The sequence below is a fragment of the Sphingomonas limnosediminicola genome (genome assembly GCF_039537965.1).
GTDB lineage: Bacteria > Pseudomonadota > Alphaproteobacteria > Sphingomonadales > Sphingomonadaceae > Sphingomicrobium > Sphingomicrobium limnosediminicola.
The window spans coordinates 2,391,477-2,614,336 of the sequence record NZ_BAABBM010000001.1 but is presented as its reverse complement, the minus strand read 5'-3'; the positions used below and the strand labels follow the sequence as shown (position 1 = coordinate 2,614,336).

The 222,860-nt window shown below is 63.8% G+C and carries 233 protein-coding genes, 3 tRNA genes and 4 pseudogenes (1 of these 240 only partly in view); 78 read left to right on the top strand and 162 right to left on the bottom strand.

Features of this window, described 5'->3' with window-relative positions; translation table 11 throughout:
* From ABD704_RS13410 to ABD704_RS13385, 6 genes are all read right to left on the bottom strand, one after another.
* Positions 1–796: the 5' portion of a hypothetical protein gene (locus ABD704_RS13410; protein ID WP_344700195.1), read on the bottom strand. The gene continues 11 nt to the left of window position 1, outside the view; the window shows 796 of its 807 coding nt (coding positions 1–796); the start codon lies at positions 794–796; the stop codon falls past the left edge of the window.
* 62 nt (positions 797–858) lie between these two features.
* The gene (locus ABD704_RS13405; RefSeq protein WP_344700194.1) at positions 859–2,103 is read right to left on the bottom strand and encodes a glycosyltransferase; all 1,245 of its coding nucleotides are present in this window, start codon (positions 2,101–2,103) and stop codon (positions 859–861) included.
* Positions 2,104–2,341: 238 nt separating this feature from the next.
* Positions 2,342–2,656, bottom strand: a complete 315-nt coding sequence (grxD, locus tag ABD704_RS13400) for a Grx4 family monothiol glutaredoxin (RefSeq protein ID WP_344700193.1) — start codon at positions 2,654–2,656, stop codon at positions 2,342–2,344.
* On the bottom strand, positions 2,649–2,900 hold the full coding sequence (locus tag ABD704_RS13395; protein ID WP_344700192.1) for a BolA family protein: 252 nt from the start codon (positions 2,898–2,900) through the stop codon (positions 2,649–2,651). Before ABD704_RS13395 ends, grxD begins: the two co-directional genes overlap by 8 nt.
* A complete protein-coding gene (locus ABD704_RS13390; RefSeq protein WP_344700191.1) occupies positions 2,900–3,229 on the bottom strand; it encodes a DUF1476 domain-containing protein in 330 nt (109 codons plus the stop codon). The genes ABD704_RS13395 and ABD704_RS13390 overlap by 1 nt, the downstream gene beginning before the upstream one ends.
* A gap of 364 nt (positions 3,230–3,593) precedes the next feature.
* Positions 3,594–4,592, bottom strand: coding sequence for an NADPH:quinone oxidoreductase family protein (locus ABD704_RS13385; protein WP_344700190.1), 999 nt, complete (start codon positions 4,590–4,592; stop codon positions 3,594–3,596).
* Positions 4,593–4,683: 91 nt separating this feature from the next.
* Between ABD704_RS13385 and ABD704_RS13380 the strand changes: the two genes are divergently transcribed.
* Positions 4,684–5,292 carry a TonB family protein gene (locus ABD704_RS13380; RefSeq protein WP_344700189.1) on the top strand — a complete coding sequence of 203 codons (609 nt, stop codon included), beginning with the start codon at positions 4,684–4,686 and terminating at the stop codon, positions 5,290–5,292.
* Between the two features lie 117 nt (positions 5,293–5,409).
* Here the strand turns inward: ABD704_RS13380 and ABD704_RS13375 are convergent, their stop codons facing one another.
* From ABD704_RS13375 to ABD704_RS13360, 4 genes are read right to left on the bottom strand one after another with little or no spacing between them, the layout of a single operon-like run.
* Positions 5,410–6,318: an N-acyl homoserine lactonase family protein gene (locus ABD704_RS13375; RefSeq protein WP_344700188.1), complete on the bottom strand. Its 909-nt coding sequence runs from the start codon at positions 6,316–6,318 to the stop codon at positions 5,410–5,412.
* An 18-nt stretch (positions 6,319–6,336) separates the two neighbouring features.
* Entirely contained in the window at positions 6,337–6,996 is a 660-nt protein-coding gene (locus tag ABD704_RS13370; protein WP_344700187.1) for a CoA transferase subunit B, read from the bottom strand.
* Positions 6,996–7,703, bottom strand: coding sequence for a CoA transferase subunit A (locus ABD704_RS13365; protein ID WP_344700186.1), 708 nt, complete (start codon positions 7,701–7,703; stop codon positions 6,996–6,998). Before ABD704_RS13365 ends, ABD704_RS13370 begins: the two co-directional genes overlap by 1 nt.
* Positions 7,704–7,745: 42 nt before the next feature.
* Positions 7,746–8,048, bottom strand: a complete 303-nt coding sequence (locus ABD704_RS13360) for an SCP2 sterol-binding domain-containing protein (RefSeq protein ID WP_344700185.1) — start codon at positions 8,046–8,048, stop codon at positions 7,746–7,748.
* Positions 8,049–8,189: 141 nt separating this feature from the next.
* On the opposite strand from ABD704_RS13360, the gene ABD704_RS13355 reads away from it, so the two are divergent.
* Complete coding sequence (locus tag ABD704_RS13355) at positions 8,190–10,076, top strand: tetratricopeptide repeat-containing sulfotransferase family protein (RefSeq protein ID WP_344700184.1); 1,887 nt, start codon at positions 8,190–8,192, stop codon at positions 10,074–10,076.
* A 45-nt stretch (positions 10,077–10,121) separates the two neighbouring features.
* Positions 10,122–11,543, top strand: a complete 1,422-nt coding sequence (locus ABD704_RS13350) for an NAD-dependent succinate-semialdehyde dehydrogenase (RefSeq protein ID WP_344700183.1) — start codon at positions 10,122–10,124, stop codon at positions 11,541–11,543.
* Between the two features lie 9 nt (positions 11,544–11,552).
* Here ABD704_RS13350 and ABD704_RS13345 read toward each other — a convergent pair whose 3' ends face one another.
* Complete coding sequence (locus tag ABD704_RS13345; protein ID WP_344700182.1) at positions 11,553–11,867, bottom strand: EthD family reductase; 315 nt, start codon at positions 11,865–11,867, stop codon at positions 11,553–11,555.
* 55 nt (positions 11,868–11,922) lie between these two features.
* On the opposite strand from ABD704_RS13345, the gene ABD704_RS13340 reads away from it, so the two are divergent.
* Positions 11,923–13,584, top strand: coding sequence for a thiamine pyrophosphate-binding protein (locus ABD704_RS13340; protein WP_344700181.1), 1,662 nt, complete (start codon positions 11,923–11,925; stop codon positions 13,582–13,584).
* Here the strand turns inward: ABD704_RS13340 and ABD704_RS13335 are convergent.
* Positions 13,581–13,850, bottom strand: a complete 270-nt coding sequence (locus ABD704_RS13335) for a hypothetical protein (RefSeq protein ID WP_344700180.1) — start codon at positions 13,848–13,850, stop codon at positions 13,581–13,583. The genes ABD704_RS13340 and ABD704_RS13335 overlap by 4 nt on opposite strands.
* A gap of 714 nt (positions 13,851–14,564) precedes the next feature.
* Positions 14,565–15,193 (bottom strand): annotated as a pseudogene (locus tag ABD704_RS13330) (protein-L-isoaspartate(D-aspartate) O-methyltransferase).
* A gap of 73 nt (positions 15,194–15,266) precedes the next feature.
* On the opposite strand from ABD704_RS13330, the gene ABD704_RS13325 reads away from it, so the two are divergent.
* Positions 15,267–16,073: a class I SAM-dependent methyltransferase gene (locus ABD704_RS13325; RefSeq protein ID WP_344700179.1), complete on the top strand. Its 807-nt coding sequence runs from the start codon at positions 15,267–15,269 to the stop codon at positions 16,071–16,073.
* Here ABD704_RS13325 and ABD704_RS13320 read toward each other — a convergent pair.
* On the bottom strand, positions 16,066–16,857 hold the full coding sequence (locus ABD704_RS13320; protein ID WP_344700178.1) for a bifunctional sulfur carrier protein/thiazole synthase protein: 792 nt from the start codon (positions 16,855–16,857) through the stop codon (positions 16,066–16,068). The genes ABD704_RS13325 and ABD704_RS13320 overlap by 8 nt on opposite strands.
* Positions 16,858–17,076 carry a sulfur carrier protein ThiS gene (thiS, locus tag ABD704_RS13315; RefSeq protein WP_344700177.1) on the bottom strand — a complete coding sequence of 73 codons (219 nt, stop codon included), beginning with the start codon at positions 17,074–17,076 and terminating at the stop codon, positions 16,858–16,860.
* A 105-nt stretch (positions 17,077–17,181) separates the two neighbouring features.
* Here thiS and accB point away from each other — a divergent pair, with 105 nt between their 5' ends.
* Together accB and accC are read left to right on the top strand one after the other, a co-directional pair.
* The gene (gene accB, locus ABD704_RS13310) at positions 17,182–17,700 is read left to right on the top strand and encodes an acetyl-CoA carboxylase biotin carboxyl carrier protein (RefSeq protein ID WP_344700176.1); all 519 of its coding nucleotides are present in this window, start codon (positions 17,182–17,184) and stop codon (positions 17,698–17,700) included.
* Positions 17,701–17,713: 13 nt separating this feature from the next.
* Complete coding sequence (accC, locus tag ABD704_RS13305) at positions 17,714–19,063, top strand: acetyl-CoA carboxylase biotin carboxylase subunit (RefSeq protein ID WP_344700175.1); 1,350 nt, start codon at positions 17,714–17,716, stop codon at positions 19,061–19,063.
* A 16-nt stretch (positions 19,064–19,079) separates the two neighbouring features.
* Here accC and ABD704_RS13300 read toward each other — a convergent pair whose 3' ends face one another.
* Positions 19,080–19,325, bottom strand: coding sequence for a GCG_CRPN prefix-to-repeats domain-containing protein (locus ABD704_RS13300; RefSeq protein ID WP_344700174.1), 246 nt, complete (start codon positions 19,323–19,325; stop codon positions 19,080–19,082).
* 154 nt (positions 19,326–19,479) lie between these two features.
* Here ABD704_RS13300 and ABD704_RS13295 point away from each other — a divergent pair, with 154 nt between their 5' ends.
* Positions 19,480–20,184, top strand: coding sequence for an energy transducer TonB family protein (locus ABD704_RS13295; RefSeq protein WP_344700173.1), 705 nt, complete (start codon positions 19,480–19,482; stop codon positions 20,182–20,184).
* Here the strand turns inward: ABD704_RS13295 and ABD704_RS13290 are convergent, their stop codons facing one another.
* Positions 20,185–21,567 (bottom strand): L,D-transpeptidase family protein, encoded by a 1,383-nt coding sequence (locus ABD704_RS13290; protein WP_344700172.1) that lies wholly within the window; start codon positions 21,565–21,567, stop codon positions 20,185–20,187.
* 52 nt (positions 21,568–21,619) lie between these two features.
* On the bottom strand, positions 21,620–22,183 hold the full coding sequence (locus ABD704_RS13285) for a glycine zipper domain-containing protein (RefSeq protein WP_344700171.1): 564 nt from the start codon (positions 22,181–22,183) through the stop codon (positions 21,620–21,622).
* A gap of 200 nt (positions 22,184–22,383) precedes the next feature.
* Between ABD704_RS13285 and arsC the strand changes: the two genes are divergently transcribed.
* Positions 22,384–22,731, top strand: a complete 348-nt coding sequence (arsC, locus tag ABD704_RS13280; protein WP_344700170.1) for an arsenate reductase (glutaredoxin) — start codon at positions 22,384–22,386, stop codon at positions 22,729–22,731.
* On the opposite strand, the gene ABD704_RS13275 is transcribed toward arsC, so the two are convergent.
* Entirely contained in the window at positions 22,728–23,435 is a 708-nt protein-coding gene (locus ABD704_RS13275) for a DUF2853 family protein (RefSeq protein ID WP_344700169.1), read from the bottom strand. The two genes, arsC and ABD704_RS13275, sit on opposite strands and share 4 nt — an antisense overlap.
* Before the next feature lie 179 nt (positions 23,436–23,614).
* Between ABD704_RS13275 and aat the strand changes: the two genes are divergently transcribed.
* Entirely contained in the window at positions 23,615–24,358 is a 744-nt protein-coding gene (aat, locus tag ABD704_RS13270) for a leucyl/phenylalanyl-tRNA--protein transferase (RefSeq protein ID WP_344700168.1), read from the top strand.
* A gap of 35 nt (positions 24,359–24,393) precedes the next feature.
* Here the strand turns inward: aat and ABD704_RS13265 are convergent.
* The 5 genes and pseudogenes from ABD704_RS13265 to ABD704_RS13245 all read right to left on the bottom strand — a co-directional run.
* Positions 24,394–24,600: pseudogene (locus ABD704_RS13265) on the bottom strand (DUF2155 domain-containing protein); the annotation flags it as partial.
* 166 nt (positions 24,601–24,766) lie between these two features.
* The gene (locus ABD704_RS13260) at positions 24,767–25,150 is read right to left on the bottom strand and encodes an NADH:ubiquinone oxidoreductase subunit NDUFA12 (protein ID WP_344700167.1); all 384 of its coding nucleotides are present in this window, start codon (positions 25,148–25,150) and stop codon (positions 24,767–24,769) included.
* A gap of 45 nt (positions 25,151–25,195) precedes the next feature.
* The gene (locus ABD704_RS13255; RefSeq protein WP_344700166.1) at positions 25,196–25,564 is read right to left on the bottom strand and encodes a DUF192 domain-containing protein; all 369 of its coding nucleotides are present in this window, start codon (positions 25,562–25,564) and stop codon (positions 25,196–25,198) included.
* An 86-nt stretch (positions 25,565–25,650) separates the two neighbouring features.
* Positions 25,651–26,205: a cold-shock protein gene (locus ABD704_RS13250; protein WP_344700164.1), complete on the bottom strand. Its 555-nt coding sequence runs from the start codon at positions 26,203–26,205 to the stop codon at positions 25,651–25,653.
* A gap of 90 nt (positions 26,206–26,295) precedes the next feature.
* Positions 26,296–26,811 (bottom strand): regulatory protein RecX, encoded by a 516-nt coding sequence (locus tag ABD704_RS13245; protein WP_344700162.1) that lies wholly within the window; start codon positions 26,809–26,811, stop codon positions 26,296–26,298.
* 143 nt (positions 26,812–26,954) lie between these two features.
* On the opposite strand from ABD704_RS13245, the gene ABD704_RS13240 reads away from it, so the two are divergent.
* The 3 genes from ABD704_RS13240 to ABD704_RS13230 all read left to right on the top strand — a co-directional run bounded on the left by ABD704_RS13240 (position 26,955) and on the right by ABD704_RS13230 (position 31,612).
* Positions 26,955–28,721 (top strand): fatty acyl-AMP ligase, encoded by a 1,767-nt coding sequence (locus ABD704_RS13240; RefSeq protein ID WP_344700161.1) that lies wholly within the window; start codon positions 26,955–26,957, stop codon positions 28,719–28,721.
* 37 nt (positions 28,722–28,758) lie between these two features.
* Positions 28,759–29,568 carry a COG4705 family protein gene (locus ABD704_RS13235; RefSeq protein WP_344700160.1) on the top strand — a complete coding sequence of 270 codons (810 nt, stop codon included), beginning with the start codon at positions 28,759–28,761 and terminating at the stop codon, positions 29,566–29,568.
* Positions 29,569–29,647: 79 nt separating this feature from the next.
* Entirely contained in the window at positions 29,648–31,612 is a 1,965-nt protein-coding gene (locus ABD704_RS13230) for a CocE/NonD family hydrolase (protein WP_344700159.1), read from the top strand.
* A 2-nt stretch (positions 31,613–31,614) separates the two neighbouring features.
* Here ABD704_RS13230 and ABD704_RS13225 read toward each other — a convergent pair.
* Positions 31,615–31,690 (bottom strand) — tRNA-Trp (locus ABD704_RS13225).
* Positions 31,691–31,829: 139 nt separating this feature from the next.
* On the opposite strand from ABD704_RS13225, the gene secE reads away from it, so the two are divergent.
* Together secE and nusG are read left to right on the top strand one after the other, a co-directional pair.
* Positions 31,830–32,027, top strand: a complete 198-nt coding sequence (gene secE / locus ABD704_RS13220) for a preprotein translocase subunit SecE (RefSeq protein WP_344700158.1) — start codon at positions 31,830–31,832, stop codon at positions 32,025–32,027.
* Between the two features lie 19 nt (positions 32,028–32,046).
* Positions 32,047–32,586 (top strand): transcription termination/antitermination protein NusG, encoded by a 540-nt coding sequence (gene nusG / locus ABD704_RS13215; RefSeq protein ID WP_344700157.1) that lies wholly within the window; start codon positions 32,047–32,049, stop codon positions 32,584–32,586.
* Positions 32,587–32,804: 218 nt separating this feature from the next.
* Here nusG and ABD704_RS13210 read toward each other — a convergent pair whose 3' ends face one another.
* Positions 32,805–33,074, bottom strand: coding sequence for a hypothetical protein (locus ABD704_RS13210; protein WP_344700156.1), 270 nt, complete (start codon positions 33,072–33,074; stop codon positions 32,805–32,807).
* Between the two features lie 384 nt (positions 33,075–33,458).
* Here ABD704_RS13210 and rplK point away from each other — a divergent pair, with 384 nt between their 5' ends.
* From rplK to rplL, 5 genes are all read left to right on the top strand, one after another.
* Positions 33,459–33,890, top strand: a complete 432-nt coding sequence (gene rplK / locus ABD704_RS13205) for a 50S ribosomal protein L11 (protein ID WP_344700155.1) — start codon at positions 33,459–33,461, stop codon at positions 33,888–33,890.
* 4 nt (positions 33,891–33,894) lie between these two features.
* Positions 33,895–34,590 carry a 50S ribosomal protein L1 gene (rplA, locus tag ABD704_RS13200; protein ID WP_344700154.1) on the top strand — a complete coding sequence of 232 codons (696 nt, stop codon included), beginning with the start codon at positions 33,895–33,897 and terminating at the stop codon, positions 34,588–34,590.
* Between the two features lie 263 nt (positions 34,591–34,853).
* On the top strand, positions 34,854–35,753 hold the full coding sequence (locus tag ABD704_RS13195) for an outer membrane protein (protein WP_344700153.1): 900 nt from the start codon (positions 34,854–34,856) through the stop codon (positions 35,751–35,753).
* A 346-nt stretch (positions 35,754–36,099) separates the two neighbouring features.
* Complete coding sequence (rplJ, locus tag ABD704_RS13190; RefSeq protein ID WP_344700152.1) at positions 36,100–36,615, top strand: 50S ribosomal protein L10; 516 nt, start codon at positions 36,100–36,102, stop codon at positions 36,613–36,615.
* A gap of 69 nt (positions 36,616–36,684) precedes the next feature.
* Positions 36,685–37,059 (top strand): 50S ribosomal protein L7/L12, encoded by a 375-nt coding sequence (rplL, locus tag ABD704_RS13185; protein WP_344700151.1) that lies wholly within the window; start codon positions 36,685–36,687, stop codon positions 37,057–37,059.
* Between the two features lie 150 nt (positions 37,060–37,209).
* On the opposite strand, the gene ABD704_RS13180 is transcribed toward rplL, so the two are convergent.
* Positions 37,210–38,538, bottom strand: a complete 1,329-nt coding sequence (locus ABD704_RS13180) for a PEPxxWA-CTERM sorting domain-containing protein (protein ID WP_344700150.1) — start codon at positions 38,536–38,538, stop codon at positions 37,210–37,212.
* A 125-nt stretch (positions 38,539–38,663) separates the two neighbouring features.
* Entirely contained in the window at positions 38,664–41,195 is a 2,532-nt protein-coding gene (locus ABD704_RS13175) for a hypothetical protein (RefSeq protein WP_344700149.1), read from the bottom strand.
* A gap of 187 nt (positions 41,196–41,382) precedes the next feature.
* On the opposite strand from ABD704_RS13175, the gene ABD704_RS13170 reads away from it, so the two are divergent.
* Complete coding sequence (locus ABD704_RS13170; RefSeq protein ID WP_344700148.1) at positions 41,383–42,375, top strand: aspartyl/asparaginyl beta-hydroxylase domain-containing protein; 993 nt, start codon at positions 41,383–41,385, stop codon at positions 42,373–42,375.
* Positions 42,372–43,226, top strand: coding sequence for a sulfotransferase family protein (locus ABD704_RS13165; RefSeq protein WP_344700147.1), 855 nt, complete (start codon positions 42,372–42,374; stop codon positions 43,224–43,226). The genes ABD704_RS13170 and ABD704_RS13165 overlap by 4 nt, the downstream gene beginning before the upstream one ends.
* Here ABD704_RS13165 and ABD704_RS13160 read toward each other — a convergent pair.
* Both ABD704_RS13160 and ABD704_RS13155 read right to left on the bottom strand, forming a co-directional pair.
* Positions 43,209–44,093, bottom strand: a complete 885-nt coding sequence (locus ABD704_RS13160) for an alpha/beta fold hydrolase (protein WP_344700146.1) — start codon at positions 44,091–44,093, stop codon at positions 43,209–43,211. The two genes, ABD704_RS13165 and ABD704_RS13160, sit on opposite strands and share 18 nt — an antisense overlap.
* Positions 44,090–44,728 (bottom strand): TetR/AcrR family transcriptional regulator, encoded by a 639-nt coding sequence (locus ABD704_RS13155; protein ID WP_344700145.1) that lies wholly within the window; start codon positions 44,726–44,728, stop codon positions 44,090–44,092. The genes ABD704_RS13160 and ABD704_RS13155 overlap by 4 nt, the downstream gene beginning before the upstream one ends.
* A 116-nt stretch (positions 44,729–44,844) precedes the next feature.
* On the opposite strand from ABD704_RS13155, the gene ABD704_RS13150 reads away from it, so the two are divergent.
* The 3 genes from ABD704_RS13150 (at position 44,845) to rpoC (ending at position 56,053) form a co-directional block, all read left to right on the top strand.
* Positions 44,845–47,247, top strand: a complete 2,403-nt coding sequence (locus ABD704_RS13150; RefSeq protein ID WP_344700144.1) for a TonB-dependent receptor — start codon at positions 44,845–44,847, stop codon at positions 47,245–47,247.
* Between the two features lie 309 nt (positions 47,248–47,556).
* Complete coding sequence (gene rpoB / locus ABD704_RS13145) at positions 47,557–51,729, top strand: DNA-directed RNA polymerase subunit beta (RefSeq protein WP_344700143.1); 4,173 nt, start codon at positions 47,557–47,559, stop codon at positions 51,727–51,729.
* Positions 51,730–51,781: 52 nt separating this feature from the next.
* Positions 51,782–56,053: a DNA-directed RNA polymerase subunit beta' gene (gene rpoC / locus ABD704_RS13140; protein WP_344700142.1), complete on the top strand. Its 4,272-nt coding sequence runs from the start codon at positions 51,782–51,784 to the stop codon at positions 56,051–56,053.
* A gap of 292 nt (positions 56,054–56,345) precedes the next feature.
* Here rpoC and ABD704_RS13135 read toward each other — a convergent pair whose 3' ends face one another.
* Complete coding sequence (locus tag ABD704_RS13135; protein ID WP_344700141.1) at positions 56,346–56,486, bottom strand: entericidin EcnA/B family protein; 141 nt, start codon at positions 56,484–56,486, stop codon at positions 56,346–56,348.
* Between the two features lie 97 nt (positions 56,487–56,583).
* Positions 56,584–57,378 carry a thymidylate synthase gene (locus tag ABD704_RS13130; protein ID WP_344700140.1) on the bottom strand — a complete coding sequence of 265 codons (795 nt, stop codon included), beginning with the start codon at positions 57,376–57,378 and terminating at the stop codon, positions 56,584–56,586.
* Positions 57,379–57,507: 129 nt separating this feature from the next.
* Between ABD704_RS13130 and ABD704_RS13125 the strand changes: the two genes are divergently transcribed.
* Entirely contained in the window at positions 57,508–57,912 is a 405-nt protein-coding gene (locus tag ABD704_RS13125; RefSeq protein ID WP_344700139.1) for a JAB domain-containing protein, read from the top strand.
* Here the strand turns inward: ABD704_RS13125 and ABD704_RS13120 are convergent.
* From ABD704_RS13120 to ABD704_RS13105, 4 genes are read right to left on the bottom strand one after another with little or no spacing between them, the layout of a single operon-like run.
* Positions 57,909–58,598, bottom strand: a complete 690-nt coding sequence (locus ABD704_RS13120; RefSeq protein ID WP_344700138.1) for a class I SAM-dependent methyltransferase — start codon at positions 58,596–58,598, stop codon at positions 57,909–57,911. The two genes, ABD704_RS13125 and ABD704_RS13120, sit on opposite strands and share 4 nt — an antisense overlap.
* Positions 58,588–59,715 carry a peptide chain release factor 2 gene (prfB, locus tag ABD704_RS13115; protein ID WP_344700137.1) on the bottom strand — a complete coding sequence of 376 codons (1,128 nt, stop codon included), beginning with the start codon at positions 59,713–59,715 and terminating at the stop codon, positions 58,588–58,590. Before prfB ends, ABD704_RS13120 begins: the two co-directional genes overlap by 11 nt.
* 39 nt (positions 59,716–59,754) lie before the next feature.
* Positions 59,755–62,358, bottom strand: coding sequence for a penicillin-binding protein 1A (locus tag ABD704_RS13110; protein ID WP_425565434.1), 2,604 nt, complete (start codon positions 62,356–62,358; stop codon positions 59,755–59,757).
* A gap of 41 nt (positions 62,359–62,399) precedes the next feature.
* On the bottom strand, positions 62,400–63,290 hold the full coding sequence (locus tag ABD704_RS13105) for an N-acetylmuramoyl-L-alanine amidase family protein (protein WP_344700136.1): 891 nt from the start codon (positions 63,288–63,290) through the stop codon (positions 62,400–62,402).
* Between the two features lie 423 nt (positions 63,291–63,713).
* Here ABD704_RS13105 and ABD704_RS13100 point away from each other — a divergent pair, with 423 nt between their 5' ends.
* The 3 genes from ABD704_RS13100 to ABD704_RS13090 all read left to right on the top strand — a co-directional run bounded on the left by ABD704_RS13100 (position 63,714) and on the right by ABD704_RS13090 (position 68,398).
* Positions 63,714–66,206: an Rne/Rng family ribonuclease gene (locus tag ABD704_RS13100; RefSeq protein WP_344700135.1), complete on the top strand. Its 2,493-nt coding sequence runs from the start codon at positions 63,714–63,716 to the stop codon at positions 66,204–66,206.
* An 84-nt stretch (positions 66,207–66,290) separates the two neighbouring features.
* The gene (locus ABD704_RS13095) at positions 66,291–67,667 is read left to right on the top strand and encodes a M48 family metalloprotease (protein WP_425565433.1); all 1,377 of its coding nucleotides are present in this window, start codon (positions 66,291–66,293) and stop codon (positions 67,665–67,667) included.
* Positions 67,667–68,398, top strand: coding sequence for a DsbA family protein (locus ABD704_RS13090; RefSeq protein WP_344700134.1), 732 nt, complete (start codon positions 67,667–67,669; stop codon positions 68,396–68,398). Before ABD704_RS13095 ends, ABD704_RS13090 begins: the two co-directional genes overlap by 1 nt.
* Here ABD704_RS13090 and ABD704_RS13085 read toward each other — a convergent pair.
* Genes ABD704_RS13085 through ABD704_RS13075 form a run of 3 tightly spaced genes read right to left on the bottom strand, consistent with a single transcriptional unit; the run spans position 68,395 to position 71,383 of the window.
* Positions 68,395–69,654, bottom strand: coding sequence for an NRAMP family divalent metal transporter (locus ABD704_RS13085; protein WP_344700133.1), 1,260 nt, complete (start codon positions 69,652–69,654; stop codon positions 68,395–68,397). The two genes, ABD704_RS13090 and ABD704_RS13085, sit on opposite strands and share 4 nt — an antisense overlap.
* Positions 69,655–69,677: 23 nt before the next feature.
* Positions 69,678–70,340, bottom strand: a complete 663-nt coding sequence (locus ABD704_RS13080) for an RlmE family RNA methyltransferase (RefSeq protein WP_425565460.1) — start codon at positions 70,338–70,340, stop codon at positions 69,678–69,680.
* Positions 70,328–71,383, bottom strand: a complete 1,056-nt coding sequence (locus tag ABD704_RS13075; RefSeq protein ID WP_344700131.1) for a Ppx/GppA phosphatase family protein — start codon at positions 71,381–71,383, stop codon at positions 70,328–70,330. The genes ABD704_RS13080 and ABD704_RS13075 overlap by 13 nt, the downstream gene beginning before the upstream one ends.
* Positions 71,384–71,552: 169 nt before the next feature.
* On the opposite strand from ABD704_RS13075, the gene ABD704_RS13070 reads away from it, so the two are divergent.
* Both ABD704_RS13070 and ABD704_RS13065 read left to right on the top strand, forming a co-directional pair.
* Positions 71,553–71,626 (top strand) — tRNA-Gln (locus tag ABD704_RS13070).
* 276 nt (positions 71,627–71,902) lie between these two features.
* A complete protein-coding gene (locus tag ABD704_RS13065) occupies positions 71,903–72,694 on the top strand; it encodes a PEPxxWA-CTERM sorting domain-containing protein (protein ID WP_344700130.1) in 792 nt (263 codons plus the stop codon).
* 53 nt (positions 72,695–72,747) lie between these two features.
* Here ABD704_RS13065 and glpK read toward each other — a convergent pair whose 3' ends face one another.
* Entirely contained in the window at positions 72,748–74,229 is a 1,482-nt protein-coding gene (gene glpK, locus ABD704_RS13060) for a glycerol kinase GlpK (RefSeq protein WP_344700129.1), read from the bottom strand.
* A gap of 76 nt (positions 74,230–74,305) precedes the next feature.
* On the opposite strand from glpK, the gene ABD704_RS13055 reads away from it, so the two are divergent.
* Entirely contained in the window at positions 74,306–75,709 is a 1,404-nt protein-coding gene (locus ABD704_RS13055; protein ID WP_344700128.1) for a glycoside hydrolase family 43 protein, read from the top strand.
* On the opposite strand, the gene ABD704_RS13050 is transcribed toward ABD704_RS13055, so the two are convergent.
* Positions 75,706–76,269 carry a GIN domain-containing protein gene (locus ABD704_RS13050; RefSeq protein WP_344700127.1) on the bottom strand — a complete coding sequence of 188 codons (564 nt, stop codon included), beginning with the start codon at positions 76,267–76,269 and terminating at the stop codon, positions 75,706–75,708. The two genes, ABD704_RS13055 and ABD704_RS13050, sit on opposite strands and share 4 nt — an antisense overlap.
* Positions 76,270–76,376: 107 nt before the next feature.
* On the opposite strand from ABD704_RS13050, the gene ABD704_RS13045 reads away from it, so the two are divergent.
* Positions 76,377–77,126 carry a glutathione S-transferase family protein gene (locus tag ABD704_RS13045; protein ID WP_344700126.1) on the top strand — a complete coding sequence of 250 codons (750 nt, stop codon included), beginning with the start codon at positions 76,377–76,379 and terminating at the stop codon, positions 77,124–77,126.
* Here the strand turns inward: ABD704_RS13045 and ABD704_RS13040 are convergent.
* On the bottom strand, positions 77,123–77,626 hold the full coding sequence (locus ABD704_RS13040) for a LytR/AlgR family response regulator transcription factor (RefSeq protein WP_344700125.1): 504 nt from the start codon (positions 77,624–77,626) through the stop codon (positions 77,123–77,125). The genes ABD704_RS13045 and ABD704_RS13040 overlap by 4 nt on opposite strands.
* 195 nt (positions 77,627–77,821) lie before the next feature.
* Positions 77,822–78,478, bottom strand: a complete 657-nt coding sequence (locus ABD704_RS13035) for a cell wall hydrolase (protein ID WP_344700124.1) — start codon at positions 78,476–78,478, stop codon at positions 77,822–77,824.
* Between the two features lie 415 nt (positions 78,479–78,893).
* Here ABD704_RS13035 and ABD704_RS13030 point away from each other — a divergent pair, with 415 nt between their 5' ends.
* The 3 genes from ABD704_RS13030 to ABD704_RS13020 are packed head-to-tail and all read left to right on the top strand — an operon-like array spanning position 78,894 to position 80,226.
* The gene (locus tag ABD704_RS13030; protein WP_344700123.1) at positions 78,894–79,295 is read left to right on the top strand and encodes an EVE domain-containing protein; all 402 of its coding nucleotides are present in this window, start codon (positions 78,894–78,896) and stop codon (positions 79,293–79,295) included.
* Positions 79,292–79,744 (top strand): DUF3828 domain-containing protein, encoded by a 453-nt coding sequence (locus ABD704_RS13025; RefSeq protein ID WP_344700122.1) that lies wholly within the window; start codon positions 79,292–79,294, stop codon positions 79,742–79,744. Before ABD704_RS13030 ends, ABD704_RS13025 begins: the two co-directional genes overlap by 4 nt.
* A complete protein-coding gene (locus tag ABD704_RS13020) occupies positions 79,744–80,226 on the top strand; it encodes a hypothetical protein (protein WP_344700121.1) in 483 nt (160 codons plus the stop codon). The genes ABD704_RS13025 and ABD704_RS13020 overlap by 1 nt, the downstream gene beginning before the upstream one ends.
* Before the next feature lie 16 nt (positions 80,227–80,242).
* Here ABD704_RS13020 and typA read toward each other — a convergent pair whose 3' ends face one another.
* Positions 80,243–82,063 (bottom strand): translational GTPase TypA, encoded by a 1,821-nt coding sequence (gene typA / locus ABD704_RS13015; protein ID WP_344700120.1) that lies wholly within the window; start codon positions 82,061–82,063, stop codon positions 80,243–80,245.
* 122 nt (positions 82,064–82,185) lie between these two features.
* On the opposite strand from typA, the gene ABD704_RS13010 reads away from it, so the two are divergent.
* Positions 82,186–82,410 (top strand): plasmid stabilization protein, encoded by a 225-nt coding sequence (locus ABD704_RS13010; RefSeq protein WP_344700119.1) that lies wholly within the window; start codon positions 82,186–82,188, stop codon positions 82,408–82,410.
* Between the two features lie 2 nt (positions 82,411–82,412).
* On the opposite strand, the gene ABD704_RS13005 is transcribed toward ABD704_RS13010, so the two are convergent.
* The gene (locus ABD704_RS13005; protein WP_344700118.1) at positions 82,413–82,823 is read right to left on the bottom strand and encodes a MarR family winged helix-turn-helix transcriptional regulator; all 411 of its coding nucleotides are present in this window, start codon (positions 82,821–82,823) and stop codon (positions 82,413–82,415) included.
* 100 nt (positions 82,824–82,923) lie between these two features.
* On the opposite strand from ABD704_RS13005, the gene ABD704_RS13000 reads away from it, so the two are divergent.
* The gene (locus ABD704_RS13000) at positions 82,924–84,126 is read left to right on the top strand and encodes an MFS transporter (RefSeq protein WP_344700117.1); all 1,203 of its coding nucleotides are present in this window, start codon (positions 82,924–82,926) and stop codon (positions 84,124–84,126) included.
* Here ABD704_RS13000 and ABD704_RS12995 read toward each other — a convergent pair.
* Together ABD704_RS12995 and ABD704_RS12990 are read right to left on the bottom strand one after the other, a co-directional pair.
* Positions 84,068–84,691 (bottom strand): cytochrome b, encoded by a 624-nt coding sequence (locus ABD704_RS12995; protein ID WP_344700116.1) that lies wholly within the window; start codon positions 84,689–84,691, stop codon positions 84,068–84,070. The genes ABD704_RS13000 and ABD704_RS12995 overlap by 59 nt on opposite strands.
* Positions 84,692–84,752: 61 nt before the next feature.
* Entirely contained in the window at positions 84,753–86,831 is a 2,079-nt protein-coding gene (locus ABD704_RS12990; RefSeq protein ID WP_344700550.1) for a 3-hydroxyacyl-CoA dehydrogenase NAD-binding domain-containing protein, read from the bottom strand.
* Between the two features lie 360 nt (positions 86,832–87,191).
* On the opposite strand from ABD704_RS12990, the gene ABD704_RS12985 reads away from it, so the two are divergent.
* The 3 genes from ABD704_RS12985 to ABD704_RS12975 all read left to right on the top strand — a co-directional run bounded on the left by ABD704_RS12985 (position 87,192) and on the right by ABD704_RS12975 (position 89,803).
* A complete protein-coding gene (locus tag ABD704_RS12985) occupies positions 87,192–87,395 on the top strand; it encodes a hypothetical protein (RefSeq protein ID WP_344700115.1) in 204 nt (67 codons plus the stop codon).
* Between the two features lie 130 nt (positions 87,396–87,525).
* A complete protein-coding gene (locus tag ABD704_RS12980) occupies positions 87,526–88,677 on the top strand; it encodes an acyl-CoA dehydrogenase family protein (RefSeq protein WP_344700114.1) in 1,152 nt (383 codons plus the stop codon).
* 28 nt (positions 88,678–88,705) lie between these two features.
* The gene (locus ABD704_RS12975; protein ID WP_344700549.1) at positions 88,706–89,803 is read left to right on the top strand and encodes an acyl-CoA dehydrogenase family protein; all 1,098 of its coding nucleotides are present in this window, start codon (positions 88,706–88,708) and stop codon (positions 89,801–89,803) included.
* Here the strand turns inward: ABD704_RS12975 and ABD704_RS12970 are convergent.
* Positions 89,800–89,952, bottom strand: a complete 153-nt coding sequence (locus ABD704_RS12970; protein ID WP_344700113.1) for a hypothetical protein — start codon at positions 89,950–89,952, stop codon at positions 89,800–89,802. The two genes, ABD704_RS12975 and ABD704_RS12970, sit on opposite strands and share 4 nt — an antisense overlap.
* 140 nt (positions 89,953–90,092) lie before the next feature.
* Between ABD704_RS12970 and purS the strand changes: the two genes are divergently transcribed.
* From purS to ABD704_RS12955, 3 genes are read left to right on the top strand one after another with little or no spacing between them, the layout of a single operon-like run.
* Complete coding sequence (gene purS, locus ABD704_RS12965; protein WP_344700112.1) at positions 90,093–90,335, top strand: phosphoribosylformylglycinamidine synthase subunit PurS; 243 nt, start codon at positions 90,093–90,095, stop codon at positions 90,333–90,335.
* A complete protein-coding gene (purQ, locus tag ABD704_RS12960) occupies positions 90,332–91,000 on the top strand; it encodes a phosphoribosylformylglycinamidine synthase subunit PurQ (RefSeq protein ID WP_344700111.1) in 669 nt (222 codons plus the stop codon). The genes purS and purQ overlap by 4 nt, the downstream gene beginning before the upstream one ends.
* A gap of 2 nt (positions 91,001–91,002) precedes the next feature.
* Positions 91,003–91,182, top strand: a complete 180-nt coding sequence (locus ABD704_RS12955) for a hypothetical protein (RefSeq protein ID WP_344700110.1) — start codon at positions 91,003–91,005, stop codon at positions 91,180–91,182.
* Here the strand turns inward: ABD704_RS12955 and ABD704_RS12950 are convergent.
* Positions 91,166–91,906 (bottom strand): queuosine precursor transporter, encoded by a 741-nt coding sequence (locus ABD704_RS12950; RefSeq protein ID WP_344700109.1) that lies wholly within the window; start codon positions 91,904–91,906, stop codon positions 91,166–91,168. The genes ABD704_RS12955 and ABD704_RS12950 overlap by 17 nt on opposite strands.
* 59 nt (positions 91,907–91,965) lie before the next feature.
* On the opposite strand from ABD704_RS12950, the gene ABD704_RS12945 reads away from it, so the two are divergent.
* Both ABD704_RS12945 and ABD704_RS12940 read left to right on the top strand, forming a co-directional pair.
* Positions 91,966–92,042 (top strand) — tRNA-Arg (locus ABD704_RS12945).
* 52 nt (positions 92,043–92,094) lie between these two features.
* Positions 92,095–93,402 (top strand): dicarboxylate/amino acid:cation symporter, encoded by a 1,308-nt coding sequence (locus tag ABD704_RS12940; protein WP_344700108.1) that lies wholly within the window; start codon positions 92,095–92,097, stop codon positions 93,400–93,402.
* Here ABD704_RS12940 and ABD704_RS12935 read toward each other — a convergent pair.
* Positions 93,399–94,817 (bottom strand): FAD-binding oxidoreductase, encoded by a 1,419-nt coding sequence (locus ABD704_RS12935; RefSeq protein WP_344700107.1) that lies wholly within the window; start codon positions 94,815–94,817, stop codon positions 93,399–93,401. The genes ABD704_RS12940 and ABD704_RS12935 overlap by 4 nt on opposite strands.
* Before the next feature lie 56 nt (positions 94,818–94,873).
* Here ABD704_RS12935 and ABD704_RS12930 point away from each other — a divergent pair, with 56 nt between their 5' ends.
* Positions 94,874–95,368, top strand: coding sequence for a dihydrofolate reductase (locus ABD704_RS12930; RefSeq protein ID WP_344700548.1), 495 nt, complete (start codon positions 94,874–94,876; stop codon positions 95,366–95,368).
* Here the strand turns inward: ABD704_RS12930 and ABD704_RS12925 are convergent.
* The 37 genes and pseudogenes from ABD704_RS12925 to ABD704_RS12745 all read right to left on the bottom strand — a co-directional run bounded on the left by ABD704_RS12925 (position 95,365) and on the right by ABD704_RS12745 (position 120,532).
* Positions 95,365–96,018, bottom strand: a complete 654-nt coding sequence (locus ABD704_RS12925; RefSeq protein ID WP_344700106.1) for an adenylate kinase — start codon at positions 96,016–96,018, stop codon at positions 95,365–95,367. The genes ABD704_RS12930 and ABD704_RS12925 overlap by 4 nt on opposite strands.
* A gap of 34 nt (positions 96,019–96,052) precedes the next feature.
* Entirely contained in the window at positions 96,053–97,420 is a 1,368-nt protein-coding gene (gene secY, locus ABD704_RS12920; RefSeq protein ID WP_344700105.1) for a preprotein translocase subunit SecY, read from the bottom strand.
* Positions 97,421–97,515: 95 nt separating this feature from the next.
* Entirely contained in the window at positions 97,516–98,061 is a 546-nt protein-coding gene (gene rplO / locus ABD704_RS12915) for a 50S ribosomal protein L15 (RefSeq protein WP_344700104.1), read from the bottom strand.
* A 54-nt stretch (positions 98,062–98,115) separates the two neighbouring features.
* Positions 98,116–98,298: a 50S ribosomal protein L30 gene (gene rpmD / locus ABD704_RS12910; protein WP_344700103.1), complete on the bottom strand. Its 183-nt coding sequence runs from the start codon at positions 98,296–98,298 to the stop codon at positions 98,116–98,118.
* 6 nt (positions 98,299–98,304) lie between these two features.
* The gene (gene rpsE / locus ABD704_RS12905) at positions 98,305–99,063 is read right to left on the bottom strand and encodes a 30S ribosomal protein S5 (protein ID WP_344700102.1); all 759 of its coding nucleotides are present in this window, start codon (positions 99,061–99,063) and stop codon (positions 98,305–98,307) included.
* Positions 99,064–99,417, bottom strand: a complete 354-nt coding sequence (gene rplR, locus ABD704_RS12900) for a 50S ribosomal protein L18 (protein WP_344700101.1) — start codon at positions 99,415–99,417, stop codon at positions 99,064–99,066.
* A gap of 3 nt (positions 99,418–99,420) precedes the next feature.
* The gene (gene rplF, locus ABD704_RS12895) at positions 99,421–99,957 is read right to left on the bottom strand and encodes a 50S ribosomal protein L6 (protein WP_344700100.1); all 537 of its coding nucleotides are present in this window, start codon (positions 99,955–99,957) and stop codon (positions 99,421–99,423) included.
* Positions 99,957–100,352: a 30S ribosomal protein S8 gene (gene rpsH, locus ABD704_RS12890; protein ID WP_344700099.1), complete on the bottom strand. Its 396-nt coding sequence runs from the start codon at positions 100,350–100,352 to the stop codon at positions 99,957–99,959. The genes rplF and rpsH overlap by 1 nt, the downstream gene beginning before the upstream one ends.
* Before the next feature lie 13 nt (positions 100,353–100,365).
* A complete protein-coding gene (gene rpsN, locus ABD704_RS12885) occupies positions 100,366–100,671 on the bottom strand; it encodes a 30S ribosomal protein S14 (RefSeq protein WP_344700098.1) in 306 nt (101 codons plus the stop codon).
* Positions 100,672–100,703: 32 nt separating this feature from the next.
* Entirely contained in the window at positions 100,704–101,420 is a 717-nt protein-coding gene (gene rplE / locus ABD704_RS12880) for a 50S ribosomal protein L5 (RefSeq protein ID WP_344700097.1), read from the bottom strand.
* The gene (gene rplX, locus ABD704_RS12875) at positions 101,413–101,733 is read right to left on the bottom strand and encodes a 50S ribosomal protein L24 (RefSeq protein ID WP_344700096.1); all 321 of its coding nucleotides are present in this window, start codon (positions 101,731–101,733) and stop codon (positions 101,413–101,415) included. Before rplX ends, rplE begins: the two co-directional genes overlap by 8 nt.
* 2 nt (positions 101,734–101,735) lie before the next feature.
* Positions 101,736–102,104 (bottom strand): 50S ribosomal protein L14, encoded by a 369-nt coding sequence (gene rplN, locus ABD704_RS12870; RefSeq protein WP_126718414.1) that lies wholly within the window; start codon positions 102,102–102,104, stop codon positions 101,736–101,738.
* A gap of 170 nt (positions 102,105–102,274) precedes the next feature.
* A pseudogene (rpsQ, locus tag ABD704_RS12865) lies at positions 102,275–102,520 on the bottom strand (30S ribosomal protein S17); the annotation flags it as partial.
* 13 nt (positions 102,521–102,533) lie between these two features.
* On the bottom strand, positions 102,534–102,758 hold the full coding sequence (rpmC, locus tag ABD704_RS12860) for a 50S ribosomal protein L29 (RefSeq protein ID WP_344700095.1): 225 nt from the start codon (positions 102,756–102,758) through the stop codon (positions 102,534–102,536).
* 1 nt (position 102,759) lies between these two features.
* A complete protein-coding gene (rplP, locus tag ABD704_RS12855; protein WP_344700094.1) occupies positions 102,760–103,194 on the bottom strand; it encodes a 50S ribosomal protein L16 in 435 nt (144 codons plus the stop codon).
* Between the two features lie 19 nt (positions 103,195–103,213).
* A complete protein-coding gene (gene rpsC, locus ABD704_RS12850; protein ID WP_344700093.1) occupies positions 103,214–103,927 on the bottom strand; it encodes a 30S ribosomal protein S3 in 714 nt (237 codons plus the stop codon).
* Positions 103,927–104,304: a 50S ribosomal protein L22 gene (gene rplV / locus ABD704_RS12845; RefSeq protein ID WP_344700092.1), complete on the bottom strand. Its 378-nt coding sequence runs from the start codon at positions 104,302–104,304 to the stop codon at positions 103,927–103,929. The genes rpsC and rplV overlap by 1 nt, the downstream gene beginning before the upstream one ends.
* Positions 104,304–104,579, bottom strand: a complete 276-nt coding sequence (rpsS, locus tag ABD704_RS12840; protein ID WP_249904866.1) for a 30S ribosomal protein S19 — start codon at positions 104,577–104,579, stop codon at positions 104,304–104,306. Before rpsS ends, rplV begins: the two co-directional genes overlap by 1 nt.
* 3 nt (positions 104,580–104,582) lie before the next feature.
* The gene (gene rplB, locus ABD704_RS12835) at positions 104,583–105,419 is read right to left on the bottom strand and encodes a 50S ribosomal protein L2 (protein ID WP_344700091.1); all 837 of its coding nucleotides are present in this window, start codon (positions 105,417–105,419) and stop codon (positions 104,583–104,585) included.
* A complete protein-coding gene (locus tag ABD704_RS12830) occupies positions 105,419–105,742 on the bottom strand; it encodes a 50S ribosomal protein L23 (protein ID WP_344700090.1) in 324 nt (107 codons plus the stop codon). Before ABD704_RS12830 ends, rplB begins: the two co-directional genes overlap by 1 nt.
* Positions 105,735–106,361 carry a 50S ribosomal protein L4 gene (gene rplD / locus ABD704_RS12825; protein ID WP_344700089.1) on the bottom strand — a complete coding sequence of 209 codons (627 nt, stop codon included), beginning with the start codon at positions 106,359–106,361 and terminating at the stop codon, positions 105,735–105,737. The genes ABD704_RS12830 and rplD overlap by 8 nt, the downstream gene beginning before the upstream one ends.
* Position 106,362: 1 nt before the next feature.
* A complete protein-coding gene (gene rplC, locus ABD704_RS12820; RefSeq protein ID WP_344700087.1) occupies positions 106,363–107,268 on the bottom strand; it encodes a 50S ribosomal protein L3 in 906 nt (301 codons plus the stop codon).
* Between the two features lie 179 nt (positions 107,269–107,447).
* Positions 107,448–107,759, bottom strand: a complete 312-nt coding sequence (rpsJ, locus tag ABD704_RS12815; RefSeq protein ID WP_028969184.1) for a 30S ribosomal protein S10 — start codon at positions 107,757–107,759, stop codon at positions 107,448–107,450.
* A 120-nt stretch (positions 107,760–107,879) separates the two neighbouring features.
* The gene (gene tuf / locus ABD704_RS12810) at positions 107,880–109,070 is read right to left on the bottom strand and encodes an elongation factor Tu (RefSeq protein ID WP_344700086.1); all 1,191 of its coding nucleotides are present in this window, start codon (positions 109,068–109,070) and stop codon (positions 107,880–107,882) included.
* A 76-nt stretch (positions 109,071–109,146) separates the two neighbouring features.
* Positions 109,147–111,237 (bottom strand): elongation factor G, encoded by a 2,091-nt coding sequence (gene fusA / locus ABD704_RS12805; protein ID WP_344700085.1) that lies wholly within the window; start codon positions 111,235–111,237, stop codon positions 109,147–109,149.
* 103 nt (positions 111,238–111,340) lie between these two features.
* Positions 111,341–111,811, bottom strand: coding sequence for a 30S ribosomal protein S7 (gene rpsG, locus ABD704_RS12800; RefSeq protein WP_344700084.1), 471 nt, complete (start codon positions 111,809–111,811; stop codon positions 111,341–111,343).
* Positions 111,812–111,875: 64 nt separating this feature from the next.
* Positions 111,876–112,247: a 30S ribosomal protein S12 gene (gene rpsL / locus ABD704_RS12795; RefSeq protein ID WP_187541387.1), complete on the bottom strand. Its 372-nt coding sequence runs from the start codon at positions 112,245–112,247 to the stop codon at positions 111,876–111,878.
* Between the two features lie 234 nt (positions 112,248–112,481).
* On the bottom strand, positions 112,482–113,210 hold the full coding sequence (locus tag ABD704_RS12790; RefSeq protein WP_344700083.1) for a sulfotransferase-like domain-containing protein: 729 nt from the start codon (positions 113,208–113,210) through the stop codon (positions 112,482–112,484).
* A complete protein-coding gene (locus ABD704_RS12785; protein WP_344700082.1) occupies positions 113,207–114,124 on the bottom strand; it encodes an aminotransferase class IV in 918 nt (305 codons plus the stop codon). The genes ABD704_RS12790 and ABD704_RS12785 overlap by 4 nt, the downstream gene beginning before the upstream one ends.
* Before the next feature lie 35 nt (positions 114,125–114,159).
* On the bottom strand, positions 114,160–114,555 hold the full coding sequence (locus tag ABD704_RS12780) for a cupin domain-containing protein (RefSeq protein WP_344700081.1): 396 nt from the start codon (positions 114,553–114,555) through the stop codon (positions 114,160–114,162).
* A 3-nt stretch (positions 114,556–114,558) separates the two neighbouring features.
* Positions 114,559–114,903, bottom strand: coding sequence for a DUF3140 domain-containing protein (locus tag ABD704_RS12775; protein WP_344700080.1), 345 nt, complete (start codon positions 114,901–114,903; stop codon positions 114,559–114,561).
* A 30-nt stretch (positions 114,904–114,933) separates the two neighbouring features.
* Complete coding sequence (locus ABD704_RS12770; RefSeq protein WP_344700079.1) at positions 114,934–115,887, bottom strand: cation diffusion facilitator family transporter; 954 nt, start codon at positions 115,885–115,887, stop codon at positions 114,934–114,936.
* Positions 115,884–117,161 carry a Xaa-Pro dipeptidase gene (locus ABD704_RS12765; protein WP_344700547.1) on the bottom strand — a complete coding sequence of 426 codons (1,278 nt, stop codon included), beginning with the start codon at positions 117,159–117,161 and terminating at the stop codon, positions 115,884–115,886. The genes ABD704_RS12770 and ABD704_RS12765 overlap by 4 nt, the downstream gene beginning before the upstream one ends.
* A gap of 20 nt (positions 117,162–117,181) precedes the next feature.
* Positions 117,182–118,597 (bottom strand): dihydrolipoyl dehydrogenase, encoded by a 1,416-nt coding sequence (gene lpdA / locus ABD704_RS12760; protein ID WP_344700078.1) that lies wholly within the window; start codon positions 118,595–118,597, stop codon positions 117,182–117,184.
* The gene (locus tag ABD704_RS12755) at positions 118,590–118,982 is read right to left on the bottom strand and encodes an acyl-CoA thioesterase (RefSeq protein ID WP_344700077.1); all 393 of its coding nucleotides are present in this window, start codon (positions 118,980–118,982) and stop codon (positions 118,590–118,592) included. Before ABD704_RS12755 ends, lpdA (ABD704_RS12760) begins: the two co-directional genes overlap by 8 nt.
* Positions 118,983–118,986: 4 nt before the next feature.
* Entirely contained in the window at positions 118,987–119,199 is a 213-nt protein-coding gene (locus tag ABD704_RS12750) for a hypothetical protein (protein ID WP_344700076.1), read from the bottom strand.
* Position 119,200: 1 nt separating this feature from the next.
* On the bottom strand, positions 119,201–120,532 hold the full coding sequence (locus ABD704_RS12745) for a pyruvate dehydrogenase complex dihydrolipoamide acetyltransferase (protein WP_344700075.1): 1,332 nt from the start codon (positions 120,530–120,532) through the stop codon (positions 119,201–119,203).
* Positions 120,533–120,663: 131 nt separating this feature from the next.
* Between ABD704_RS12745 and ABD704_RS12740 the strand changes: the two genes are divergently transcribed.
* Positions 120,664–121,128: a universal stress protein gene (locus ABD704_RS12740; RefSeq protein ID WP_344700074.1), complete on the top strand. Its 465-nt coding sequence runs from the start codon at positions 120,664–120,666 to the stop codon at positions 121,126–121,128.
* Between the two features lie 27 nt (positions 121,129–121,155).
* Here the strand turns inward: ABD704_RS12740 and ABD704_RS12735 are convergent, their stop codons facing one another.
* From ABD704_RS12735 to ABD704_RS12715, 5 genes are all read right to left on the bottom strand, one after another.
* Positions 121,156–121,755, bottom strand: a complete 600-nt coding sequence (locus ABD704_RS12735) for a hypothetical protein (protein ID WP_344700073.1) — start codon at positions 121,753–121,755, stop codon at positions 121,156–121,158.
* A 9-nt stretch (positions 121,756–121,764) separates the two neighbouring features.
* Positions 121,765–122,085, bottom strand: a complete 321-nt coding sequence (locus ABD704_RS12730) for a hypothetical protein (protein WP_344700072.1) — start codon at positions 122,083–122,085, stop codon at positions 121,765–121,767.
* A gap of 192 nt (positions 122,086–122,277) precedes the next feature.
* Positions 122,278–122,760, bottom strand: coding sequence for a GAF domain-containing protein (locus tag ABD704_RS12725; protein WP_344700071.1), 483 nt, complete (start codon positions 122,758–122,760; stop codon positions 122,278–122,280).
* Positions 122,757–123,167 (bottom strand): alternative ribosome rescue aminoacyl-tRNA hydrolase ArfB, encoded by a 411-nt coding sequence (gene arfB / locus ABD704_RS12720; RefSeq protein WP_344700070.1) that lies wholly within the window; start codon positions 123,165–123,167, stop codon positions 122,757–122,759. The genes ABD704_RS12725 and arfB overlap by 4 nt, the downstream gene beginning before the upstream one ends.
* Complete coding sequence (locus tag ABD704_RS12715; protein WP_344700069.1) at positions 123,157–123,855, bottom strand: RluA family pseudouridine synthase; 699 nt, start codon at positions 123,853–123,855, stop codon at positions 123,157–123,159. The genes arfB and ABD704_RS12715 overlap by 11 nt, the downstream gene beginning before the upstream one ends.
* Positions 123,856–124,013: 158 nt before the next feature.
* Here ABD704_RS12715 and ctrA point away from each other — a divergent pair, with 158 nt between their 5' ends.
* On the top strand, positions 124,014–124,727 hold the full coding sequence (ctrA, locus tag ABD704_RS12710; RefSeq protein WP_344700068.1) for a response regulator transcription factor CtrA: 714 nt from the start codon (positions 124,014–124,016) through the stop codon (positions 124,725–124,727).
* A 100-nt stretch (positions 124,728–124,827) separates the two neighbouring features.
* Here ctrA and ABD704_RS12705 read toward each other — a convergent pair whose 3' ends face one another.
* Entirely contained in the window at positions 124,828–125,640 is an 813-nt protein-coding gene (locus ABD704_RS12705; protein WP_344700067.1) for an arginyltransferase, read from the bottom strand.
* Positions 125,641–125,780: 140 nt separating this feature from the next.
* Positions 125,781–126,998: a threonine ammonia-lyase gene (locus ABD704_RS12700; RefSeq protein ID WP_344700066.1), complete on the bottom strand. Its 1,218-nt coding sequence runs from the start codon at positions 126,996–126,998 to the stop codon at positions 125,781–125,783.
* Positions 126,999–127,050: 52 nt separating this feature from the next.
* On the opposite strand from ABD704_RS12700, the gene ABD704_RS12695 reads away from it, so the two are divergent.
* Positions 127,051–128,703 carry an amidohydrolase gene (locus ABD704_RS12695; protein WP_344700065.1) on the top strand — a complete coding sequence of 551 codons (1,653 nt, stop codon included), beginning with the start codon at positions 127,051–127,053 and terminating at the stop codon, positions 128,701–128,703.
* Here the strand turns inward: ABD704_RS12695 and ABD704_RS12690 are convergent.
* Genes ABD704_RS12690 through ABD704_RS12670 form a run of 5 tightly spaced genes read right to left on the bottom strand, consistent with a single transcriptional unit; the run spans position 128,672 to position 136,209 of the window.
* Positions 128,672–130,660, bottom strand: coding sequence for a protein-disulfide reductase DsbD family protein (locus ABD704_RS12690; RefSeq protein ID WP_344700064.1), 1,989 nt, complete (start codon positions 130,658–130,660; stop codon positions 128,672–128,674). The genes ABD704_RS12695 and ABD704_RS12690 overlap by 32 nt on opposite strands.
* A gap of 28 nt (positions 130,661–130,688) precedes the next feature.
* Positions 130,689–133,301: a methionine synthase gene (metH, locus tag ABD704_RS12685; protein ID WP_344700063.1), complete on the bottom strand. Its 2,613-nt coding sequence runs from the start codon at positions 133,299–133,301 to the stop codon at positions 130,689–130,691.
* Positions 133,302–133,310: 9 nt separating this feature from the next.
* Positions 133,311–134,357 (bottom strand): homocysteine S-methyltransferase family protein, encoded by a 1,047-nt coding sequence (locus ABD704_RS12680; RefSeq protein ID WP_344700062.1) that lies wholly within the window; start codon positions 134,355–134,357, stop codon positions 133,311–133,313.
* Complete coding sequence (gene metF, locus ABD704_RS12675) at positions 134,354–135,259, bottom strand: methylenetetrahydrofolate reductase [NAD(P)H] (RefSeq protein ID WP_344700061.1); 906 nt, start codon at positions 135,257–135,259, stop codon at positions 134,354–134,356. Before metF ends, ABD704_RS12680 begins: the two co-directional genes overlap by 4 nt.
* On the bottom strand, positions 135,256–136,209 hold the full coding sequence (locus tag ABD704_RS12670; RefSeq protein WP_344700546.1) for an ArsR/SmtB family transcription factor: 954 nt from the start codon (positions 136,207–136,209) through the stop codon (positions 135,256–135,258). Before ABD704_RS12670 ends, metF begins: the two co-directional genes overlap by 4 nt.
* A gap of 172 nt (positions 136,210–136,381) precedes the next feature.
* Here ABD704_RS12670 and ABD704_RS12665 point away from each other — a divergent pair, with 172 nt between their 5' ends.
* Entirely contained in the window at positions 136,382–136,639 is a 258-nt protein-coding gene (locus ABD704_RS12665) for a circumsporozoite protein (RefSeq protein WP_344700060.1), read from the top strand.
* An 84-nt stretch (positions 136,640–136,723) separates the two neighbouring features.
* Positions 136,724–136,900 carry a hypothetical protein gene (locus ABD704_RS12660; protein WP_344700059.1) on the top strand — a complete coding sequence of 59 codons (177 nt, stop codon included), beginning with the start codon at positions 136,724–136,726 and terminating at the stop codon, positions 136,898–136,900.
* A 9-nt stretch (positions 136,901–136,909) separates the two neighbouring features.
* On the opposite strand, the gene groL is transcribed toward ABD704_RS12660, so the two are convergent.
* The 3 genes from groL to ABD704_RS12645 all read right to left on the bottom strand — a co-directional run bounded on the left by groL (position 136,910) and on the right by ABD704_RS12645 (position 140,500).
* Positions 136,910–138,544 (bottom strand): chaperonin GroEL, encoded by a 1,635-nt coding sequence (gene groL, locus ABD704_RS12655; RefSeq protein WP_344700058.1) that lies wholly within the window; start codon positions 138,542–138,544, stop codon positions 136,910–136,912.
* An 84-nt stretch (positions 138,545–138,628) separates the two neighbouring features.
* Positions 138,629–138,916: a co-chaperone GroES gene (gene groES, locus ABD704_RS12650; protein WP_344700057.1), complete on the bottom strand. Its 288-nt coding sequence runs from the start codon at positions 138,914–138,916 to the stop codon at positions 138,629–138,631.
* A gap of 132 nt (positions 138,917–139,048) precedes the next feature.
* The gene (locus ABD704_RS12645) at positions 139,049–140,500 is read right to left on the bottom strand and encodes an MATE family efflux transporter (protein WP_344700056.1); all 1,452 of its coding nucleotides are present in this window, start codon (positions 140,498–140,500) and stop codon (positions 139,049–139,051) included.
* Between the two features lie 71 nt (positions 140,501–140,571).
* Between ABD704_RS12645 and sppA the strand changes: the two genes are divergently transcribed.
* Positions 140,572–142,431 carry a signal peptide peptidase SppA gene (gene sppA, locus ABD704_RS12640; RefSeq protein ID WP_344700055.1) on the top strand — a complete coding sequence of 620 codons (1,860 nt, stop codon included), beginning with the start codon at positions 140,572–140,574 and terminating at the stop codon, positions 142,429–142,431.
* Here the strand turns inward: sppA and ABD704_RS12635 are convergent, their stop codons facing one another.
* From ABD704_RS12635 to mdh, 7 genes are read right to left on the bottom strand one after another with little or no spacing between them, the layout of a single operon-like run.
* The gene (locus ABD704_RS12635; protein WP_344700054.1) at positions 142,432–142,902 is read right to left on the bottom strand and encodes a hypothetical protein; all 471 of its coding nucleotides are present in this window, start codon (positions 142,900–142,902) and stop codon (positions 142,432–142,434) included.
* Between the two features lie 41 nt (positions 142,903–142,943).
* Positions 142,944–143,663 (bottom strand): DUF4336 domain-containing protein, encoded by a 720-nt coding sequence (locus tag ABD704_RS12630; RefSeq protein WP_344700053.1) that lies wholly within the window; start codon positions 143,661–143,663, stop codon positions 142,944–142,946.
* 14 nt (positions 143,664–143,677) lie between these two features.
* Positions 143,678–145,072, bottom strand: a complete 1,395-nt coding sequence (gene lpdA / locus ABD704_RS12625) for a dihydrolipoyl dehydrogenase (RefSeq protein WP_344700052.1) — start codon at positions 145,070–145,072, stop codon at positions 143,678–143,680.
* A 9-nt stretch (positions 145,073–145,081) separates the two neighbouring features.
* Positions 145,082–146,389 carry a 2-oxoglutarate dehydrogenase complex dihydrolipoyllysine-residue succinyltransferase gene (odhB, locus tag ABD704_RS12620; RefSeq protein WP_344700051.1) on the bottom strand — a complete coding sequence of 436 codons (1,308 nt, stop codon included), beginning with the start codon at positions 146,387–146,389 and terminating at the stop codon, positions 145,082–145,084.
* Between the two features lie 9 nt (positions 146,390–146,398).
* Positions 146,399–149,182: a 2-oxoglutarate dehydrogenase E1 component gene (locus ABD704_RS12615; RefSeq protein ID WP_344700545.1), complete on the bottom strand. Its 2,784-nt coding sequence runs from the start codon at positions 149,180–149,182 to the stop codon at positions 146,399–146,401.
* 38 nt (positions 149,183–149,220) lie between these two features.
* Entirely contained in the window at positions 149,221–150,108 is an 888-nt protein-coding gene (gene sucD, locus ABD704_RS12610) for a succinate--CoA ligase subunit alpha (RefSeq protein ID WP_344700050.1), read from the bottom strand.
* Positions 150,105–151,067 carry a malate dehydrogenase gene (gene mdh, locus ABD704_RS12605; RefSeq protein WP_344700049.1) on the bottom strand — a complete coding sequence of 321 codons (963 nt, stop codon included), beginning with the start codon at positions 151,065–151,067 and terminating at the stop codon, positions 150,105–150,107. The genes sucD and mdh overlap by 4 nt, the downstream gene beginning before the upstream one ends.
* Positions 151,068–151,228: 161 nt before the next feature.
* On the opposite strand from mdh, the gene ABD704_RS12600 reads away from it, so the two are divergent.
* The 7 genes from ABD704_RS12600 to ABD704_RS12570 all read left to right on the top strand — a co-directional run bounded on the left by ABD704_RS12600 (position 151,229) and on the right by ABD704_RS12570 (position 157,554).
* Entirely contained in the window at positions 151,229–151,648 is a 420-nt protein-coding gene (locus ABD704_RS12600; RefSeq protein ID WP_344700048.1) for a hypothetical protein, read from the top strand.
* A gap of 93 nt (positions 151,649–151,741) precedes the next feature.
* Positions 151,742–152,131 carry a hypothetical protein gene (locus tag ABD704_RS12595; RefSeq protein WP_344700047.1) on the top strand — a complete coding sequence of 130 codons (390 nt, stop codon included), beginning with the start codon at positions 151,742–151,744 and terminating at the stop codon, positions 152,129–152,131.
* 119 nt (positions 152,132–152,250) lie between these two features.
* On the top strand, positions 152,251–153,027 hold the full coding sequence (locus ABD704_RS12590) for a succinate dehydrogenase iron-sulfur subunit (RefSeq protein ID WP_344700046.1): 777 nt from the start codon (positions 152,251–152,253) through the stop codon (positions 153,025–153,027).
* Complete coding sequence (locus tag ABD704_RS12585) at positions 153,024–153,518, top strand: PaaI family thioesterase (protein ID WP_344700045.1); 495 nt, start codon at positions 153,024–153,026, stop codon at positions 153,516–153,518. The genes ABD704_RS12590 and ABD704_RS12585 overlap by 4 nt, the downstream gene beginning before the upstream one ends.
* Positions 153,515–154,621 (top strand): cell division protein ZapE, encoded by a 1,107-nt coding sequence (zapE, locus tag ABD704_RS12580; RefSeq protein WP_344700043.1) that lies wholly within the window; start codon positions 153,515–153,517, stop codon positions 154,619–154,621. Before ABD704_RS12585 ends, zapE begins: the two co-directional genes overlap by 4 nt.
* A 53-nt stretch (positions 154,622–154,674) precedes the next feature.
* Positions 154,675–156,105: a M20/M25/M40 family metallo-hydrolase gene (locus ABD704_RS12575; protein WP_344700042.1), complete on the top strand. Its 1,431-nt coding sequence runs from the start codon at positions 154,675–154,677 to the stop codon at positions 156,103–156,105.
* Positions 156,106–156,117: 12 nt separating this feature from the next.
* Positions 156,118–157,554, top strand: coding sequence for a M20/M25/M40 family metallo-hydrolase (locus ABD704_RS12570; RefSeq protein ID WP_344700041.1), 1,437 nt, complete (start codon positions 156,118–156,120; stop codon positions 157,552–157,554).
* 3 nt (positions 157,555–157,557) lie between these two features.
* On the opposite strand, the gene ABD704_RS12565 is transcribed toward ABD704_RS12570, so the two are convergent.
* Entirely contained in the window at positions 157,558–158,016 is a 459-nt protein-coding gene (locus tag ABD704_RS12565; protein ID WP_344700040.1) for a peroxiredoxin, read from the bottom strand.
* 2 nt (positions 158,017–158,018) lie between these two features.
* The gene (locus ABD704_RS12560; RefSeq protein ID WP_344700039.1) at positions 158,019–160,715 is read right to left on the bottom strand and encodes a bifunctional [glutamine synthetase] adenylyltransferase/[glutamine synthetase]-adenylyl-L-tyrosine phosphorylase; all 2,697 of its coding nucleotides are present in this window, start codon (positions 160,713–160,715) and stop codon (positions 158,019–158,021) included.
* Between ABD704_RS12560 and ABD704_RS12555 the strand changes: the two genes are divergently transcribed.
* Positions 160,714–160,959: a hypothetical protein gene (locus ABD704_RS12555; RefSeq protein WP_344700038.1), complete on the top strand. Its 246-nt coding sequence runs from the start codon at positions 160,714–160,716 to the stop codon at positions 160,957–160,959. The two genes, ABD704_RS12560 and ABD704_RS12555, sit on opposite strands and share 2 nt — an antisense overlap.
* A gap of 32 nt (positions 160,960–160,991) precedes the next feature.
* On the opposite strand, the gene ABD704_RS12550 is transcribed toward ABD704_RS12555, so the two are convergent.
* The 3 genes from ABD704_RS12550 to ABD704_RS12540 all read right to left on the bottom strand — a co-directional run bounded on the left by ABD704_RS12550 (position 160,992) and on the right by ABD704_RS12540 (position 162,751).
* Positions 160,992–161,618: a sigma-70 family RNA polymerase sigma factor gene (locus ABD704_RS12550; protein ID WP_344700037.1), complete on the bottom strand. Its 627-nt coding sequence runs from the start codon at positions 161,616–161,618 to the stop codon at positions 160,992–160,994.
* Positions 161,619–161,730: 112 nt separating this feature from the next.
* The gene (locus tag ABD704_RS12545) at positions 161,731–161,886 is read right to left on the bottom strand and encodes a hypothetical protein (protein WP_344700036.1); all 156 of its coding nucleotides are present in this window, start codon (positions 161,884–161,886) and stop codon (positions 161,731–161,733) included.
* 64 nt (positions 161,887–161,950) lie between these two features.
* Positions 161,951–162,751 carry a response regulator gene (locus tag ABD704_RS12540; protein ID WP_344700035.1) on the bottom strand — a complete coding sequence of 267 codons (801 nt, stop codon included), beginning with the start codon at positions 162,749–162,751 and terminating at the stop codon, positions 161,951–161,953.
* 323 nt (positions 162,752–163,074) lie between these two features.
* Between ABD704_RS12540 and ABD704_RS12535 the strand changes: the two genes are divergently transcribed.
* Together ABD704_RS12535 and ABD704_RS12530 are read left to right on the top strand one after the other, a co-directional pair.
* Positions 163,075–163,269, top strand: coding sequence for a NepR family anti-sigma factor (locus ABD704_RS12535; RefSeq protein WP_344700034.1), 195 nt, complete (start codon positions 163,075–163,077; stop codon positions 163,267–163,269).
* 42 nt (positions 163,270–163,311) lie between these two features.
* Entirely contained in the window at positions 163,312–164,841 is a 1,530-nt protein-coding gene (locus ABD704_RS12530) for a sensor histidine kinase (RefSeq protein WP_344700033.1), read from the top strand.
* Between the two features lie 124 nt (positions 164,842–164,965).
* Here ABD704_RS12530 and tatC read toward each other — a convergent pair whose 3' ends face one another.
* The 31 genes from tatC to ABD704_RS12375 form a co-directional block, all read right to left on the bottom strand.
* Entirely contained in the window at positions 164,966–165,814 is an 849-nt protein-coding gene (gene tatC / locus ABD704_RS12525; RefSeq protein WP_344700032.1) for a twin-arginine translocase subunit TatC, read from the bottom strand.
* A complete protein-coding gene (tatB, locus tag ABD704_RS12520) occupies positions 165,811–166,176 on the bottom strand; it encodes a Sec-independent protein translocase protein TatB (RefSeq protein WP_344700031.1) in 366 nt (121 codons plus the stop codon). The genes tatC and tatB overlap by 4 nt, the downstream gene beginning before the upstream one ends.
* A 17-nt stretch (positions 166,177–166,193) precedes the next feature.
* The gene (locus tag ABD704_RS12515) at positions 166,194–166,490 is read right to left on the bottom strand and encodes a twin-arginine translocase TatA/TatE family subunit (RefSeq protein ID WP_344700030.1); all 297 of its coding nucleotides are present in this window, start codon (positions 166,488–166,490) and stop codon (positions 166,194–166,196) included.
* A gap of 24 nt (positions 166,491–166,514) precedes the next feature.
* On the bottom strand, positions 166,515–167,081 hold the full coding sequence (gene scpB, locus ABD704_RS12510; RefSeq protein ID WP_344700029.1) for an SMC-Scp complex subunit ScpB: 567 nt from the start codon (positions 167,079–167,081) through the stop codon (positions 166,515–166,517).
* Positions 167,081–167,839, bottom strand: coding sequence for a segregation and condensation protein A (locus tag ABD704_RS12505; RefSeq protein WP_344700028.1), 759 nt, complete (start codon positions 167,837–167,839; stop codon positions 167,081–167,083). Before ABD704_RS12505 ends, scpB begins: the two co-directional genes overlap by 1 nt.
* Positions 167,840–167,849: 10 nt before the next feature.
* Positions 167,850–168,857: a beta-N-acetylhexosaminidase gene (nagZ, locus tag ABD704_RS12500; protein ID WP_344700027.1), complete on the bottom strand. Its 1,008-nt coding sequence runs from the start codon at positions 168,855–168,857 to the stop codon at positions 167,850–167,852.
* Positions 168,857–169,531, bottom strand: coding sequence for an SPOR domain-containing protein (locus ABD704_RS12495; protein WP_344700026.1), 675 nt, complete (start codon positions 169,529–169,531; stop codon positions 168,857–168,859). The genes nagZ and ABD704_RS12495 overlap by 1 nt, the downstream gene beginning before the upstream one ends.
* Positions 169,528–170,310, bottom strand: coding sequence for an SPOR domain-containing protein (locus ABD704_RS12490; RefSeq protein WP_344700025.1), 783 nt, complete (start codon positions 170,308–170,310; stop codon positions 169,528–169,530). Before ABD704_RS12490 ends, ABD704_RS12495 begins: the two co-directional genes overlap by 4 nt.
* Positions 170,311–170,312: 2 nt before the next feature.
* On the bottom strand, positions 170,313–172,046 hold the full coding sequence (argS, locus tag ABD704_RS12485) for an arginine--tRNA ligase (protein WP_344700024.1): 1,734 nt from the start codon (positions 172,044–172,046) through the stop codon (positions 170,313–170,315).
* A gap of 81 nt (positions 172,047–172,127) precedes the next feature.
* Entirely contained in the window at positions 172,128–172,277 is a 150-nt protein-coding gene (locus ABD704_RS12480) for a hypothetical protein (RefSeq protein WP_344700023.1), read from the bottom strand.
* A 137-nt stretch (positions 172,278–172,414) separates the two neighbouring features.
* Complete coding sequence (locus ABD704_RS12475; RefSeq protein WP_344700022.1) at positions 172,415–173,578, bottom strand: deoxyguanosinetriphosphate triphosphohydrolase; 1,164 nt, start codon at positions 173,576–173,578, stop codon at positions 172,415–172,417.
* The gene (locus tag ABD704_RS12470; RefSeq protein ID WP_344700021.1) at positions 173,575–174,777 is read right to left on the bottom strand and encodes an SPOR domain-containing protein; all 1,203 of its coding nucleotides are present in this window, start codon (positions 174,775–174,777) and stop codon (positions 173,575–173,577) included. Before ABD704_RS12470 ends, ABD704_RS12475 begins: the two co-directional genes overlap by 4 nt.
* 204 nt (positions 174,778–174,981) lie before the next feature.
* Positions 174,982–176,337: a cell division protein FtsZ gene (gene ftsZ / locus ABD704_RS12465; protein ID WP_344700020.1), complete on the bottom strand. Its 1,356-nt coding sequence runs from the start codon at positions 176,335–176,337 to the stop codon at positions 174,982–174,984.
* 421 nt (positions 176,338–176,758) lie between these two features.
* On the bottom strand, positions 176,759–177,979 hold the full coding sequence (locus ABD704_RS12460) for an MFS transporter (RefSeq protein ID WP_344700019.1): 1,221 nt from the start codon (positions 177,977–177,979) through the stop codon (positions 176,759–176,761).
* Between the two features lie 43 nt (positions 177,980–178,022).
* On the bottom strand, positions 178,023–179,276 hold the full coding sequence (gene ftsA, locus ABD704_RS12455; protein WP_344700018.1) for a cell division protein FtsA: 1,254 nt from the start codon (positions 179,274–179,276) through the stop codon (positions 178,023–178,025).
* 11 nt (positions 179,277–179,287) lie between these two features.
* Positions 179,288–180,205, bottom strand: coding sequence for a cell division protein FtsQ/DivIB (locus ABD704_RS12450; protein ID WP_344700017.1), 918 nt, complete (start codon positions 180,203–180,205; stop codon positions 179,288–179,290).
* The gene (locus ABD704_RS12445) at positions 180,202–181,128 is read right to left on the bottom strand and encodes a D-alanine--D-alanine ligase (RefSeq protein WP_344700016.1); all 927 of its coding nucleotides are present in this window, start codon (positions 181,126–181,128) and stop codon (positions 180,202–180,204) included. Before ABD704_RS12445 ends, ABD704_RS12450 begins: the two co-directional genes overlap by 4 nt.
* Positions 181,125–182,021, bottom strand: coding sequence for a UDP-N-acetylmuramate dehydrogenase (gene murB / locus ABD704_RS12440; RefSeq protein WP_344700015.1), 897 nt, complete (start codon positions 182,019–182,021; stop codon positions 181,125–181,127). Before murB ends, ABD704_RS12445 begins: the two co-directional genes overlap by 4 nt.
* Entirely contained in the window at positions 182,018–183,427 is a 1,410-nt protein-coding gene (murC, locus tag ABD704_RS12435) for a UDP-N-acetylmuramate--L-alanine ligase (protein WP_344700544.1), read from the bottom strand. The genes murB and murC overlap by 4 nt, the downstream gene beginning before the upstream one ends.
* Positions 183,427–184,611: an undecaprenyldiphospho-muramoylpentapeptide beta-N-acetylglucosaminyltransferase gene (gene murG / locus ABD704_RS12430; protein ID WP_425565432.1), complete on the bottom strand. Its 1,185-nt coding sequence runs from the start codon at positions 184,609–184,611 to the stop codon at positions 183,427–183,429. The genes murC and murG overlap by 1 nt, the downstream gene beginning before the upstream one ends.
* Positions 184,584–185,807: an FtsW/RodA/SpoVE family cell cycle protein gene (locus ABD704_RS12425; protein ID WP_344700013.1), complete on the bottom strand. Its 1,224-nt coding sequence runs from the start codon at positions 185,805–185,807 to the stop codon at positions 184,584–184,586. Before ABD704_RS12425 ends, murG begins: the two co-directional genes overlap by 28 nt.
* Complete coding sequence (gene murD, locus ABD704_RS12420) at positions 185,804–187,066, bottom strand: UDP-N-acetylmuramoyl-L-alanine--D-glutamate ligase (RefSeq protein WP_344700012.1); 1,263 nt, start codon at positions 187,064–187,066, stop codon at positions 185,804–185,806. Before murD ends, ABD704_RS12425 begins: the two co-directional genes overlap by 4 nt.
* Positions 187,063–188,133, bottom strand: a complete 1,071-nt coding sequence (mraY, locus tag ABD704_RS12415; protein ID WP_344700011.1) for a phospho-N-acetylmuramoyl-pentapeptide-transferase — start codon at positions 188,131–188,133, stop codon at positions 187,063–187,065. Before mraY ends, murD begins: the two co-directional genes overlap by 4 nt.
* On the bottom strand, positions 188,121–189,506 hold the full coding sequence (locus tag ABD704_RS12410; protein WP_344700010.1) for a UDP-N-acetylmuramoyl-tripeptide--D-alanyl-D-alanine ligase: 1,386 nt from the start codon (positions 189,504–189,506) through the stop codon (positions 188,121–188,123). Before ABD704_RS12410 ends, mraY begins: the two co-directional genes overlap by 13 nt.
* Positions 189,503–190,918, bottom strand: coding sequence for a UDP-N-acetylmuramoyl-L-alanyl-D-glutamate--2,6-diaminopimelate ligase (locus ABD704_RS12405; protein WP_344700009.1), 1,416 nt, complete (start codon positions 190,916–190,918; stop codon positions 189,503–189,505). Before ABD704_RS12405 ends, ABD704_RS12410 begins: the two co-directional genes overlap by 4 nt.
* Before the next feature lie 7 nt (positions 190,919–190,925).
* Positions 190,926–192,638: a peptidoglycan D,D-transpeptidase FtsI family protein gene (locus tag ABD704_RS12400; RefSeq protein WP_344700008.1), complete on the bottom strand. Its 1,713-nt coding sequence runs from the start codon at positions 192,636–192,638 to the stop codon at positions 190,926–190,928.
* A complete protein-coding gene (locus tag ABD704_RS12395; RefSeq protein WP_344700007.1) occupies positions 192,635–193,399 on the bottom strand; it encodes a hypothetical protein in 765 nt (254 codons plus the stop codon). Before ABD704_RS12395 ends, ABD704_RS12400 begins: the two co-directional genes overlap by 4 nt.
* The gene (gene rsmH, locus ABD704_RS12390; RefSeq protein WP_344700006.1) at positions 193,396–194,364 is read right to left on the bottom strand and encodes a 16S rRNA (cytosine(1402)-N(4))-methyltransferase RsmH; all 969 of its coding nucleotides are present in this window, start codon (positions 194,362–194,364) and stop codon (positions 193,396–193,398) included. The genes ABD704_RS12395 and rsmH overlap by 4 nt, the downstream gene beginning before the upstream one ends.
* Positions 194,361–194,852 carry a division/cell wall cluster transcriptional repressor MraZ gene (locus ABD704_RS12385; RefSeq protein WP_344700005.1) on the bottom strand — a complete coding sequence of 164 codons (492 nt, stop codon included), beginning with the start codon at positions 194,850–194,852 and terminating at the stop codon, positions 194,361–194,363. Before ABD704_RS12385 ends, rsmH begins: the two co-directional genes overlap by 4 nt.
* A 282-nt stretch (positions 194,853–195,134) precedes the next feature.
* Complete coding sequence (locus ABD704_RS12380) at positions 195,135–195,845, bottom strand: motility-associated ABC transporter substrate-binding family protein (RefSeq protein WP_344700004.1); 711 nt, start codon at positions 195,843–195,845, stop codon at positions 195,135–195,137.
* Entirely contained in the window at positions 195,842–196,075 is a 234-nt protein-coding gene (locus tag ABD704_RS12375; protein ID WP_344700003.1) for a hypothetical protein, read from the bottom strand. The genes ABD704_RS12380 and ABD704_RS12375 overlap by 4 nt, the downstream gene beginning before the upstream one ends.
* An 84-nt stretch (positions 196,076–196,159) precedes the next feature.
* On the opposite strand from ABD704_RS12375, the gene ABD704_RS12370 reads away from it, so the two are divergent.
* From ABD704_RS12370 to bfr, 5 genes are all read left to right on the top strand, one after another.
* Positions 196,160–196,501 (top strand): hypothetical protein, encoded by a 342-nt coding sequence (locus ABD704_RS12370; RefSeq protein WP_344700002.1) that lies wholly within the window; start codon positions 196,160–196,162, stop codon positions 196,499–196,501.
* A gap of 65 nt (positions 196,502–196,566) precedes the next feature.
* Positions 196,567–198,225, top strand: coding sequence for a serine hydrolase domain-containing protein (locus ABD704_RS12365; RefSeq protein WP_344700001.1), 1,659 nt, complete (start codon positions 196,567–196,569; stop codon positions 198,223–198,225).
* Between the two features lie 44 nt (positions 198,226–198,269).
* On the top strand, positions 198,270–200,528 hold the full coding sequence (gene purL / locus ABD704_RS12360; RefSeq protein ID WP_344700000.1) for a phosphoribosylformylglycinamidine synthase subunit PurL: 2,259 nt from the start codon (positions 198,270–198,272) through the stop codon (positions 200,526–200,528).
* 56 nt (positions 200,529–200,584) lie between these two features.
* Positions 200,585–200,809 carry a (2Fe-2S)-binding protein gene (locus ABD704_RS12355; RefSeq protein ID WP_344699999.1) on the top strand — a complete coding sequence of 75 codons (225 nt, stop codon included), beginning with the start codon at positions 200,585–200,587 and terminating at the stop codon, positions 200,807–200,809.
* 53 nt (positions 200,810–200,862) lie between these two features.
* Positions 200,863–201,348, top strand: a complete 486-nt coding sequence (gene bfr, locus ABD704_RS12350; RefSeq protein ID WP_344699998.1) for a bacterioferritin — start codon at positions 200,863–200,865, stop codon at positions 201,346–201,348.
* Here the strand turns inward: bfr and ABD704_RS12345 are convergent.
* The 5 genes from ABD704_RS12345 to panB all read right to left on the bottom strand — a co-directional run bounded on the left by ABD704_RS12345 (position 201,345) and on the right by panB (position 206,297).
* Entirely contained in the window at positions 201,345–201,779 is a 435-nt protein-coding gene (locus ABD704_RS12345; RefSeq protein WP_344699997.1) for an Hpt domain-containing protein, read from the bottom strand. The two genes, bfr and ABD704_RS12345, sit on opposite strands and share 4 nt — an antisense overlap.
* 80 nt (positions 201,780–201,859) lie before the next feature.
* Positions 201,860–203,212: a ribosome biogenesis GTPase Der gene (der, locus tag ABD704_RS12340; RefSeq protein ID WP_344699996.1), complete on the bottom strand. Its 1,353-nt coding sequence runs from the start codon at positions 203,210–203,212 to the stop codon at positions 201,860–201,862.
* 39 nt (positions 203,213–203,251) lie between these two features.
* On the bottom strand, positions 203,252–204,586 hold the full coding sequence (locus ABD704_RS12335; RefSeq protein WP_344699995.1) for an outer membrane protein assembly factor BamB family protein: 1,335 nt from the start codon (positions 204,584–204,586) through the stop codon (positions 203,252–203,254).
* Between the two features lie 8 nt (positions 204,587–204,594).
* A complete protein-coding gene (locus ABD704_RS12330) occupies positions 204,595–205,293 on the bottom strand; it encodes a tetratricopeptide repeat protein (protein ID WP_344699994.1) in 699 nt (232 codons plus the stop codon).
* Between the two features lie 113 nt (positions 205,294–205,406).
* Positions 205,407–206,297: a 3-methyl-2-oxobutanoate hydroxymethyltransferase gene (gene panB / locus ABD704_RS12325; RefSeq protein WP_344699993.1), complete on the bottom strand. Its 891-nt coding sequence runs from the start codon at positions 206,295–206,297 to the stop codon at positions 205,407–205,409.
* A 146-nt stretch (positions 206,298–206,443) separates the two neighbouring features.
* Here panB and ABD704_RS12320 point away from each other — a divergent pair, with 146 nt between their 5' ends.
* Positions 206,444–206,626: a hypothetical protein gene (locus ABD704_RS12320; protein ID WP_344699992.1), complete on the top strand. Its 183-nt coding sequence runs from the start codon at positions 206,444–206,446 to the stop codon at positions 206,624–206,626.
* Here the strand turns inward: ABD704_RS12320 and ABD704_RS12315 are convergent, their stop codons facing one another.
* Together ABD704_RS12315 and ABD704_RS12310 are read right to left on the bottom strand one after the other, a co-directional pair.
* Entirely contained in the window at positions 206,627–207,058 is a 432-nt protein-coding gene (locus ABD704_RS12315) for a hypothetical protein (protein ID WP_344699991.1), read from the bottom strand.
* Positions 207,059–207,070: 12 nt separating this feature from the next.
* Positions 207,071–207,505: an RrF2 family transcriptional regulator gene (locus ABD704_RS12310; protein ID WP_344699990.1), complete on the bottom strand. Its 435-nt coding sequence runs from the start codon at positions 207,503–207,505 to the stop codon at positions 207,071–207,073.
* Positions 207,506–207,660: 155 nt separating this feature from the next.
* Between ABD704_RS12310 and ABD704_RS12305 the strand changes: the two genes are divergently transcribed.
* From ABD704_RS12305 to ABD704_RS12280, 6 genes are all read left to right on the top strand, one after another.
* The gene (locus tag ABD704_RS12305; RefSeq protein WP_344699989.1) at positions 207,661–207,822 is read left to right on the top strand and encodes a hypothetical protein; all 162 of its coding nucleotides are present in this window, start codon (positions 207,661–207,663) and stop codon (positions 207,820–207,822) included.
* 169 nt (positions 207,823–207,991) lie between these two features.
* A complete protein-coding gene (locus ABD704_RS12300) occupies positions 207,992–208,231 on the top strand; it encodes a hypothetical protein (protein ID WP_344699988.1) in 240 nt (79 codons plus the stop codon).
* 104 nt (positions 208,232–208,335) lie between these two features.
* On the top strand, positions 208,336–209,019 hold the full coding sequence (locus ABD704_RS12295) for a winged helix-turn-helix domain-containing protein (protein WP_344699987.1): 684 nt from the start codon (positions 208,336–208,338) through the stop codon (positions 209,017–209,019).
* A 17-nt stretch (positions 209,020–209,036) separates the two neighbouring features.
* Positions 209,037–210,407 (top strand): HAMP domain-containing sensor histidine kinase, encoded by a 1,371-nt coding sequence (locus ABD704_RS12290; protein ID WP_344699986.1) that lies wholly within the window; start codon positions 209,037–209,039, stop codon positions 210,405–210,407.
* Positions 210,408–210,502: 95 nt separating this feature from the next.
* Positions 210,503–211,144: a hypothetical protein gene (locus tag ABD704_RS12285; RefSeq protein ID WP_344699985.1), complete on the top strand. Its 642-nt coding sequence runs from the start codon at positions 210,503–210,505 to the stop codon at positions 211,142–211,144.
* A 105-nt stretch (positions 211,145–211,249) separates the two neighbouring features.
* On the top strand, positions 211,250–211,621 hold the full coding sequence (locus ABD704_RS12280) for a hypothetical protein (RefSeq protein WP_344699984.1): 372 nt from the start codon (positions 211,250–211,252) through the stop codon (positions 211,619–211,621).
* An 18-nt stretch (positions 211,622–211,639) separates the two neighbouring features.
* Here ABD704_RS12280 and ABD704_RS12275 read toward each other — a convergent pair whose 3' ends face one another.
* The 5 genes and pseudogenes from ABD704_RS12275 to guaA all read right to left on the bottom strand — a co-directional run bounded on the left by ABD704_RS12275 (position 211,640) and on the right by guaA (position 215,391).
* The gene (locus tag ABD704_RS12275) at positions 211,640–212,128 is read right to left on the bottom strand and encodes an acyltransferase family protein (protein ID WP_344699983.1); all 489 of its coding nucleotides are present in this window, start codon (positions 212,126–212,128) and stop codon (positions 211,640–211,642) included.
* 95 nt (positions 212,129–212,223) lie between these two features.
* A pseudogene (locus ABD704_RS14700) lies at positions 212,224–212,490 on the bottom strand (acyltransferase family protein); the annotation flags it as partial.
* Positions 212,491–212,536: 46 nt separating this feature from the next.
* Entirely contained in the window at positions 212,537–213,118 is a 582-nt protein-coding gene (locus ABD704_RS12265) for a L,D-transpeptidase family protein (protein WP_344699981.1), read from the bottom strand.
* A 104-nt stretch (positions 213,119–213,222) separates the two neighbouring features.
* Positions 213,223–213,792 carry a hypothetical protein gene (locus tag ABD704_RS12260; protein ID WP_344699980.1) on the bottom strand — a complete coding sequence of 190 codons (570 nt, stop codon included), beginning with the start codon at positions 213,790–213,792 and terminating at the stop codon, positions 213,223–213,225.
* Positions 213,793–213,831: 39 nt separating this feature from the next.
* Positions 213,832–215,391, bottom strand: coding sequence for a glutamine-hydrolyzing GMP synthase (guaA, locus tag ABD704_RS12255; RefSeq protein WP_344699979.1), 1,560 nt, complete (start codon positions 215,389–215,391; stop codon positions 213,832–213,834).
* A 91-nt stretch (positions 215,392–215,482) separates the two neighbouring features.
* Here guaA and ABD704_RS12250 point away from each other — a divergent pair, with 91 nt between their 5' ends.
* Positions 215,483–215,839 carry an ArsR/SmtB family transcription factor gene (locus ABD704_RS12250; protein WP_344699978.1) on the top strand — a complete coding sequence of 119 codons (357 nt, stop codon included), beginning with the start codon at positions 215,483–215,485 and terminating at the stop codon, positions 215,837–215,839.
* Positions 215,823–216,320: an SRPBCC family protein gene (locus tag ABD704_RS12245; protein WP_344699977.1), complete on the top strand. Its 498-nt coding sequence runs from the start codon at positions 215,823–215,825 to the stop codon at positions 216,318–216,320. The genes ABD704_RS12250 and ABD704_RS12245 overlap by 17 nt, the downstream gene beginning before the upstream one ends.
* A gap of 64 nt (positions 216,321–216,384) precedes the next feature.
* Here ABD704_RS12245 and ABD704_RS12240 read toward each other — a convergent pair whose 3' ends face one another.
* From ABD704_RS12240 to ABD704_RS12220, 5 genes are all read right to left on the bottom strand, one after another.
* A complete protein-coding gene (locus ABD704_RS12240) occupies positions 216,385–216,960 on the bottom strand; it encodes a hypothetical protein (RefSeq protein ID WP_344699976.1) in 576 nt (191 codons plus the stop codon).
* A 141-nt stretch (positions 216,961–217,101) separates the two neighbouring features.
* Positions 217,102–219,255, bottom strand: coding sequence for a prolyl oligopeptidase family serine peptidase (locus ABD704_RS12235; RefSeq protein ID WP_344699975.1), 2,154 nt, complete (start codon positions 219,253–219,255; stop codon positions 217,102–217,104).
* Between the two features lie 77 nt (positions 219,256–219,332).
* The gene (rplQ, locus tag ABD704_RS12230; protein WP_344699974.1) at positions 219,333–219,752 is read right to left on the bottom strand and encodes a 50S ribosomal protein L17; all 420 of its coding nucleotides are present in this window, start codon (positions 219,750–219,752) and stop codon (positions 219,333–219,335) included.
* A 160-nt stretch (positions 219,753–219,912) separates the two neighbouring features.
* The gene (locus ABD704_RS12225) at positions 219,913–220,296 is read right to left on the bottom strand and encodes a hypothetical protein (RefSeq protein WP_344699973.1); all 384 of its coding nucleotides are present in this window, start codon (positions 220,294–220,296) and stop codon (positions 219,913–219,915) included.
* Between the two features lie 53 nt (positions 220,297–220,349).
* Positions 220,350–221,450 carry a fatty acid desaturase family protein gene (locus ABD704_RS12220; RefSeq protein ID WP_344699972.1) on the bottom strand — a complete coding sequence of 367 codons (1,101 nt, stop codon included), beginning with the start codon at positions 221,448–221,450 and terminating at the stop codon, positions 220,350–220,352.
* A gap of 101 nt (positions 221,451–221,551) precedes the next feature.
* On the opposite strand from ABD704_RS12220, the gene ABD704_RS12215 reads away from it, so the two are divergent.
* Positions 221,552–222,694: an N-acetyltransferase gene (locus ABD704_RS12215; protein WP_344699971.1), complete on the top strand. Its 1,143-nt coding sequence runs from the start codon at positions 221,552–221,554 to the stop codon at positions 222,692–222,694.
* Positions 222,695–222,860: the final 166 nt, after the last annotated feature.

The window sequence follows — 222,860 nt, the reverse complement described above, 5'->3', positions numbered from 1 at the left end:
GATTGTAGGGTCCGTCCTTGCCGACCACCTGTCCGTCCGGACCGGTCTCCTTGGTGGCGCGAACGATCCTGATTTCCAGGGCGCCGCCACCCGAATGAAGGCAAACGTCCTGCGGCAGCGGCACGCGCATCGACTTGCCGCGCCGAAGCTGCGCAAGTTTCACATCGGCGCGCGCGTCGCCGTCGCGGACAAAGCGCAGGCTGGTGCCTGCCGGCAAATTCTCGTCGGCCGTCACCGTCAGCATCGTTTCGCGCTCGAAGCCGGTACACGGTCCCTCCCCGACGATGTCGTTGGGATTGTAGCAGCTGAAACTCAGCCGCGGCTTCGGCAGGAACGGCACCGACACACCGGGCACGCCGCCCAGAACCTTGACCGGGGCGGTCGGCGCGGTCGGCATCGGCGGAAGCGAGGAGAAATCGGATAGGGGCTGTGCCTGCGGACGCTGGCGCGGCGGCGGAAGGACACCAGCGACCTTCGGCGCGGCGGTGCCGCTCAGCCGCGCAATCTCAAGTGAGAATGCCGCCACGATCTGGTCGCGGACCGACTGGTCCATCTTGCTGTTGGCCGCTGTCTTCTGCGCGGCATCCTTGAGCGTATTCAGCCAGTCGGCATCGCTCTGCCCTTCATTGCCGCATAGCTTGACCTTCGACTGCTTGGGCTTTCCGTCGACCGTCACGTTGATGACGGTCTCGAACTTGTGGGCATCGCAATTCTGCAGCAGCTTCTGCATCTGCGTCGGCGCGCCCGTGGGCGCCGCGGCCTGGGCAGCAAGCATCAACATTGCAAACAGCGGCATCTGTCTCCCCCGACCTGGACGGCCGTAATTCTCATTGAATCAAGTGAATGCGCGTTGAACCGTCAGGCTGCAAGCGCGGCCGAGGCGGGTGTCTGGACCGGAAGCGACACACGCTTTGCGAACGCCGCGGGATAAACGCGCCCGAACAGCGTCTCCATGCTGTGGTCCCAGCTGAACTGCAGTGCCTGGGCGCGGGCCCGATGCGCCATTTCCGCGTCTTTTGCGTCCCAGACGTCCAGGATGTTGCCCGCCATCGCGCCGGCATCGCCGACGGGCCCAAGCCTCCCGACCTCGTTCGTCACGCGATCGATCATCGCACCGGCCGCGACGCCCACCACCGGCAGGCCCGATGCCTGCGCCTCGATGATCGAAACGCCGAACGTCTCATCGGCCATCGCCGACACGTAGATGTCCGAGCTCGCCAGCCACTGCGCGAGCTCGGCGCGGCCTTTGACGTAGCCGGGCATGACGATCCTATTGTCCCCCAGCGCCTCGATCTCCGCGCGCAAAGGACCCTCGCCAAGCAGCGCGAGCCGGGCGCCGAGCGCCTCGGGCAGCTTGCGGAAAGCTTCGACGACCACGTCCGGCTTCTTCTCGCCATCCAGGCGGCCGACGTAGATCAGCAAGGGCCGACCGTCCTCGACACCGATGCGTTGGCGCAGGCGTTTGTCGCGAAGGTTGGATCCGAACTCACCAAGCTCGACGCCGAGCGGCACCACTTCGGTATCGGCGATGCCGAGCCTGCGGAGCTTGGTCGCGCCACCGTTCTCGCTCAGCGCAAAGACGGAATCGAAGCGGCGATAGAGAGAGCCGGCATAGCCGTAGCAGACACGAGACAGGCCGCCCGCGATGGTCTTGCCGACGATCTTCGACGCTGGCCGCTCTACATAGACGGTCGGAAAATCGGTCATGTAAGCTGCGACCAGCGCCGTGTCCGGGTAGCGTTTGCGATGGCCGATCGCCGCCCACGGAAGGTTGTACGCGTCCTGGCACTCGATCAGGTCGGGCCGGAATTGCTCCAGCGCCCCGCGCACCGCGCGATTGCGCAGCATGAATCGATAGTGTGGGCTGCCCGGAACATGAGGCGAGGCAATAGTCACCGTGATCGAGCGGCCGTCCTCGACCACTTCGTCGCGATTGCCGGGGATGATCATCAGATGGCTGTGCGGAGTCGATTCAAGGATGTGGCGCCGCTTGTGGAGGAGATAGGTGCGCACGCCGCCACCGACATCCGACCAGCTCTGGGTCAGGTCGCAAAACAGCTTCGGCCCGCTGAAGCGGACAGATTCGGGGTCGTCTCGGCTCACTAAGCCCCCCAACGGCGGAACAGGATCAAAGTGCCATCAGCCGCAGGCGGCAAAAAGTGTCGGAATTTTTTACGCAACGGCCAGCGGTCCTTTTTCCCTGTTGCGCAGAAATGGCCGATTTCAGGCGTTTTCTGCAATTGGCACGCGCATTGCTACATATACCACGTCCACTTGGTTCCACGCCACGAAGGGGCGGTGCAGCGGTTCTCTGGTCCAGCTGCCCCGCCCCTTCTTCTTTCTAGGCGTCCGCTCCCAGCAGCTGTTGCAGTTCGCCGCTCTCGAACATCTCCATCATGATGTCCGATCCGCCGACAAACTCGCCCTTCACGTAGAGCTGGGGGATGGTCGGCCACTCGGAATATTCCTTAATCCCCTGACGGACTTCCGGGTCCTGCAGCACGTCGACGGTCTCGTAGGTCGATCCGAGGCGGTCGAGGATCGCGATGGCGCGGCTGGAAAAGCCGCATTGCGGGAATAAGGGCGTGCCCTTCATGAAGAGGACGACGTCGTTCGATTTCACGATGTCGGCGATGCGATTCTGGGCGTCACTCACTTGTAATCTCCGTGTTCGGCACTGCGGTTTCGAGCTGCAGTGCGTGAAGCTCACCCCCGACGCGTCCCCCCAAAGCGGCATAGACCGCCTGATGCTGCTTGATACGGCTTAATCCTTCAAAGCTGCGGCTGACGACGCGAGCCGCATAATGATCCCCGTCACCGGCAAGATCGCGGATCGTAACCTCGGCATCCGGCAAGGACGCCTTGATGAGCCGCTCGATCTCGCTTGCGGGCATGGGCATCAGCTGTTGCTGGACTCGATGATCTGGCGACGCGCTTCGATCTCCTTATTGCGAAGCGCTTCCATGACCTTGTCCTCGTCGCAATCGACGCCGGCGGCAGTCAGGTCGCCCAGCACCTTGCGGATGACGTCATGCTCGCCGGCTTCCTCGAAGTCGGAACGGACTACGTCTTTCGCGTAAGACTCGCTCTCGGCATCGCTCAGGCCCATCTGCCGCGCCGCCCATTCGCCGAGCAGGCGGTTGCGGCGTGCGGTGATGCGGAACTGCATTTCCTCGTCGCGGGCGTACTTCGCCTCGAAAGCGCGTTCGCGATCGTCGAATTGAGTCACTCCGGAGTCCCCTTGATCGTTTGACCGGCGAGATAGGGCGGAGTGACGTCAGTGGCAACGACTGGAAAGCTATCTCGCGACTCTCGGGTTAGTTCTCGACCGTGCAATTGCGAGGGTACTTTTTCGCGGGTTGCCGGCAGATCCGAGGAGCGGAGAGCGCTCCATTCATCCGATCAAAACACGCCTTGAACAAAATATATGTTGCGACGCAACAAATGTGTAAGCCGCGGATTGTAGGGTGAAGTTTGTCACCGGAGTAAGAGTAACATGCCGTTGTGGGTCGCCTTTCTGCTTCTCTTTTGGCTGGCCTGCTCTGCCGGTGTTGTCCTGATGTACCGGAACGCCACGCGCCCCTGATCGGGCTTTAGCCGACCGTCACGACCAGCTTCCCGATCGCCTTGCGATCGCGCAGCGCTGCGATCGCCTCCCCGGCACGCTCCAGCGGATAAGTCTGGCTAATGCGCGGCGCGATCTTTTCCTCGGCCCACCAGCGGAACAGTTGTTCGACATGGGCAGCGTTCGCTTTCGGATCGCGCGCCGAGAATGCACCCCAGAAAACGCCGCAGACGTCGCAGCTTTTTAACAGGGTCAGGTTGAGCGGGAGTCTGGCAATGCCGGCCGGGAAGCCAACGACGAGAAAGCGCCCTTCCCAGGCGATGCTGCGCAGCGCAGCCTCCGTATAATCGCCACCAACCGGATCGTAGATGACGTCCGCGCCAACTGGTCCGACAGCATCCTTGAATAGCTGCGACAGGGCTTTCAGCCCGTCCTTGTCGAAGGGCCCGGATGGATAGACGATCGTCACATCAGCCCCGGCTTCACGCGCGGCCGCGGCCTTTTCTTCGGATGAAGCCGCCGCGATCACTCGTGCGCCGACGGCCTTGCCGATTTCAACCGCCGCGATGCCAACGCCGCCCGCCGCACCAAGCACCAGCAAAGTCTGCCCGCCGCGAAGCTTGCCGCGATCGAGCAACGCATGGATCGAGGTCGCGTAGGTCAGCAGCAGCGCCGATCCTTCTTCGAACGACCGCTCGGGCGGAAGCGGAATCGCCGAATTTGCGGAAATGATGACCTTCTCCACGAGGCCGCCAAACCCCGTCGCCGCAATCACGCGGTCGCCCGCTGACCAGCCCTGAATGCCTTCGCCAACTGCTTCGATTTCACCCGAAATCTCGCTTCCGGGCGCGAACGGCCGCGGTGGCTTGAGCTGGTATTTGTCCTCGATGATCAAGACGTCCGGGTAGTTGATGGAGCAGGCGCGCACCCGGACCAGCAGCTCGCCGCGACCAGGCGAAGGATCGGGCAACTCCTCGATCCGCAGTGTTTCAGGGCCGCCGGGTTCGTTGGAGAGGAGCGCGCGCATGCCGATCTCCTACAGTCGGCATGCGCACTTTCCTATTCCCACCGCTGCTGCAGAGGCATATCGTCGCGACTCTCTTTCAAAGGAGGCAATGATGGGCCTGTTCGCATCGCTTCTCGTCAACGCCGTGATTGCAGCCGCTCCGGCGACGCCGCTGCCCTGGTACAATTTCGACGATTATCCTCAGAAGGCCTTCGATCGCGAGTGGAAGGGCGCCGCGGTATTCGTCGTCACGGTCGCGCCTGACGGCCGCCCCGTCGACTGCACGATTACCCATTCGACCGGTTACGAAGTACTCGACCGCCAGACCTGCTGGGTCGCAATGAAGCGGGCGAAGTTTACCGGCGCGCGCGGCCCCGACGGTCAGCCCGTCTACGGCACCTATCGCAGCGTGGTGAATTGGCACCGCCCAGACCAGACCCGGCTGCAGGCCGAACCCGCCCCGGATCTTGAAGTGACGGTCGCGTCCCTGCCGGAAGGATCGAAAGACCCGGCGGCGGTGAAGCTCGCCTATTTCGTCGACGCTTCGGGCAATCCGTCGGCCTGCAGCGCGCTACCTGACAGCCTGCCGCAGCCCAAGCCCTTGGTCGATGCGGCCTGCACTCAACTGTTCGGCAAGATCGGTCGGGTGCCGGTCTCGGTCGGTACCGGCGCGGTTCCCGCGGTGAAGACGGCCGCGGTGCTGTTCACCGTCGACAAGTAAGGTCGCTCAGCCGGCTAGGTGCCGGACGTAATAGTCGACCTGCATGTACAGCATGATGAGGAGCGCCAGCAGCGTGGCGGTCAACGCGACCTGCTGTGAACGCTTCCAGGTCATGACTTACTCGGCCGCCTTGGGAAATGCCGGCAGGAGAGGAATGTCGGCTCGCTCGTGCTGGATGACGACCTTGGCGCCGGTTTGCCTGGCCAGCGCTTCGAACTTGTCCATGGACTTCAGCGTCTGCGCCTTGTCGGTATTGAACGGCGGGACGCCGCGTTTCTGCCGCGCTTCGGTTCCGTGATACAGATCGCCGGTCAGCAGCACGTCGCCTGACTTGAGCTTCACGAGCAGCGAGTGATGGCCCGGCGTGTGGCCCGGCAGGTCCAGCATGATCAGGCTGCCGTCGCCGAACACGTCCTTGTCGCCGGTAACCGCCTCGATCTTGCCGCCATCGGTCAGCCAGTGGGCGAGCTGCTTTTGCGACATCTGCATGAACTGGTTGTCCGACTTCGCCTTCAGCGCCGCGAGGTCCTGCGCGCCGATCAGCAGTGTTGCATTCGGGAAGAAATGCGCCTGCCCGGTATGGTCGCCATGATAATGGCTGATACCGACGAACGAGACTTTTGCCGGGTCGACGCCCCCGGCCTTGAGCTCATCGGCAAGCGAGCGGTCCAAGGTCGCTGTCTGGTCCGGATCCCTCATGGGGTGTCCGACAAGGAATTCCGGAAACCCGGCATCCCAGATCATCATCTGGTCGCCGTGCCGGATCAGGTAGCAGCTGTCGGTGAGGTCATGCGGACCCGGAGGATAGACGCCCGCACCGCCGGCGAAGTCCTTGTCCATCTCGTTGACGTGGAGCGCACCACAATCGAGGCGCGACAAACTGACGGGCACAGCGGCGCCGGATGGCTGCGCCACGTTGTTCGGGTCGGCCGTAGCCGCGTTCTGACTCTCGTTGCCCGAACTCGAAACCTGGCAAGCAGCAAGCGCAAGCACGCAAGCCGAGATTTGCAGCCATGTCCGTCGCATTGCGCCGCTCCTCGAGAGTTACTCCGTGTAAGCCGCCGTCGTCTTCTCGCGCACTTCCTCGCGCGAGACGCCGGGCGCCAGCTCGACCAGCTTGAACGGGCTGTCGTGGTCGGGCCGCTGAAAGACGGCGAGATCCGTGATGATCATGTCGACCACGTTCCTGCCGGTCAGCGGCAGCATGCAGGCCGGGATGAACTTCGGATCGCCATTCTTGGAGACGTGCTCCATCACGACGATGATCTTCTTGACGCCGGCGACAAGGTCCATCGCGCCGCCCATGCCCTTGATCATCTTTCCTGGCACCATCCAGTTAGCGAGGTCGCCCTTTTCGCTGACCTCCATCCCGCCGAGCACCGCAAGGTCGATGTGCCCGCCGCGAATCATCGCGAAGCTCTGTGCGCTGTCGAAATAGCTCGTCTGCGGTAGCTGGCTGATCGTCTGCTTGCCGGCATTGATGAGGTCGGGATCTTCCTCGCCCGCAAAGGGGAACGGGCCGATGCCGAGCATGCCGTTCTCGCTCTGCAGGGTGACCGTCATGCCTTCCGGCACATGGTTGGCTACGAGCGTCGGAATGCCGATGCCGAGGTTCACGTAGAAGCCGTCGCGCAGCTCCTTCGCCGCCCGCGCCGCCATCTGATCGCGCGTCCAGCCCTCTGTCAGCGTGTCGTGAGTTGTCATTACGCGGCCTCCCTCTCACGCACGGTGCGGAATTCGATCTTCTTGTCGTACGGCGCGCCGAGGATCAGGCGCTTCACATAGATCGACGGCAAATGGATGCAGTCGGGGTCGAGCGAGCCGACCGGCATGATTTCCTCGACCTCCGCCACGCAGACCTTGCCGCAGGTCGCGGCCGGCAGGTTGAAGTTGCGCGCGGTCTTGCGGAACAGCAGGTTCCCGCTCTCGTCCGCTTTCCAGCCCTTCACGACGGCGAGATCGGCGCGAATGCCCCGCTCGAGGATATAGTCCTCGCCGTCGAAGCTCTTCACTTCCTTGCCGTCGGCAACCTGCGTGCCGACGCCGGTCTTGGTGTAGAAGCCGGGGATGCCCGCCCCGCCCGCGCGCATCCGCTCCGCTAACGTGCCCTGCGGGCAGAACTCGACCTCAAGCTCGCCGGCCAGAAACTGCCGCTCGAACTCCTTGTTCTCGCCCACGTAGGACGAGATCATCTTTTTCACCTGCCGCGTGCGCAGCAGCTTGCCGAGCCCTTCATTGTCGATGCCGGCATTGTTGGACGCGATGGTCAAATCCTTGACCCCGCTCGCCTGGATCGCATCGATCAGGCGTTCCGGAATGCCGCACAGGCCGAAGCCGCCGGCGGCAATCGTCATGCCATCGAACAGGAGCCCGTCGAGCGCACGTTCAGCGTTGTGATAGATTTTCTGCATGCGCCGCCCATAGAAAAGCGGCGGCGCAGCAGCAAGCGAGCCTCAGCTCTTCAATTTGGCGAGCACGCCCTGAAGCTGCATGGCGTTCGACATATCGCCTTCGACCTTGAGCTTGCCCATCATGAAGGCGGTCATGCCGTCGAGCTGACCGGCGGCGAGCTGCTGCCAGTCGTCCCAGCCGACGCGGATCGTCGTGTCCGCCGCGCCGTCGTCCTCGCTGACCCGGTCGGCCGCGCCGTCCAGCATCACCACGCCTTCGCTCCCGCCGAAGTCGATCTTGACGCGCTTGCCCGGCACCCATGCCTGGCCCTGCTGCATCCGCTCGACGAGTTCCTGCTTGGTCATGCCTGCTTTCTCCTTTGTCAGTAGGCGTAGCGCGGCGCTCGGAACGCTTCAACCTCACCGTCGTTCGTCGATTGGTCGATCACCGATTGCCAGACTTCTATAACCAAAGTTAGAGCCCCGCAGCCGCGTAGATCCCCGAAAGTGCCCCGAACCATCATCCCCTTTCTCGGCCAGATGGCCATCGACAGCGCCCGCCGCGGCGACTTCCAACATGCCCTCGGTCTCGCCAAGAAAGCACTGGAACAGCATCCGCTCGACCACGGCCTGATGCTGTTCGTAGGCATGCTCTACTCGCGTCGGATGGAGCTGCAGGAAGCCAAGAAATATTTCCGCGACGCAGCACGGATCGAGCCCAAGGATCCCGTCGCCAAGCTCGAGCTAGTGCGCGTCCTCATCGCGCTGAATGAAATTGACGAAGCCGAGGAGCTGCTCCGCAAGGAAGGGCTTCCAGGCATCGAGCCCGCTCGCCTCGAAGCGCTCATCCACATCCGGCGCGGTAGCCAGATTGAGGCTGCCAAGCTCTACCGCGAAATCGTCGAGCGCGATCCGCGCGACTTCGAAAGCTGGGGCAATCTCGGCGTTTGCCTGCTTGCCGGCGGCGATCCGAAAGGCGCGATCGAAGCGCTGACCAAGTCGCTGCGCATGCGACGCGACCAACACCGTTTCCGCGAAAAATGGGCGGAGGCGGAAGTCACGGCAGGCGAAGGCGAACAGGGCATGAAGCTGTGCCTCGCCTTCGCGGCGGAAAATCCCGACGATCCCCTGGTGCGCGTAACGATGGCGCGCCTGCACGATTTGCTCGCCCGGCCCGACAAGGCAGTCGTGGCGCTGACTGAGGCGCTTCGGATCGACCCGAACCACGCGCCGGCGCTGGTTGCGCTCGCGCAGCTGCATGAGCGGCAGAACCGGATCGACGCCTTTGCCGAGACGATCGCCCGCCTCGAAGCGCTGGACGAGCCGGTCATCCAGCTTCCCTTGCTCAAGGCGCAACTGGCTTTCCGCCGCGGCGAGCTATCCGAAGCGCTAGAGCTGACCCGCGAACTTCGCGACATTACCGAGCCTGGCACTCGAGCCGAGCTCGTCGGCAAGATTAACGACCGGCTGGGCAATGCCGCCGAGGCCTTCGAAGCGTTCGTCACCATGAATGACGACAGCGGCGTCGCGCCCGAAGTCGTTGCGGCACGCGCCGACGGCTTCCGCCAGATGCTCGCACGCAGGTCTGTTTTGGCGAGCCGCAAATGGGTCCGCAGTTGGCGCAAGACCAAGCACCGCGACGACCCGCGCGACCCGATCTTCCTCGTCGGCTTCCCGCGCTCCGGCACCACCCTCCTCGACACCTTGCTGATGGGCCACCCGCAGCTCGTCGTCGCCGAAGAAAAGCCGATGCTCGACGCGGTCTCGCGCAAACTCGGCGGCTACGAGCGGCTAGCGGGGCTCGACGATGAGCAACTGAACGAGATCCGGGAACTCTATCTCGAGCAAGCGGCATTCCACGTCCCCGACCTCGACGGCCGCACGCTCGTCGACAAGCAGCCGTTCGCGATGATGGAGGCGCCGCTCATTCATCGGCTCTTCCCGAACGCGAAGATCATCTTCGCGCAGCGGCACCCGTGCGACGTGGTGCTGAGCTGCTTCATCACGCGGTTCGAACCCAATGCGGCGCTCGCTAACTTCACGACGCTTGAAGGCACCGCGCGTCTCTACGACGAGACGTGCCGTTTCTGGGGGCAGTGCCGGACCATGCTGCCGCTGATAGTCCACCGCGTCCGTTACGAAAGGCTGGTCGAGGATGCCGAGCCGGAGATGCGCGCCCTCCTCGCTTTCCTCGGCCTGCCGTGGACGGACGAGGTGCTCGACAACCAGCGCACCGCCAAGGATCGCCGCTTCATCAACACGCCCAGCTACGCGCAGGTGACCGAGCCGCTGTACGACCGCTCGATCGGCCGCTGGGAGCGATATCGCGAGCAAATGCAACCGGTGATGAAGACGCTCACGCCGTGGGCGCTCCGCATGGGCTACGAAGTCTAACGCCGCCACTTGGCGCGACCTGCGACGAGGCCTATCTGGCGCGCCATGGGATACGAAACCGACCTCAAGCTCTTCATCGACGGTGTCTGGAAAGGCTCTGATACCGGCCACACCGTGGTCAATCCGGTTGACGCGAGCGCCATCGCCGAGGTCCCCTACGCGACCAAGGCAGACCTCGACGAAGCCCTCGCGGCGTCCGAGCGCGCCTGGCCCGAATGGCGTGCGACCGATGTCGAGAAGCGCGGCGCGACCCTGCACAAGGCGGCCGCCCTCCTCCGCGAACGCGCGGACCTGATTGCGGCGACGTTGACGCAGGAACAGGGCAAGATCCTCGCCGAAGCCAAGGCCGAGGTTCTCGGCTCGGCCCAGCTATTCGACTGGTATGCCGAAGACGCCAAGCGCGATTACGGCCGCACCCTCGTGCGCCCGGCCGGTCAGCTCAGCCGTGTGATCCGCCAGCCGGTCGGTCCGGTGGCGACATTCACGCCGTGGAACTTCCCGATCTACCTGCTGGCGAAGAAGGTGAGCGCGGCGCTCGCCGCGGGCTGCACCGTCATCTCCCGCCCGCCGCATGAGACGCCCGGCTGCACGACCGAGCTCTTCCGTGCCCTCGCCGATGCAGGCATCCCGAACGGCGTAGCGCAGCTCGTTCACGGCGACGCCGATCTCGTAAGCCGCACGCTCATCGCCAGCCGCGTCATCCGCAAGGTCAGCTTCACCGGCTCGACCGGCGTCGGCAAGCACCTGATGAAGCTGTGCGCCGACAGCATGACTCGCGTGACGATGGAGCTCGGCGGCCACGCGCCGGTGTTGATCTTCGACGATTGCGATCTCGAAAAGACACTCGACATGGTCGTTCCGCAGAAATTCCGGAACGCGGGCCAGGTCTGCGTTTCGCCGACGCGCTTCTACGTCCAGCGCGGCATCTATGACGCATTCATCAAGGGCTTTGCCGAGCGCACCGCTAAGGTGAAGATCGGCAACGGCCTTGATGATGGCACGAAGATGGGCCCGCTCGCCAACGCGCGCCGCCCCGACGCGATCGAGACGCTGGTGCAGGACGCCAAGGCGAAGGGCGCGCGCGTCCTCGCCGGCGGGGAGCGCGGCGACAAGGGCTTCTTCTTTCAGCCAACGCTGCTCGCCGACGTGCCCAACGAGGCCGAAATCATGAATGAGGAGCCGTTTGGCCCCGTCGCCGTCAGCCGCCCCTTCGACACGTTCGATGAAGTGATCGAGCAGGCCAACCGCCTGCCCTACGGCCTCGCCGCCTTCGCCTTCACCGAAAACGGCCGCCGCACGAACCTTATCGGCGACCTCGTTGAAAGCGGCATGGTCGGCATCAACACCTTCGCCATCTCCGTCGCCGACGCGCCGTTCGGCGGTGTGAAGGACTCAGGCTTCGGCAGCGAAGGCGGGAAAGAAGGCCTCGAGAGCTACCAGGTGGTGAAGGCGATTCACCAGGCCTGACGCTGCGCCTCAATCGATCGGCTTGTTGAACTGCACCACGGGCTGGATGTTCGTGAACTTGGCGACGTCCTTGCCGAGCTCGCCGGCGCCTTCGGACTCCATCGCGTTGCGGCCTGACTGCTCATCGGCAAATGTCAGCAGGCACATGGCGATGAATTGCGGCTTCCCGCCGCCGGCCGTGTCGACTCCGCGAAAGACGCTGGCCATGGTGAGGCCGAACGGCGACAGTTTCTGACCCACCATCGGCAGGTGCACGCGCTGGTAATAGCCCCAGTCGAAGGTCGCACCCTCGACGTTCGGATAAGTGATGGTGACGGTGATCATGGCCGCGCCGCCTAGCGAGTTTGCCTGCCCGCCGCCAGCCGCTTAGAGCGCGCCCATGACCAAGCGCACAGGTGGCCGCATCCTCGTCGACCAGCTCCGCATCCAGGGCTGCGATCGCATCTTCACTGTCCCGGGCGAGAGCTTTCTCGCCGTACTCGACGCGCTTTACGACACGCCGGAAATCGACACGATCGTTTGCCGGCAGGAGGGCGGCGTCGCTTACATGGCCGATGCCGACGGAAAAATGACCGGCCGTCCGGGCATTGCCTTCGTCACACGCGGTCCGGGTGCAACCAATGCCAGCGCCGGCGTCCACGTCGCCTTCCAGGATTCGACACCGATGATCCTGTTCATCGGCGACGTCGCGCGTGGCGACCGCGACCGCGAGGGGTTCCAGGAGATCGACTTCCCTGCCTTCTTTGGGCCGATTGCCAAATGGGCCGCGCGGATCGAGGACGCGCGCCGCATCCCCGAGTATGTCGCGCGCGCCTATCGCGTCGCGACCGCGGGCCGTCCTGGCCCCATCGTGCTTGCCCTCCCCGAAGACATGCTGCGCGACGAGGTCGAGGCGCTCGATCGCCCGCGCGTCCCGCCGGTGGCCGAGGAACCCGATCCCGGCGCGGTCCAGGCGGCGTTTGAATTGCTCAAGGAAGCCGCGTCGCCGATCGCCATCGTCGGCGGTGCGGACTGGAGCCCCCGCGCGTCGCACCATTTCGCGAACTTCGCATTCCGCTACGGCATTCCCGTTGCCGCCGCGTTCCGGCGGCAGGACGCCATCTGCAACACGTGCCAGGTTTATGCCGGTCAGCTCGGTTACGGGCCCAACCCCAAGTTGCAGCAGCGCGTCCGCGACGCCGACCTCGTCATCGCCGTGGGAACGCGCCTCGGCGAGGCTACCACTGACGGCTATTCGCTCATCACGCCCGACCACCCTGGCCAGACGCTCGTCCACGTCCATCCCGACCCGAACGAGCTCGGGCGCGTCTATCATGCCGACCTGCCGATCTGCGCCGACATGGGCGAATTTGCGGAGATGATCGACGGCTGGATCGATCCCGACCTTGTTCGCTTCTCATGCGGCGAAGACGCGCACAAGGACTGGCTCGACTGGTCGGAGCCCAAGCCGCGAGACGACGTGAAGCTAGACCTCGGTCCATGCGTCGCGGCGATGCGCGAAAAGCTTCCGGAGAACACAATCGTCTGCAACGGCGCTGGCAATTTCTCCGGCTGGTGGCACCGCTACTGGCGCTATGGCCCGATGCCGACGCAGCTTGCGCCGACCAGCGGCACAATGGGCTACGGCCTTCCAGCCGCTGTAGCCGCAGCCATCCGCTTCAAGGATCGGCCGGTCGTGTGCGTCGCCGGAGACGGGGACTTTCTGATGAACGGGCAAGAGCTGGCGACGGCCGCGCAATATCGCGCCGACCTGCTCCTCGTGCTGGTCGACAACGGCAGCTACGGCACCATTCGCATGCACCAGGAGCGCGAATATCCTTCGCGCATTTCGGCAACACAGCTCCAGAATCCGGACTTTGCCGCATTGGCGCGCGCCTACGGGGCCTGGGCCGAAACGATCGAGAGCACCGATCAGTTCGCTCCCGCGCTGGACCGGGCCCTAGGTCAGAAGGGCACTCGCGTCCTTCATTGCCGCACTGACGTCGAGCAAATCAGCAACGCGACAACCATCACGAAGCTGCGCGAAAAGGCGAGGGCTTAATCGTCCTCGCCAAGCAGCGCGCGATTGTGCGCCGCCGGACAGCCGCCGATGCGGCTTCGCGGCATGAATTTGTCGTCGGGCGCAGGCTTTCCAAGCTCGAAAATCGGCGGCTTGCCGAGCTGCTCGATTAGCCTTTCGAGATCCTTGAAGTTGCCCGAAGCGAGCTTGTCGATCGGGACGTGGGGCGCGGCCGCGGCCTTGACCTGATGCGGCTCAAGATAATGAGCGGCCGCCCCATACTCGTCATCTAAAATCCAGTCGTCCACGACAGCTGCACCATGTTCGCTACCAACAACCGTGCAAGAACAACGACTGGAACGGGATTATTATTCCTTGATTGGAGGTCCGTTACGCATTGGGATTCTGTTCAAGCACACAACTGAACAGGCATGTCGTCGTTCGAGACAAATTCAATGCCAGAACTCAGGAAGTCATTAATCGCTCGCGCAAGGTCAGGACATGACAACGTCCTATCGTAAGCAAGTCTTCTCCAAGGATAATCTCGCTTCGAAGCAAGCCTGCTCTGGCCCGGTTGCGATGAAACATAAGAAATCAGTTCGTCCATAGGTTCATCGAAACTTCCAACGATGCCCTGAATGTTTCCCAACGCTCTTCCTCCCACCGAAGTTCGAACAGCTGTTTAGTTTCTGTTCTTGCCCCGCCACGGAGAAGACGACGATCGAGTGTGTTACGGAAGCCGCGGTTTGACGTTTATCGACTGGCCGTGCGCTCATGGCGATGAATGGCGTCATGACGTCAACTAAAGCTTAGAAAAGTCGTGATCCGGACGATTTCGGAGGCATCCCCAGTGAATGATCCACAGCTTATCCACAGGCTTTAGGGTTCTGTTAACCATGATCCGTGTCGAATCGGCACAGAATTGGCTGTCATGGATGCCTTGAACGGGAATTTTTCCGCAGGCGAGGACCCCAATAGGTCGGTCGGTCGCCGACTCCACCCCTTCGTGCCGGGCCGGTGGATTAGCCCGACGAAACGCTCCAGCCTTCCTCGCCGATAAGCGGAATGAAGCGAACGGCGCACAAGTCGGACTGCTTCACGCTTCCGTCGGGAGCTTTCACGACCTTGATGAGCCTCTGCACGCCGCTCGGACTGCCGACCGGCATGACGATCGTGCCGCCGGGCGCGAGCTGATTGACAAGGGTCATTGGCACATGACTTCCGCTCGCCGCGGCAAGGATCGCGTCATAGGGCGCCCGTTCGGGCCAGCTCCGCGTGCCGTCGCCCTCGACGATCTCGACATTCGAATAGCCGAGCCGCTCATCCGCTCGCGCGCCACCTCGACCAATTCATGCTGTCGCTCGATGCCGACGACCCTGGCGGCGACCCGGCTAATGAGGGCGGCGGCGTATCCGGACCCGGCACCCACCTCGAACACTCTCTGGCTCGGTGCAATGCCCCCTGCCTGGATCATCAGCGCGACGATATACGGCTGGGAGGTCGCCTGCCCCGCTTCGATCGGTAGCGGATGATCGCCATAGGCGAGATGCTCGTTCGCCGCGCTGACGAACTGCTCGCGCGGAACCTGCCGGAATGCGTCGAGAATATGCGGCTCGACGATGCCCCGCCGACGCTGCTGCCGCTCGACCATCGCCTCGCGAACTTGATCCAGGTTTGTCATTTTCCTGTTAGTCGGATTAAAGCCTAACCGGGGGGCACGTTTAATGACCGCGACCGACATCGTCTTTGCCGGATCGATTCCTGGCCTTTACGACCGCTATCTCGGGCCCTTGCTGTTCGAGCCATATGCGGCCGAAGTCGCGCGCCGCGCCGCCGCGCAGAAGCCCAAGCGCATTCTAGAGGTCGCTGCCGGAACGGGCATCGTCACCCAAGCCCTGCACCAGGCGCTGCCTCATGCGGAAATCGTCGCCACCGATCTTAATCCTGCGATGCTTGAGGTCGCGGCGCAGCGCGTCAGCTCGGACAAGGTCAGCTTCTCAGCCGCCGACGCGCTTCACTTGCCGTTCGACAGCGACAGTTTCGACCTCGTCGTCAGCCAGTTCGGAATCATGTTCTATCCCGACCGCGTGAAGGGCAATGCGGAGGCACGCCGGGTCCTTCGCGACGGCGGCCATTATTTCGCCCTGATCTGGGACCGGCTGGACCAGAACCCCGCTTCGCGAATCGCGCATGAAACGGTGGCCGGCCTCTACCCCGACGATCCGCCGACATTCCTCACGCGCACGCCTTTTGGTTATACCGACATTCCGACGATCGAGCGCGACATGCGGCTGGCGGGTTTCGAAACGCTTACGTGCGAAACGGTGCGGCTCGAGAGCCGGGCGGTTTCGGCGAACGACGCAGCAACCGGCTTGGTCGCGGGCAGTCCGTTGAGGAGTGAAGTCGAGGCGCGCGACGGCGAAGGATTGGATTCGGCCATTGTTGCCGTAGCCGAGGCGCTTCGCAGCCTTGAGCGGGACGGCCGGCTTGACTCACACCTTTCCGCGCATCTGGTGACGGCGACTAAATAAGCCCTGCCAGCGGGCTGGACGGGTCTGCGTAACGCCGCTTCTGCATCCGGCCCGACAGATAGGCGAGGCGCCCCGCCTCCACCGCTGCCTTCATCGCTTGCGCCATGAGCACCGGGTTCTTCGCCTCGGCGATGGCGGTGTTCATCAGCACGCCGTCGCACCCAAGCTCCATGGCCTGCGCCGCATCGCTCGCAGTGCCGACGCCTGCATCGACCAGCACCGGCACGTTTGCGCCCTCGACGATCAGCCGGATCGTCACGCGGTTCTGGATGCCAAGGCCCGAGCCGATCGGCGCGCCGAGCGGCATGATCGCCACCGCGCCCGCTTCCTCGAGCTGCTTCGCGGCAATCGGATCGTCGACACAATAGACCATCGGCTCGAAGCCCTCCTTCACGAGCACTTCCGTCGCGCGCAGCGTCTCGCGCATGTTCGGATATAGCGTCTTCGCTTCGCCCAGCACTTCGAGCTTCACGAGGTTCCAGCCGCCCGCCTCCCGCGCCAGGCGTAGCGTTCGGATCGCATCCTCGGCAGTGAAACAGCCTGCTGTATTGGGCAGATATGTCGTCTTCTTGGGGTCGATGAAATCGGTCAGCATCGGCTGCGTTGGATCGGAGATATTCACCCGCCGCACCGCGACCGTGACGATCTCCGCGCCGGACGCCTCGACCGCCGCCGCATTCTCCTCGAGGCTCTTGTACTTGCCGGTCCCGACGATCAGCCGCGACGTGAAGGTGCGCCCGGCAACGGTCCACGTGTCCGCCTTGATGTCACGCTGCGCCGTCACTCAACCGCCTCCAACGAAATGCACGATTTCAAAGTCGTCGCCGTCCTCGACGCAAACGCTGTCGAGCGTCCCGCGCGGCACGATCTCCAGGTTACGCTCGACCGCCACGCGCAAGGGATCGAGCCCGAGCTCGTTCAGCATTTCGGCGACGCTCAGCGGCCCCATCACCCGGCGGTGCTCACCGTTGACGCGGATTCCAAGGCTTCCATCGAGGCTCATGACTGTGGCCCATAGGAGCGCCGCCAGCCCTCGCCAAGCCGGTTCAGGGTGGACGCGGAGCGCTTCGTCTGACAGAGCACGCCGCACGCAAACATGGGAAGTAAAATGGTTTCACCGAAGGATCCCTCTGGCTCCGGCGACAAGAGCGCGATGCGCATCGACCCATCGCTGGTCCGCGAACTCGCCGAGCTCCTCGACAGCAACGAGCTGACTGAGATCGAAGTCGAGGACGGCGACCGCCGCATCAAGGTCAAGCGCGAGCCCGCGAAGATCATCTCGGCCGCCGCGCATACCGCCGCGCCGATGATTGCCGCGCCTGCGCTCACCGGCCCGCCAGCGCACGCCAAGGAAGATCTAGGCGCATCGGCGGTAGGATCCGACGACGTTTCCGGCGAGAACGTGAAGTCGCCGATGGTCGGCACCGCATTCCTTTCTCCGGAACCGGGCGCGAAGCCTTTTGTGGAGGTCGGCGATAACGTGAAGGAAGGCGACACATTGCTCATCGTCGAAGCGATGAAGGTGATGAACCCGATCACCGCGCCCACCGGTGGGGTCATCAAGAAAATCATGATCAGCGACGGCCAGCCGGTCGAGTTCGACCAGCCCCTCGTCATCATCGGCTAAGGCCGCGACCAGTATGAAAATCCAGAAGCTGCTGATCGCCAACCGGGGCGAGATCGCGCTGCGCATTCATCGCGCCTGCCACGAAATGGGCATCAAGACGGTGGCCGTTCACTCGACCGCCGATTCCGACGCCATGCACGTGCGCCTTGCCGACGAGACCGTCTGCATCGGCCCGCCGCCGGCGACCGAATCCTATCTCAACATTCCGAACATCATTTCGGCCGCCGAGATCGTGCACGCCGACGCCATCCACCCAGGCTACGGATTCCTGTCCGAGAACGCGCAATTCGCGGAGATCGTCGAAAGCCACAACATCATTTGGGTCGGCCCGAAGCCCGAGCATATCCGGACGATGGGCGACAAGATCGAGGCAAAGCGGACCGCCGCCAAGCTCGGCCTGCCGCTTGTGCCGGGCTCCGCCGGTGCGATCGAGAGCGTCGCGCAGGCGAAGGAGCTTGCCGCCGACATCGGCTATCCCGTCCTGATCAAGGCCGCCTCGGGCGGCGGCGGTCGCGGCATGAAGGTCGTGCCTGACGAAGACCAGCTCGAGAGCCTGATGAGCCAAGCCGCTTCCGAAGCGCGCTCCGCATTCGGCGACGACACGGTCTACATGGAGAAATATCTCGCCGACCCGCGCCACATTGAATTCCAGGTGTTCGGCGACGGCAACGGCGAAGCGATTCACCTCGGCGAGCGCGACTGTTCGCTGCAGCGCCGCCACCAGAAGGTGCTCGAAGAAGCGCCCTCCCCCGTCATCACGCCGGGCGAACGCGAGCGCATGGGCGAAATCGTCCGCAAGGCGATGGCCGAGATGGGCTATCGCGGCGCCGGCACCATCGAGTTCCTCTTTGAGAACGGGGAGTTCTACTTCATCGAGATGAACACCCGGCTGCAGGTCGAGCATCCGGTGACGGAGATGATCAGCGGCATCGACCTCGTGCGCGAGCAGATCCGCGTCGCCTCGGGCGAAGGCCTCTCCTGCACGCAGGACCAGGTCCATCTCCACGGCCACGCGATCGAATGCCGCATCAATGCCGAGGATCCCGAGACCTTCGCGCCTTCGCCGGGCCTGGTGAAGAATTATGTCGCGCCCGGCGGCATGCACGTGCGCGTCGATAGCGGGCTCTACACCGGCTATCGGGTGCCGCCCTATTACGACAGCATGATCGGAAAGCTGATCGTCTACGGCTCCAACCGCGACAGCTGTATCCGCCGCCTGAAGCGCGCACTCGAGGAATTTGTGGTGGAGGGCATGAAGACGACCATTCCGCTGCACCAGAAACTGGTGCGTGATCCCGAGTTCCTCGCCGGGAATTACACGATCAAATGGTTGGAGCAGTGGCTAGCCCGCAACGCGGAATAGCCACTGCTGCCAGGCCTTAGCGGGAATAGATCCAGATCCCGTTGTGACGGTGCCGTCGATGGTACCAGCCGTTACGGTACCAATATCCCTGGCCGGCGTAATAACGACCTTCCATATAGCGAGCGTGCGTACCCTTGTTCGCGCGGCACATGCCGTTCGGCGTACGGTGAAAGTCGCGGCCGCAGCCCTCACGAGCTTGAGCCGGCGCGGGAGCAACCGTCGCGACGAGCGCCGCAGCGCCAAGTGCAATCAGACTCTTCATCCCTCATTCTCCATCCGTTACCGAACCCGGAACGATGTGCGACGTTGCGCTGTTCCATTAATTGACGTTCAGCTTCGGCACGCCGGTACCCGGCGGCGACGGGGCAGTGCTAAACCTTGTGGCGCAACCCAGGTTATCGGTGACGCAGACAAGCATGTCGAGTTATCGTGGAACAGCCGACCGGCCGGACCAGGCAAGGGCCATCGCGGCCGTCGTCGCCGTCCATGTCGCGCTCGCGGCGATCATCGTCAGCGGCCTCAATGTCCGGATCGTGAGCAAGGTGGTCGAGCAGTTCACGACCATCGACGTCCGAGAGCCTCCCCCGCCACCGGTGCAGCCGCCGCCTCCGGCGCCAAGGCAGCAACCGGCGAAGAGGCCCGCCGGCGCGCCCGCGAAGAAAGCGGAGGCCGCGCCGATCGTGGCGCCGCAGCCAAGATTGCCGCTGCCCTCGCCCATCCCAGCCGCCAAAGTCGCGGGCATCGGCAGCGCGCCGAATTCGGGCGCCGCAGTCGCCGGCACCGGCACTGGCGCGGGCGGAAGCGGCAATGGCCCCGGTGGAGGCGGTGCAGCGGATTTCTCCCGCTACACGCCGCCGGCACTGCTCCGGAACCTCGGGCGTGGCGATTATAGGCTGATAGGCGCGGACCGGCTGCCGCGCGGCGGCGCCATGGTCTCGCTCAGGATCGAACCGACCGGCGTTCCGACCAACTGCCGCATCGTGCGATCGAGCGGCGACCCCTACGTCGATCAGGGATTATGCCCGCTCATCGTCCAGCGCCTGCGCTTTCGGCCGGCACTCGACGACCAGAGACGCCCGATCCCCTATCAGCTGCAATATGTCGCGACGTGGAGCCTCTGATCAGCGGCTGACGCTGATCACCGCACCCGCATCCGACTGCGACTTCGCAAGCCGCGCCGCATCGCGCCCGTAGACGTCGTCGAAATAAGCGATCGACGAGCCGTCCGATGCCGGCATGGCGGTGAGGTAGGTGATGTAGACCGGCACCGGGTTCTTCAGCGGCACCATTTCCTCGGTGCTCGCGCTTTCCCAGTCGAGGTCGCGGCCGAACAGCCAACGGCCTAGCCGCGCCGCATCCTCGAGCCGCACGCAACCGCCGCTGTAGAGCCGCGACGCCTCGGTGAAGAGCTCGCGTTCCGGATTGTCGTGCAGGTACACGCCCGCCTCGTTGGGGAACATGAACTTCATGCGGCCCATCGAATTGTGGGGACCCGGCAACTGGCGCATCAGCACTTCGGCCTTGCCCGCCGCCACGGCCTTCCAGTCGACTGTCTTGGGGTCGATGATCTGCGCGTCGGCGGTCCAGTCGGACAGCACCTGATAGCCCAGGTCGTCGAGATATTTCATGCCCTGCTTCACGACCTTCGGCGCAATGCGCTCGGCGGCGAGATCGGGCGGAACAAACCAATAAGGGTTGAGGCTGGCGAACCGCACGTAGGCGGTCATCATCGGCGTCGGATATTTCGGCTTGCCGACAACCACGACCATGGAGTCGGCCTGCTTGCCGTCTTCATATGTGTAGAGCCGCTGCTGCGCCGCGTTGACCAGGATGTAGCGCTGCTTGCCGGCTGGAAGCGTGCGGGCGCGTTCTAGGTTCACGGTAAGAAGCTGCCGCTCCTTGTCGCTTGCGAACGTGTGGTTCGACAGCGCCTGGCGGAGCTCGCCGTAAATCGGGTTCATCCAGCCGAGCTGGCGAAGATAGCCGCTCAGCGACGGCGCATTCGATGCACCGATCAGTGCGGCAAGCGCTGATGGCGGTACCGGCTTCAGCGAAGGATCGACGTACAGAATGCCAAGCCCAGGATCACGGCGCGTGTCGTTGACGTAAGCGACGAATGCTTCGGAGAGCATGCGGTCGGCAGAGGCAACGTCCTTCGGCTTCCCCGCACGCGCGAGTTCAACCGCATGCTGCAGCCCGGCGACATGGTATTTTTCGGGGTCGAGCCCATCGAGGCTCGCGGAGCTTAGCAGCGAGATAAGCTGGTCGGCTGCGTCACCCGCTTTGGTCGCGAGCCACAGCGGCGCGCCTTGGCGCAGGCGATAGAAATCATCCACGCTTTGCCCAAGGCGCACTGGCGCTGCCTTGGCGACGGTTGGCGCCGGTGCGGCGTGGGCAGCAGAAAGCGGCGCCGCGGCGAGCACCAGGCCTGCCGCAGCCGCCGCTGCCTTGAAAGTAAAGTGCACCGGCGCGAAGCCGGTGCACTGTCTACGCGAACTGATCACTTGTTCTCCGTCCGAAGGGTACCGTCAAAATACCACTTTGACGGGACCAAGTTTAGCCGCGTTCACCGCTGCGGGTGGGTGGCGGCGAGGCCATCGGGGCCGGGGCCGCACCAGCCGGCGCGCCCTGATAGTATTGCCCGTTGTAGACGTATCCGTCCACCTGGCCGTCATTGTTGCGATCGGCCCAGACTGCGCCGGCGAGACCGCCGACAGCCGCACCGATCACCGCGCCCTGAAGGACGCTGACGCCCGGGATGAGCGCGCCGGCGGCTGCGCCGAGCGCTGCACCGCCGAGAGCGCCGGTCGCCGCGCTGCCGAGAACGCTGCGCGTGCCCGGATCGTAGCCCGACGGGGTACCGGTGTAATATTGGCCGTTCTGAATGTAGCCGTCGACGTATCCGTCGTTGTTGTTGTCGGCCCACACAGCGCCGGCGAGACCGCCGATCGCGGCGCCAACAGCGGCACCTTGAATCACGCTCACGCCCGGAACCACCGCGCCCACTGCGGCGCCGCCGGCCGCGCCGATGGCGGCATCCTGCGCCACGCGCGGGTTGCTTGCGCATGCGCCGAGGGTCATGGTCGTTGCGAGGGTGAGGGTAAGGACTGATTTATGCATCGCTCTGTCTCCCGTTCAGTTGAGCTGCCGGAACACGCCGTGCGCCATCGCTTCCGCAGACGGCGGGCATGTTACGGGGGCTGGAACGACGATCTGGGCGCATCGTTCCGCAACCGCGACAACAACGTCCTCAGAATGCGCGAAACTCGCGTTAAATGTATGTTTAACCTGTTGAATCACTGTCAGGAACAACTCGGTTCATGAAAGCAACAATTTATCACAATCCGATGTGTGGAACGTCTCGCAAGACGCTCGAAATCTTGCGCGACGGGGGCTTCGACGTGTGGATTCGCGAATATATGAAGATTCCGCCGACCCGGGACGAACTAGTCCGCCTATACGACCGCGCCGGCATTACCCCCCGCGAAGGCCTGCGCGCCAAGGAGCCGCTGGCGGAGGAGCTCGGGCTGAACCGGCCCGACGTCAGCGACGATGAAGTGCTCGACGCGATGATCAAGCACCCGATCCTAATCAATCGCCCGCTCGTCGAGACCGAGAAGGGCGTTCGCCTCTGCCGTCCGCAGGAAACGGTGCGCGAAATACTCTAGCGGTTTTGCCACCACAGGAAGGCAGCAATTGCGACGACCACGAGGATCAGCCACGGCCACCATCTGAACCCACCGCTCTTTTCCTCCTCGACCAGTGGCACCGATGAAGTTTCGGCAAGCGTTGAGCGGATTGGATTGGGGGGAGGCGGAGGAACGCCATTGCTGACCTTCCGGCCGAACGACGTCGGGGCAACCGGTTCCGGCGGCACGGTCCGGGGAGCGTCTGCCGCAAAGGCGGGGCTGCTGCTCGTATCCGAAATCGATGGAGCCTCACTCGGCGCATCCTCAACTTGCGTCGCAGGCGCCTCAGGCGCCGAAGGCTCCGCAGCTGGTGCGGCAGCAACGACATCGTCGCCCTTCGGCGCGGCCTTGGCTCGCGGCGCCTTGCGGAAGGCATCGTGGCGGTCGAAGGCCTGCGAGAGCAGGTAGTAAACCGTCACACGGTTCTTGCTGTTGTCGCCATTCATCCGCTCGCCAACGGCATTGATCGCGACGTTCAGCTCATCATCCGGTTGCTCGAGCCCGAGCTTCTTTTTGAGGAAGTTGTTGCGCACTCGCGCGACCTCGTCATCGCTCGAGAAGGACACCAGCGCGGAATCGCGCTTGCGCAGGGCAATGCCGCAATAGCGGACGATGCCCGCCACGACGTCCGGGTCAGCATCCGGATCATATTTCTGAACGTCTGACAGCCAGTCTTCAGCCATGATGCCGACCCCCTGTGACTAGTTAGTTCGTGGGCAGTCTCGTGAATAAGCTAGAACAGGTTCTTTAGAACGCCGCACTGGCGCTCACTCATGTACAGGCCGCAACAAACTGCCGTTGACCACCCTCAAGGTCAACAGGAGGTTCCATCCGCGCCTTACCGCCACGATATTGGACTGCGATGAGTCGCCTCGATCCCCGCCTTTTGCTTCAGGGCTACGCCACCGGCATCTTTCCGATGGCCGACAGCCGCGAGGCGGACGAGCTGTTCTGGGTCGAGCCACGCAACCGCGCGATCATCCCTCTCGACCGCTTTCACGTCTCACGGTCGCTCAACCGCACCATCAGGTCCGACAAGTTCGCCGTTACGCGCGACCGCGATTTCGCCGCGGTCATCACCGCCTGCGCCGATCGCGAGGAGACCTGGATCAACGCCGAACTGGAACGCGCGATGCTGGCGCTCCATGGCTCGGGCCACGCACATTCGATCGAGGTCTGGCAGGGCGATGCGTTGGTCGGCGGCCTTTACGGCGTTAAGCTCGGGCGAGCCTTCTTCGGCGAAAGCATGTTCAGCCGGACGACGGACGCGTCGAAGGTCGCGCTTGCGTGGCTGGTAGCGCGAATGCGCACCGGCAATTTCACCCTGCTCGACTGTCAATTCATGACCGACCATCTCGCCTCGCTGGGCGCGGTCAGCGTGTCGCGCGACACTTACGTCGCGTTGCTTTCTGCAGCACTAGGTGCGGTCGGCGGCGCAGCGGGAGTCTCAGGCGTTCCAGGCGCAGACGTCGCGGGCTTCGCCCCGGCCGTCGACGGCCCGCCCGATTTCGGCGCGCTCGACCGGCTGCTGGAACTTGCCGGCGCGGCAGTCGCCGCCGGCCCAGCCGGGTACGTCATCTCGCAGCTTTTGGGCCAGACGTCGTAGACCGGGTGCTCGACGACGTTGAGGGACGGCGATTCCTTGTAGAGCCAGCCTGAAAAGACGCGATTCCAGGTCTTGTCGGGCTTCTGCACGTCGACCTGGACGAATGCGCCGGTAAGCTTCTCTTCTTCCCACGGCGCCGACGTCTCGCAGGCGCGTAGCCGCACCAACAGGTCTTTCCAGCGCACCGACTGACCCGGCCGAAGCGCGACATCCTTCACGATACCGTTGCGCTTGTTGAGCATGCCGAGCACTGCGACGCGCTGCGCCATCGGCGTGACGCCGCCCTGCCCGGCCGCCGTCGCCGGCGCCTGGCGCGCAGCCGGCGCCGCTTGATTCTGCTGCTGCTGACCGCCGCGCGAGCAGGCGGCGGCAGCGAGCGCGAGTGACAATGCGACGGAGCGCTTCACCTTATTCCGGGATCCAGGGCTCATAATCGCCGGTCGAAGCCGGGCGGATCTTGCCTGAGCCTAGCGCACCGTCAGGCCGGAACGCTGCCATCGTGCCCGTCAGGTTGGGCGTCGGATCCTTCTGAAACTTGCGGACTGGCGGAAGCGCCTTGCTCGGAACGTCCTCGATCGTGCCCTTGAGCCACGCCTGCCAGCCAGGCGGAACGCGGCTGCCGTCGTTGGATCCGTCGTAGATCACCCAGCGGCGATTCGGGTTCTTCTTGTCGGCATAATAAACGTTGCCGAGATCGTCCTTGCCGACCTCGTCGCCGAAGCGCCGCGTGAAGAGCGACGTTCCCCACGTCGCGCCGTTCCACCAGGTGAATGTTTTGGACCAGAAACCCATGGGTGCGTGCCTGTGCCGCGTCGGAGCGGTGGAAGCAAGACTAAGCTATTGCCGCCACTCGGCCCTGTCGCCCTCGGCGATACCAAGTTCCGCCGCGCGGCCGCCACGGATTTCGAGAACGCCGGTGATCGGCTCGCCTGACGGGACCGGAGTCAGGTCTAGCGCCTTGGCATTGCTGATCCGCGCGATCGTGCCGTCGGCACGGATGAAAATGATATCGAGCGGGATGAGCGTGTTCTTCATCCAGAAGGCGACGGACTGCGCCGGCTGGTACGGGAAGATCATGCCGCAGTCGCCGGCCAGCGACTTGCGGAACATCAAGCCCCGCTCCTGCTCTTCCGGCGTCGCTGCAATTTCGACCTTGAAGCGGTGGTCGCCGTTCTTCGAATGAACGGTCAGCATGGTTTCAGCCAAGCCCGTCTGGCCCTGTTCTTCTGCTGGGAAATTTTGTGCCGGCGCTTGGGGGCTGCACGCCGCGAGGGCGGCAGCAGCAAGCGCGCCTAAGCTTCGAAGTCGTTTGTGAGCCGGAGCTCGACGGCCGTCAGGCCCTTGCCGCTCGGCGCGATCCGCGCTTCCAGCGGCTGTCCCGGCTGCAAGTCGCCGAGATGCGCATGGCGGACCGTCTCCATGTGGACGAACACATCCTCGCCGCCCGATTCGTCGGGCCGCTTCACGAAACCGTAGCCGCGCACGCGGTTGAACCATTTGACCTCCACCGGCTCAAACTCACCGGCCGCATCGGCAAGCGCCTTGCGGTCAGATCGTTCGGCGGGAGAGATGGACGAGCGCGGCGGCTGCGGCAAGGCAGCGCTGAGATCGATGGAGATGACCCGCTTCGCTTGCAGCCCGCGTTCCTGCTTCACCGGCACGACCTCGATCAGCGCCCCTTCCGGAACGCTGCGGCGGCCATGCTCGCGAAGCACGCTGAAATGGAGCAGCACGTCACCTTCGATCCCGTCGCAGACGAGGAACCCGAAACCACGGGTCGCATCGAACCATTTCACCCGGCCGGTGACCGCAGGCAGCTCCGCTGCGGATGTGTCTTCGTGTTCCATCTTAGGCTGGGGTGAGGGTTCTACGAGCTTTGCGGAAGCGTTTGCCACGGAGGCCTTATTAGCATCGATGTGAGTGTCGGCAAACCGACTTTAAGCGCAATTAAACGTCAGTTTTTCCAAAACCTGATCGATGTTAGCATCATTTGCGGAGTCAAGTGCTAAAATTGCTTGGGCAATCCTGTATCCGTGGCCAGCCCGAACCATCGCGGCCAGCGCTTTTTCCCGCGTTGTAGTTTGTTTCTCCACACTCGGCGCGAACGGCCCGAATCGCCGACGTTTGGCGAAGCGCAGCGCGGCGACGACCGCTTCTTCGTCGGCGAGACCGCGAGCCGATACGCTTTCGTCCTCGTTCACGCCCGCCGCGTGAAGCGCATCGAGCAGCCGCCGTTTCCCATAGCCCCGCGCCGACAGTGAGCGCGACTTGGCAAGCGCGAACGCCTCGTCGTTGACGTAGCCTAGCTCGGCGAACCGATCGGCGATCTGCGTGAAATCCGGCTCGCTCGCCCCCTCCCAACCGCGTTCGCTAATTTTTCGCGCTAGGTAGGATCGCAGCTTGGCGCGCGTCGTCGCGAACCGCCCGACATAGCGCAGCGCGAGCTCGTTCAAGGCCGCTTCATCAAGCGGCTTTAGGGATCGGCGCGTTCTCGTCGGTTTCATGGCGCCCTTTTTGTGCCATAGTCCCCGACCATCAGGAACTGCCGCGTCGAGGGGTGCGGACGACGAACGAAATTCAACATGGAAGGGACGGCGTGCTCGACCGCAACGCCTCAACGGAAACCGAGCTTGCCCCCCCGGGCGCCACGGCCACTTTCGACACGCATCCACGCCGGCTCGCGGATTTCGCGACGCTTGGCGATGCGCTCGACTATGCGGCGGCTGGCCGCTGCGGGCTCAACTTTCATGATGCTCGAGGAACGCTGACACGCGCTTTCCCCTATGCGGAGCTGCGCGACGCGGCGCTAGATTATGCACGCCGTTTCGTCGCCCTTGGCATAAAGCCGGGCGACCGCATTGCGCTGATTGCGGAGACCGGCCCCGAATTCGCAATCTGCTTCTTCGGCGCTGTTTACGCCGGCGCTTGGCCGGTGCCGCTGCCGCTGCCGACCAGCTTCGGCGGCCGCGAGGCCTATGTCGATCAGCTCGGCGTCCAGCTCAACAGCTGCGATCCGGCCCTGCTCCTCTTTCCGCCGGAGCTCGCCGAATTCTGCAGCGCTGCGGCCGCCAATGCGAAGGTGACGTCGCGCGACTGGGATTCGCTCGCCGAGATCGAGCCCGCCGCCGGTGAACTGCCGAAAGCCGACCCGGACGACATCGCCTATCTTCAATATTCGAGCGGATCGACGCGCTTCCCGCACGGCGTTGCCGTCACCCATCGCGCATTGCTCGACAATCTTCGTGCCCATGGCATCGGCTTGAAAGTCGAAGATGGAGACCGCGTGATCTCCTGGCTGCCATGGTATCACGACATGGGTCTCGTCGGTTGCTTCCTGTCGCCGGTCGCGATGCAGATGTCGGTCGATTATCTGAAGACCGAGGATTTCGCGCGCCGGCCGCTCGCCTGGCTCGACATGATCACGCGCAATCCGGGCACGTCGGTCAGCTATTCGCCGACCTTCGGCTACGACATTTGCTCGCGCCGGATGAGCTCGCAGACGCGGGCCGAAGATCGCTTCGATCTGTCGCGCTGGCGGATCGCCGGCAATGGCGCCGACATGATCCGCCCGGACGTCATGCAAGCCTTCGTCGATAGCTTCGACGCGGCCGGCTTCGAGGCCTCGGCCTTCTGCCCGAGCTACGGCCTTGCCGAAGCGACGCTGGCGGTATCCCTGATGCCGCCGGGCGAAGGCATCCGCCTCGAGCTGGTCGAAGAGAATGAATTGTCGGGCGGCCTGCCCGGAGACGATGAGCGCCCTCGCCGCTATCGCGCGGTCGTCAATTGCGGAAAGCCGGTCACCGGAATGGAGGTCGAGATCCGCGGGCCTGCCGGCGAAGAGCTTCCTGATCGCGGTATCGGCAAGGTCTATGTGCGTGGGCTCAGCGTCATGCACAGCTACTTCCGCGACGAAGAATCGACGAAGGCCTGCCTCAGCGACGACGGTTGGCTGGATACCGGCGACATGGGCTACATGTCGAAGGGCTACATCTTCATCGTCGGCCGCGCCAAAGACATGATCATCATCAATGGGCGCAACCACTGGCCGCAGGACATCGAATGGGCGGTCGAGCAGCTGCCCGGCTTCAAGTCCGGCGACATCGCCGCCTTCGCGATCACCGGCCCGAGCGGCGAAGAGACGCCCGCCGTCCTCGTCCACTGCCGCGTGTCAGGCAATGAGGAGCGCGGACGCCTGCGCGATGAGATCCGCGAGCGGGTTCGCGCGATCACCGGGATCACGCCAGTCGTCGAGCTGGTGCCGCCGCGGACTTTGCCGCGCACCAGCTCGGGCAAGCTGTCGCGGACCAAGGCGCGAAATCTCTACCTAAGCGGCGAGATCCAGCCCTACGACATTGCCGCGTAGCCGTAGCCGGCCCGCCACGCAGAGATTGGCACGCGGGATGACTGGGCGCGAAGTTCTATCGAAAGTCCCGGCCGTCACGCTCGGCTTTTGGATCATAAAGATCCTCGCCACCACGCTCGGTGAAACGGGCGGCGATACGGTGACAATGTCCTGGCTCGGTGAGACCACCGATCATCCTGTTCCCTACGGCTATCTGATCGGCACCGCGATCTTCGGCGCGTTTCTCGTCGCCTTGGTCATCGCCCAGATCCGCGCGCGAAAGTTCAACCCGTGGCTCTACTGGGCGACCATCATCGCCTCCACCACCTGCGGCACCACGCTCGCCGACTTCGCCGACCGCTCGCTCGGCATTGGCTATCCGGGCGGCTCGCTGCTGCTCCTCGCCTGCGTCCTGCTCTCGCTGTTCGTCTGGTGGCGGACGCTCGGTACGGTCGACGTCAACAGCGTTTCCAGCCCGCGCGAGGAGAGCTTCTACTGGCTCACCATCACCTTCTCGCAAACGCTGGGCACCGCGCTCGGCGACTGGAGCGCCGACCCGCTGAGCGAAGGCGGTTGGAGCCTCGGCTACTCCGGCGGAGCGCTGGTGTTCGGCGCCGGGCTCGCGGCCCTCGCCATCCTCTATTTGTCGACCAAGGTCAGCCGCGTCTTCCTGTTCTGGGCCGCCTTCATTCTCACCCGCCCGCTCGGCGCGACCGTCGGCGACTGGCTCGACAAGCCGCTCGGCAAGGGCGGGCTGGAAATGAGCCGCCCCCTCTCCTCCGCGGCACTCGCCGTCGTCATCCTCGCGCTGATCTTCCTCATTCCGCAGCGCCCCGGCGAGCACCCCACCGCCCGCGCCAGCGCTTGACATTCCGGCACAAGTCGCCGGCGGCCCGTCTTGTCCGGGCCGCGGCCTCATGCAATGACCCGCGCTCGATAGGAGTCGCATGACCTTCAACAAGTTTGCGTTCGGCGCCCTGGCGCTCGTCCTCGCCGCGCCCGTCCTTGCCGAAACGCACGTCCAGCCGGCGGTCCGGCCCGGCGGCGACATCCCGGCCGATTTCCATCCGGCTTTCGTCCCGCCGATTCCCAAGGGCGGCGACATTCCGCAGCATTTCACCGCCCCGCGCGGCCAGTTTCAATATGTCCGGCGCGAGCTGCGCATCCCGATGCGCGACGGCGCGAAGCTCTACACCGTCCTCATCATCCCCAAAGGCGGTGGCAAGTTCCCGATCATGCTCGACCGAACGCCTTATTCTGCGGACAAGGGGACGAGCCGCGGCACCTTCGGCCCGCTGCCGGAGAACATCCTTTCGCCGGCTTATGCCGAGCTGGTCCGCGCCGGCTATATCGTTGCGCTTGAGGACGTCCGCGGTAAGTACAAGTCCGAGGGCGATTACGTCATGAACCGCCCGGTCCGCGGGCCGCTCAACCCGACCAGCGTCGATCACGCCACCGATGCCTACGACACCATCGACTGGCTGGTGAAGAACGTCGCCGAATCCAACGGCCGCGTCGGCTCGATCGGCACCAGCTACGATGGGTTCACCGCCCTGATGAGCCTGGTGAACCCCCACCCCGCGCTCAAGGCCTCCGTCCCCATCAACCCGATGGTCGACGTGTGGAAGGGCGACGACTGGTTCCACAACGGCGCCTTCCGTCAGGAGATGATCAGCTACGTCTACGGCCAGACCGCGACCAAGAAGTCCGACGAGGACTGGTTCAGCGCCGGCTATGACGACTACGTCACCTTCCTCGGCTACGGCTCCGCCGGTGCCTACGGCCACGCGATGGGCATGGATCAGCTGCCCTTCTGGCAGCGCCTGACCGAGCATCCGGCCTATGACGAATATTGGCAGGAGCAGGCGGTCGACCGCATCCTCGCCCGCGCCCCGCTGACCGTCCCCACCCTGTTCGTCGACAGCCTGTGGGACCAAGAGGACATTTACGGCGCGCCCGCCGCCTTCGAGGCGACCAAGGCCAGCCCCAACGCCCACCTCGTCATGGGCCCGTGGCACCACGGCGAGGCCAATGGGGCGGCCAGCACGCTCGGCGCCCTCGAATGGGGCTCCGATACAGGCAAGTGGTTCCGGCAGAACGTGATGCTGCCGTTCCTCGATCAATATCTGAAGGACGGACGGACCGCCGACATAGCGCGCGTCACCGCGTTCGAAGTCGGCACCAACCAGTGGCGGCGCTTCGGCGATTGGCCGCAAGCCTGCGCCAAGGGCTGCCCGTCGAACCTGACGCCGCTGTACCTCGCCCCCAATTCGCGTCTGTCGCTAGGCGCTCCGGCCGGAAGCGGCACCGACAGCTACATCTCCGACCCGTCGAAGCCGGTGACCTACCGCGCCCGCCCCAACCTCTCGCCTTGGGCGAACGGGTCGACCTGGCGCTTCTGGCTCGTAGACGACCAGCGCTTCGCCGACGCCCGCCCCGATGTGCTTAGCTATGCCGGCCCGGTCCTCACGCAGCCGCTCAAGCTCGCCGGCAACCCACTCGTGCACCTGCGCGCCTCGACCAGCGGCACCGACAGCGACTGGATCGTCAAACTGATCGACGTCTACCCCGACCAATATCCGCAAAAGCCGGAAATGGGCGGATATCAGCTCGCGATCGCCATGGACGTCCTGCGCGCCCGTTATCGCAACGATCCCGGCAAGCCGACCGCGGTCCCGGCCAATGAGCCCGTCACCTACGAATTCGCGCTGCCGACGGTGAACTACACGCTGCAGCCCGGCCACCGCCTGATGGTCCAGGTCCAGTCGAGCTGGTTCCCCCTCTACGACCGCAATCCGCAGACGTTCGTGCCGAACATTTTCTACGCGAAGCCGGGTGACTACCGCGCGGCCACGCAGCGCGTCTTCACCGGCCCGGCAGGGACGTGGATCGGGTTACCGGTGGTGAAGTGAACTGGCAGGGGCAGAGGGACTCGAACCCACGACCCTCGGTTTTGGAGACCGATGCTCTACCAACTGAGCTATACCCCTGGGCCGATGCGCGAGGTAGCCACGCCAATCGCGCTTCGCAACCTTGAAGACTCAGGCGACCCCCGCTAAGTGACACCCAGCCCCGCCGGCCCGAGAGGTCCGCGGGGCGCTTTTCTATCCGCAAGAGAGCAGCAGCAACGTGGCCAGAACTTCCCCCGGCGAATTCATCCGTCAGGTCCGCGCAGAAACTGCGAAGGTCCATTGGCCGACCCGCAAGGAAACGGTCGCGACCGGCATCATGGTGATCATCATGACGCTCGTGCTCGCTTTCTTCTTCTTCGGCGTCGACGCCTTCTTTGCGACGCTGGTCAAATATTTGCTCAGCCTGCTCGGCTAGCCCCTAACGAGAGACGAACATGTCCCGCTGGTACATCATCCACGCTTATTCCGGTTTTGAGAACAAGGTCCGCGACGCGATCATGAGCGAGGCATCGCGCATGGGGCTGGAGCCGTTCGTCGAGCAGATCGAGGTTCCGACCGAAACCGTGACTGAGATCAAGCGCGGCAAGAAGGTCCAGACCGACCGCAAGTTCATGCCCGGCTACGTCCTCGCCAAGCTCGAGATGAACGACCAGGTCTACCACCTCGTCAAGAACACGCCGAAGGTCACCGGCTTCCTCGGCCCCGGCGGCAAGCCGCAGCCGATCCCGGATGCGCAGGCCGCGCGCATGCTCGACACCAAGGAAGAAGCCGCAGCCGCCGGCGCCAAACAGAAGATCACCGTCGACTACGAAATCGGCGATGCAGTTAAAGTCCTCGACGGTCCGTTCGCCAGCTTCAACGGCGTGGTGGAGGAATTGGACTTCGACCGTGGGCGCGTGAAGGTTTCGGTCAGCATCTTCGGGCGTGCTACGCCGGTCGAGCTGGAGTTCGAGCAGGTGGAACGGGTCAAGTAGCCGCTGCGTCTACTTACCTGCTCCCGGGCGAAGGCCGGGGCCTAGTTTCAAGAATGCAAAGGGCTGCTTCGGCAGCCCTTTTTTGTTCATCCACACGAACGAGAAGAGCGACGGCAGCGGAAAAGTCCGACTAGGGCCGCGCGAAAATGCAGTGCCCCGGCGTCGCACCCACCCATGGCAGGATTGGGTCGAAAGCTGCCACTGTGAATCGCTCCAGGTTAAAACCACAGGCTGAAGACTCCACCGAGCAAGACGAGCAGGCCTGCCGCGAACAACCTGTCCGCAAGCACGACCTCGTACCATTCATCGTTCTTGCTGATCGCGCGGTGTGACGCTCCGCAGCTGCCAAGAAACAAGACTGCTGAAGCGAAGGCCATTTCATCGGCGATCGACGTCGACGCCTTGCCGCCGAGGTGAACGCCTGTGACGATCACGAGAGCTACTCCCATGAGAGTGCCGGCAGAATCCATGATGTGGTGCGACCTCATTCTTCCCTCCCCGGATGTTCCCGCGCCATTCGACATAGGTCGCGATTGCTCGAGCTTCCGCCCCCTTATCCTCGGGCGCTCGAAAATGCTGTCCGACACGGCCGCCAACATGTCACCTCCACCGCCCATGCCTCCGGCCCGCGCCGCCCTCTTCGACCATTCGCTCTGCCCTCAGGCGCTCGCTCAGCCGCTTAAAGTCCCTGGAAAAGCGCCGCTCACCGTGGCTTTAGTGACTTTAGCGTCCGCTCGGCGGCACTTCACATTGGGCATGGCTTCCGCTAAAGGCGCCGCCTTCCGTCACATCGGAAACCCTGCGGGAGAGCGCTTGGCGTTCGTCTGTACCGCTAAACTTGAACGGGCTTCGGCCCACTACAGAGTGAGACAATGGCAAAGAAAATCACCGGCTATATCAAGCTGCAGGTGCCCGCGGGCGCCGCGAACCCGGCCCCGCCGATCGGCCCGGCCCTCGGTCAGCGCGGCGTCAACATCATGGAATTCTGCAAGGCGTTCAACGCTTCGACGCAGGAGCTTGAGAAGGGCGCTCCGATCCCGACCGTGATCACCGTTTATGCGGACCGCAGCTTCTCGTTCGTGACCAAGAGCCCGGCGGCTTCGTTCCTCCTCAAGAAGGCGGCGAAGATACAGAAGGGTTCGTCGGAAACCGGCAAGGCGACCGCAGGCACGATCAAGCGCTCGCAGCTGCGCGAAATCGCCGAGGCCAAGATGAAGGACCTCAACGCCAACGACCTCGACGCCGCGTCGAAGATCATCGAAGGCTCCGCCCGCGCGATGGGCCTCAACGTGGTGGAGGGCTAACATCATGGCGAAGCTCACCAAGAAGCAGAAGGCTTTCACCGCGGTTGACCGCGAGAAGCTCTATGGCGTCGATGAGGCGATAAGCCTTGTGAAGACCAACGCCACCGCCAAGTTCGACGAGACCGTCGAAATCGCGCTCAACCTGGGCGTCGATCCCCGCCACGCGGACCAGATGGTTCGCGGCGTCGTCAACCTGCCCAAGGGCACCGGCAAGACCGTCCGCGTCGCCGTCTTCGCCAAGGGGGCGAAGGCCGACGAGGCGACTGCCGCGGGTGCGGACGTCGTCGGCGCCGAGGACCTGATGGAAACCATCCAGGGCGGCACCATCGATTTCGACCGCGTCATCGCGACTCCGGACATGATGGGCGTTGTCGGCCGCCTCGGTAAGGTGCTGGGTCCCAAGGGCCTGATGCCGAACCCGAAGCTCGGCACCGTTACCATGGACGTCACCAAGGCCGTGACCGACGCCAAGTCGGGCCAGGTCGAGTTCCGCGTCGAGAAGGCGGGCATCGTCCACGCCGGCATCGGCAAAGCGTCGTTCTCGGAGGGCGACCTCAAGGAGAACTTCACCGCGTTCATGGAAGCGATCATCCGCAACAAGCCGACGGGCGCGAAGGGCAAGTTCGTCCAGAAGCTCAGCGTCTCGTCGACAATGGGCCCGGGCGTGAAAGTCGACTTGGCGGAGATCGCCGGCGCCTGAAGCATGAACGCCAGATGACCTGAACATGAAATCGTCGGCCTGCCGACGTTTTCGACAAAGGCCGGAAGCTGCTGAAGGGCGGTTTTCGGCCTTTTTCTTTTCCGTTCAGTGGCTTGGCCTAGGTCAGGGAACCGATTCTGTTGCTGCGATGCAACACGTTTACGAAGCGTCCCCTTCGAGGGCCGAAAGTCTGAAACCATCCCGGACGGCATCGGTTCGGGGCGGCGAGGGGCATCTAGAAACGTACAAGAAGGATTTATTTTATGCGCAAACTCTTCCTAGCGGCAGCGGCAACCGTCGCGATCGCGGCTCCTGCCGCGGCGCGCGACGGTTCCGGCTATGTCGGGATCGAGGGCGGCGTCCTGAAGCCACAGAGCCAGGACATCTTCGGCAGCGTCGACTTCACCAACCCGCTGACAGCGGACATCGCTCGCAGCCGCGTCGCGAGCTCCCGTTACAAGCTGGGCTATGACGTCGATCTAATCGGCGGCTACGACTTCGGCATGTTCCGTCTTGAAGGTGAGCTTGGCTACAAGCGCGCCAAGATCAAGAGCGTGAACGTCGACAACTCCTTTGTCACCGCGCTCAACGCGGGTGCTGGCACGGCCTTCACCCCGGGCACCGACTTCGGCTTCGACAGCCACACCAGCGTCCTGTCGGGCATGGTCAACGCGTTGCTCGACCTTGGCGGCAACGGCGGCATCGGCGGTTACGTCGGTGGCGGCGCCGGCTATGCCAGCGTCAAGCAGTTCGGCAGCAGCAACGGCAAGTTCGCATGGCAGCTGCTGGCTGGCGTCTATGCGCCGATTTCAGACAACCTCGATGTCGGCCTGAAGTACCGTTACTTCCGCGCCGGCCGCAGCAACGGCTCCGACGCCTTCGCGTTCAGCGCGGGCTCGACGACTGGCTCGGGTGGTGTCGCGACGTTCGACAACGACAGCCGCTTCACCTCGCACAGCCTGCTTGCCAGCCTGACGTACAACTTCGGCGCAGCCGCGGCTCCGCCGCCGCCCCCGCCGCCTCCGCCGCCCCCGGCTCCGGAAGCGCCGGCGACGCAGACCTGCCCGGACGGATCGGTGATCCTGGCGACCAGCACCTGCCCGGTGCCGCCGCCTCCGCCGCCCCCGCCGCCGCCGGCCACTCGTGGCGAACGCGGCCGCTAAGGCATAGTTCGTCATACAAGTGCGTAACGGCCCCGGGCGGAGCACCAGCTCCGCCCGGGGTTTCTTTTGGGCAAGAAGCTTGATCGCGCGGGCATTTCCGCTATAGGCGCGCGCTCGCATTGCTTCGGCAGTGCACCGTCCGAGACAGTTGCTGGGGGCTTCCCTCTTAATTTGCAGCCTAGACGGGGACAGGAATCATTCGAGGCGCCTTACCCGCGCTTCGTCGTGCGTTGCACTTGCAGCGCCATCGAAACCAACTCCCCACGGACTTAAGTGCTTGGGCTTCCGGGCCCGGGCTTTTGTTGAACCTCGTTCGGAGCGATCCGGACGAAAAGTTGGAGTTGGCATGGATCGTTCGCAAAAAGCCGATCTGGTCGACGAGCTGAAGCAAGTCTTCACCGAGACGAGCGTCGTTGTGGTCACCCGCAACCTCGGTCTGACGGTGGCGCAGTCCACGGACCTGCGCCTGAAGATGCGCGACGCCGGCGCTCAGTTCAAAGTTGCGAAGAACCGACTTGCCCTGATTGCGCTCGAGGACACGCGCTACAAGCCGATCGGCGACCTGCTCAAGGGTCCGACCGCGCTTGCGACGTCCGGAGACCCCGTCGCGGCGGCCAAGGTGGCCGTCGATTTCGCCAAGACGCACGACAAGTTCGAGATCGTCGGCGGCGCGATGGGCGACACGGTCCTCGACGTGAACGGGATCAAGGCGCTTGCCGAGCTTCCCTCGCTCGACGAACTGCGTGCGACTATCGTGGGCCTCATTCAGGCGCCCGCGAGCAAGATCGCCCGCACGATCAACGAGCCTGGCGCTCAGCTGGCACGGATCTTCTCCGCCTATGCGGCCAAGGAAGCCGCATAACGCGCATCTTTTTCATCAACGCACGACAATCAGGGGCCCAATCACCTGTGCCCCACCAAGGAGTATCGAATGGCTGACATTGCAAAGCTGGTTGACCAGCTCTCTGAACTGACCGTCCTCGAAGCCGCGGATCTCGCCAAGGCGCTCGAAGAGAAGTGGGGCGTCTCGGCCGCCGCTGCTGTTGCAGCGGCTCCGGCCGCTGCTGCGGCCGCTGGCCCGGCTGCTGAAGAGAAGACCGAATTCGACGTCATCCTGACGGGCGACGGCGGCAAGAAGATCAACGTGATCAAGGAAGTCCGTGCGATCACCGGTCTTGGCCTCGGCGAGGCGAAGGCCCTGGTCGAAGGCGCGCCGAAGGCCGTCAAGGAAGGCATCAACAAGGACGAGGCCGAGAAGATCAAGAAGCAGATCGAGGATGCCGGCGGCACCGTCGAGCTCAAGTAAGCTTCTTCGCTCTCAGCGAACTACGGAAGGGCGGCTCTTCGGGGCCGCCCTTTTTCGTTGGGTCACAGCTAATCGAGAACGCGGAACTTGCCGCCGCATAAAAGAAAGGGCGGCTCTCACGAACCGCCCCTTCCCTTAGCAGCTGCCCGCTCAGACCAATTGCGGAAACTCTGTCTTCCGGCGGCGCAGGCTGAGCCCAACCGCAGCGAAACCTAGGAGAAGCATCGCCCAGGTCGATGGCTCGGGCACGGCCCGGAACGTACCGACCCCAAGCTCATATTGCGCGAGTTGGGTACCCGCCGCCAATCCGGCCTCGCTGTCGAAGGAGAAATGGATACCTCCCCAAACGCGACTGTACGCGCCATCGAGCGAGGCATCCTGAATGCCGTCAAAGCAGCGAGAAAGTCCCGCGAAAGTCGCACAGAACGCTTCATCGTCAATGTAGGCGAGCAGAACCGTCGCAGCGGTCGCGTCCGCTATCGAGTGTGTCGACAGGTAAGATGGGTGACTCGGAGCGGTGATATATGACGTCCACCCCGCGTCCACCGCGGTGTCCGGATTTCCGTCAAGGTCACCTCCGTGGATCGCCGTCACCGGACGCCAGAAGCTGTATGCATATTTGGTGTCGAAGCCCGCGATGAACGCGTCCGCGAGGCTGGTGCCCAGCGTGGCAAACATCCGGGAGTATTCGAGCGTGGACATACCCTCGTCCGCGGCGAGGCCAACGGCAATCGAAAGCCAGCTGGTGCCGCCGGCGCCGGCCCAGAACTGGGCTGCCGCCGACTGGTCGGCCGTGCGGGTCATGCTGCCCGCAGAACCGATCGCCGCAACCTCTGCGTAAGCCGCAGCATATTCGGCGCTAGTGAGGGACGGTGGCGGCGGGGCGCGAAACTGGTCGCCCGAAGTCAACTGAAACGGCGTGACGTCACCCCAGCCGGGAAGTGCTGCGGTGACACCTGGCGACGTCGGCTGCCACTCGCCCGGATTGGTTCCGGGCGTGTACGGCGTCGAGCCGGCCGTCGCAGAACCGTCTCCCGTTCGGGTCGTGATGATCGCGGCCGCATAAGCGGAGCCGGTCGTTTGTCCGGCCGCGCGAGCCACTGGATCGGACACCAGGGCGAGGCTGCTTGCGAGGGCCGCGTCATAATCTGCGGTCTTTGTTGGGTTGAGGGCGACCAACACATCGTGGGCCGCTTGCGCCGCCGCTGCCCGTACGTCGCCACCGGAGGCGGAGACACCCTGCAGATAGGACGTGTCCGGGTGAGCGAGTGCTGCGCTCACGGCATCGTGCATGGCAATCTCGACCATCGCCGCGGTGCGCGCCTGGACCGGCGGGTTGCCGCCGACGCTCCCGTACATCAACTGGGTCCAGTACAGGATCGGGTCATCCGTGACCCCGACGGCGGCGCGAGCCGGCTGAGCGACAAGGAGGCTGGCAGCGACCGTCGCTAGCGCAGCCGAAGATAGCAGTTTCCTCATGACGTGTTCCCCAAGTTACTCCCGGTCGAACTCCCGACCGTGGGAAGAGCGGGGCTGGCCATCGCAGGCGAACGTCAACGCGGGCGTGAAATTGTCGTTAATGAATCGTTAAATCCGCAGGAGGATCAATGTCGAAGCTGTGAAAGCGCTTCGCGCCTTTCCTTCGCCATGTGATCGTTGAAGCGGCGGCGAACGGCCTCGAATCGGGGTTGGCCGCGAAGCGCCTCGAACGCGGGTTCATCACCAAAGTCCGCAAGCGACGAATCATCGTAGTCGATGCCGCTGGCCCAGCCCGTCGGTCCCACCCGCTCGAGCGTGGCTAACGCCTTGTCCGTCTTTCCCTGAAGAGCCCAGGTCTGCGCGGCGTGAGCGAGGAAGCCCGGCCGCGCCCTTCCCGCGCTCCGGCGAAGGACGGACTCGATTTGCCGTTCTAAATTAGCGAGAATTCGATCCGCCTCGCTGTTCCTGCCAACGGCTCTCAGGGCAGCGGCAACAACGGGCCCATCCTGCAGCCACCTAGCCGGAAGCCCGGGAAGCCGGCGGCGGGAGATCTGGAGAATCCCCGGGCCGTCGTAGAGGCGAACAATCTCGCTGGCGCGGCCGGCGTTGATCAGCACCTTCGCAGCGCGGCCCACGAACCCCGTGTCTTGCCAGGATACGGGGATGTTGCGGTTCCTGCTCTCAATCTCTGATGAACTTGGTAGCCTGCCCGAACGAATTAGCGCCAACGGGTCTGAGCTAGGAGCCACAAGATTTAAGGCGCCTGCGCTTCTGCGCATCTCGTACGCCAGGTCGACGAGGCCAAGCTGGTCGTAGACCATGCCCTGCGACCAGATCGCATCCCCCCGGCGTCCCGGATCAGCGGTGGCCGCGGCGGCCCGGCTCCATTCCATCGCTTCGGCGGAAAGGTCGCCTTGCGCATGCGCAAGCGCCGAACGAACGACGTGAGAGTCATAAGCGCTGTCGTCGCTATCTACCCGGCGAAGGTAGCCAAGCGCCTCATCATGCAGCCCCAATTCCCAAGCCGTCTGCACGACCATCATCTGAGGGTAGACCCAAAGGGTATCGAGCTCGTACGCGCGCCGGTAAGCACTCAGCATCCCACTGAAATCGAATTGCATCGCACGGACATTGCCGAGCCAAAACTGGTATTCGGCATTGGTCGGGTCGAGCGTCGCTGCACGTTCGATATGTTCGACACCCCGCGGATCTTCGAAGCCGTACAGCATGCCGAGGACGCCGTGTGCTTCCGGCAGGTCCGGCGCGAGCGCTAGAGCCTTCTCTGCAAATGAAATTGCGCGATCGGTTCTGGCGCGAGCATCCTTTCCCAGGCCGCCGGGATTCTCGGCTTGCGCGAGGCTCGACCACGCCGGCGCGAAATGGGGATCGAGCCGAACAGCTTTCCAAAGCCGCTCGCGAGCCGCCTCGAAAGCCTTGCTGTTTCGCTGCCGAATGAGTCCTCTGGCGTTAAGATACAGGCTGTAGACCTGGCCACTGGTCGCGAGCGAGCCGGAAGGCACGCCCTTCCTGGCAAGCCGGACGTTCAGGGCCTCCGCAACGCTTTCGCCGATACGATACTGGATGGCCAGCACGTCATCGAGGGTCCCGTCGAACGTGTCCGACCATAGCTGGATGCCATCGGACGTCTTGGCCAGAGCGACATTTACCCGGACGTGATTGCCGTCCGAACGAACGGTGCCTTCAAGGGCATAGCTGACGCCCAGCTTGCGGCCGATCTCGATAAGATTGGCAGCGCCGTTGCGGAACTGGCTCGCGGACGTCCGGCCCGCTACGCGCAGGCCGAGCTGGCGCCCGAGTTGGGCCGTTATCTCGTCAGAAAGCCCCTCGGCAAAGGAGGCGTTCTCCGCGGGCAGTCCCTTGAACGGAAGTACGACGACGGTCGCGGCAGAGGCTGGCGCCCGGTTCAGATACCAGGCGCCGCCGGCAAGAACGGCCGCCAGCGCCAGGGCCATCGGCAAAAGCCATAGGCTCAACCTGCTCGGGGCGGTTTTCGGGGCGTCAGCAGTTTTCGCGACCAGCGGCGTGCCCGATTCAGGCGAGAGCGATGCCGCAGGCGCCAAACCGCCTTCAGGGTCAAGCTCGCGTCGTCGGGCGTGGAGCATGCGAGCGTGACGAGTCTGGCCTTCGGCAAGCGCCGCCGCCGAAGCATCCGCGATCAGCGTCACCAGAGCGTCGCTCTGGCGCGACCGCTCGATCGTAAGCCAGTCATCGAACGCTTCGTCGATCCCGTCGAGGTTGGCGAACAGCCGCTCATCGCTGTCCGGCAAAAGCTCGAGCAAGGCATCGTAATCGCCGGCGCCAACCGCGGCGCTCATCTCCTGGAGTTCGGTTGTGAGCGTTCCGGGCGTGAGCGAAAGGTGGTCTCGCTCGATTGCCAAAGCGCTGCGCGGCTCAGTCGAGAGCGGCTTTAGCTCGAGAATGGCCTGGCGAAGGCTAGCGCGTGCCTGCTCTTCGCCGCGGCCGCCCCACAACAGGCCGGTCAGACGTTCGCGGCTGACCGACTTTCCTGGATGCAGCGCAAGATAGGCAAGCAGCGCGCGCGCCTTGCGACCGCGTGGCTTGATGTCGGTCCCATCATTGCTGTCGGTAAGCGCAAAGTCGCCCCAGCAACGCAGCCGCACCTGAGCCCGCGCCACACTCGCGCTTGCTTCAACTGGATGCGATGTCGCCAAGCTGACGCGCCCCCTTGCTCCGGGATCATAATGCAAAAAATCCTGTCAGGCGAGCAAGATACATGGACACGGCGCGCGAAGCCTTCTTTTCGGCTTCAAAACTCCGTTATTGATGTACGCTAATGGAGAAGCACCGCGGCCTCGTCTTGGCGTGAAGGCTCAAATCCGCCAGAATGACGCGATGCGTTTTGCGCAACCCTTCCTTAAGCTGCCGCTCCGCTTCGACGCGGAGGCGTTGGAGCGCGAAGTCCGTGCCCTGCCCGCCACTTCGTGGGTGCCACACGCCACCGGCTTCCCGGGCAATGAGGCAGTCCGGCTGGTGACCGTCATGGGCCAGCCGACGGATGCTTTCGAAGGGCCGATGCGTCCGACGGAGGATCTCGCGCGCTGCCCGTATATTGGCGAGGTGATGGCGACGCTCGGCGGCGTCTGGGGCCGTAGCCGTCTGATGGGTCTTGGCGCCGGCGCAGAAGTGCCGGAGCATGTCGACGCCCATTATCACTGGCGCACACACCTGCGGATCCACGTGCCGATCATCACCAACCCCAAAGTGGAATTCACTTGCGGCGGCGAGACGGTGCATATGGCGCCTGGTGAATGCTGGCTGTTCGACAGCTTCCGCTGGCACGAAGTGCACAATCGCGGGTCCGAGCGGCGCGTTCATCTGGTGCTCGACACCGTCGTGACGCCTGAGCTGTGGGACGTTATCGACGGCGCGCAATCTGGGGCCTTGGCCAAGCGCACGGTCCGACCCGGGGAAAGCGATAGCAGGGGCCTCAAGTTCGAGCAGGTGAATGCGCCGACCGTGATGTCGCCGTGGGAGGTCCGCGGACACCTTGCGTTCATTGCCGAAAGCGCTGTCGAGCATCCGCAGCTTGGGGCCGTGATGAAACGGCTGGACCGCTTCGCGGACGGGTGGGCTTCCTTGTGGGCGCAATATGGCGCGTCCGGCCAGGGCATCGACGAATATCGCCAGTTCCTCGGCCATGCACGCGCGGAGATCGAGCAGCTCGGCGCGGCGGATATCTCACTGAGCAACGAATTGCAGCTCATCACGGTGCTCGACCAGCTCATCTTCATCATGGCCGTCGCGCAGCGTCCCTTCGCTACCGTCACTTCTTCCGGCCAGCGCCTCGCATCGTGACTGAAGCCGCAAGCGCGCCGGCGCGCTTCGATCGTCCGATCATCATTGTCAGCACGCCCCGCGCCGGATCGACCCTGCTGTTCGAGACGCTCGAACAGGCGCCGCGCCTCTACGCGACCGGGCAGGAAAGCCATTGGCTGATCGAGGACATACCCGGCCTTCACCCCGCCGCGCGCGGATGGGATTCGAACCGCCTCACGGCGGCCGACGCGACTCCCCAGATTGCCGAAGCATTGGCCGGCGAATTCTATCGCCAAATTCGTAACCGCGACGGACACGCGCCGACCGGCCGTGTTCGGATGCTCGAGAAGACGCCGAAGAATGCGCTCCGCATCCCACTGTTCGACGCCGTCTTCCCGGATGCGATGTTCGTCTATCTCTACCGCGATGTTCGCCAGACAATCGCGAGCATGATGGAGGCGTGGGCCTCCGGCGCCTTTCGGACCTACCCCGAGCTTCCCGGCTGGACCGGCTATCCCTGGTCGTTGCTGCTGGTGCCCGGCTGGCGGGACCTGATCGGGCGGCCCTTGTCGATGGTCGTCGCGCACCAATGGGCAACGACGACCCGGATCATGCTCGACGATCTCGAGAAGCTGCCGCCGGATCGCGTGAAGGTAATGGCGCACGACCGCTTCCTCGCCGATCCGCAGGGCACTTCGACCGAGCTAACGCGCTCGCTGGATCTCGGCTGGGATCGGGAGCTGGGCGGGCAATTGCCCTTGTCGAAGGTCACCGTGTCGCGGCCATCGCCCGACAAATGGCGGCGGCTGGAACGGGAGATTGAGTCGGTCATGCCGATCGTCAAGGAAGCCGACGAGCGTGCCCGACAATTCCTAACCGAGCGTTCCTAGGAGCTCGTCGATAGCGGCTACCGCTTCCGGTTCGTTGAGTTCGGGGGCGTGACCGACGCCCGCGACGACTGCCAGCCTCATTTGCGGCGCGGCCGACTGCATTCGCGCCGCGGTCTCGGCGGTCAGCAGGTCGCTCTTCTCGCCGCGAACCACGAGCAACGGCTTGGCCGCGAGTGCTGTGAACAACGGCCAGAGATCGGGCTGCGGCGTGGCGCCGGCATTCTTGAACGGTTCGGCAATGGCCATGTCATAGTCGAAACGGATTTCGCCGTTCTCCTCGCGGCAGTTGCGCTTCGCCATCTTCACCCAATCGTCGTGCGTGTAGCGGTCGAAGGCGCTGCCATAGTTTCCGGAAATCGTGCTCGCGGCTTCGTCCCAGTCCTTGAAGCGTGGATCGCGTCCCACGTAGGTGAGGATCCTGCCAATTCCGGCGGGGTCGACGTCGGGACCGATGTCGTTGAGGATCGCTGCAACGATGAGCTGCGGCGCCGTTGCCGCAACGACCATCGTCACAAGCCCGCCGAGCGAGGTGCCGACGAAGATTGCGCCGGGCACTTCGAGGTGCTGCAACAGCTCGACCACGTCGCCGGCGTAAGTCATCGGGTTGTAGCGCGCCGGAACCGGATCGTAGTCGCTACCTGCGCGGCCCCGGAACTCGACGAGGATGACGCGGAACCTGGGCGAGTGAAGCTCGGCAAATTCGATGAAGTCGCGCATGTTGCGCGTAAGCCCTGGCAGGCACAGCAGGGGCGGTTTGCTGCTGTCGCCCGGATAATCGCGATAGTGGATCTTCAGCCCATCGCGATTGACGAAATAGGCGTCGCGGTACGAGCCGGCTTCAGATTCCCCGACAGCAGCTCCAGTCATCGTGCGAGACCCTTCGTCAGCAGGCGGTTGGTCACTTCAGCGACGTGATCCGGGTCGGTGCTCGCCCATACCGAGAAACGCAAGCCGACGAACACGTTCGCGCCCATATCGGCCCAGGCCAGGATCTCGAGGTCCTCGTCGCTGAGATCGGCCGCGATTTCGCCTTTGTCGCGCGCAGCGGCGAAGCGCGCCGCGATGCGGATCGCAGTCGTTTCATAATGCTCGCGGTAAGCCGCATGCTCGACGAATTCGGCCTCGTCGATGATGCGATAAACGTCGCGATGTTCGCGCGCGAAACGGAGGAAGGCCGCGAGCGCGCGCCGCTCGCCGTCAAAGAAACCGGTGGCGCCCTCCATGGCCGGCGCAACCCGGTCGCGCACCTGCGACGACATGTCCTGCACGAGCGCGCGGAACACCGCCTCTTTCGAATCGAAGTAGGTATAGAATGTGCCGAGCGCGACGCCGGCGCGCTGCGTGATAGCGACGATCGAGCTGTCGGCGAAACCCCGTTCGCCGAACTCGCCGCGTGCCGCATCGAGGATCTTTCGGAGCGTACGTTCGCCGCGCGCGGTGCGTGGCGCTTTGCCGTCGCTTGCCGCACTGACTTGCGCGCCATTTCGAACGCTTTGCCCCATTCATTTCCCCCTAACGGCCCCGAGCATAAACTCGCAAGTTGAAAGCCGGTTCATGTTTCAGTATGGCTGCTTGCGACTTCGGGTGCAACCGCGCCCGCAAGGGGGAGAAAAATCTAATGCGCGTCACTCTTGTACGCGCCGCAATGTTCGGCACAGTTGCCGCAGCGGCGCTTATCGCGACTCCAGCTTCGGCGCAGGCCGGCGCAGACACCAGCCCGACCACTGCGCCAAACGCGCAAACGCAGAATCAGTCGGCGGGCGCCAGCGACCAGGAAATCACGGTCACCGCGCGGCGCCGCAACGAGCTCCTGCTCAACGTGCCGGTCGCCGTCACCGCTTACTCCGGTGAGCAGCTCGACCGCCGCGGCGCGCTCGACATCACCGATATCGCGAAGACCACCCCCGATGTGACGCTGAAGCCTTCGCGCGGAACCAACACAACGCTGACCGCCTTCATCCGCGGCGTCGGCCAGCAGGACCCGGTCGCCGGATTCGAGCAGGGCGTTGGTCTCTATCTCGACGACGTCTACCTCAACCGCCCGCAGGCGTCGGTCCTCGACATTTACGACGTCGAGCGGATCGAAATCCTGCGCGGTCCGCAGGGCACGCTCTACGGACGAAACACCATCGGCGGCGCGATCAAATATGTTACCCGCCGCATCCGCACGGACGGGCCGCACCTTAGCCTGCGCACCAACCTCGGCACGCACGGCCAGTTCGACGCGATCGGGAGCGCCTCCGCGCCGCTGACCGACACGCTGCGCGTAAGCGTCGCGGCTGCTCGCCTCAGCAACACGGGCTTTGGCAAGAACCTGACCACCGGCCAGCGCAACTACAACAAGGACATCTGGGCGGGGCGCGGGACCATCGAGTTCCAGCCGTCGGAGAATGCGTTCATCCGCATTTCGGCGGATAAGACCTGGGACGACAGCAATCCGCGTGGCGGCCATCGCCTGGTTCCGAACCTGTGCACGGTCGCAGCATGCAACGGCGCAATCCCGTCGTCGGGCAACGAGTTCGACACTGCCGGCAATCTCAATGATCCGACGCAGCGTGTTCGCTCCGGCGGAGGTTCCATCTGGGCCGAGTTCGGGCTTACCGATTGGCTCAAGTTCCGCAGCATTACGGCGCTGCGCAAGGACACCAGCCACACGCCGATCGACTTCGACGCGACGCAATACGTCGACCTCGACGTGCCTGCGATCTACAAGAATCATCAGTTCAGCCAGGAACTGCAGCTAGTCGCCGACAAGGGCCCGCTGCAGGGTGTGTTCGGCGTCTACTACCTCAACGCCAGTGCCTTCGACGCATTCGACGTCCGGCTCTATACTACCTCGGCCGCTCTGCCCGGCCTTACCGCCGCAACGCAGGGTGACGTGAAGACGAAGACCTGGGCGATCTTCGGCGACTTCACGTACGACTTCAATCCGATGTGGAGCGTGTCGCTCGGCGGTCGCTGGACGACCGATAACCGGCGCGCGCACGTGCTGCGCCAGACATACAAGTTCGGCGGTCAGCCCGACCTTGGCGGCTCAAGCGGCTTCGGCGATGGAACGGTGATCGCGACGACGTCCAACTTCAACGGCGAGCGCACCGACGAAGCCTTCACGCCTCGCGCGTCGATCAATTTCAAGCCGAACGCCAACCAGACGCTGTACCTCAGCTATTCGAAGGGCTTCAAAGGCGGGGGCTTCGACCCTCGCGGGCAATCAACGCAGGCACCGTCGCAGGATCCGCAGGACGTCTTCAATTTCATGACGTTCAAGCCGGAAAAGGTCGATAGCTTCGAGTTCGGCTACAAGGCGGCTCTCTTCAACCGTCGCCTGCAGCTGGCGACCGCGATCTTCGACGCTGAATACAAGGACGTTCAGGTGCCGGGCTCGGCGGGTTGCTTCGTCGGTGGCGTGCAGACCTTCTGCGGCATCACCACCAACGCCGGCAAGGCGCGCTTCCGTGGTGTCGAGCTCGAGACGAACTTCCGGGCGGCGGATAATATCGCGACCGCAGGCGACCATTTCACGATGTCCGGTTCGCTCGGTTACCTGGACGCCAAATATCTGCAGTTCGACACGGCGATCGCTGGAAAGACGGTCGACGTCGCGGATCACCGCAAGATCCAGAACACGCCCAAGTGGACGCTGAGCGGCACGCTCGACTACGACACGCCGCTCGCCGGTGGCCGTCTCGACGCCAACACAACCCTTTCCTATCGCAGCGCCAGCCAGCAGTTCGAGCTCCGGAGCCCCGGCCTCGACCAACCCGGCTTCGCCCTATGGGACGCGAACTTCGTCTGGCGCTCGACCGGCAACCGCTACGAGTTCGGCCTCCACGCCAAGAACATCGCCAACAAGAAGTACATCATTGGCGGGTATAACTTCCTGGCGCAGAACCCGCTCACCGGCGATTTCATCCTGAATGGCGCGGGCAATCCGATCCCGACGCTTGGCCGGACCGGCGTGCTCACCGCTTTCTACGGCAATCCGCGGCAGATTTTCCTGTCGGCCGCCCTCAACTTCTAGCAGCTTTACAAGCCTCTCCGATGACGGGGCGGCTCCTTCGTGGAGGCGCCCCGTTTTTCGTGTGCGCACCCACTTGCAACGGTATTCCGAGGGGCTATATGGGGCATATCCAACAAATAGACGGCCTCGCCGCACGGCTTCGTGCGCCCGGGGCTTTTCCCGTCCTCTCCGGGACAGGGTCCGAACGGCGCACGGACCGCACGCATGGAGAGGGATAGCGGGACAGCGCTCCACACCACGCCCGGCTTAGCGGCCGGGGAGACTCAGCGGGGGCGTTTCCGTGCGTTCCCGCCTAGCGCAGGGAAGCACATGGCCACCAAAGCGATCGACGCACCTCGTAAGACCACGAGCGGGCTCAAGACCAATTCGCGGCGTATCCGCAAGATCTTCGGCAACATCCACGAAATCAGTGAGATGCCGAACCTCATCGAGGTTCAGCGCGAGAGCTACGAGCAGTTCCTCCGCTCCGACCCATCCGTGGGCTATGTTTCCGGCCTTGAGAAGACCCTGCGCTCGGTCTTCCCGATCATGGACTTCGCCGGCACAGCGCACCTCGATTTCGACCATTACGAGCTCGAAGCGCCCAAGTACGACACTGACGAGTGCCGCCAGCGCGGCCTCACCTATGCGGCCCCCATGCGCGTCACCTTGCGCCTGACCACCTTCGAGATCGATCCTGAGACCGAGGCCAAGTCGGTCATCGATATCAAGGAGCAGGACGTTTACATGGGCGACATGCCGCTCATGACGATGAACGGCACCTTCATCATCAACGGTACCGAGCGCGTCATCGTTTCCCAGATGCACCGGTCGCCTGGCGTGCTGTTCGATCACGACCGCGGCAAGACCCACGCCAGCGGCAAGTATCTCTTCGCCGCGCGCGTCATTCCATACCGCGGCAGCTGGCTCGACTTCGAGTTCGACGCCAAGGACATCGTCAACGTCCGTATCGACCGCAAGCGCAAGTTGCCGGTCACCGCGCTGCTTCACGCGCTTGGCATGACGAGCGAGGAAATCCTCAACACCTTCTACAACCGCGTCAGCTACCTGCGCGGCAAGAACGGTTGGCAGATCCCGTTCGCCAGCGAAGCATGGCGCGGTCAGAAACCGAACCATGATGTCATCGACGCCGACAGCGGCGAGATCATCTTCAAGGCGAACGAGAAGATCACGCCGCGCCGCGCCAATCAGGCGGGCAAGGACGGGGTCAAGAACGTGCTGATCCCGACCGAGGAAATCTTCGGCCGTTATTCGGCCTACGACCTCATCAACGAGAAGACCGGCGAGATTTACATCGAGGCGGGCGACGAAGTGACGCCGGAGAACATGGCGAAGCTCGACGAAGCCGGCGTGAAGACGCTCGAGCTGCTCGACATCGACTACATCAACACCGGCCCGTGGATGCGCAACACGCTGAAAGCGGACAAGAGCGAGGACGGCGACAGCGCCCTCTCCGACATCTACCGCGTCATGCGCCCCGGCGAACCGCCGACGCGCGAGACTGCGGATGCGCTGTTCTACGGCCTGTTCTTTGATCCGGAGCGCTACGACCTATCGGCCGTCGGCCGCGTGAAGCTCAACATGCGCCTTGGCCTCGACGCGGAGGACACCGTCACAACGCTTCGCAAGGAAGACATCTTGGCGGTCGTCCAGGAGCTGGTGAACCTGAAGGACGGCAAGGGCGACATCGACGACATCGATAACCTTGCGAACCGCCGTGTCCGCTCGGTCGGTGAGCTGCTGGAGAACCAGTATCGCGTCGGCCTGCTCCGCATGGAGCGCGCGGTTAAGGAGCGCATGAGCAGCGTCGACGTGTCGACGGTCATGCCGAACGACCTCATCAACGCCAAGCCGGCGGTCGCCGCGGTGCGCGAATTCTTCGGCTCGTCGCAGCTGTCGCAGTTCATGGACCAGACCAACCCGCTGTCTGAAGTGACCCACAAGCGCCGCGTTTCGGCGCTCGGGCCGGGCGGCCTCACCCGCGAGCGCGCGGGCTTCGAGGTCCGCGACGTCCACCCGACGCACTATGGCCGTATCTGTCCGATCGAGACGCCGGAAGGGCCGAACATCGGCCTCATCAACTCGCTCGCGAGCTTCAGCCGGGTGAACAAGTACGGCTTCATCGAGACGCCGTACCGCAAGGTCGTCGACAACAAGGTCACGACCGAGGTGGTCTATCTCTCCGCGATGGAAGAGGCGAAGCACACGATCGCCCAGGCCAATGCCGAGATCAACAATGATGGCACCTTCGCCGAAGAGATCATCTCATCCCGCCGCAACGGCGAGTTCCTGATCGCTCCGCGCGACCAGATCACGCTAATGGACGTGTCGCCGAAGCAGCTCGTGTCCGTTGCCGCCTCGCTGATCCCGTTCCTTGAGAACGACGACGCGAACCGCGCCCTGATGGGTTCGAACATGCAGCGTCAGGCCGTTCCGCTTCTCCAGGCCGAAGCGCCGCTCGTCGGCACTGGCATGGAAGAGACGGTTGCGCGCGACTCAGGCGCGGCCATTGCGGCCCGCCGTTCGGGCATCGTCGACCAGGTCGATGCGGCACGTATCGTCGTTCGCGCGACGGGCGAGCTGAAGCCGGGCGAGTCCGGCGTCGACATCTACACGCTGATGAAGTTCCAGCGTTCGAACCAGAACACCTGCATCAACCAGCGTCCGCTGGTGAAGGTCGGTGCCTCGGTCGAAGCCGGTGAGATCATCGCCGACGGTCCCTCGACTGAATTCGGTGAGCTAGCGCTCGGCCGGAACGTGCTCGTCGCGTTCATGCCGTGGAACGGCTATAACTATGAGGACTCGATCCTGATCTCCGAGCGGATCGTGAAGGACGACGTCTTCACCTCGATCCACATCGAAGAGTTCGAAGTCATGGCCCGCGACACCAAGCTTGGGCCGGAAGACATCACCCGCGACATCCCGAACGTCGGCGAGGAAGCGCTTCGCAACCTCGACGAGGCGGGCATCGTCTACATCGGCGCCGAGGTCGAGCCGGGCGACATCCTGGTCGGCAAGATCACGCCGAAGGGCGAAAGCCCGATGACGCCGGAAGAAAAGCTCCTCCGCGCCATCTTCGGTGAAAAGGCTTCGGACGTACGCGACACTTCGCTCCGGCTTCCGCCGGGCGTCGCCGGCACCGTCGTCGAAGTGCGCGTGTTCAACCGCCACGGTATCGACATCGACGACCGTACGCGTGCGATCCAGACCGAAGAGAAGGAGCGCCTGAAGAAGGACGCCGACGACGAACGCGGCATTCTCAACCGCGCCACCTTCTCGCGCCTCAAGGAAATGCTTCTCGGCCAGGTTGCAACGGCCGCGCCGAAGGGCCTCAAGAAGGGCTCCAGCCTCGACGAGGCGACGCTTGAGTCGGTCGACCGCTACGATTGGTGGAAGATCGCCGTGAAGGACGACAAGCGTCAGGCCGACGTCGAGGCGCTGAAGGCGCAGTACGACGAGGCCGCTGGCGTTATCCAGCGCCGCTTCGAGGACCGCGTCGAGAAGCTTGAGCGTGGTGACGAACTGCCGCCGGGCGTGCTCAAGATGGTCAAGGTCTTCGTCGCGGTGAAGCGCAAGCTTCAGCCGGGCGACAAGATGGCCGGGCGTCACGGCAACAAGGGCGTCATCAGCCGCATCCTGCCGATCGAGGACATGCCGTTCCTCGAAGACGGGACGCACGCTGATATCGTTCTCAACCCGCTGGGCGTGCCGTCGCGCATGAACGTCGGGCAGATCTTCGAAACGCACCTTGGTTGGGCGTCGCGCGGCCTCGGCCGTCAGATCGGGGAAATGCTCGAAGAAATCCACGAGCGCGGCAAGGATGTCGCGGGCAAGGACGTCAAGGCGCTCCGGACCAAGCTCAAGGACGTCTACGGCGCCAATTACGTCAAGGACATCGACGGCCGTGACGACGAAGCAGTGATGGAGCTTGCCTCCAACCTCGTCAGTGGCGTTCCGATGGGCACCCCGGTGTTCGACGGCGCGCGCGAACCGGACGTTTCGGCGATGCTGGAAATGGCCGGTCTCGACACGTCGGGGCAGGTCACGCTGTTCGACGGCCGCACCGGCGAGCCGTTCGACCGCAAGGTGACCGTGGGCTACATATACATGCTGAAGCTCCACCACCTCGTCGACGACAAGATCCACGCGCGTTCGATCGGACCGTACAGCCTGGTCACCCAGCAGCCGCTGGGCGGTAAGGCGCAGTTCGGCGGACAGCGCTTCGGCGAAATGGAGGTATGGGCGCTGCAGGCTTACGGCGCTGCCTACACCCTTCAGGAAATGCTGACGGTGAAGTCGGACGACGTGATCGGCCGCACCAAGGTCTACGAGGCGATCGTCAAGGGCGACGACACGTTCGAGGCCGGCATTCCGGAGAGCTTCAACGTGCTCGTCAAGGAAATGCGCAGCCTCGGCCTCAACGTCGAACTCGACAGTGTCGAGGATCCCGATGCGGAGCCGACCGCCATCGCCGCCGAATAACTGATTGCATCCAATACCCCTCCCCCGTGCGGGGAGGGGTCAGGAGTTTGATATGAACGAACTGACCAATTTCGCGAACCCGATCGCCAAGCCGGAGACCTTCGACGAGATCAAGATTGGGATCGCGTCGCCAGACAAGATCCGCAGCTGGTCCTTCGGCGAGATCAAGAAGCCGGAAACCATCAACTATCGCACGTTCAAGCCCGAGCGTGACGGCCTGTTCTGCGCGCGCATCTTCGGCCCGATCAAGGACTACGAGTGCCTGTGCGGCAAGTACAAGCGCATGAAGTACAAGGGCATCGTCTGCGAAAAGTGCGGCGTCGAAGTTACCGTCTCGAAAGTCCGCCGCGAGCGCATGGGCCATATCGAGCTGGCTGCGCCCGTGGCCCACATCTGGTTCCTCAAGTCGCTTCCGAGCCGCATCGGCCTGCTGCTCGACATGCAGCTGAAGCAGCTTGAGCGCATCCTCTACTTCGAGAGCTATGTCGTCATCGAGCCGGGCCTGACCGCGCTCGAGAAGTATCAGCTCCTGACCGAAGACGAACTCCTGTCCGCGCAGGACGAATATGGCGAAGACGCCTTCTCCGCCGGCATCGGTGCCGAGGCCGTCAAGCAGATGCTGATCGACCTCGACCTCGAAGGCGAGCGCAAGGCGCTCCTCGACGAGCTCGCGGTGACCAAGTCGGAACTGAAGCCGAAGAAGATCATCAAACGCCTCAAGGTTGTCGAGAGCTTCCTCGAGTCCGGCAACCGCCCGGAGTGGATGATCCTGGAAGTCATTCCGGTCATTCCGCCGGAGCTCCGCCCGCTCGTGCCGCTGGACGGCGGCCGCTTCGCGACGTCGGATCTCAACGACCTCTATCGTCGCGTTATCAACCGTAACAACCGGCTGAAGCGGCTGATGGAGCTGCGCGCGCCGGACATCATCGTCCGCAACGAAAAGCGCATGCTTCAGGAGGCCGTCGACGCCTTGTTCGACAACGGCCGCCGCGGGCGCACGATTACGGGCGCCAACAAGCGTCCGCTGAAGTCGCTGTCCGACATGCTCAAGGGCAAGCAGGGCCGCTTCCGTCAGAACCTGCTCGGCAAGCGCGTCGACTATTCGGGCCGTTCGGTCATCGTAACTGGTCCGGAACTCAAGTTGCACCAGTGCGGCCTGCCGAAGAAGATGGCGCTCGAGCTGTTCAAGCCGTTCATTTACTCGCGCCTCGACGCCAAGGGCCTCAGCATGACGCTGAAGCAGGCGAAGAAGTGGGTCGAGAAGGAGCGCAAGGAAGTCTGGGACATCCTCGACGAAGTCATTCGCGAGCACCCGGTCCTTCTCAACCGCGCGCCGACGCTCCACCGCCTCGGCATCCAGGCGTTCGAGCCGGTGCTGATCGAAGGCAAGGCGATCCAGCTTCACCCGCTGGTCTGCGCCGCGTTCAACGCCGACTTCGACGGCGACCAGATGGCCGTGCACGTTCCGCTGAGCCTTGAGGCCCAGTTGGAAGCGCGCGTCCTGATGATGTCCACCAACAACATCCTGTCGCCCGCCAACGGCAAGCCGATCATCGTTCCTTCGCAGGATATGGTTCTCGGCCTCTACTATCTCAGCCTCGAGAAGGAGGATGAGCCGGGCCAGGGCATGATGCTCAGCGACATGGCGGAGGTCCACCAGGCCCTCGCCGCCGGTGCGGTGACGCTTCACTCGAAGATTATCAGCCGCGTCCCGCAGACGGACGAGCAGGGCAATACCTACATGAAGCGCTTCGAGACGACGGCGGGCCGCATGCTGCTCGGCGAGACGCTCCCGAAGAGCCACAAAGTGCCCTTCGAGACCGTCAACAAGGTCCTGACCAAGAAGGAGATCGGCGACGTCATTGACATCGTCTATCGCCACACCGGCCAGAAGGAGACCGTGCTGTTCGCCGACGCGATCATGCAGCTCGGCTTCCGCCATGCGTTCGCGGCGGGCATTTCGTTCGGCAAGGACGACATGGTCATCCCGAAGGCCAAGGAAGGCCTCGTCGAGGAAACGCGCACGCTCGTGAAGGATTACGAGCAGCAGTATCAGGACGGCCTGATCACCCAGCAGGAAAAGTACAACAAGGTGATCGACGCCTGGTCGCGTTGCGGTGACCAGGTCGCATCCGCGATGATGAAGGAAATTCAGGCCACGCCGAAGCGTCCGGACGGACGCCAGGCCGATCTGAACTCGATCTACATGATGGCTCACTCTGGCGCCCGCGGTTCGCAGGCCCAGATCAAGCAGCTCGCCGGCATGCGCGGCCTCATGGCCAAGCCGTCGGGCGAGATCATCGAAACGCCGATCATCTCGAACTTCAAGGAAGGCCTGACCGTCCTTGAGTACTTCAACTCGACCCACGGCGCCCGCAAGGGCCTCGCGGACACGGCGCTCAAGACGGCAAACTCAGGTTACCTGACTCGCCGCCTGGTCGACGTGTCGCAGGACGCCGTGATTATCGAGGACGATTGCGGCACCGACCGTGCGCTGGAAATGCGCGCGATCGTCCAGGGCGGCGCGGTCATCGCCTCCCTTGCGGACCGCGTTCTTGGCCGCACCACGGCCGAGGACATCGTCGATGCCAAGACCGGCGGTGTCGTCATCGAGGAAGGCACGCTGCTCGACGAGCCGATGGTCGCGAAGATCGAGGAAATCGGCCTGCAGGGCGTTCGTATCCGGAGCCCGCTGATCTGCGCTTCGCGCCAGGGCGTTTGCGCCAAGTGCTATGGGCGCGATCTGGCCCGCGGTACGCCGGTGAACATCGGTGAAGCGGTCGGCGTCATCGCCGCCCAGTCGATCGGTGAGCCGGGCACGCAGCTGACGATGCGGACCTTCCACATCGGCGGCGCCGCGCAGCTCAACGAGCAGTCGAACCTGGAATCCCCGGTCGATGGCACGATCGAGTTCCGTGACATGCCGACGATCGTCGATCCGCGTGGCCGCCATCTGTCGCTGTCGCGTTCCGGCGAGATCGCCATCCTCGACATGGACGGCCGTGAGCTTTCGACGCACCGCGTTCCGTACGGCGCTCACTTGCTGTGCGAGAGCGGTCACATCGTCAGCCGCGGCGATCGTATCGCCGAGTGGGATCCGTCGTTCAGCCCGGTGATCACCGAAAAGGCCGGTACCGTGAAGTACCAGGACCTGATCGAGAACCGGACGATGTCGGAGCAGCTCGACGAGTCGACCGGCATCACGCAGCGCGTGGTGACCGACGACAATGCCAAGTCGAAGAAGGAGTCGCTCCACCCGCGCCTGACCCTGACGGGTAAGGGCAAGGGAGAGGACGGAGTCTACCGCCTCGCGCCCGGCGCCATCGTCGCGGTCGAGGACGGCCAGACGGTCGAAGCCGGCGAAGTGCTCGCCCGTATGCCGCGGGAAGCCGCGCGTACGCGTGACATCACCGGTGGTCTGCCGCGCGTTGCCGAGCTCTTCGAGGCCCGCAAGCCGAAGGAGAATGCGATCATCGCCAAGGTGTCCGGCAAGGTCACCTTCATGCGCGACTACAAGGCGAAGCGTAAGATCGCGATCGTTCCGGACGATGGTTCGGAGCCGGTCGAGTATCTCGTCCCCAAGGCCAAGATGATCGAGGTCCAGGAAGGCGATTATGTGAAGCGCGGCGACAATCTCGTCGGCGGTTCACCCGATCCGCACGACATCTTGGAAGTGCTCGGTGTCGAGGCGCTGGCCGAATATCTCGTGAGCGAGATCCAGGAGGTCTATCGACTCCAGGGCGTGAAGATCAACGACAAGCACATCGAGGTGATCGTTCGCCAGATGCTGCAGAAGGTCGAGATCACCGACGGAGGCGACACCACGCTGCTGGCCGGCGAGCAGGTCGATCGCGAGGAGATGGACGAGACGAACAGCAAGCTCACCAAGGGCCAGAAGCCCGCTGAAGGCAAGCCGGTCCTGCTCGGCATCACCAAGGCGTCGCTCCAGACCCGCAGCTTCATCTCGGCGGCGTCGTTCCAGGAAACGACGCGCGTGCTGACCGAGGCCGCGGTGCAGGGCAAGGTCGATACGCTCGACGGCCTCAAGGAGAACGTGATCGTCGGCCGCCTGATCCCGGCGGGCACGGGCGCGGGCATGAACCGCCTGCGTGTCGCTGCCTCGTCGCGTGACACGGCGCTGCGTGCGGCTCACCGCCGCATGGCGGAAGCGCTGGTTGCGCCGGACTCGGCTGAGGAGCTTCGTGCTGCCGAGAACGCGCGCTCGCCGCGTGACGATGCCGGCACGGGCGACGATCCTCTCGGGGAAGTCGTTCCGAGCGGTCACGGCCTCGACGCCGATGCGGGCGACTATCTGCAGAGCTAAGTCTCCGCAGATTGCCAAAGAAAAAGCCCCGCCGGAGCGATCCGGCGGGGCTTATCTTTTGGGCCGAGCGGTCCGCTGCTGTTTAGCAGCGACCTCCGTGCATGGCGTTCTCGGTGCAGGTCGCAGCCGAGTTCACGTCAGCAGCAGCGCCTCTGACCGTGTTGCAGGCCGCAGCGCCGAGTGCACCGCTAATCAACGCAACAGTCAAAAGCTTCCGAACCATGGTCTTCCTCCGTTAAGCATGCGGAACGACCATGGCCATAGCGACGGCCACTTGTCTAGCGGATGAACCTTAGCAGTTACGTCCATTGATCGAGTTTTCGGTGCAATTAGCCACCGAGTTTACGTCGCGGGCAGCGCCACGGACCGTGTTACACGCCGCCAGCGCGAGTGCAGTGCCGATTAAGACGACGGTGGTTACCTTGTGCAGCATTCTTGTTCTCCTCAACTGACGGCAAAACCTAACGCAGCGAAATTGGAACGGCTCCATTCCGGCTGCGGAATTTTCCGATTGTGTCGAAGAAGTGACGTCAGACTGCGACGGGCGCTGAAATATGCGGGTGCGGCTCGTAATTTTCGAACTGGAAGTCCTCGGCCTCATAGCCGAACAGATCTTGCCCGCGATCCTTGATCACTAGCCGCGGCAAAGAGCGAGGCTCGCGCGACAGCTGGAGCCGAGCCTGCTCGAGGTGGTTCGAGTAGAGGTGGCAGTCCCCGCCGGTCCAGACGAACACGCCGGGCTCAAGCCCGCATTCACGCGCCAGCATGTGGGTCAGCAGCGCATAGGAAGCGATGTTGAACGGCACGCCAAGGAAGACGTCTGCGCTGCGCTGGTAAAGCTGCAGGTTCAGCCGGCCCGCGGCGACTTGCGTCTGGAACAGGCAATGGCAAGGCGCCAGCGCCATCCTGTGAATTTCGCCCGGGTTCCAAGCGGTGACGATCTGCCGCCGCGAGAAGGGATCGTTGCGGATAAGATCGACGAGATTCTTGATCTGGTCGACATGGCGTCCGTCCGGCGTCTCCCAGTCGCGCCACTGCTTGCCGTAAACTGGGCCAAGATTGCCTTCCTCGTCCGCCCACTCGTCCCAGATGCTGACCTTGCGCTCGTTCAGCCATCGAACGTTGGTATCGCCGCGCAGGAACCACAAAAGTTCGATGATGATCGAGCGAAGGTGCAGCTTCTTCGTCGTCAGCAGCGGGAAACCGTTGCGAAGGTCGAAGCGCATCTGCGCGCCGAAGGTCGACAAGGTGCCGGTTCCGGTGCGGTCCTGCTGTTCGACGCCCTCGTCGAGTATCCGCTGCATCAGGTCGAGATATTGCTGCATCGGAGGACAATCTAACCACAGCGTGGGCAGCGTCCAAGATGCCCAACAACATCTGTTGTGGATAAAGCTGGCTCCGCATTCCATCAGGTTGGGATGGCTCGGTTTCGGCGTCGCTCCTAGCTAAGCGGCATGCAGTATCAGCGTGCCGAACTTCCGCTGAAGCTCGGCGGCCTCAGGGCCGCGACCGAATTCTTTGCCGGCTGCCTGGCCGACGCCGACCCCACGCGAGAAAGCCTGTGGGTCGCGCATGTCGATGACCAATCGCACTGCGTCCATCTGTCGCGGCACCAGGGCGACGAGACGGGCGCCGCGTTCCCGCTGCGCACGATCATCCTCGACGCCGCGACGCACGGCAGCGTCGGTATCGTCCTCGCGCATAACCATCCGAGCGGGGATCCGCGTCCCAGTGAATCCGACTGCCGCGCCACGCGCCGCCTCGCGACCGCCGCTGAAGCCGTTGATTGCACGGTGCTGGATCATCTGATCTTCGCCGGCGAACATTGCACCAGCTTTCGGAAATTGGGCCTGCCCTAGCCCTTGCAGGGCACGATCTTGTCGGGCGCGGGCTTCGGACCGGTCGCGCGGAAGGCCATGTAGTAGACCTCGCCGCCGGTGAGCATCTGAAACTTCACCGGCTGCATTCCAAGCGCGGCGAACTCGCACTTCAGTTCCGCGGGCGGAATGCCGTGACGGCTGACGGGGCGGTTGGAATCGACGACGACAACCAGTCCGTTCGGCTTCACGCCATCGCGCAAATGCCAAAGGAATGCGTAAGGCGATTGAACCTCATGGTACATGTGCACCATCAGCACGCGGTCGAACGAGGCTGCCGGCAGCATCGGATCGTCCGGCGTACCCAGCTTAACCGACACGTTGTCCAGCTGCTCGCGCTGAACGCGGTCGGAAAGGCCATCACGCACTTCGGGCACGATATCCTCGGCCAGCACCCTGCCCTTCTTGCCGACGACCGGCGCCAGCCTGACCGTGTAATAGCCCTCGCCCGCGCCGACATCCGCAACCGACATGCCGGGCTTCAGTTCGGCAAGCTGCATGACTTCTTCAGCCTCACCGACACGGTCGCGCGCATCTTCGGTGGAGAAGGCGTCGCCAACGATCGGGGCGACGTCGCGGTGCGCAGTCGGAAATTTCGGCTCGGTCGGCTGCGCGCGGCATGACGCGAGCGCGGCAACCGCCCCCAGCGCTAGTGCCCTAGTCCACATCCTCGACCTCGACGGTCTCGCCGGTCACCCGCTGCGACAAAGCGGCGGCCATGAAGCGATCGAGGTCCCCGTCGAGCGTGTCGCTGGGACTGGTCGAGGTGACGCCCGTGCGGAGGTCCTTCACCAGCTGATACGGTTGCAGAACATAGGAGCGGATCTGGTGCCCCCAGCCGATGTCCGTCTTGGCGGCATTGGCAGCATTCGCTTCTGCTTCGCGCTTCTGAAGCTCGGCCTCGTACAGGCGCGCCTTCAGTTGCTTGAGCGCGGACGCGCGGTTCTTGTGCTGGGATCGCTCGTTCTGGCACGCAACCACGATCCCCGTCGGGATGTGCGTGATCCGCACCGCGCTATCTGTCGTATTGACGTGCTGCCCGCCCGCGCCGGACGCCCGATAGGTGTCGATGCGCAGCTCGGCCTCGTTGATTTGAATGTCGATGTCGTCGTCGACCTCGGGATAGACCCAGATGCTTGAAAAGCTCGTGTGGCGGCGCGCATTGGCGTCATATGGGCTGATCCGCACCAGCCGGTGTACGCCGCTCTCGGTCTTGAGATTGCCGTAGGCGTTCTCGCCTTTGACCAAGATCGTCGCCGACTTGATGCCCGCCTGCTCGCCCGAATGGTGGTCGATCAACTCGACCTTCATGCCGTGCCGTTCGCCCCAGCGCGTGTACATGCGCTGCAGCATCTCGGCCCAATCCTGGCTCTCGGTGCCGCCGGCCCCGGCGTTGATCTCGACATAAGCGTTGTTGGCGTCAGCCTCGCCGGCCAACAGCGCGGCGACCTTGTCGCGGTCGGCGCGGTCCGCAAGCTCTGAGAGACTTTGCACCGCGTCGTCGACCAGTGCGCTGTCGCCTTCGCTTTCGGCCAGCTCGATCATCTCGATGTTGTCGGCCAGCTCGCGCTCGATCGTCCGCGTGGCGCCGATCGCTTCCTCCAGCCGCCGCCGCTCACGCATGACCTCCTGCGCTGCCTTGGGATCGTCCCACAACGTCGAGTCCTCAACCTTCGCGTTCAGCTCCTCAAGGCGCTTCATCGCCCGGTCCCAGTCAAGGAACCGGCGCAGCAGCGCGGTTGCGGCATTGATCCGGTCGATATGAGCCTGCGCTTCGGCGCGCATAATGAAACAACCTTCGAAAGAACTAAGCGAAAAGCCCTATTAGAGGCTGTTCTGCGTTGGCAAGCCAGTCGATGGCGGCGGTGTCGCCGCTGGCGCCGGCCGGACAGCCGACCGCTCCTTTGCCGCTTGCCGCGCGGCGAGCAATTGCTGGATCTGTTGCTGCCGTGCCGCTTCCTGCGCTTCGGCGTCATAAGGATTGCCCGTCACCGACCGATAATTTCTACGCGGCTCGGTCTGCGGCTGGAACGCCTCCCAGATCACCTGCGCCTTGGGATCGTTGTCGGTCGGGAAAACGCCGAAGACGCGCTTGCCGCTCGCGCGGTCGATCCGGACCCAGCGGATCCCCGGCGGCGCCACGAACGGGACCTTGGGCTGATCCTTGAGGGCGGTCTGCGCCCATTCCTTCCAGATCGGCGCCGAGATACGGCCGCCCTGTGCCCAGCCGCCGAGAGGCCGCGGCTGGTCGTAGCCGAGATAGACCCCGGCGACGATGTCCGGCGTTCCGCCCACGAACCAGACGTTGGTCGGCCCGTTGGTCGTGCCCGTCTTGCCGAACAATGGACGGTCTAGATCGCGCAGAACAGTCGCCGTGCCGCGCTGAATGACGCCTTCCATGATGTGGACCATCTGGAACGCGGCCATCGGCTCGAGCAGTTGGCGCGTGCGGCTCGGGGGACGAGGCATCGCTTTTCCGTCCCAGTCGGCCGCGTTGCAATTGCCCATGACGGCGCAGCGGTTGTCGGTGCGGTAGATGACCTTGCCGTTGCGATCCTGAACGTAATCGATGGTGGTCGGCTTCACCGAGCGGCCTTGGTTGGCCAGGATCGCATAAGCGTTTGTCAGCCGAAGCACCGTCGTATCCCCAGCGCCCAGCGCGAATGACAGGAAGTTGCCATAGTCGCCGACACCAAGCTTCCGCGCCGTATCAGTGATCTTAGCCATGCCGACGGTGGATGCGGCACGCACGGTCATCAGATTGCGCGATTGCTCGACGCCCCAGCGCAACGTGTGCGGGCCAGCCGAACGGCGATCGAAATTGACGAAGCACTTGTTGCCGAGGCCGGCGCCCTGCCACACGCAGAATGGCGCGTCCTCCTCGATGGTGGCGGGCGTGAAGCCATTCTCAAGCGCTGTGACATAGACGATTGGCTTGAACGCGGAGCCTGGCTGGCGGAGCGCCTGCACCGCTCGGTTGTAGCTCGATCCGACCACGTCGAAGCCGCCCTGCATCGCCAGCACGCGCCCGGTGTGCACCTCCTCGGCGAGCATGCCGCCGGACACGGCGGGAACCGACTTCAGCTGCCAGCTGCCCGGAGAGGTCTGCTTCACGATGATGATCATGCCGGGCTTCAGCGCGTCGAACGCGCGCGTGGCCTCGCCGCGGACGGGCATGGCTGCGGCCGATGCCGGAAGCGTCCCTTGCGACCCGTTGGTGAACCCGATCGTCGCCTGCTCGTCGCCCTTGGAAAGCACGACAGCCTTCAGCCAATCGGCATAGCCGGTTCCGACCGCAGCTCGGTCGAGTTGCCCTGCCCAATCTTTTGATAGGTCCACGCTCTGGCCCAGATCTTTCCAGCTGCGGCCGCCGTCGTACCGGACCAGGCCATCGCGAAGCGCCTTGGCCGCAGCGTCCTGGATCACCGGGTCCATCGAGGATCGCACCCACAAGCCGCCGGCATAAAGGCTGTTCGCCCCAGCGTCGGCGCCTTCGCCGAACTGCTTGATCAGCTCGCGGCGCACCTCTTCCATAAAGAAGCCGCCCTGTTGCTGGAACTTTTCGCTGCTGCCGTAGCGGATGGTGCCGAGCGGCGTTGCGGCGGCTTCGTGCCACTGCGCCTCCGTGATGTAGCCGTTGCGGCTCATCTCGCGCAGCACATAGTTGCGACGGTCTAGCGCCTTTTGGGTCGCGCGCACGGGGTCATAGTTCGACGGAGCCTTGGGCAGCACCGCCAGATAGGCCGCCTCCGGAAGCGTCAGCTCGTTGACGTCCTTGTCGAAATAGGCCCGCGACGCCGCCTGCACGCCATAAGCGTTGCGGCCGAGGAAGATCGAATTGAAGTACAGCTCGAGAATCTGCTGCTTGGTCAGCGTCGACTCGAGCCGGAACGCGAGGATTGCCTCGCGCGCCTTGCGGCCGACATTATAGCTCGAATCCCGGAGCAGATATTTCGCGACCTGCTGCGTGATCGTCGAACCGCCTTTGGCGCGGCCGCCACCTATAATGCTCTTGATCGAATAATCCGCGACCGCCCCGATCAAGCCCGTAATGTCGACCCCGGGGTGGGTGAAGAAGTTCTTGTCTTCCGCAGAGATGAAGGCGTGGACGACAATCGGCGGATATTCGTCGTAGGAAAGCTCGACGCGGCGCTCCCGCGCAAACGTCTGAATGGGCGTTCCATCATAGCCGCGAATGTTGGCGGGCAGCGGCGGCTGGTAGGCAAGCAACGTCTGCGACGACGGAAGACCGCTCGCGAAATAGACCCACATCGCCGCAACAAGCATGACCAGGCCAGCAAAAGCATAGGCGCCCCAGCGCACCCAGCGCCGCGCGAACCAAGGGTCAATCCGATCGTGGACGCGCTGGTTGAACGCGACGAGGTCGGGCAGCGGCCAGTTGGGGACGTTCAGACGCTCGAACTTCATGGGCTGGTGCGTCTAGCGGGTTCGATTGCGTCGCGGAAGTTCTAACGACGTCCGCGTGATGCGACGTCGGCTTCGATCGCCTGTGCAAGCGCTAGCGCAATATCGGAGCGGTGCTGGGGCGTGCGAAGGAGCACCTCGTCGTCGGCATTGCTGAGGTATCCAGCCTCGAAGAGCACTGCGGGCGTATGAGCGCTGCGCAGGACGTGGAAGGCCGCGAACTTATGGGGCTCCGGCCGAAGCTCGAAACGGCCCGCCGACCGCTTTACGAGACGGGTCGCGAGGTCGGCCGACGCGCTCATCTGCGAGCGCATCACGAGGTCGGCGAGCATCGACTGGACCGTACCGCCACCCTCGACTGAGTCGGCAGAACCTTTATCCATCGCCGCGAAACGCGCGGCTTCGGCGTCGGACGCCACGTCCGACAGCGAATAGACGCTGGCGCCGCGGGCAAGCGGGTTCGGCGCGCTATCCATGTGCAACGACACGAACATCGCCGCGCCTAGCCGCCGCGCAACTTCCGCGCGGTCTTCAAGGGTCAGGTAGGAATCATCGCCACGCGTCAGCGCGACCCGCACCCGGCCGCGTTCGACGAGCTGGTCGCGAAGCTCCTTCGCCAGCGCGAGGGTCAAATCCTTCTCGACGACTTCGCCCGAGACGCTCCTGGCGCCCGGATCGCGGCCGCCGTGGCCGGCATCGATTACCACGATCGGCCGTCCAGCAGCCGTCTCCGCGCCGTAAATCTTATCGTTGACGACGTTCGGAACCGCCACAGTGAGACTCGCTTCCCGCGCTTCGCCGATTGCCGCGGGCCCTTCTTCCGCCGAAGCCGCGCCACCGCGGCTCGAGCCGAGCACAAAGCTCATACCTCCGACCGCGGTCAGAAGCGCGATGGCACCAGCGATGGCCGCATTTCGGGGCAAGTCGATCTTCAAGCGGGTTCCGAGCCAAGTGTTTGAGCTTCAAGGCAAGCTATCACCCTAAGATGGTTAAGGCGACATTTCGCGAACATCTATGAGTACTGCGGGGTCACAACGGTTGCGGCTAAGACTCCGTGATGCTAACCCGAATGGGATTTCCGGCTCGCCGGGGTCCCGCCGCAAGCAATGGGTCAGTGCAAGCGCCCAGTCCGCGGCTTCACGAGGTTGACGCTGACATGATGCTACAGAACGTTCTCCGGCCGCTCCTTGAAGAGACGGCGGACGCGTTCTTCGCGCCGAGGCGCGAAATGGTTCAGTCAGCAGAAGCGCATTCACCACATCATGCCATTGCCAGCGGATCAAGAGCCGCGGGCGAGGCAGTAATCACTGCGCGCCGCCGGCTTAGCCGGATGCACGGGCGCGCCCGGAGAATTTTCAATGTCCATGCGCATGCTGATCGACGCGCGCCACCCGGAGGAGACCCGGGTCGCAGTCGTAAAGGGAAACCGGATCGAGGAATTTGACTTCGAGTCCGCTGAGCACAAGCAGCTCAAAGGGAATATCTATCTAGCCAAGGTCACCAGGGTCGAACCGTCGCTGCAGGCGGCGTTCATCGATTACGGCGGTAATCGCCACGGCTTCCTCGCCTTTAGCGAAATCCACCCCGATTATTACCAGATCCCCAAAGCCGACCGCGAAGCCTTGCTCCGCGAGGAAGCCGAGCACGCTGCCGAAGAGGAGCGGCTGCGTTCGGCGGACTACGGCGACGATGACTATGACGACGACGATCGCGGTTCGGACGAGTTCGTCGAGACGGTCGAAGGCGAACTCGGCGACGAGACGCCCGCGCCGGCCGAGGCCGGCACTGGCTCGTCGCGCTCGCCGGTCGATGAATCCGCCGCCGATGAGCTTCGCAAAAAGCGTCAGGCTCTTCGCCGCCGCTACAAGATCCAGGACGTCATTCAGCGCCGTCAGGTGCTGCTCGTCCAGGTCGTCAAGGAAGAGCGCGGCAACAAGGGCGCGGCCCTCACCACCTACCTCAGCCTCGCCGGCCGCTATTGCGTGCTGATGCCGAACACCAGCCACGGCGGCGGCATCTCCCGCAAGATTTCGAACGGCGCCGACCGGAAGCGCCTGAAGCAGGTCATGTCGGACCTCAGCCTGCCCAAGACGATGGGCCTGATCGTCCGCACCGCTGGCCTGTCGCGCACCAAGACCGAGATCAAGCGCGACTTCGACTATCTCGCCCGCCTGTGGGACGAAATTCGCGAGCGCACGCTCAAGAGCACGGCGCCGGCGCTGATCTACCGCGACAGCGACCTCATCAAGCGCGCGATCCGCGACCTGTATCACCGCGAAATCGACGAAGTGATCGTGGAGGGCGAGGAAGGCTACAAGGCCGGCCGCGGCTTCATGAAGTTGCTGATGCCGAGCCATGTGAAGCGCGTATCGCTGCATAGCGAGGCGACTCCGCTCTTCCAGCGCTACGGCGTCGAGGACCAACTGAGCGCGATGTATCAACCGCTCGTGCAGCTGAAGTCGGGCGGCTACCTCGTCATCAATCCGACCGAGGCGCTGGTTTCGATCGACATCAACTCGGGCCGCTCGACGCGCGAGCATAATGTCGAGCAGACCGCGTTCATGACCAATCTCGAAGCGGCGCAGGAAATTGCGCGCCAGCTTCGCCTCCGCGACATGGCCGGCCTCGTCGTCATCGACTTCATCGACATGGAACAGAACAGCCATGTTCGTAAGGTCGAGAAAGCGATGAAAGAGGCGCTCAAGAACGACCGCGCCCGCATCCAGGTCGGTCGCATCTCGAGCTTCGGCCTGATGGAGATGAGCCGCCAGCGCCTTCGCACCGGCGTGCTCGAAGCGTCGACCAAGCCGTGCCCGCACTGCGAAGGCACGGGCCTGATGCGCACCGCCGCCTCGGCGGGCCTGTCTGCGCTCCGCATCATCGAGGACGAGGCTGCTCGCGGCCGCGGCGACCGCATCACGCTGCGTGCCGGTCGCGAAGCTGCCGTTTACGTGCTCAACAAGAAGCGCGCCGAACTTGCCGACATCGAACAGCGCTACGGCGTTTCGATCGAGGTTCTGATCGACGAGAGTTTCGAAGGCGCCAAGATGGCGGTCGACAGCTCCGGTCCGCGCCCGGTCGCCGTGCCGCGTCCGCAGGAACTTCCGCGCATCGAGGACGAGGTCGACGATAGCGAGACCTACGCCGACGAAGAAGACGAGGCCGAGGACGAAGAAGAGGAAGAGGAAGAGCGCGAGGCGAGCCGCGATCAGGGCGAACGCCAGGACGGCGAGCGTCAGGAGGGCGACCGCCCGGGCCGACGTCGCCGGCGCCGCCGCCGGGGTGGCCGTGGTCGCCGTCGCGAGGGTGGCGAGGAGCAAATCGCCGCCGAAGGCGACGCGCAGCCCGAGGCGGAGGCCGTGCCGAGCGCACCGCAGCCTGAAGCCGAAACTGGCGACGAAGAGGCGCCGGTTAAGAGCCGCCGCCGTCGTCGTGGCCGCAAGACCGTGTCAGGCGATGCCGAGCAGCCGGTAGTTGAGGCGAACAGCTCGCCGATTGTGGAACACCCGACCGAGGACGAGCCGCCGATCGCTGCTACCGAGCCTGCCGAGGAGCCGAAGCCGAGGCGCCGCCGTTCCAGGAAGGCTGCCGAGGCCGAGGTAGCGGCGGTCGTCGAACCCACGCCCGTCGAAACGCCGACCATAGAGACCGCGGAAGAAGCCGCTACGCCGGCCAAGCCGGCGCGCAAACGCCGGACGAAGGCCGCTGTAGCTGCCGAAGCTGAAGCGGAACCCGCTCGCGTTTCTGAGCCCGCTCCCGTTCGCGCCGCGAACAACGACTCGGCAGAGGCTGCCGAAACCGAGGAAGCCGGTGAGCCGCGCCGCGGCTGGTGGCAGAAGACATTCGGATAAGGGCGATGGGGAGTGTCCGGTCGGGGACGGTCCCCTCGTCTTTTTCATCTGAGGTTCAGCGGAAAAGGTGGTAATCGGCAGCCCATGAAGTCGCCGGTCGCCCGCTTCGCGCGCCTGCTGATGGTCGCGCTGCTGTTCACGTTCGGCCCGGCCCGACCGGCCGCAGCCGAGGACGGGTCGATCCTCCGCGACAGCGAAACCGAGCTGCTGTTCCGGGATGTCTCGCGCCCTCTGATCAAGGCGGCAGGGCTGGACCCGAACAGCGTCAAGGTCGTCCTGCTGAACGATCCGGAGATCAACGCTTTCGTCGCCACTGGCCAGACGGTCTACATTCAGACCGGTCTGCTGGTCGCAGCCGACGATGTCGGCCAGCTGCAGGGCGTGATCGCGCACGAGCTCGGCCACGTCGCTGGTGGCCACTCGATCCGCCTTCAGGAGGGCGCCAAGGCCGCCACCGGCATTTCGCTCGCTACCCTTGTGCTGGGCGCCCTCGCGCTCGCTGCGGGCGCGGGCGACGCCGGCATGGCCATCATGATGGCGGGACAGCAGGCAGCGATGAGCAAGTTTCTCGCCTTCACTCGCTCACAGGAAGCGACCGCGGACGCCGCTGCGGTCAAATATCTCCATGGCGCCGGACTCAGCGGCAAGGGGATGCTCGACTTCTTCAACAAGCTTCAGAACCAGGAATATCGCCTCGCGATCTACGCGAAGGACAGTTACGACCGCACCCACCCCCTCTCCTCGGAACGCGTCCAGGCGCTGCAGCAGGCGTTCCAGAGCGATCCCGCCTGGGGCAAGCCGGTCGACCCCAAGCTCGAGGCGCGCTTCGAGCGCGTGAAGGCGAAGCTGATCGGCTTCGTCGATCCCAAGCTCGCTACCCAGAAATATCCGGAGAGCAACCAGACCGTTCCCGCGCATTATGCCCGCGCCTACGCCTATCACCTCGGCGGCTACCCCGACAAAGCGAACTCGGAAGCCGATGCGCTCCTCGCGACCGACCCCCACGATCCATTCTTCCTCGAGCTCAAAGGCCAGATTCTGCTGGAAGGCGGTAAGCCCAAGGAAGCCATTCCACCGCTCCGCGAGGCCGTCCAGCGCTCCGGCGAAATGCCGTTGATCGCCGCCATGCTGGGCCACGCGCTGGTGGCGACCGAGGACCCGAAGAATTTTGCCGAAGCGAAACAGATCCTCAAGGTCGCCGTGAACAGGGACAATCAGGACCCGTTTGCCTGGTACCAGCTTGGCGTCATCTACGATCGCGAGGGCGACGACGCCCGCGCGGCACTGGCGACGGCCGAGCGCAAGAACCTCGAGGACGATCCGAAGCTGGCCCTGGCAAGCGCGGAGCTGGCAATGAAGGGCATTCCGCCCAATACGCCCGACTGGCTTCGCGCGCAGGACATCGCCATGGTGTCCAAGGCGCAGCTCGCGAACAAAAAAGACAGGAAAGAGCGCGATTAGTGAATGAGACCGTAGCGCCGCCTCCCGCCCGGAGTAGCGGAACCTTGGGGGCGGCGATCGCGGGTGGCGTCATCGGTTCGGTGCTGACGGCGGTCGCGCTCATCGTCGCGGCACCCGACTTTCTTGCGAGCCGGATGGTCCGCCAGGGGCTCCTCGCCGACCCGGCAATCCTTTCCGACACCGTCGATGCCATGCGCGACGCGCAGTACCAGCCGGTGCTGCAGGCCAACCGCGCCGCCATCGAGACGCCGTTCGCAAGCTCGTGGAAGGGCGCCGCCAAGCCCGACGTCACGCTCGTCGAATTCTACGACTATGCCTGCCCGTATTGCAAAGCGAGTAACCCCTTCATCGACCGCCTGCTCAAGGAGGATAAGGGCTTGCGCGTCGTCTATCGCGAGCTGCCGATCCTTGGGCCCGACAGCCTGACCGCAGCGCGCGTATCATTGCAGGCATCGAAGGCGGGACGCTTCGCCCAGTTCCATGATGCTCTATGGGGTGCCGGCCGACCTGCCGCGGATACGATCGCCGCAGCGTCACAGGCCGCCGCGGTTGCCCCGGCAGCTCGAAACGACCCGGAGATCGAGGCAGAGCTCAAGCGCAACTTCGGTCTCGCCGGACAGCTCGGCGCGACCGGCACCCCGCTGTTCATCGTCGGCGACAAAGTGCTGAACGGCGCCGTCGGCTATGACGCGCTTAAGGACGCGATCGCGAAAGCCCGGCGCGCGAGCTAGAAAGACGTTGCGAAGAAAATGACCGTGGCGGTCACCATGACCGCCGTCGCCGCCCAACCGAGAAGCACATTCCAGCGCGACAGGGTCAGGTGCCCCATCGCTCGCCCATTCGTCGCAATAAGCATCATGACTGTCATGAGCGGCGCTGCTAGGACGCCGTTGATCATCGCGCTCCAGTAAAGCGCGCGGACCGGATTGATGCCGATATACTGCAGCAGCGCGCCGACCAGCGTCGTCACGGCAATCGTGGCGTAGAACAGCCGTGCCTTCTGCGGCTTGGCGTCGAGGCTTGCCGGGCGCCCCAGCATCTCGGACACGGCGTAGGCGGCCGAACCCGCGAGCACCGGCACGGCAAGCAGCCCCGTTCCGATAATGCCCATCGCGAACAGCAGGAAGGCAAACCGTCCGGCCACCGGCCGCAATGCTTCCGCCGCCTCCGATGCCGTCTGGATCGTCGTGATGCCTTGCACATGCAATGTCGCGGCGGCGGCGAAGACGATGAAGATCGCAATCAAATTGCTGAAAGTCATCCCGATCAGCGTGTCCTGACGGATGCGCGCCATTTCCGGCCCAGCCTGACGCGGCGCCACGTAGAGCGGCTTGGAATGGCTGCGGCGCTCCTCCTCGATCTCCTGCGCCGCCTGCCAGAAGAAGAGATAGGGGCTGATCGTCGTCCCCAGGATAGCCACAAATCCTGCCGCGAATGCCGCGGTCCATTCGATATGCGGAATGAGCAGCGACTGCAGCGCCTCACCCCATGGGACATGCACCGACAGCACCACCGCCACGTAAGCAAACAGGCTGAGCGTCGTGAACTTCAGGGCCGACGCGTAGTGCTGGTAGCTCAGCAGCACCTCGAGCAAGACGCAGAGCACACCGAAGCCGAGCGTGTAGGCGAACATGCTCCCCCCGAGCAGCAGCTGCATCACCGCCCCCATCGCGCTGAGGTCCGCGCCGAGATTGATGACGTTGGCGAGCAGCAAGAGCGACACCGCACCCCACAGCAACGGCCGCGGATAATGACGCCTGAGATTGGCCGCGATCCCCCGCCCCGTGACCGACCCGATCTGCGCGGCGACATTCTGGGTCACCGTCATGAAGGGCAGGCTGAACAGCAGTGTCCATGAGAGACCGTAGCCGAATTGCGCACCGACCTGGCTGTAGGTGCCGATTCCGCTCGGATCGTCGTCCGCCGCGCCGGTGATAAGGCCGGGTCCCAGCCTGGCGAGGAAGCTCTTGCGTTGCTCTTCGGCCACCACATCCCCCGCGGCTAATGGGACTAGCTAGCCTGTTCGGGCGCTCCCTTGAAGCCCTGCGCCACGACATACCATTCGCTCGAATCCTTGCGGCTGGCCGGCGGCTTGGCGTGCTTCACCGTGGCGAAGCTGCGCTTGAGTTCCGCGACCAGATGATTGTCAGCACCGCCAGCGAGAACCTTAGCGACATAAGCGCCCCCCGGCCGCAGCACTTCGCGCGCGAACTCGAGGCCGGTCTCGACCAGCGCCATCGTCCGAAGATGGTCCGTCTGCTGATGTCCGACGGTGTTGGCCGCCATGTCAGACAAGACGAGATCCGCCTCGCTTCCTAGAGCCTCGCGCAGTTTGCCGGGCGCGTCCTCGGCCATGAAGTCCATCTGCAGGATGGTAACGCCGTCCAGCGGATCGGTCGGAAGCAAATCGATGCCCACCACACGCGCCTGCGGCGTCCGCCGCCGCACCACCTGACTCCAGCCGCCCGGGGCAATGCCAAGGTCAACGACTGCCTTCACGCCCTTCAGCAGCCCGAACTTCTCGTCGAGCTCGAGCAGTTTGTAGGCCGCCCGGCTTCGGTAATTCTCCGCTTTCGCCCGCTGCACGTAAGGATCGTTGAGTTGCCGTTCGAGCCAGCGTGTCGAGGAAACCTTGCGGCCCTTGGCCGTCTTGACCCGCTTCACAAGGTCCAGCCGTCGCGCGCCATGAGCGAGCGTAGAATCCCCTCGCGAATGCCGCGGTCGGCAACGCCCAATTTCTTGGCCGGCCAGATTTCCATTATCGCTTCCAGGATGGCGCAACCCGCAACGACCAGGTCCGCCCGCTCGCTGCCGATGCAGGGCAGTCCAGAGCGCTCGCGATAATCCATGCCCGCGATCATGTTGCTGATGTCCTGCATCGCCTCGATCGGCACGTGCAGTCCGTCCACCGCACGTCGGTCGTAGGACGGCAACGCAAGGTGCACGCTGGCCAGAGTCGTCACCGTGCCGCTGGTCCCGAGCAGCCGGATTCCCTCCTTGTCCTCCGGCAACATCGTCGAGAAGTTGTGGAAAGCCCGGCGCGCGCGCTCCCGCATGCGCTTGTAGGCGAGCATTCGGTCGGGCCCTTCAAGTGCTTCCTTGCCCTCGCTCTCGGTCAGCGAGACGACACCCCACGGCGCGCTCCACCAGGCACGGATTTGTGGAACGCCCTGCTCCTGGTCGATCAGCACCAGCTCGGTCGATCCCCCGCCGATGTCGAAGATCAGGGCCGGACCGTCGCCCGGTTCCAGAAGCTTGTGGCAGCCGAGCACGGCAAGCCGGGCCTCTTCCGCCGGCTCGATGATGTCGAGGGCGATGCCAGTCTCGTCGCGTACCCGCTCGACGAATTCGCGGCCGTTACTTGCGCGGCGGCAGGCCTCGGTCGCGACCGAGCGCGACAGCGAGACGTTGCGGCGCCGGAGCTTGTCGGCACAGATCGACAAGGCCCCGACTGCGCGGTCCATCGCTTCCTGGGACAGCTTGCCGCTTTGCGACAAGCCCTCGCCCAAGCGGACGATCCGCGAGAAAGCGTCGATGACGGTGAAGCCAATGTCGTTAGGGCGGGCAACGAGAAGCCGGCAGTTGTTGGTGCCCAAATCGATCGCGCCATAGGTGTGGCGATGGCCATCCCGCTTGCCATGCGGTCTCGGATCTGATGGCCCGCTCTGCTCGATCCCCTGCTGCAGAGCCGGCGCACTGGCGACACCATTCGCCATGACACACGCCCAATCTTTCTTCACCGCGCGGATGGCGCGGCTGACTTGATCCGGTTTTAATCACAAATGTACCGGTTAGGGCAAGGCAAAGCCGAAAACTTGAGGCTGTTCCCGGCGTTGACACCTTGGATAGGCATTCGTATCTCGCCCGCCTTCGCGACTATCGCGCTGCCCCGTCGTCTAAAGGTAAGACTACGGACTCTGACTCCGTCAATCGAGGTTCGAATCCTCGCGGGGCATCCACCTGTTTTGGTCTGCGGTTCCTTCCGCCTAGCGTCGCTGATTTTTTCGCCATCAAAGGCCGTGTCCGCTCATGTCGGACACAGATCAAATACAATGTATGTTAGCTACAAATTTGAAAAATTGACTCGATTAGTATTTCGTTAACGCATAATCCGGGGGGCCAGTTGGTTCCCGGAGATGGCGTATGAGCCTGAATGAGCGCGTCTTGGACCTCATCAAAACGGGATAAGGCCGGCTGACAAAGTCGATTTCTCAATCCCAAAACAGGGAGAAGTAATGCGTAAACATATTGCAGCACTTGCAGCAGGAGCGTCGCTAACGCTTGTCGCTACGCCGGCTGTGGCGACCGTGACCACGATTACGACACTGGATGGCACACAGGGCGTTGCCGCCCCGCCCGGCGAAATGAACCCGGGATCGTCCGCGACGATCACGGCGAATCCCGCCCTCGACGCCAACGGATCGCTCCAATTGACCGGCGACCGCACGCGCGTGCTCAACGGCAACAATTATGTCCCGGACCACAATTACGGCGCGGCCAACGACATCGTCAGCCTGACTGGCGATTACCTGGTGTATGACGGTGGCAGTGCCGGCGTTCAGTCGCCGGCCTTCCGCATCTATGTTCAGGATGGGGCAGCTCGTTCTGAGCTGATCTGGGAGGCCGCCTACAATGGCGGATACACGATCGGCACCGCCGACAGCGTCGGCGCCGGCGACCTATTCTGGCAGTATCTCGCGGGTTGCGGATACGTCGGAACGGGCGGCTGCGGCTCGGGGTCGTACATCATGCACACGGCGGCGGATTGGGGTGATTTATTCTCGGCCGATGCCTTCATCAGCGCCTTTGGCGTAGGTCAAGGTGGCGGCGCCGGTGCGACCTTCTCCGCGCTTGCCGATCATGTCACGTTGACGACCGGACAGGGTGGCGCCGTCGGTTATGACTTCGCGGTCGGTCAGACGCCATCGGTGCCCGAACCAGCTACCTGGGCGATGATGCTGCTGGGTTTCGGCGGTATCGGGTTCCAGATGCGGTCCAAGCGCAAAGGAGCGCTGACCGCCGCTTGAAGAAAGACTTTTTGATCAACTTGGGCGCCGTTCGCGGCGCCCTTTTCTTGCGGCTAGCCGAGCGTGCGCGCGACGGCTTGGCGCCATCCCTCTAGCAGCTGCTGGCGGAGCCTTTGATCCATTCGCGGTTCGAAGATCGCCTGCCGCTGCCAGGTCCGTTGCAACGCGTCTAAATCGGCCCAGACCCCGGTCGCCAGCCCGGCAAGGAACGCCGCGCCTAGCGCCGTGGTCTCGACATTCGCGGGCCGCTCGACAGGTATCTGAAGGATGTCGGCGAGAAACTGGCAGAGCCAGCCATTGGTCGCCATCCCGCCGTCCACGCGCATTGTCGCTGCGCCGCCCGGAAAATCCTTGGCCATGCACTCCAGAAGGTCGTGCGACTGGTAGGCCACCGCCTCGAGGGTCGCCCGAGCTAGATGCGCGCCGGTGGCGTTGAGCGTCAGCCCGTAGATCGCGCCTCGCGCGTTCGGATCCCAATGAGGTGCGCCGAGACCAACGAACGCCGGCACCAGGTAGATGCCATGGCTGTCAGGCACGGTGGTGGCGAGACCGTGTGTCTCAGCTGCTTGAGCTATGACGTTGAGGCCATCGCGCAGCCATTTGACGGCCGCGCCTGCGACGAAGATCGATCCTTCGAGCGCGTAGGCGGTGCGCCCGCCCAGTCGATACGCCGGCGTGGTAAGCAAACGGTGGTGTGACGTGACTGGCTCGTCACCCGTGTTCACCAACATGAAGCAACCGGTGCCGTAGGTCGACTTGGTCATGCCCGGTTCGAAGCAGGCCTGCCCGAACAGGGCCGCCTGCTGATCCCCTGCCATTCCAGCAATTGGCAGCGCACGCTCGAGCAGGCCCGGCGCCGTCGTTCCGAAAATCCCGCTGTTGTCATGCACCTCGGGCAGCAGCAGCGCCGGCACTTCGAACAGCCGGCACAGCTCCCCATCCCAGCACTGCCGGCGAATTTCGAACAGCGACGTGCGGGAGGCATTGGTGATGTCGGTCGCGTGCACCTCCCCGCCAGTTAGCCGCCACAGCAGGAAGCAGTCGATCGTGCCGCACGCGAGTTCCCCCCGCTCGGACCGAGCTCGCGCTCCCTGCACATTGTCGAGGACCCACGCGATCTTGGTCGCCGAGAAATAGGGGTCGAGCACCAGCCCCGTCCGCTCCCGCACCAGCTCTTCCGCGCCCTCGCTCCGCAGGCGCTCGCAGACATCGGCGGTGCGCCGGTCCTGCCAGACGATGGCGCGATGGATTGGCTCGCCCGTGGCGCGGTCCCAAACGACCACGGTCTCACGCTGGTTGGTGATGCCGATGCCCGCCACCCGCGCCGCATCGACGCTGCCGAGGACTTCCCGAACGACTGCAAGCGTATCGTTCCAGATCTGCTCGGGATCGTGCTCAACGCAGCCGCGGCCGGGATAATGCTGCTCCAGCTCGCGCTGCGCGACCGCGACCGCACGCGCGCCGGAATCGAACAGGATCGCGCGACTTGACGTCGTGCCCTGGTCGATTGCCAGCACAAGGTCCTCTGCCCCCACGTGCCAACCATAAAACGCCCCGGCGCGACCCGGAAGGGGTTCTCACAAACGCCGCAGGCACTTATCCCCGCCATTCATGCCCAGCTTCCAGGTCGATGCCGCCGCACAAGGCGAAGGTTTTCGCATCGAAGTCGCAATCCGCGGCCGGCCCGCGAAGAGCTATGTGGTTCCGACCGGCACACAGCAGGGTTTCAGCGCCTTCTTCCGCGAGCTCCACCGCGATTTCGGCACGCGATTGCCTGAAATCTTCGCCGACGAGGTCGAGCGACCGGCTCCGACGCTGCGTTGGCACCCTTTGCTGACCGAGAACGTCCACCCGCAAATCCTGGTCGGTTACGGCGACCCGGCGGTGCTCAAGGACGGCGAGGATTACTGGCTGGTCGCGACATCGAATGACGCGCCCGACGCCTTCCCCATCCTCCACTCGGCCGACCAATCGCATTGGGAGCCGCGCGGCTTCGCATTTCCGTCGGGCCAGGAGCCGGCGTGGGCGGGGAAGGGCCGCAACGTCGCCGACTTCTGGGCACCCGAAATGGCGCGCGTCGGCGACGAATATTGGCTGGTCTTCACCGCGCGGCAGGCGAACAACGCGCTGGCGATCGGCCTCGCACGAAGCAGCTCGCCGTCCGGCCCGTGGGTCGACAATGGCCAGCCGCTGATCACCGGCAAGCCGATGAACACGACCGGGCTGGGTTATGACGCCGCGCAGCCGCTGATGAGCGGCGGCGTCATCGACTCCCACTTGTTCACGGATACGGACGGAACGAACTATCTGTTCTGGAAGGACGACACGAACGGGATCTGGCCGCGACCGCTGGCGATGCTCCTGGGGAGGTATCCCGAGCTGATCGAGCGCTTGTTCGACAGTGAGCCGGCCCGCCGCACCGCCGCGTTCTCTGCCGCCATCGTTCCCTGGGCCAACCAGCAGCGTCCGATGGTGCGCTTCTTCGCCATGCAGCCGCTGATCGAGGCGGCGCTCGCCAACTGGCAGCGCGTAAAGGCTGCGCTCGTCGAATTCGGACTGGCCCCAGCCATCCTCGAAGCCATGTCGACGCCCATCCGGGCACAGCGCATCGCCGCTGATGGCCGTTCGCTGCTCGGCGAAGACAAGATCGTGCTCTGCAACGACCTCGACTGGGAAGGACATCTGATTGAGGGTCCGTTCGTAACCCGGCAGGACGGGCGCTACTGGCTATTTTACGCCGGCAACGATTTCTCCACTCCGTCTTACGGTATCGGTGTTGCCGTCGCCGACCATCCGCTCGGCCCCTACGTCAAGCAGGGCGAGCCTCTGCTCAAGTCCACGCGCGAGTGGACAGCGCCGGGCCACGCTTCCGTCGCGCCCGGCCTCGACGACCAGCCGCAACTATTCTTCCACGCCTTCCATCCGGGCACCGGCGGCTACAACGCCTTCCGTGCGCTCCTGACCGTCGGCCTCAAGTTCGGGCCGGGCGGCGCTGAGGTAATCGAGCTTCCCTAGCCGCCGCGGCGGACCAGGCCGCCGCCCTGGATAGCGGACGTGACCTGTGGATTGCCCCAGTAGCGCACCTCGCCACCGCCGTTCACGCCGGCCGCCAGCGTTCCGCGCGCGCGAACCATGATCACGCCGCCGCCGTTAATCCCGGCTGCAACTGAGCTTCCGTCGACTGCGCGAAGGTCGATCGTGCCGCCGCCGTCGACGCCGGCCGCGACGTTGCCCTGCGGCGCAAAGCCGCTTTGCGCGCGAATCGATCCGCCGCCACGCACGCCAACGCCCGGGACCGTCGGGCTCTGTATTTCGATGCGCAGCCGGTAATGCTGCGGACAGCGATTGTTACACGCATCGATGCGCAAGCGGTGGTCCGCTTCGACGCTGAAACGCGTGTAGGCGCTGCTGCCGTCGAGGATCGTCACCTGCTGGGTTGGGCCGGGAACGAGCACGACCTCGCCCCCGCCGCGAAGCTCGACATTCTTGAAGGCTGCAACAGGGATGTTCTCTGCGGCAATTGCAGGCGCTGCCGCGGCAAGCGCAAAGGCGAAGAGGGGGACAATCGAACGCATGGCTGTAATCCTGGCTGAAATGCTATGCGCTACATTTGTAGCGTGCGCATCGAAAGGAGTCCAGCCTCACCTTGCGGGCCGCGCCAAACCGCTGCATTTCCTGCACCATGAAACGGCCGCGCACGATTATCGGCAGCTTTGTCAGCCCTTATGTCCGCAAGGTGCTCGCCTGCCTCAACCTCAAGGGGCTGGACTATCAGATCGACCCGATCACGCCCTTCTACGGCAATGACGAGTTCGAACGCCTGAGCCCACTACGGCGCATCCCCATCCTCATCGACGGCGACGTCACCATGAGCGATTCGTCGGTAATCTGCGCCTATCTCGACGAAGCCTACCCGGGCCACGCGCTGCTTCCGGCGAGCCCCGCCGAGCGTGCTCGCGCGCGCTGGCTCGAGGAATATGCCGATACGCGTCTTGGCGATCTCTTCATCTGGTCCCTTTTCTACCAGAAGGTCGTGCGACCGATGGTATGGAACGAGCCGACCGACGAGGAGCGTGTGCGGAAGGCGCTCGAAGAGGACTTGCCTGAGGCGCTCAACTATCTCGAAGGCGAACTGCCCGCAGCCGGCTTCCTGTTCGGCGAAATCGGCATCGCCGACATCTCCATCGCCACCTTCTTCCGCAATGGGGCCTATGCCGGGTTCGAAACCGACGACTCCCACTGGCCCCGTACCGCCGGGTTCGTCAATCGCACGCTCGACCATCCGGCGATCGCGTCGCTGCTCCCATTTGAAGATGTCCAGCGCGGCGCGTCCATCAAGGGTCGGCGGCAGGCTCTTCTCAACGCCGGAGCGAGGCTAACGGAGGAAACACTGGGGCTGCGCGAGCCCCGCCGGGGTCGCATGCGGCTTTAGTGATGCTGGCCCGAAATCCAGTTCTCGAAGCGGGTGCGCAAGGACAGCTTTGAAGGGATGAATCCGGGCTCGGCCGGCTCCATTTCCGCGTTCGCATCATAAAGCGTCAAATTCACCGGCGGCTTCGGCCGCACCGCCTCGCGCCCGCGCAGCAGGTCTTCGGCAGTCGCCAGCGATCGATGCATCTCCTCGGCCGTGAACGGCTTCATAAGGCATCCGAGCGCCAAATCCGCCATCGAAAAGCGCGGCGCCTTGCCGCTGACGAACAGGCACGGCACGCCGAGATCGTTGAGCCGCACCGCAACCGAAAATCCGGTCGATCCATGCGCCAAGTGAAGGTCGAGCAAAACGAGATGCGGGTCATGCTCTTCCGCGGCCGCGATCGCGCTGTCGGCATCCTCGGCCATGGCAATGACCCTGTAACGGGGATTGTCCTCGACCAGATACTTCATCGTCTGCGCGAGCTGCGTGTCGTCTTCGACGATTAGGATCCTGAGCACTGCTTTGAGCCTCCCCGATCAGCTCGCGAAAATTCCGGCTGGAAAATCCGTCGGTTGATCGTTGCGCGGATCGGGCGCGGCGCGAATCCCCTGTGAACGCGGTTATCGCCAGGGCGGCGCGTCCAAGCGCCGAAACGAAGAAGGCGCCCGCAACTTTACGCTGCGGACGCCTTCACCCGTCCAAATTTGGATCTCTTACGAACGATAGAACAGGTGCGCACCGATCTTCTGAACCATGCTGAGGCGGTGGCCCCAGCCCGGCGCGACGTAGGTCGCGTGATACCAGAGCACGTCTTGGCCAACGCTCGGAACGATATTCGCGGCGGCAAGACGGGCGATGCCCTGCGCTCGCGCCCACGCGGTGGAGTTGGTGTCGACCGTCGGGAACTGACCGTTGCGGACGAAAGAGAATTGCGCCGGCTGCTTCACGACGCTGCACCAATCGGGCGGATATCTGCCTGAAGCGGCGCGGTTCATGACGACGCGCGCAACCGCCATCTGTCCTTCCAGCGATTCACCACGGGCTTCGAAATAGACCGCCGTCGCCAGGCAATTCGCCTGTTCGTCGAGAGCTGCGCCGGCACTGAACTTGTCGACCAGCGCGTAGAGCGGCCAGCCGTTCTTGTAGAGCCAGGCAGCTTCCGTCGCATAGGCAGGAGCCAGCTTCACCGTCACCGCCTGCGCGGGCTGGCTTTGAAGGATGGCGCCCGTCGCGTTCGCAACGACAGTCGTAGCGGCAACCGCCGGACGGGCCATCGAAGCGGCAACCGTGCTCGCGGCCGCGCCGAGCGGCTTCGCGGCAGCATTAACGTCTAGCGCGCGCACGGCGGCGGGAACATTGAGCGCGGCCATGTTCTGCGCTCCAGCGCTCGAACCAACCGCAAGCATAGCAATTCCCATCACCGCGGACGCACCGCGGCTACCAAGTAGCCTGATCACTAATCTTGTAACCTTTTCCTGGCGGACGACCGCTGGGGGCGCTCGAAAGCGCTCTTTCATTATCCCAGCGGGGAAGTCCGTCTTGCCCTCGAGCCGGCGTCTAAATCGCCCTTGGCTCACTCGCTCTCATTTGCTGCAACCCAGATATGGTATGTTATTCGCGAGTCCAACCGATCGGCGGTGAACCGTTCGCGACTCGGGACGGAATCCGGAACGAATTGGAATTGCTCATACTTTTCCACTTATCCACAGCTGTTTCGGCTCGTCCTGCCGATGGTATGGCTCGCCTCACCGGCGATGGTATCAGCCTGGGACAGGAGGTGTTGTAATGGCGCACTGGCTGATGAAGTCGGAACCCGAAAGCTACAGCTGGGACGACCTCGTCCGCGACGGCGGAACAGAGTGGGACGGCGTCCGCAATAATGCCGCTCGCCTCCATCTTCGCGCGATGAAGAAGGGCGACGAAGCGTTCCTTTACCACAGCATGTCCGACAAGGCCGTCGTCGGTGTGATGCGCATCGTTCGCGAGGCGGCGCCCGACCCCAAGGACCCGGATTGGGTCTCCGTCCGTGTCGAGCCTGTCAAAGCTATCGGTCCGGTGACGCTCAAGGACATAAAGACCGAACCGAGCCTCGCCGCGATGGAGTTGATCCGCCAGTCACGCCTCTCGGTAGCGCCAGTGCGCGACGATGAGTGGCGCAAGATCCTCGAGATGGCAGGAACGAGATGATCTTGTTCCTGCTTGCCGCCGCGGCCGCCCAACCGGCAGCGGAAACGCCCAGGGCGTTCATGCAGCACCTGTACGCCAGCTATCGAGTCCGCGATTACAGCCCCTTCGACCATCCTGACCGGGTTTTTGCCCCGCGCCTCGCCGCGGCACTGGCAGAAGATTCGAAGCTCGCCAATGGCGAGGTCGGCTATCTCGACGGCGATCCGGTTTGTCAGTGCCAGGACACAGCCGGCATGCGCGCAACGGTCGTGAAGGTGTCGCAGCGGGACGCGCGAAACGCGGTCGTGGAGGTTTCCATCGGCTTCACCGGCGACAAGCCCAGGAAGGCGCGCTTCAGCCTTGAACGGGGCGGCAGCGAATGGCGGATTGCCGACGTAAGCTCAGCCGATGAGCCGAGCCTGCTTCGGGCCGTCGAGGAATCCAACCGCAAGCAGCGGAGGAAGCACTGATGCCGGCCCTCTCTCTTTTCGTCGCTGCGGCGGCGATGGCACATCTGACGCCCGACGGTTGGGGCGCGGCCAGGATCGGAATGACCCGGCAGCAGGTGGAGAGAGCGCTGCACATCCGCCTGAAGGGCGAGCCCATCGACAGTGAGCAGGCCTGCGTGGAGGTGCAGCCCGTCGGGCGCGACCAGGGCATCTGGTTCATGTTCCAGAACTACAAGCTGACGCGCATCTCCATCGGCGACCCGAGCGGAGTAACGACACCGCGCGGTATCGGCATCGGCGCAACCGCCGCAGAGGTCCGCCGCGCCTACGGCAAGAAACTCCGGGCCGAACCACACCATTACGAAGGGCTGCCGTCGGAATATCTGACCTATTGGGTTCGGCCCGAAACACGCGGCGTGCGCTTCGAGACGAACTTGAAGCGCCGCGTGCAGACCATTCACGCCGGCAACGGCACGATCCAGCTGGTCGAGGGCTGCGCCTGACGCCGCCCGTTCGGGTTCAGGCGGCTTCCATCTTGCGCGATTGGCGCTTGCGCTCGTGCGGGTCGAGATAGCGCTTGCGAATGCGGATCGCCTTGGGCGTAACCTCGACCAGCTCGTCATCCTGAATGTAGGCGATCGCCTGCTCCAGGCTCATCCGCCGCGGCGGCGTCAGGCGAATGCCTTCGTCCTTCGGGCCGGACGCGCGGAAGTTGGTGAGCTGCTTGGACTTCAGAGGATTGACCTCGAGGTCCTGGATCTTGGCATTCTCGCCGATGACCATGCCCTCGTAGAGCATCTCGCCGGGCGAGATGAACAGGATGCCGCGATCTTCTAATGCGCTAAGCGCGTAAGCGACCGCGGGGCCCTTCTCCATCGAGATCAGGACGCCGTTCTGACGGCCCTGGATCGGGCCCTTGTAGGGGCCGTATTTCTCGAACAGCCGGTTCATGATTCCCGTGCCGCGCGTATCGGACAGGAATTCGCCGTGGTAGCCGATGAGGCCGCGCGACGGCGCCGAGAAGATCAACCGCGTCTTGCCGCCACCCGACGGGCGCATGTCAGTCATCTCCGCCTTGCGCAGCGCCATCTTGTCGATGACCGTGCCCGAGAATTCGTCATCGACGTCGACGACGACCGTTTCATACGGCTCCTCGCGGCCATTCGGTCCGTCGCGGAACAGCACGCGGGGGCGGCTGATGCCGAGTTCGAATCCCTCTCGGCGCAGGGTCTCGATGACCACGCCGAGCTGAAGCTCACCGCGACCAGCGACCTCGAAAGCATCCGAACCGGCGGTCTCGGTGACGCGGATCGCGACATTGCCTTCTGCCTCGCGCAGCAGGCGGTCGCGGATCACACGGCTCTGCACCTTGTCGCCATCCTTGCCGGCGAACGGGCTGTCGTTGACCGCGAAGGTCATGCTGAGCGTCGGCGGATCGATCTCGCGTGCATGGAGCGGTTCCGAGATTGCCGGCGTGCCGATCGTGTTCGACACGGTTGCCTTCACCAGCCCGGCGATCGCGACGATGTCGCCAGCCTTGGCGGATTCGACCGGAACGCGCTCCAGACCCTGGAACGCGAAAAGCTTGGTGACGCGGCCGTCCTCGACGACGTTGCCGTTGACGTCCATCGCGCGGATGGGGTCGTTGATGTTGAGCGTGCCGCTCTCGATTCGGCCTGTCAGGATACGGCCGAGGAAGTTGTCGCGGTCGAGCAGCGTCGCAAGCATCTTGAACTCGCCCTGCGGGTCGAGCGCGGGTGCCGGCACATGATCGACGATCGTCTGGAACAGCGGCGTCAGGTCGCCCTCGCGCACGTCGTCGGTCTTGCCGGCATAACCGGCGCGGCCCGAGGCGTAGAGCGTCGGAAAGTCGAGCTGCTCGTCGTTTGCTTCAAGGTTGAGAAACAACTCGAACACTTCGTCGAGCACTTCCGAGGCGCGCGCGTCAGGGCGATCGATCTTGTTGACGACGACGATCGGCTTGAGGCCGAGGCTTAGCGCCTTGCCGGTGACGAACTTGGTCTGCGGCATCGGCCCTTCGGCCGCGTCGACAAGCAGGATGACGCCGTCGACCATGCTGAGGATGCGTTCCACCTCCGCGCCGAAGTCGGCGTGGCCCGGCGTGTCGACGATATTGATGTGCGTGCCGTTCCATTCGACCGACGTGCACTTGGCGAGAATCGTGATCCCGCGCTCCTTCTCGAGGTCGTTCGAATCCATCGCCCGCTCTTCGACGCGCTGGTTGTCGCGGAAGGTGCCCGACTGGCGGAAGAGCTGGTCGACAAGGGTCGTCTTGCCGTGATCGACGTGCGCGATGATCGCGACGTTACGCAGGTTCATCTGATTTTTCCGGAAATTTCGTGTGGCGGCCACATAGGGAAAAGTGCGCGATGTTGCAACGCAGCATCGCAACGCGCGGCGCATTTCGAGCGTTTGGACGCTTTAACCTGAAGGAGAGTATCATGCCCCGCGGTGCGTACACCAGTAAGCAGGGCCGCAAAGCCGAACATATTGAGAAGAGCTATGAAAAGCGCGGCGTCAGCAAGAAAGAAGCTGAAAAGCGCGCGTGGCGGACGGTCAACAAGCAGGACAAGGGCGGCAAGAATGCCGGCCATGGCCGTTCCAGCAGACGCAGCGAAGCCGCAAAGAAGGGTTGGGAAACCCGGCGCCGAAGAGCGAAGGGCTAAGCTCAGCTGGCGCGTTCGAGGATCTCGATCGCGCGTTCGATCGCGCGAAGTTCGCTGTGAGCGAGCCGTTCCAGCCGCAGTTCAAGCCCTGAGCCGGCGCTGGGCAGATTGCCAAGTTCGTCGCGGCCCTGGTCGGTGAGGCGAAGCGCCAGCCGACGACGGTTGTCCGGATTCTGCGTCCGCTCGACCAGGCCCCCGCGAACCAGCGTATCGACCGCACGGCTAACGGCGGGTGCACCCCGTCCGACGGCCTGAGCAACCTCGTTGAGCGTCGCTGGCTCGCGTTGGCCGATGCAATTCATCAGCTTTCGCCGTGCGCGCTCTGCCCGAGCAGCTGGGCCGTCCGCTACCCAATTCTGGGCGAGCGTGTTGAAGCGATTGGCGATGGCCGCCGGTGAAGACCCCCACATCATCCTTGCAGCGTAACAAACATTTTTACGGTTGCAATATTGCGGCCCGACAGAGTCGCGACGAAAGGTTGCGCGGGCGCGACGGAGCCGCGATGAGGCGCGGGTGAGTAGCCGTCCGCCCCTGCCCCGCAACGTCTGGATCCTCGGCTTCGTCAGCATGCTGATGGACCTGTCGAGCGAAATCTATCACGCGTTGCTGCCGGCCTTCGTGACGATTGTGCTCGGCCTCCCCGCGACAGCGCTTGGCGCCATCGACGGCATTGCGGAGGCCACCGCGAACTTCGCTAAGCTCGCATCCGGACGGCTCTCCGACCGCAGCATGAAACGCAAACCGTGGGTCGTCGCCGGCTACGGCCTCGCCGCATTGTCGAAGCCGCTCTTCCCGCTCGCCGCCAGCGCAGCGGCGCTCATGGGCGCACGTTTCGCTGACCGTATCGGCAAGGGCATCCGCGGCGCCCCGCGCGACGCCATGCTCGCCGACGAAACACCAGCCGAAATTCGCGGACGCGCATTCGGGCTTCGGCAGTCGCTCGACACTGTAGGCGCGCTGCTTGCTCCCATTGCGGCCATCGCGCTCATGGCCTGGTTCGCGAGCGACATCCGCGCCGTCTATTGGGTCGCGATCATACCCGCCTTCTGCTCGTTCCTGCTCGCCTGGCTGGCGCTTCGCGAACCGGAACATCATCTCAGACCACTCAAGCGCGCGCCTTTCTTCGCCGGGTTCAAAGGCCTGGACCAGGAAACGAAGCGCCTGCTGGCCGTCGGCTTCCTGTTCGCCCTGGCACGCTTCTCCGAAGCTTTCCTGATTTTGAAGGGCATTGAAGTCGGCCTCAGCGAAGCCTGGTCGCCGCTCACGCTCGCACTCTTCAATCTAGCCTATGTGGTGCTCGCCTACCCCGCGGGAATTCTCAGCGATCGCATGAGCCCCAAGTCGATCTTGATGGCAGGCATCGCCCTGCTGATCGCCGGCAACCTCGTCCTTGCGAAGACCGACAGCTACGCCGGCCTGACGCTTGGCGTGATCCTGTGGGGTGCTCACATGGCCCTTACGCAGGGCATTTTTTCAAGAATGATCGCGGACACCGCTCCGGAGGAGTTGCGGGCGACGAGCTTCGGCGCATTCTGGTTCGTGTCGGGCATCGGCGCCCTCCTCGCCAGCCTTGGCGCGGGCTACCTCTGGGACCGCGACGGCAGCGCCGCGACCTTCATCACCAGCGCCCTTCTCGCCGGCGTTGCACTGGCGATGCTCAGCCTTCTGCGCGACGACCCTGGCCGACGACCACTGGTTCATCTACGGGGTCTCTGAATGGCGGCATCCTTCCCGCCGCGCGGTCCTTGTCGATGAACTGGTGCTTCAACGCCGCCGCCGCGTGAATCACTATCAGTGCGATCAGGACCCAGGCGAGTGCTGAGTGAATCTCGCCTGCCGCTTCACCCATCTGTTCCGATATGCCGGGGATCACTGGGAGGGGCACGCCGCCGAGCAACGGCGTCGTCGGTCCGCGCGCGTGGCCCGACACCGCGATCAGACCTCCAATGGGAAGCCCGATCAGGAGTATGTAGAACAGGCGATGGTTCCAGGTTCCCGCAATCTGCTCCCACCGCGGCAAGTCCGTAGGATAGGGCGGCGGCGGGTTCGTCAGGCGATAGGTCAGCCGGATGATCGTCAGCAGCAGGATCGTCGCGCCGATTGTCTTGTGCCACGTGAACAGGTTTCCGCGCGCGGAACCCTGCGCCATGTCGGCGAAGCTGAGACCCAGCCAGATCTGGAACAGCACGAGGACGACTGTGATCCAGTGAATGGTCACCGCCGTGTTGGAGTAACGGCGCAGCGCCCGTTCCTGTCGGGCTTCCGGAATCGTCGTCGCCATGCTGATCTCTCCATGCCTTGCACGGGTTAGATGCTTCGCGAGGTCAAGGGTTCCCTCGGCCTCAGCCAGTAAAGCGCTCGCCCTTTTCAGCCTTGTCGAGCAGAAGCTTGGAGAAGCTGAATTCCGGCTTCATGCGCTCTTCCTGCCGCTTCAGGCCCTCGACGATCTTATCGGGGCCGACCGTGTCCGCCCAAAACATCGGCCCGCCGCGATAGACCGGCCAGCCGTAGCCGTAGACCCACACGACATCGATGTCGGACGCGCGCTGCGCGATGCCCTCCTCCAGGATCTTCGCGCCCTCGTTGACCATCGTGTAGAGCGTGCGCTCGACGATTTCCTCGTCGCCGATCTGACGGCGCTCGACGCCCTGCTTCTCGGCGAAATCCTCGATGATCTTCTGGACGACCGGTGAGGGAGTCGGTCGGCGCTTCTCGTCGTAATCGTAGAAGCCCGCGCCTTTCTTCTGGCCCCAGCGGTCAATCGCGCAGAGCGCGTCGCGCACGTTCTCGATCCGGTTCGGATCGCGGTGCCAGCCGATGTCGACACCCGCGAGGTCGGCCATCTGGAACGGTCCCATCGGCATGCCGAACTCGACGTGGGCGCGGTCAACCTGCTCCGGCGTCGCGCCTTCGAGCAGCAGCTTGGTCGCCTCGACCTGACGCGGCATCAGCATGCGGTTGCCGATAAAGCCGTGGCACACGCCCGCGACCACTGGAACCTTCCGGATCTTCTTGCCGAGCTGCATCGCCGTCAGCAGCACGTCGGGTGACGTCTTGTCGCCGCGCACGACCTCGAGCAGCTTCATGACGTTCGCCGGCGAGAAGAAGTGCATGCCGACGACATCGCCCGGCCGCGAGATGCTCGCCGCAATCTCATTGATGTCGAGGTAGGATGTGTTGGACGCGAGGATCGCACCCGGCTTGGCGATCTTGTCGAGCCGGCCGAACACTTCCTTCTTCACGTCCATGTTCTCGTAGACGGCCTCAATGATGAGGTCGCACTCGCCAAGCGCCTCAAAGTCGAGCGTCGGCTTCAACAGCCCCATCGCCTTTTCAACCTGCTCGGTCGTCATCCGGCCCTTCGAAGCGGTCGCTTCGTAATTCTTGCGCATCACGCCGGTGCCGCGGTCGAGTGCTTCCTGGCCCATCTCGACGATCGTCACTGGGATGCCCGCCGACAGGAAGTTCATCGAGATGCCGCCGCCCATCGTGCCGGCGCCGATGACGCCGACCCGCTTGATGTCGCGCGGCACCGTGCCTTCGGGGAGGTTGTCGATCTTTGCCGCCTTGCGCTCGGCGAAGAAGAAATATTGCTGCGCCCGCGCCTGCGTGCCGGTCATCAGCTCCATGAACAGCCGGCGCTCGTCCATCACGCCTTCGGTGTAGGGTTTCTGAGTCGCGATCCGCACCGCCTCGATATTCTTTTCGGGCGCGTCCAAGCCGCGGAACTTGCGCGCATTGTCGCGGCGGAAATCGTCGAACACCGCCGGATCGACGTTGCCGACCTTCTCTTCAAAAGCCGACGAGCGCGGCAGTGGGCGTATGTCGCGCACCTCCTCCGCATAAGCCACCGCGTGCGGCAGCAGCTCGCCTTCGACCAGCCGGTCGATCAGCCCGCATTCGAAACCTTCGCGCGCGCCGATCGGGTTGCCGGTCGCCGTCATCTCCAAGGCCTTGCGAACCCCCGCCACGCGCGGCAGCCGCTGAGTCCCTCCAGCACCAGGCAGAAGCCCGAGCTTCACCTCCGGCGTGCCCAGCTTCGCGCTCGGATCCGCGACGCGATAATGGCAGCCCAGCGCCACTTCGAGCCCGCCGCCAAATGCCGTTCCGTGGATCGCCGCGACCACCGGCTTGGAACATGCCTCGATGATGTCGACGACCTGCGGAAGCCACGGATTCTGCGGCGGCTTGCCGAATTCCGTGATGTCCGCGCCGGCAAAGAAAGTCTGGCCTTCGCAAGCGATGACCACCGCCTTCACGCTTTCGTCGGCTTCTGCTTCGGCGATAGCATCGACCAGGCCCTGGCGGGCGGCTGTCGACAGCGCGTTCACCGGCGGGTTGTTCGAAAGCACGATCAACACGTCGCCATGCTTGCGGGTGGAGATCGGGCTGGTCGTCGGCTTTTCCCTCACGTCGGTCATCGCGAATGCCTCGTTACTGTTTGCGCTCGCGCTAAGCCGCTGCATGGCGCGAAACAAGACCGCCGCATCACTTTCCTGACACGACGGTAAGTAAGCTCGTCGAACCCCGCCTTCTCTGAAGGTTCGCGTGAAATCTTTCGTGAGCGGACGAAAACCTCGAATACTCGATCTTGATCTTCGCCCTTCGTTAAACTTTAAATTGCAACCTACGTTAGAAGTCAGCAGCTTCACTAGGCTCGGCCAACCCCGCTTGGCCGAGCCTTTTTAGCCCCGACTTTTATCGCTAGCCGGGGACCTAAGTTGCCTTCGACCCATTCGCCCAGCATATGCCCTTCGCGCTTCTGCAACGCGCACAATCCGATGCAGCGATTAGTCACCAAACATCAGGCGGATCAGGTCAACGAACCCGCGCTCGACGGCGCCATCCTTTGTGCCGCATGTGGCTGCGTCTGGGTGCGCGACAACGCGGGCAAGTCGCACATCCTCGGCACGCTGCGGTGGACTGGCGCGGCCTACAAATGGAACTCGCCATACAACGCGAAGCCGGCCGAGCGGACAAACTAGGCCTTCCCTATTTGCAACCGCCGTGCTTGGCTCGACGCATGGCCGCAAAGGATCCAATCGATGGATATGCCGGACGAAACCGGCTCGTCAGTGCGAACTTTCGGAACATTCGCCGATGATAGGGGCAGGAATGGCTGAACTCGACAGCTTTCGGTCGGAAACGCGCGCATGGCTTGAGGCAAATTGCCCGCCCGAAATGCGCGAGCCAATGCGCTCCGAGAGCGAAGCGTGTTGGGGCGGCCGCAATTGGACCTTCTCTTCCGACGCACAACGCGTGTGGCTTGAACGAATGGTCGAGCGCGGCTGGACTGTTCCGCACTGGCCCAAAGACTATGGCGGCGCTGGACTCTCGCCCGCGGAAGCCAAGGTGCTCAAGGAAGAGATGGCGCGGATCGGCGCTCGCAATCCGCTCTATAGCTTCGGCATCTCGATGCTCGGCCCTGCGCTGCTCAAGTTCGGCAATGACGAGCAGAAGAAGCGCTTCCTGCCCGAAATCGCGCGCGGGGAAATCCGTTGGTGCCAGGGTTATTCGGAGCCCGGTGCGGGGTCCGACCTCGCCGGCCTCCAGACCAAGGCCGAGGACAAAGGCGACCACTGGCTGGTCAACGGACAGAAGGTGTGGACCAGCTATGCCGACAAGGCCGACTGGATCTTCTGTCTCGTCCGCACCTCGACCGAGTCCAAGCAGGGCGGCATCAGCTTCCTGCTGTTCGACATGCAGACGCCCGGCGTGTCGACCAAGCCGATTCTGCTAATCAGCGGGAATTCGCCGTTCTGCGAGACCTTCTTCGACGACGTGAAGGTGCCCAAGAACCAAGTCGTCGGCGAGGTGAACCGCGGCTGGGACGTCGCGAAATATCTGCTTGGCCACGAACGCGAGATGATCGCCGGCATGGGCCTTGGCGGGACCGGCGGAACGCTCGGCCGGATGCTGAAGCCCGACGATCCATTCCTGCGCGCCGAAATCGCGGCGTTCGACGTCGACGCCCTCGCCTTCGCCGCGATGAGCGAGCGCTTCTTCGAAATGTTCAAGGCCAGCGAAGCGCACCCCGCCAGCCCGTCGATGATGAAATATGCGGGCACCGAGCTGAACAAGCGCCGGCACGAGCTGATGATGGCGGCTGGCGGGTCGGACGCGCTCGAATGGGACAGCGACCGGTCGAAGGGCGGCAAGACCCCGCGCGACTGGCTGCGCACCAAGGCCAATTCAATCGAGGGCGGCACGAGCGAGATCCAGCTCAACATCGTTGCCAAGCACATCCTCGGCCTTCCGGGAGCCTGACGTGGCATTGCTCAACGATGACCAGAAGATGCTGCAGGAAACGGCAGCAAGCTTTCTTGCCGACGAAGGTTCGATCGCGAAGCAGCTTCGCCACTGGCGCGATACCGGCTGCACCGATGGTTATGGCACAGCACTGTGGAAGCAGTTCGGTGAGCTTGGTCTCACCGGCATCTGCATCCCCGAAGCGCAGGGCGGGCTCGGTCTCGGGTCGGTCGAAGCAGCGCTTGTGTTGGAAGAGATCGGCCGCAACCTGACGCCCTCGCCCTTCCTGACCACGGCGGTCGCGGGCGCACGCGCGATCGAGGGAACAGCGCACGCCGAGCGCTGGTACCCGGGCATTCTGTCTGGGGAGACGGTGCTGGCGCTGGCCGTCGATGAAAGCAGCCGCCACGCGCCGGAGAAGACGGCCCTCGCTGCCGAGCGGCGTGGGAACGGGTTCGTGCTCAACGGGCAGAAGCAGCTCGTCGTCCACGGCAATTCGGCGGACGTGATCCTGACGATTGCGCGCACGGCCGGTTCGCCCGGCGAGCGCGAAGGCCTGACCCTGTTCGCGGTTCCGAAAGCGGCCGCCGAGGTTGAGAGCGCGACGCTCGCCGACAGCTCAAAAGCGGCGCACATCACCTTTTCCAACGTCGAGCTCGATGCAGACGCGGTGGTCGGCGAGGTCGACGGCGGCTGGGCGCCCCTCGCCCGCGCTCTGAACGCCGGCCGCGCCGGAGTCTCTGCCGAGCTCGTAGGCGTCGCCGCGGGCGCGTGGGCGATGACCGTCGATTATCTCAAGCAGCGCAAGCAGTTCGGAAAGCTGATCGGCGAGTTCCAGGCGCTACAGCATCGCGCCGCGCACCTCTACGGCGAGATCGAAATTGCGCGGGCCGCCGCACTCAAGGCTGCCGAGCTTCTCGATTCAGGCGGTGAAAAAGCCGATCTGCTGGTCGCCGTCGCCAAGGCCAAGGCGGCTTCGGTGTCGAAGCTCGCCGTGCAGGAAGGCGTGCAGATGCATGGCGGCATCGGCATGACCGACGAGCATGACATCGGGCTCTACATGAAGCGGGAGGCTGTGCTCGGCGAACTTTTCGGCGACGTCTATTTCCACCGCGCGCGGGTGGCCGAGCTCAGCGGCTATTAGTCCTTGGCTTTGTAGCCGCCGATGATGCCGAGGATGAAGCTGGTGATGAGCGCGAGCGTCACTGTGCCGTCGGGGTCGCTCCAACCGAAATATTTGCCGCCGAAGCCCACCAGGGCGACGAACATGACAATGGCGATCATGGCGACCATGCGAAATTACCTCCCCCGCCGGTGAATTACTGACCGGCTTATCCCGATTTTCGCCGATCAAGGTAAACAGCCGGTAAAACTTGCCCGTTTTTGCGGGTGCGGCCATAGGGCCCGGCATAGCGAAAGGCTGGCGACAAAACATGAAAGCGCGCGTCTTCATCACTCTCAAGAACGGCGTCCTCGATCCGCAGGGCAAGGCGATCCACCATGCGCTGGAAGCCCTTGGCTTTTCCGGCGTCAACGACGTCCGTGCGGGCAAGATGATCGAGCTCGATCTGGCGGACGCAACCAGCGAAGCCGACATCGAAGACATGTGCCGAAAGCTCCTCGCCAATACGGTGATCGAGAATTTCCGTATCGAAAGGCTGGAGAGCGCCGCGTGAAGAGCGCCGTCGTCGTCTTCCCTGGTTCCAATTGCGACCGCGACCTCGCAGTGGCGCTTGAGCAGGTCACAGGCCGCAAGCCGGACATGGTTTGGCACCGCGACAGCGAGCTGCCCGAGGGCATCGACTTCATCGGCATCCCCGGCGGCTTCTCCTACGGCGATTACCTGCGTTCCGGCGCCATGGCCGCCCGTTCACCGATCATGGGCGCGGTCAAGGATGCCGCAGCGCGCGGCGTGCCGGTCATCGGCATCTGCAACGGCTTCCAGGTGCTGACCGAAGCCGGACTCCTGCCAGGTGCGCTGATGCGCAACGCGGCGCTTAGCTTCGTCTGCCGCCAGGTGCCGCTTAGCGTCGAGAACAGCCAAAGCCTGTTCACCTCGCAATATGACAGCGGCGAGACCGTCGTATTCCCGGTCGCGCACCACGACGGCAATTACCAGGCCGACGCCGAAACGCTCGACCGCCTCGAAGGCGAAGGCCGCGTCGCCTTCCGCTACCTCGACGAAGTCAATGGCTCCGCGCGCAGCATCGCGGGCATTCTCAACGATGCCGGCAATGTGCTTGGCCTGATGCCGCACCCCGAGCGCGTCGTCGAACCGGCACACGGCAGCCTCGACGGGCGCCGACTGTTCGAAGGCCTGCTCGAGACCGTCGCGGCTTAGGCGTGCGCGCCTATGTCGCGATCACCGGGATCACCTTCGCACTGATCGTTGTCGCGCACATCGCGCGTATCATGGCCGAAGGCACGGGTTTGCTGAGCGATCCGACGATCATCCTGACGTCGGCCCTAGCGCTCTGCCTGGCGGTCTGGTCGGCATTCCTGCTGTTCAAACGTCCGCACTAAACGGCGTGAATTCGGTCCCGACGTCATAGACGTCGACGCCTTCCTTCCGTTTGAGCCAGCCGACAACCGCGTAAGTTATTGGCGTCAGCAAGACCTCCCAGCTGACCTTGAAGAAGAACTGAATAAACATCACCTCACCAAGCGCGGCGACCGGCCAGTCGGGCATCCCGTAGAACGCAAGCGGGTAGAAGATCAGGCTGTCCGCGCCTTCCCCGACGATCGTGCTGCCAATGGTCCGGGTCCACAGATACTTGCCGTCGGTCCAGATCTTCATCTTCGCCAGCACGACCGAGTTGAGGAAATCGCCGACGAAGAATGCGGTCATCGAGGCAAGGATAATCCGCCATCCCGACCCGAACACCCGCTCGTAAGCCGGCTGCCCTGTCCATCCTTCGGCTACCGGCAGATGCACGACGGTCCACTCCATCACGGCCATGAAAAGCAATGCCGCGAAACCTGCCCACAGCGCCCGCCGCGCCCGCGCGAAGCCGTAAACCTCGGTCAGCACGTCATCGATCACGTAGGAGATGGGGAAGAACAGGATGCCCGCGCCGAAGGGCCACAGGCCGCTGCCAGGAACGTTGATCACGGAGCGCTTTTCCGCGCCGATCACGTTCGACAGCAGGAGCACGACGACAAACGCAACCATGACGAAGTCGAAGTAGCGGAAGCGCGCGCCGTGCAGCGCCCGCGCCTCGACATGCCTCAGTTCGTTCCCGCTCATCAGGTGAGGCGTAACGCGGTTCCTTGTTCCGTCAATTCTCGTTAGTTCTGCCCGCGTGCGCGCCCGTAGCTCAGTTGGATAGAGCACGAGCCTTCTAAGCTTGAGGTCGTAGGTTCGAATCCTACCGGGCGCGCCAGCCGCCGGCAGGGTGATTTACTCAGCCGTGACGGCACGCCACAGATGCAGCCATGACCGATGCGCGCCGCCCGATCTGGAAGAACCTTTACATACAGGTACTCATCGCCGTCGCGCTCGGCGTGCTGGTCGGTTGGTTGTGGCCGAAGTTCGGTGCGTCGCTGAAGCCGCTTGGCGATGCCTTCATCAAGCTGGTGAAGATGATCATTACGCCGGTGATCTTCCTCACCGTCGTGACGGGCATCGCGGGAATGCGTGACCTTGGCGCATTCGGGCGTATCGCCGCGAAGGCGCTTGGCTATTTCATCGCTGTGTCGACGTTGGCGCTCGCGGTCGGGCTGCTCGTCGGCAACATCTTCCAGCCGGGCGCCGGTCTCAACGTCGACCCGGCGACGCTCGATACGAGCAAGGTCGCAACCTACGTCACCGAAGCCAAGGAGACGACGGTCACCGGCTTCGTGCTAAACATGATCCCCGACACGATGTTCAGCGCGCTGACGTCGGGCGAAATCCTGCAGGCGCTACTGATTTCGATCCTGTTCGGGATCGCGCTTGCGATGCTCGGCGACCGCGGCGACCGGCTGCTTGAAACGTTGCGGACGATTACCGCCGTCGTGTTCCGCGTCGTCCGGATCCTGATGTACGCGGCGCCGGTCGGCGCGTTCGGCGCGATGGCCTTTACGATCGGCCAATACGGTATTGGAACGCTCGCCAATCTGGCGGAGCTGGTGCTGACTTTTTACGCGACGGCGCTGGGCTTCGTCCTCATCGTTCTCGGCCTGGTTTCCCGGGCGGCCGGCTTCTCGATTTTCTCGCTGATCCGCTACATCAAGGACGAGCTGCTGATCGTGCTCGGCACCTCATCTTCCGAAAGCGCGATGCCGCTGCTGATGGAAAAGCTCGAGGCGGCAGGCGTGCCAAAGCCGATTGTCGGCCTGGTCGTCCCGGCCGGCTATTCGTTCAACCTCGATGGGACGAACATCTACATGTCGCTCGCGGCGCTGTTTATCGCGCAAGCCACCAATACGCACCTGACTTTCGGTCAGGAGATGCTGCTGATGGCGGTGGCGATCCTGAGCTCGAAGGGCGCGGCGGGCGTGACGGGGTCCGGCTTCATCGTGCTTGCCGCTACTTTGTCTGTCGTCCCCGCGATCCCGGTCGCGGGCATGGCGCTGATCCTCGGCGTCGACCGCTTCATGAGCGAGTGCCGGTCGCTGACCAACTTCATTGGCAATGCCGTCGCCACGATCGTGGTCGGCCGCTGGGAAGGTGAAGTCGATCTCGAGAAGGTGCGTCGAGTTCTCGCGAACGAAGGTGAGCCCACTGACGCCGAAAGCGATCGGCTGCAGCTCCAGCCTTAAGGGACGAGCTTCCCCGGGTTCATGATTCCGAGCGGGTCGAGCGCGTGCTTGATTGCGCGCAAGGCGTGAATGCGGGCCGGCGACGCGAGCCGCGCGAACTCCGAGAGCTTCAGCTGGCCAATGCCATGTTCGGCAGAGATCGACCCGCCCGCCACCGTCACCAAATCGTCGACGAAGCGCGTGATCGCCGCGCCTTCAGCCTCATACCAGTCCGGCGCGGCGTGGCTGCCTGCGCGGACGTGGAAATGGATGTTGCCGTCGCCAAGATGACCGAAGCCGCTGGCGATGACGCCGGGGAAAGCCCTTTCGACCTCAGCCGACGCCTCGGTGATGAAGCGCGGCATTTGCGCGACCGCGACGGATATGTCGTGAGCTAGCGTCTGCCCTTCCGCGCGCTCAGCTTCGGAAATGCTGTCGCGGATCTTCCAGAAAGCCTCAGCCTGCGCCTCGTTTGCGGCGATCGTCGCATCCTGGATGTTGCCCGCATCAAGGGCGCTGGCGAGCAAACGCTCGAGTTCGGCGGAAATGTCGGTGCCGGCATCGGACACAGTCGCCTCAATCAGGACGTGCCAGGCATGGGTTCCTGAGAGCGGCGGCCGCGTGCCCGGTACGTGCTTCAGAACAAGGTCTAGCGAGTCTTGGGGCACCAGTTCGAAGCCTTCGACGTGGCTGGTTCGCGTCTCCAGGAACCGCAGGAGATCCAGCGCCTTCGCGGGGCTGCCGACGCCGGCCCAAGCGACTGCGCGAGAGGCGATTGCGGACACGAGCCGCAGCGCGACCGCCGTGACCACGCCCAGCGTGCCCTCCGCGCCAATCAGCAACTGGTCGAGGCTGTAGCCGCGATTGTCTTTCTTCAGGCCGGATAGACCGTCGTGGATCGAGCCATCGGGCAGCACGGCTTCGACGCCGGCGACGAGCGTGCGCATGGTTCCAAACTTCAATACCTGCGTCCCGCCAGCGTTGGTGGAGGTGAGCCCGCCGATGGTGCAGCTTCCGCGCGCGCCGAGCGTCAGCGGAAAGCGCATGCCGACGTCGTGCGCGGCGTCATGCAGCGTGGCCAGGATGACCCCCGCCTCCGCGATCGCGAGCCGGTTCTCAATGCTGACTGAGCGGATGCGGTTCATGCGGCGCATCGACAGAAGCACCGCCGACCCATCGGATGGCGGTGTCGCGCCGGCAGCCATCCCGGTGTTGCCCCCCTGCGGGACGAGCGGGACGCGATGTTCGGCTGCAAGCACGACGATCTCGGCGACTTCCCGCGTGGAGCCCGGAGCGAGGATAGCGGGGCTCGCGCCATGCACACGACCGCGCCAGTCACTAACCCACGGTTCGATCTCCTTTGGATCGGTGATCACGACCTTTGGGCCGAGGTTGCGGCTTGCCTGTTCAATCAGTCGCGCTTCGCCTTGCGTCATGGGATGGCGCAATAGCGCGCTTGGCACGCGCGCGCGACAAGGGCATCGTCGTGATGATGAACAAACCGCCGATCATCACCATTGTCGTCGCACGGGCGCAGAACGGCGTCATCGGGCGCAGCGGCAAGCTCCCATGGCATCTCCCCGCCGACCTGAAGCGGTTTAAGGCGCTGACGATGGGCAGCGTGATGGTGATGGGGCGGAAGACCTTCGAGAGCCTGCCGGGACTGCTGCCGGGGAGGCGCCATCTCGTCCTTACCCGCGCGCTCGACTGGTTCGCGATCGGTGCGGAGAAGGCGCATTCGGTCCAGGAGGCGCTCGAGATCGCTGGCGATGAACCAGTGTCGGTCATCGGAGGCGCGGATATTTTTGCGCTCTTTCTTCCATTCGCAAGCAGAATCGAGCTGACCGAAGTGCTTGAGGACGTCGAAGGCGACACGTCGTGGCCAGACCCGCGTCATTCGGGATCCTGGCGAGAAGTTGCGAGCGAAGTGCATGAAGCCGAGGACGGGCGCCCCGCCTACCGTTTCGTCACGCTGGAACGCGCCTAGCCGGCCCTACCGTCGAGGATCGCGTCAATCTGCGCGGCGACTTCGTCGATGGACGCCATGCCGTCGACCTGACGGACAAGACTCCTTTCACGATAGTAAGGCAGGATCGGTTCTGTCTTCGCGCGATATTCCGCCATGCGGGTGCGCACCGTCTGCTCATTATCGTCCGGACGGCGATTGAACTCGGTCGAGCCGCAGGCGTCGCAAACGCCCGTGACTTTCGTTGGACGGAAATTGTCGTGATAACCGGTGCCGCACTTGGCGCAGGTGAAACGGCCGGTGATGCGCTTCACCAGCTCATCCTCGTTCACGACCAGTTCGATCACATAGTCGAGCTTCCGGTCGCGTTCGTCGAGCAACATCTCAAGCGCTTCAGCCTGATGCTTGGTGCGCGGGAACCCATCAAAAATCGCGCCTTTATCGGCGGAGGCGTCGAGCCGCTCCCCAATAAGCGCGCTGACGATCGCGTCGCTCACCAACTCACCGCGCGCCATGACTTCCTTGGCTTTGAGGCCGACCGGCGTTCCCGCGGCCACGGCCTCGCGGAGCATGTCGCCGGTTGACAGCTGCACCATGCCGCGCAGAACCTCCAGCCTGGCGGCCTGCGTACCCTTGCCCGCGCCCGGCGGGCCAAGAAGGATGATATTCATCACGGCGGCTCTTTCCCCCCTTATTGAGCAGCCGCTAGCGCCTGCGCGGCGTCGTCTTCAGCTTCGCCTTCTTGATAAGATCGCCATATTGGTGCGCAATCAAGTGGCTCTGGATCTGGCTGACCGTGTCCATCGTCACGTTGACAACGATGAGCAGGCTGGTGCCGCCGAGACGGAAGTTGAGGCCCGCCTGCGCCGAGAGGATCTCAGGGATGAGGCAGATCACCACCAGATAAGCTGCGCCAACGACCGTGATGCGGTTGAGCAGATAGTCGAAGTATTGCTCGGTCGCCTTGCCCGGGCGGATGCCGGGGATGAAGCCGCCATGGCGCTTCAGGTTGTCGGCCGTCTCTTCGCTGTTGAACTGCACCGCGGTGTAGAAGAAGCAGAAGAAGGCAATGCCGAGTCCGTACAGGACCATGTAGAGTGGCGAGCCGTGCTGCAGATAGGTGCTGATGGTGATCAGCCAGTCGCTGGTGCTGCCTTCCGAGCTTGCGCGCGAGCCGGCCCATTGCAGGATGGTCAACGGCATCAGCAGAAGCGACGACGCGAAGATCGGCGGAATGACACCGGCGGTGTTGAGCTTGATCGGCAGGTGCGAACGCTCCTGCTGCATGCCGCGCGCGGTCTGGCGCTTCGGATATTGGATGAGCACCCGGCGCTGTGCGCGCTCCATGAAGCAGATGAAGAGGATCAGCGCCGCCGCGAGGACAACGATACCGACGACGATGACTGGGCTGATGGAGCCCGTGCGGCCGCCTTCGAGAAGCTGGCCGACGCCCTGCGGAAGCCGCGCGACGATGCCGGCCATGATAATCAGCGAGACGCCGTTGCCGATGCCGCGGCTGGTGATCTGCTCACCGATCCACATCAGGAACAATGTGCCGCCGACGAGGCTGACAGTGCCGGCGATCTCGAACAACAGGCCGGGCGCAACGACCGCGCCGATGCCCTTGCTGACCGACTGCGTTTCCAGGCCGCGGATGGCGAGATAGCCCTGCACGAGCGTAATCATCACGGTCAGGTAGCGGGTATATTGGTTGAGCTTCTTGCGCCCCGTCTCGCCTTCTTTGCGCAGAGCCTGCCACGGGCCGTAGAGGGTTGCGCCGAGCTGAACGACGATCGACGCGGTGATGTAGGGCATGACGCCCAGCGCGACGATCGAAAAGCGTTCCAGCGCGCCGCCGGAGAAGGTGTTGAAAACGTCGAGGATGCCGCCGCTCTGCGTCTGGTAAAGCGCGCTCATCGCGACCGGGTCGATACCCGGCACCGGAACGAACGACAGCAGCCGGAACAGGATCAGCGCACCGATCGTAAACCACAGCCTCTTCTTGAGCTCCGTCGCCTTTTGAAAATTGGCGAACGTAATGCTTGAGGCCATTTGCTCGGCTGCGGATGCCATCGACTTATATATCCCCGGAAAAACGAACGGCGGCGGTTGGGCTGAACGCCCCCCGCCGCCGATATAGTGGCTCAACGCCGCTTGTCTAAGACCCCTTAGGCCTTCGCAGCAGCGGCCCTGTCAGCAAGCCGCGCTTCACGCACCTTGCCCTTCTTGGCAGCGGCGAGTTCGGCCGGGTCCTTGCGCTCGATCAGTTCGATCGAACCGCCAGCCTTTTCGACCGCTTCACGCGCACCCTTGGACACGCCGGCGACGTTGAGCGCCAGCTTTGCCTTGAGCTCGCCCTTGCCGAGCAGGCGGACGCCATCCTTGCCGCCGCGAGCGAGGCCAGCGGCCTTGAGCGCGTCATGGTCGAGCGTGCCCTTGATATCGAGCTTGCCGGCATCGATCGCCTTCTGCAGCGCGCCGATGTTCACCTCGGCATAGTCGCGGGCGAAGATGTTGTTGAAGCCGCGCTTCGGCAGCCGCATGTGGAGCGGCATCTGACCGCCTTCGAAGCCGGCGATGCTCACGCCCGAGCGCGACTTGGCGCCCTTCTGGCCGCGCCCGGCGGTCTTGCCTAGGCCCGAGCCGATGCCACGGCCGACGCGAACGCGCGACTGACGCGCGCCCTTGTTGTCACGAATTTCGTTCAGTTTCATGTCGTTGCACTCGCTTTCGCTTTTGTCGCGCTGCCCCTCGCGGAGCGGTGATGGTTAGGCTGCTTCTTCGACTCGAAGCAGATGCTGCACCTTGCGCACTTGGCCGAGCACTTCAGGCGTGCCCTCCACTTCCACGCTGCGGTGCAGCTTGTTCAGCCCTAGGCCGACGAGCGTCGCGCGCTGGGTCTTGTCGCGGCGGATCGGCGAACCGGTCTGCGTGATCTTGATCTTGGCCATGTCAGATTACTCCGTCACCGCTTCGGCCTGAGCCTCGGCTTCGGCGACGGTGGCGCCGCCGCGGCCGAGCAGGTCGGCAACCTTCTTGCCGCGGCGCTGGGCAACCGAGCGCGGGCTCGTTTGCTCCTTGAGCGCCTCGAAGGTCGCGCGGATCATGTTGTACGGGTTGGACGTGCCGACCGACTTGGTGACGACGTCGGCAACGCCGAGGCTTTCGAAGATCGCACGCATCGGACCACCGGCGATAATGCCGGTACCCGCCGGAGCGGTACGGACCGTCACGCGACCGGCGCCGAAGTGGCCCAGGCCGTCATGATGCAGCGTGCGGCCATCGCGCAGCGGAACGCGAATCATTGCCTTCTTCGCAGCGGCAGTCGCCTTGCTGATTGCCTCAGGAACTTCGCGAGCCTTGCCATGACCGAAGCCGGCACGGCCCTTGCCGTCGCCGACGACCACGAGCGCCGCGAAACCGAAGCGCTTGCCGCCCTTCACGGTCTTGGAGACGCGGTTGATGTGGACGAGCTTCTCGATCAGCTCTTCGCCGCCATCGTCATCCCCGCCACGGCCGCCACGGCGGTCGTCACGACGGCCACGGCCACCGCCACGATCGTTGCCGCCACGGCCACGGCCTGCGCCGCCGCCACGGCCGCCACGCGGGCCACGGTTCTGCCGCTGCTCTTCCGGTTGTGCCGGCGCAGCTTCAGCAACCACCGCGGTCTCTGCCGGGTCGGTGTTGACTTCGTTGGTCTGGTTTTCGTCAGCCATTTAAAACTCCAGTCCGCCTTCGCGGGCAGCGTCGGCGAGGGCCTTCACTCGGCCATGGAACAGGAAGCCGCCACGGTCGAAGACGACCGTCGACACGCCAGCCTTCTTGGCGCGCTCGGCGAGGGCCTTGCCCACTGCGGCCGCGCCGTCGCGGGTCGCGCCGGTCTTGCCCTTGAGATCCTTGTCCAGGGTCGAAGCCGCGGCAAGCGTGGTGCCCGCCGTATCGTCGATGACCTGCGCGTAGATGTGCCGGCCTGAGCGGTGGACCGAAAGCCGCGGCTTGCCCGAAGCACGCGCCCGAAGGGTGGTGCGAACACGGCGGCGGCGACGCTCGAAGAGAGAGAGATGAGCCATGGCTTACTTCTTCTTGCCTTCTTTGCGGAAGATATACTCGCCGCGATACTTGATGCCCTTGCCCTTGTAGGGCTCCGGCTTACGCCAACGGCGAATTTCGGCGGCGACCTGGCCGACCTGCTGGCGATCGATGCCGCTGATCTCGACCGTATTCTGGTCGGGAGTCTTCACTTCGATGCCCTCCGGAACGGGGAAGTTCACGTCGTGGCTGTAGCCGAGCTGAAGGCGCAGGTTCTTGCCCTGGGCCTGCGCGCGGTAGCCGACGCCGGTGATTTCGAGAACCTTTGTGAAGCCCTCGGTCACGCCGGTGACGAGGTTCTGCACGTTGGTACGCTGCATGCCCCACGCGGCGCGGTTGCGCTGTGCGTCGACAAGCGGCGTCACGCGGATCTCGCCATCGGCGATCTCATACTTCACGAGATCGTCGAGAAGCTGCATCGCCAGCGTGCCCTTCGGGCCCTTGACGGTCAGCGTGCCGCTCTCGACCGTGGCTGTAACACCGGCCGGAACTGCAATCGGTTTCTTGCCAATGCGAGACATTAGAACACCTCCGCCAGCACTTCGCCGCCGACGTTCTGCTCGCGCGCTTCGGCGTCCGACAGCACGCCGCGCGGGGTCGACACGATGATCGTGCCGAGGCCGTTGCGGATGCGCGGAAGCTCCTGAGCGCCCGAGTAGACGCGACGTCCGGGCTTGGACACACGGGCCAGATGCTGGATCGCTGGCTGGCCTTCGAAATACTTGAGCTCAATGCGAAGGCCTTTCTGGCCCGCAAGCTCTTCTTCCGAATAACCACGGATATAGCCTTCGCGCTGGAGGACATCGAGGACGTGCGCACGCAGCTTCGATGCCGGCGTCAGGATGGAATCCTTGCGCGCCTGCTGGCCGTTGCGGATGCGGGTGAGCAGATCACCCAAAGGATCGGTCATTGCCATTCCCAGGGCTCCCTTACCAACTCGACTTTGTCACGCCGGGGATCAGGCCTTTGTTAGCCAGTTCCCGAAGCATGATCCGCGAAAGACGGAACTTGCGATAATAAGCGCGCGAACGCCCAGTCAGCTCGCAGCGGTTGCGAATGCGCGTCGGGTTACCGTTGCGCGGAAGCTCCGCCATCTTGAGACGCGCGATCAGGCGCTCCGTCTCGTCCTTCGACTCGTCGTTCGCGATCGCCTTGAGCTTCGCATATTTGGCCGCCTGCTTTTCAGACAGCTTCTTGCGTCGCTCGTTCTTGTTGATCGAACTCAGTTTCGCCATGACTTAAGTTCTTCTCCTAAAGGGCAGACCGCTTACGCGGCCTGCCGCTGTTCCTCTGCCGGGAAGGGGAAGTTGAACAGGCGCAGCAGCTCGCGCGCCTCTTCATCCGTCTTCGCGGTGGTGGTTACGATGACGTCCATTCCCCGGACCTTGTCGATCTGATCGTAATTGATCTCGGGGAAGATGATCTGCTCCTTGAGCCCCATCGCGTAGTTGCCGCGGCCGTCGAACGACTTGGCATTCAGCCCGCGGAAATCGCGGACGCGGGGGAGCGCGATCGTCACCAGACGATCGAGGAACTCGTACATACGCTCGCGGCGGAGCGTAACCTTGCAGCCGATCGGCATGCCCTCACGCAGCTTGAACTGCGCGATCGACTTCTTGGCCTTGGTGATGACCGGCTTCTGGCCGGCAATCTGCTGCAGCTCCGCAGCGGCCGTCTCGACCTTCTTCTTGTCCTGGGTCGCTTCACCAACGCCCATGTTGATGACGATCTTGTCGAGCCTCGGCACCTCGAACTTGTTCTTGTAGCCGAACTTTTCGATCATCGCCGGGACGATGCGATCGTCGTAGTCGGTCCGAAGCCGCGGCGTGTAGCCTTCGGTCTTCGCCGCCTTCTTCGATTTCTCGGCCTTGGGCGCAGCAGCGGCCTTCTCAGCCTTGGGCGCCTTCTCGGCAGCCGCAGGTGCCGCTTCGGTCTTCTCGACCTCAGCGTTCTCGACCTGCTGTTCGTTCTTTTCGTCAGCCATTGATCAGCTCTCCGGACTTGGCCGCGACGCGGACCTTCTTGCCGTCGCGCTCCTCGAAGCGCACGCGGGTCGCCTTGCCCGTCTTCGGGTCGGCGATCGCGACGTTCGACACGTGAAGCGGCGCTTCCTTGCGCTCGATCCCGCCCTGCGGGTTCGTTTGCGACGCCTTGCGATGGCGCGCATGAACATTCACGCCCGACACCACGACCTTGTTATCCTTCGGGATCGAGCGGACGACTTCGCCCGTCTTGCCCTTGTCCTTGCCCGACAGGATGACGACCGTGTCGCCCTTGCGGATCTTCGAAGCGGCCATGATTACAGGACCTCCGGCGCAAGGCTGATGATCTTCATGTGCTTGCGCGCACGAAGCTCACGGACGACCGGGCCAAAGATACGGGTGCCGATCGGCTCCTCATTCTTGTTGACCAGCACGGCCGCATTGGAATCAAAGCGGATCACCGAACCGTCGGGACGGCGGATGTCCTTGGCGGTACGAACGATCACCGCGCGGTGAACGTCGCCCTTCTTCACGCGGCCACGCGGCGCGGCTTCCTTGACGCTGACGACGATGATGTCGCCAACGCCGGCAACGCGGCGCTTGGAGCCGCCCAGCACCTTGATGCACTGAACGCGCTTCGCACCGCTGTTGTCCGCAACGTCCAGGTTGGACTGCATCTGGATCATGGTTCGACCCTTATCCTCTCAAAAACTTCTCAGGCTTCCGCTTCGGCGACGTCGTCGGCCTTGGCCTTCTTCGACGGCTTCTTGGCGGGCTTTTCGGCCTTCTCTTCAGCCGGCTGCGAATTCTCGACCTGCGGGCTGACGGCTTCGACGTCGGCGATGTCCGACTTCTGGGCCCTGGCCACGCCAATGCGATCGACGACCGTCCACGTCTTCAGCTTCGAGATCGGAGCGCATTCTTCGATGCGAACGACCTCGCCGACGTGGAACTCATTGGCCGCGTCGTGAGCGTGGTACTTCTTCGACAGCTTGATAATCTTGCCGTACAGCGGGTGCTTCACCCGACGCTCGACACGGACCACCACCGTCTTTTCACCCTTGTCGGACACCACGGTGCCGGTGAGGACGCGCTTTGGCATTCCTATCTTCTCCTCAACCCTGCGCCGGTTCGGCGGCGCGGGCGCGCTGGTGCTGAAGCGTCTTGATGCGGGCGATGGTGCGGCGCACCTCGCGCACCCGCGACGGCTTCTCGAGCTGGTTGGTCGCCGACTGGAAGCGCAGGTTGAACTGCTCGCGCTTCAGGTCGAGCAGCTGCGTCTGCAGCTGGTCGTCGGTGGCGACGTTCAGGTCGCCCTTCTTAGCCTTCTTGGCGGCCATCTTACTTTTCCTCTCCGGCCAGAGACTCGCCCAGGCGAGCCACGACCTTCGTCTTAATCGGCAGCTTCTCCGCCGCACGCTCGAAAGCGGTCTTGGCGAGGTGGCCGGGGACGCCGTCGAGCTCGAACAGGATGCGGCCCGGCTTCACGCGAGCGACCCAGAACTCAGGCGAGCCCTTGCCCGAGCCCATGCGAACTTCGGCCGGCTTCGAGCTGACCGGAACGTCCGGGAAGATGCGGATCCACAAGCGCCCGGAGCGCTTGATGTGACGCGTGATCGCGCGGCGAGCCGCCTCGATCTGGCGCGCGGTGATCCGCTCCGGCTCCATGGCCTTGAGGCCAAAGGCGCCGAAGTTGAGCTCGGTCCCACCCTTGGCGTTGCCGTGGATGCGGCCCTTGAAGGCCTTGCGGAACTTGGTGCGCTTAGGTTGCAGCATGTCTTACTATCCTTCGCGCTTACCGGTTGCCGCGCTCTTCGCGGGCCGGACGGACGCCGGAGGTCTGAGCCTCCATCATCAGTCGGTCCTGCGCGAGCGGGTCGTGGCCGAGAATCTCGCCCTTGAAGACCCAGACCTTGACGCCGCAGACGCCGTAAGCGGTGTGCGCTTCGGCCTCGGCGTAATCGACGTTACCGCGCAGCGTGTGCAGCGGAACGCGGCCTTCGCGATACCACTCGGTGCGCGCGATCTCCGCGCCGCCCAGACGGCCGGCGCAGGTAATGCGGATGCCTTCAGCACCGAGACGCAGCGCCGACTGAACGGCACGCTTCATGGCGCGGCGGAAAGCGATGCGGCGCTCGAGCTGGTCGGCAACACCCTGCGCGACGAGCTTGGCGTCGATCTCGGGCTTGCGGATCTCGACGATGTTGAGGCTCACCTCGGAGCTCGTCATCTTGCCGAGTTCCTTCTTGAGCTTCTCGATGTCCGCGCCCTTCTTGCCGATGATGACGCCCGGACGAGCGGCATAGATCGAGATGCGACAGATCTTGGCGGGACGCTCAATCACGACCTTCGAGATGGCGGCCTGGGGCAGCTTCTCGATGATGGTGCGGCGAATCTTCAGGTCTTCGAGCAGCAGACGGCCGTAATCCTGGCCTTCCGCGAACCAGCGGCTGTCCCAGGTACGATTGATCTGCAGGCGAAGCCCGACAGGAGACGATTTCTGACCCATTACGCTTCTTCCTGCTCGCGGACGACGATGCGGACACGGCTGAACGGCTTGACGATCCGCGCCGAGCGGCCGCGGGCGCGGGTCGCAAAGCGCTTCATCGAGATCGACTTGCCGACACTCGCCTCCGACACGACGAGGGCGTCGACGTCGAGGTTGTGGTTGTTCTCGGCATTGGCGACCGCCGACGCGAGGACCTTGTAGACATCCTCGCTCATGCCCTTCGGGCTGAACTTCAGGATGTTGAGCGCTTCCTCGACCTTGCGGCCGCGGATCAGGGTCGCGACGAGGTTCAGCTTGCGCGCGGAACCACGGATCGTGTTGCCGACGGCCAGCGCTTCCTTGTCGCCCACCTTACGGGGTGCAGCCTGCTTGCCCATTAGCGCTTGCCCTTCTTGTCGGAGGCGTGGCCCGGGAAGAAGCGGGTCGGTGCAAATTCACCGAGCTTCATTCCGACCATGTCTTCGTTGACCGACACCGGCACGAACTTGCGGCCGTTGTAGACATTGAAAGTCAGGCCGACGAACTGCGGCAAGATCGTTGAGCGTCGCGACCAGGTCTTGATCGGCGCGCGGCCGCCCTTGTCCTGAGCAGCTTCCGCCTTCTTCAAAAGCGAAAGCTCGACGAACGGACCTTTCCAGATGGAACGGGCCATGGATTAACCCTTCTTCTTCGCGTGACGGCTGCGGATGATGAACTTGTCCGTCGCCTTGTTGTGACGGGTGCGAGCACCCTTGGTCGGCTTGCCCCACGGGGTAACCGGATGGCGGCCGCCCGAGGTCCGGCCTTCACCGCCGCCGTGGGGGTGGTCGACCGGGTTCTTGGCGACGCCGCGGGTCAGCGGGCGCTTGCCGAGCCAACGGGTGCGGCCGGCCTTGGCGAGCGTCTGGTTCGCGTTGTCGGGGTTCGACACCGCGCCAACCGTCGCCATGCAGTCGGAGCGCACATAGCGCTGCTCGCCTGAATTCAGCCTGACGATGACCATGCCGCGATCGCGTCCGACGACCTGCACATAGGTGCCTGCCGCGCGGGCGATCTGGCCGCCCTTGCCCGGCTTCAGCTCCACGTTGTGCACGATGGTTCCGACGGGCATCTGGCCAATTTCCATCGCATTGCCCGGCTTCACGTCGACCTTCTTGCCGGCGACAACCTTGTCACCCGGCGCAAGACGCTGCGGCGCGATGATGTAGGCCTGCTCGCCGCCCTCGTAGGTCACGAGCGCGATGAACGCCGACCGGTTAGGGTCGTACTCGAGCCGCTCAACCGTCGCAGCGACGTCCCAGGTACGGCGCTTGAAATCGATGTAGCGGTACTTCTGTTTGTGACCGCCGGCGATACCGCGCGAGGTCACATGGCCCTTGTTGTTGCGGCCACCGGTCTTGCGCTTGCCTTCGGTCAGCGCCTTGACGGGCTTGCCCTTCCACAGCGCCGACTTGTCGACCAGGATCAGGCCGCGGCGGGCCGGGGAGGTCGGCTTATATTGCTTGAGAGCCATTAGCTCCGAGCCCCTTCAGTGATGTCGATCGACTGGCCCTCGGCCAGGCGAACGATAGCCTTCTTGACGTCCGAACGTTGGTAGGGACGACCTTTCCACTTCTTGGTCTTGCCCTTGGACGTGAGCGTGTTCACACTGACGACGCTGACGCCGAACAGCGCTTCAACCGCCGCCTTGATCTCCGGCTTGGTGGCGCGCGGCGCGACCTTGAACACGACCGAGTTCGATTCCGACAGGAGCGTCGACTTCTCGGTGATGTGCGGCGCGAGCACGATATCGAAATGGCGAACCTCTGGGGCTGCCGGCTGCGGCTTCTTAGCCATTGAAACGGGCCTCCAGCTTCTCGACGGCCGCGCGGGTCAGGACCAGCGTGTCGTGCCGCATGATGTCGTAAACATTGGCGCCCATCGCCGGGAGCAGGTTGACGCTCCCGAGGTTCGACGACGCGCGGGCGAAGCCGACGTTGAGCGCGTCACCGTCGATCACCAGCGCAGTCTTGCCGAAGCCAAGCTTGCCGAGCTGATCGCGAAGGACCTTCGTCTTGCCCTCGGCGACGTCGAGGTTGTCGAGGACAACCAAGTTGCCGTCGCGAGCCTTCGACGAAAGCGCCATCTTCAGGCCGAGTGCGCGAACCTTCTTGTTGAGCGATGCGCTGAACACCCGGGCGCGCGGGCCGTGGGCCTTGCCGCCGCCGATGAAGATCGGGGCGCGACGATCGCCGTGACGAGCCGTACCGCCGCCCTTCTGGCGACCGAACTTCTTGCCGGTGCGGGCAACATCGCTGCGCTCACGAGCCGCGCGCGCCGGAGCACGACGGTTGATGAGCTGCCAGGTGACGACGCGGTGAAGGATGTCGGCGCGCGGCTCGACGGCGAAAATCTCGTCGTTGAGCTCGATGTCGCCGCCAGCCTTGGCGTCGAGGGTCTGTACCTTGACCTTCATCTTAGCTTTCCTTGCTCTCGTCGGCCGAGCCCTTGGCGTCAGACTTGGACTCTTCCGCCGGGGCTTCATTCTCTGCAGCCGCTTCGGCCTCAGCCTCGGCCGCGGCGCCGGCTTCCTGCTCAGCCGCGATCGCCGCCACTTCCTCGTCGCTCGGGAGCGCCGGGATTTCGTGGACGGCCGCATCGTCGACCAGGCCAGCGACAGGCAGTTCGGATTCGTCGATCTTCGCTTTCGTGTCGATCAGACCCGCCGGGTACGGCGCGCTCTCGTGACGCGGAAGCTTGATGGCATCCGTGACGCTCAGCCACGCGCCCTTGTGGCCCGGGACCGAGCCCTTGACGAACAGCAGGCCGCGGATCGGGTCCGTGCGGACGATCTCGAGGTTCTGCTGCGTGCGGTTACGCGCGCCCATGTGACCGGCCATCTTCTTGTTCTTGAAGACGCGGCCCGGATCCTGGCGGTTACCGGTCGAACCGTGCGATCGGTGCGAGACGGAAACGCCGTGCGTGGCGCGCAGACCGCCGAAGTTCCAGCGCTTCATGGCGCCGGCAAAGCCCTTGCCCTGCGTAACGCCGGCAACGTCGACCAGCTGACCCGGAACGAAGTGGTCCGCGCTGATGAGCGCGCCAACGTCGAGCAGCGCGTCTTCAGCGACGCGGAACTCGGCGACCCTCGCCTTGGGCTCGACTTCGACCTTGCCGAATGCAGTGCGCTGCGGCTTGGCGACGTTCTTCGACTTCGCCTTGCCCGCGCCGAGCTGGACGGCGGTGTAGCCGTCCCTATCCATTTCGCGGCGGCCGACGACCTGCAGCTCTTCCAGCTGGAGAACGGTAACCGGCACATGCCGACCGTCCGCCTGGAACAAGCGGGTCATTCCGACCTTCTTCGCGATCACGCCGGTGCGCATGATCAAATACTCCTCAACAGAGGCACACGGGGCCAATCCCCGGGTGCGTGAAGCCCATCAAATGTTTTGCGTGCCCCGCCTGGGCTAGTGCTCCCGAAGGAACGGCGGGGACGCAGCCCGGAGCTAACCTCCGGCGGTATCACCCAATTTCCGCAGACCCTTGAGCCCGCGCTGGCCGGTTAAGCCAGTTTGATCTCAACGTCCACGCCGGCAGCGAGATCGAGCTTCATCAGCGCGTCGACCGTCTGCGGCGTCGGCTGCACGATGTCGAGCAGCCGCTTGTAGGTCCTCACCTCGAACTGCTCGCGCGACTTCTTGTCAACGTGCGGCGAACGGTTGACGGTGAACTTCTCGATGCGCGTCGGAAGGGGAATGGGACCGCGAATGAGAGCACCCGTGCGGCGAGCCGTATCGGCGATGTCGCCAGTCGCCTGGTCAAGCACTCGATGATCGAAAGCCTTCAGACGAATCCGGATATTCTGCGTTTCCATGTCCCTACCGATGCGAAAGAGCCTGCGTGCCGAAGCCGAAGCGGCGGCCCGCTAACAATACCAAAACTAAAAAGCGAACCGCGCGACCCTGATCCAGAATCGCGCGGTTGGCGCCCTATATTACTTAGAGATCGTTCCGACAACCCCTGCACCGACGGTGCGGCCGCCTTCGCGAATTGCGAAGCGGAGACCCGGGTCCATGGCGATCGGAGCGATGAGCTTCACGCCCAGGCTGACGTTGTCGCCCGGCATGACCATCTCGGTGCCCTCGGGGAGAACAACCTCTCCGGTGACGTCTGTCGTACGGAAGTAGAACTGCGGACGATAGTTGGCGAAGAACGGCGTGTGACGGCCACCCTCGTCCTTCGACAGCACGTAGACCTCAGCCTGGAAGTCGGTGTGCGGCGTGATCGAGCCCGGCTTGCAGAGCACTTGGCCCCGCTCGACGTCCTCGCGACCAACACCACGAAGCAACGCACCGATGTTGTCGCCGGCCTGGCCCTGATCGAGCAGCTTGCGGAACATCTCGACGCCCGTGACGACCGTCTTCTGGGTGTCGCGGATGCCGACGATCTCGACTTCCTCGCCGACCTTGATGATGCCGGTTTCGACGCGGCCGGTGACGACCGTGCCGCGGCCCGAGATCGAGAACACGTCTTCGATCGGCATCAGGAACGGCTTGTCGAGCGGACGCTCCGGTTGCGGGATCCAGTCGTCCACGGCCTTCATCAGCTCCATGATCTTCTCTTCGCCAATGTTGGCGTCGCGATCCTCGAGAACCGCCAGCGCCGAACCGGAGACGATCGGAATGTTGTCACCGTCGAAGCCGCGCTTCGAAAGCTCCTCGCGGATTTCCAGCTCGACGAGCTCGAGCAGCTCGGGATCGTCAACCTGGTCGACCTTGTTGAGGAAGACGACCATGGTCGGAACGCCGACCTGTGCCGCGAGAAGGATGTGCTCCTTGGTCTGCGGCATCGGGCCGTCAGCTGCGGACACGACCAAGATCGCGCCATCCATCTGGGCGGCACCGGTGATCATGTTCTTCACATAGTCGGCGTGACCCGGGCAATCGACGTGCGCGTAGTGACGCTTCTCGGTCTCATACTCGACGTGAGCGGTCGAGATGGTGATGCCGCGCTCGCGCTCTTCCGGCGCCTTGTCGATGTTGGCAAAGTCGACGGCTTCACCGCCGCCGTGCTTAGCCAGCACCTTGGTGATCGCAGCAGTCAGCGACGTCTTGCCATGGTCGACGTGACCGATGGTGCCGATGTTGCAGTGCGGCTTGTTCCGCTCGAATTTAGCCTTCGCCATTTTACGCCTCTTCTAATTAAAGGAATTCGGGCGGCCCGCCCTTATCGCGGACGCGCCCTTAGCTACAATTTTGCGCTTACGCTAGCTTCGCCTTCACCTCGTCGGCGACGTTCTTCGGTACCTCATCATAGTGCGAGAACTGCATCGTGTACTGCGCGCGCCCCTGAGTGAACGAACGCAGCTGGTTCACGTAGCCGAACATGTTGGCGAGCGGCACCGTCGCTTCGATCGCATTGGCATTGCCCCGGCTATCCTGACCCTGAACCTGGCCACGACGGCTGAGAAGATCGCCGATGACGTCGCCGACATAATCTTCCGGCGTCACAACCTCGACCTTCATGATCGGCTCAAGCAGCTTGATGCCTGCCTTCTGCGCCGCTTCGCGCATCGCGCCACGTGCACAGATTTCGAACGCGAGCGCCGACGAGTCGACATCGTGATACTTACCGTCGACCAGGTGCACTTCGAAATCAATGATCGGGAAGCCGATCAGTGAACCCGTTTCGGCGGTTTCGCGCAGCCCCTTCTCGACCGACGGAATATATTCCTTCGGAACGTTGCCGCCCTTGATCTCGTCGAAGAACTGGAAACCCGATCCGCGTTCTCCGGGGATCACGCTGATCTTGATTTCGCCGAACTGGCCCGAGCCACCCGATTGCTTCTTGTGAGTGTAGGTCAGATCGACCGGCTTCGCGAGATACTCGCGATAGGCGACCTGCGGCGCGCCGACATTGGCCTCGACCTTGAACTCGCGCTTCATGCGGTCGACGAGAATCTCGAGGTGGAGCTCGCCCATCCCCTTGATGATCGTCTGACCCGATTCATGGTCGCTTGTCACTCGGAACGACGGATCTTCGCGCGCAAGACGGTTAAGCGCGATGCCCATCTTTTCCTGGTCGGCCTTGGTCTTCGGTTCGACCGCGACCTCGATGACCGGATCGGGGAACTCCATCCGCTCCAGAATGATCGGCGCATTGGCGGCGCACAACGTGTCACCGGTCGTGGTGTCCTTAAGGCCGGCCAGCGCAACGATGTCACCCGCGTAGGCGACCTGGATGTCTTCACGGTCGTTGGCATGCATCAGCAGCATGCGGCCAACCTTTTCCTTCTTGTCCTTGACCGAATTCGTGACCTGCGACGCAGTCTCGAGCTTGCCCGAGTAGATTCGCGCGAATGTCAGCGTACCGACGAACGGGTCGTTCATGATCTTGAACGCGAGAGCTGAGAACGGCGCATCGTCGGACGGCGCGCGCGTGTCGGTCTCTTCCGTATCCGGCTTGATGCCCTCGACCGGCGGAATGTCGAGCGGGCTCGGCAGATAGTCGACGACCGCGTCGAGAAGGGGCTGAACGCCCTTGTTCTTGAACGCCGAGCCGCACAGCACCGGCACGAACGAGAAGTTCAGCGTTCCCTTGCGGATCAGCTTCTTCAGCGTTGCGGTGTCAGGCTCCTTGCCTTCGAGATAGGCTTCCATGACGCTGTCGTCCTGTTCGACGGCCATCTCGATCAGCTCCTGGCGGGCCGTCGCGGCAGCGTCCGCAAGCTCCGCCGGAATTTCCTGATATTCGAATTTCGCGCCCAAGCTCTCGTCGAGCCAGATGATCGCGCGGTTCTCGACGAGGTCGACTAGGCCCTTGAACTGGCTCTCGAGTCCGATCGGGAGATAAAGAACCGCCGGGCGAGCGCCCAGGCGATCCTTGATCATGCCCACGCACATGTCGAAGTTCGCACCCGTGCGGTCGAGCTTGTTGACGAAGCACATCCGCGGAACGCGATACTTCTCGGCCTGCCGCCACACGGTCTCAGACTGCGGCTCAACGCCGGCAACGCCGTCGAAACAGGCGACCGCGCCGTCGAGCACGCGCAGCGAGCGCTCGACCTCGATGGTGAAGTCGACGTGGCCCGGCGTATCGATGATGTTGATCCGGTGCTCAGGTCCGTCGCCCGCCGACCAAAAACAGGTCGTCGCGGCGGACGTGATCGTGATCCCGCGCTCTTGCTCTTGCTCCATCCAGTCCATCGTGGCGGTGCCCTCGTGGACTTCGCCGATCTTGTAGGACTTGCCGGTGTAATAAAGGATGCGCTCGGTCGTCGTCGTCTTGCCGGCGTCGATGTGCGCCATGATGCCGATGTTACGATAGCGTTCGAGCGGATGGCTGCGGGCCATTTCACAAATTCCTTAGCGATGTAGGAGGCCGGCGGATCCGGCTCTCCCAGATATAGGTACGATATCTACCAGCGCCAACCGGCGGCCGTGGCCGCCGGGATGACTACCAACGATAGTGGCTGAATGCGCGATTGGCCTCGGCCATGCGGTGCGTATCTTCGCGCTTCTTCACGGCATTGCCGCGGTTCTGCGACGCGTCCATCAACTCGCCCGACAGGCGGCCCGACATGGTCTTCTCAGAACGCGAACGCGCTGCCGAGATCAGCCAGCGGATGGCAAGCGCCTGGGCGCGCTCCGGGCGGACTTCGACCGGCACCTGGTAGGTCGCACCGCCGACACGGCGGCTGCGGACCTCGATGCCCGGCTTCACGTTGTTGAGCGCATCATGGAAAACGCCGATTGGCTCGCGCTTCAGGCGGGTTTCGACGGTTTCAAGGGCGCCATAGACGATGCCTTCGGCAACCGACTTCTTACCGTCCAACATGACGCTGTTCATGAACTTCGACAGGACGATGTCCCCGAACTTCGGATCGGGAAGGATTTCGCGCTTCTCCGGGCGACGACGACGAGACATTGGATAATTCCTTTCTCTTCAGCCTGATCCGGGACTTCAAACTGCCCGGGGCTTACTCTCGTGATTACTTAGGACGCTTCGCGCCGTACTTGGAACGCGACTGGCGACGATCCTTGACGCCCTGCGTGTCGAGCACGCCGCGAAGGACGTGGTAGCGGACGCCCGGAAGGTCGCGCACACGGCCGCCGCGGATCAGCACGACGCTGTGCTCCTGCAGGTTGTGGCCCTCGCCGGGGATATAGCTGATCACTTCGCGCTGGTTGGTCAGGCGAACCTTGGCCACCTTGCGGAGCGCCGAGTTCGGCTTCTTCGGGGTCGTCGTGTAGACGCGGGTGCAAACGCCGCGCTTCTGCGGGTTCTGCTCCATCGCAGGGACCTTCGACTTGGCCTTCTGCGGATCGCGACCCTTACGGATCAGCTGGTTAATCGTTGGCATGAAGCCCTTCACCTTTCGTTGCCGGCATTCCCGGCGGTTACTTTGCCCAAAGCAAAAAGCGTGAAGTCCTGGCAGCCTGATGCCACCCGGTCTCCACGTCTTCGAGCAATGTTCAGCTCTGTCCGGCGCCAAGCGAACAGGATTCGTCTCGCGCGGACGGCGGCCACATAGCGGTGAGGCACGCGAGGGTCAACCAGCGGCGACCCTCGGAAACGACGCACGCCGGAAAGCAGGTCATGCCTTAATTCGATGGCTAGCCAATCGCTCATAGTAAGGCCTGCATTGATCAGCGACACGCTTCGCATCGGGTGGCAAGTCGCTCGCTTCCTTCTCTGGAGCGCCAAAGCCGGTGCTGTCCTCAACCGCCGCGTACCAGTGCGGCGCCCAGGGACCGTCCGTTTCGCGTCGACCCCTATGCCACTCTAGCATAGCCGAGTCCCAAACGATGCCCAGCGCCACGCACAGCTTCGACAGAACGGCAGCTGGATCGCCAAGCACGTCATTGGCATCGACCACTGGCGGCGCGTGGCCGAGGCGGTCAGCCTCGCGCTCAAAGAATTCGGCCTGCCGTTCGAGCCCGAAATCCTCGAACACCGCACACTGGCGTTTGCGGAGGTAGGACGCGATCATCCGCTCCGGCTCGCGGATCAGGAAGGCGTGGAAAAAGCCGGCGAAATCCTCGTATCCGACCGGCCCGACCATGTGGTGCCACATGTGCTTTTGGTACCAGACGGGCGCACCGTCGGGGGCGTCGCCGCTGAGCGTGCGGATAACGCTGCTCCAGTCGCAATCCATCTCCTCGACGATCTCGTTGCGCATCGGATGGTCAGCGCCACTGTCCTTGAGGAAGCAGCCGTAGAATGGCTCGTCGGTGACGAAGGTGTCGGAGCGGCTGCCGAAGCTGCGCATCATCGCGGTGGAGAGGTTTCGCGGCCCCGACCACATCGCGATCCGTTTGGTCACGGACGCGGCTGCTCCGCAGCGTCGCGTTCAACCCGTTCGGCATATAGCTTTTGCAAGCGCTCGACCATCGGGCCGCGGCATTCGAGTTGGCGGCCATCCACCTCGCGCACCGGGACAATGCCAGCGAACGTGCCGGTGACGAAGGCTTCATCCGCGCCGTAGACGTCGGTCAGAGAAAAATCGTTCTCGATCGCCGGGATGCCGGCGTCGCGCGCGACTTCCAGCGCCAGTCCACGCGTGATCCCGCCGAGGCAATATTTGCCGCTGGACGTCCACACCTCACCCTTGCGGACGATGAAGAAGTGCGTGGAGTTACAGGTGGCGACGAAGCCGTGCGGGTCCAACATTAGCGCTTCGTCAGCGCCCGCCTGCGTAGCCTGCACCGAGGCGAGGATGCAATTGAGCTTCGAATGCGAGTTGATCTTCTGGTCCTGCACGGCGGGATCGCCGCGCCGGACATGAACGGTGAAGAGCTTAAGCCCGCGCTCGTAAACCGCAGGATCGGGCTCCTTGTATTCTGGGATGATGACGATCGTCGCTGGCGTCACCACGACGCGCGGGTCCTGATAGGGGGTCGAACGCACGCCGCGCGTGACCATCAGGCGGACGTGGACGCCCTCGTCCATGCCGTTTGCGTCGATGGTCTCGTAGAGCCGCCGCGTCAGCTGCTCGCGGCCAAGGCCGACATCCATCGCGATTGCCTTCGCGCCTTCGAACAGGCGATCGAGATGGCGGTCGAGGAAGCCCAGCCTGCCGCGGTGCAGCCGCAGCCCCTCCCACACGCCATCGCCAAGCATGAAGCCGCTGTCGAAGACCGAGACGACGGCCTCCGCGCGCGGTTTCATCTCGCCATTGATGTTGATCAGGATCGACGCGTTCCGCCGGTCGGAAACGTCGTGCATCGACTTTGCCATGCGCGGAGCGTGCAGCGCCCCAGCGCCCTTTTCAACTATTCGGTGGTTTTGCCGTCCCACTCTTCATGCGCGGCTTCTGCTTCGGCCTTGGTTTTCTTGACGAGGCCGTCGAGATGCTCGGGCGGACCGTAGATCGTATAGAGCCGCAGCGGCTCGTCGCCGATATTCCGGACATTGTGCCTCGCCCCAGCCGGCACGATCACGCCGAAATCCTCTTCGACGCGATTTTCGGCGCCGTCGATCACCACCACGCCGGTGCCTTGCTCAAAGCGAAAGAACTGGTCGCGATCCTCGTGGACCTCCTCGCCGATCTCCTCGCCCGGCTTCAGCGTCATGAGGACGAGTTGCAGGTTATGGCCGGTGTAGAGAACGTGGCGAAAATCGTCGTTCGCCACGGTCAGCTTCTCGATATTGTCGCAATAGCCCTTCACGGCTCAATCCTCCTTTAAGGGGTCGTGACCCCAGTTCATCAGGCTGTACCGCCAGCGCGACGTCGCGATGTTGTGCGGCCTTTGCGCTGAATGGCGGCGTACATAGCCGACCACCTTGCGCATATGCGCATAATCGTCCGTCGTTAGGTCATCCGTATTCTTGCGGAGGATGCGAACGATCTTGCGCCCACTCGCGTGCCCGACGCTCTCGCGCGCCGACCCGTCCTCGCCTTTGTAGCCGACCGCGAGGCTTTCCTCGGTTTTGAGCCATCTTTCGATCTCGGCGGGGCCCATGTTCACCGCGTCATCGAAGTCCTTGCGAACCTTGTCCTTGTCGAGCGCTGCCATGCCTCTGAAATGCGTCGGCGCCGGCGAAGTTCAACATGGCTCAAAGGCCGTGCTGCCCTGCTCCAGCTGCCGCGCCGCGCCCTGCATCGGACGGACGAACAGGCGCTTTACCTGCGGCCAACGCTCGCGCGCATGTCGCTCAATGTGGCAAACGATATGCTCCACCTGCCCCGCGAGCATGGAATTATCGAAGTCGACATTCATCATGACCGTGATCTGATCTGGCGCCGAATGGACGGTGAGTATGAAGCCGACGCCCACCACCCCGGGCTGCTGGTGCGCAAGCTCGCGGATCGAGCTGACCAGTACCGGGTCGGCGGCCTCGCCGATCAGCAAGCCCTTGGATTCGTGGGCGAGAAGCATCGCCGTCAGGCCGAGAATAATGCCAATGACGATGGAGGCGGCGCCGTCGTACATCGGGTTTCCCGTCACCTGTGACAGCATAAGCCCGATCGCCGCCGCGATGATGCCGGCCATTGCTGCCCCGTTCTCCAGAAGCACGATGAAGGACGGCGGGTCCTTCGAGTGGCGAACGGCCTGAAACCAGCTGAGGTCGCCCTTCGCGGCCTTGAATTCCTGAAACGCCTCCAGCGTAGACCAACCTTCCAGCAGGAAGGCGACGACCAACACAGCGTAAGCGATGTAAGGCGACACCGCCTTTTCCGGATGCTGGATGTGAATGATGCCTTCGTACACCGACACGCCGGCACCCAGCGAGAAGACCAGCACCGCGACGACAAAGCTCCAGAAATAGAGTTCGCGCCCGTAGCCGAAGGGGTGAAGCTTATCGGCCGGCTTTCGCGACTGCCTTCGCCCCCACATCAGCAGCAGCTGATTGGTGGAATCGACGACGCTGTGCACGCCCTCCGTGAGCATCGCTGACGAGCCGGTGATCGCCGCCGCTACGAATTTCGCTGCCGCAATGCCGAGGTTCGCGACCAGCGCGACAACGAGCGTTCGCGTACTGGCGGTCGGCGCACTCATTTGGTGATCGCCTGGCCTTTCACGACCCTGCCGGCCTTGATGACGATATCGACATGTTCGAGCGCGGTGACGTCGCGCAGCGGATCGCCGCGTACCGCGATGAGGTCGCCGTAGCGGCCGGGCTCAATAATTCCGACGTCATTGCGCGCCAACGCCTCGGACGCGCTCAAGGTCGCAGCCCGGATCGCCTGGATCGGCGTCATGCCCCATTGCACCATCTTCGCAAACTGCTTGGCATTGTCGCCATGCGGATAGACGCCCGCGTCGGTGCCGAAGAGCATCTTCACGCCGGCCCGCGTCGCGCGCTGGAATGTCTGGCGCTGCTTCAGGCCGATCGCCTTCTCCTTGTCGAGGCTCTCTTGCTCCGTTCCGTTCGCGGTGCCAGTCGCGAGGATGTAGTCATCGTTATAGATATCCATGTCGAACCAGGTGCCGTGCTGCTTAGCGAGCTGGATCGTGGCGTCGCTGGCGAGGCTCGCATGCTCGATCGTGTCGATGCCTGCGAGGATCGCATCATGAATCCCCTCGTCGCCATGGGCATGCGCGGCGACCTTCATGTGCAGCATGTGCGCCTCGTCGGCGATGGCCTTCATCTCTTCGGTGCTGAGCTGCTGCGCACCGACTTCGTCGCCGAGCGAAAAGACGCCGCCCGTCGCGCAAATCTTGATGACCTGCGCACCATATTTCCGCAGCCAGCGCACTTTCGAGCGGGCTTCATCCGGCCCATTGACGACCGACGGGCCCTTCTTGTCATAGGAAGGGGGGAGGCCATTGTCGTCGCAGTGGCCCCCGGTCGCGCCAATAGCGTAGGTTGCCGGTACGATCCGTGGGCCCTGAATCCAGCCGCCATCGATCGCCTGCTCAAGCGCGACGTCGTCAAAGTTGGACGAGCCGACATTGCGCACGGTCGTGAAGCCCGCGTTGAGCGTCTTCACGGCATTGGCGACGCCGACCGCCGTCCAAAAGTTGTCGGTGTATTTCAGCCCCTGATAACCCCCGATTTCGGCAAGCGAGGTCAGGTGGACGTGCATGTCGATCAGCCCGGGGAGCAGGGTCTCGCCCGGCAAATCATATTGCTTCGTTCCCGCCGGCACCTGAATCGAGGCCAGCTTGCCAACCTGCTGAATCTTGCCGTCGTCTCCAATGACGATCGCCGGGTTCGGGACATATTGCCCGGTCCGCACATCAAGCATGCGGTCGGCAGTCACTACCGTGACGGCACCGGCAGGCAAGGTGAAAGAAAGCGCCGCCGCAGCAGCGATGAGTTGGCGCATCATTCCCCGTATGCCCCCGATCAAATGTGGATCACGCGCCCGAACGCGGCGAGTACGCTCTCGTGCATCATCTCCGAAAGTGTCGGGTGCGGGAAGACCGTCTGGATGAAGTCTGTCTCCACCAACTCCGCCGTCTTTCCGACGGTATAGCCCTGGATCAGCTCAGTGACCTCGGCGCCGATCATGTGCGCGCCAAGTAGCTCGCCGGTCTTGGCGTCGAACACCGTCTTCACGAAACCCTCGACTTCGCCGAGCGCGATGGCCTTGCCATTGCCGATGGCGGGAAACTTGCCGACCTTCACCTCGTAACCGGCTTCCTTGGCCTTGGCCTCGGTGAGGCCGACGCTCGCCACCTGCGGGCGGCAATAAGTGCAGCCCGGGATATTCTTCGGGTCGGTCGCGTGCGGGTGGACGTCCTTATTGCCAAGCTCCTGCGCGATCGCTTCGGCGGCAGTCACGCCCTCATGACTCGCCTTGTGCGCAAGCCAGGGCGGCGCGGTCACGTCGCCGATCGCCCAGACGCCCGGCACGTTGGTGCGGCACATCGGGTCGGTGTCGATGTGACCCTTGGTGGTTTTCACGCCGAGCGCCTCGAGGCCAATATTCTCGGTGTTTGGCACGATCCCGACGGCGACGATGCAATGGCTGAACCGCTGCTCAGCCGTTTTGCCGTCGCTGGTCTTTATCTTCGCCGCGACGCCTTTCGTGTCAGCGGTCAGGCTTTCTACCCCGGCGCCAGTAAGGATCGTCAGTCCCTGTTTCTGCAAGCTCTTGGCGAGCTGCGCACTGACCTCCGCATCCTCGACCGGAACCACGCGGTCGAGCATTTCGACGACGGTAACCTTGGCGCCGAGGTCGGCATAAAAGCTCGCGAATTCGATCCCAATCGCGCCGGAACCGATGACGAGGAGCTCGGTCGGCATTTCGGCCGGCGTCATCGCGTGGCGATAGGTCCAGATCTTCTTTCCGTCGGCCTTGGCGAACGGCAGGTCGCGCGCCCGCGCGCCGGTCGCGACGATGATATGCTTGGCGGCCAGTTCCGTCGCCTTGCCGTCCGCGCCGGCGACGCTGAGCTTGCCTTTCCCGGTCAGCTTGCCCTCGCCCATCACCACCGTGATCTTGTTCTTCTTCATCAAGTGCGTGACGCCCTGATTGAGCTGCTTCGCCACCGCGCGACTGCGCGCGACGACCTTGGCAAGGTCGAAAGACGGCTTCTCATTGCTGAGTCCATAAGCGTCGGCGTGCTGCATGTAGTGGAAGACTTCGGCCGTGCGCAGCAGTGCCTTGGTCGGGATGCAGCCCCAGTTGAGGCAAATGCCGCCGAGGTTTTCACGTTCAACGATCGCGGTCTTCAACCCCAGCTGCGCCGCGCGGATCGCGGCGACATAACCGCCAGGTCCCGACCCAAGAACGATGACGTCGTAATTGTCAGCCATTGCTTTCACTCTCTTCCGCGAACGCCCGCGGCTTTCCTTGTTCGTCGAGCGCGACGAAGGTGAACTCGCCTTCAGCCACGATCTTTTCCGTTTCGCCGTCCCGCTCCCGCGCGATTGCCTCGGCCTTCAAACGCAGCGACGTGCGGCCCTGCTTCAGCAGGTCGACAAAGACGCTGAGCTCATCGCCGACCGCCATCGAGCCCGGGAACTTGATGGCGTCCGCCGCCACCAGCAACGCCTTGCCGCGCGTCCGACGAGACACGAATGACCCGCAGGCAAGGCCCATCTGGCCCATCAGCCATCCGCCAAACACGCCGCCGTACGGATTGGTATCGGCCGGCATTGCGGTCACGCGGATTACGGGAATGCGGTCGGCGAGGCTCACCAGATCAGCGGCTGTGCCAGTTGAACGCCATGCGAAGCGCGAACGCCGCGCCGAGCCACAATGGAATCGAGAACAGCAGTCCGGGCGACCCCTTGTCCGGCTGAATGGTGCCCCAGCCCGCCCAGCTGTCCGTCCACACGCCCTCGCCGCCGTTCATGCCCGTCGGCAGCACGACGGCCAGGATCGCGCCAAGCAGTAGGGCCGTGATCCATTTCATCTCAGGCGAGCATCCCGATCGGGTTCTCGACCAGACGCTTGAATGCCTGCATCATTTTGGCGCCGTCGGCTCCGTCGATCGCGCGATGGTCGAAGCTGCCTGTCGCCGACATCACAGTCGCGATCTGCAGGCTGTCGTTGACGACACAGGGTCGCTTCTCGCCCGCGCCGATGGCCATGATCATCCCCTGCGGCGGGTTGATGACCGCTTCGAACTGTTTGATGCCGTACATGCCCATGTTCGACAGGCTCGCGGTGCCGCCCTGATATTCCTGCGGCTGCAACTTGCCGTCGCGGGCGCGAGCGGCAAGGTCCTTCATTTCCGAAGAAATGGCCGACACGCTCTTGGTGTTGGCGCCGACAATGATGGGCGTGATCAGGCCGGCAGGGATCGACACGGCAACGGAGACGTCAGCCCGGCTGTATTTGAGCAACTGATCGCCAGCGAAGCTCACATTGCATTCCGGCACCTCGATCAGCGACTGGGCGAGCGCCTTGATGAGAAGATCGTTGACGCTGAGCTTCACGCCCCGGCTCTCAAGGCCCGCATTGAGTTCGCCGCGAAGCTTGAGGAGCGCGTCGAGCTGAATGTCGACGGTGAGGTAAATGTGCGGGATCTGCTGTTTCGATTCCGTTAGGCGCCGCGCGATCGTCTTGCGAATGTTCGACAGCTTGATCGCTTCGTGCGGAATCGCCTGCTCGATCGGCCCCGGGAGGACCGCATGACCGCCAGGTGCCGCCACCGCGGCCGGAGCCGCCGAAGGGGCGCCCGCCGGGGCCACCGCGGGAGCTTTGCCGACCGCCGCGTCGATGTCCGCGCGGACGATGCGCCCGCCCGGCCCGCTACCCTGCAATGACGAAAGATCGATATTCTGTGCCTGCGCCAGCCGGCGCGCGAGCGGGGAGGCCTTCAGCCGGTCGCCGGTCTGCGCAGTCGCCGGAGCGCTCGGTGCCGGCGGCGTCTCAACGGGTGCCTGAGCAGGCGGCGCCTTCGGAGTCGCGTCGGCCTTGGGTTCAGGTGCAGCCGTTGGAGCGGGTGGCGCCGATGTGTCGGGTTTCGGCGCAGCGCTGGCAGCGGACGATGCATCTTCGCCTTCGCCCGCAAGGATCGCGATCGGCGCACCGACCTTCACGCCATCCGTCCCTTCCGGAACGAGGATTTTGGCGATCTTGCCTTCGTCGACGGCCTCGAACTCCATCGTCGCCTTGTCGGTCTCGATCTCTGCAAGGATGTCGCCCGACTTCACGTCGTCGCCTTCCTTCACCAGCCACTTGGCAAGCGTGCCCTCCTCCATGGTGGGGGAAAGCGCGGGCATCTTGAGTTCGATGGGCATGTGCTTGCGTCCTGAAAGGCTTGGGCGGCTCAAAGCCAATGCGGCGGGCGCGGTCAAGCCTGCGCCGAAACCCTAGTCGATGACTTGCACTTCATCGCGCATTGCCGCAGCACAGTCCACGCATGGGGGAAATGCAGCCCAAACGCACTTATCTCGTCGTAGTCGACGACAGCGACGAAGCGCGCGTTGCGCTCCGTTTCGCGGCCCGGCGCGCGGCCAAGACCAATGGCGCGATCGAAGTGCTGGGAATCGTCGAGCCTCAGGATTTCGTACAGTTCGGCGGCGTTCAGGCGGCGATCGAGGAAGAGCAGAAACTTCGCATCGAGGGCGTCGTCAGCTCCGCAATCGGCGAAATCCTCGACGAATCCGGGATCGAGGCGAACATCATCGTACAGCAGGGCGAGCCGGTGAAAACCGTTCGCGACTATATCGGCGACCGCGCCGAAGTTGCGGCGTTAGTCCTTGGAGCGGCGCCCAGCGGCAATCCCGGACCTTTGGTTGCGAACTTTTGCGGCAATGATGCGGGGCGCCTGCCCTGCCCGGTAATGTTAATTCCGGGATCGCTAAGCGACGAGCGGCTCGAACAGCTGAGCTAGGTCAGCCGTTTGCGCCTAGGAGAACATCTATTTCGGTGTCGCCGGCGATAGTGGACCTTGCTGTTGCGATGTGTCTGCCGAAGCCGGGATCGGGGTCGTGCTTGCGGTCGGCACTTGCGACGTTGCCGCCGTAACGTGCGCGGGTCCTGCCATGGCCTGGCGAACGAATATTTCCTTCTCGAGCCTTTCAAATGCGCTTTGATAGACGGCTGCGTCTGTGATGGGCTCCTCGTCAGAGGAGGACATGCCGTACATCATGCTCTTCGCCTTCGTGAGAACGAAGTTTAGGCGCACCCGCGATCCGGCGCCGCGATCTTCTACGAAGACGGAAACGACTGGCGTCTTCTTTGAGCGTCCAAATCCAACGAACGGCACCCAGGTGGTATGCGAGTTCGTGGAAGCACTTCCGGTGATCAGGCCAGTATCCTTGTCGGCCGTAGTAATCCGATATCCGGAATCCTGAAGAATCGTCATTGCTGCAGGAAACGTCACCGACTTAGGCGCTTCGTAGTCACGAGCCTGCATCTGTTGCAGTTCAAGCGCACTCATCTCAGGCTTCTTACGCGCGACGGCTGCCGAGCCAGAAATCATGGACAGCGCCAACGTTACAGCGACGATCTTACGCATACGAACCCCCTAGAAAGAACTGCTACGAGACTTGAAATCTACAACTCGCTTGTCCGGTCCGAATTTGATGATCAGAGTCATCGACCGGCTGCTCTGCTCGCTCCTCGATTTTCGAGTTCCGAAACCCAGCCCGGCCCCGCCAGCCACGTCGCCGCCGCCGGCTCCGACGAGCATGCCAATCGAAAAGCCGGAGCTCTTGTCGTAGCTGACTGTGGCAAACCGATCGTAGACCCAGACTTCATTTCCTTCGCCGTCCAAGGTTGAAACGTTCGGACCGCCGAAGGTTTCGAGGACCTGGTATTGGGTCGTAGCCCCAACCTTGAGCGTCATCTGAACCATGCCTTGCGTCAGCATATTCGCTGAGGCCGGCGGTTCGCTGCAAATTGCTGGTGACGCGATAAGCGAGGCGGCAATGGCCGCAATGTACGCAACTCGTTTCATACTGACCCCCGTTAAGCAGGCACAATTAACGAGAAGTCAAAATCCCGCAACTGGCGCGTTCTTTTTTGCCAGGGGTATCCATCAAAGAATTGCCGACAGAATTGCGGCGAGCCTGACAATACCTTTTTCGTCCTGCTCATCGAATCGCGACGCCTTCGGGCTGTCGATATCGAGCACGCCAAGCAACTCGCCACCCCGCAAAAGGGGAACGACTATCTCGCTGTTTGACGCGGAGTCGCAAGCGATATGGCCCGGAAACGCATGGACGTCCTCGACCCGCTGCACCTGCCGCGTAGCAGCCGCTGCACCACATACACCGGTGCCGAACGGGATCCGAATGCAGGCCGGGCGCCCTTGGAACGGGCCGACAACCAGCTCGCCACCCACATTCCGATAGAAGCCAACCCAGTTCACATCGGGTAGCGTCTCAAAAATCAGCGCGGCGGCATTGGCCATATTGGCGATCGCGTCCGGCTCGCCGGCGACCATGCCCTGCAGTGCAGATGCGAGGTCGTCGTACATCGTTGCCGGGTCGGCTGCTTCGATCTTGAAGTCGTAGGTCATTCGAACGTCACCTTCCCGCGGCTCTGCTTCACCGCGCTTCGCTGGCGCTTGTTGTCGACGCGCTGCGCCTTGGCAGCTCGGGTCGGCCGCGTCGGCTTGCGCTTGCGCGGCGCGATATGGGCGGCGGCGATCATTTCCGCCAGCCTTTGCCGCGCATCGGTGCGGTTCGCATCTTGGGTACGAAAACGCCGCGCGGTAATCAGCAACTCGCCGGCTCCCGTGACGCGGCTTCCGGCAATGCGCTTCAGCCTTTCGTAGACATCGGGATGAAGGCCGAGCCGGAACAGGTCGACGCGTAGCTGGACCGCCGTGGCGACCTTGTTGACGTTCTGGCCGCCGGGGCCCGTCGCCGCGAGAAAGGTCTCGCTCAGCGCGTCCTCGGGCAGAACGACGTCCTCAGCCCGCATTCGCCCACTCGCCGAAATAGTCGGGCAGCGGTGCGATCACGTCGATCATCGGCTTGCGCTCGCGCGGCACGACCAGACGCGAAGCATGAAGGAGCATCGGACCGCCGGGCATGCCGTAGACACGGTCGCCGACGATGCCCTTGCCGAATGCCTCACGTGCGTGCGCGCGGATTTGGTGGGTGCGTCCCGTTACCGGCCTGAACTCGACCAAGGTAGAGCCATCGTGAACCGCCACGCGGCGCCAGTTTGTCACGGCTTCCTGGCCCCCGGGATCGCCGACCATCCGCCAACCGGCTTCAGCGCTCGACTTCTTCGATAGCGGCAGGTCGATCACGCCTTCCTCTTCGGCAAGCTCACCGGCGACGACGGCAATATAATATTTTTGCACTTCGCGCGTCTCGAACGCCTGCTGGAGCATCGCGCGCGCCTTGGCCGTGCGCGCGAACAGCAGACAGCCACTAGTGTCGGTGTCGAGCCGGTGCATTGCGGTGGGCGGCCGCTGAAAGCCGCAGCTCAACTCTGCAATCCGTGACGCAATCGACTCCCCGCCGCGGCGCGGCGCATCGACCGGCAGACCGGCCGGCTTGTCGAGCACCAGCGCTTCAGCGTCGATGAACAGAATCCGGTCGGACAGCATAGCTCCGCCCGGTGGCACGTCGGCGCGCGGCGCGCAAACCCGGTCGCGCATCTGACCGACGAGAACGAATTGTGACTCCCGTGCAACGAATCCAAGGAATCCATGGCGTTACACAATATTAACCTTTTCCCTTCAGACCTCGAATGGTTAATGGATGCTTCAAGGCTCTTAAGGGCGGGTAAGCTCTAGGGCGATATGGGGGACCAGCAATGCGTGTGCTGCTGATCGAAGACGAGCCGACAACTGCCAAGAGCATCGAGCTTATGCTCGGGAGCGAGGGCTTCAACGTCTACACGACGGATCTTGGCGAAGAAGGCCTCGATCTCGCCAAGCTCTATGATTACGACATCATCCTGCTCGACCTAAACCTGCCGGACATGCACGGCTATGACGTGCTGAAGAAGGTCCGGACGGCGAAGGTTTCGACCCCGGTCCTGATCCTTTCGGGCATCGGCGAGATGGATTCGAAGGTCCGCGCCCTCGGGTTCGGCGCCGATGATTATGTCACCAAGCCATTCCACCGCGACGAACTGGTCGCGCGCATCCACGCCATCGTTCGACGCTCGAAGGGCCACTCGCAGTCGGTCATCCGCACCGGCAAGCTGGCAGTGAACCTCGACGCGAAGACAGTTGAGGTTGACGGCAGCCGCGTGCACCTGACCGGCAAGGAATATGCGATGCTGGAGCTGCTTTCGCTCCGCAAGGGCACAACGCTCACCAAGGAAATGTTCCTCAACCACCTCTACGGCGGCATGGACGAGCCCGAGCTCAAGATCATCGACGTGTTCATCTGCAAGCTGCGCAAGAAGCTGAGCCTTGCTTGCGGCGGCGCCAACTACATCGAAACCGTCTGGGGCCGCGGCTACGTGCTGCGCGATTCCGAAGAGACGACGGAAAGCGAGCCGCAAGCCGCGGTCGCTTAAGCGAATATTCCTGGAGGGGAAGAAAGGCGGGGCAGCGATGCCCCGCCTCTTTCGTTAGCGCCTGTAACCGAGCGCGACCCAATAAGGCGGACCGTGAACCTCAGGCGTCGATCAGCAACCGGTGGCGATTGCGGCGCGTCGGGATCGCCATCGGCTCGGTCGACAGCGTGTCCATCTCTGCCTCGTCCATCCGGCGCCAGCCGTCGCGGCCAAGGCGCTCTAGCGGACGGAAGCCCGTCTTGTATGCCATGCGCGTCGACCCTTCGACCCAATAGCCGAGGTAGACGTAGGGCAGGCCCGCGCGGGCGGCGCGGACGATATGGTCGAGGATGATGAAGGTGCCGAGGCCCTTCCGCGCATCCGGACCGACATCGAAAAAGCTGTAGATCATCGACAACCCGTCGGTCTGCTGGTCGCTGAGACAGGCGCCGACGAGCTTGCCGGGCCGTCCGTCGACCGACGGTTCGCGATATTCAATGACGTAGGTGCGGACGGGCGTTTGCTCGACCATGTCGGCAAAGTCACTCTCGTCCATCTCCGCCATGCCGCCGCCCGGATGGCGGGAGGCAAGGTAGCGGCGAAGCAGGCTATATTGTTCGTCGGTGGTCCACGGCTTGCAGGCGCTGACCTCCAGGTCGCCGTGGCGGCGGAGAAGCTTGCGTTGCGTCGCGCTTGCCTCGAACTCGGAAGCGAGGACCCTGACGGAGACGCAGGCGGAGCACTCGATGCAGCTGGGGCGGTAAGCGACGGACTGGCTGCGGCGGAAACCAATGCGGCCGAGCGCCTCGTTCAATTCGCTGGCGTGGCGGCCGGAAAGCTCGGTGAAGACCTTACGCTCCACCTTACCCGGCAGATAAGGGCACGGGCTGGGGTTCGTTACGAAGAATTTAGGGAAGCGAAATGGTGCGCTCACCCGTGTACCTCACCCAATGGTTACGGACCTCTTTATGCGGCTGGTAAACGCCGAAGGAAAGAGTTGGTCCCGTCGAATTTCGACGGAATGTCCATGCTGTCCCAAAAGGGTTCAGAACCGGATCGGGCAGGTAACCCTAATCAGTCTAGTAAAGCGCGCTCGACTACGAAGCCGGCAGCCTCCAGACGGGCCACGACATCGTCGATTGAAGCCGGGTCGCGGGCCTCACACTCGACCTCGATCATCGTGTCTTTCGCGGGGAGCCGGGTGAAGATCCGGCTGTGTTTGATGTCGATGACATTGACGCCCGCTTCGTAGACCTTGGCCGTGATCGCGGCGAGCGCCCCGGGCTGGTCGTGCACCGCGACGCGTAGCCGCGCAACGCGGCCCTGGCGCACGAGATCGCGCACGAGAACGTTGGCGAGTAAGTGCGTGTCGATATTGCCGCCGCACAGGATCGTCGCGACCTTCTTGCCCGCGAAGCGCGCCGGATCGGCGAGCATCGCGGCAAGCCCAGCGGCGCCGGCGCCCTCAACGACCGTCTTCTCTATGCCCACAAGCATGGCCACCGCCCGCTCAAGATCGCGCTCCGGCACCAACATGACGTCGCTCGCGAGATCCTTGAGAATACGCGACGTCAGCTCGCCGGGATGCTTGACCGCAATGCCTTCCGCCAGCGTGTCGCCGCCCAACGGAAGATGCAGGCCCTGGATCGCGCATTTCATCGACGGATACAGCTCGGCCTCGACGCCGATCAACTCAATCTCCGGCTTAATCGCGCGCGCCGCGATCGAGATGCCCGACATCAACCCGCCGCCGCCGATCGGCACGACGATGGTGTCGAGGTCCGGTGCCTCCGCGAGCATCTCAAGCCCGAGAGTCCCCGCTCCCGCGATCACTTGCGGGTCGTCGAATGGGTGCACGAAGACGTAGCCGTTCTCCATCGCCAGCTCGCGCGCCCGCGAATATGCGTCGTCGAACATCGCGCCGTAGAGGACGACCTTAGCGCCATGGCCTTCGGTCTGAGTCACCTTCACCGTTGGCGTCGCCGAGGGCATGACGATGATCGCCGGTATTCCCAGCCGCTTGGCGTGATAAGCGACCGCCTGCGCATGATTGCCAGCCGAAGCCGCAATCACGCCGCGTGCCCGCTCTTCCGGAGTCAGCTGCAGCAATTTGTTGAGCGCGCCGCGTTCCTTGTACGCCGCGGTGAACTGCAGGTTCTCGAACTTCAGCCACACCTCGGCCCCGATGATCTCGGACAAGGTCCGGCTGACCAGCATTGGCGTGCGAATGACAGCGCCGTCGATGCGTGTCGCAGCGGCGCGGATGTCGTCGATTGTGGGGGGCGAAAGCATTGGCGCGTGGCCTAGCGGTTCACTTGCGCGCGGACAATGCTAAGCGCGGCGCATGAGGAAGCACTTCATCGCGCTCGCTGCAGCGCTGCTCGCCAGTTCCGCCCAGGCGGACATGCTAATCTCCAACGTCAATGGCATCCAGGTCGCACCCGACGGGAAGCTGCAGCATTTCCGCGCGCTGACCATCGGCGACGAGGGCAGGGTCAAGGCGGTAATTGAACATCCCGAGCTTGTACGCCTCGCTAACATTACATCGACGGTGGACGGTGGCGGACGCACGTTGCTGCCGGGCCTGATCGATGCGCACGGCCATGTGCTCGACCTCGGCATGACCCAGATGACGGTGCAGCTTGTCGGCACCAGTTCGATCGCCGACCTGCAGAAGCGGCTGCGGGATTTCGCTGCAGCGCATCCGAACGACGCGTGGATAATCGGCTTCGGCTGGAACCAGGAATTGTGGCCCGACAAGCGTTTTCCGACTGCTGCCGACCTCGACGCCGTCGTTCCGAACCGGCCGGTGGTTCTAGAGCGGGTCGATGGTCACGCAGTCGTAGCCAATAGCGCTGCCATGAAAGCGGCCGGCGTCACGCCACAAACACAGGCGCCGTCCGGGGGCCGGATCGAAAACGGCCTGTTCGTCGATGCCGCGCGCGGACTGATCGATACGGCTATCCCGGCGCGCACCCCGGCCAAGGCCGATGAAGCATTGGCCAAGGCGCAGGAGCAATTGCTGTCGGTCGGCGTGACCGGCGTCGGTTCGATGAGCACGTCGGTCGGCGACTGGGAAGCAATGAAACGTGCTGGCGATGCCGGCTCGCTGAACGTGCGGATGATGGTCTATCTTTCCGGAACGAAGTCGATCGCGGCGGTGCCGGCCCCGACGGCATGGCTGTACGATGATCGCCTCCGCGCGGTCGGGATTAAACTGTTCGCCGACGGAGCGCTCGGGTCGCGCGGCGCTTGGCTGAAGCAGCCTTATTCCGACAAGCCGGACACACGCGGCCTGCAATTCCACACGGATGCGGAATTGGCCTCGCTGGCTGAAACCGCCGCATCGCACGGTTTCCAGATTGCGACTCACGCGATCGGCGATGCGGCCAATGCGCAGGCGATCGCGACCTACGAGAAGCTGTCGCAGAAATATGGCCGCGACCGTCGCTGGCGGATCGAGCATTTCCAGATCGCCGACCCGGCGGACATCTCGCGCCTCGCGCCGGCGGGCATCATCGCCTCGATGCAGCCGACGCACCAGACGAGTGACCGGCTCATGGCGGAGAAACGCCTCGGACCGAACCGGCTGGCCGGCGCTTACGCGTGGCAGACCGTCCTTAAGTCGGGCGCGCGGCTGGCGTTCGGCTCGGACTTCCCGGTGGAATCGCCGAACCCGTTCCCTGGCCTATCAGCCGCCGTCAGCCGCCAGGACGTGCACGGCCAGCCGCCGGGCGGATGGCTGCCCGCGGAACGGTTGACCTTCGCGCAGGCGCTCAACGCCTTCACTCGAGGCGCGGCCTATGCGGGTTTCGCGGAGCAGAAGATCGGCGCGCTGGAACCCGGCAAATGGGCCGACTTCATCATCATCGATCGGGATCCCACTGCTGTCGATGCTCAGTCCCTCGCCGCGACGCAGGTTCTCGAAACGTGGGTCGGCGGCAAGAAAGTCTGGCAACACTCGCCTAGCGCTTCACCTGCTGAGCGCGGGAGATAAGCATTCCCGGCGTAAGTATCTGCGGCAGTTCCTCCACGGGCTTCCCCGGCGCGTACCACAAGTAAAGCGGCACTCCCGCACGCCCGCGGCTCTCGAGGAAGCGCGTAATCGCCGGGTCGCCGTTGGTCCAGTCGGCAGCAAGCACGTCAACGCCGGCCGACTTAAACGCGTCGCGCACCTCGGCGCGATCAATGGCGGCAGCTTCGTTCGCCTTGCACGTAAGGCACCAATCGGCCGTGAAATAAACGAAGGCAGCTCTCCGATTCTGCAAGTCGGCTGCAACACGCGCTTCGGTCCAGGTGTCGGCGCCTGCCACCTTTCGCTCGCTCGAGATCGAACGGTGCGGTGCTACCCCCGTCGCGATGGCGATCACCATGAACGTCAACGCAATCGGGACGAGACCCGGGCGCTCTCCGGCTTTCTGGCGAAGCCCGACCGGAATCAGGAACGACATTAGCAAGACGACAGCGATTAGGCCGATGACGAACCCTTCGCTGCCAGAAAGTCGTTGCAGGAGCCAAAGCGCTGCGACAGCGCTTGCGGCCATCGGGATTGCCAGGAATCGCTTGAGGCGATCCATCCATGCCCCAGGTCTCGGCAGCCTGGATCGAAGCGATGGAATGAACGCTACGATAAGGAAGGGCAGCGCCAGACCAAATCCTAGCGCAGCAAACACCAGTGCAGATCCCGCCACCGGCAAAAGCAGCGCCGTTCCCAGAGCGGCGCCCAAGAAAGGGCCCGCACAGGGCGTCGCCACGAACGCGGCTAGCGCGCCGGTGCCGAAACCGCCCGCCGGCTTTGCGCGCCCGCCAAGCACAGGCAGTTCGAACAGGCCAAGCAGATTTGCGGTAATTGCCGTCGCAAGCAGCAGCAAGAGCATGATGGTCCGCGGGTCCTGTAGCTGGAATGCCCATCCCGCGGCGCTCCCGCCGGCGCGGATCAGCAGCAGCGCAATGCCCAACGCACCCGTGCCCACGATGGCCCCCGCAGTATAGGCTAGCGCATCACGACGCGCCTCCGCCGCATCGCCGCCAGCGCGGGATAGGTGCAACGCCTTCAGGGCGAGGATCGGGAACACGCACGGCATCAGGTTAAGCAGGACGCCGCCTGCAATCGCGCCGAGCACCGCCCAGAGAATCACTTGGGCGCCGAGCGCGTCTGATCCGCTGATCGCCTTGCCGCCGGCGGGGACTTGGCCTGGCTCAGCGCGGATTTCGAAGCCCTGCCCATCCGCGAGCGCCAGGACGCCTTGGAATTCGCGCAGATTGCCCGGCCTGCGCTGAAGTTCAGCGACCAGAATATCGCCGACGCGGCGAAATTCCTGCTTCGCCTCATAGTCGACCACATTGTCGGTCGCAGGAAAAAGGTAAGGCTGCTCGACGTCCACGCTCGCAGGGAGCGGGATCGCGACGCGCAATTTGTCGCCGCCGGCATCGAACTTTCCAAGCGTCACCAAGGGCCGCGGCAGTGCGCGACGCCATTCGTCGAACTGCGCGCGGTTCGGCGTGCCGGTGCCGACCGGCAAGTCGACCGAAAGCTCGCCCCGCTCGGGCACGCAGATCTTGTCGGTGCAGGCGAGCCAGTGCGCCGCGGCGCGGATCGGAACCGCGCCGCTCGCGCCCGCCGGCACTTTCAGCCGCACGAGCACGGCATAATCCCGCTCGTAGACGTAGTTCATAAGTCCGGCGACGGTCAGCCGCGACGGCACCGGGTAGCGCAGCGGGCCCGCCGAGAAACCCGGGGGAAGTTGCCACTTCACGTCCATTGGCAGTCCGGCGTCGCCTGGGTTCAGCCAATATCCGTGCCAGCCCTTTGCCGGGCGCATGTGGATCGCAAGCTCGACCTCGCCGCCGGGCGGCGCCGCTCCTTCCACGACAAGCTGCGGCTCGATGCCTCGCGCCCCGATGGTCGAGGGCACGAGCAGCAATGCCAAGAGGATCAGGAACCGCCGCAACATGGCGGCTGCGCTAGTCGGAACGGACGTCCTAGTCGAGGTTCGGACGCAGCCAGCGCTCGGCCTGCTCGAGCGAGACACCGCGCCGCCCCGCATAGTCCTCGAGCTGGTCGCGGCCAATCCGAGCGACGCCGAAATACCGGCTGTCGCGATGGCCGAAATAAAAGCCGGAAACCGCCGACGTTGGCAGCATCGCGAAATTCTCGGTGAGCGTAACCTCGCCTGGAAATCCCCCGAGCATCTGGAAAAGTATCGGCTTCAGGCTGTGATCCGGGCAAGCCGGATAGCCCGGCGCAGGGCGGATCCCTTCGTATTTCTCACGGATCATCTGCTGATTCGACAGCTGCTCGTCCGCATAGCCCCAGAGCCGATTGCGGACCTCGGCGTGGAGCACCTCCGCGAAGCTTTCAGCCAGCCGGTCGGCCAACGCCTTCAGCAGGATGTCGTCATAATCGTCGATCGTCTGCTTGAACCGTTCGAGATGCGGTTCGAGCCCGTGAATGCCGACGGCAAAGCCGCCGATCCAGTCCTCGCCATCGGGATTGATGAAGTCGGCCAGACACATGTTCGGCCGGCCTTCGCGCTTCTTCACCTGCTGGCGCAGGAAGGGCAGACGCGTCCAATCATTGCCTGCGAGAACGAGAACGTCGTCGCCCTCACGCTTGCAGCGCCACAGCCCGACCGTTGCCTTCGGCGTCACCCAGCGCTCGGCGATGATCTGGTCGAGCATCGCCTGCGCATCGTTGAACAGGCTTCGCGCGCTCTCGCCAACGATCGGATCGTCGAGGATCGCGGGATAATTGCCGGCCAGTTCCCACGCGCGGAAGAAGGGCGTCCAGTCGATAGACGTTTTAAGGTCGCGCAGCGGCCATTCGCCAAAATGGTGCAGGCCCGGACGAAGCGGCGCAGGCACCTGGCCGCTCGGGTCGAACGGAAATGCATTGGCTCGCGCATCGGAGAGTGGCGAAAGCTCGCTTTGCCCACTCCGTTCACGCGACTTGCGCAGCTTTTCGTAATCATCCGCAGTGGTGGCGATCAGCGGCTCGCGCTGCGTGTCCGACACCAACGAGGAGGCAACGCCGACCGCCCGGCTCGCGTCGAGCACGTGGATTACCGGCCCTTCGTAGGCGGGATCGATGCGCAGCGCCGTATGCGCCTTGCTCGTCGTCGCCCCGCCGATCAGCAGCGGTGTCTTGAGCCCCAACCGCTGCATTTCGCCAGCGACGGTCACCATTTCGTCGAGCGACGGCGTGATCAGTCCCGACAGGCCAATCATGTCGGCATTATTGTCGTTCGCTGATTTGAGGATGTCCTGCCAGGGCACCATCACGCCAAGGTCGATGACCTCGAAGCCGTTACACTGCAGCACGACGCCGACGATGTTCTTGCCGATGTCGTGAACGTCGCCCTTCACAGTCGCCATCACGACGCGGCCCTTTCCCTTAGTCGCGCCGGTCCGCTCCTTCTCCGCCTCAATGAAGGGGATGAGGTGAGCGACCGCGCGCTTCATGACGCGGGCGGATTTAACGACCTGTGGAAGGAACATCTTGCCTGAGCCGAACAGGTCGCCGACGACGTTCATGCCGTCCATCAGCGGGCCCTCAATCACCTCGATCGGCCTGTCGAACGACTGGCGCGCTTCCTCGGTGTCGTCGACGATATGTGCGTCGATGCCCTTCACGAGCGCGTAGGAAAGGCGCTCACCGACCGGCAGCGAGCGCCATTCGGCGAGCTTCTTTTCCTCCGCCTCGTCGGTCCCCTTATACTTCTCGGCCAGCGCGATCAGCCGCTCGGTCGCATCGTCGCGACGGTCGAGAATGACGTCCTCGCACGCATCGCGAAGCTCCGGGTCGATCGCGTCGTAAACGTCGAGCTGGCCCGCGTTGACGATGCCCATGTCCATGCCCGCCGGAATGGCGTGATAAAGGAAGACGCTGTGCATCGCGCGCCGCACCGGCTCGTTGCCCCGGAACGAGAAGCTGAGGTTCGATAAACCGCCGCTGATGTGCACGCCCGGACAGCGCCGCCGGATTTCACGCGCGCCTTCGATGAAATCCATCGCGTAGCGGCGATGCTCGTCGATGCCCGTCGCGACGGCAAAGATATTGGGGTCGAAGATGATGTCGCTGGGATCGGTGCCGTCTGCCACGAGCAGCTTGTAGGCACGCTCGCAGATGCTGACCTTGCGCTCGGCTGTGTCGGCCTGCCCGACCTCGTCGAAGGCCATGACGACAACCGCCGCGCCATAGGCTCGGCACTTGCGCGCCAGTTCGAGGAACGGCCCCTCGCCTTCCTTCATGCTGATCGAGTTGACGATCGGCTTGCCGGGCACGCACTTCAGCCCCGCTTCGATCACGCTCCACTTGGAGCTGTCGACCATCACCGGGATGCGCGCGATGTCGGGCTCGGCGGCGATACGGCGGAGGAAGATGCTCATTGCCTCGGCGCCGTCGAGCAACGCCTCGTCCATGTTCACGTCGAGAATCTGCGCGCCATTCTCGACCTGGTCGCGCGCCACTTCGACTGCGGCCTCATAGTTACCGGCAAGGATCAACTTCTTGAAGCGGGCGGAACCCGTGACGTTGCAGCGCTCGCCGATATTCACAAAGCGCGCGCCTGCGCCGACTTCATTCACTCTGGTCATCTCCATGGGTTAGGCGGCAATCAGCATCGGCTCGAGCCCGGCGAGCAACGTGCCCCGCTGAGCAGCCGGGACGGCGCGCGGCGTGCAATCGCGCACCGCCCCGGCAATGGCGGCGATGTGCTGCGGTGTCGTCCCGCAGCAGCCGCCGACGATGTTGACGAGCCCGCTCTCGGCCCATTCGCGAACCTGCCGCGCGGTCTCTTCAGCCGCCTCGTCATACTCGCCAAGTTCGTTGGGCAACCCAGCGTTCGGATAAGCCATGACCAATGCGTCGGCCGTTGCAGCCAGTGCCGACAGATGGGGCCGCAACTGCGCTGCACCGAATGAGCAATTGAGGCCGATGGTGAGCGGACGGGCGTGGCGGACGGATGCCCAGAAGGCCTCCACCGTGTGCCCGCTGAGGTTGCGCCCGCTAAGGTCGGTCAGCGTCATCGAGATCATCAGCGGCAGCTCGCGCCCAAGCGCCTGCTCGGCCTCCAGGCCCGCCATGATCGCCGACTTGGCGTTCAGCGTGTCGAAAACCGTCTCAATCAGGATGAAGTCGACGCCGCCCTCCACAAGCGCATCGATCTGCTCGCGATAAACCGCTTTCACCTCGTCAAAGTCTACTTCGCGGAAGCCGGGATCGTTCACATTCGGCGACAGTGACAGCGTCTTGTTGGTCGGCCCGAGCGCGCCGGCAACCCACCGCGGCCGTCCGTCCTTCGCGGTGTAGCGGTCAGCGACCTCGCGCGTGATGCGGCCGGCGGCGCGGTTGATCTCTCCCACCAACGCCTCGGCGCCATAATCGGCCTGGCTAATAGCATTGGCGTTGAAGGTATTAGTCGCGAGGATTTCGGCCCCCGCCTCGGCGAAGCTTTCGCAGATCGATCTAACCACCTCCGGCTTACTGATGTTGAGGAGGTCGTTGTTGCCTTTCTGGTCCTTTAGCAGGTCGAGACCGCCGCAATAGTCAGCCGCCCTCAGCTTCCGCGCCTGCACCGACGTGCCATAGGCGCCGTCTTTCACAATGATCCGCTTCGCCGCCTCGGCGCGAAGCGCTTGAGATTTGGTCATGACTGTTTCGCCCTTACGCCCAGCAGGTGGCAAATCGCGTAGCTGAGCTCTGCGCGGTTCAAGGTGTAGAAGTGGAAGTGACGGATTCCGCCGGCATAGAGCTGGCCGCAAAGTTCTGCGGCGACGGTAGCCGCGATGAGTTGCCGCGCCGCGGGCAGGTCGTCGAGACCCTCGAACAGATCGTCGAGCCACTGGGGGATAGCAGCGCCGCAGGTCTGCGCGAACCGGCGTGTAGTCGCGACGTTGGACACCGGGAGAATGCCCGGCACAATCTCCGCATCAATCCCCGCTGCAGCGGCTTCGTCGCGGAAGCGAAGGAAACAGTCCGCCGAGAAGAAGAATTGCGAGATCGCCCGGTCGGCGCCGGCGTCGACCTTGCGTTTCAGATTCTCGAGATCGAACCTTCGTGACGATGAGTCCGGGTGACATTCGGGATAAGCGGCGACCGAAATGTCGAAAGGGGCGACCTTCTTCAGCCCCTCAACCAGTTCGGCGGCGTCGCGATACCCGTGCGGATGCGGCTGATACTTGCTGCCGGGCTCGGGCGGATCGCCGCGCAGGGCGACGATGTTGCGGACGCCAAGGTCCCAATATTCACGGGCAACGTCGTCGACTTCGCCCTTCGACGCACCGACGCAGGTCAGGTGCGCGGCCGGCGTGAGCGATGTTTCCTTGAGAATCCGCTCCACGGTCTGGTGGGTACGTTCGCGCGTCGAGCCACCCGCACCATACGTTACCGAGACGAAGCGAGGCTGCAGCGGCGCCAACGTCTGCACCGAATCCCACAGCGTTTCCGCCATTTTCTCGGTTTTCGGCGGGAAGAACTCGAAACTGACCTGAATGTCGCCGCGCGCTTCCGCGAACAGCGGCAAATGCTGGCTCAGGCGTTCGTATGCGTTCATGCCGCCCTCCGTTGTCGAGCGCCCTGCTTGGCACCGCGCCACAAGGTCACCGTCAATTCCCCGCCTTCCAGATGCTCGACATGGTCGATCTCTAGGTCTGCCGCCGCGAACCAGCCTGACATCACCTCATCCTCGAATCCGAGGCGGATGTGCGCGTCGGTCGAGCGCAGCTCCTCCCGTTCGTGCGCCGCGAAATCGATGACGAGGAGCGTGCCGCCTGGCGCAAGCACCCGTGCTGCCTCCGCAATCGCCGCGGCGGGCGAGTGAGCGTAGTGAAGCACCTGGTGGATGATGACGCAGTCCGCGCTGCCGTCATCGAGCGGAAGCGCATACATATCGCCTTGGCGAAGGCTCGGGTGGATGCCCGCGGCTTCCAGCTTCACGCGGGCAAGCCGCAGCATCTCGGAGGAACGGTCGATGCCGATCGCCTGCGTTGCTCGCGGGGCGAAAAGCTCGATCATGCGGCCTGTACCAGTACCGATATCGACTAGGCGCCCGAGCGGACGGCGTCCAAGCGCCTGATCGATAGCGCGTTCGACGTCTGTTTCGGCCACGTGGAGCGAACGAATCTGGTCCCACACGCCCGCGTGGCCCGCGAAATATCGATTGGCAGCTTCGGCGCGCTCGGCGCGGATCGCATCGGTTCGGGCGGCGTCGGCAGCAAACAAAGCGCGCGTCGCTGCGTCGGCCCAGCCGTCGATTAGGCCGAACAAGGCGTCGTTCGCTTCTGCGTCCGTCAAGGTCAAGAAGACCCAGCTACCCTCCTTGCGGCGCTCCAGTACGCCAGCGTCGGCGAGAATCTTTAAATGGCGGGATACGCGCGGCTGGCTTTGGCCGAGGACCTGCGCCAACTCGCCTACCGAAAGCTCCATGATCCGCAGCAACGCGAGCACCCGCAGCCGGGTCGGATCGGCAAGCGCCTGGAATCGATCGGCCAAGGGAAGGGTCAAGCTCACCAGATAAGGATATAAAGATATCTTTATATCGTCAAATCGGCGTTTGAAATTATACTCTTGTTTGACAGTAGGGATTGCAGCTATGGCCGAAGGTCTGGCCTGATCGACTCGCATTGACGGGCTGGGCTGGCGCCCCCCAGGGCGTTTTTATGGGAGTGGAAGCATCATGAAGAAATTTGCTCTGACCGTTGCGGTTGTCGCGCTCGGCCTCGCCGCGTGCACCAAGACCGACAACAACACTGCGGCGAACGACACCGCCGTTGAGAACAATGCGGCGACCGACGTCAACGTCGCCGAAGAGAATGCGACGACGGCTGCGGACAACGCGCTGAATGCCGCTGGCAACGAAGTCTCGAACGCCGGCAACGCCGTCGAGAACGCGCAGAACGCGGTTTCGAACGCTGCCGACAACGCGGCCAAGTAAGCCTCGCTCAATCGACAGATTGGAAGGGCCGTCCCCCGGGGCGGCCCTTTTTTTATGTTCGAGCGAAGTGGTACTTCGCTCGAAATGAGAAGGATCGTTCCGCTGTTCCTGATTCTCGCCGCCTGCGGGAAGGAGCAGCCCCAAGGGCCGACCGCTGAGCAAGCCGCTCAGCTGAACGAAGCCGAGAACATGCTCGACGCCGCCGCCAATGAAGAAGGGCCGGCGGATCGCTCCACCGGCCCTTCAAACAATTCAGACTAGGCTGAGGACTTAGAAGTCCATTCCGCCCATGCCGCCACCGGCCATCGCCGGAGCCGGCTTGTCTTCCGGCAGCTCGGCGATCGTCGCCTCGGTGGTGATCAGCAGGCCTGCGACCGACGCCGCGTCCTGAAGGGCAGCGCGGACGACCTTGGTCGGGTCGATTACGCCAGCCTGGACGAGGTTTTCGTAGGTCTCGGTCTGGGCGTTGAAGCCCAGCGTCGGGTCGTTGCCGTCGATCAGCTTGCCGGCAACCACCGCGCCGTCATGACCGGCGTTCTCGGCAATCTGCCGCACCGGCGACTGAAGCGCCTTGCGGATGATGTCGATGCCGCGGGTCTGGTCGTCGTTCTCACCCTTGAGGCCGTCGAGAGCCTTGGTGGCGTAGAGCAGCGCGGTACCGCCGCCAGGGACGATGCCCTCCTCGACCGCAGCGCGGGTCGCGTGAAGCGCGTCATCAACGCGATCCTTGCGCTCCTTGACCTCGATCTCCGACGCACCGCCGACCTTAATCACCGCAACGCCACCAGCGAGCTTCGCGAGTCGCTCCTGGAGCTTCTCACGGTCGTAGTCCGAAGTGGTGGTGTCGATCTGCGAACGGATCGCGCCGACGCGGCCCTCGATGTTCTCGCGGGTGCCATTGCCGTCGACGATCGTCGTGTTGTCCTTGTCGATCGTGACGCGCTTGGCCTGGCCGAGCATGTTCAGCGTGACGGTCTCGAGCTTGATGCCGAGGTCCTCGCTGATCATCTCGCCGCCGGTGAGGATCGCAATGTCCTCGAGCATCGCCTTGCGGCGATCGCCGAAGCCCGGCGCCTTCACGGCCGCGACCTTGAGGCCGCCGCGCAGCTTGTTGACGACGAGCGTTGCGAGCGCTTCGCCTTCGATGTCCTCGGCGATGATCAGGAGCGGACGGCCGCTCTGAACAACCGCCTCGAGGATCGGAAGCATCGCCTGAAGGTTCGACAGCTTCTTCTCGTGGATCAGGATGTAGGGGTCGCTGAGCTCGACCTGCATCTTTTCCGGGTTGGTGATGAAGTAGGGGCTGAGATAGCCGCGGTCGAACTGCATGCCTTCGACGACGTCGAGCTCGAATTCGAGACCCTTCGCCTCTTCGACAGTGATCACGCCTTCCTTACCGACCTTTTCCATCGCCTCGGCGATCTTCTCGCCGACTTCACGGTCGCCGTTGGCCGAGATGATTCCGACCTGAGCGATTTCCTGCGTCCCTTGGACGTCCTTGGAGCGGCTCTTGAGGTCCTCGACGACCTTAGTGACGGCGATGTCGATGCCGCGCTTGAGATCCATCGGGTTCATGCCGGCCGCGACCGACTTCATGCCTTCGCGAACGATCGCCTGAGCGAGGACGGTCGCGGTCGTGGTGCCGTCGCCGGCAATGTCGTTGGTCTTCGAGGCCACTTCGCGCACCATCTGGGCGCCCATGTTCTCGAACTTGTCCTTGAGCTCGATCTCCTTGGCGACGGTAACGCCGTCCTTGGTGATGCGTGGCGCGCCGAAGCTCTTTTCGATGACCACGTTGCGGCCCTTCGGCCCCAGAGTCACCTTCACCGCGTTGGCGAGGATGTCGACGCCGGCGAGAATGCGCTCACGCGCGTCGCGGCTGAATTTCACGTCCTTGGCTGCCATCTGGCTACCCTTTCCGTTTGTCTAAAGTCACTAAAGTCATGGAGAGCGGCACGTTTGGTGTGACCCTAAGCGCGCCGCGCAAGGTCAGCCGACGATCCCGAGGATGTCGCTTTCCTTCATGATGATGAGGTCTTCACCGTCGATTTTCACTTCGGTGCCCGACCACTTGCCAAACAGGATCTTGTCGCCGGCCTTGACGTCCAGCGGCGTGACCTTGCCTTCTTCGCTCTTGGCGCCACCTCCGACGGCGACGACTTCGCCTTCCTGCGGCTTTTCCTTCGCCGTGTCCGGGATGATGATCCCGCCGGCAGTCTTTGCGTCGGCCTCGACCCGGCGGACGAGAACGCGATCATGAAGCGGCCTGAAACCCATGGGTCTAACCCCCTCTTTCAATTCTAAAGGTTGAACTTGCCGTTGGCACTCACCGGATGAGAGTGCCAGCGATGGGGCGCATGTGGTTGCGCGCCGTTCAACTGTCAACAGGCGGCGGCAATGCTTTTGTTTTCAGTCGTGCGCGAGGCGGGTCAGGCCGATCCGGTCCCTGAGGTTCCAGCGCGCGAGCATCAGGACGGCAACCACGGCGAGGCCGCTTGCGAGCCCGACCCAAATGCCGACTCCCTTCCAATCGGCCCCGAAGGCCAGCCAGGAGCCGATGCCGAGCCCGACGCCCCAATAGCCGAACAAGGCGAAGAACAACGGCCAGCGCGTGTCGTGCAGCCCGCGGAGCATGCCGGCGCCGATGACCTGTGCCCCGTCTACCAGCTGAAAAGCCGCCGCGACCTTGAGGAAGCTAATGGCGAGTTCGATCGTCAACGCGTTGGCCGCGACGTCGGCGAGGAACAACGTCACCATCCAGTGCGGGACCGCCCACATGACCAGCGCCATGGACCCCATGAAGCCGACACCCATGATCCAGGCCGTCCAGCCGGCTCGGGTAATGCCGGCCTCGTCCTTGCGGCCCAGAGCCAATCCGACCCGCACGGTTGCGGCCTGGCCGAGGCCGAGCGGTACCATGAAGGTCAGGGCTGCAATCTGCAGGGCTACGGCATGGGCCGCGACGGCGGGAGCGCCGATCCAGCCCATGAAATAGGCCGCGAGCGCGAACACGCCCATTTCCAGCGCCATGGTGATGCCGATCGGACCGCCCAGCTTTGTCATTGCAAGAGTTCGCTGGCCGTCGAACCGCCACCAATTGCCGAATAGATGGAAACGCCGGAATTGGCGATCGCGCCGGACGACGACGATCAGGGCACCGCACAAGGCAACCCAGGTAATCGTGCTGCCGACGCCGCCTCCCACCAGCCCAAGGGCGGGCAAGCCGAAATGGCCGAAGATCAGCGACCAACTGAGCAGCGCATTGAGCGCGATACCGCCGAGGCTGAGCCACAGCACAATCCGCGGCCGCTCCAGCGCGGCGACGAAGTTGCGAAGAAGCTGGAAGAGGAGCCAAGGCGCTGTGCACCACATGTATGCCCTCAGGAACGTCTGGCCTTGCTCGGCCAACTCCGGCGCCTGCCCCAGCCAGCGCATCAGCGTGCCGACGTTCCACAGTATAAGCCAATAGGGCGGCAGTCCGATGATCAGCAGCCACAGGCCCGCGCGGAATGTCCGGCGCACGTCGCGGACCGCATTCGACCGCTGGCCAAGCGCAGTCGCCATCATCGGCGACGACGCGATCAGTAGGCCCAGCAACAGCACGTTGAAGGTGAACGTCATGTTCAGCGCCAACGTCGCGGCCGCAAGCGGGGTCGAGCCCAGACGGCCCATGAGAAGCACGTCGGTCGCCTGAATGACCTGTTGCGTAACGTTAGCAAGGATCAAAGGCCAGGCGAGCGACAGCGTCGCGCGAAGCTCTTCGCGCCATGCACCTGCCGGTTCGCTCGTAGAGATGCCCGCCGCGTCCATCGAAACCCCATTGCCGTAGGAATGCGCGGAAGCAATGAAGGAACGAGACAAGCCATTCAGCGCCGCTCGCATTGGCGGGCGTTCTACGCTAGCAACACGCCCGAACGAATAAAGGCCTGAAGATGAAATTCGCGCGCGCAATCTGGAAGTTGCTGGTCGGGATTAAGGACGCCTTGGTCCTGCTGATACTGCTGCTGTTCTTCGGCTTGCTTTACGCCAGCCTGTCGGTCCGGCCGGCGCCGGTGAAGGACGGCGTCCTCGACCTCGACCTCAAGGGCAGCGTCGTCGAGCAGCCGTCGCGGGCCAGCTGGGCCGACGTGTTCAGCGGCGCGCGTCCTGACCAATTCCGTCTCCGCGACCTGGTCGTCGCGCTGAACCAGGCCAAGGACGACGATCGCGTGAAGGCGGTTGCGCTCGACCTCGACAGCTTCACCGGCGGTGGCCAGACGTCGATGGGCGATCTTGCCGACGCCATCCGTCGCGTGCGGGATTCGGGCAAGCCGGTGATCGCTTATGCGACCGGCTATACCAACGACAGCTACCAGCTTGCCGCCGCGGCTTCGGAAGTGTGGCTGAACCCGCTGGGCGCGGTGCTGGTCGCCGGTCCGGGTGGGTCGAACCTTTACTACAAGGGCCTGCTCGACAAGCTGGGCGTCACCGCCAACGTCTATCGCGTCGGCACCTACAAGTCGGCGGTCGAGCCCTACATCCGCAACGACATGTCGCCGGAAGCTCGCGAGAACTACATGGCGCTCGACACGGCGGAGCTCGAAGACTGGCGCGAGGGCATCAAGCGCGCTCGCCCCAAGGCAAACGTCGACGTCTTCCTGCAGAACATGAACGGCGCGATCGCTGCCGCGGGCGGCGACATGGCCAAGGCCGCCGTGATGAACGGGCTGGTCGACAAGGTCGGCGACCGCAACGCGTTCGAGCGGCGACTGGCGCAGCTGGGCGGAAGCAAGTCGGGCGATCCGCGCGGGTTCAACCGCATTTCGCCCGCTGCCTACTTCGCGGACAAGGTCGACCGTCGGCCGAAGGGCCCGATCGGCGTCGTCACCGTCGCCGGCATGATCGTCGACGGGAAGGGCGCGGCGGGCAACGCCGGCGGCGACACGATCGCCAAGCAGATCCTCGACGGCATCCGCAAATATGACGTGAAGGCGCTTGTCGTCCGCGTCGACAGCCCTGGCGGTTCGGTCACTGCGTCCGAGCAGATCCGGCAGGCGCTGCTCGAAGCGCGCGCGCGTAAGATCCCGGTCGTGGTGTCGATGGGCAATGTCGCGGCGTCCGGCGGTTACTGGGTATCGACGCCGGCCAACTATATCTACGCCGAGCCTTCCACCATCACCGGCTCGATCGGCGTATTCGGCGTCCTGCCGAGCTTTCAAGGCACACTGCAGAAGCTGGGGGTTGGCGCGGATGGCGTGAAGACGACGCCGCTGTCAGGCGAGCCCGATTTGCTGAAAGGCCCCTCGCCCGAAGCAAACCAGATGATCCAGTCTGGCGTGAACGCGATGTACGCGCGCTTCCTCTCGATCGTCGCCCAGTCGCGGCACAAGACGCCGCAGCAGGTCGACCAGATCGCGCAGGGCCGCGTGTGGGACGGCGGCACCGCGCATCAGCTGGGCCTCGTCGACGGCTTCGGCGGCATGGACGAGGCGATTGCCAAGGCGGCGCAGCTTGCCGGACTTGGGGAGGACCAGCGCGGCCTGCGCTACCTCGAGCAACCCCGGACCTATCGCGATCAGTTGCTCGACGCGTTCGCGGACAATGACGACGACGCGAATGCGCCAGCCGACGCCTTCGCGATCATGGCCGGTCAGCCGCAGCAGCAGCTCGCGACCGCAATGGCGGAAGTCCGTTCGATCCTGTCAGGCCCGAGCATCCAGGCGCGTTGCCTTGATTGCCCGTCGACAGCGCCAGCCCAGGTCGACAAGCGCGACATGAGCCTGCTGGAGATGCTGGTCGCCTGGCTGAAGTAACTAGCGTGCCTTTACGCGGATGAACGTCAAGGTGGGCGGTAGCTCGCCTGCCTTCGTCTTCACCAGCGACCGCACCTTATAATGGTCGGCGTCGACAACGCGCCATTCGGTATCGATTTGCTGTTCCGGCTTGTCGGGCGAGGCGCGCATGGTGCCGGTAAAGCCGAGCAACTTGCCCGCCGAGCCGACCTTACCCTGCCCGACACCGCCCATCGAGTTGACGTAGGTAAACACCAGGTCCGGGCCGTCGGCGCTGTAGATGGTCTCGCCGGCGTAAACGATTTTACCCTGATCCTTCACCTCGTGCCGGTCGCGCACGTGGGCGCCGCCATAGATCGGCTCGAAGCAATGAGTATCGGTCGTGGTCGCGCTGAAGGAGGCGCGCCAGCAGCTGCCGACGAAAGGCTTGAACGGTGCCAGGGTCGGCGGCGAGGCGACCGTCTGCGCGGCGATGAGGAGACCGACCAGCATGGCCGTGTCATAGCACAGAGCGCGTGAAACTGCGGTCGGCGCTATTTCATCAGGCTGTCGGCGAGCCGGTTCAGCAAGGGCGCCGGGCGGTCGATGATGTCGCCGTGCGAGGGAATGAGGCGCACCAGGCTTTCGATCTTCGACCATTCGCGCAGCTGTGCGGCGAGCGAGCGCTTGTCCTTGATGAAGAAGCGCTTGGCCGCGACGGTGATGCGCGGCTTTGGCCCGAAACCCATCAGGCGCAACATGATTTTGGCGCCGATTCCTTTGGGATGGGCCACATTGCCAATAACATCGTTGGTGATCAGCGTCGTGCCGCCCGACTCATCGAGTACAATCATCGCCAGCTCTATCTCCTCGCAGCCAGCGAGGGTGAAGATGCGCGCTCGGTCGCCCAGATTGGCGCGGGTCTGGACCGGCTTTGCGGCTTCTTCGACCTTTTCCTTGGAGCCCGGCGCGGTGACGATCTTCGCCTTCGGGTAGCGCTTGTGAAACGGCCGGAGGTCGAGCCGGTGTCCGCCATTGGGCACGATCAGGAACGCCGGTTCGCCCAGCTTTTCAACCTGCGCCATTCCCGCTTCATTGAGCGGGATCGGCGAGAAGATCGCGGTTCGGCCGTCGCCGATCGCCACCACCGTCATTCGCCGCGGGAATTTGCCGAGCGGCATCGGGATCTGTCCGACAACCGTCAATATGCCGGGCGCGACCTCACGGAGCGTACCGTGCGGAAGGACCTGCCATTCGTCATGAAGCTTCGCCATCGCGAAGCCCTACACTAAATGTGGATCGGCTTCCCAGTAACAGCCATGGCCGCTTCCTTGAGCGCCTCAGAATGGGTCGGGTGGGCATGGCAGGTGTAGGCGATGTCCTCGCTGGTAGCGCCGAATTCCATCGCCTGCGCGGCCTGCGCGATCATGGTCCCGCCGACGGATGCAATGATCCACACGCCGAGCACGCGGTCCGTCTTGGCGTCGGCAATGACCTTCACGAAACCATCGGTTTCACGGTTGGTCTTGGCACGGCTGTTGGCGAGCATCGGGAACTTGCCGATCTTCACCTCGCCATGCTCCTTCGCCTGCTCCTCGGTCAGGCCGACGCCGGCGATTTCTGGCATCGTATAGACCACCGACGGGATGACATCGTGGTTCACGATGCCCGTGAGGCCAGCGATATTCTCGGCGACCGCAATACCTTCGTCTTCCGCCTTGTGGGCGAGCATCGGTCCTGGAATCACGTCGCCGATCGCCCAGACGCCCGGCACCTTGGTGCGGAAGTCGTGATCGGTTTCGATCTGCCCGCGCTGGTTGGTCTGCACGCCGGCCTTGTCGAGCGCGAGGTCTTCGGTGTTCGGGCGGCGACCGATGGAGACGAGCACGACGTCAGCCTCGATCATTTCCGCGGCGCCGCCGGCGGCGGGCTCGACGGTCAGGGTGACGATGTCGCCCTTGCGCTCCGCCTTGGTGACCTTGGTCGACAGCTTGAACTCGAAGCCCTGCTTCTTGAAAATCTTGTTGGCTTCCTTGCGGACGTCGCCGTCGAAGCCCGGGAGGATCTGGTCGAGGAATTCGACGACCGTGACCTCCGCCCCGAGGCGCCGCCAGACGGAGCCGAGTTCGAGGCCAATCACGCCCCCGCCGATGACGACCATCTTCTTAGGGACCTGCGCAAGCTCCAGCGCGCCGGTGCTGTCGACGATCCGTTCCCGGTCGACGGTAACGCCGGGCAAAGGCGTAACCGACGAACCGGTAGCGATGACGATGTTCTTCGCGCGCACGGTGCGGTCGCCGACCTTCACCGTGTCGGCGCTTTCGAAGCTGGCCCGGCCTTTCAGCCATTCGACCTTGTTCTTCTTGAACAGGAATTCGATGCCCTGAGTCAGGCCCTTCACTGCTTCCTTGCGGCTGCCATGCATCGCGTCGAGATCGACCTCGATGCCGCTGGTCTTCACGCCCCATTTCGCGAGCGTGCCGTGCGCGGCTTCGTCGAACAGCTCCGATGCGTGGAGGAGCGCCTTGGACGGGATGCAGCCGACGTTGAGGCAGGTGCCGCCCAGCGTCTCGCGGCTTTCGGCACAGGCGGTCTTCAGCCCCAGTTGTGCGGCGCGGATCGCGGCCACGTAGCCGCCGGGCCCGCTCCCGATTATCAGGACGTCAAAATCGTAATCAGCCATGTTTGGTCCTTAGAGGTCGATCAAGAGCCGCGTCGGGTCTTCGATCGCTTCCTTGACGCGCACGAGATAGGTAACCGCCTCGCGCCCGTCGATAAGGCGGTGGTCGTAGCTCAGCGCGAGATACATCATCGGACGGGCAACGATCTGGCCGTCCTTGACCACCGGTCGCTCCTCGATGCGGTGCATGCCGAGCACCGCCGATTGCGGCGGATTGATGATCGGTGTCGACAGCAGCGAGCCGAATACGCCGCCGTTGGAGATGGTGAAGGTGCCGCCGGTCATGTCGTCGACGGTCAGCGTGCCTTCCTTGGCGCGCTTTCCATATTCGGCGATCGTCTTTTCGATCTCGGCAAAGCTCATGGCCTGGGCATTGCGGACGACAGGGACGACAAGGCCCTTCGGCGCCGAAACCGCAATCGAGACGTCGAAATAGTCGCGATAGACGATCTCGTCGCCTTCGATACTGGCGTTGACGGCGGGCACGTCGCGAGCCGCGAGCGCGCAAGCCTTCACGAAGAAGCCCATGAAGCCGAGGCGGATGCCATGCTTCTTCTCGAAGAGGTCCTTGTATCGCGCGCGCGCTTCGATGACGGCGGTCATGTCGACGTCGTTGAACGTCGTTAGCATGGCGGCGGTGTTCTGCGCTTCCTTGAGGCGCCGTGCGACCGTCTGGCGCAGGCGCGTCATCTTCACGCGCTCTTCCTTCCGCTCGCCGGTGGTAGTGGCCTTCGACTGAGCTGCAGGCGCGGGTGCCGCGGGGGCCGAAGGCGTTTTGGCTTCCAGCGCCGTGGCAGTCTTGTTCTGCGCCGCGGCGATCACGTCGTCCTTGGTCAGCCGCCCGTCTTTGCCGGTGCCGCGGATCGTCGACGGATCGACGTGATATTCGAGGACTGCGCGACGCACTGCCGGTGAGAGCGTCGTGATGTGATCGTCGCCCGACGAAGCTTCAGAGACTGCTGCAGCCCGCTCCGGCGCAAGTTCGGCGCCGCGGAGTGCTGGCGTTTCACCGGCACCAGCGGGATTGGTTGTTGAAGCCGCGGCGGCCTGAGCAGGCGTTGCCGTTGCGGCGCCAGCCGTGGCGTTTTCGTCGATCCGCGCAATGGCGGCTCCGACAGCGACTGTGTCGCCCTCGCTGACCAGCTGTTCCGTCAGCACGCCAGCAACCGGTGCCGGCACCTCGACGCTGACTTTGTCGGTCTCGAGGCTGGCGATAGCTTCGTCGGCGGCGACGGCTTCGCCGGGCTTCTTCAGCCACTGGGCCAGCGTGCCTTCGGTGATCGATTCCCCGAGTGTCGGGACCTGGACTTCAATGGCCATGATTACCCTTTATTGCGCCGCAACAGCGTCTGCGCGGCTGCTATGGCCGAGCGCGGCGGCAATCAAGGCCGCCTGCTCTGCCGCGTGGCGTTTGGCGAGGCCGGTCGCGGGCGACGCGCTCGCGTCGCGGCCGGCGTATTGCGGACGCATGCCATCGAAACCCGCGTCGGCGAGGCAAGTTTCAAGCAATGGCTGGACGAAGAACCATGCGCCGTTGTTCTTCGGCTCTTCCTGCGCCCAGATCAGCTCCGCGAGGCTCGGCATCGCCTTGAGGCGCTTGACCAAAGGCTCCGACGGGAACGGATAAAGCTGCTCGATTCGCATGATCTCGGTCGACGTGTCGCCGCCCGCGTCGCGCGCTTCCATCAGCTCATAAGCGAGCTTGCCCGAGCAAAGCACCAGCCGCCGCGTCTGCCCTTCGGCCGGCGGGTTGAGGTCGGAGACGATGCGCCGGAAATGACTCTCGCCGGTGAAGTCGGCGAAGGTGGACATGGCAAGCTTGTGCCGAAGCAGCGACTTGGGCGTCATCATGATGAGCGGCTTGCGGAAATCGCGCCGCATCTGCCGCCGGAGGATGTGGAAATAGTTCGCCGGCGTCGTGCAGTTCGCGACCTGCATGTTGTCGCCGGCGCAAAGCTGCAAGTAGCGCTCCAGGCGTGCCGACGAATGCTCCGGCCCCTGCCCTTCGAACCCGTGCGGCAGCAGCATGACAAGGCCGCTGGCGCGCAGCCACTTAGCTTCGCCGGCCGCAATAAACTGGTCGATGATGCTTTGCGCGCCGTTGGCGAAGTCGCCGAACTGCCCTTCCCACAGCACCAAGGTCTGCGGGTCGGCGAGCGAGTAGCCATATTCAAAGCCAAGCACGCCGAATTCGCTGAGCGGACTGTCGCGGACCTCGAAACGACCGCCGTCCACATGGCACAGCGGAATGTACTTCGCGCCCGTCTGCTGATCGACCCAGACGGCGTGGCGCTGGCTGAACGTGCCGCGGCCGCTGTCCTGGCCGGACAGGCGAACGCCCTGGCCGTCAGCTATCAGGCTGCCGAACGCGAGCGCTTCGGCGGTGGCCCAGTCAAAGCCCTGGCCGGTATCGAACATCGTTTTCTTCGCATCGAGGATGCGTTGCAGCGTCTTGTGGACGGTGAACCCTTCGGGAACCGTGGTCAGCACGGAACCGAGCTGGCGCATCTCATCGTCACTGATCGCCGTCGGAATGTTGCGGCGGCCTAGTTCCGGCTCGTCGGGCCGGCCCAGGCCCGCCCAGCGCCCTTCGAACCAGTCGGCTTTGTTCGGCGCGTAGGAAACCGCCGACTGGAAGTCCTCCTCGAGGTGACCGAGATATTCGTTGGTCGTGCCCTCGATCCACGCCTGGTCGATCACGCCTTCGGAAATCAGGCGCTTGGCGTAAATTTGGCTGATCGGCGGATGCTGCTTGATCGCGGCGTACATAAGCGGCTGCGTGAAGCTCGGCTCATCGCCCTCATTGTGGCCGAAGCGGCGGTAGCACCACATGTCGATCACGATGTCGCGGTTGAATGCCTGCCGGAACTCGATCGCGAGCTTGCAGCAGAAGGTCACCGCTTCCGGATCGTCGCCGTTGACGTGCAGGATCGGCGCCTGGATGCCCTTGGCGACGTCCGAAGGATAGGGCGATGAGCGCGCGAACTGCGGGCTGGTCGTGAAGCCGACCTGGTTGTTGATGATGAAATGGATAGTGCCGCCGGTGGCGTAGCCGGGCAGGCCGGAAAAGCTGAGGCATTCCCACACCACGCCCTGGCCCGCGAAGGCCGCGTCGCCGTGGAGCAGGATCGGAAGAACGGTGTCGCCCTCGACATCGCCCTTGACCGTCTGCGAGGCACGCGCCTTGCCGAGCACGACCGGATCGACCGCTTCGAGGTGGGATGGATTCGGCAGCAGGGACAGGTGGACCTTGTTGCCGTCGAACTCACGGTCCGACGAGGTGCCGAGGTGGTATTTCACGTCGCCCGAACCGCCGACGTCCGCCGGATTGGTCGCGCCGCCCGCAAATTCGTGGAAGATCGCTTTGGCGGGCTTGCCCATGACGTTCGACAGGATGTTGAGGCGGCCTCGGTGCGCCATGCCGACGTCTATCTCGGTGACGCCCATCTGGCCGCCGTATTTGATCACCGCTTCGAGCGCCGGAACCGCGCTCTCGCCGCCGTCGAGGCCGAAGCGCTTGGTGCCAACATATTTCTTGGCGAGGAATTTTTCCCACTGCTCGGCGTGGATGACCTTGGCCAGGATCGACTGCTTGCCCTCAGGCGTGAAGTGGATTTCGGCGTCCTTTCCCTCCATCCGCTCCTGCAGGAAGCGGCGCTCCTCCACCTCGTTGATGTGCATGTATTCGAGGCCGACGTGGCCGCAGTAATTGGCACGCAGCACACTGACGATCTCGCGCACGGTTGCCTGCTCGAAGCCGAGCACACCGCAGGTCCAGATCGGCCGGTCGAGGTCGGCGTCGGTGAAGCCGTGATAGGCCGGCGTTAAATCGGCCGGGATTTCGCGCTTGGTGAGGCCGAGCGGATCGAGGTCGGCGGCAAGGTGGCCGCGCACGCGGTAGGTTCGGATCAGCATCATTGCGCGGATGCTGTCCTCGGCGGCGCGGCGGATCGCCTGTGGATCGCTGGTGGTCTGCGCGGCGCGCTCGGTGACCGCGGCGCGAACCTTCTCGATTGTCGCCTGCGTCGGGTCGAGGCCGAGGTTCAGGTCATCGAGCTCCTCCACCGGCCAGTTCGGCCGTTCCCAGCTCGGGCCCGCTTCGTGCTCAACCATTCCGACGAAGTCGTTCAACTTTACTCTCCAGTCGCGCCTCAGGCGGTCGCGAGCAATTCCCTCAACGTCTTGCCAAGCTCAGATGGGCTCGGAGACACCGTGATTCCAGCCGCTTCCATCGCAGCGATCTTGCTTTCGGCATCGCCCTTGCCGCCCGAGATGATCGCGCCGGCATGGCCCATGCGGCGGCCCGGAGGCGCCGTGCGGCCGGCGATGAAGCCAACGGTCGGCTTCTTGCGCCCGCGCCTTGCCTCGTCGGCGAGGAACTGTGCGGCGTCTTCTTCCGCGCTACCGCCGATCTCGCCGATCATGATAATCGACTTGGTCTCGTCGTCGGCGAGGAACATCTCGAGCATGTCGATGAACTCGGTGCCCTTGACCGGATCGCCGCCAATGCCGACCGCGGTCGACTGGCCCAGCCCCTCGTTGGTCGTCTGGAACACGGCTTCATAGGTCAGCGTGCCTGAGCGGCTGACCACGCCGACGCTGCCCTTCTTGAAGATGTTGCCGGGCATGATGCCGATCTTGCACTCGTTCGGCGTCAGCACACCCGGGCAGTTCGGCCCGATCAGGCGCGACTTGGAGCCGGTAAGCGCGCGCTTCACCTTGACCATGTCGAGCACCGGAATGCCCTCGGTGATGGTGACGATCAGCGGCACTTCGGCGTCGATCGCCTCGAGGATCGAGTCCGCCGCGAAGGGCGGCGGGACGTAGATGACGCTGGCAGTAGCCCCTGTCTTCGCAACGGCTTCGGCAACGGTGTCGAACACAGGCAGGTCAAGGTGGGTCGTCCCGCCTTTGCCGGGCGTGACGCCGCCGACCATCTGCGTGCCGTAATCGAGCGCCTGGCGCGTGTGGAACGTGCCAGTTTCGCCGGTCATCCCCTGCGTGATGACCTTGGTGTTCTTGTCGACGAGGATGCTCATGCCAGGCTTCCGTCGATCTGCTTGCAGGCTTCGAGCAGTTCTTTCACCGCGTCGACGCTCACCTGGAAGTTCTGCTTCGCTTCGTCGTCGAGCGCGATCTCGATCACTTCCTCGACGCCGTTGGCACCGATCACGGTCGGCACACCGACGTAGAGGCCGTCGAGGCCGTACTTGCCGTCGACGTAGACGGCGCAGGGCAAGATGCGCTTCTGGTCGCCGAGATAAGCTTCTGCCATCGCAATCGCGCTAGTGGCGGGTGCGTAATAGGCCGAGCCGGTCTTCAGCAGCGCGACGATCTCGCCACCGCCGCCACGGGTGCGCTTGACGATCTCGTCGATGCGCTCCTTCGACGACCTGCCCATCTTGACGAGGTCATCGACCGGGATACCGCTGATCGTCGTGTAGCTGGTGACCGGGACCATCGTGTCGCCGTGGCCGCCGAGCACGAAGGCGTTCACGTCACGGACCGAGACGCCGAATTCCTGCGCGAGGAAGGTCGCGAACCGAGCGCTGTCAAGGACGCCGGCCATACCGACGACCTTGTTGTGCGGGAGCCCGGAGAATTCGCGCAGTGCCCAGACCATCGCGTCGAGCGGGTTGGTGATGCAGATCACGAAGGCATCGGGCGCGTGCTGCTTGATGCCCTCGCCGACCGTCTTCATGACCTTGAGGTTGATGCCAAGGAGGTCGTCGCGGCTCATGCCCGGCTTACGGGCGACGCCGGCAGTGACGATGATCACGTCGGCGCCGGCGATGTCGGCGTAATCGTTCGAGCCCGCCAGCTTCGCATCGAAACCCTCCACCGGGCCGCACTGGCTGATGTCCAGCGCCTTGCCCTGCGGAATGCCCTCCGCAATGTCGAACAGGACGATATCGCCAAGCTCCCGCATCGCGGCGAGGTGAGCGAGGGTTCCACCGATCATTCCGGCGCCAATGAGCGCGATCTTTTTGCGAGCCATGAGGGGCTTTCGAACCTTTCTTGTTTTCACTGGCGGCGCAGCTGGGGAGTCGCCGCCGGGAGGAGCGCGGCGCCCGATTAGCGAGGTGGTCCCCAGCCCGCAACCGCGAGAGGGACATGAATGGGTTTATTACGGGGTCGTCCAGCCGACATTTAATCACTGTGGCACGCGAAACTGGCCCCTTCCTCCAGCCGTTTTACCCCAGTGCCGCGAAATCGGAGGAATTCGAAAGGTCCAAGTTCATTCTTGCGATCAGCACTGCTGCCGTGGGCCTCAGCGCTTCGCCGGCCCTCGCCGAAAAGCGTTATTCGGACGTGATGGTCTGCGACAAGGTCAAGGACGGTGTATGCACGACCTACAAGCGCCTGACCCGCGGTGCCGCGGCGCGCGCGCAATGGCAGGTCGGCCATGTCTTCGGCCCGACCTACACCTACACGGACGTCAGCTCGATCCCGCCGACTGTCGTCACTCAGTACGGCATCAAGAGCGACGGACATTACGTCTACTCGAACGGCTATCTCTATGAGATCGACCCCACAACCTATGCCGTGACGCGGGTGATCTACACACAGCCGCAATAACACATTCCCGTTTTGAGCTGCAGGAGGGGCCGCCGCATCCAAACGGCGGCCCTTTCGTTGCCCACACAATCGACATTGATTGAAAGGCATCAGATGAAACTCTTAATCGCACTGAGCGGCGTCGCCGCACTCGCGCTTGCCGCGCCGGCGACCGCCAAGCCGGGCCATGGCAATGGTCACGGCAACCACCACGGTGATAGCTATGGCTACGGCTACAATGACCGCGGCTGCCCGCCGGGACTCGCGAAGAAGCACAATGGCTGCATGCCGCCCGGGCAGGCCAAGAAGTGGGCCCGTGGCCAGCGCTGGCATAGCGATTACGGCACGCTCTACAGCTACAACCGCATCCCGTACGATGTGCGACAGCGTTACGACCTGAACTCGCGCTACCGCTATTATTACAATGATGGCTATCTCTATCGGGTCGACCCGAAGACAATGCTGATCCAGCAGGTGATCAGCGCATTGCTCACCGGTCGCTGAGCGAAAGCGCCGGGTTAAGACGAGAGGCCGTCTTCGGGCGGCCTCTTTTTTGCACGCGTAGCTTTTGAAAACCCGTTCTCCGCGTGCTAGCGGCCTCGCCCAAGCAAGGAGTCATTCGCTTGGCCGAGTTCACGCTTCCGAAGAACAGCAAGATCGTCAAAGGCCGGACCTACGAGGCCGAGCAGGGCAAGCGCCTGCGGACCTTCAAGGTCTACCGCTACGACCCGGATACCGGCGCCAACCCGCGCTTCGACAGCTACACGATCGACCTCGACAAGACCGGGCCGATGGTCCTCGACGCGCTCATCAAGATCAAGAACGAGATCGACCCGACGCTGACCTTCCGCCGCTCCTGCCGCGAAGGCATTTGCGGATCGTGCTCGATGAACATGCAGGGTCGCAACGGACTCGCCTGCACAACGGCGATCGAGGATTTGAAGGGCGAGGTGCAGATCACGCCGCTGCCGCACATGGAAGTGGTCAAGGACCTCGTCCCCGATCTCACCCACGTCTATGCGCAGTTCGCGCTCATCCAGCCGTGGCTGAAGACGGCGAGCCCGGCCCCGTCACGCGAGCGGCTGCAGTCGCCGGAGGACCGGTCCAAGCTCGACGGCCTTTACGAGTGCATCCTCTGCTTCTGCTGCTCGACGAGCTGCCCGAGCTATTGGTGGAATGCCGACAAGTTCCTCGGCCCGGCGATCCTGCTGCAGGCCTATCGCTTCATCATCGATAGCCGCGACGAGGCGACCGGCGAGCGGCTCGACCAGCTTGAGGATCCATATCGCCTCTACCGTTGCCACACGATCATGAACTGCGCCAATGTTTGCCCTAAGGGGCTCAACCCGGCGAAGGCGATCGCAGAGACCAAGAAGCTGATCGCCGAACGGGCCGCGTGAGCGACGACAACAACGAGTTGATGGAGGACGTTGGCCTCCCCCGTGGGGCCACGCCCGATCCCGACAACGAAGGCTGGTTCAGCTGGGGCGACTTTCCGCGCTCGAGCTTTGCCGCCGCGACCGGGCGCCTGCTGTTCAAGCCTGATGGGCCTGGGCGCGGAATCGCCCGGATGTTCCCGACCGAGGATCATATGAACATGGGCGGCTCGCTCCACGGCGGAGCGGTGATGAGCTTCATCGACATGTCGATGTTCGCCGGCGGCCTGTGCGCTGGGATGGAGCGGGCGCATTATGTGACGCTCGACCTCACTACGCATTTCCTTGCGCGCGGCCAGGCGGGATCGCCGCTCGATGCGCATGTCGAGTTGGTGAAGCAGACGCGCGGTCACGCCTTCCTGCAAGGCGTCGTCAAGCAGAACGGCGAGCCCTGCTACAGCTTCAGCGGCACGCTCAAGAAAGTGAACCGGCCCAACGGACCTTCCGCACGATGAGCGGACCCGTACGGGTCGCCTACGACGCACTGATTGCCGCGAATGAGTTGAAGCCTGACCCAGCGCAGCAGCGCGCGGTGGCGGCCCTCGACCGGCTGGCGGTCAGCAAGGGGCCTGGCGGCTTCTTCGCCAAGCTGTTCGGACAAACAGAGGATGGTCCTGCAGGCGCCTACCTCTGGGGTGGCGTCGGGCGCGGCAAGTCGATGCTGATGGACCTGGCGTTCGAGCAGATCGACATCACGCCGAAGCGCCGCGTCCACTTCCACGAATTCATGCTCCAGACGCACAGCCGCCTGCGTAAAGCGCGGGAAAGAGAAGAAGGCGACCCGATCGAGCCGGTCGCCGAGCAGATCGCCGGGGAAGCGCGGCTGCTTTGCTTCGATGAGATGCAGGTAACGAATCCCGCCGACGCGATGATCCTGTCGCGGCTCTTCGGGAAGCTGCTCGACCAGGGCGTGAAGGTCGTCACGACCTCTAACCGTTGTCCGAACGACCTGTACAAGGGCGGGCTCAACCGCGACCTGTTCGTGCCTTTCATCCATCTCATCCAGCAGAAGATGCTGGTGGTGGAGGTCGACGGTCCGACCGACTATCGCCTGGACCGACTGACTGGCGTGGAGGTCTGGCATGTGCCCAACGGACCGGAAGCGACTGCAGACCTGTCGCGCGCCTTCTTCCAGCTCACCGATTATCCGGTCGAGGACCGTGCCAAGGTACCATCGGAGGAGCTCGACGTCGGCGGTGGGCGTACGCTGCGCGTGCCGAAAAGCCTGAAGGGCGTCGCCGTCTTTTCGTTCAAGCGCCTGTGCGGCGAGCCGCGCGGCGCGGCGGACTATCTCGCCATCGCCCGCCGCTATCACACCATTATTATCGTCGGCATTCCGGTCATGGGACCCGAACTGCGTAACGAGGCGGCCCGCTTCGTCACGCTTATCGATGCTTTCTACGATCATAAGGTGAAGCTGCTCGCCGCCGCGGATGCGGAGCCTGAGAGACTTTACCCCGCAGGCGACGGCAGCTTTGAGTTCCAGCGGACCGTCAGCCGCCTCAAGGAGATGCGGAGCGCCAAATATCTGGCGGAAGGTCATGGAACGGTAACTTGACGTCACGCGCGACAAGCGTAGCGTCTTGCAACTCATTTCGGGGGAAACAAGCCATGCGTCATCTGCTCGCCGCCACCGCACTCGCCGTCGTCGCTTCAGCCGCAACCGCCGCGGCGCCGACGCTCACCAAGGCGCAGCACGACGCCGCTCATGCGATGTTCGAGCATGTGATCAACACGCCGACGGTCATCGGGCGCCACAAGGTGCCGGAGATGGCGCAATATGTCGCCGATCAGTTCAAGGCCGGCGGGTTTCCTGACGCGGACGTCCACGTCATTCCCTATCACACTGGCAGCGCGACCACCGGCGACGACGACACCGCGGCAGTCATCGTCCGCTGGCGCGCGGCGGGAACGCCCAAGGCTAAGCCGATCCTGCTGATGGGCCATATGGACGTCGTTGAAGCGAAGGTCGAAGATTCAACGACCGACCCGTTCGTCATGACCGAACGTGACGGATATTACTATGGTCGCGGGACCATCGACATGAAGGACGGCATCGTCGGCATAACGCAGGCGATGATCAACTTGCGCAAGGCTCGGTTTAAGCCGACTCGCGACATCGTTGTTCTGTTCACGGGCGACGAGGAAACCAACGGCATCGGCGCGAAGAATGGCGCGACTCAGTGGATGGAAATGCTTGGCCACCCCGAATTCGGCCTGAACGCGGATGGCGGCGGCGGCGGGTTCAATCCCGACAAGACGCCCGCAGGCTTCACCATGCAGACTGCCGAGAAGACCTTTGCCGGATACACGCTCACGGTTCGCAACCGCGGCGGCCACTCGTCCAAGCCGCGCAAGGACAATGCGATCTACAGCCTCGCCCATGCGCTCGATAAGATTGAGGCGTATCGCTTTCAGCCGATGCTGAACGATACGACGCGGGCCTATTTCGAAGGGCGGCAGAGGCAGGAAAAGGGCGCGCTCGGCGACGCTATGCGCAAGTGGCTTGCCAACCCGAACGACGGCGAGGCAGCCGACTTAATCGAGACGAGCGAGAGCGAGGTAGGTCTGACCCGCACGCGCTGCGTGCCGACGCGCCTCTTCGCCGGCCATGCCGACAATGCGCTGCCGCAGCTGGCGACGGCGATGATCAACTGCCGCATCTTCCCGGGCGTCGACCCGAATGCGATCCAGGCGGAGCTTCAGCGTGTCGTCGCCGACCCGGAAGTGAAGGTCACGCGCAACGACGATTATGTCGCCTCGCTAACGTCGCCACTGCGCCCCGACGTCACCACAGCTTACACCAAGGCCGTGCAGGCCCTTCATCCGGGCATGCCGGTATTCCCCGAAATGTCGACGGGCGCGAGCGATGCGCGCCCGTTCCGCGTCGCCGGCGTCCCGGTCTATGGCGTCAACGGCGGCTGGGTGATCGTTCCCGTCGATTTCCGCGCCCACGGCAAGGACGAGCGCCTGCCCGTGCCATCGCTTTATGACAATGTGGTCCACTGGCAGCTGATGCTGACGGACCTCGCCGGCAAGTAAGGAGATATTTGAATGAAGCGCGTTTTTGCTTTCGCCCTCGCCGCAATGCTGTCCGGCACCGCCGTCGCCGCAACCGACCCGCGGACGTTGCCGACCAAGCTCGACCCGGCATGGCAGGCAAAAACGCGCGCATTGTTCAAGCAGGCGATCGAGATCCCGACCGTCCACAATCGCGGCGAAATGCCGCGGATGGCGAAGTTGCTGGCGGACCAGTTCCGCGCGGCCGGCATTCCTGACGCCGACATCCGCATCATGCCTTACGAGGCGCTTCCGGGTGACCAGACCGCGGCGCTCATCGTCCGCTGGCGCTCGCCGCACGCGACGAAGAAACCGATGCTGATCCTGGGCCACATGGACGTGGTCGAGGCGAAGCGCGAGGACTGGAAGTACGATCCCTTCGTCTTCCGCGAGGAAGGTGGATACTTCCTCGGCCGCGGCACGTCCGACATGAAGAACGGCGACGTCGCGACGACGATGGCTGCGATCAAGCTCATGTCGCAGGGGTTCAAGCCGAACCGCGACATCATCTTCTTCTACAGCGGCGACGAGGAAACGCGGGGCGTCGGCGCTACCCTAGGCTCAACCAAATGGCGCGAGTTCACGAATGCGGAGTTCGGGCTCAACGCTGACGGCGGCGGTGCCGCCTACAGCCGCGACTTCAAGCCGCTCGGCTTCGGTATCTCGATGGCCGAGAAGACCTTCCAGACTTACTTCTTCACGACCCACAATCCGGGCGGCCACAGCTCGCGCCCGCGTGCCGACAATGCCATTTACGAACTCACGGACGCGCTGGAGAAGCTGAAGTCTTACCGCTTCCAGCCGATGCAGAACGACATCACGCGCGGCTATTTTGAAGAGCGCGCACGGCAGGAGGGCAATAGCCCGCTCGGCCAGCAGATCCGCGCATGGCTTGCCAATCCGAAGGATGGCGCGGCGGCCGACGCGATCGAGGCCAATCCGCTTGAGGTTGGCCTGACCCGCACCCGTTGTGTGGCGACGATGCTGAAGGGCGGTCATGCCGACAATGCGCTGCCGCAAATGGCGGAAGCGACAGTCAATTGCCGTATCTTCCCGGGCGTCGAACCGAAGACGGTGCAGGCCGAGCTTCAGCAGATGGTCGGCCCGAAGGTCGAGGTGAAGCCCGATCCCAATTATATCGGCGTCACGACGCCCGCCTCTCCGCCCCGTGCGGACGTGGTAAACGCGGTGAAGGCGGCGGCATTGCGTTTCCACGGACCCGACATGCACGTGTTCCCGGTGATGTCGACGGGCGCCAGCGACGGCTCATTCTTCCGCGCTCAGGGCATCCCGGTCTATGACGTGGACGGCAGTTGGGGAATCTCCCCTGATGACGAGCGCGCCCACGGCCTCGACGAACGTATCCCCGTCCGCGCCATGTACGACGACGTGCTCCACTGGGAGATGATCATCAAAGCCCTCGCGGGCTGAAGATCAGGCGGCTTCCTTAGCCGCCTTCAGGACTTCGGCGGCGTGGTCGGGGACTTTGACCTTGCGCCATGCCTTGAGGATGCGGCCGTCGGCGCCGATCAGATAGGTTGCGCGCTCCATCCCCATATATTTGCGACCATACATCGACTTTTCGACCCACGTGCCGAATGCGTCGGAAATGCGGCCGTCCTCGTCTGAAATCAGGGGGACGGAGAGGCTGTACTTGCCGATGAACTTCTCGTGCTTTTTCATCGGGTCACGGGACAGGCCGACGACCTTGACGCCGGCCTTGGCATAGTCGCCCGCAAGCGCTGTGAAATCCTGCGCTTCGCGCGTGCAGCCGGTGGTGTCGTCCTTGGGATAGAAATAGAGCACCAGTGGCTGGCCCGGAGCGCCGAGGTTGATGCTGCTGCCGTCGCTCGCGGTCGCGGTGATTGCCGGGGCTTTATCGCCTTCGTTCATTCTCATGCCTCTTTCCTGATGCTGTTCCACAGCTCGGCGATCCTCTGCCGTGCGGCGTCGTGCTCGGCAAGAAGCTCGTCCCAGCTTGCCGCACCACAAGCCAGCGCGACCATGTGCCAGGTATCGGCGGTGGGCTTGACGCTCCCAGGCGCGACGAGGCGCATCATCACGAGCATGCGTGAAAGCAACTTTAGCGCGTCGACAATATTTGTCGGAACTAAAGACTCCGCTTCCAGCTGTTCGAGTGCGACCTCCAGTCGCGTGTCGAGACCGACGTGCGTCGTGAGCTGGAGAACGTGCACCGCGAATTCCAGATCGACGAGGCCGCCGGGCCCCAGCTTCACATCGAGCTTGCTGTGTGGCGGCTTGTGGCGCTCCATGTCGGCGCGCATCTTGGCCGCGTCTCCCGCAATCTTCGCAAAGTCGCGCGGCATGCGGAGGATGCCTTCGATCATCGTCGAGATGCGATCGCGCGCCGCAGGCGAACCGAACACCGGACGCGCGCGACACAAGGCCATGTGTTCCCAAGTCCATGCTTCCTGCCGCTGGTAGCGCTCGAAGGCATCGAGCGAGACGGCAATCATGCCCTTGGCGCCCTCCGGCCGAAGGCGCGTATCGACCTCGTAAAGCGGGCCTGCCGCCGTCGGCACGCTGAGCGCCGCGGTGACGCGATTGGCCAGGCGGTTGAAATAATCGTTCGGACCGAGCGGCTTGCGGCCGTCGGACGTTGCGCCAGGCTCGGCGGTATGGAGGTAGATGAGGTCGAGGTCTGAGGCGTGCGTCAGTGAATGGCCGCCAAGCCGTCCGAGACCGAGGACTACCAGCTCCCCCTCTGGAAAGACGCCGTGCGCCTTCTTGAACTCGTCGAGCGCCGCGTCCGCCAGCGCGATCAGCGCTCCCTCTGCGACACGCGCGTAGCCTTCGGTCACGTCGAGCGGGTCGCGATGGCCGTCGATCAATTGGACGCCAAGCGCGAACCGCCGCTCGTTGACCATTCGCCGGACGCGATCGAGCGCGACATCGTAGGACTGGCCCTGCATCGCACTCGCCAACAGCCTGCCGAAATTGTCGGCGTCGGGCGGCATTTCGAAACTCGAAGCGTCGAACAGGCCTTCGAACAGCTCCGGCCGGCGCGCGAGCTGGTCGGCGAGCGCGGGCGCGTGAGCGAGGATCTTGGCGAACAGTTGCGCCAGCGGCGGACGAGCCTCCAGCAGGCGGAACAGATTGATGCCGCTCGACAGCCGCTCGACGATATCGCTGAGGCGGTTGAGGGCGTGGTCGGGGTCGGCGCCGACGGCGATCGCCTGCAATAGGCCGGGAAGCATCGCCTCGAACGCCTGCTGCGCCGTCGGCGAACGCAGCGAGCGAGCCTTGCCTGAACGCCAATCGGCGATATGGCGCGTCGCCGAGGCAGGGTCCGTGAAGCCCAACTCAGCGAGCTCCCTACGGAGGATATCCGGGTCGTTCGAGAGCTGCTTGCGCTCTTCGGGCGAGAGGCTGTCGAACTGCTCGCCAACTTTCTCGACATGCGGGCGAACGAGCTCGATCAGCGCGTCGCCATTCTTCAGCCCATGCAGCTGCGCGACATTGTCGAGTGCGTCCGGCGCCGAGGGGAGGAGGTGCGTCTGGGCGTCGTCCACCATCTGCACGCGATGCTCAACGGTCCGAAGCAAGCGATAGGCGTCGGCCAGATCTCGCGCGGCCGGCGCTTCCAGCCGCCCCGCTGCAGTCAGCGCCTCGATCGCATCAAGCGTGGCGGGGACGCGCACAGAAGCGTCGCGGCCGCCGTGGATCATCTGCTGGATTTGCACGAAGAACTCGACCTCGCGAATGCCGCCGCGTCCGCGCTTGAGGTCGAAGCCCGGTCCAATGCGCGACCCTTGAGCATAATGGTCGCGAATACGCGCCGAGATTTGGCGGACTTCCTCGATGACCCCGAAGTCCAGCGAGCGGCGCCACACGAACGGCTGAATTGCGTCGAGAAACCGCTGACCAAGCAGCTTGTCGCCCGCCGCGGCACGAGCGCGAATGAAAGCCGCGCGCTCCCACGGCAACGCGCTCGATTCGTAGTGGGAAATGGCGGCGTGCAGCGGAAGCGCGATCGGCGTCACCTCCGGCGACGGCCGCAGCCTGAGATCGACTCGCTGGACATAGCCGTCCGCTGTTCGTCGCTGGAGAAGCTCGATGAGCCGGCGGCCAATTCGTACCGCCGCTTCGCCGGCATCGTCGCGGCCCCGCTTCGGCAATGTGGCGGAGTCGAATAGCAACAGCAGGTCGACGTCCGACGAATAATTGAGTTCGTGACTGCCGAGCTTGCCCATGGCGATGACTGCGAAACCCTGCGGCTCCACGCCGGGCGTCCGTTCTGCAATCGCATCGGTGATGGCCGCGTTCATCGAACTGTCAGCGAAGTCGGATAGGAGACCGGTAATCTCCTCCAGCGGGAATTCGCCCGCGAGATCACCGAGCGCGACGGCCAGCGCCAGCCCGTGCCGCCGGCGTCGAAGCCGCGCTTCCAGCGTGTCGGCTTCTGCATCCAGGGCCAGCCGGGCAGCCGCCCGCGCACCTTGGTTCAGAAAGATAGCGGCGATCGGCGCCTGGCTGCGCATCGCGTCTCGAAGGAAGGGCGAATGCGCTTCGGCACGTTCCAATGCGTTGTTTCGCGCTTTTCGAGAATCACCGCGATCGATCACAAGCATGTCATTGCCCGATCTGGCATTTCCACGAAACTTCCGCGCTCGACCCACGTTAGTTGATTCGATGAAGCTGGAGACCAACAAGGCAGCGGCGTCGGAGGTGCACAATATGGATCGTCAAATTATCCGTGTGGACGTCCCGCCTGCTCATGCCGGCATTACCGCCGCGCTCCGCCGCGCCTTCGAGGCTGCGGCAGCCGAGCCGTGCGACCGCGATTTCGCGGATCTTTTGCGCCGACTGAATTAAATTCGCCGACAGAAATGTGATTGGGGACGCGACTATTCGTGGTCGCGGCTGAGTTCGTCGACCTCGCCCATGATCGTCTGCAGCGCGGACTTGTCCGGATCGGTCCGGTGTTGCCGCCGAGAAGGCAACTTGCCGCTCGACAGCAATTGCTCGAGCGCAACGCGCCCGCGCGCCACGCGGCTTTTGATCGTGCCGACCGCACAGCCGCAGATTTCGGCTGCTTCTTCATAAGCGAAGCCGCCCGCACCGACGAGGATCAAAGCCTCACGCTGCGGCTGCGGCAGGTGCATGAGCGCCCGCTGCATGTCGCCAAGCTCGATATGCCGGTCCTGGCTGGCCGGTGCGGCGAGGATCTTCGACGCGGTGATATCGTCCCACTCGCCCTTGAAGCGCGCGCGACGCATCTGGCTGAGGAACAGGTTGCGCAAGATGATAAAGGTCCATGCGCGCATGTTCGTGCCCGCCTGGAAGCGCTTGCGCGCTGCCCATGCCTTTAGGAGCGTTTCCTGGACAAGATCGTCGGCGAGGTCGCGGCTACCCGAAAGCGAGCGGCCGAACGCCCGAAGGTGCGGAATGACCTGCGCCAGCTGGTCCTTGAACTCTGGGTCCGAAAGCGGGACGGGCTCGCCGGAGGCGCCAGTAATAGCGCCTTCGTGCACCTCCTGTTCGCGTTCTTCTACCAAAACCAGACCCCACCCTTTGACTGCCCGCGACCGTGGTCGCACGCAGTTTGATCGAACATGAACAGCGATTGCAGCAGTAGCTAGGTGCTCAAGAGCGCCCGACCAAGACGATCACGGCAAATAAAATGATCACCAGCAACGTGCCAAAGATGAGGACGTAACGGGCGACGCCGGGCGTCGAGCCCGCACGCGCTTCCGTGGCGGTCTCGGTAATCGGAGCGTCAGAATTGCGCGTATCGACCATTATGCTCTCGTCACGAAATCACTGTTCCACCGGCCAACGCGTCGGCAGGAATCGTGTTCCGCCTTCAACCCGCCGGAACGGTCGCTGCGTCAAAAAACAGTGCCTGGGCAATCGCCGCCTTCACCGTAGACCGCTGGAACGGCTTGGTAATGAGAAAGGTCGGCTCCGGCCGCGTGCCCGTCAACAAGCGCTCGGGGAACGCCGTGATGAAGATCACCGGCACCGAGAATTCGGCGAGAATGTCTTTCACCGCGTCGATTCCGCTCGAATCGTCGGCGAGTTGGATGTCGGCGAGCACGAGGCCCGGAGGACTCTGGCGTGCCTGCGCCACGGCCTCGTCGCGCGTGACAGCGACGCCCGTGACATTGTGACCGAGGTCGCGAACGATGGTTTCGATATCCATCGCGATGATCGGCTCGTCCTCAATAATGAGGACGTCCGCCAGCGTCTGCCGTTCGATTTCCTCGAGCGCTTCGGCAACGAGGCTGTCGACGTCCTTGGGGCTCGCGTTGATGAGATAAGCTGTGTCCTCGGACGAAAAACCTTCAAGCGAGGTCAGCAGCAGTGCCTGTCGCGACAGCGGCGTGATCCGTGAAAGGCGCGCGTGGGCGATGCCTTCCGCACCTGTTGGGCTCATCGAGGGCTCTTCGCCTTCTTCGATGTTCGCCGTCGACCAAATCGCGTGAAAGGTCTTGTACAGGCCTAGCCGCGGATCGACGTCGCGCGGGAATTCATCGGGCTGGGCGACGATCGCTTCGAGCGTTGCGCGAACGAATGCGTCGCCGTGCGCCTGGCTTCCGGTCAGCGCGCGTGCGTAGCGGCGGAGGAAAGGCAGGTGCGGAGCAAGTTCCTGGCCAAGGGACATAGGTAAGTGGTCTCCGTCGAAATGTGCGCCGTCTTAGGCGGCGGGTCGGATTTGTTGCAACCCTGGAAGGACCGATCGCATTTGCCGCGCTGCGCCTCCCCCAAGGATGTAAAGTGCAACTGGAACAAAGGAACGTCCATTTGGTTTCCGTGTCGGAGCTGGGCTTGCCGAAGAGCTGTTTCAACTCGGAAGCTGCGCAGTTCTGTGTCTGTCGGAATTTATTGAAGCCAATACCGCATTTGGTCATTGGCATTGAAGCCGTTGCGCCGACAGATGAGATTAGTATGAGGCGCGGCTAGAGAGCCCGCGCGAGGGGGACGAGGTTGAGTGCCAGGAAGCGAAGCGAGTCGGACGAAGGGGCGCATGCAAAGCGCTCGAAGAAGCCGCCGCTGTCTGACAAGAAGAACAGCAAGCAGCGCTCGACAGACCTCGGGCGTGCGCTGCGCACGATTTACGACGATACGCTTCGTGAATCGGTGCCCGACGATTTTCTCAGCCTTATCGGAAAGCTCAGCTAGGCCCCGCAACTTCGGGCCACGAGCGCTGAGTCGCGCCAAGCCATGACATTGATGGAGCGGTTCGCGCGACTGCCGACAGCGGCGAAGCTTCTCCTAATCCTGACCGCTGCCATTTTGCCGATCGGCATTGGCCTGACGATCCTCGGCGAAAGCGGGATACGCCAGGCCAACGAGGCACTGAGAGGACACGAGCAGGAGCAAGCTCGCGCCGCGGTGCAATCGATCGAAAGCCTCATCGCACGAAACGCGCTCGCGCTTCGCGTCGCCGCAAACGGCGCGATTTCGAGCGGAGGCGCGGACTCCTGCGATCGGGCGCGCAAATCGCTGGCGATCGCACCGGCGATAGCGCAGAGCTTCGAACTGGAAGCGGCGGATGGCACGCCACTCTGCGCAACCGGGCGGGTGGGAGATACAGGCCAGCTTCCCATCATCGCCCCCGGCGACATCAGGGTGCGTATTGCGCCCGGCGCCGATTCGATCGCCATTCGCGCCGGCGTCGTCGGTGGCATGGTCACTGCCGCCCTGCCGATGAGCGAAATTCGCACTGCGGCCGGCGATGCCGGCAGGACCATCAAGCTTCTCATCCTTCGCGATGGCGATGGCGAATTGCGCGTGCTCGCACCGCCGGACGGCGATCCCCGCCTGGCGATTTCTGAATGGCCGATCGGCGATGGCGGCCTGATCGCGCGGATCGGCACCAAGCCCCAGCGGGTTTCGACCGAAGATCGGTTGATGCTGCTCCTGCCGGTGCTGATGTGGGTCGCGGCCGCCTTGGTCACGTGGCTGCTGGTGAGCAGGCTGCTAATCCGTCCGCTGAAGCGGCTGGAACGCGCAGTGCGCGATTATCAACCCGGCCAATCGCCAATCGAGCTTCCCCGCAAGCTAGGCCCATCCACGGAGATCCAGGCCCTTCGCGATGCCTTCGCCCGCGCCATTGCTCGAGTCGAGGATTCGGAACGCGACATGGTGAACGCGCTTGAGGGACAACGACGCCTCGTCCGCGAAGTCCACCATCGCGTGAAGAACAACCTCCAGGTCGTCGCATCGCTTCTGAACATCCACGGACGGAGCGCCGAGACTGGCGAGGCGCAAGCCGCTTATGCCGGCATCGGCCGGCGCGTCGGCGCACTGTCGGTCGTGCACCGCAATCACTTTGCGGAGATGGAAGAAAATCGCGGTATCGCGCTACGGCCGTTGATTACCGAACTTGCGGCGGAGCTTCGTGCCGGCGCCCCCGATGTCGCACGCGGCCTCAGCATCGAGCTCGAGCTCGACACCGTCTACACGACCCAAGACGTTGCGGTCGCCGTCGCCTTCCTGGTGACGGAAATCGTTGAATTTTCGATGCTGAATTGTCCGCAGGATCCGGTCGAGCTTTCGCTAAGGCGTACCAGCGAGCTTACGGCCCGGCTGACGATCGCCAGCAAGGTCCTGAACCCGGACGACGAGGAATCAAGAGACAAGATGCAGTTCGAGCGAATCGTTGCGGGGCTAGCAAAACAGCTGCGGTCGCCGCTGGAGCGGAAGCTAGCTCGGTATAGCGTTGACCTGCCGGTGTTTCCGGCCGTCTGAACCGGTATCAAGGGTCGTTACGGCGGCGGCTAAAATTCTTCAAAAAATCCCGGAACTGTTTGCGAAGACGCCGCGTTGTGCTGTTCGGATAGTGACCTTTTGCCCCCCCGCTCTCGCTATCCGATTAAATGGGCCCGGAACCGCCAACCCTCCCCCCCCCCGGTGGCGTTTCCGGGCCCTCTATCGTCTGGGCCTCCTGAACAACGACATCGGAAGTAGGCGACTGCGCGGCTTTTCGCGCCGCGCGCCAATGGGTGATGCGTATCGCGAGGATTGCCAGCTCATACAGGCTGTAGAGCGGTACCAGCAGCATCAGCATCGACACGACGTCCGGCGGAGTGAGCACAGCCGCCACCGCGGCCGAGCCGACGATCGCATAGCGACGCGACTTGGCTAGCTGCTCGCGCGTGACGATGCCGGCGCGTTCCAGGATCATCAGCAGGATTGGCAGCAGGAAAGCCGCGCCGAAGCCGAACAGGAAGCGGGTGACGAAATTCAGGTAATTGCCGACGCCGGGCAGCGCCTCCTGCTGGATTCCGCCGACATTCCCCTGAAAGCTCAGGAGGAAGTGCAGCGCCCAGGGCATGGCAACAAAATAAGCAAAGCACGCGCCTGCCGCGAAGAAGAAGGGTGTTGCGAGCAGGAATGGCAGGAAGGCGTTCTTTTCCTTGGCGTAGAGACCTGGCGCGATGAAGCGCCATAATTGCGTCGCCAGAACCGGAAAGCTCAGCATGATAGCCGCGAACAGCGACACCTTCACCTGCGTGAAGAAGGCTTCGAAAATATCGGTGTAGATGAGCTTGCCCTGTCCGGCGCGAAGCAGGGGTTGGACGAGCACGGCGAAAATATCCTTCGCGAACGCGAAGCACAGAAAGAAGGTCACGACGAGCGTGGCGAGGCAGAGCAGCAGCCGCTTCCGCAGCTCTATCAGATGTTCAAGCAGGGGTTGCTTGGTGTCGTCGATATCCTTCACGGCAGCGGCCGCTTCTCAGGCGGAAGCTCGTCGCTGGGGCCAGGCTCCGACGCCGCGGTCGGCGGCTCCGGATCGGCGATCGGCGGCATTTCATCGGGCTGCCCGGGCTCCGGGTAGTGCGCAGTCGGCGGATAGAGACGCATGATCCGCTCATTCTCCTCGCGCCACTTCTTCTCCATTTCCTCGAGCTCGGCCTCGCGGACGATATTCTCGAGGCCGGCCGTGAAATGGCGGGCCATGCCACGTACGCGACCGACCCAGTGGCCGACCGTGCGCATGACCTTGGGCAGATCCTTCGGGCCGATAAAGATCAGCGCGAGGATCGCGACGACCGCGAGCTCGGAAGAATCGACGCCGAACATGGCGCGCCTGGCGCGGCTTAGCGGACTTGATCGTCTCGCGGCGGCGGCGGCGAAGCCGGCTCGGCAGGCCGCGGCGTCACGTCGATCGGCTCCTGCGCGCGGGCATCCTCGCGCGGAAGCTGCCGCGGCGGCTCATTGCGCCGCTGCTCTTCATAACGATGACGCTTGTCGTCATCCTCGTCCGCCATGCCCTGCTTGAAGCTTTTCAGGCCTTTGGCGACGTCGCCCATCATATTCGAGAAGCGATTGCCGCCGAAGAGCAGCAGAACGATGACCGCGAAGATCAGAATATGCCAAATGCTGAAACCGCCCATGGGAAACTCCTTTGAGGCGCGTATCTAGTCTGCCTCGTCTTCGCTTTCCAGTTGAAGCTGGAAGACGGCTTCGTCCAGTGGGTCAAGCAGGCCAGCAGCCTTGAGGTCGTCGATGCCCGGAAGGTCGCGGCGCGAGCCGAGGCCGAAGTGGGTCAGGAACTCCTGCGTCGTCGCGTAAAGGAGCGGCCGCCCCGGCCCTTCCCTGCGTCCCGCCGGGCGCACCCAGCCAGCATCCATCAAGACGTCTAGCGTGCCTTTTGAAATCTGCACGCCGCGGATCGCTTCGATCTCGGCACGGCTGACGGGCTCGTGATAGGCGATGATGGCCAGCGTCTCAGTAGCAGCGCGGGATAGCCGGCGAGGCTCCTCGCGGGTACGGCGCAGAAGGTGCGCGAGATCGGGCGCCGTCTGAAAATGCCAATGCCCGCCACGCTCGACGAGCTGGATCCCGCGCGCCAAATAATGGCCGGCGAGCTCACTCAAAGCTGCCGGGACGTCGCCCTCGCCGACATGCTCGCCGATCTCATCGACCGTCAGCGGCGCGGCCGAGGCAAACAAGGTCGCTTCGATGGCGCGGACCAGCTCGTCCATCAGGCGGCCCGAAGCTTGATCGGCGCGAAGGCTTCGTCCTGCACGAACTCGAGACGGCCGCGCTTGGCTAGTTCGAGGATCGCGAGGAAGCTCGATGCCAGCGCGGACTTCCGGAATTGAGGGTCCTGCGTGGCGGGAAGAAAACTCTCGAGAACGGTCCAATCGACCGCCGTTCCGATCATCTGGCCGAGCCGGTCGAGCGCTTCTTCAAGCGTCATTACCGCGCGGGCATGAATGACGTGCATCGCCGGCTGCGTTCGCGCGCGAACCACGCCATAGGCCGCGAACAGGTCGAAATCGCGGACTTGCCAGGCAGCCTTGCGGATCAGCCGCAATCCTTCGGGCGCACCCCGAATGAACACGTCGCGGCCGATGCGGTCGCGGCCAAGCAGGCGGGCGCCCACCTCGCGCATGGCGTCGAGCCGCTGCAGCCGCATCTGCAACCGCAACGCGATCTCCTCCGGGCTCGGGTCCTGCTCCGGATCCTTTGGCAGAAGCAGGCAGGATTTGAGATAGGCAAGCCAGGCCGCCATCACGAGATAATCGGCCGCAATCTCCAGCTTCAGCGCGCGCGCCTGAGCGAGATAAGCAAGATATTGCTCGACCAGTTGCAGGATCGATATTTGCGCGAGGTCGACTTTCTGCGCCCGTGCAAGATTCAGCAACAGGTCGAGCGGCCCTTCCCAGCCGTCGAGCGCAAGCGTCAGCTCATCGGATTGGCGGACTGGCCGTTCGTCAAACTCGTCGCCGCTTTCCACCTTAGCGTACTTAAACTAGCGCCAACAGGGTGTCGCGCTTGGCGATTTCCTCGGCGAAATCCATCGGCTCAGGCTCGATCATCGTCGATGCCATGGCGCGGGCCAGACGCGCTTCGCCCTCGTTACTCATCACAGGCACGGCAGAGGCGACGGCAACCATCTCCTCCATCTTGCCGGAGCAATGAAGCGCCGCATCGCACCCCGCAGCGACGACGCCCGCGGCGCGGCTGGCGAAATCACCTTCCAGCGCTTCCATCCCGATATCGTCGCTCATCAGCCAGCCGTCGAAGCCGATCCGGCCGCGGATGATGTCGCGAATGATGATCGGGGACATAGTCGCGGGCCGGTCCGGGTCCCAGGCGGTGTAGACGACGTGCGCCGTCATCCCCATCGGCGCCGATGCGAGCCGTTCGAACGGTTCGAGATCGATCTCCAACTCTTCCGCGCTTGCCGTCACGATCGGCAATTCCTTGTGGCTGTCGACCAGAGCGCGGCCGTGACCGGGAATGTGCTTGATGATCCCGACGACGCCTGCAGAGGCGAGACCGTCGAGCACGGCGCGGCCGAGTGCGGCGACCTGCATCGGTTCTGAACCTAGAGCGCGGTCGCCGATGATGTCGGTCGCGCCCTCCTGACGGACGTCGAGCAGCGGCAATGCGTCGACGTTGATGCCACAGGAACGGAGCATCAGCGCCAGCGCGCGCGCGTTCGATCGTGCCGCCTCGATCGCCGACGACGGCGCGGCGCGGTAGAGCCGCGCGAACCGCTCGGCGGCCGGAAATGCCGGCCATTCCGGCGGCCGCATCCGTGCGACCCGCCCTCCTTCCTGGTCGATCAGGATCGGCAAGTCCGCGCGGCCGGCCAGGTTGCGCAGCGAATCCGTCAGCCGCTGAAGCTGCTCGGGGTTCTCGCAATTGCGACGGAATAGAATGAATGCGGCCGGATCGGCGTCGCGGAAGAAGCGCGTTTCGTCACGAGAGAGCTCGAAGCCCAAGGGGGCGTAGATTGCAGCTTGCATTACTGGGCGACGAAGCAGTTCTCGCCGGCGGCCTTCAGCGTCTGGCACGCCTGCTTCGCTTCCGCCGGCGACGCGGCGGTCGCGCGTAGCCGGATTCCGCCGGTGAAGGGGACGATCATTTTGCCCATGCTGCCGATCGCCGGGAAGCGCGCCGACAGTGCCGTCCACGCCCGCTCCGCTTGCGCCTGGTTGGCAAAGGCGCCGAGCTGGATGGTGCTGCCCTTCGGGCCAATGACGGCCGGGCTAGCCTCGGGCGCTTTCGGCGCTTGTTGCGAGAAGCCGGGCGCAGGCGCGGGCTGCGGCTCGGCTTTCGGCGGCTTGGTAACGGGCGTTTCGGACACCTTGCTGAGGTCGAGCTGCGCGTCCTTGTCTTCGCCCGCGCTCGTTTCGAAGGCGGTTTCGCTTTCGCCGGCGATGTCGAGGCCGCCGGGATTGGGCGGCTTGACCTTGTAGGGTCCGGGCTCGGCCTTGATCAGCTCAGGCGGTCCGGTGACCACCGTATCGCGCCTGCCCAGCCAAAAGAACGTCGCGGCGACTAGGAGACCGGCAACCAGAACGACGGCAAGCGCCGCGAGCATCTTGCGCGCCGACAGGCCGGTCGGCTCGTCTTCGTCCTCGACAGCCTGCAGCCAGGGAAGCTGTCCATCGTCATAAGCCGAGCGCCGGTCCGTCACCGTTCGACCTTTGCCTTCCAGGGGAGTCCAACCACGGCGCAGCTGAGATCGATCTTCTGCATGCGCTGGCAAAGCACTTCAGAGTGCGCCTGCGAGGTCGTGCCGATCTGAAATCGATAGAAATGACGTCCCTGCGAATTGCGGGTTTCGACGACCACCGCCTGCAAGCGCTGGACGGCAGGATAAGCGCGAACCATCTTCACCCAGCCCCGCTTCGCCTGGAGGCGCGAACCATAAGCGCCGATCTGGACGAGCCGTCCCGAGGCGCCGGCAGTTACCCGCGCCGGCCACGCGCGCAACGGAACTGAAGCGCGCGGCGCGGTGACCGCCGGAGTGGCGACCGGCTTCGCTGCCTCGATTGCCGACGCTTCCGAATTTTCGCGAACGACAGCGACACGTCGAGCCTCTTCGCGGCGTTGCAGCCGAACGACAGGTTCTGGGAAGCTTCGCACTTCAGGGACGCGCTCGGCGCGCACTTCTCGAGAAGGGGCGAGCGTTACTTGAGGCTGAGCCGCCGCTCCTACCCCCCGTTGCGCAACAGGACGTGTTTCCGGCACCGCTATAGCTTGCGCCGGAAGTCTCGCGGGCTGTTCTTTCACGCTCTCCGGGGCCTGACTGCGTGTGCCGAGCCAGAAAGAGGTTCCCGCAACCAAGAGCACCGCCGCTGCGGCCCATCCGGTAATGTCACGTTTCGCGCGCCTGGCCGGCGCTTTGCGCGCCGGTTCGTCCGAGAGCCATGGCAGCCGGTCGATGCCGCCAGCAGCTTGGGCTTCGCTCATCGTCAACGCATCTCCTCGGCCGCGGCGACGCCCATCAAGGCCAAACCGCTCCGGATTATTTGCGCGATTCCGAGTGCGAGTTCCAGCCGCGCGCGAGAAAGTTGTGGATTGTTATCAAGCAGGAAGCGCCGCGACGGGTCGTCGTTGCCGCGGTTCCACAGGGCGTGGAATTCCGCCGCCAGATCATAGAGGAAGAAAGCGATCCGGTGCGGCTCATGCGCCATCGCCGCGCTTTCCAGCACCCGCGAATATTGAGCGGCGCGCTTCACCAGCGCCAGTTCCTCATCGTCCAGCAAGGACAAATCGGCGGGGCGGGTGAGGTCGAGTCCGGCGTCGGCGGCCTTGCGCTTCAGCGAGCTGATCCGCGCGTGGGCGTATTGAACGTAGAAAACAGGATTGTCTTTCGACGCCTCCACCACCTTCGCGAAATCGAAGTCGAGCGGCGTGTCGGCGCGCTTGGTCAGCATCATGAAACGGACGACGTCCTTGCCGACCTCGTTCACGACATCGGCCAGCGTCACGAAGTCGCCCGCACGCTTTGACATCTTGAACGGCTCGCCGGCGCGGAACAGGCGGACCATGTTTACGAGCTTGACGTCGAGATCGACGCGGCCGTCGGTCAGCGCCTTCACCGCCGACTGCACACGCTTGACCGTCCCGGCGTGGTCGGCGCCCCAGATGTTGACGAGATGCGCGGCATCCTGCGCTTTTTGCCAATGATAGGCAGCGTCGGTGCCGAAATAGGTCCAGCTGCCGTCCGACTTCTTCATCGGCCGGTCCTGGTCGTCGCCGAATTGCGTGGAGCGGAACAGGGTCAGCTCGACCGGCTCCCATTCGTCGTGCGGGTCGAGGCTCTTGGGTCGCTCAAGCACGCCTTCGTAGACGAGACCCTTCTCGCGCAGCACGTCCATCGCCTTGATCGCGGCCCCAGTGCGCTGAACCTCCGCCTCCGACGCGAACTTGTCATGGTGGATGTTCAGCAGCCCAAGGTCGTGACGGATGAGATCGAGCATCGCTGAAACCGCGGTGTCGCGGAAGATCGTCAGCCACTCGCTCTCCGGCGCCGAGACGTATTTATCGCCATATTCGGCGGCGAGCAGCGTCCCGACCGGCTTCAGATAATCGCCCGGATAAAGCCCGGACGGGATCTCGCCGATGTCCTCGCCCAGCGCTTCGCGGTAGCGGAGGTGCGCGGAGCGGGCGAGCGTGTCGACCTGCGCGCCCGCGTCATTGACATAATATTCCTTGGTGACGCGAAAACCCGCCGCCTCGAGCAGGCGCGCAAGGCTATCGCCGACCACTGCGCCGCGGCAGTGGCCCATGTGCAGCGGTCCGGTCGGATTGGCCGAGACATATTCGACGTTCACGCGCTCGTTCGCGCCGATCTTCGACAGACCGTATTCGTCGCCTTCGCGCAGGATTGTGCGAAGCTCGTCACGCCAGGCGTCCGGCTGCAGGCGGATATTGATGAACCCCGGGCCCGCGACCTCAACCGAGATGACGGTCGGAAGCGCCTCCAGCTTCGGCTTGATCGCTTCTGCCAGCGCGCGCGGGTTCGTCCCTGCCCCCTTCGCCAGCACCATCGCCGCGTTCGTCGCGAGGTCGCCATGTGAGGCATCGCGCGGCGGCTCGACTGTCACGTTGCGGCGCTCGATGCCTTGCGGCAGCGCGCCTTCGCTAACGAGTTCGTCGAGCACTCCGTCCAGGAGCGCGGCATATTGGGCGTAGAGGCTCAATTCAGGTCACCGGTGTGGAAAGCGTGGGCCTCTAGCGCAGCCTTGTGCGCGCGTCACCATCAACCGGCGGCTACACCGACCCTAGTTGCAGACGGTCGGTTCCGACGGGCCGGTGGCGTCCGCGTAGCAATTGCCCGCGGCAGCATCAGCGCGGTTGGTCGAGCGCAGAGCGACGCCCGCCGTGACGACGGCGGCGGCGACCAATGCGACTAGAATGACCTTCCTGTTCATGTGCCCGACTCTAAGTCCCAATGCCTTGCCAAGCCGTAACTAACACGTCCGCGAGTCCTAAGACATTGGGTAGAAACCCTGTTTCGGACCGAGGATAAAGTTGTCGCACAGCGTTGCTGCATTGCAACAATGTACCGTCAGAAACGGCTCGCGGGCAGGTTCACGGGGCCGACCAGCTCTTCATGGCGAGCAATCGCGTAGCGGTCCGTCATGCCGGCAATGAAGTCGCCTATCGTTCGCAATTGCTCGGTTCGGTTGCCGCCGCGCTGCCAGGGTTCAGGCAAGAGGGAGGGATTCGCCTTGTAGGCAGACGCAAGGTTACCGACGATGCGCTCGGCTTCGCGACGGATTTCTTGCAGCTCACTGGCTTCGTAGAAATTCGCATAGAGAAAGCGCTTCAGCTCGCGCTCCTCCTCTGCGAGCGGCTCGGTAAAGCCGACGAGGGCTCGACCAGCGGCGCGCACTTCGTCGACGCTGGTCACACCCGCCTCCGCGACGCGGCGTTCCGTTTCGGCGAGCACATCACCGACCATCGTTCCGATCATGTCACGCACCAACGCGCGCTGGCGCTTGTCCGCGGAAATACCGGGATGGCGCTCACCGATCGCCCTCCAGTGCCGCGCGACAATTGGAAGCGTGATTAGGTCATCGATGTTTAGCAGGCCTGCCCGCAGGCCATCGTCGATGTCGTGGTTGTCGTAAGCAATATCGTCTGCGATCGCCGCGATCTGCGCCTCCAAGCTGGCCCAGGTGTCGAGCTCGAGCGGCAGTTCCCTATCGCACTCGGCCATTGCCCAAGTGAGGTTTTTGAGCGGGCCATTGTGCTTGGCCAGGCCCTCCAGCGCTTCCCAGCTAAGGTTGAGGCCGTCAAACCCCGGATACGGGGTCTCCAGCCGAGTAACGATGCGCAAGGTATGCGCATTATGGTCGAAGCCGCCAGCCTCGCTCAACGCGGCGCTGAGCGCATCCTCTCCCGCGTGGCCAAAGGGCGGATGGCCAAGGTCATGCGCGAGGCAAAGTGCCTCGGTCAGGTCCTCGTTGAGACCCAGGGCGCGGGCCATGGTGCGGCCAATCTGCGCGACTTCGATGCTGTGGGTCAGGCGAACGCGGAAATGATCGCCATCGGGGGCGACGAAGACCTGCGTCTTGTGGCGAAGGCGGCGGAAGGCGACCGAGTGGACGATCCGGTCGCGGTCGCGCTGAAAAACGTCGCGAGGCCCGCGCGGGCCCTGGTCAGGTTCGGCATGTAGACGGCCGCGCGATTGCGAAGGCTGCGACGCAACCGCTGGTGGAAGCTTCATTCCGTAGCGAGTGGCACAATCTGGTCGGTTTCGGAATTGCTCCATTTGAACGCGTTGACGTTCATCGTGCCGAGGTCCTCGGCGAAAGTGTCGGCGTCGCCCGCGCTGCGGAAGGGGCCGATCACGAGACGCACCTTGTCCGGGCTCTTCGCCATGTAGGGGCGAATGCCTTCGAACATCTCGCTATCTTTGTTTTTGATGCGCTGGAACTGCGCGGGAAGCGCGGCGGGATTCGAACCGCTCGCTAGCTGCAGCCAGATCTTGTGCGGTGCGGGCGCCGCGGCGCGCTGGACCGGCGCGGCATAGGCCGGCGGTCGCTGCGGGACCGTCGCGGTAGCAACTTGGCGGACCGGCGCCGGGGCCGGTGCCGGCTGGCGTAGCAGGTTATCGATGCCGGAGAGGCGATCGGTTGTGACGCTGCCTGTGATCGTCGGGTACGAGCGTACGGGCGTCGCCGAAGCGTAAGCCGTGCCCTTCGCATCCGGAAAGATGCCGAGATTCACAGCCGCGGCCTTTTGGCCGGCAGACAAGGTCGGAAGCTTCTGCAGGAACGGACCCACGCTGGCGTAGCTGCCGGGCATGGCGCGGTCAGCAGCGGTCATGGCGCCGCTCGGATCGCCGCTGAGCGCGAGGACGAAGGCGCGGACACGGCCGGACGAAGGATCGCCCTTGGCCGCGAGCGGGGCGATGGCATCCAATGCCCCGCTGCGGTCGCCGCTGATTGCCAAGCTGAGCGCCAACCGTCGGCGGGCCTCGTCACCGTCCGCACCGGTCAGCGCCAGGCGATAGTCCGACTGCGCGTCCGCCTGGCGGCCGAGAAGGTCGAAGGCGAGGCCGCGATCGCAGGCGATGGTGGACAGCTTCGCGCCAAGCTGGATGGCGCGTGCGAAATACGGAATAGCCCCCTGCGGATCGCCACTGGCGACCGAGACGGCGCCCATGCCGGCTTGCGGCGCCGGGCTGCGCGGGTTGATGTCGTCAGCGCGAGCGAAGAAGCCGGCAGCCGCCTGCGTATCGCCAAGCTCAAGCGCCGATTTGCCGGCGCCGATCAGCGCATCGAAATCCTTGGGGTCGGAAGCAAGCGTGCGCACGTAGCGCGCAAGCGCCGACGCCGCCGTTTCATTGAAGGGCGAATAGCTGCCTTGTGCAGCAGCAGGCGTGGCGAGACCGGCGCCAAATGTGCCGGCGCAGGCCGCCATCAACCCTGTGAGACGCAATATTCCCCGCATCATCCCTTCCCGATGCGGGACTGAATCTTGCCGGAAGCTTTCTGCCTAGAGGCTTTACGATGAGCCGTGCGCCCGAGCGGATGAGGCGGGCGCCAAACACCCAAACTGCAAAGTAGATTAACGAAAAAGGGCGGCCCCGAGGAGCCGCCCTTTCATGAGCCGAAGCTGTTTCGCCTACTGATTGTTCTGGCGATTGAGGAAGCGTGGAATGTCGATCGGGTCTTTCCGATAGTCGGTCGCCTCTTCATCGCCCTGAACCTTGGGCGCGCCGCGAGCGATGTTCGACATGCGCTCGAAAAGCGTGCCTCCCGTGGTCGCCGCCGGTGCTTCCGCTTCATCCTCATCGGTCGGCGGAGCGATTGGCGCGCCGCCAACCGGGCTGGTCAGGATATCTTCGGCGTCGAGCAGCAACTCGTCGCCCTCGTCGATTTCCGGAAGATTGGACTCTGCCGTCGGCTCTTCCGTTTCCGTCGCGCCGGTCTCGTTCGCCACCGGCGCAGGAGCCGGCGTCGTGTTCCGCGACGGGAAGCTGAAAACCTTGGCCGGGGTCGGCTGGACGCCGGCCTCCGCCTCGATGCCGGTCGCAACGACCGACACGCGAATCTTGCCGCCAAGGTCGTTGTTGAATGCCGAACCCCAGATGATGTTGGCGTCGGGGTCGACCAGTTCCTTGATGTGGCTGGCGGCCTCGTCGACCTCCATCAGGCGCATGTCCTCGCCGCCGGTGATCGAGATGATGACGCCCTTGGCGCCCTTCATCGACACGCCGTCGAGCAGCGGATTCGAGATCGCCTTTTCGGCAGCTTCGATGGCGCGCATATCGCCGTCGGCCTCGCCGGTCCCCATCATCGCCTTGCCCATCTCGCTCATCACCGAACGGACGTCGGCGAAATCGAGGTTGATGAGGCCGGGCATGACCATCAGGTCGGTTATTCCGCGGACGCCCTGCTGGAGCACCTCGTCGGCCATTTCGAACGCTTCCTTGAAGGTCGTTTCCGAATTGGCGAGGCGGAACAGGTTCTGGTTCGGGATGACGATCAGCGTGTCGACGTGCTGCTGCAGTTCGGCGATGCCTGCATCGGCCGAACGGCCGCGGCGAGCGCCTTCAAACGCGAACGGCTTGGTAACGACGCCGACGGTGAGGATGCCCTTGTCGCGTGCGGTTTTGGCGATGACCGGCGCAGCGCCCGTACCTGTGCCGCCGCCCATACCGGCAGCGATGAAGCACATGTGTGCGCCTTCTAGCGCGGCCGAGATTTCCTCGATCGTCTCTTCAGCGGCCGCACGCCCGATTTCCGGTCGCGATCCGGCACCAAGGCCCTGGGTGATCTTAAGGCCAAGCTGAATCCGCCGGTCCGCAACCGACGCGTTGAGCGCCTGAGCATCGGTGTTCGCGACCACGAAATCCACGCCCTGGACATCCGCGCGCATCATGTTGGCGATGGCGTTCCCGCCTGCGCCGCCGACGCCGATCACGCTGATCCGCGGACGAAGCTCGTCGACTTCCGGCCGCATGAAATCGATGCTCATCTAAAAATCCTCCCCCAAGCAGCAGCAACGCTTTGAGCCCACAGGATGAATCTTTGAATCATCCCGAGTCGCAAGCCAAGCGAAAAAGTTAATTCCGTTCAAAAAAGTGGGGAGAAGTGTCACCCGAGAGTCTCACTTATCCACAAACGGGACGTCACCGGCCCGCGGCGGCTCCGACCCACTTATTCCAGACCCATCCAGCTCAGGGAACGACCGGTCCCAGCATCAGGCGTCATGACCACGATTTTGGTCGTGGGCGGCGGATGGTCCAGAAATTCTACCCGTTGCCGATCTGGTTAACGACCGTCCTTGATCTAGGCCGTTCATTGGCCGTCGGACTCTCCAGCAGCGTAGGCCTCCGCAGGCTTTCCGATCGCAATCCCAACGGGGCAAAAGCTGCAGCCGGTCGTGAAGGGGTTCGCTAGTCGAGCTTGATGGGCTCGATCTTCGGCACACCCACTGCCCACCAGACAGCACCGAACGCAGCGACTGCGGCGGTGACGAGGAACGCGGTTTCATACCCCGCGCGCTGGACGAGGATGCCGGTGACGATCGGGCCGAAGATGCCCGACGCGTTGCCGAACGAATTCTGAACACCGATCCACGTACCGGCCGCGCGCGGCCCAGAGAACATCTGCGCGACCGCATAAAGATTGAGCGACAGGGAAGCACTTGCCGCGCCCGCAAGGCAGAGAAGAATCGCGATCGAAAGTGCGGAATGCGCTTGCGAAAGGCCGACGATTGCGCATGCGGCGAGCACCTGGCTCGCGACCATCATCCAGCGGCGGCAAGCCGCTTCGGACCTTCCCGAACGCGTCCACCAATCGGAAAAGTGGCCGTAAGCGATCGCGCACGCGCCCTGCACCGCATAGCCGAGCGTCGCCAACATCGTCATTTGCGTGATCGTGAACCCGCGCGACTGGACGAGGAAGAGCGGAAGCCACGCGAGCAGAAAGTAGAAGCAGTAGTTGCCGAGACAGTGGACGATCGACATCGACCACAGCGACCATTTCGAAATGAGCGCGCTGACCGGCACGTGCGCGCCGTCGTCGAGATAGCCGGTCGTCGCGAGCTTGCTCACAGTCCGCCGCCAAGGCACCAGCCAAAGCAGCGTGGCCAGACCGAAGACGAAGAACATCTCGCGCCAGCCAAACGACGCAACGATCAATCCCCCTGCAAGCGTACCGATGGCTGGGCCCCAGGCGATGCCTGCCGCGATGGCCGCATTCGCAAGGCCGCGGCGTTCCGGCGGAACGTGCCGCGCGATGATCTTGGAACTGCCGGGGAAGGAAATGCTCTCACCGACGCCGAGCATAATGCGCAGCAACATCAGGCCGACGAAGCCGCCGACAAAGCCCATCAGCAAGGTGCTTCCCGCCCAAAGCAAAATGCCGGCCGCCATCAGCTTGTAGACGGAGAAGCGGTCGCAGAGCCAACCGGTGAACAGCTGCACCGGCGCGTAGACCCAGAAGAATGCCGAGAAGGCGAGGCCGTAAGCTTCTGGCGAGAGGCCAAGCTCGGTCTTCATGACCGGCGCCGCAATACCGATGGCGCCGCGGTCCACGTAGTTGAGGACAACCGCCGCTCCCAGCAAAAGAACGAGCGCCGAAGTAGCCCTGCCCGTCTTCGTAATCGTCGCCATCAGCGCCCCTCCCCGCAAGGGGCGTAGCACGAGGGCCGGGGTGCTAGAAGCCGCCCTTCATCGCCTGGACTAGACGGCCGAGCATGCCCTTTGCTGGCGGCTGTCGAGCAATCGGGCCGGCGATGTCGCGAATGTCGCCGCGGCCGGATGCCGCAAGAAGCGCCAGGCCGATCAGCGTCGAAAATGCCGGGCCGCTATGCGCGTCGGGCAAGCCGGTGATCTGCTTGGGTCGGCCGACGCGGACTGCGCGGCCGAGGACGCCCTGCATATAATCAGCTATATTTTTCAGCTCGGCGCCGCCGCCGGTGAGCACCACCTGCCGCCCGACGGGTCCGGTGAAGCCAAGACCCTTCAGCGCCGCTTCGATTTCGTTGGTAAGTTCTTCGACACGCTGGCGGATGACCATCATCAACTGGGCACGTGTGATCTTCATCGGCTCGGCACCCTGTTCGGCACCGATCTGCGCGGCCTCGATCATCTCATGGTTGTCGCGGGGGCTGGTCATGGCCGAACCGTAGAAGCACTTCAGCCTTTCGGCGTCGCGGCGCTGCACGGCGAAGGCGGTGGCGATATCGTTGGTGATGTCGCGCGCGCCGAGCGGGATCGAGCGTAGTCCGACCAGCATACCACCGAGGTGCACCGAGACATTGGTGACGTCGGCGCCAAGCTCGACCAGCGCAACGCCAAGCTCTCGCTCCTCTTCGCTCAGGCAAGCGAGTGCGGCCGCAATCGGCGATGCGACGATGGCGTTCACTCCGAGGTGCGCCGACCGAATGACCGTGTCGATGTTGCGCAACGGCGATGGGTTTGCCGCGATGACGTGAATGTCGACGCCGAGCCGGTTGGCAAAAAGGCCGATCGGCTGCTGAACGCCCTGCGCGCGGTCGATAGTGTAGAGCGCTGGATGCGCGTGCAGGACGACTTGCCCGTTCTTGTCGATCGCCGCGCGGCCGGCGTTCATCAGCTCGTCGATGTCGGACTGCTCGACGGGATGGCCGCCCAGTTCGACCTCGACATTGGCGACGTCGCTGACCAGCTCGCCTGCGCCATAGCTCGCCCAGACCTCCTCGACCGTCAGGCCGGACATACGCTCGGCAAGCTCGACAGCCTCGCGGACCGAAAATTCGCTCGCGGCCATGTCGGTGATGTAGCCTCGCTTGACCCCGCGGCTCTCGCGCTGGCCTGTCCCGAGCACGGTCAGTCGGCCGTCGTCGTCCGGCCTCGCGATCATGGCGCTGACCTTGGACGAGCCGATATCAAGAACGGCGATCAGTTTCTGTTCGGTCGGTGCAGCCACGTGCTTGCTAACTACCCCTGACTCTGCGGCTGCGCTGCAGGCGCGATGGGCTCACCGGGCGCGCGGGGCAGGCGGACGATCATCTTGCCCGGAACGCGCAGGTCGAAGCGGACGATCCCGCGGCCGAGAAGGCCGCTCGACTTGTCGAGCTTCGCGAACTTGGTCAGTGCCGTCTTGGCAGCCGTTTCACCCTCGGGAAGCGCGATCGTTTCGCCCGACTGGAAATTGAGGTCCCAGCGCCGGCCGCCGACCCAGGTGCCCGATGCGAGTTGCGGCTTCAGCGTCGGCACGACGGCCATGATCCGACCGAGTTGCTCGGCTTGCCCATTGGCGCCGGCGCCGATCAGGAGCGGCAGGTCGGGCATTTTGTCTACGGGCACGCGGTCTAGCACAACGCCGTCCGGGTCGATCAGCGCCAGTTGTCCCTGGTTCTGCCAAAGCGCTGCAGGCGTGCGCTCGACGATGTCGATGACAAGCGTATCGGGAAGGCGCCGGGACACGCGAGCGTCCTTGACCCAGCCGAACTTCATCAGCCGGTCGCGTATGGCAGCGACGTCGACGAGCGCTTGGGGCGCCTTGTCCTGTCCTGATTCATCCGCGGCGCGCTTCAGTTCTCCGTTCACGACCTCGTCGACGAGGCTGCGATTCATCCGGTGGAGTCCGACGATCTGATAGCCGCTGACGGTAAAGCCAGCCTGACCCACGGCCGTGCCCGCGGCGCGCTCGGCTTTTGCCGGAATGTCGAGAGCGATCAGCACCACGAGCGCGATGGCAAGGAGGAACCCGCCGAAGACGAGCCCCGCCAGCTTATTGGCGCGCGCTTGATCGACAGGCAGCTTCTTCGCGATCTTCTTCGGGACGGCGACTTTCGCCGACTTGCGCGGCTTGGACCGGGTTGCGCCGCCGCGCCGGACATGCGCTGCGCTCATTGCAACGCCTCCGCGATCAATTGCTCGACCAGCTCGCCATAGCTGATGCCGCGATGCCTGGCTTGTTCGGGCACAAGGCTGAGCGGTGTCATGCCGGGCTGCGTATTCACCTCGAGCAGATAAAGACCCGCCTCGCCCTGCTCGTCATCCCAACGGAAATCGGACCGTGAAGCGCCCTTGCAACCGAGCAGCTTGTGCGCCTTCGCCGCCATGTCGAGCATCGCCTGCGCGATATCTTCGGGAACTTCGGCCGGGCAGATGTGGACGGTCAGGCCGTCCGTGTACTTCGCGGCATAATCGTAGAAGCCGGCCTTGGGCTGAAGCTCGGTCACGGCCAGCGCTTGATCGCCAAGCACTGCAACCGTCAGCTCGCGCCCCTTGATGAAGGGCTCAGCGAGCAGATGATCGAACTCATGCCACGGCCCAGGCACGTCGCGGCCGATCGGCGTGCCGAGATTGCCTTCGGTGGTGACGATGGCGACACCAACCGACGAGCCTTCGTTGACCGGTTTCAGCACGTATGGCCGCGCCATCGGGTCTTCGCGATGGACGCTTTCGCTCTCGACGATCTTGCCCGCCGGCATGCGGATCCCGCCGGGGACGAGCACCATCTTGGTAAGCTCTTTGTCGATTGCGATGACCGACGTTTCGAGCCCACTATGCGTGTACTTCAGACCCATCAGGTCCATCATGCCTTGGACGGTCCCGTCCTCTCCCGGCGTGCCGTGAAGGGCATTGAAGACGACGTCGGGCTTCAGTTCGGTCAGGCGTGTGGCGACGTCGCGATCCATGTCGAGCTCGGTGACGTTGGACCAGCCGCGCTCACGCAATGCGCCGGCGACGCCCCTGCCGCTCGTCAGCGAAACGTCCCGCTCGGAAGACCAGCCGCCCATCAGGACGACGACGTGCAAATCCCTGTTCATTGCTTCCCGACCCGCTGGATTTCCCACTCGAGCATGATGTGGCTTTTGGCCTCGACACGGCGCCGGACTTCCTCGCCCAGCGCTTCGATTTCCGCACTGGTCGCGCTACAGAGGTTGAGGAGGAAGTTGCAATGCTTTTCCGACACTTGGGCGTCGCCAATGGTCAAGCCGCGGCAGCCCGCGGCGTCGATCAGCGCCCACGCCTTGTGACCCGGCGGATTTTTGAAAGTGGAACCGCCGGTGCGGCTGCGTAGCGGCTGCGATTCCTCACGAGCTCGGGCAATCGCGTCCATCTCCGCGCCGATCGCTTCAGGCTCGCCAGGCTCGCCACTGAAGACCGCCCCTACGACTACCGCACTTTCTGGCAATTCGCTGTGGCGATAGGTGTAGCCGAGCTTGTCGAGCGGAAGCTCTTCGACATCCCCAGACCGCAGCACGACGCGCGCTGAGACGAGAATGTCCTTCACCTCTCGCCCGTAGGCGCCGCCGTTCATGCGGACGAAGCCGCCGACGGTTCCGGGGATGCCGCGCAGGAACTCGAGGCCGGCAATGCCGTGGTCGCGCGCGGTTGAAGAGACGAGGATGCCGCTCGCCCCGCCGCCGCAGCGCATGGTCGTCTCGTCGAGTTGCTCGATCTTCGCAAAGTTCTTGCCGAGCCGGATCACCACGCCCGGAACGCCGCCGTCGCGCACGATCATGTTGGAACCCAGGCCGAGAGCCATCACCGGTACGTGCGGTTCGAGCTCGGTGAGAAAAGCGATGAGGTCTTCCTCGTCCGCGGGCTCGAACAGCCATTCGGCCGTTCCGCCGCTCTTGAACCAGACTAGGGGCGCGAGCGGCGCCTTTGCGGTCAGGCGACCGCGTACACGCGGCATGGTCGCCGCGGCGCTCATTTGTTGCGCCTCTGGCTACAGATGCCGTCAGCGAGCGCGGCTGCCCATTTCGTAATGTCGCCGGCGCCCATGCAGATTACCATGTCGCCTTCGGCCGCCAGGTCGCGAAGCTCCCGGCACAAGGCGTCTAGGCTATCGACCGTGCGCGCCATTCTGTGGCCATGGGCGCGAAGTCCCTGTGCCAGCGCGTTGGCGTCAACACCCTCAATCGGTTCCTCGCCAGCGGCGTAGACTGGCGTCACGAACACGACGTCGGCGTCGTTGAAGGCGCTCTGGAACTCCTCCATCAGCGAATCCAGACGGGTGAAGCGGTGCGGCTGCACCACCGCGATTACGCGTCCCTGGGCACCCTCGCGCGCCGCGGCGAGAACCGCGCGAATTTCCGTCGGATGGTGGGCATAGTCGTCGATGATGATCGCGCCATCGGCCTCGCCTACCTTCGAGAAGCGGCGCTTGACGCCATCGAACTTTTCGAAGCCAGCAACGATTGCGTCGTCGGAAATACCGAGCTCCAACGCGACCGCGATCGCTGCCAGCGCGTTCTGCACATTGTGGCGGCCGGGTATGGGAACGAACATTGGGACGGCCCGCCTTCCGCCGTCCTTGTCGAGGATCAACGCGTCGAACTTCGTGCCGCCCGGAACCGGCGTCACATTGTCGGCACGCACGTCGGCGAGCGCCGAGAAGCCGTAAGTCACGATGCGCCGGTCGCGGATGCGCCCGATGAGGTTCTGCACCTCCGGATGATCGACGCAAAGCACGGCGAGTCCGTAGAAGGGCACGTTCTCGACGAACTCGACGAAGGCATCCTTGACCGCATCGAAGCTGCCGTAATGTTCGAGATGTTCTGGATCGATGTTCGTCACGACGGCAATCGTGCCGTCCAGGCGAAGGAAGCTACCGTCGCTTTCGTCAGCTTCGATCACCCACCAGTCGCTCTTGCCCAGACGAGCGTTGGAGCCGTAGCGGTTGATGATGCCGCCGTTGATAACGGTCGGATCCACCCCGCCACTGTCGAGCAGCGCCGCGACCATCGACGTCGTCGTGGTCTTCCCGTGCGTACCGGCGACGGCGACGGTCATTTGCATCCGCATCAACTCGGCGAGCATTTCGGCGCGGCGGACGCGCGGCAGGCGCCGCTCGGCCGCAGCGGCCATTTCAGGATTGCCGTCCTTGATCGCTGTTGAGCTGACCACCACCGCGGCGTCGCCGAGATTGTCGGCGCTGTGACCAATCATCACCGGAATGCCGGCCTTGCGAAGTTTCTCGACGACATAGCTGTCGGATGCGTCGGAGCCCTGCACCTTGTAGCCGAGCTGGTGCATCACTTCGGCGATGCCGGACATGCCGATGCCGCCGATGCCGACGAAATGGATCGTGCCGAGATCTGTGCCCAGCGCCTTCATCATGCCGGTACGCCTCCGGCTGGCGCATGTGCAGCCGTGCGCGGCGAGAGCGCGGGACCGGATAGCGTCGGCGACAGTCCGTTGGCGACACGTTCCACCACGTCGGCGAGATCGCGCGCCGCATGAGGCCTCCCGACCGAAAGAGCGCGCGCAGCGGCATTGTTCAGAGCAATCGGATCAGCCGCCATCGCCTCGATCTGCCGCGCGAGCACCTCCGGCGTGAAACCGTCCTGCTGAATTGTGCGAGCGCCGCCGGCCTTGGTCATCTCCCGCGCATTCGCGGTCTGGTGGTCATCAGTAGCCAACGGAAACGGAATAAGGATTGCGGGTCGCCCTGCCGCGGTCAGCTCGGCAATGGTTGAAGCACCAGCCCGACCGATGATGAGATGCGCGTCGCCGACCTTCTCCGGCATGTCCTCGATATAGGTCATGAGCTCGGCGGGGATGTGCAACGCCGCATATTGGCCGCGCACGCGCTCGATCTCGTCAGGCCGGCATTGCTGCACGACTTGCAGGCGATGGCGGAGCGATTGCTGCAGCAGGCCCAGGCCTTCAGGCACCACGTCGCTAAGGACCGACGCGCCCTGGCTGCCGCCGGTCACGAGGAGCTTGAGCGGCGCGACGTCGTCGAATGGCGGGAAAGGCAGCTCGCCGAGGCGCGCAATTTCCTCGCGCACCGGATTTCCCACGACAACGGTCTTTGACAGGAATTTGGGCTTGAGCCGGTCGACCTGGTCATATGCCGTCGCCACCGCCTCCGCATCGCCGGCAAGGAGCCGGTTGACACGGCCAAGCACCGCATTCTGCTCGTGCAATACCGTCGGGATATGCATCGCGCTTGCGGCCAGGAGCGACGGGAAAGCGGGATAGCCGCCGAAGCCGACGACCACATCCGGATTGTGCTCCCGATAGAGGCGCTTCGCCTCTGCCCTGCCCTTCAAAACGGAAAGCGCCGCTTTTGCCATGCCGATCGGGCCGCCGCCCAGACGTCCAGCAGGCAGGATGTGGACCGGAACGTCCTGGAACAGCCCCGGAAAGCGGGCGCCGCGCGCGTCAGTAATCAGCAGGACGCCATGGCCGCGGCTTTTCAACTCTGCCGCGAGCGCATGGGCCGGGACCATGTGGCCACCGGTTCCCCCTGCCGCCAAAACGAAATTCATGCCGCCAGGCTCTCCCCGCTCCATTTCACCACATAGGGCGAGCGCGTGAGATAAGGGTTCCGGCGCGTGAAGGCGAGCAGCAAGCCCATGCCGATCGACAGCGCGAGCATCGAACTGCCGCCGTAGCTGATGAACGGCAGGGTCATGCCCTTCGACGGGGCGAGCTGCACATTGACCATCATGTTGATGAGCGCCTGAAACCCGAATTCGATGGCGAGGCCGGCGGCGGCGAGGATGGCGAAGCTATTGTCCTCGTCGAGCAGCTTGATCAGCACCCGGGCGACGATGCCGAGATAGAGCGCGGCGATGGCAAGACAGGCGATCAGCCCGAACTCCTCGCCAATGACGGAGAAGATATAGTCGGTATGCGGCTCCGGCAGGCCGAACTTCCGCGTGCCGCCGCCGGGACCCATGCCAAAGAGGCCGCCAGCGGTGAGCGTGCGCATGGCATTGTCGGTCTGGAAGGTGTCGCCGGTGCCGAACAGGAATTCGTCGATCCGCTGCGTCGCAACGTCATAGAAAAAATAAGCCAGCACGACGCCGACCAGTCCCGCCACCGCGAGCCCGATCAGGATGCGCATGTTGACGCCCGCGAGCGCAAGCATCGCAACCCACACGGCGCAGAAGATGATCGTGCTTCCGAAGTCCGGCTGCTTCATCAGCAGGAAGGCGATGCCGCCGGTGACGACGGCGGAGATCGGGTAGACGGGAAGCGACTTGTCGCCGTCCTTCAGGCTTAGTAGCCAGGCCATGGCAACAACGAAGAAGGGTTTCAAAAACTCCGACGGCTGCACCTGCCCAAAGCCGAAGTTCACCCAGCGCCGCGCGCCGTTCACCTCGGGGCCGATGATCGGCACGAACACCAGCAGCACAAAGAAGAAGACCGCGCCGAACAACGATAGCCGACGCGCGGTCTCCCGCGGCAACATCGAGATGACAATCATCACCGGAATGCCGACCGCGATCCACGCGAGCTGGCGCCAGAAATAGTAAAGCTCCGAAAAGTGGACGCTGCCGCCGGAATAGCGTTGTCCGGCAGCGGGCGATGCCGCTGCGACCGCGATCAGACCGATGCCGATCAGCACGCTAACGAGCAACAGCAGGACCTTGTCGATCTCCCAGAACCAGCGGCCAATCGCGCTGGTGTCCGAACGGCCGTAGCGGCTCGGGTCGACGAAGGCGGCCTTGGCTTTGATCTGGCCGGAAATGGACTTGATCATAGGGCCCCCACTAGCTCCCGGAATTTGTCGCCGCGCTGTTCGAAATCGCGGAATTGATCGAAGCTTGCGCAGGCGGGCGACAGGAGGACGGTGTCCCCCGGCTCCGCTTCCGCCGCGGCCTCCCCAACCGCGCGCTCCAGCGTTTCGCACTCTGCCACAGCCATGTGCGGCGACAAGAGTGTAGCGAACAATTCGCCCGCTTCCCCAATGGTATAGGCCTTGCGCACATGGTCGAAATGCGGCGCGCATTCGTCGAGATTATCGGTCTTTGCCTGCCCGCCGCAGATCCAGCGGATCCTGTCGAACGCGGCGAGCGCTGGCGCGGTGGCGGTCGGGTTAGTCGCCTTGCTGTCGTTGACGAAAAGCACCCCGTTCTTCTCGCGGATGCGCTCCATGCGATGTGGAAGGCCTGGATAGGTTTCTAAGCCGCGCTCGATTTGGTCCGGATACGCATTGAGATCGATGCAGACCGCAATCGCCGCCGCAGCATTCTGCGCGTTGTGAGGACCCGCAAGCGAGGGCCAACCCTTCTGCCGCTCGGTCTCGACTGTTTCTATCGGGTTTGTCCCAAATTTGATGTCGAAGTTGTCGAGGACTGACCGACCGATGAAGTTTAAACTTCTTCCGGACTGCATCTCGAGCAGGCGCAGTTTCGACGCCGCGTAAGCCTCGAAATTTTCGTACCGGTCGAGGTGGTCGGGCGTGATGTTGAGCAGCACCGCGACATCGCAGTCGAGGCTCTGCGTCAGGTCGATCTGGTAGCTCGAAAGCTCCAGCACATAGACCCCGCCTTCGGGCAGCGGGTCCTGCGACAGGATTGGCAGGCCGATGTTGCCGCCCATCGTCGTCGGCACACCTGCGGTCTTGAGGATGTGGTGGATGAGCGCGGTCGTCGTCGACTTGCCGTTAGTACCGGTGATGCCGACGACCTTGTGCGGCGGAAGTTCGGGGCGGGCGCGGGCGAACAGCTCGATGTCGCCAATGATCTCGACGCCGGCCTCACGGGCGCGGTTCGCAATCCGATGACGATTCAGTGGGAGCCCTGGCGTGACGACCAGGCTGTCGAACTGCGACAGGTCGGCTTCATCGAGATTTGCGAGATCGGTCCCGGCAGGCGCCTTCGCCCTCGCCTCTTCCTTGGCGTCCCATGCGGTTACTCGCGCGCCACTCGCAAGCAGCGCCTCGGCCGTCGCCAATCCAGACCGCGCGAGACCGTAGATTGCGTAATGCTTGCCTGCGAAGGCGCGGGCCGTAATCACCTGAGCTTGAGGGTCGAAAGACCCGCCAGCGCCAGCACGAAGCTGATGATCCAAAAGCGGATCACCACCGTCGGCTCCGACCAGCCGAGCTGTTCGAAATGGTGGTGGATGGGCGCCATCAGGAAGACGCGCTTGCCGGTGCGCTTGTAGACCGCGACCTGGATGACGACCGAGAGCGCCTCGACGACAAAAATGCCGCCGACGATCACCAGCACGAATTCATGGTGCGTGGCGACTGAAACCGCGCCGAGGGCTCCGCCAAGCGCAAGGCTTCCCGTATCGCCCATGAAGACGGCCGCGGGGGGAGCGTTGAACCACAGGAAAGCAAGGCATGCGCCGACGATCGCGAGAAGCAACACCGTGAGGTCGCCGACACCGAGGATATGAGGAATGCCGAGATAATTCGCGAAGCGCGCGTTGCCGACGAGGTAGGAAATCAGGAGGAAAGCAATCGCCGCGATCACCACCGGCATCGTCGCCAGCCCGTCGAGCCCGTCGGTGAGGTTCACCGCATTGCCGAACGCGACGATTACGAACGCCCCGAACGCAATGTAGAACCAGCCGAGGTCGAGCACCGGCCCCTGCACGAACGGCAGGTAGAGGTGCGTGTTGCCTTGCTGGACCATGAGCCAGGTCGCGAAGCCGGCGATGACGAACTCCAGCGCCAGCCGCGTCTTGCCGGACAGGCCGGCATGGTGCGCCTTCTTCACCTTGTCGTAATCGTCGAGCCATCCGATTAGACCGAAGCCCGCAGTCACCAGCAGGCACGCCCAGACATAGAGGTTGGTCAGCTCCATCCACAGCAGGACCGAAATCGACAGCGAGGTAAGGATCAGCAGCCCGCCCATGGTCGGCGTACCACGCTTGGCAAGATGGCTTTGCGGCCCGTCGGCGCGGATCGGCTGACCCTTGCCCTGACGCAGACGCAGCCAGCTGATGAATTTCGGCCCAATCACCAAGCCGATCAGCAGCGCGGTGGCGCTTGCGGCGCCGGCACGGAAGCTGATGTAGCGGATGAGGTTGAGGATGCCCGGGAAACCAAGCTGCTCCGCGATCACATAGAGCATGCGACACCCCCCGCTACGCGCTCGACGAGCTTGGCGAGCCCGACACTGTTGGAAGCCTTGACGAGCACGGCGTCGCCAGGCCGGAGCGACTTTAGCAAGCCTTCAGTTGCTTCATCGACGCTGGCGACCAGGTCGAGAGAAATCTTGCCGACGACCTCCTCCGCCAGCGGCTTCATCTCCTCGCCGATCAGGATCAGGCGGTCGACATGCGCGTCGAGGACGGCCGGCGCGAGGCCCGCGTGCAATTCCTGGCTGTGCTCGCCCAGCTCGCGCATGGGGCCGAGAACCGCGATGCGTCGGCTGACGTCCTGCTCCGCGCCGAGGCTCTTGAGCGTCGCCGCCATCGACGCCGGATTGGCGTTGTAGCTTTCGTCGATCAGCAGGATTTCGCCTCCGCCCAGCTCGATATGATGACGTTCTCCGCGGCCCTTCAATCCGCCGAGATCGGCGAGTGCCAACCCAGCGACGGCGACGTCGGCACCGATCGCTTCAACCGCGGCCAGAACCGCCAGCGCGTTCGAGACCCAATGCTCACCGCGTTGGGAGATGGTGAATGTCAGCTCACGCTCGAGCAGCGCGGCGCTGATCAAGCTCCCGCCGCCGTTGGCCGTGACGGCGTGAATGGCATGCACGTCCGCGTCGCCGCCACCAAAGGTGATGATCTGGTCCGCATGACGGCGCGCCGCTTTAACGAGACGGTCGCGGTGTGGCGTGTCGTTGGGGATGATCGCGATGCCGCCACGTTCGAGGCCGCTGAATATCTCCGCCTTGGCATCGGCGATCGCTTCTTCTGACCCGAGATTCTCGATGTGCGCGGGAGCGATGGCGGTGATCAGCGCGAGGTGCGGCCTCACCTGCTTCACCAGCGCACTGATCTCGCCTGCATTGTTCATGCCCATTTCGAGCACGGCGAACTCCGCATCGCGCGGCATGCGCGCGAGACTGAGCGGGACGCCGGTATGGTTGTTGTAGCTCTTCACGGAACGATGGACCTTGCCCGGCCGATTACGGTCGAGCGCGGCAAACAGGGCTTCCTTGGTGCTGGTCTTTCCGACCGAACCGGTGACCCCGAGGATCGTCGCTCCACTGCGCGCGCGAGAAGCACGGCCCAGCGCCTCCAGTGCGGCTGCAACGTCATCGACGAGGACATGCGGACCGCTAACCGGCCGCGAGACGATCGCGCCCGCGGCTCCCGCCTCGAACGCGCCCTCAACGAACATATGGCCGTCATAGACGGTACCAGGCATCGCGACGAACAGGTCACCCGGACCCACTTCGCGGCTGTCGAAGGTCACGCCGGTGACTTCGAACAGCTGGCTGGCCGTGCCGTCAGTCGCGGTTGCAATTTCTTCGGAAGTCCACAGCGACGTCATGCCGCGCACTCCCGAGCCACAAGCGCGTCGTCGAACGGCAGCACACGGTCGCCGATGATCTGGCCCGTTTCATGGCCCTTTCCGGCGACGAGGACGATGTCGCCTGCCCTGGCGATGCGGATGGCTTCGGCAATGGCTTCGCGGCGGCCTGCTACCTCGCTCGCACCAGTCGCCGCAGCCATGATGGCCGAACGGATAACCGCTGGGTCCTCGCTGCGCGGATTATCGTCGGTCACGATCACGACGTCCGAAAGCCGCGATGCGACGGCGCCCATTTCCGGGCGCTTGCCCTGGTCACGGTCTCCGCCGGCGCCAAACACGGTGATGAGGCGGCCTTCGACATGTGGTCGAAGCGCGGCAATCGCCGCTTCCAACGCGTCGGGTGTGTGCGCGTAATCGATATAGACTGGAACGCCCCCGCGGCTGATCACTGCTCTCTCCAGCCGGCCGCGCACCGGTGCGACGCGCTGCATGGCCGCGAACGTCTCGTCCCACTCGCCGCCCGTTGCGAGCACCAGGCCCGCGGCAGTCAGCACGTTGGAAGCCTGATAGGCGCCGATCAGCGGCAACGGCAGGCGGTACGGTTTGCCTTCATGCTCAAGCTTGAGCGTCTGTCCGAGCGCCGTCGGCGTTTGCTCGACGAGCCGGATCATGTTGCCTTTGCGGCCGACGGTCAGCACTTCGAGTCCACCAGCTTCTGCGCGCTCGATCACCTCGTTCGCCTTGGGATCGTCGGCCCAGATAACCACCGGCCTGCCCGACTGAAGAAGCCTTTCGAAAAGCCGCATCTTGGCTTCGAAATATTCGTCCATCGTCCCGTGGTAATCGAGGTGGTCGCGGCTGAAGTTGGTGAACGCGGCGGCCGCCAGCGGCACTCCCTCCGCGCGATGCTGGTCGAGCCCGTGGCTGGACGCTTCGTAAGCGACATGAGTCACGCCCATGCGCTTCAATCCAGCCATGTTGTTGAGAAAGGTGACGATGTCGGGCGTCGTCAAGCCAGTCTTCACCTGATCGTCGGACGTCGTCACGCCAAGCGTGCCGATCGACGCCGAACGATGCCCGGACATTCGCCAGATTTGACGCGTCATTTCGACCGTCGAAGTCTTGCCGTTGGTGCCGGTCACCGCGACCACGGTCTTGGGATAAGGCGCGTAGAATTTCGCGGCGAGTTCAGCGAACAGCCGGCGCGGCTCCGGGTCGGCGAGATGGGGCACCCGATCCACTGCAGCACCAGGCCGCGCAACGACAGCCACCGCGCCGCGATCGACCGCCTGGCCGATGAAATCCTCGCCGTTGAATACGGCACCAGCGAAGGCGCCGAACACGCTTCCCCTCGCCACCTTGCGATGGTCGATGGCAAAACCCGTCACTTCTGAATCGCTGTCGATGCCCGCGATGTCGGACAAGCGCACCGTTGGGCTACTCCTTCGTTTCGTGAACGAAGGGCAATACCTCGCCCATATTCGGTTCGCGGGTCATGTTGGGCTGCACGCCCAGCATCGGTGCAATGCGGCTCACCGTCCGGCTGACAACCGGCGCGACATTCCAGCCGGCGGTCGTGAAACCGTAAGTGTCCTTGGTCGCCTTGGGTTCGTCCAGCATCACCACGATGACATACTTCGGATCGTCCATCGGGAACACACCGGCAAAGCTCGTGATGTTGATGGTCTGGCTGTAGTGTCCATTGATCAATTTCTGCGCGGTTCCGGTCTTGCCGCCGATGCGATAGCCTGGCGCATCGGCTTTCTTGCCCGTGCCCTTCATGACCACCAGGCGCAAGAGCGAGCGCATCTTGTAGCTGGTTTCTTCGGAGAACACGCGGCGGCCCGCAGGTAGCGGATTGCTCGGCCCGCGCTTGAGGATGGTTGGCGGGTGGTAGACGCCGTTGTCGAACAGGGTCGCGTAGCCCATCGCGAGCTGCAGGGGCGCGACCGCAATGCCCTGGCCGAAGCCGATCGTCATCGTTTCGAACGGGCCCCACCGGTTACCCGGCGTCAGGGCCCGGCCGCGCTCTTTCAGCTCGATCTCGACGCGATCCATGAAGCCCATCTTCTTCAGAAAGGCTCTCTGACGTTCCTTGCCAATCTGATCGGCGATCTGCGCCGTTCCGATGTTCGAGCTCTCCATCATGATCTCGGCCACCGAGCAGCTGCGGCCGAACGGATGGGTGTCGTGCACGACGTGTCCGTAGACCGGCAGGACGTTGGGGCAGTTGTAGATCTGGCCGACCGACTTGATGACCCCCGCGTCCATCGCCATCGCGACTGTGAATGGCTTGAAGGTCGACCCAAGCTCGAACACGCCAAGCGTGGCGCGATTGAAGTGCGCTTCGGGCGTGCCCTGGCCCGGCGCATTGGGGTTGATCGTCGGCATCGACGTCATTGCTAGGACCTCGCCGGTGTGAACGTCCATTACCACGCCGGCAGCGCCGATCGCGGAAAACTCGGCCATCGCGTCACCGAGCTCATGCTCCAGCGCCTGCTGGATGCGACTGGAGATCGAGAGTGTCAGCGGCTGCCCGCGGGTCTTCGGGTCGGACAGATAAGCGTCGAAGGCGCGCTCAACGCCGGCAGCGCCATGGCCATCGATGTCGGTGAAGCCGATGACATGCGCGGCAAGACTGGTCTGCGGATAGAGCCGATCGGGCTCGCGCTGGATGGCGAGACCCGGGTCGCCAAGCGCATTCACTGCCTCGACCAGCGCCGGCGAGGCCCGGCGGCGCAGGTAGAAGAATGGTTTACCCGAGGTCAGTAGCTGGAAATATTGGTCCTCGGTCTTCTCCGGCATTAGCCGTGCGAGGGAGCGAGCCAGCGCAAGCTTGTCGCCGATCACCTTCGAAGGATGAATGGCGATGGTCCAGGCATCGATGGTTCGCGCGAGCGGCTCGCCGTCGCGGTCGACGATGTCGCCCCGATCCGGAATGAGTGCGGTCAGCCCTTCCTTGCGCCCCGCATGGTCACCGAAAGCGGCGAGGTAGAGGATCCGCAGCGCGATGATGGCGACGATGCCGCCATAGACCAGCATCCCGAACATCAGCCGCTGATGCATGACGGCGAGCGTCTGCCGCCGCTGCCCGACGAGTCGGAGCCGCTCGGGCCGTGGCGCGACGAGAGCGGGCGACGGTGCGTTCATCGGGCGGGATGCAAGTCCTTGGAAGGTTTGGACGAACTATGAGCAATGCGCTTCTCCGGAAGCGGAGCGAGCGGGTCATATTTTGCAAGTCGAACCGGCTTTGTCACCGGCTTCGGCGCGAGCGCGCCTTGCTTATCCACCGATTTGGCTGGGTGGGCGGCCGCGAGGCCCGGCTTATCCACGGATTTCTTGATTGCCGGCTTTGCCGCTGTGGCCGACGAAACCGTGGACTTTACCTTTGGGGCACCTTCCGCCTGGGGCAATCTGGCGGTCGGCTTTACCGGGACCTCGCGCGTCTCGGAACTCGTAATCTCTGTCTTGAAGCTTGCTTCATGGAGCATCGCGCGCGGCGCGACTGAGGGGGGCGCGGCGCCTGACTCGTCACTGTAGGCCTGCCCGATCGGCGCCTTGCGATCCGGCGCGGGCGCGGAAGCCAGCACCACCGGCGCCTGGAACTCGACCTTGTGCTCAGGCTGGGCAAGACGGGCGAGCTCGAAGCCGCCGTTGAGGAACTGATCGGCCTGCGGGGCGGACAGCGCGAGGACCTTCGCGTTCCAACGCTCCAGCTGGGCCAGGCGGCCACGAGTGCCGATCTCGGTCTGGATGACGCGCATGTCGCGCTGCGCAAGCACGATCTTGGTTTCGACGTCCTCGAGCGCGGCGCGCTCCGAAGCGACGCGAAGCGAGACCAGGTAGCAGCCGAGCGCGGCGACCGCGCAGCTTGCGACCATGACCAGCGAACCGAAGTTGCGGCCGCTCATTGCATACCTCCTGCAGAAACTGAATTTCGGGCTGGCGCCGACGTGCGCACGGCGCTTCTCAGGCGCGCCGACCGGGCGCGCGGATTCGCAGCCAGCTCGCGCTCCGTCGGGGATACCGGCTTGGCGACCCGCTCGAACGTCGGTTCGTTCGGGTCGACGAGCACAGGACGGTGACGCGAGCCGGCCGGCGTTCCCCCGCTACGTTCGCGGAAAAAGCGCTTCACGATGCGGTCTTCGAGACTGTGAAAGGTGACGACGGCGAGCCGGCCGCCGGGCTTTAGCGCGCGCTCAGCGGCCTCGAGGCCTTGCTCGAGCTCCTCGAGTTCAGCGTTGAGATGGATGCGGATGGCTTGGAAGGTGCGCGTCGCCGGATCGCTCTTCTGACCAGGGCGGAAGCCCGCGGCGCGGCGGACGATCGCGGCAAGCTCGGCAGTGCGCTCGACAGGGCGTGCGGCAACGATGGCACGGGCTATCGCCCGGGCGCGCGGCTCCTCCCCATAGTCGCGCAGGACCCGGGCGATGTCGGCCTCCTCGGCCGAATTCAGGAACTCGGCGGCGGTCATGCCCGACTTGCTCATGCGCATGTCGAGAGGCCCGTCGCCCTGGAATGAAAAGCCGCGCTCGGCGCGATCGATCTGCATCGAGCTGACGCCGATATCCAGCGCGATGCCATCGACCAGGCCGATGCCGCGCTCGGCGAGGACGCGGTCCATCTGGCTGAAATTCTCGTTGACCAAAGTCAGGCGCGGGTCCGGGACGAGCGACCCACCTTCGTCGATCGCATCGGGGTCGCGATCGAACCCAATCACTCGTCCCGCCCCCGCCTGGAGCACGGCGCGCGTGTAGCCGCCCGCTCCAAAGGTGCCGTCAACGACAGTTTCGCCGCCGTGCAGCTGCAATGCTGCGACGACGTCGTTGACCAGCACCGGCACGTGTGGGGCCTGATATGCGCCGGCGCTGGTCATGACTGGCCTCGCTCTTCGAGGCGGAAGCGGGCGATGTCCTTGAGGTCTTCAGGGATGCGCGGATCGTCGAGCAGAAGTTGCGGGTTCCAGACCTGGAACGTCTCGCCGGTGCCGAGGAAAAGCGCGAGCTCGCCGATTTGGCCCTTGCGGCGCATCATCGGCGGCATGAGAATGCGGCCCGAGCTGTCGTAAGGCACTTCCTCGGTCGCGGCGAAGGCCATCAGGTTGCGCTGCTGATATTCCAGCTGCGCGTCGGGATTGGTCTCTTCCTTCTCGAGCAGCCGTTCGAGTTTGGCGTGCTTCAGCGCAGCGTAGGCGGGATCATAGGCGCTGAGGCAAGGGAAGGCCTCATGCTTGGCAAGCACGACGGTGCGGGCATCGCCGCGGCGTTCGATGACGGTGCGCAGGAATGACGGGATGGATACGCGGCCCTTTGCATCGACCGCGTTCAGTGCGCTGCCCTGAAACAGATGTTCTAGCGCCGCCACATTCACTCCCCGTTCGCAGCGCGCGAGCCGTCCTTCGCGGACGCGCATCGTCACGCGCGCACCGCGTCAGGATTGGATTCGTAGGGTCAGCCCCCGCGCTACCCGATGTTGGTAACTCAGCATCGTGCGGGATACAATGGGATTTTACGGGATTTAATGGGTGAGCTGTGGGAAATGCCGGATTTCTGCGGTTAGTTGTGACCCCTCATGGTGGGCTGTTCGCGGGATGTTCTGGCATTCCGACCCTGTGGATAAGTTTGTGATTAACGAATCGCATGAGAATCACTTCGCATCCAATTGCGCAAGCTCGGAAAGCAGTCCGTCGAGGTTTGCGGACGCGCCGTCGCCCAGCCTAGCCGCGTCGAGCAGGTCCGCGTCCGCAACGATCGTCGCCGACCCTTTGCCGATGCGGCAGTGGGCTACGAGGCGGTCGCCGCTAATGTTGCAAGTGCCGGAAAGGGCGCCTGGCGAGAGCGTCAGCACCTGTTCGCCGCCAAGCCGTCTATGAGCCGGCCCACGCTTATCGGGTGCGTCGAGCCGCAAACCCCAGTGCTTGAGCAAGCCGGTGTCCATGAACATGGGCGGCGGTCGAAGCGGATCGCCGAGCGGCCGTTCGCTCGGCCATTCCAGCAGCGGATCGGCCAGCAGAAGAACGTGACTGCCACCCCTCACCCAATCGTCGAGCGCAATCAAAGCCTCGGCTGGCTGCGCGAGCGGATGCGCCATGAGCAGCAACCGGCCTTTACGAAGCTCTGCCGGTTCGGTGACGCTGATCGGAACAACCCGATAGCGCGACTGCAGCGCCTTGAGCGCCGGCGATCCGCCGGCGTCGAGAGAGAAGCCTTCGCCAAATACGAGCGGCAGGCTGGTCAGCAGCAGCAGCGTGGGCCTCTCCTGGGGAGCCGGAGTTCGCGAACGTGAAATGGCAATCGCTCCCGCCGCGATCAACAGGGCGGCAATCAGCAGCAGCGCGCGTCCGCGCGCGGCAGTCATTCCTTGTTGGCGGCCGAATTCGCCTCGTCTGTCGAAGCGCCCGGCGCCACACCGAGCTCGGCGAGCGGTTCACTGGGCTCGTTGGATACCGCCTGCGTCACGGTGTTGGCGGCTTCATCGCGGCTTGACCGGCTGATGATCGAGCCGAGCAGGACAAGCAGGAAGGCGAACGCCAGTCCCGTTAGTCCGATGCGGATGCGCTGAGCGCTGCTGCCGGCCTGATGAGGCATTCAATCGACGAAGCTATGTCCCGCTTCGACAATATGCAAGAACATGCCCTTGACGGTTAATGCCGCTGTAGAGGATGGCGGCTCATGACTCGCAATTCTCTGCTCATCATTGCTGCAGCCGCTGCGCTAGCCGGTTGTGGCAAGAACGACCATACGATCGTCGCTGGACCCGACGTCGACGACAACCAGGCGAACGTTGCCGCCAACGGCCCTGTGGCCCTTCCGCCGTCGATCGCTTCGAGCAAGTCCTATCGCTGCGCCGACAATGCGCTCATCTACATCGACTGGATGTCCGACGGCAGCGCGCGCGTGAAGAAGTCGCGCGCCGAAGTCGGCGGCGAAATCGTCGCGGCTGGTTCGCCGGACCTCAAGGGCGACGCCAAGGCCGGGTCGGTCACCTACAAGGGCCAAAGCTGCAAAGCATAGGCCGCCCACATTTTCTTGACTCTCCCCCTGCGGCCTCGGATCAAACAGGTCGCAGGGGGATTTCAATGCGGCTCAGCAGACGCGCCTTCACCGGCGGGGCATTCAGCCTCGCGCTCGGGAGTCAGCTTGGCACTCCCGCCTTCGCGCAAGCCCGCGCCGACCTTTCAGCAGCACTGTCCGTCGTCGGCGCCTATGCCGAGGCGCACCGGCGGTTGTTCACGCTTCCCGGACTGACACTCGGACTAACGACGCCCGACGGCTTCTCCACCGTCCTCGATTTCGGTTTCGCCAATCCTGACTCGCGCAGTCTCATTTCGCGCGACACGCTGTTCCAGATCGGCTCCATCAGCAAATCGATGACGGCGACGCTCGTCCACCAGTTCGCGGCCGAGGGGAAGCTGCGGCTCGACGGCCGCGTCAGCGACCTCATGCCCGCCATCCCGCTGCCCAGGAAAAACTCGATCACGGTCCAGCACTTGCTCGACCACATCGCCGGCCTGCCCGACAGCGCGCCGGTATTCGTCGACGGCGGGCTGTGGACGACCTATGCGCCAGGCGCGCACTGGCATTATTCGAACACGGGCTACGAGATCCTCGGCAAGATCGCCGAGCATCTTGGCGGCAAGCCGCTCGACCGGCTGCTGGCGGAACGCATCTTTACTCCCCTCGGCATGGCGCGTTCGCGGGGCGCCATCGTCGGGGCCGACCGCACCCTTTATGCGCAGGGCTATGAGATTGCCGACCCGACGGCGGTGGCCACGCGCGGCGCTCCGTTGGCGCCGGCGGCCTGGGTTGACGTTACCTTTGGTGCCGGGAGTATCGCCTCCACGGCCGATGACATGAACCGCTTCATGCGCTCCCTCGCCAATGCGGCGCAGGGGCGCGGCGGGCTCGGCCTGTCGTCGGAACAGGCGAAGGTCTTCACCACACGCGCGGTACCCAGCGACACGCCCGGCATGGCCTACGGCAATGGCCTGATGCATGTCAGCAGCGGCGGCCGTTCGTACCTTCATCACACCGGCGGGATGGTCAGTTTCTCTTCATCCTTTCACCTCGACAAGGCGAGCGGCGTCGGCGCCTTTGCAAGCTCGACCATCAGCGCCTTTGCCGAATACCGGCCGCGGCTGCTCACCAGGTTTGCGGTGGACGCAGTCACCAATGCGCTTGCAGGGAAGCCTCTGCCCTCGCCACCCTCTCTCGACGTGCCCCTGCCGAACGCCGCGACCTACGCCGGCACCTACAGCGGCCCGGACGGATCATTCGACATCCGTGCAGGCAGCCCGTTGAAGATCGTCACCAAGGACGGTGAGGCGACGCTTCAGCCGTGGGGCGGAGACCTTTTCCGCACGACCCATCCGGGCTTCCGCCAATTCTCGCTGAAGATCGACCGCACCGCCGGTGCCATCACCGGCGCGAGCTGGGGCCCGTCGAGCTTCGTGAAGCAGGGCACGGCAGGTAAGATCGCACCTTCCAATCCAGCGCTAGCCAAGCTCGCCGGCCGCTATGTCGACGACAATCCTTGGTTCGGGACGGCCATCGTCGTCGAACGCGGCGGCAAATTGTGGGTCGGCACGGAAACCGCGCTGACCAAGATCGGCGACAATCTCTGGCGCGTCGGCGACGACAGCTGGACGCCGGAACGCCTGTCCTTCGCCAATTATATCGACGGTCGGCCGCAGACCCTCATCTTCTCGGGCGAGAAGTTCCTCCGCCACGACATCTGAGGCTCAGCGTGGACGCTCTCGGCGCGGGCCGCTAATGGCGCCCCATGGACGTTCTCGAAGCCTCTCGCATCACGCCCGAAACCGTCGCCGAGCATGGCCTCAGCTCTGAGGAATATGATCGCATCCTGCATGCGCTCGGACGCGAGCCGAACCTTGTCGAGCTCGGCATCTTCTCGGTCATGTGGTCGGAGCATTGCAGCTACAAAAGCTCGCGCGTCCATCTGAAGAAACTGCCGACCGAGGCGCCGTGGGTGATCTGCGGACCCGGTGAGAATGCGGGCGTCATCGACATCGGCGACGGCGATGCGGCCATCTTCAAGATGGAGAGCCACAACCACCCGTCCTACATTGAGCCCTATCAGGGCGCGGCGACGGGCGTCGGCGGGATCCTGCGTGACGTTTTCACTATGGGGGCGCGGCCCGTGGCGAACCTCAACGCGCTGCGCTTCGGACGGCCCGATCATCCTAAGATGCGCCACTTGATCGCGGGCGTGGTCGCCGGCATCGGTGGCTACGGCAATTGCGTTGGTGTCCCGACCGTCGGCGGCGAGGTCAACTTCGACACCGCGTATGACGGCAACATCCTCGTCAACGCGATGACGGTCGGCGTCGCGAAGACCGACAAGATTTTCTACTCGGCGGCGACGGGCATCGGAAACCCGATCGTCTACGTCGGCTCGAAAACGGGCCGCGACGGCATTCACGGCGCGACCATGGCCAGCGCAGACTTCGACGAGAATAGCGACGAGAAGCGCCCGACCGTGCAGGTCGGCGATCCGTTTACCGAAAAGCTTTTGATCGAGGCTTGCCTTGAGCTCATGGCGACCGACGCCATCGTCGCCATCCAGGACATGGGCGCGGCCGGCCTAACCTCTTCGTCGGTCGAGATGGCGAGCAAGGGCGGCGCAGGAATCCGCCTCGACATGAGCAAGGTCCCGTGCCGCGAGACCGGCATGACGCCCTACGAGATGATGCTGTCGGAAAGCCAGGAGCGGATGCTCATGGTGCTGAAGCCCGGCCGCGAGCCTGAGGCCGAAGCCATCTTCCGCAAGTGGGAGCTGGACTTTGCCGTGATCGGCGAGGTGACCGACACCGGCCATATGGTGCTGGAGTTCGAGGGCGAAGTCGTGTGCGACATCCCGCTCGGCCCGCTGGCCGACGAGGCGCCGGAATATGACCGCCCTCACATGGACCTCGACTCCTACAAGACGTGGGCGCAGGTCAAACCGCTGGGCGATGTGCCGCAGAGTGCGAGCATTACTGACGACCTGCTGAAATTGATGGGGTCGCCAAACCTCGCGTCTCGGCGCTGGATTTACCAGCAGTACGACCAGCAAGTCGGCGGCGATACGGTGCAACGTCCGGGCGGCGACGCCGCCGTGGTTCGCGTGCACGGCGCGCAGAAGGCACTGGCGATCACGACCGATTGCACGCCGCGTTATGTCTTCGCCGACCCCTATGAGGGTGGGAAGCAGGCGATCGCCGAGGCCTACCGCAACCTGAGCGCGGTCGGTGCGCGGCCCCTCGCCGTTACTAACTGCCTCAACTTCGGCAATCCGCAGCGGCCCGAAATCATGGCTCAGTTCGTCGAGGCGCTCCGCGGCATGGGCGACGCGTGCCGCGCGCTCGACTTCCCGATCGTGAGCGGCAACGTCTCACTCTACAACGAGAGCAAGGCGACCGGCGGCGGCAGCGCGATCCTGCCCACGCCGGCCATCGGCGGGGTCGGTTTGCTCGACGATTGGTCGAAGAGCGCATCGATCGCCTTCAAGGGCGCGGGCCAGCACATCATCCTGATCGGCCACAGCGACAGCAGCGTCGGCCAGTCGCTTTGGCTCGAGGTTTGCCACGGCCGCCGCGAAGGCGCGCCGCCGCCGGTCGATCTCGCTGCCGAGAAGCGGGCCGGCGAATGCATTCGCCGCCTCATTGTCGATGGCCTCGTCAGTGCAGTGCATGATTGCTCCGATGGCGGCGCCGCCGTTGCCGTCGCCGAGATGGCGCTCGCTGGAAACATCGGCATGTCGATGACCGTCGTCTCGCAGATCCCGAATCCGGGGGCGATCCTCTTTGGCGAGGATCAGGGTCGCTTTGTCGTCACCACCGAGGACGCCGACCGCGTCCGCGCCATCGCCAACGAAGCCCAGCTTTTTGCGGTGCCGATCGGCACCACGGGCGGCGATGCATTGGCGTTCGACCTTGTCGACCGCGGAGGCGAGCAGCGCGTCAGCCTCGCCGAGCTTCGCGCCGCGCACGAAGGATTTTTCCCGAAGCTCATGGGCAGCGAACTGACACCGGAGTTCTGACAGGCGTCGGACTTCTTGACGCCGCTCGCGGAGAAGCAGCACAAAAGTAGTTGCGAATGGTTCGCATTATCGACTACACTGCCTCCATGATCGTGTGCATCTGCAACCGAATCACCGAGGGCGAGGTCCGCGAGGCCGCGCGCGCGGGCTGCCCGACGCCTGAGCAGGCCTACGCCTGCCTTGGCTGCGAAGTGCAGTGCGGCTGCTGCCTCGACTATGCCCGCGAGATAATCGAAGAAGAGCGCGCCAGCCTGCTTGCCGTCGACTCTCGGGCTGCCTGACTTGACCCCCAACTGCTGACAGCGCATCCGCGTCTGGCGACGCGGAGGGCAGGATGCAGGGCGATCCCAAGGTCATCGAGCTGTTGAACGAGGCGCTCAAGGAAGAGCTGACCGCGATCAATCAATATTGGCTGCACTACCGGATGCTCGACAATTGGGGCGTCAAGAAGCTCGCTGAATATGAGCGGCACGAGTCGATCGACGAAATGAAGCATGCCGACCGGCTCGCCGAGCGGATCCTGTTCCTCGACGGCCTGCCCAACTTCCAGGCACTTGGCCGTCTTCGCATCGGGGAGAATGTGGAGGAGATCCTTCGCGCAGACCTGGAGGCCGAGCATCAGGGTGCGAAGCTATATCGCGATGTCGTCGCCCATGCCGAAACGGTTCGCGATTATGTGACCCGCGACCTCGCGCGCGAGATTCTCGCCGACGAGGAAAAACACATCGACTTCATCGAAGCGCAATTCGAGATGATCGGCCGGATGGGCCTGCAGAACTACGTGCAGCTTCAGTCCGAAGCCGCTAGCGACGGCGACTAGATCCGGCCGAAACTCTGATTGGACGCCTTGCGGCCGAAGCCGGTCGAAGGATTGCGCGTCATCAACGGGTTGGTTGCCTTCTCGAATAGCTCGACGGTTTGGCTAAACAGCTTTCGAAGCTCGACCACATCGGGCACGAGCTCATCGGGAAAGCGGCGGCTCTCGACGCAGAAGCGCGCCGTCGTTTCAATCAACTCCGCGACCTTCGCCAGAGGCTCGGCGCCAAGTTGGCGCGACTCGCCCTTCAACGTGTGCGCCGGGAGGACAAGACCGGCCGTATGCTGTTCACGCATGGCCTGTTCGATCTGCGCGACGGACTTGCCGCCATCCTCCTTGAAGTAGCTGAGAATGCGGATGAATCCCGGACCGAGTTCTGCCCGGCTGCGCTCGAAGTGCGCCCAATCGATGACTTCTCGAGCTTCGTCGCTCACCCTCAACTCCTGTTCGTCGGGATGCCTCCGGAAGCGATCCCACCAAAACTTGGAGTAGGGCCGAAAGGGTAAAGGTCTCCTTAGCGCCGACCCTTATCGAACGGATTACTGCGGCCCCGGTAATCGAGACGCAATGGCACCGGCCCCAGCTTCAGGTCGCGTCTCATCGCGTTCAGCAAATAGCGTCGATAGCTTTCCGGGAGCTCGTCCGTGCGATTGCCGAACACGACGAAGGTCGGTGGGCGACTCTTCACCTGCGTGATGTAGCGAAGCTTGATGCGCTGCCCCTTTGGCGCCGGCGGCGGGTTCGCTTCCACCGCATCGGCAAACCAGCGGTTGAGCTCGCCAGTAGCGACACGACGCGCCCATTGCTCGCGCAGGTCGAACGCGACGTCGAGAATCGTGTCGATGCCCTTGCCCGTCTTCGCAGAGACGGTGAGCAGCGGAACGTCTTTCAGCTGCGACAATCCTTCGACCAGCGCCGCCTTCACGCCATTGAACAAGGATGAGGCGTGGTCGGCCACGTCCCACTTGTTCAGCGCGATGATGAGCGCGCGGCCTTCTTCAAGCACCTGACTGGCGATGCGCAGGTCCTGCGCTTCGAGCCCTCGCGTCGCGTCGAGCAGAAGCACGACCACCTCGGCGAAATCGATCGAGCGCTTGGTGTCGGCGGCCGACAGCTTCTCCAGCTTGTCCTCGACCTTGGCCCGCTTGCGCAGGCCCGCGGTGTCGACGAGGCGGACGGGCTTGCCCTTCCATTCCCAGGCGAGCGAGATTGAATCGCGGGTAATGCCGGCTTCGGGACCGGTGATCATTCGCTCCTCGCCGAGCATCCGGTTGACCAAGGTCGACTTGCCCGCATTCGGTCGGCCGACGATCGCTAAGCTGAGCGGATGATCGCCCTCCTCTTCGTCTTCGTCCGTTTCGAACTTCTCGTTCTCGACGTGCGGCAATAGTGCCTGGAACAGGTCGGCGACGCCCTCGCCGTGCTCCGCGCTGATCGCAATCGGATCGCCGAAACCCAGGCTGTAGGCTTCAAGGGCGCCTTCTTGACCCGTGCGGCCCTCTGCCTTGTTGGCAATCACTACCACGGGCGTGGATTCAGCGCGCAGCCAGCGGGCGATCTCTTGGTCAAGCGGCGTGACGCCCTCGCGGCCGTCGATCATGAACAGAGCAGCATCGGCCTCGCGCACTGCCGCCTCCGTCTGCTGGCGCATGCGGCCCGGCAGCGTGTGCGGATCTTCATCCTCGAAGCCGGCGGTATCGATGACGCGAAAGTCGAGGCCGAGCAGCTTCGCTTCGCCCTCGCGACGATCGCGGGTTACGCCGGGACGGTCGTCGACCAGCGCAAGGCGCTTGCCGACGAGCCTGTTAAACAGGGTCGACTTGCCCACATTCGGGCGGCCCACGATGGCGACGGTCGGCAAAGACATGGCGAGCGCGATAGAGCGCCTGCCCCCTAAGCGATAGTCTTAGCGGAAAGCGTGAAGCTGCCCGCGGTCGTCGTAGATGTAGAGCGTGTTGTTAGCCACCACCGGCGGAAGGCTGACTGCAGCGCCGACATTCGTCTGACTCTGGAACGATCCCGTCGTCGGATCGATGTTGATCAACACGCCGTTCGAGCCGGTCACAATCAGGCGGCCGCCAGCAAGAACCGGTCCCGAATATTCGATCTGACCCTTTTTCGACTTCAGCTTCACGAACTGCGGCAGCTGGTTGATCCAGCGCACATGCCCGTTCGTCCGCGACAAGCACAGAAGCTTGGCATCGTCGGTGATCACGAACACCCAGTCCCCCGCGACCCACGGCGTATCGATGCCGGCGATGTTCACTTCCCACAGGCGCTGGCCGGTGATGAGGTCCAGCGCAACCATGCGGCCGCCCTGGCCGACGGCAAAGACTTGCCCGTTGTCGATGACGGGATCGGCGTCGATATCCGAAAGCGAGGACACAGTGGTGCGGATGCTCGTCCGCTGCAGTGCGTCCTGCCAGACCTGGCGGCCGTTCTCATAGCGGTAGGCGTTGAGCTCACCTGACGAGAAGCCGGCGACGACCGTCCCCTGCCCTACAGCGGGAGAAGCTGTGCCGAACACACCGGCAATTTCCAGCGACGCGGCCTGCGACCAATTGGTCGAGCCGTTCCCCTCGTCCAACGAGTAAATCTGATTGTCCTGGCTGATCACGTACACGGCGTTGTTCGCCACCGACGGCGCGCCGCGCAACGGGCCGCCCGGATGGACCTTCCACACTAGGCCGCCATTGCTAGCGTCGAGCGCGACAACATAGCCAAGGCCGTTGGTTGCGTAGATGCGGCCGTTGTCGAACGCGAGACCGCCGCCGTAAAGCGAGCTTTCGCCGCCCTTGTCGCTAGGCGTCGAGCTTTCCCACGCGCGCGCGCCGGTCTGGGCGTCGAAGGCCCGAACCGCGCCCATCGTGTCCATCGTGAAGATGCGGCCGTTGGCAACAATCGGAGCCGCTGCAAGTCGAGCCGTGAGGCTGCTCCCGCGGCCAGCCGAGACACTGAATGCGTGGGCCAGCGCCGTGCCGAGCGAGAGCTGTCCCATCGACTTCGACGGGCTTCCACCCGACTGCGCCCAGTCGGTGTTGGTGGTAGCCTGCGGAAGGCTCATCGGAAGGCTCGCGGTCGCGGGGTCGATCTCCGCGCCGCCTTCGCTGGTCAGGACGGCGACGCGCTCGCCGAGCACCGGTGTCTTGCTTGCCTTGCCCTTCTTTAACACGGCACAGCCGCTTGCCGCGAGCGCGGCCGCGATCATGATACCAACCCGAATGCTCTTATGCTTGATCATCGTCGATCCTACTGACGCGGTCCGGCGAGAAAGCTGCTCGCGTCCACGCCGAGACTCCCGGCGAGCTGGACGGAACGGCTGCGAATCTCGGGCGGAACGGAATTGTCCTTTGCGATAGTCGAAAATAGCTTCGCCGCCTGATCTTTGTGACCCTGCTTGATGAGCGCGAGGCCGGTCATCTCACCGGCCGTGCCGAACCACGGCGCGCCCGGCTTGGCGAGCGGTGCAAGCCGGTCGATGACCTGGCTCGGCTGAAGCTGGTCGAACTGAAGCGCGGTCTGGCGGATGAGCGCCGCGTCGCGGAACGGCTTGGGGAGCGAGCTGTCGCCCGCGATTTCGCCATATTTGGCAGCGGCGAGCTTCAGGTCGTTATCCTCGATCGCCATTGCCGCGCGGGTGAACAGCGCCGTGGCGCGAACGGCCTTGCTGCCATTCTCCGACAAATCGTCGAGTTGCTTGACCGAGGTGCCGCGCGAGCCTTGGCCGACGTTCTTCAGAACCTCCGCGAACTGCTCGACCTGCGCCTCGGACTGCTGAAGCTTGTGGTTCTGCCACCAGATGAAGCCGCCACTCGCGATCAGGAACGCGCCAACAGCGACGCCGACCCACAGCCCATACTTCTTCCAGAAGTCATGGACGCGGTCGCGGCGAAGGTTCTCGTCGACCTCGCGAAGGAAAGTTTCGTTATGCTCCGGAGGCTCCGCCAATTTGTCCTCAGCGCCAAAGTGGATGAATGCCGGGCGCTTCCTTCCCCACCCTCGATGAATGGAAGCTGGCGGCGCTTCGTCTAGCGGCTATGACGTAAAAGGCAAAGGGAACATCAATCCTGCCGCGGCTTCGGCCGATATGTTTGGTCCGCGGTGGGGAAAGTGCGCCCGCGCACTTCCTCCGCATAGGTGCGCGCCGCCTCGCTGATCCGGGCGGCGAGATCGTCGAAGCGCTTCACGAAACGCGGCGTCCGCTCGAACATTCCGAGCATATCGTCGGTGACGAGGACCTGGCCGTCGCATTCGGCCGACGCACCGATTCCGATGATTGGCGCCGCCACCTTTTGCGCAATCGTCGTTGCAATTTCTTCCATCACACCTTCGACGACGATGCAGAAGGCGCCGGCTTCCGACACGGCCAGGGCGTCGCGCTCGATTAGCTTGGCCTCGTCGCCGGTCTTTCCGCGGGCGCCATAGCCGCCGAGGATATTCACAGCCTGCGGCGTGAGGCCAACATGGCCGATCACCGGAATGCCGCGACGAGTCAGGAAGTCGACGGTCGGCGCCATCGCCTCCCCGCCCTCCAGCTTCACTGCCGCGCAGCCGGTTTCCTTCATGATCCGCGAGGCGTTGGCGAAAGCCTGATCAGGCGATCCCTCGTAAGAGCCGAAGGGCATGTCGACGGCAACGAGCGAGTGCCAACTGCCGCGCACCACCGCGGCCCCATGCGCGCACATCATCTCGAGCGTCACCGGGATCGTCGACGGCAGGCCGTAGATAACCTGGCCAAGGCTGTCCCCGACCAGCAGCATGTCGCAGTGCGGGTCGAGCAGTTGCGCCATTCGCATTGTGTAGGCTGTCAGCATGACGAGCGGTTGCTCGGTCCGATACCCGCCTTCGACCTTCTCCTTACGCGCTCGGATCGAGGGCGCGGTCATGCGTTTGCCGGGCACGGGCGTCGGCGTCGCGCGGCTGGTGGAGGTGTCCATTGTGAAAGTCGACATGGCGCGGCCTTCTAACGGCCCGACGTTAACCCCGCCAGTAGAGCGCTGTTACGGGCACGGAACAGAAGGAACTTTGATCGGCTTCCGGACTTACTGATCACAAGTGCGCGGGTACGCCTCGCGTGATTTGATTTTGGAGAATTCCGATGATCGATCGCCGCATGCTTGGCGACATCGGGCTCGCGGTTTTGCTGTCGCTTCCGACAGCGGTTCTTGCCCGCCAGCCCGCCAGCCCCCCGCAACCGCAAGCTTTGTTGCAGGCCAATCAGGCGCCTCTCGCGTTCACAGCGCGATCGTCGCTACGCGCGCATTCCGGCTTCCCGGGCTGATCAGCTGAGCCAACCGCGCTGCCGTGAGTGGCGCGCGAACCAGTAAATCGTCCAGGTCAGCGCTGCGACCACCATCGCAACCAGCAAGTCGTTCGCCGACATATTTTCGCGCAATGGCGTGACCAGAACCAGCCCCGCCAACCAAACGAGCACGGCTGCAACCGACAGCAGCAAGAGCAACTCGCCAGCCTTCTTACGCAGCAACAGCAGGATTGCGCCGGCGAGACCGCCCCAAACCGCCACCGCATAAGCGCCCGTCACCCAAGCCGGCTCCGCATCGAACGCCGCGCGCTGGTCGAGAGGCATGGCCGCCGGGTTGGCGAACACATGCATCAGATAGCTGATGCACCCGAGTCCCATGAACAGCAGCGAGGCGATGGCGGCGACCGTGAACCAGCGGGCTACGGGCTGAGGCTTGTACTGTTCGTCCATTTTGCGTCCCTCTTAGTTGCTGCCCAGGCGCTCTTCCCACTGAGCGCCTTCGGCCAACGAGATGGAATCCAGCACTTTGGTACTCTGGTCGCGAAGCACCGCGAAAGCGCGGCGAATCGCGCACGTCGCCTCGTCTTGGCAGTCGCCACACGGCGCGTAGAAATTGACGCTGGCACAGGACACCAGCGCAATTGGCCCTTCCATCGTCCGAACGATTTCGCCGAATGAAATATCGGCTGCCGGCCGCGTCAGTTGGTAGCCGCCCTTTGGCCCTCGCGCGCTCTTCACCAGACCTGATTTTTTCAGGTCGAGCATGATGAGCTCGAGATATTTGGGCGGGACGCGCTGCGTCTCGGCAATCCGGCTGAGCTGAACTGGCGCTCCGCCCTGCTCCTCGGCGAGGAACAGCAGCGAGCGCAACGCATATCGGGTCTTTTGCGCGATCATCTAACGCAACCGTAGCGCCCGCTGCGACGAGCGCAAAGGTGCGACCTCTTGAGCGTGAACAAGTCTTCATTCCGCTGAAATCATGGGGTGATGCCGCGGCGGTTAGTGGGAGCTTCGGCTCGCTCCGAGCCCACATTCGACGGAGTTCAACCAAGATGAAACGCATCCTGATCGCTTCCCTCGCCGCCCTCAGCGTTGTCGCGGCCCCGGCTGTCGCCGCCACCACCGCGAAGGCGCCCGTCAAAGCCGCCAAAGTTCAGAAGAACAAGCTGGCCGACTCGAAGGCCGCCAAGAAAGCCGCCAAGGCCCCAAAGTAAGCCTCTCCCGACGGTTCGTCCGCCCGGCATCCCCTCAGCCGGGCGGGCACCCTCCAGCGGTACGAGAGCCGGATGAACTGCATGTAACCTCGCAGCCACCGGGCTGAGAATTGCCGCGCCCTAGATTCACCCCGCCCCGAAATTTTGGCGGGAATAAGGAGGAAGACATATGAAAGCGTTGATTGCGTCCATGACAGCGCTTGGCCTGATCGCATCTCCGGCACTCGCCCAGACCACGACCACCAAGACCACCACCACGAAGACGACGCCGGTCGCCGCCAAGGGCGCGGCCCATGCGAACGTCAAGCACCACAGCAAGCGTCATCACAAGCGCAAGCATCATACGGCCACGCACAAGACTTCGCACAAGACCGTCAAGAAGATCACGGAAACCACCAAGACCAAGTAAACTGAACCGCTTCCGTGCGTCCCGGCTAGGGGTTGCCGTACTTCCCCTCGGCACGGCGCACGGAAGCTACTATCTTAGCGCTGAACAGCCAGGCTGGAGTAGCAATGGGACGAAAGATCCTGCTTGTTGAGGATGATCGCGAGACCGCGGATTACCTCGCCAAGGGCCTGACCCAGGAAGGCCATAGCGTCGAGCAGGCGACGAACGGCCAGGACGGCCTGTTCCGCGCCACCGACGGCAGCTTCGACCTCATCATTCTCGACCGCATGTTGCCGGCACTCGACGGCCTGTCGGTGCTGAAGGCGCTGCGCGCGGCAAGCATCGATACGCCGGTGCTGATCCTCTCCGCGCTCGCTTCCGTCGGCGATCGCATAGAGGGGCTGGAGCACGGCTCCGACGATTATCTCGTGAAACCCTTTTCCTTCGCCGAGCTTTTGGCGCGCGTGAATGCGCTTCTGCGCCGCCGCGAGTCACGGATCGATCCGGCCGAGCACCGCCTGACGGTCGGCGATCTCGAAATCGATCCGCTCGCGCGCTCCGTGAAGCGCAGTGGCAAGAAGCTCGACCTCAAGCCACGCGAGTATCTGTTGCTCGAATATTTCGCTCGTAACGAGGGCCGCGTCGTGACCCGCACCATGCTCCTTGAGCAAGTATGGGATTACCATTTCGATCCAGGTACCAACGTCATCGACGTCCACGTCAGCCGGCTTCGCCGCAAGCTCGACGATGGGTTCGAAAAGCCGCTTCTGCATACGGTGAGGGGCGCGGGCTACATGCTCGCGGCGTAGCGGTTATAGCCCCATCCGTGCCTACGACGTTGCGAATCGCCCTGCTGGCGGGCTTCCTTGCGCTGCTCGCCAACCTTGCAGTCATAGGATTCATCTACTTTCGGACACATGACGAGGCGGTCAGCACGCTGCGCCAGCAGGTGGTCGAGCAAGGCCGTGTGCTTGCCGACGTGTACCGATCCGGCGGTGACGCTGCGCTCGACGACGCGATCAACGACACGATCAGCTACGCCGATCCACAGACGGCCGTTGCGCTGTTGGACGCTAACGGGCGCGAACTGAAAGGCAATATCGCGGAGCCGCCGCCCGGCGGACGCATCGAGGGTTATCGCAACGGCTTCCTGCGCCTGCGCGGCCAGCCAACGCCGCGCGAAGCCGCCGTCGTCATGCATCGCCTTCCCAACGGCCAGTGGCTGGTTAGCGGGCGGATTTCCAGCGATGGCCTGGCCATTCGCGAGACGCTCGAAAGCTCGCTCCTCATCGCTCTGGTCATGGCAAGCCTGCTCGGCCTCGCCTGCGGCGTTATCCTTGCGCATTACGTTGGCGCGCGCGTCCGCAACATTGCCGTGGTCGCCGACCGCATCAGCGGTCACGACCTTAGCCAGCGCGTTCCGCTGTCTGGCGCAGGCGACGCCTTCGACCGGCTGGCGCAGCAGATCAACGCGATGCTCGACCGGATCGAGCGCCTGATGAAGGAGCTCACGATGCTAACGGACTCCCTCGCCCACGACCTTCGCTCGCCGGTCAGCCGGATGCGCTCAGCGGCGACGGCGGCGGCGGAAACGAGCGACCCGCGCGAGCAGGAAGAGCTGCTCGGAAGCGTCATCCGCCAGGCCGATCAGTTGATGCGGATCCTCACCGGCGTGCTCGAAATCAGCCGCTCTGAAGCGCTCACCGGCCGCAAGCAGTTCAACTGGTTCGACCTTGGCGAGCTCGGTGCGGAGCTGACCGAAATGTACGAGCCCCTTGCCGATGAAGCCGGCGCGACGCTCGAATATGACCGCCCGGCGCGCGCAATTCCTATGTTCGGTCATCGCCAGTTGCTTGCCCAGGCGCTCAGCAACCTCATCGAGAATGCCGTTCGTTACGGATCGTCGGGTGGCGAAATCCGGATCGCCGCGAAGAGCGACGGCCGGAATGTCCGGATCGAGGTCGCCGATCGCGGCCCCGGCATTCCGGCGGAGCGGCGCAGCGAAGCCAGGCGCCGCTTCGGCCGCCTCGATTCCAGCCGATCCAACGAGGGCGCCGGCCTCGGCCTCGCGCTGGCAGAGGCAATCGCGCACCTCCACGACGGGACTCTTCTGCTCGAGGACAATCATCCCGGCTTGCTAACCGCGCTCGAACTTCCGCTTCGTCCGGGCGAGGAGGGAAAGGTGCGAGCCGCCTAACTGCTGCGACAAAGGCCTCCGCCCTGTCGACGAGAAGCAGCATCATTCCCGACACTCGTTCGTTTAACCTTGCGGATCAGTAACGGAGGCCGATCATGGCACACGGGTATCTTCACGATGAATTCGACCGCGACTTTGGCGGCAGCGATCGCGACCGCGACGATCGGTGGCGCGAACGCTCGGAACGCGATTGGCGGGGACATGATCGCGACTGGCAGCAGCAAGACCGAGGCTCGCAGGACCGCGATCTAGGGCGCGGCGATTTCATGTTCGGCGATCGCGAGCGCGAGCGCGGCGGCGAGCATCGCGGCTTTTTCGACCGCCTTGGCGACAGGGCGCGTGAAACCTTTGGCGGCGGTGACCGCGACGAGCGCAGATACAGCAGCTGGGACCGGGAACGCGGCGAAGGCCGGCGCGGCGTCAGCAGCCATCCCGACGATCATTATCGCAGTTGGCGTGACAAGCAGGTCGAAGCGCTCGACCGCGACTATGCCGACTATTGCCGCGAGCGCGAGCAACAGTTCCACAACGACTTCGACAGCTGGCGCCAGAAACGCCAGGGCCTCCGTGTCGGGACAGGCCTGGAACAAGGCAGCGGCGCCGATGAGCAGTTTTTCACGCCACAAACCACGGCCGTAGGCAACACGATGACGACCAGTGAGACCCACGAGCCGCAAACGACGACAGAACCCGAAGACACGGTGACGCTCGGTACTCAGCTAGGCCGTCGCCGCTAGGCCATCGGTCAGCCCATTGGAGCGCGGCCCCCGGGGCCGCGCTTCTTCGTGCCAGCGCCGCAATTTTCATGTATCGTCCCGCGATCTCTGTAGCGGGAGACAAGAATGTACAGTGTTCGTTCCGTTGTCGCAGCCGCCGCCTTGGCATTCGCCAGCGCTTCTTCGGCCGACCAGACATCTCAGAGCGGGGCTTCACCTGCTGGCGTCCCGAAGGTCTGCCAATATGTTGTCAGCGCCGATCCGGGCGCCAAGCCCTACGAGCTATGTCTCACGCGCGAGGAGTGGACCGCAAAGAAGCTCGCCGATTCGAAGGACGCGAACCGGCAGGTCTGCCATTATGAGGAGACGCCCGGAACGCGGCTGCGCTCACGCAAGGTGTGCATGACCGCCACCGAATGGGCCGAGCAGCGCCGCCTCGAACGCGAAGCCGTCGAAAAGATCCAGCAAAGCGTCTGCGTGCCCGGCGCGGGCTGCTAGGCGGTCGCAAGCGCCCGTTCAGTCAGGATGAAAGATGACTGAGCAGGCCAGGATGATAGGCAGGTGAACGGCGTAAACCGGGAACGACAGACGCCCTAGCCGGTCGCAAAATTCCGGCGCCGCCGCCATCGCCCGCGTGCCCGCCAGCACAACCAGCGGCATCGCGATGACAGCGAGCATTTCGCTCCACCAGGCGAGCTGCCAGGTCACCGCCATGATGATCATGACCAGCGCCACTATTGGCACTGCGGCCGGCAGATGCGGAAGCGACTGACGCAATCGAGACCGGTAGAGGAGCATGCCGGTTACGTATCCGAACACTACTTGCGGAAAGCCAAGGACGAAAATCGCGGTCGTGTCACCGACCGCCGTGCTGCCAACCGAGTAGGAGCCGATGGTGAACGTCGTGAGTGCAAGGAAAGCAATGACGGCCAGAACCCTCTCGCCAAGTAACCTGAAGATGCTCGCATGGAGGACGTTGGCATCGGCTCGAAGAACAGCGACCACTGCACGCCATCGAGCGGGTAAATGCCTGCCTGCGCGCCAATAAGCGGAATGAACGCGAAAGCCGCAGCGGCCAGAAATAGGCCCGCAGCGACATAGTGAACCTTGAAACAGAAATAGATGAAGCCGACGACGATCCCGGCCCACATCGTGGGAACAAGACGTCGCAACCTGATGTGCACGAATTGCCTTATAGTGAGGCCTTGCCGAAACCGCTCGTCATATGCCTGGCTCATGACGAAGCCACTGAGCACGAAGAAGAAGTCGACGGCGATGAAACCGCCGGCCAGCGAGCGCGGCCAATTGACCGAGATATGATGAAATACGACGAGGAAGGCCGCGACGCCCCTTAGGCCATCGAGCACCAAGTAACGTTCGCCATAAGCACGACCACAATAGGAAGTTTTGCCTCTAGCCTTCGATGACGACTTTGGACCCGACCTTCGTCAGGCCGTAAAGCTTCTCGGCGAACTTCATCGGCAGGCGGATGCAGCCGTGGCTAGCAGGATAGCCCGGGTTGTTGCCGCCATGAAAAGCGATCCCGTAGCCGTCGATGCGCTGCATGAACGGCATCGGCGCATTGTCGTACTTCTTGGACCGGTAGAACGGCCGCTTTTCAAGGATCGACCAGAACCCGAGCGGCGTGACCATGCCGCGCTTGGCGCTCGACACGGTCGATGCGCCGACCAGCTTGTCGCCCCGATAGACGTAGGCCATCTGTGTCAGCAGATCGACGACGATGCGGGTTTCGCCCTGCGGGATCGTCGACGCGACGACATATTCTCCAGGCTTCAGTCCATGTCGTCCGAACGTGTCAACCATGTCCTTGTACGCCTGCGGGGCGTTGCCCTGCGTCCAACGGTACGGAACCTCATGCGAGACCGGCTCCGGCGGTGGCGCTGCCTGCACCAGCCTGGGCGCCGGAACCGTGTCGCAGCCTGCAAGCGCTGCAGCCGTTAGCACCGCAACCGAGAAATTGAGGAATTTGCCCACTGATCCGCCTCGTTTGACTAGTCGACGAATGAACAGCCGAAGCCAAGGCCCGGAGTCAATGAACCGGTAAACGGCAAGTTACTGTTAACTCGCCAATATCGCGATCACTGCATCGTGCGGAAGTTGAGGAAGGCCATGGTCAACAGTTGCCCCGCGACGATGATGGCGACCGCACCATGGAGCTTTTCGTTGCGGCTCTTGATTGCAGCGAGAAGGAGCAGCGGGCGCATCGCGACGAAGCTGAGGTAGATCCAGCCGAGCGACGCGAGGTGCGCGACGCCTTTGACTGCCGAGTCCGCGAAATCCATCAGGCCGAAAACCAGGATCAAGCCCAGAAGCCACCGGCGCCGCGAATAATAATAAGCGCGATAGCTTTTGTAGTGGCCGAGGTCCGACGGCATCAGCACCGCACAGATCATGTAGAGCATGACCGCGAAGCCGATAACGAACAGGTACAGCTCGAACGTCCAATGCGCCATCAACGCCAGCTTGAACTCCCACCACCACAACAGCAGCGCGTTGAGGAAGATCGTGCCGACCCACAGCAGGTGGACCCAGTAGAGCTTCTCGCGGTCGGGATGCTGGATGAACCGGGCGACGCCCTGAAGCAAATGCGTGACCGCCAGGCCGACGATCACGGATGCCAGCACCATCACATAATTGAAGAAATCCACTCGCCGCCCCCCAGCTGACGCGCCGAGGCTACAGGGATTCTATTCCCATTCAATCGTGCCAGGAGGCTTCGACGTGTAATCGTAGACGACGCGGTTGATGCCCTGCACTTCGTTGACGATGCGGGTCGCGACGCGGCTCAGGAAAGCGGCGTCGAACGGATAGACGTCGGCGGTCATCCCATCAACGCTGGTGACGGCGCGAAGGCCGCAGACATAATCGTAAGTGCGGTAATCGCCCATCACGCCGACGGTGCGGACGGGGAGCAGCACCGCGAAGGCCTGCCAGATGGCATCGTAGAGGCCGGCGTTGCGGATTTCCTCGAGATAGACGGCGTCGGCCTTCCGGAGGATGTCGCATTTTTCCTGCGTGACCTCGCCGGGGATCCGGATGGCGAGGCCCGGGCCCGGGAACGGGTGGCGGCCGACGAAGGCGTCGGGCAGGCCGAGCTCGCGGCCAAGCTCGCGCACCTCGTCCTTGAACAGCTCGCGCAAGGGCTCGACGAGCTTCATGTTCATGCGCTCGGGCAGGCCGCCGACATTGTGGTGGCTCTTGATGGTGACCGACGGGCCACCGGTGAAGCTGACGCTCTCGATGACGTCCGGATAGAGGGTCCCCTGCGCGAGGAAGTCGGCGCCGCCGATCTTCTTTGCTTCCGCCTCGAACACATTGATGAACTCGGCCCCGATGAACTTGCGCTTCTTCTCGGGGTCGGTGACGCCTTCGAGACCGCCGAGGAAATCCGCGCTGGCGTCCACGTGGACCAGCGGGATGTTGTAGCTGTTGCGGAACAGCGAGACGACCTGCTCCGCCTCGCCTTGCCGCATCAGGCCGTGGTCCACGAACACGCAGGTGAGCTGGTCGCCGATCGCCTCATGGATCAGCACAGCCGCGACGGCGCTGTCCACGCCCCCCGACAGGCCGCAGATCACACGGCCCTTGCCGACCTGTTCGCGGATGTCGGCGATCTTGGCATCGCGGAAGCCCGCCATCGTCCAGTCGCCCGCGCAGCCGCACACGTGCCGCACGAAATTAGCGAGCAGCTTGCCGCCGTCTGGCGTGTGCACGACCTCCGGATGGAACATCAGGCTGTAGCGCTTGGCCTCTTCGTTGGTGGCGATGGCGTAGGGCGCGCCTTCGGAACAAGCGACGACCTCGAAGCCCGGCGCGAGCGTGTCGACGCGGTCGCCGTGGCTCATCCACACCTGGTGCTTTTCGCCGACGTTCCACAGCCCGTCGAACAGGCCGGACGGCGAGACGATGTCGATGAACGCGCGGCCGAACTCGCGCCGGTCGGAGCTGACGACCTTGCCGCCGAGCTGCTGATGAAGCGTCTGCTGGCCGTAGCAGATTCCGAGCAGCGGAAGGCCGCTGTCGAACAAGACCTGCGGCGCGCGCGGGCTGTTTTCGGCGGTGACCGACGCCGGACCGCCAGAGAAGATGACGCCCTTGGGCTGGAGCCGCTCGAACGCTTCCTCGGCGGAATTGAACGGCGCGATCTCGCAATATACGCCGGCCTCACGGACGCGCCGCGCGATCAGCTGCGTCACCTGGCTGCCGAAGTCGACGATGAGGATGGATTCGGTGGGTTGGACCGTCATGGCGAGCCGATAGTGAGCCACGCCCTCTGAGTAAAGTTAAGTGGTAACTTAAGTGATTTGCACCAAGTCTGACTGCGTGATAGTTAAGCCTATGCTTAACGATTCGCCGCATCTTGATCGTGCCTTCTCGGCCCTCGCCGACCCCGTGCGCCGCGGCATGCTCGCTCGTCTTAGCCGTGGCCCCGCTTCGGTTAGCGAACTCGCGGCCCCTCTACCCATGAGCCTGCCGGCGGTGATGCAGCACCTCAAAGCACTCGAAGCGAGCGGCCTCGTTGCCTCGCGCAAGAAAGGGCGCGTGCGCACTGTCCGCCTCGAACGCGAAGCGCTCAGCCAGGTCGAGACCTGGCTCACCCGGCGACGCCAGGAATTGGAGGCTCAGCTCGACCGCTTCGAAGACTATCTCGCCACCTTGCAAACGACGGAGGAATTTGATGGCCGGAGTATTTGATCTGGTGCTGGAGCGCACGCTCAACGCACCGCTCGACCTGGTGTGGGAAGCTTACACGAAGCCTGAGCATCTGAAGCGCTGGTTCGCGCCCCGGCCATACGAGATTACGGAGATCGAGCTCGACCTGAAACCCGGCGGGATTTTCCGCATCCGCATGGTCGGCCCCGATAATTTCGACACAGGCCACGGCACGCCCGGCTGCGTGCTTGAAGTGATCGACAAGCAGAAGCTCAGTTGGACCAGCGCGCTCGGCCCTGGGTACCGGCCTAACGAGATGGGCGAAGGCTGCGAATCATTCCCCATGACCGCCATCGTCACCTTCGCCGACGCCGGTGACGGCAAGACTGCCTACAAGGCCGTCGCGCTGCACAGGAATGAGGCGGACCGGGAGACGCATGAGAAGATGGGCTTCCACGACGGCTGGGGCACGGTCGCTAAGCAACTCGAGGAACTGGCGCGGGAGTTGGCGGTCAACGCCTGACGCTCAAACGAAATGCACCGGAGCCTTTCGACCCCGGCGCATCTCGTGACGAACTTGCTGCCCTTTAGTAGCGGCGGTAGCCGTACTGGGAGTAATCGTAGTTCTGCGGCGCGTAGCCGTTGTTGTAACCGTTGCCGTAGCCATAGTTCCGGTTGGCGCCGTCGATGTCCACATCGGCGATGTAACCGCGGTAATCGGTCTTGCACTTAAACGTCAGGTCGGCCGGCGCCTGGCCCCCGTACCCGTTGTTGTAACCGGCATAGCGACCGCTGGTCGCAACGCCGCGGATGGTGAGGCCACCGCCCGAACGCTGCTCGATGCGGCTGATGCCGAGGACGCGGCCGCCACCGTAATTGCCGTAACCGCCATTATAGCCGTAGCCACCGTTGAGGCGCTGCTGCACGGCAGCGGCGCACTGGTTGATGACGACCTGCTGGTTGTTGCCGTAGCCGCCGCCGTAGCCGCTGTAGCCGCCATAGCCACCGTAACCGCCGCCAAGCACCTGGCTCAGGACTTGCCCGACAACGTTGCCGCCGCCGCCATAGCCATAACCCGGATAATATTGCGCCGAAGCCGGCGCCGCACTTGCGAGCGCAACCGCGGCAGCGCCGCCCGCCAGGATGATCTTGAAAGCGTTCATGACCCTGTTCTCCATCGATTCGCCCACGCAGAACGCGCGGCGATCAAGGGGGATGCATATCGTTACGGCGTTGCAAGAATGCTGAACGGTCCGTTTGCCGCCGTTCAGGTGTCTTAAGAAAAGCACCGCAGGATCAGCAGCTTAGCGCGTGGAATCCAAGCCCGTGAAATGCCCCAGGAACGAATAGACGTCCGAATATTCCTCGATGATCTTGGTGATCGGCTTACCGCTGCCGTGGCCGGAGCGGGTGTCGATGCGGATCAGGTGCGGGGCCGAACCCGTGCCCTCAGTCGCCTGCAGCTTGGCAATATATTTGAAGCTGTGACCCGGAACAACGCGGTCGTCGGTATCGGCGGTGACCGCGATCAGTGCCGGATAGGCCTTGCCGCCCTTGATGTTGTGATAGGGCGAATAAGTCAGCAGCGTTTTAAAGTCCCCTTCCTTATCCGGGTGGCCATAGTCGTCGACCCAATAGCGGCCGGCGGTGAACTTATCGAAGCGGAGCATGTCCATCACGCCGACGCCCGGGCTGACGGCGTCGAACAGGTCGGGACGCTCATTGGTCACCGCGCCGACAAGCAGGCCGCCGTTCGAGCGGCCGATCGCCGCGAGGCCCTTGGGCGCTGCGATGCCGTGCGCCTTCAGATATTCGCCCGCCGAGATGAAATCGTCGAAGACGTTCTGCTTGTTGGCGAGGCGGCCGCCGTCGTGCCACGCATTGCCGTACTCCGCGCCGCCGCGGATGTTCGCCAGCGCATAGACGCCGCCGCGCTCTATCCAGGCGATGTTCGCGGGGTTGAAGCTCGGCGTCACCGAGATGTTGAAGCCGCCATAGCCGTAGAGAAGTGTCGGCGCCGGGCCGCTCGTCCCCTTTTTGCGGACGATGAACATCGGGACCTTCGTCCCGTCCTTCGACTGGTAGAATTGTTGCTCGACGGAAATCGTTTCCGGATCGAAGGTCAGCTTCGGCTCGGCCCAGGCCGACTCCTGCCCCGACGCGGTGTCGTAGCGGTAGATCGTCGTCGGCCGGTTGAAGCTGGTGAAGGAGAAGAAGGTCTCCGGGTCGGTGCTCTTGCCGTAGAAGCCGCCGACGGTGCCGATGCCCGGCAGGTCGATGGTCGAGAGCTTGTTGCCGGTCAGGCTGTAGACTCGCGCCTCGCTCTTGGCGTCGACGAGGTAGCTGGCGATCAGCTTCCCGCCGATCATGCTGACGTCGGATAGCGCTTCCTTAGCTTCGGGCACCACGGTCGCTTCGGTCGCGCCGGCGCGACCGACGTCGACCGCCGCGACACGCTTTAGCGGCGCATCCTTGTCGGTCGCGAAGTAGAAACGCATTCCGTCGTTGCCGACATAGGCCCACTGGTTCTTGCGGCCGGTGAACAAAGCGATCGGCTTCAGCCCCTGCTTGCGCAGGTCGATGACGTGAACGTCATTCTCGTCGCCCGCTTCGCTCGTCGAGATCACCAGCCAGCGACCGTCGTCGCTGACTTGGACGTAATGGTTAAGCTTGGGGCTCGCCGCCGTCGCGTAGATCAGGCGGTCGGCGGCCTGCGGCGTGCCGAGCTTGTGGAAATAAATGCGATGGTTGAGCGTCGCGTTCTGGAACGTCGCTTCTGCCACTGGCGCCGGGTAGCGCGAATAGAAGAAGCCGGTGCCGTCCTTCGCCCAGGCGACGCCGCCCGAGTACTTCAGCCATTTGAGCTCGTCGGTGCGGAGCTTGCCGGTGGCGACGTCCATCACGCGGACCGTGCGCCAGTCGGTGCCGCCGTCCTGAACGGAATAAGCAAGCAGCTTGCCGTCGTCGCTCGGCGTCCATTCGGCAAGCGCGGTGGCGCCGTCCTTCGACCAGCCGTTGGGATCAATCAGCTGGCGCGGCTCGCCACTGAGGCCGTCGCGGACGAACAGGACCGACTGATTCTGCAGGCCGGTGTTGTGCTGATAGAAATAGTGGCCACCCTTTTTCACCGGCAGGCCGTAGCGCTCGTAATCGTAGAGCGCGGTCATGCGCTGCTTGAAGAAGCCGCGGAGCGGCAGCGTCTGCAGAAAGGCGTCGGTGACCTTGTTTTCGGCCTCGACCCAGTTCGCGACCTCCGGATCGTTGCGGACGTCATTCTCGAGCCAGCGGTACGGGTCGGCGACGGGCACGCCGAACTGCGTCTCGACGACGTCGACGCGCTTCGCCTGCGGGTAGGCGAAAGCCGGCGCGGCATGCGGGGCTTGTGCAGCGGATGACATGGTCGGAGTCAGCGCGACGGCGGAAGACAACAAGACGGCAACAAACAACCTCCGGCGCATCGAATACTCTCCCCAAACAAAAAGCGCGGCTGCCGGGATAGCAACCGCGCTTCGGAATTCAATTGCCTGACAGGCGCTTAGGCCGCTTCGAGCTCGTCTTCGTTCATCACCGGGCCGCTGTCCTGGCCCTTGGCGCTGACGTCGCGATCGACGAACTCGATGATCGCGATCGGCGCTGCGTCCGACATGCGGATGCCGGCCTTGATGATGCGGATGTAGCCGCCGTTCCGGTCCGCGTAGCGCGGCGCGAGGACGTCGAACAGCTTGGCGAGCTGCGTTTCGTCCATCAGGCGCGACTGCGCGAGACGGCGGTTCGACAGGCCGCCATGCTTGGCGAGCGTAATCAGCTTCTCGACGTAGGGGCGAAGCTCCTTCGCCTTGGCCGTCGTCGTTGTGATCTGCTCATGCTTGATGAGTGCTGCCGCCATGTTGCGGAACAGGGCTGCACGGTGGCTTGAGGTGCGCTGAAGCTTACGGCCGCCAACACGATGGCGCATAGGTCATTCCTTTCGTTCGTCTGGAGCCCGTACGAGGTAGCTCCGGCCACGCAGATCTTGAGGGCGCCTGCGTTTTGCCCAAATGACAACGGCGAGCGCTTGGGCCCGCCGGACGCGCGCCCTCAAGCGGAAAAGCGCAAACAAGTCAAGGTTCCGGAACTTAGCGGCCGCCGTGCGGCGCGCCATCCGGATAGGGATAGGTGACCTTGATGAACGAGCCTCCGTTCGGGTCGGGCCAGAAGGCGATCAGGAAATCTTCCGTCTTGCCGCAGAAATTGGCCTTCCAGTCCTCGTAGCCTGCCTGGTCGGAGTCCACGCGGTAATCGGCGGACCTCGGGACCCGCGATGGCGAGATGACACTCGTCTGGATTACCGAAGGCGCGGGGCAGTCAAACGCCGCGCCGAAATAAGTGACGTTCTGCAGGATGTCCTTGAGCAGTTCACCGTCTGCGTTGCTATGCCCGACGACGCGGACGGGAACCCCCGCCGTGCCGGCGGAAGACGCCAGGGCGACCGCAACTGCGGTCATCAGAATGCGGCGCATGATCTCTCTCCCCCTCAAGGGAGATTATCATAGATCAAGAAAATTAAGCAATTTCAGGAAGGACGCGACGTCCGCCAAGTGCTGGCTGCGAGCCGCACGACCAGCGGCGACAGGCCGCGATGGCTCGACGCGTGGTAGATCGAGTTCGCCTCCAGCTCCTTGCACAGGCGACGGTGTGCCTCGCCCAGCGCATGATACGGCAGGCCAGGAAGCAGGTGGTGGAGCGCGTGGTAGCGCAGCCCGACCGGAGCCCATAGTGCGGGCAGGGTGCCCGGCGGCGGCACGTTGACGCTGTCGAGATATTGCGCGGTAACGCTCATCGCTTCACCGTCATTCTCCCACAGATGCGCGACGAGCGTGCGAATCTGGTTGAGGAACATCACGCCGGAAGCAACGCCGAGGAAGATCAGGAAATCGCGCAGCGGAACGACGCCGGTCGCGACCATCGTCAGCAGGGCGATCGCCCACACGCTGCACGCTGTTTCCTGCCACGCCCAGTCGCGCGCGAATTCCCCTTCCGGCTTCGGGCGCACGAACTTGGGATTAATCTGCAGGCCCGAGTAGCGGCCGACGACCAGCGCGCGCAGCTTCGGAAACAGCATCGACAGCGGCGCGAGGATACCGAAACGGATGAGCATGCCGACCGGCGCCAGCGCGGCGGCGATCAGGAACACCGGCAGCGTCCACGGATGCATCAACGCGAGCGGCAGATATTCCGGATCTTCGACCGTCCCGTAGTAGCGCTTCGCATGGTGCTGGTTGTGCACCCCTTCGTACATGAAGCTCGGCACCAGAAGCGGCACGCCGACGATGAGGTTCCAGACGAAGCGAAAGCCCTTCACCGCGCCCTTCTTAATGTGCGTCAACTCGTGAATGAACGAGCCTGCGCGGTAGAGCGCGAGAATCCCGATCAGCGCCGCGACAATCGCCAGCGGGGTCGAAGGAGCTAGCATCGCCCCGAACAGGCCCGCATAACCCAGCGCTGCCGAGCCGAGCATGTCGCCCCAGTAGATCGACGACTTGGGAACGTTGAGGTCGCGCGTCAGGTTCGCCGCGGCCTTCAGCATGGTCGCGTCGTCCTTGATGCGCGAACTCGCGGGCTGCATGGATGCAGCGCGGTTCGCCGAGCGTTCGAGGGTCGCCGTTTGGTTCATAAGCCTTTGCGGGTATTTGCCGTTTACGCAGAGATAGTGGCGGGACTTAGGCGTCTCAACCTTAACTGGCGCTTGGCGTGATCAGCCGCTAGCCACGCGCCATGACCAGCGCCGCCGTAACGATCCGTCCTGTCGTGACCAAAAAGGACAAGAAAAGCTTCGTCGACTTCGCCTGGGAGGTCTACAAGAACGACCCGGCCTGGGTCCCTCCGCTGAAGGACGAGGTTCACGGCCTCATCACGCCCGGCAAGAACCCGTGGTTCGAACATGCCAAGGCGCAGCTCTGGCTCGCCGAGCGAGACGGGAAAATCGTCGGACGCATCAGCGCGCAGGTCGACGAACTGGTGCTCGAGCATATGGGCGCCGGCACCGGCCAATGGGGCATGTTCGAAGCGCTCGACGGCGAGGCTGCGGCCGCGCTCATCGCCACCGCCGAGGACTGGCTCCGCAAGCAGGGCATGACGCGCGCGCTCGGGCCGATCAGCTTGTCGATCTGGGACGAGCCGGGCCTTGAGATCGAAGGCTTTGACGAGCCGCCTACGGCGATGATGGGCCACCACCGGCCCGAATATCAGCCGTGGATCGAGGCGGCGGGCTACGGCAAGGCCAAGGACCTCGTCACTTACTCACTGGATATTTCGAACTGGAACGATCCGCTGATCAACCGGCTGATCGCGGCGGGCGAACGCAACCCGAAGATCCGCATCCGGATGGTCGACAAGTCGAGGTTCGACGAGGAAGCGCGGTTGATCCTCAACCTGCTAAACGACGCCTGGTCGAACAATTGGGGCTATGTCCCGCTGACCGAGGCCGAGATCGCCTATGCCGGCAAGAAGCTGAAGCCGATCATCTTCAACGAACTGGTGCGCATTGCCGAGGTCGACGGTGAGCCGGTCGCGTTCATGCTGACTATCCCGGACATCAACGAGCTGACCAAGGACCTCAACGGCGAGCTGTTCCCGTTCAACTTCATCAAACTGCTGTGGCGCCTGCGCAAGCCGCGGACGCAGCGCCTGCGCGTGCCGCTGATGGGCGTGGCGAAGAAGCTCCACCACACACGCCTCGCGAGCCAGCTCGCCTTCATGATGATCGAGTATACGCGCCGCGAAGGCACGACGAAGTACGGCGCGACGCATGGCGAGTTTGGCTGGATCCTGGAGGACAATAAGGGAATGTTGTCGATCGCCCAACTGCCCGGTGCCGAGATCAACCACCGCTACCGCATCTACGAGAAGGCGCTCTAAGCCGCCCACTTTCAACTTATCTCCAGCGCATTGCTTGGCCGGAACGAACCGGCCATGGGACTAGGAACGTTGCCGCAACGAACTGCGTTGTCGGCAGGGGAAACGGTGAAAGAGGAGAAGAACATGAGAAGGATTGCGCTTCTTATTGCCACGACAGGCTTCTTGT

Bases quoted from the DNA above. Each gene is read 5' to 3' on its own strand.
- ABD704_RS12245 (WP_344699977.1), top strand. From the start codon at position 215,823: ATGGCCGGAGTATTTGATCTGGTGCTGGAGCGCACGCTCAACGCACCG.
- ABD704_RS12480 (WP_344700023.1), bottom strand. From the start codon at position 172,277: ATGAACAGGAAGGTCATTCTAGTCGCATTGGTCGCCGCCGCCGTCGTC.
- ABD704_RS13235 (WP_344700160.1), top strand. From the start codon at position 28,759: ATGACTGGGCGCGAAGTTCTATCGAAAGTCCCGGCCGTCACGCTCGGC.
- ABD704_RS13010 (WP_344700119.1), top strand. From the start codon at position 82,186: ATGCCCCGCGGTGCGTACACCAGTAAGCAGGGCCGCAAAGCCGAACAT.
- ABD704_RS12830 (WP_344700090.1), bottom strand. From the start codon at position 105,742: ATGGCTAAGAAGCCGCAGCCGGCAGCCCCAGAGGTTCGCCATTTCGAT.
- rpsL (WP_187541387.1), bottom strand. From the start codon at position 112,247: ATGCCAACGATTAACCAGCTGATCCGTAAGGGTCGCGATCCGCAGAAG.
- ABD704_RS12285 (WP_344699985.1), top strand. From the start codon at position 210,503: ATGGCACACGGGTATCTTCACGATGAATTCGACCGCGACTTTGGCGGC.
- ABD704_RS12530 (WP_344700033.1), top strand. From the start codon at position 163,312: ATGACATTGATGGAGCGGTTCGCGCGACTGCCGACAGCGGCGAAGCTT.
- rplX (WP_344700096.1), bottom strand. From the start codon at position 101,733: ATGGCCGCTTCGAAGATCCGCAAGGGCGACACGGTCGTCATCCTGTCG.
- ABD704_RS12300 (WP_344699988.1), top strand. From the start codon at position 207,992: ATGAAAGCGTTGATTGCGTCCATGACAGCGCTTGGCCTGATCGCATCT.
- ABD704_RS12690 (WP_344700064.1), bottom strand. From the start codon at position 130,660: ATGTTGCGGCGGTTCCTGATCCTCTTGGCATTGCTGCTCGTGCCCTCG.
- ABD704_RS12925 (WP_344700106.1), bottom strand. From the start codon at position 96,018: ATGAATATCATCCTTCTTGGCCCGCCGGGCGCGGGCAAGGGTACGCAG.
- rpsN (WP_344700098.1), bottom strand. From the start codon at position 100,671: ATGGCGAAACTGAGTTCGATCAACAAGAACGAGCGACGCAAGAAGCTG.
- ABD704_RS12515 (WP_344700030.1), bottom strand. From the start codon at position 166,490: ATGGGCGGTTTCAGCATTTGGCATATTCTGATCTTCGCGGTCATCGTT.
- ABD704_RS12930 (WP_344700548.1), top strand. From the start codon at position 94,874: ATGAACAAACCGCCGATCATCACCATTGTCGTCGCACGGGCGCAGAAC.
- rplC (WP_344700087.1), bottom strand. From the start codon at position 107,268: ATGCGCACCGGCGTGATCGCGAAGAAGGTCGGAATGACCCGCTTGTTC.
- ABD704_RS13035 (WP_344700124.1), bottom strand. From the start codon at position 78,478: ATGGCCGCGCTCAATGTTCCCGCCGCCGTGCGCGCGCTAGACGTTAAT.
- ABD704_RS13025 (WP_344700122.1), top strand. From the start codon at position 79,292: ATGATCTTGTTCCTGCTTGCCGCCGCGGCCGCCCAACCGGCAGCGGAA.
- ABD704_RS12225 (WP_344699973.1), bottom strand. From the start codon at position 220,296: ATGCGCCGCATTCTGATGACCGCAGTTGCGGTCGCCCTGGCGTCTTCC.
- rplE (WP_344700097.1), bottom strand. From the start codon at position 101,420: ATGGCTGACGAAAAGAACGAACAGCAGGTCGAGAACGCTGAGGTCGAG.
- murG (WP_425565432.1), bottom strand. From the start codon at position 184,611: ATGGAGCGGGGAGAGCCTGGCGGCATGAATTTCGTTTTGGCGGCAGGG.
- ABD704_RS13020 (WP_344700121.1), top strand. From the start codon at position 79,744: ATGCCGGCCCTCTCTCTTTTCGTCGCTGCGGCGGCGATGGCACATCTG.
- arfB (WP_344700070.1), bottom strand. From the start codon at position 123,167: ATGCGGGCTGAGGACGTCGTTCTGCCCGAGGACGCGCTGAGCGAGACC.
- ABD704_RS13370 (WP_344700187.1), bottom strand. From the start codon at position 6,996: ATGACAACTCACGACACGCTGACAGAGGGCTGGACGCGCGATCAGATG.
- ABD704_RS12305 (WP_344699989.1), top strand. From the start codon at position 207,661: ATGAAACGCATCCTGATCGCTTCCCTCGCCGCCCTCAGCGTTGTCGCG.
- ABD704_RS12540 (WP_344700035.1), bottom strand. From the start codon at position 162,751: ATGTCCCTTGGCCAGGAACTTGCTCCGCACCTGCCTTTCCTCCGCCGC.
- rplA (WP_344700154.1), top strand. From the start codon at position 33,895: ATGGCGAAGCTCACCAAGAAGCAGAAGGCTTTCACCGCGGTTGACCGC.
- ABD704_RS13345 (WP_344700182.1), bottom strand. From the start codon at position 11,867: ATGATCACCGTCACCATCACTTATCCGAACGTCGAGGGTGCGACCTTC.
- ABD704_RS12975 (WP_344700549.1), top strand. From the start codon at position 88,706: ATGCTGCAGGAAACGGCAGCAAGCTTTCTTGCCGACGAAGGTTCGATC.
- ftsZ (WP_344700020.1), bottom strand. From the start codon at position 176,337: ATGAGCATCGATTTCATGCGGCCGGAAGTCGACGAGCTTCGTCCGCGG.
- ABD704_RS12215 (WP_344699971.1), top strand. From the start codon at position 221,552: ATGACCAGCGCCGCCGTAACGATCCGTCCTGTCGTGACCAAAAAGGAC.
- ABD704_RS13005 (WP_344700118.1), bottom strand. From the start codon at position 82,823: ATGATGTGGGGGTCTTCACCGGCGGCCATCGCCAATCGCTTCAACACG.
- ABD704_RS12295 (WP_344699987.1), top strand. From the start codon at position 208,336: ATGGGACGAAAGATCCTGCTTGTTGAGGATGATCGCGAGACCGCGGAT.
- rpoB (WP_344700143.1), top strand. From the start codon at position 47,557: ATGGCCACCAAAGCGATCGACGCACCTCGTAAGACCACGAGCGGGCTC.
- murC (WP_344700544.1), bottom strand. From the start codon at position 183,427: ATGAAGGCGCTGGGCACAGATCTCGGCACGATCCATTTCGTCGGCATC.
- ABD704_RS13095 (WP_425565433.1), top strand. From the start codon at position 66,291: ATGAAGTCGCCGGTCGCCCGCTTCGCGCGCCTGCTGATGGTCGCGCTG.
- ABD704_RS12220 (WP_344699972.1), bottom strand. From the start codon at position 221,450: ATGAACCAAACGGCGACCCTCGAACGCTCGGCGAACCGCGCTGCATCC.
- ABD704_RS12990 (WP_344700550.1), bottom strand. From the start codon at position 86,831: ATGACCGACGTGAGGGAAAAGCCGACGACCAGCCCGATCTCCACCCGC.
- ABD704_RS13285 (WP_344700171.1), bottom strand. From the start codon at position 22,183: ATGCATAAATCAGTCCTTACCCTCACCCTCGCAACGACCATGACCCTC.
- rplB (WP_344700091.1), bottom strand. From the start codon at position 105,419: ATGGCTCTCAAGCAATATAAGCCGACCTCCCCGGCCCGCCGCGGCCTG.
- ABD704_RS12320 (WP_344699992.1), top strand. From the start codon at position 206,444: ATGATCGATCGCCGCATGCTTGGCGACATCGGGCTCGCGGTTTTGCTG.
- nusG (WP_344700157.1), top strand. From the start codon at position 32,047: ATGTCCCGCTGGTACATCATCCACGCTTATTCCGGTTTTGAGAACAAG.
- ABD704_RS13230 (WP_344700159.1), top strand. From the start codon at position 29,648: ATGACCTTCAACAAGTTTGCGTTCGGCGCCCTGGCGCTCGTCCTCGCC.
- ABD704_RS12250 (WP_344699978.1), top strand. From the start codon at position 215,483: ATGCTTAACGATTCGCCGCATCTTGATCGTGCCTTCTCGGCCCTCGCC.
- ABD704_RS12630 (WP_344700053.1), bottom strand. From the start codon at position 143,663: ATGGCGAAGCTTCATGACGAATGGCAGGTCCTTCCGCACGGTACGCTC.
- secY (WP_344700105.1), bottom strand. From the start codon at position 97,420: ATGGCATCCGCAGCCGAGCAAATGGCCTCAAGCATTACGTTCGCCAAT.
- rpsH (WP_344700099.1), bottom strand. From the start codon at position 100,352: ATGGCAATGACCGATCCTTTGGGTGATCTGCTCACCCGCATCCGCAAC.
- ABD704_RS13210 (WP_344700156.1), bottom strand. From the start codon at position 33,074: ATGAGGTCGCACCACATCATGGATTCTGCCGGCACTCTCATGGGAGTA.
- ABD704_RS13045 (WP_344700126.1), top strand. From the start codon at position 76,377: ATGAAACGGCCGCGCACGATTATCGGCAGCTTTGTCAGCCCTTATGTC.
- rplL (WP_344700151.1), top strand. From the start codon at position 36,685: ATGGCTGACATTGCAAAGCTGGTTGACCAGCTCTCTGAACTGACCGTC.
- rplO (WP_344700104.1), bottom strand. From the start codon at position 98,061: ATGAAACTGAACGAAATTCGTGACAACAAGGGCGCGCGTCAGTCGCGC.
- ABD704_RS12695 (WP_344700065.1), top strand. From the start codon at position 127,051: ATGAGGAAGCACTTCATCGCGCTCGCTGCAGCGCTGCTCGCCAGTTCC.
- ABD704_RS13075 (WP_344700131.1), bottom strand. From the start codon at position 71,383: ATGGCGAATGGTGTCGCCAGTGCGCCGGCTCTGCAGCAGGGGATCGAG.
- accB (WP_344700176.1), top strand. From the start codon at position 17,182: ATGGTTTCACCGAAGGATCCCTCTGGCTCCGGCGACAAGAGCGCGATG.
- rpsE (WP_344700102.1), bottom strand. From the start codon at position 99,063: ATGGCTGACGAAAACCAGACCAACGAAGTCAACACCGACCCGGCAGAG.
- ABD704_RS12560 (WP_344700039.1), bottom strand. From the start codon at position 160,715: ATGCTTGTGATCGATCGCGGTGATTCTCGAAAAGCGCGAAACAACGCA.
- ABD704_RS12400 (WP_344700008.1), bottom strand. From the start codon at position 192,638: ATGAACGCACCGTCGCCCGCTCTCGTCGCGCCACGGCCCGAGCGGCTC.
- ABD704_RS13395 (WP_344700192.1), bottom strand. From the start codon at position 2,900: ATGCCCATGCCCGCAAGCGAGATCGAGCGGCTCATCAAGGCGTCCTTG.
- guaA (WP_344699979.1), bottom strand. From the start codon at position 215,391: ATGACGGTCCAACCCACCGAATCCATCCTCATCGTCGACTTCGGCAGC.
- ABD704_RS13110 (WP_425565434.1), bottom strand. From the start codon at position 62,358: ATGAAGTTCGAGCGTCTGAACGTCCCCAACTGGCCGCTGCCCGACCTC.
- typA (WP_344700120.1), bottom strand. From the start codon at position 82,063: ATGAACCTGCGTAACGTCGCGATCATCGCGCACGTCGATCACGGCAAG.
- ABD704_RS12375 (WP_344700003.1), bottom strand. From the start codon at position 196,075: ATGCCTCATCAGGCCGGCAGCAGCGCTCAGCGCATCCGCATCGGACTA.
- ABD704_RS12980 (WP_344700114.1), top strand. From the start codon at position 87,526: ATGGCTGAACTCGACAGCTTTCGGTCGGAAACGCGCGCATGGCTTGAG.
- ABD704_RS12680 (WP_344700062.1), bottom strand. From the start codon at position 134,357: ATGACCAAATCTCAAGCGCTTCGCGCCGAGGCGGCGAAGCGGATCATT.
- rpsS (WP_249904866.1), bottom strand. From the start codon at position 104,579: ATGGCCCGTTCCATCTGGAAAGGTCCGTTCGTCGAGCTTTCGCTTTTG.
- ABD704_RS12445 (WP_344700016.1), bottom strand. From the start codon at position 181,128: ATGAACAGGGATTTGCACGTCGTCGTCCTGATGGGCGGCTGGTCTTCC.
- ctrA (WP_344700068.1), top strand. From the start codon at position 124,014: ATGCGTGTGCTGCTGATCGAAGACGAGCCGACAACTGCCAAGAGCATC.
- ABD704_RS13360 (WP_344700185.1), bottom strand. From the start codon at position 8,048: ATGACCAAGCAGGAACTCGTCGAGCGGATGCAGCAGGGCCAGGCATGG.
- ABD704_RS12335 (WP_344699995.1), bottom strand. From the start codon at position 204,586: ATGATCAAGCATAAGAGCATTCGGGTTGGTATCATGATCGCGGCCGCG.
- ABD704_RS12700 (WP_344700066.1), bottom strand. From the start codon at position 126,998: ATGCTTTCGCCCCCCACAATCGACGACATCCGCGCCGCTGCGACACGC.
- ABD704_RS12355 (WP_344699999.1), top strand. From the start codon at position 200,585: ATGGTTCGCATTATCGACTACACTGCCTCCATGATCGTGTGCATCTGC.
- ABD704_RS12395 (WP_344700007.1), bottom strand. From the start codon at position 193,399: ATGAGCGGCCGCAACTTCGGTTCGCTGGTCATGGTCGCAAGCTGCGCG.
- ABD704_RS13380 (WP_344700189.1), top strand. From the start codon at position 4,684: ATGGGCCTGTTCGCATCGCTTCTCGTCAACGCCGTGATTGCAGCCGCT.
- metH (WP_344700063.1), bottom strand. From the start codon at position 133,301: ATGACCAGAGTGAATGAAGTCGGCGCAGGCGCGCGCTTTGTGAATATC.
- ABD704_RS12660 (WP_344700059.1), top strand. From the start codon at position 136,724: ATGAGAAGGATCGTTCCGCTGTTCCTGATTCTCGCCGCCTGCGGGAAG.
- ABD704_RS12970 (WP_344700113.1), bottom strand. From the start codon at position 89,952: ATGGTCGCCATGATCGCCATTGTCATGTTCGTCGCCCTGGTGGGCTTC.
- ABD704_RS13065 (WP_344700130.1), top strand. From the start codon at position 71,903: ATGCGTAAACATATTGCAGCACTTGCAGCAGGAGCGTCGCTAACGCTT.
- ABD704_RS12235 (WP_344699975.1), bottom strand. From the start codon at position 219,255: ATGCGCCGGAGGTTGTTTGTTGCCGTCTTGTTGTCTTCCGCCGTCGCG.
- rplV (WP_344700092.1), bottom strand. From the start codon at position 104,304: ATGGGCAAGCAGGCTGCACCCCGTAAGGTGGGCGACAAGGAAGCGCTG.
- metF (WP_344700061.1), bottom strand. From the start codon at position 135,259: ATGAACGCATACGAACGCCTGAGCCAGCATTTGCCGCTGTTCGCGGAA.
- ABD704_RS12545 (WP_344700036.1), bottom strand. From the start codon at position 161,886: ATGGTCGATACGCGCAATTCTGACGCTCCGATTACCGAGACCGCCACG.
- ABD704_RS12775 (WP_344700080.1), bottom strand. From the start codon at position 114,903: ATGGCAGCGCTCGACAAGGACAAGGTTCGCAAGGACTTCGATGACGCG.
- rplJ (WP_344700152.1), top strand. From the start codon at position 36,100: ATGGATCGTTCGCAAAAAGCCGATCTGGTCGACGAGCTGAAGCAAGTC.
- arsC (WP_344700170.1), top strand. From the start codon at position 22,384: ATGAAAGCAACAATTTATCACAATCCGATGTGTGGAACGTCTCGCAAG.
- ABD704_RS13300 (WP_344700174.1), bottom strand. From the start codon at position 19,325: ATGAAGAGTCTGATTGCACTTGGCGCTGCGGCGCTCGTCGCGACGGTT.
- ABD704_RS13130 (WP_344700140.1), bottom strand. From the start codon at position 57,378: ATGCAGCAATATCTCGACCTGATGCAGCGGATACTCGACGAGGGCGTC.
- ABD704_RS13375 (WP_344700188.1), bottom strand. From the start codon at position 6,318: ATGCGACGGACATGGCTGCAAATCTCGGCTTGCGTGCTTGCGCTTGCT.
- lpdA (WP_344700052.1), bottom strand. From the start codon at position 145,072: ATGGCTGATTACGATTTTGACGTCCTGATAATCGGGAGCGGGCCCGGC.
- scpB (WP_344700029.1), bottom strand. From the start codon at position 167,081: ATGGACGAGCTGGTCCGCGCCATCGAAGCGACCTTGTTTGCCTCGGCC.
- ABD704_RS12665 (WP_344700060.1), top strand. From the start codon at position 136,382: ATGAAGAAATTTGCTCTGACCGTTGCGGTTGTCGCGCTCGGCCTCGCC.
- rpmD (WP_344700103.1), bottom strand. From the start codon at position 98,298: ATGGCCAAGATCAAGATCACGCAGACCGGTTCGCCGATCCGCCGCGAC.
- rpsC (WP_344700093.1), bottom strand. From the start codon at position 103,927: ATGGGTCAGAAATCGTCTCCTGTCGGGCTTCGCCTGCAGATCAATCGT.
- rplN (WP_126718414.1), bottom strand. From the start codon at position 102,104: ATGATCCAGATGCAGTCCAACCTGGACGTTGCGGACAACAGCGGTGCG.
- rplF (WP_344700100.1), bottom strand. From the start codon at position 99,957: ATGTCTCGCATTGGCAAGAAACCGATTGCAGTTCCGGCCGGTGTTACA.
- lpdA (WP_344700078.1), bottom strand. From the start codon at position 118,597: ATGGCTGACAATTACGACGTCATCGTTCTTGGGTCGGGACCTGGCGGT.
- ABD704_RS12370 (WP_344700002.1), top strand. From the start codon at position 196,160: ATGACTCGCAATTCTCTGCTCATCATTGCTGCAGCCGCTGCGCTAGCC.
- ABD704_RS13030 (WP_344700123.1), top strand. From the start codon at position 78,894: ATGGCGCACTGGCTGATGAAGTCGGAACCCGAAAGCTACAGCTGGGAC.
- bfr (WP_344699998.1), top strand. From the start codon at position 200,863: ATGCAGGGCGATCCCAAGGTCATCGAGCTGTTGAACGAGGCGCTCAAG.
- ABD704_RS12310 (WP_344699990.1), bottom strand. From the start codon at position 207,505: ATGATCGCGCAAAAGACCCGATATGCGTTGCGCTCGCTGCTGTTCCTC.
- groL (WP_344700058.1), bottom strand. From the start codon at position 138,544: ATGGCAGCCAAGGACGTGAAATTCAGCCGCGACGCGCGTGAGCGCATT.
- ABD704_RS13295 (WP_344700173.1), top strand. From the start codon at position 19,480: ATGTCGAGTTATCGTGGAACAGCCGACCGGCCGGACCAGGCAAGGGCC.
- ABD704_RS13350 (WP_344700183.1), top strand. From the start codon at position 10,122: ATGGGATACGAAACCGACCTCAAGCTCTTCATCGACGGTGTCTGGAAA.
- fusA (WP_344700085.1), bottom strand. From the start codon at position 111,237: ATGGCCCGCAGCCATCCGCTCGAACGCTATCGTAACATCGGCATCATG.
- der (WP_344699996.1), bottom strand. From the start codon at position 203,212: ATGTCTTTGCCGACCGTCGCCATCGTGGGCCGCCCGAATGTGGGCAAG.
- ABD704_RS12635 (WP_344700054.1), bottom strand. From the start codon at position 142,902: ATGCTGGTCGGTCTCCTCATCGCCGCGCAGACGGTCGCCTCGCCGCCG.
- mdh (WP_344700049.1), bottom strand. From the start codon at position 151,067: ATGGCTCGCAAAAAGATCGCGCTCATTGGCGCCGGAATGATCGGTGGA.
- ABD704_RS12595 (WP_344700047.1), top strand. From the start codon at position 151,742: ATGAAACTCTTAATCGCACTGAGCGGCGTCGCCGCACTCGCGCTTGCC.
- ABD704_RS13150 (WP_344700144.1), top strand. From the start codon at position 44,845: ATGCGCGTCACTCTTGTACGCGCCGCAATGTTCGGCACAGTTGCCGCA.
- ABD704_RS13325 (WP_344700179.1), top strand. From the start codon at position 15,267: ATGACCGCGACCGACATCGTCTTTGCCGGATCGATTCCTGGCCTTTAC.
- ABD704_RS13125 (WP_344700139.1), top strand. From the start codon at position 57,508: ATGCAGTATCAGCGTGCCGAACTTCCGCTGAAGCTCGGCGGCCTCAGG.
- ABD704_RS12490 (WP_344700025.1), bottom strand. From the start codon at position 170,310: ATGAGCGAAGCCCAAGCTGCTGGCGGCATCGACCGGCTGCCATGGCTC.
- ABD704_RS12985 (WP_344700115.1), top strand. From the start codon at position 87,192: ATGCAGCGATTAGTCACCAAACATCAGGCGGATCAGGTCAACGAACCC.
- ABD704_RS12615 (WP_344700545.1), bottom strand. From the start codon at position 149,182: ATGGTTGAGCACGAAGCGGGCCCGAGCTGGGAACGGCCGAACTGGCCG.
- zapE (WP_344700043.1), top strand. From the start codon at position 153,515: ATGAGCGGACCCGTACGGGTCGCCTACGACGCACTGATTGCCGCGAAT.
- ABD704_RS12475 (WP_344700022.1), bottom strand. From the start codon at position 173,578: ATGAAGCTTCCACCAGCGGTTGCGTCGCAGCCTTCGCAATCGCGCGGC.
- thiS (WP_344700177.1), bottom strand. From the start codon at position 17,076: ATGAGCCTCGATGGAAGCCTTGGAATCCGCGTCAACGGTGAGCACCGC.
- ABD704_RS13100 (WP_344700135.1), top strand. From the start codon at position 63,714: ATGTCCATGCGCATGCTGATCGACGCGCGCCACCCGGAGGAGACCCGG.
- ABD704_RS12565 (WP_344700040.1), bottom strand. From the start codon at position 158,016: ATGAACGAAGGCGATAAAGCCCCGGCAATCACCGCGACCGCGAGCGAC.
- ABD704_RS12315 (WP_344699991.1), bottom strand. From the start codon at position 207,058: ATGGACGAACAGTACAAGCCTCAGCCCGTAGCCCGCTGGTTCACGGTC.
- ABD704_RS13050 (WP_344700127.1), bottom strand. From the start codon at position 76,269: ATGCGTTCGATTGTCCCCCTCTTCGCCTTTGCGCTTGCCGCGGCAGCG.
- mraY (WP_344700011.1), bottom strand. From the start codon at position 188,133: ATGCTCTATGTGATCGCGGAGCAGCTTGGTTTCCCGGGCATCCTCAAC.
- ABD704_RS12575 (WP_344700042.1), top strand. From the start codon at position 154,675: ATGCGTCATCTGCTCGCCGCCACCGCACTCGCCGTCGTCGCTTCAGCC.
- ABD704_RS12730 (WP_344700072.1), bottom strand. From the start codon at position 122,085: ATGACGCTCAAGGTTGGGGCTACGACCCAATACCAGGTCCTCGAAACC.
- panB (WP_344699993.1), bottom strand. From the start codon at position 206,297: ATGTCGACTTTCACAATGGACACCTCCACCAGCCGCGCGACGCCGACG.
- ABD704_RS12425 (WP_344700013.1), bottom strand. From the start codon at position 185,807: ATGATCAAGTCCATTTCCGGCCAGATCAAAGCCAAGGCCGCCTTCGTC.
- rplQ (WP_344699974.1), bottom strand. From the start codon at position 219,752: ATGCGCCATCGTGTTGGCGGCCGTAAGCTTCAGCGCACCTCAAGCCAC.
- rplD (WP_344700089.1), bottom strand. From the start codon at position 106,361: ATGAAGGTCAAGGTACAGACCCTCGACGCCAAGGCTGGCGGCGACATC.
- sucD (WP_344700050.1), bottom strand. From the start codon at position 150,108: ATGAGCATCCTCGTCGACAAGAACACCAAGGTCATCACGCAGGGGATG.
- ABD704_RS13055 (WP_344700128.1), top strand. From the start codon at position 74,306: ATGCCCAGCTTCCAGGTCGATGCCGCCGCACAAGGCGAAGGTTTTCGC.
- ABD704_RS12240 (WP_344699976.1), bottom strand. From the start codon at position 216,960: ATGAACGCTTTCAAGATCATCCTGGCGGGCGGCGCTGCCGCGGTTGCG.
- ABD704_RS13180 (WP_344700150.1), bottom strand. From the start codon at position 38,538: ATGAGGAAACTGCTATCTTCGGCTGCGCTAGCGACGGTCGCTGCCAGC.
- ABD704_RS12460 (WP_344700019.1), bottom strand. From the start codon at position 177,979: ATGGCGACGATTACGAAGACGGGCAGGGCTACTTCGGCGCTCGTTCTT.
- ABD704_RS13160 (WP_344700146.1), bottom strand. From the start codon at position 44,093: ATGACTGGAGCTGCTGTCGGGGAATCTGAAGCCGGCTCGTACCGCGAC.
- ABD704_RS12740 (WP_344700074.1), top strand. From the start codon at position 120,664: ATGCAGCCCAAACGCACTTATCTCGTCGTAGTCGACGACAGCGACGAA.
- ABD704_RS12770 (WP_344700079.1), bottom strand. From the start codon at position 115,887: ATGAGTGCGCCGACCGCCAGTACGCGAACGCTCGTTGTCGCGCTGGTC.
- ABD704_RS12940 (WP_344700108.1), top strand. From the start codon at position 92,095: ATGACCGATGCGCGCCGCCCGATCTGGAAGAACCTTTACATACAGGTA.
- ABD704_RS13260 (WP_344700167.1), bottom strand. From the start codon at position 25,150: ATGGGTTTCTGGTCCAAAACATTCACCTGGTGGAACGGCGCGACGTGG.
- ABD704_RS12950 (WP_344700109.1), bottom strand. From the start codon at position 91,906: ATGAGCGGGAACGAACTGAGGCATGTCGAGGCGCGGGCGCTGCACGGC.
- ABD704_RS12555 (WP_344700038.1), top strand. From the start codon at position 160,714: ATGTCATTGCCCGATCTGGCATTTCCACGAAACTTCCGCGCTCGACCC.
- ABD704_RS12470 (WP_344700021.1), bottom strand. From the start codon at position 174,777: ATGGCGGCCTGCGCCGGCACATTTGGCGCCGGTCTCGCCACGCCTGCT.
- groES (WP_344700057.1), bottom strand. From the start codon at position 138,916: ATGGGTTTCAGGCCGCTTCATGATCGCGTTCTCGTCCGCCGGGTCGAG.
- ABD704_RS13385 (WP_344700190.1), bottom strand. From the start codon at position 4,592: ATGCGCGCGCTCCTCTCCAACGAACCCGGCGGCCCTGAAACACTGCGG.
- rpmC (WP_344700095.1), bottom strand. From the start codon at position 102,758: ATGGCCGCCAAGAAGGCTAAGAAGGGCGACCTGAACGTCGCCACCGAC.
- rplP (WP_344700094.1), bottom strand. From the start codon at position 103,194: ATGCTGCAACCTAAGCGCACCAAGTTCCGCAAGGCCTTCAAGGGCCGC.
- ABD704_RS12995 (WP_344700116.1), bottom strand. From the start codon at position 84,691: ATGGCGACGACGATTCCGGAAGCCCGACAGGAACGGGCGCTGCGCCGT.
- ABD704_RS13120 (WP_344700138.1), bottom strand. From the start codon at position 58,598: ATGTGGACTAGGGCACTAGCGCTGGGGGCGGTTGCCGCGCTCGCGTCA.
- ABD704_RS13135 (WP_344700141.1), bottom strand. From the start codon at position 56,486: ATGCTGCACAAGGTAACCACCGTCGTCTTAATCGGCACTGCACTCGCG.
- tuf (WP_344700086.1), bottom strand. From the start codon at position 109,070: ATGGCGAAGGCTAAATTCGAGCGGAACAAGCCGCACTGCAACATCGGC.
- ABD704_RS13365 (WP_344700186.1), bottom strand. From the start codon at position 7,703: ATGCAGAAAATCTATCACAACGCTGAACGTGCGCTCGACGGGCTCCTG.
- ABD704_RS13250 (WP_344700164.1), bottom strand. From the start codon at position 26,205: ATGGAACACGAAGACACATCCGCAGCGGAGCTGCCTGCGGTCACCGGC.
- aat (WP_344700168.1), top strand. From the start codon at position 23,615: ATGAGTCGCCTCGATCCCCGCCTTTTGCTTCAGGGCTACGCCACCGGC.
- rplR (WP_344700101.1), bottom strand. From the start codon at position 99,417: ATGGCTCATCTCTCTCTCTTCGAGCGTCGCCGCCGCCGTGTTCGCACC.
- sppA (WP_344700055.1), top strand. From the start codon at position 140,572: ATGAAATTCGCGCGCGCAATCTGGAAGTTGCTGGTCGGGATTAAGGAC.
- ABD704_RS12735 (WP_344700073.1), bottom strand. From the start codon at position 121,755: ATGCGTAAGATCGTCGCTGTAACGTTGGCGCTGTCCATGATTTCTGGC.
- ABD704_RS12715 (WP_344700069.1), bottom strand. From the start codon at position 123,855: ATGCGCGACCGGGTTTGCGCGCCGCGCGCCGACGTGCCACCGGGCGGA.
- ABD704_RS12570 (WP_344700041.1), top strand. From the start codon at position 156,118: ATGAAGCGCGTTTTTGCTTTCGCCCTCGCCGCAATGCTGTCCGGCACC.
- rplK (WP_344700155.1), top strand. From the start codon at position 33,459: ATGGCAAAGAAAATCACCGGCTATATCAAGCTGCAGGTGCCCGCGGGC.
- ABD704_RS12410 (WP_344700010.1), bottom strand. From the start codon at position 189,506: ATGACGTCGCTGTGGACTTCCGAAGAAATTGCAACCGCGACTGACGGC.
- rsmH (WP_344700006.1), bottom strand. From the start codon at position 194,364: ATGACCAGCGCCGGCGCATATCAGGCCCCACACGTGCCGGTGCTGGTC.
- ABD704_RS12280 (WP_344699984.1), top strand. From the start codon at position 211,250: ATGTACAGTGTTCGTTCCGTTGTCGCAGCCGCCGCCTTGGCATTCGCC.
- tatB (WP_344700031.1), bottom strand. From the start codon at position 166,176: ATGTTCGGCGTCGATTCTTCCGAGCTCGCGGTCGTCGCGATCCTCGCG.
- ABD704_RS12365 (WP_344700001.1), top strand. From the start codon at position 196,567: ATGCGGCTCAGCAGACGCGCCTTCACCGGCGGGGCATTCAGCCTCGCG.
- ABD704_RS12765 (WP_344700547.1), bottom strand. From the start codon at position 117,161: ATGCGCCAACTCATCGCTGCTGCGGCGGCGCTTTCTTTCACCTTGCCT.
- rpsJ (WP_028969184.1), bottom strand. From the start codon at position 107,759: ATGGAAACGCAGAATATCCGGATTCGTCTGAAGGCTTTCGATCATCGA.
- ABD704_RS12935 (WP_344700107.1), bottom strand. From the start codon at position 94,817: ATGACGCAAGGCGAAGCGCGACTGATTGAACAGGCAAGCCGCAACCTC.
- ABD704_RS12745 (WP_344700075.1), bottom strand. From the start codon at position 120,532: ATGCCCATCGAACTCAAGATGCCCGCGCTTTCCCCCACCATGGAGGAG.
- rpoC (WP_344700142.1), top strand. From the start codon at position 51,782: ATGAACGAACTGACCAATTTCGCGAACCCGATCGCCAAGCCGGAGACC.
- purL (WP_344700000.1), top strand. From the start codon at position 198,270: ATGGACGTTCTCGAAGCCTCTCGCATCACGCCCGAAACCGTCGCCGAG.
- ABD704_RS13195 (WP_344700153.1), top strand. From the start codon at position 34,854: ATGCGCAAACTCTTCCTAGCGGCAGCGGCAACCGTCGCGATCGCGGCT.
- ABD704_RS12450 (WP_344700017.1), bottom strand. From the start codon at position 180,205: ATGAGCGCAGCGCATGTCCGGCGCGGCGGCGCAACCCGGTCCAAGCCG.
- ABD704_RS13275 (WP_344700169.1), bottom strand. From the start codon at position 23,435: ATGGCTGAAGACTGGCTGTCAGACGTTCAGAAATATGATCCGGATGCT.
- accC (WP_344700175.1), top strand. From the start codon at position 17,714: ATGAAAATCCAGAAGCTGCTGATCGCCAACCGGGGCGAGATCGCGCTG.
- purS (WP_344700112.1), top strand. From the start codon at position 90,093: ATGAAAGCGCGCGTCTTCATCACTCTCAAGAACGGCGTCCTCGATCCG.
- nagZ (WP_344700027.1), bottom strand. From the start codon at position 168,857: ATGCAAGCTGCAATCTACGCCCCCTTGGGCTTCGAGCTCTCTCGTGAC.
- ABD704_RS13340 (WP_344700181.1), top strand. From the start codon at position 11,923: ATGACCAAGCGCACAGGTGGCCGCATCCTCGTCGACCAGCTCCGCATC.
- ABD704_RS12380 (WP_344700004.1), bottom strand. From the start codon at position 195,845: ATGACTGCCGCGCGCGGACGCGCGCTGCTGCTGATTGCCGCCCTGTTG.
- ABD704_RS13155 (WP_344700145.1), bottom strand. From the start codon at position 44,728: ATGGGGCAAAGCGTTCGAAATGGCGCGCAAGTCAGTGCGGCAAGCGAC.
- ABD704_RS12785 (WP_344700082.1), bottom strand. From the start codon at position 114,124: ATGGCAAAGTCGATGCACGACGTTTCCGACCGGCGGAACGCGTCGATC.
- ABD704_RS12750 (WP_344700076.1), bottom strand. From the start codon at position 119,199: ATGAAATGGATCACGGCCCTACTGCTTGGCGCGATCCTGGCCGTCGTG.
- odhB (WP_344700051.1), bottom strand. From the start codon at position 146,389: ATGGCCATTGAAGTCCAGGTCCCGACACTCGGGGAATCGATCACCGAA.
- rpsG (WP_344700084.1), bottom strand. From the start codon at position 111,811: ATGTCTCGTCGTCGTCGCCCGGAGAAGCGCGAAATCCTTCCCGATCCG.
- murB (WP_344700015.1), bottom strand. From the start codon at position 182,021: ATGAGCGCCGCGGCGACCATGCCGCGTGTACGCGGTCGCCTGACCGCA.
- prfB (WP_344700137.1), bottom strand. From the start codon at position 59,715: ATGCGCGCCGAAGCGCAGGCTCATATCGACCGGATCAATGCCGCAACC.
- ABD704_RS12725 (WP_344700071.1), bottom strand. From the start codon at position 122,760: ATGACCTACGACTTCAAGATCGAAGCAGCCGACCCGGCAACGATGTAC.